The sequence below is a fragment of the Polyangium sp. y55x31 genome (genome assembly GCF_029946505.1).
GTDB lineage: Bacteria > Myxococcota_A > Polyangia > Polyangiales > Polyangiaceae > Polyangium.
Map to the genome: position 1 here is coordinate 1 of NZ_JARZHG010000020.1, position 189,062 is coordinate 189,062.

Genomic DNA, 189,062 nt, shown 5'->3' on the forward strand with positions numbered 1-189,062 from the left:
TGCGCATCGCGCAGTTCATCGACCCCGAGTCCAGCGCTTGCGCTGGTCCGGGTGCAGGGGCGGACAGCCCCTGCTGGGGCCTGGGGCAACGCCCCAGCGAATCGGCTTCCAGATGAGACCAATGCTCAGCGCCTGAGAAGGTCCGTTGTGAAACGCGCCCGCCGGCTTATACTCGGCCGAGGTCCGTGATGCAGAGGCTCCCCCTTCCCTTCCTCGCGCTCGCCCTCCTCGCGCCTGCCTCGTGTGGCTACGAGGAGCCGGACATGCCCTCCCAGGACACGCTCTACGACGAGCCGTGGAGGCCGAACGACTTCTTCCTGCAGGGATCGGGCGGGCACGTCGTCAACGCGACGATCGGCGACGGGACGGCGATCGGGCCGGTCGTCAACGTCGGGCTCTACACCGAAGACGACGGCAAGGCCCTGCGCGGCCTCGCGCTCGGCAAGACGCTGAGCGCCTCCGTCCGCGGCCCCGAGATCGAGGGGCTCTGGGGCGCCGAGCCGCTCCGGCTCCGCGTGACGCGCCTGGAAAAGCGGCAGCACGTCGAGGGCCTGCTCCGCGGCCGCATCACCGATCTCTGGCTCGGGCCTGAGGCGATCACGGGGACCGTCGGCCTCTGCGGATTCGATCTCGCGCGGCGCGGGCACATTTACGAAGGGTCGCTACGTTGTGGGGGTTCGATGGAGCTCGTGAGCGTCCGGATCCCCGAGACGTTCGCCGGCTGGGGTGAGACGGCCTCGGCCGCGATGGTGGCCATGCTCCTGACCGGCTGAGAGCCACGCAAATCATTCGCAATCGACGCCTGGGGTAGCTCCCTCGTCCGAATTCTTTTGTGCGCCCCCCTTCCGGACGCGCGAGGGATGCTTACGTTCCGCAATCCCGGCGAGCAGCACCCTCCGCCGCGTCTTTTCGCCGGGCGGGACGCGGGTCTGGAGACCACATTGAACAAACTCAGGATCGCGGGCCCCGCGAAGGAGCCCGCACGGAAGCGTCGTCCGCGCACGCCCAAGGGCCCCACGCCCCCGGTGCCTCGTGCGGCCCCGATCCAGGACGCGACCGATCTCTATCTGCGTGGACTCGAAGCAAGTCAACCGCTCACGCGCGAGGCCGAAGCCGAGCTCGGGCGTCGTATCACCCTCGCCGAGCGTGACGCCTTGTCCGCGCTCGTCCGCTCTCCGGCGAGCGTGCACGCGCTCGCGGCGATTGCGGAGGAAATCCGGTCTGGCAAGACGAACCCGCGGGACCTCCTCCTGAACGGAGAGGCCCCGGACGCGGCGGCCACGACGAGCCGCCTCGTCGACGCGCTCGAACGAGCGCGCGCGCTCGCCTCCGAACCGGGGAACGACGCCGCGCTGCCCGCGGATCTCGCGGACGCGTTCGATACGTTGCGGGTCGATCCCACGCTCGTCGAGCGGCTCGATCAGGCGCTCGCCGCGCGCGCGCAGGTTACCTCGGCCGAGGAGCAGGCGCGCATCGAGGAGGCGCGGGATCACTCGGCGAAGGCGCGGGCGCGGGCGGCGCACGAGAAGGGCGAGCTCGTCCGGGCGAACCTGCGCCTCGTGGTCGCGACGGCGCGCCATTATGGAAACCGAGGCGTTCCGCTGCTCGATCTCGTGCAGGAGGGCAACCTCGGCCTCATCCGGGCCGCCGACAAGTTCGATTATTCGCGCGGCTATCGGTTCGGCACGTATGCGGCGTGGTGGATCCGGCAATCGATCGAGCGAGCGCTCCTCTACCAGGGCAAGGACGTTCGCATGCCGGTGCACCTCACGGCGAGCCGGCGGCGGGTGCTTGGCGCGGAGCGGGCGCTCTCGCAGAAAAACGCGCGATTGCCCTCGCAGGAGGAGATCGCGGAGAGCTCGGGCGTGCCGCTCGACAAGGTCCAGGCGGTCCGCGCGCTCTCGCTCACGCCGGTCAGCCTCGACGCGCCCATGGGCGACGAGGGCGATTTCCGCTTCGGCGACACGCTCGCCAGCGAAACGGACGCGCCCGACGAGGCGCTCGTGCGGAGCCGCATGCGCGAGGCCGCGAGCGAGATGCTCGAGACGCTCACGCCCCGCGAGCGCGAGGTCTTGAAGCTGCGTTATGGCCTGACGGGCGAGGACGACCATACCTTGGAGCAGATCGGCCGCTCCTTCTCGCTGAGCCGCGAGCGGATCCGGCAGATCGAATCGAAGGCGCTGCAGAAGCTCCGCACCTGGAGCGAGGAGCGGGGGCTCGGTTCTTATCTGGAAGGCTTGCGCTGAGGGCCGAGCCCGTCCATCGATGGCGGGGCCATCGATGGACGCTCGGCCCCCCGCGTGGATGGCTTCTCGGTGGGCGTGATTCGTGGCAAGCTCCCCGTTCGCTTCCCCTCGAGCCCGATGCAAACGCCCGACGTTTCCTTTCTTTCGCGCACCTGGCAAATCGGCCCGCATCGAGCGAAGTTCGAGCCGCCTGCGCTGCTCGTCATCGACGTGAGCGGCCCCGTCTCGAAGACGGATGCAGCGGCCATCAAGGACCTGCTCCACCAGGTCGGCGACCAGATCGGCAGCCCCTACGACCTCCTCGCCGAGGTGAGCCGGATGGGTAGCTTCGATCCGCATGCACGCGCGGTCTTCCGGCAGGTCGAACGCGAGTATCCGCTCCGGCGCGTCGCCATCGCCGGCCCGAGCTTCACCACGCGCGCGCTCCTCGAGATGGTCGAGCGCGCCGGACGCGCGCTGTTTTCCCACTATTTCACGTATACGGTGGGATTCTTCGCGAATGAGAAGGAAGCGCGCCGCTGGCTCGCCGAGCCTCCCCCGCGCGCTTGAGCGTCAGTCCTTCGACCGGAAACGAACGCCGAGACCAACGAGCTTGCGGAACGCGTCTGGCAGAGCGCGCTTCACCCTCCAGAGCCAGCGCGCGTCGGCCATCGGCACCGCATACAATTCGTCGCGCTCCACGGCCGCGAGCGCCGCGAGGACGACCTCCTCGACCGGCCTGCCGCCCGCCATGAGTTTGTCCGCCATCTTGCGGGTCTCCGGATCCGCGAAGCGCCCCGAATTCACGATGTCCGTCTTGAAAAACGTCGGACACAAAACGGTCACGCCCACGCCCGTATCATCGAGCTCCACGGCCAGGGTCTCCGAGATCGCGATGACGCCCGCCTTCGCCGCATTGTAGGCGGCCATGCGCGGCGCGCACAAAAGGCCCGCGGCGGAGGCGACATTGAGGATGTGGCCGGCCCCCTGCTTTTTCAGGCGAGGAACGAAGACGTGGCAGCCGTGGATCACGCCGAAGAGGTCGACCTCGATCGTCCAGCGCCAATCCGTGAGCGAGAGATCCCCGACGAGCCCGCCGCTGCTGACGCCGGCGTTGTTGACGAGGAGGTCGATGGGGCCCTCGCAGGCATTCGCGAGCGCCTCCACCTCCTCGACTTTCGTCACGTCGCAGCCGAGCGCCTTGGCCGCCGCGGCGCCACGCGCGAGGGCGAGGCGGGCCGTCTCCTCCGCCGCGCCCGGGTTGATGTCGGAGAGCACGAGCCGCGCGCCTCGCGCCGCGAGCTCGAACGCGAGCGCGCGCCCGAAGCCGCCCCCTGCCCCGGTGATGACGCTGCATCCCGATGTTCGAAGTCCCATGAAGTTCTCCTCTTCCTCGTCTCGTGGCCCGCATCAGAGCCCGACCCGCGCCGCTCCGTCAATGGCGCTCACGCCAAGGGGACCACTTCGTACGGCGCGGGATCGAAGCGCCGCGTCTTCAAGCGAAACTCGAACGTGAAGCCGGGCCAGAGCGTGGTGTTCTTGCCGCTCCGGGTTTGATACCAGCTCACGCATCCGGTCGACCAGACCGTGCGGGGAAAACGCGCCTGGAGCTTCCGGTTCTCCTCGCTTTGCGCCTCGGGCCGCACGTCGACGAACTTCCAGCGCCGCGCCTGCATGGCCTCGATGCAGCTCATGACGTAAGCCGCCTGTGATTCGATCATGAACACCATCGAGCTGTGGCCGAGGCCGACGTTCGGCCCGACGATCAGGAAAAAATTGGGAAACCCCGCGATCGTCGTACCGAGATAGGCCTCGGGCCCATCACGCCACACGTCGTTCAAATCGCGCCCGTCCCGCCCGCGGATCACGAAGGGCGCCACGGCCTCCGCCGCCTGGAACCCGGTCGCGAGGATGAGCGTATCGACCTTTCGCAAAACGCCGTCGCTCGTCCGGACGCCGTCCGCCTCGATGGCCTCGATCGGCTCGGTGACGAGCGCGACGTTCGGCCGGAGCAACGCCGGGTAATAATCGTTCGAGAGCAGGACCCGCTTGCAGCCCATGGTGTACTGCGGCGTGAGTTTCTCCCGCAAAACCGGATCCGGCACGCTTTTCGCGAGGTACGCCCGCGCGAGCCGCTCCGCGAGCTTCATGATGCGCGGCTCGGCGACGAACCCGAGCGCGAAGAGCTCGTGCCACCAGTACTGACGGAGCCGGGCGAGCCGCTGGAAGAGCGGCACGCGGGCGAACCATTCGCGCTCGGCCTCCGAGATCGCGCGGTCGCGCTTGGGCAGGATCCACGGCGGCGTGCGCTGGAAGAGGTGGAGACGCCCGACCTTCGGCGCGATGGCCGGCACGATCTGGATCGCGCTCGCCCCGGTGCCGATGACCGCCACCGTCTTGCCTTCGAGATCCGCGTGTTCGTCCCAGCGCGCCGAATGAAAGGTTTTTCCGCCGAACGAGCCGAGGCCGGGGATGTCGGGGAGCGCGGGCCGGTTGAGCCCACCACAAGCCGAGACGAGCACGCGCGCGGTCGTCGTGCGGCCATCCCTCGTCTCGACCCGCCAGATCCCTTCCCGCTCGTCGAACGTGGCGCCTCGGACCTCGGTGTTCAGGCGGATGTGGGGGAGCAAGCCGTACTTCCGGGCGCAGGACTCGAGGTAATCCAGGATCTCGGCCTGCGGCGCGAACATGCGTGTCCAGCGCGGGTTCGGCTCGAACGAGAACGAGTAGAGGTGTGATTCGACGTCACACGCCGCGCCGGGGTAATGGTTGTCGCGCCAGGTGCCGCCGACACGCCCCGCCTGCTCGAAGATCGTGAAGTCGTGGATGCCGGCCTGCTTCAGCCGGATCGCCATGGCCAGGCCCGCAAAGCCGCTGCCGACGATGACGATGGGGGTGACCGAGCCCGAGACGTCTGCGCGCTGCATGGCTGTTGACTCCCGTTCAGTAACGAAGTCGAAGATACCGGCTGTTGAACTGAAGTCAACAACAAACCGGACGATTGAAGATCCCGGGCGCCGGGGGTATAGGCTCGCCTCATGAAGAGCCGAGCAAGGCCGAGGCCCGCCGCGCGCCCCCCGGCAGAGGCCGAACAAGGGCCCGCCACACGCGCGCGGCTCGAGGTCGACGAGCGCCGCGCCCAGCTCCTCACGCTCGGCCTGTCGATCTTCAGCGAGCGCGCCTACGACGAGGTGTCGATCGACGACATCGCGCGCGCCGCCGGGATCTCGAAGGGCCTGCTTTATTATTATTTTCCGACGAAGCGCGATTTTTACGTGGCGGCCCTGCGCGCAGCCTCGAAGGAGCTGCTCGACGAGACGCTCGATAAGGAAAAGGACGCGTCGCCCGAAGAGCGCGTCGAGCAGGGCGTGCGGACGTACCTCGCGTACGTGGAGCGCCGCGGCGCCGCGTATGTCGCCCTCATGCGCGGCGGGATCGGCTCGGATCCGGAGGTCGCGGCCGTGCTGGAAGAGACACGCACGATCTTCCTCGACCGTATCGTCGCGGCCCTGCCGCCCGAGGCCACGGGCCCGCTCGTCCACACGGCGATGCGCGGCTGGATCGGCTTCGTCGAGGTCGCGTCGATCGACTGGGTCGCGCGCAGATCCGTGCCGATCGGGCAGATCGTCACGCTCGCGAAGGTGCTGCTCTTCGACGCGCTCCGCGCCGCGACGGAGGTTTGCCTGACGAGCGAGCCCGCTCCGCCGAAGAAAAAACGGGCCCCGAAGGCGCGCTGATCAGAGCCACGCGGCCACGAGCGAGCGGGCGCGGACGTTCTCGGGCACGTCGTGGAGGTAATGCGATCGCAGCGCCTCGTCCGGGATTTCCGCCGCGCGTGCTTCGATCCGGCTCATCACGTCGCGCAGGGCCCGCGACGCCTCCTCCATCTCGCCCTGCTCGGCGATCGCCTCGGCCATCACGAGCCGCGCCTCGATCTCGACGTACCCGCCGCCGCCCCGACCGAGCGCCGCGCCGATCTCCCGCGCGAGCGCCCGCGCCTCGGACGCTTTGCGCAAAAGGACGAGGCAACGCACGAGCAGCGTCGTGATCCAGAGCTTGCGCAAAGGGACCCGCGCGCAAAGGGCGAGGGCCGCGCGCGCCTCGCGGGCCGCGTCCTCGTAGGCGCCGCGGTGGAGGAGGATCTGCGCCCGGAGGCCACGCGCCCAGCCGCGATAGCCGTCGCTCACGCCCGAGGCCGAGAGCACACGCTCGGCGATGGACTCCGCCTCGGCCCATTTCGTCTCCTCGCCAAAACCGACGAGCAGCGCCGCGAGGTGGAGCTCCGATTGCAGGAGGGCAAACGGTCCTCGAATGCGGCGCGCGAGATCGACCGCAGAGCGGAGCGCGCGCTCGCCGGCCTCGCGCTCGCCGATTTCGCCGAGGGCCTGGCCGAGCCGATTGAGCGCGGTGATGTGGTTGCGGGCGTCGCCGATGGTCGCGAACGCAGAGACGGCCCTTCGCGTGAGCTCGAGCTGGCGAAACGGGGCGCGCTCGAAGGCGCGGAGCTCGTCGCTTTGCCCGATCGCCAGGGAGCCGACGACGTCGAGGTCGAGCGTGGGCATGGATGCCGCGAGCCGCTCGGCGCGGTCGAGCAAGGCGCGGCATAACTCGCGCCGCCCGTACGACGTGAGCAGGGAGGCCGCGAGCGGCGCCCAGAGCAGGTAATCGCGGCGCGCGTCGGGCTCGGGGTCGAAGTCGATGAAGCGGCTGCCCATGCGGAGGAAATCGTCCTCCGCGCCCACGACGAGTGACGCCCACGTGCCGTGGAAGAGGAGCAAGCACTCCCAGCGGCCGCCGCGCGCGACGCGCGGGAGCGCCGCGACGCTCATCCGGTGCGCCGGTTCGAGCTCCGAGCGCCAGCAATGCGCCATCGCGCAGAGCGTCTGCAAGTGGGCGAGGACCTCGCCCGCGGCCCCGCACGCGATCCCACGCTGCGCACAGAGGAGCGCGCCCGAAAAATCGTCGCGCTCGAACGACTGGCTGCCCGCGCGAAGGTAATGGGCCGCGGCGTTCTCGGGGTCGTGGCCGCGCTGGAAATGCTCGGCGAGGACGAGCGCGTCGGGCTCACCCGCGCGCTTCAGCCACTCCCCGGCGAGCCGATGGCCGAGGTGCCGATCCTGATCGGTGAGCATGGCGTACGCGCCCTCGCGGATGATCGCGTGGCGGAACGCGTACTCCTCCTGCCCGGCGAATCGCGAATGGAGCCGCCGCGTGACGAGCTCGCGCGCGCAAAGCTCGGAGAGCGACGCGGTGAGCGGCAAGCCGTCACCGAGCAGCTCGCAGAGGCCGTTCTCCCAGAACACCTCGCCGAAAATGCTGGCGGCGCGGAGCAGCCGGCGCGACTCGGGCGCGAGCGCGGAGAGGCGCGCCTCCACCATGCCGAGCACCGTGTCCGGCAGCTCGCCGCCCCGGCCGTCGGCGACCGCGCGGATGAGCTCTTCCAGGAAAAACGCATTCCCCTCGGCGCGCTCCACGAGCGCCGCGCCACGCTCGGCCGCGATGTCCCCGCCGAGCACGGCCGACACGAGCTCCGTCGCGGCTCGCTTCGGCAAGGGGCCGAGCCGGATCTCCTGCACGGTCCGGCCCGCCCAGAGCCGCGGGAAGACCTCGTGCACCGCGGGCCGCGCGAACGCGAGCACGACGAACGGCACGTCCGAGACGTCCCGCAGCACGGCGTCGAGGACCTTGAGCGAAGGCGCGTCGCCCCAGTGAAGATCTTCGAGCACCACGAGGATCGGCCGCGTGGCCCCCACGGCCTCCGTGAGCGCGCGGTAGGCCGACTCGATCTGATCGGCCATGAAAAGCGGATTCTGCCGCGCCGCGCGCAGGCGCGGGCTGCCCTCGTCGGGGAACGGCGCGCCCGCGAGCTCGCCGAGGAACTCCATGATCGTGCGCTTTTCCGCCGCGTCCGAGAAGACCGACGTGAGCAGCTCGATCTTGCTGCGTTGCGCCTCGATCGGCTCGCCCGCCGAGATCTGCAGGATCTCGCGCAGCGCACCCCCGAGCAGCGAGAAGGCCGATCCGGCGCCGATCGCGTCGGGCCGCGCGATCGTGCAAGCCACGTTCGCGTGGCGCTCCTTGATGACCCGCAAAAGCTCCTGCCGCAGGCGCGATTTGCCCATGCCCGGCGGCGCCGTGACCAGCACGGCCGAAGGGCGCCGCTCCTCGAAGCTCTCGTCCACGAGGTCGAGGATGTTCCGGAGCTCGCGCTCGCGGCCGACGAACGGGCTCGGCCGGCCGAGGAGCGTGCGGCTCTCGTGTCCGGTCCGACGCTCGCCACGCAGGGCGATCCGTCCCTCTTGTTCGACGAGCTCGAAACGCGCGTCGAGCAGCGCGCGCGTGTTGTCGTCGATCCGAACGGGCGCGCCCTCTTGCTTCTCGGAGAGCGCCTCGTCGAGCAGGGCTGCCGCGCGTTCGAGCGCCTCGCCGACGGGCAGGCGGTTCGTGGACTCGCCGCGCCCCGTCACCAGGACGACGGCCGCCTCGGGCGCCGCGAGCTTCACCCACGTCGCACAACGCGCCGCGTTCGCCGCTTGATCCACCACGCTGCCCTCGCCGAGCAGCACGGCCACGACCGCGCCGGAGGAGAGCTCCAAGGCCCGCGCGCCGAGCGGCGTGGCCACGCGCCGCACCGCGGCGACGAGGTCCCGCGGCGCCTCGCGATCGAGCGGCGGCGCGACGGCCACGATCGAGACGAGCCGCCGCTCCGTGCCCGTGAGCGACGCCCGCGAGGGCTCGCCCGTGGAGGAGGGCTGCCTCGGGGTCGCGTCGATCCGATCGAGGATCACGCGCACGGCCGCGCCGTCCCCGGGGCGCCCCTCCGGGTCCTTGGAGAGCAAACGATGGACGAGCGCCACGAGTGGCTCCGGCGCGTCGGGGCGGAGATCCCGGAGGCGGGGCGGATCTTCGAGCAGGAGCTTCGCGAGCAGGGCCATCGGGTGCGCGCCCTGGAACGCGGGTTTTCCGGCCAAACACTCGTACAGGACACACCCGAGGGCGAACACGTCCGCCCGCGCGTCGGCCTCGCGGTCGCCGCGCGCCTGCTCCGGCGCCATGTACCCGGGCGTCCCCAGGATCGAGTTCGTCCGGGTGAGCGCGCCCGTCACGCCGCTCTGGGCGATGCCGAAATCGACGATCTTCACGCGATCGGCCGAGCCGCCCACGAGGAAGAGGTTGCTCGGCTTGACGTCCCGGTGGACGATCCGCCGCGCGTGCGCCGCGCCGAGCGCCTCGGCGACGCGACGGGCGAGGGACAAACTCTCCTCGATGGAGAGCGCGCCCCGCTCGAGGCGCGCGAGCAGGCTCTCGCCTTCGAGCCATTCCATCGCGAGGTAGGGTTCGCCGGACGAGGCAATGCCATGCGCCACGTAGCGCACGACGTGCGGGTGCTCGAACGTCGAGAGGATGCGCGCCTCCTTCAGGAAACGCGTCGAGGACTCGGACTCGGGGTCCCGCAGCACCTTGAGCGCCACGGGCTCGCCCGTGATCCGGTCGACGGCGCGCCACACCGTCCCCATCCCTCCGGATCCGGCCCGCTTCCCGAGCACGAACCGTTCGTCGAGCACCTCACCGGATCGCATTCGGATTCAAGGATACCCTGGAGAACCCGCGCCTACAAGCATCTCGCCGGGCGGACGAAACGGTCCTTTCGCGTCTTTCGATGAAAGCCCGCCGCGCGACCGGGACGTCTACGGCAGGCTCGCCATTTCAATCGGCTTGCGGCAGGTCGCAAATCCCCCCGCGCAATGCCCCGACTGGAACATGGGCCCGCGCGGCGCGCTCGTGCCCGGCCAAAACCCCGCCGCGCCCCATCGCCCGTCGAAGCGCAACGCCCGCCCCGCGAGCGCGCTCTCGGGCACGTCGTCGAGCCGCGAGAGCCCGCCGCCCTCCCACGTCCGCCAGGGCCGATCGGCGCACGTCGCGAGATCGTCGCACGAGGAGGCGGCCGATTCGAACCACGCGAGGTCCGAGCGGTCGGCGTACGTCGCGTGGGTCCCGCGCGCGGACAGGACGACCGGGTGCTCGCCCTCCTTGCGGAGCCTGGACCACGCGAAAAAGGGCCCAGGATTGTTGTCCTCGTGCCGGGCGAGGTAAGCCCCGAGCGGGCGACCCGCCTCGTCGAGGCGCACGGTCATGTGCTCCCAGTCACTCTCGTGCTGGAAAATCAGCGGCCCGTCGTTGTAGGGGTAATAAAACCAGTATTCGAGGTGAATCCCGCCGCTCGCCCGCGGGTAGACGTCGACGTAGGTCACCCAGTCTTCGGGCCGCTCGCTCCCTTTGCGCACCTCGTCGTCGAACGCCCTGCGCGCGCGGCGCACGCGCGCGGCGCCTTCCACGAAATCGGACCTTTCCATGACCCAGGGGACCGACGCCGGGAGCGCGCGATCCTCACGGTCGAGGAGGACAATCGGGGCGAACGTGCGGGCGAGCTCGGCCTCGCGCTCGTCGGAGAGCCCATCGCCGTCCCTGTCCCCCGACGCGAGCGGCGCGGGCGGCGTGCCCATCGCCGCAACCACCGGATCCATCCACGCCTCGCGCAGATCACGCGCGTGCCCGCTGCCAAGCTCGACGCCGGCGAGGGCGAAAAAAAGGACGGATACGGATGCGAGGCGAGGATGACGGCGCGCCCTCCGGGGCGAGAAAACGAGCGGGACGAACGGCATGCGGCGGGCAACCTTTGCACGCGTCCCACCCTCGCCGCAAGACCAGCCTGGACGTTATCGCGAATGGACTGCACATTTTGCAATCAATGCTCGGGCCGCTCGTCCGGCGGCCTCGGCGCTCTCCATACGAGTGGAACGAGCGCGCCCACTGCCGCGAAGACGGCCTCGAGCGCGTGCCCGAGGAGCGCGATGGCAATCGCCTGCGGCAGCGTCGCGCCGAGCACGTCGGCGCTCCACGCGAAGGCCCCCTCGCTCACGCCCACCTGCGCCGGGACGAACGCGCCCACGGCGAGCGCGACCATGCTCGCCCCCTCGGCCACGAGCGCGCGCGAAACGCCCGTCATCGCGCCCACCGCGCGGGCCAGGATTGCATACTGCGCGACCTGGAGGGCCCGACCGAGGAGCATCATGGCGATCGGCCCCGGCGGCAGGAGGCTCGTCTCGCGGGCCCGCGCCTGAAAGGCCTGGACGCGCGCGGCCGCTCGCCAAGACAAACGACCGGCGAGCACGCCGAGCCACGGCGCGCGCATCGCCACCCGAATCCCCGTCCCCGCCGCGACGAGCAGCGCAGAATGGAGGACGAGCGCCATCGTGATCGGCGAGGCTCCCGAGAGCGCATATGCCGCGGCCGCGCAGGGCACCGAGACGATCCCGCCGCTCACGAGCGTCACGGCTTGCCCCGTCGCGGCCGCCGCCGTCGCCGCCGTCGGGCCCGCCCAGGGCGCGAGGAGCGCAGCTTTCGTCGCCTCGGCCGCCGTGCGCCCCGCGGGCGCGATTGACGACACGGCCCGCGCCACGAGCGCCGCGCGCGCGAGGACCCGCGCGGGCAAGAGCCTCCCGGCTGCCGGGCCATAGGCCGCATACGTCGCGAGCGCGTCCGTCCCGACGCGCGCCGCTTCGAGCCCCACGACGAGCGGCAGCCAGGGCGCCGCGCCGCGCAGAATCAGGCAAAGCGGCCCCGCGCCCACCTGCCGCACGAGCGAGACGACGACCCCGATCCCGAGGGCCCCGAATGCGAGGCGCACGCCCCAGCGAAGCACGGAGACCCAGGGCCTCCGCTCCAGCATTTCGTGTCGCTCCACATTTCCCCCGCGAGACCAGGCGAGGCGCTCGCGCGGCCTCGTCCTTCGCTCTCGCCACGGACGTGCCAGCGCGGCGCACCCTCGTCACCGCGGCGAACTGGGAAAATGGCGTGACAAACGAAAACGGCGCGCAACGTGGGGTTCCGGGTGGCCCCACGCTGCGCGCCCCATGGGAGTTCGATCCGGCGGAAACTCAGCGACCCTGGCCGCCCGTCCGTCCGCCCTGCTGGCCTTGCTGCGTGCCCTGGTGCTGGCCTCCTTGCGTGCCCTGCTGCGTCCCCTGCTGCTGGCCGCCTTGCGTCCCCTGCTGCTGGCCGCCTTGCAAACCAGGCTTCTCGCCGATCAGGATCCGCGTCACGTGCAGATAGGCCTGCGCGCCGCTCAGCTCATTGGCCTCCTCGGAGGACAATCCCCATTGCTGCTGCGCGAGCTGCGCGCTCGGCGTCTGCCGGATCTGGCCCACCAGCGCGACCTGATCCCCCTTTTGCAGCTTGTGCTGGCCCTGCTGCAGCGAGCTCCGCGCCTGGTCGTCCAGGTAGACCGGCACGGTCCGATCTGCGCTCGGGCCGACCCAGAAGACCCGATCGTTCGAGACCTTCTGCACCTGCGCCCCGACGAGGTCGACCTGCCGATTGAAGAGCGCCGGGCGATCGGGCGTCACGAGCACGATCGTCAAATCCCGAATGGGCTCCGCCGTGGCGCCAGGCTGCTGCCCTTGCGGCTGCCCCGCGGGAGCAGGCGCCCCCGGCTGCTGGACGGCCGCGCCTTCGCCGCCTCGACGCACCTCGGCTCCGGCTTGACCGCCGCGCTCGCGCTCCTGGCACCCCGTCACGGCGAGCGCCGCGAAGAGGCCGGCCACGCTCACCAAACGAAAAGATCTGCGCATCGCGCTCCTCCCGTCGTTCATTGCAGAGCTCCTCTCGCCCTCGATTTCCGCCGAGGACGCCGCCCCCATTTCGCTGCAAATCCCGATCCGAGATCCCGCTCGGTTCGCCGAACACGCCCGGCCGGGGTGAGGTCTCTTCCTTGCATTCTACACCTCGGACCCGACGCCCAAGAGGAGAGTGCATGCATTCGAAGACACCCAGGCTCGACGACATCCACGGCATTCCCGCGCGCGCGCGCAAGATGAACCCGCTCAACGTGGGCCCGAACGAGCGCGTCGTATCCGCCGCGCTCGGCGGCGGCCTCGTCGCCTGGGGGATCTGGCGCAGGGGCGCGCTCGGCCTCCTCGCGGGCGCGGTCGGCGGCGCGCTCGTGCATCGCGGCGTCCGCGGCTATTGCCCGGCCTATGCGGCCTTCGGGATCAGCTCGCGCAAGGCCCCGAAGCCCACACCCATGCCCCTGCTCGAAACGGAAAAACTCACGCGTATCGAGCGCACCGTCACCGTCGCCCGCCCGGCGGCCGAGGTATACGCATTCTTGCGGGATCCGTCCCACGTCCCCCATTTCGCGCCGCACGTCGAGGGCGTGGAGGACCTCGGCGAGGGGCGCATCCGCGTATGGACCGTCCTGAATGGCGAGCGATCCTCGTGGGAGGCCCATATCGATCTCGACCACGAGGCCCGGGCCATCGTGCTCGGCCACGCGGAGGGTCCGCCGGAAAGGCTCGCGATTCTGCTCGGCGACGCCCCCGGCGGTCGCGGGACCGAAATACGGCTCGTACTCGAGCTCTCGAAGACGCGAGGCCTCCTCCTCCGCGCCCTCGCCGCAGTGGCGGGCGCGGATCCGGACGCGTGGGCCCACGCCGGCCTGCGCCGGCTGAAGATGCTGCTCGAAGCCGGCGAAATCGTGACGGCGGGGGTTTGGGGGCATCACCCGGCTCGTCCAGGCGGAGCCCCTGATCGTCAACCGACGGGAAGCCCTCCGGCCGGTTCATCCCCATGACACGCGCGGCGTAACGCCGAGACAAACGACGACGAAGGGAGAACGATCATGCAGGCGCTCTGTTATCAAGGCGTGAACCGCGTCGGGGTCGAGACCGTCCCCGATCCCGAGCTCCTCGGCCCCCACGACGCCATCTTGCGCGTCACCATGTCGAGCGTGTGCGGCTCGGATCTGCACCTGCTCGATGGATACGTGCCCACGATGCGGCACGGCGACATCATCGGCCACGAGTTCATCGGCGAGGTCATCGAGGTCGCGACCGAAGTGAAAAAGATCCGCCCCGGCATGCGCGTCGTCGTGGACTCGATCATCGGCTGCGGCCATTGCTTCTTCTGCCAGAGCGAGCAGTATTCGCTCTGCGACAACACGAACCCAGAGCCCGAGTTCACGGACAAACTCTACGGCTACCCGACCGCGGGCATCTATGGCTACTCGCACGCCTTCGGCGGCTTCGCGGGCAGCCACGCGACGTACGTGCGCGTGCCGTTCGCGGACACGAATGCATTCGAGGTGCCCGAGGGCCTGCCCGACGAGCGTGTCCTCTTCGCGTCGGACGCCTTGCCTACGGGATACATGGGCGCCGACCTCTGCAACATCCAGCCCGGCGACGTCGTGGCCGTCTGGGGCTGCGGCGGCGTGGGGCAGATGGCCATTCTCAGCGCGTATCTGCTCGGCGCCGAGCGGGTCATCGCGATCGACCGCTTCCCCGAACGGCTCGCCATGGCCCGGGACCGGGCGGGCGCGGAGATCCTCGATTACGAGCAGGTCGACGTGCGCGAGGCCCTCCGCGAGATGACCGGCGGCCGCGGCCCCGACGCGTGCATCGATTGCGTCGGCATGGAGGCGCACGGGACGGGGATCGATTACGCTTACGATCGGGTCAAGCAGGCCGTCCGCCTGGAGACCGACCGGCCGACCGTCCTCAGACAGGCGATCCTCGCTTGTCGCAAAGGCGGCACCGTCTCGATCATGGGCGTCTACGGCGGGTTCGTCGACAAATTCCCCATGGGCGCCGCGATGAACAAGGGACTCACGCTCAAGATGGGCCAGCAGCATGGCCAGCGGTACATCCCGCGCCTGCTCGAGCACATCCGGAAAGGCGAGCTCGACCCGAGTTATCTCATCACCCACCGCGCCCGCCTCGCGGACGGTCAACAGGCCTACGACACGTTCAAGGAAAAACGGGACGGTTGCATGCGCGTCGTCTTCACACCCGAGGCGTGAGCACACGCCGATGGAGCGAGATGTTGTTCTCGGACCTCCTGTTCGATTCGGCGCTCACGTGTACGAGCGCCGCATACAGGACGGCGCTCGTCTCCCTCGGCATCGCGGTCATGGCCACGTTTTTCCTTTGCGCCATGGTGTTCGCACACCTCCTCCGCTCGCGCCGGGCCCTCCAGCAGAGCGAGGCGCGCTTCCGCGCGACCTTCGATCAGGCCGCCGTGGGCATGGCACACGTGGGCCTCGACGGGCACTGGCTCCATTTGAACCAGCGCTACTGTGACCTCCTCGGATACTCCATCGACGAGCTCCGGAAGCTCACCTTTCAAGACGTCACCCACCCGGCCGACGTCGAGGCGGACGTCGCGCTCGCGGGCAGGCTCATCGCGGGCGAGCTCTCCACCTATTCGATGGAGAAGCAATACATCCGCAAGGACGGCAGCCTCGTCTGGGTCGCGCTTGCTTGCTCGCTGGTCCGCAAGACCAACGGCGAGCCCGACTATTTCATCGCCCTCGCGACCGACGTGAGCGAGCGGCGGGCCGCGCAGGACGCGCTGCGCCACGAGCGCGATTTCACCTCCGCCATCCTCGACACCGTCTGCGCGCTCGTCGTCGTCTTCGACAGGGAGGGCCACATCGCACGCTGGAACCGGGCCTGCGAGCGGCTCACGGGGTATACCTTCGACGAGGTGAAGGACGTGCCCGTCTGGGATCGGCTGTTGCTCCCGGAAGAGCGCGCGGCCGTGATGCACGTCTTCGCGCGTATCGTCGACGCGCAGGAGAACACGAGAGGGTACGAGAATCACTGGGTCGGAAAGGACGGGGCGCGGCACCTCATCGCCTGGTCGAGCACCACCCTCGTCGACGACGGCGGCCGCGTCGCGCACGTCATCGGCACCGGCATCGACGTCACCGATCAGCGCCGCGCCGAGGCCCACCGCGCGCGCCTCTACCAGGAGGCCGAGGACGCGATCCGATTGCGCGACGAGTTCCTCTCGATCGCCTCGCACGAGCTGAAGACGCCGCTCACGCCGATCGGCCTCCAGGTCAGCCACATCCTGCGCGCCCTGCGCAAGGATCCCGCCTCGCTCCCGCCCGACAAACTGCTCCCGCGCCTCGAGACCATTCGCCGGCAGGTCGAGCGCCTCGGCTCGCTCGTCACGGAGCTGCTCGACATCTCCAGCATCACGGCCGGCCGCCTCCGGCTCGAGTGGGAGGAGGTGGACCTCGCGGCCGTCGCGCGCGACGTCGCGCTCCGGCTCGGCTACGAAGCCGCGCGGGCCGGCTGCAAGCTCGACGTCCGCGCCCAGGCGCCCTTGCCGGGCCGCTGGGACCGGGCGCGGCTCGACCAGATCGTGACGAACCTCCTGTCGAATGCGATCAAATACGGCGCCGGCAAGCCGATCGACCTCGTCGTGGAGGGCGACGACAGCACGGCGCGGCTCCTCGTGCGGGATCGTGGCATCGGCATCGCGCCGGAGCACCAGGCGCGCATCTTCGATCGATTCGAGCGCGCGGTCCCGGATCAGCAGTATGGCGGGTTTGGCCTGGGTCTCTGGATCGTCAAGCAGATCCTCGACGCGCTCGGCGGCACGATCCGCGTGACGAGCGCGCCGGGCAGCGGCGCGACGTTCCTCGTCGAATTGCCGAGGCGCCCGGACCAACGCGGACAGGTGGCCGCGTGATCAGATGTCGTTCGCGCAGGCGGAGAGCTCGTTCCCGCAGCCGCTCACGTCGGTCGCGCAATCGAGGCACGATTGCCCGGGGTCGTCGCCGACGCAGAGGCTCGCGCTGCACGAGACCGCGCAGTTCCCGGAGCAGAGGCAACCGAACAGCGTCTTGTAAATGATCTGGGAGTTCGGGCAAAGGACGAGGGAGGGATCCGGGGTGACCGAAATGTACTCGGCGCAGCCCACGCAATTGCCGTTGCAGGACGCGGGGTCGTCCGCGACGCCGTTGCAATCCTCGTCGACGCCATTGCCGCAGACATCCTGCGAGGGCAACAAGTCTCCCTGGCATTCCCCGAACGTCCCATTCGCCTGGCAGGTGCGCGAGCCGGGCTTGCAGATCCCGACGCCCGCCGTCCCCGAAGGCCCGTCGTAACACGTCTCGATCTCGCCGGAGGTGCACGTCGAGGTCCCCGAGCTCGACGAACCCCCGCCGCCTCCGCCCTCGCCGGGCGTATCCACGACGACCTTCGCCCCACAGGCCGATCCGACGAGGCACGAGAAGACCAAGCTCCACCAAGAGATCGTTCGCATGGAACGCATCTCTAAAACGGCCTTTCGCGCCTGTCATCCGCTTTCCATCGTCCAGGACGACGCGCCGCATCATGCCGGGATTGCATCCGCGCAAGGGCTCGGGCTGCCCCTTTCCCCGGTGCAAGAGCGCCGACGCCGAGGCCGACGACACAACTCCATGAAAGGATTCGGTTCATGGCGGGCGGCGCGGGCTGGATCGGTCGTTGCAAAGAGGATCGCGGAATCGGTCGTACCGGGGAGCTGCGTCATGAGCACATCGTCGTCATTCGAAGAGCGGTTCGGGTCGCACCGCATGCGTTTCGAAGCCCCGGACCAGATCTGCACGGTGCTCGGGGGGCGGCTCAGCGTCGAAGAGGCCGAGGCGATCATCGGCCGGATCTACGAGATCGGCCGGAGGCACGGCCCCCTGCTCTCGATGCTCGACGTCACGCGCTACGAGACCTCGGGCGATCGCGTGCGGCAGGTCTTCTTGCGGGGCACGACCGAGCGGATCCCGGTCCGCGCCGGCGCCATTTATGGCGCCTCGTTCCCCATTCGCATCGCGATGTCGATGGTCCTCACCGCGGGCGCCCACATCCTGCCGAGCCGCTTTTCCTTCCCCGTGACGTTCACCCCGACCGAGGCGGAGGCGCGCGCCTGGCTCGACGCCCACCGCCCGGCCGACTCGGTTCGCCCCGCCGATCTTTTGCCCACGGGCACCTGAAACGGGGCGCGGCGCGCCACGCCCCGTCCGTCACAACGCAGGCGGCAGCGCATTGAATTCGCTTCCCGCGCTGCGCGAATTCCCGACCCCTCGAACATTCTCGACGCTGCCGTTCGTCACGACGACGGCGAGCTGGGCCGCGTTGGCGAGCTTGATCCCGCGCTCGTCGAAGACCTCCTTGATGAACTTGCGCAGGATCCGCGGGTGTGGATCCGGATCGCCCGGGGTGAGCTTGACGGCGACACGAACCACGATGCCGGTCTGCGCGATCTGCGTGACGCCTCGAACGACCAGCTTGTCGAGCACGCGGCTCCGATGCGCCTCCTGGAGCCGCCTCCCCGCCTCGTGCAACGCGTCGAACACCTCGTTCAGGTTCGCGTCGAGGCCGACGACGACGTCCACCACGGCGTGGACGTACTCACGCGAAAAATTGATGATCGTGCCGATGTCGCCATTCCGGAACGTGAACAATCGCCCGAAGCCGTCGCGGATCATGGTGACCCGGAGCTGGACCGAATCGACGACGCCTTCGCAATCGCCAATTCGCACGTAATCGTCCTTGAGCAACTGGCCCTCGAAGAGGATGAAGAATCCGCTCACCATGTCGTTGACGAGCTTCTGGGCCCCGAGCCCCACCGCCAGGCCCACGATGCCGGCGCCGGCCAGGAACGGCTTCGTGTCGATCCCGACCTGATCCATCATGATCAGGACCGCGCCGAAATAGATCACGTAGGCGACGACGCTCTGGAGGAGATACACCAGCGTCACGCGGTGCTTCGCGGTCTCGTCCACTGTGCTCTTTTTGCCCGCGAACGCCTCGACGAGGACCACGCGCATGAGCTCGACCAGCACACGGGCCGCGAAGAAGGTGCCGAGGAGCCGGATGATGCGAGGGCCATAAGGCGCAAACGCCTCGAGCGTCTGGAACTGCCGAACGACGAGGGTCGCCGCCGCGAGGTGGATGATCGCCTCCAGGATCCGCTTCGCCAGCGGCGACAGCTTGCGGACGCTCGTGTAATAGACGCTGAACGCCGACTTTTCGAGGCGCGCGGCGCCGAGGTGATCGAGCCCTTCGAGGCTCAGGACGCCGAGCACCGAGGCCGTCCGCGCGACGCCTACGACGAGCAGCACGTAGAGAATCGTGTCGAGGAGCCAGTGCACGCTCGACGGTAGGCCGAGCGAAGCGCTGCCGAGGCGGTGCAGACCATAAAGGAACGCGACATTCCCGAGTCCCCCGGCTCGCTCCCGGAAGAGCGTGATTTCGTCCTTCTGGCTCTCGAGGGCCGCGACAGCGCGAATTCGCGCTTCCACGCGGTCGAGCAGCGACTTGAAGAAGACACGGAGGGCGAGCCAGCCGACGGCGACCGCGACGACGATCCCGACGCCGCGAACGAGCTCCTGACCCGTGCGGACGCTGGCGTATTCGACGAGGCGGTTCGCCCACGGATGAAGATCGATATCCCGGATGATGGCAATGGCCAGGGTCGCGCAGCCCGCCACCACGACGAGCAGCGACAGGACCGTCGCCACGAGGCGGAGCGACTTCTGCACCTGCTCGGCCGCGCTCTCGACGGACTTCGATCGAACCGAGTGCGTCGCCTGTCGCACGACCCACCGGAAAAACACGGTCAAGGCGAGCGGCGCGAGGAGCAGGATCGCGGTGGCGACGACGGTCAGCGCGACGTTGTTCGAGACCGGGTCGGGAGAAAAACGGGGCAACGGCATGTCATGAACCTCGTGACGTGGTGCTGCTGCGCAGGACCACGATACCTACCGATCGGCGAGTGGTTGCCATCACGGCTCCCTGGAGGTGCATCCCCCCATGCCACTCTACACCAGGCGCCGGGAAAAAAGATGACCCGCGGGAGAACCCCCGCCGACCTCCTTGCGACCCCGCGCGGGCGTGGAAAGATGCCGTGCATGACCGCACGTCACCTCCTGCTCCTTCCGCTCTTCCTCCTCGCCTGCAACAAGGAAGCCCCTGCCCCGGCGCCGGAGGCGAAGGCCCCGGAAGGGAAAACCTCCGCGGCCGCGGCGGCCTCGGACAAACCGGCGGCAGGCGCCGAGGTCGGCAAGCCCGCCCCCGATTTCACGCTCACCGACTACGAGGGCAAGACGCACCACCTCGCTGACTACCGCGGCAAGATCGTGGTCCTCGAGTGGTTCAACCCCGACTGCCCGTTCGTCAAGGCCTCCCACACGAAGGGCTCGCTCAAGGGGTATTCCAAGCGCGCCGTCGAGAAGGGCGTCGTCTGGCTCGGGATCAACTCGGCCGCGCCCGGCAAGCAGGGCCACGGCCCGGAGCGTGTCGCCGAGGGTCGGAAAGCGTTTGGCATGGAAAACCCCGTGCTCGCGGACGAGACGGGCAAGGTCGGGCACCAGTACGGCGCGACGAACACGCCGCACATGTTCGTGATCGACGCGCAGGGCACGCTGGCCTACCGCGGGGCCATCGACAACTCGCCCGACGGCGAGGGCGAGTCGCCGAAGGACGGCAAGCTCGTGAACTACGTCGACGCGGCCCTCGAAGACCTCGCCGCCGGCAAGCCCGTGCGTACGCCCGACACCCGCGCCTACGGCTGCAGCGTCAAGTACGGCTCGTAAGCCCCCCGCCATTGTCCCGACCGCACGACCTCGGGTAGTCTCGGCGGCATGTCGAAGCCGACGCCGCCGGACGGGCCCTCCCCTTCCGCCATCGACGACGCCGTCACGGTGCCGCGCGCCGAGCAGGCAGCGGCCACGAGCGACGAGCCGAGCGCCATGCTGATCTCGAGCTCGGCGCTGGAGGAGCGCGGGCAAGGCTCGCTCCTCAAGGACGAGCTCGCATCACTCGTGGGAAAGGTGCTCTCGGATCGGTACGTCGTGCACGAGCTCATCGGGCACGGCGGCATGGGAGCGGTCTACCGCGGCGAGCAGGTGCACCTGCGCAAGCGCGTCGCCATCAAGGTCCTCCGGCCGGACATGGCCCGGATGATCGAGCTCTCGGTCCGGTTCGAGCGCGAGGCCATCGCGGGCGCGCACGTGAGCCACCCGAACGTCGTCGCGGCCATCGATTTTGGCAAGCTCGACGACGGCTCGCAGTTTTTGATCCTGGAGTACGTCGAGGGCACGCCGCTCTCGGACCTCATCGGACAGGGCCCGATGCCCCTCGATCGCACGCTCTCGATCAGCCGGCAGATCGCAATGGCGCTCGGGGCGGTGCACGAGAAGAGCATCGTGCATCGCGACGTCAAGCCCCAGAACATCCTCGTCGACGCAAAAGGCGCTGTAAAACTGCTCGATTTTGGCCTCGCCAAGGTGCGCGTCGAGCTGCTCTCGGACCAGGGTCGGAATGCGAAGCCGAGCCCGGCGCTGACGGGCGTGGGCATGGTCATGGGGACGTTCGCGTACATGGCGCCCGAGGCGGCGCGTGGCATGGAGGGCGTCGACGCGCGCTCGGACCTCTATGCGCTCGGCGTCGTGATGTACGAGATGCTCACGGGCAAACGCCCGTTCGAGGAGAAGGATCCGGGGCTCCACCTGAAGAAGATCCGCAGCGAGGATCCGCCGCCGATGCGGGAGCGCGCGCCGGAGATCCAGGTGCCGCCGCGGATCGAGGCCCTCGTGTTGCGGCTCCTCGCGCGAGAGCCGGATCGCCGGTTCGCCTCGGCGAACGAGGTGCTCGCGGCGCTCGACGAGGCGGCCGTGGCGCCCGAGAAGGAGCCGGACAAGGCGCTCGAAAAGGCGCCCGAGGCCGCGCCCACGAAAGCCGCCGTAACCGCGCCGAAGCGCCTCGACAAACGCTCGCTCATTCTGATCGCCTCGGGCCTCTCGGCGCTCGCGGTGCTGCTCCTCGTCGTGGTCCTCCTGCGCGGAGGATCCGAACCCCAGGAACCCCCGGCTCCCACGACGAGCGCGGCGCCTCTGCCGAGCCCCACGACGGCCCCCGCGAGCGCGCCGACGGACATCGAAGGCGCGGACGCGACGGAATGGGCCGAGCGGCTGCGGCGGGCGGCCTCCCGCAAAGAATGGCGGCCAGGGGCGAAGGCGTTCCTCGCGCTCGGCAAGCTCGATCCCGCGCGGGCGACGGGCTCCGAGCTTCGCGGCGACGTGGTCGCGGTCGTCGCGGGGATCGGGTTCGAGACGAGCTTCACCGAGTCGGATCAGGTCTTCGACGCGCTCGAAAACGAGCTCGGCAGCGGCGGGCTCGATGTCCTCTTCCACGTGGTACGAACCCGCGGCGGCACCAAGGCGAGCAGGAGGGCCCAGGACATCCTCGCCAAGCCGGGGATCCTCGACCGCGCCACGCCCGCGCTGCGCGTCGCGTACGAGCTCCGCAAGGCCGCTTGTCCCGACAAGCGAGCGCTCTTTTCGCGCGCCGCCGACGAGGGCGACGGGCGCGCCCTCGACGAGCTTTTGATCGTGAAAGACGCTCCCTGCTCGGCCAAGCGCGATCCGTGTTGTTATCGCGAGGACGCGGAGCTGAAGGAGGCGATCAGCAAGCTCCGGGCGAAGCTCGGGGGCTGATTTCCACGCCTCAGGCGGTCTCGATCCGCGAAACGAGCTCGAGCCCGAGCTCGCTCACGGAAAGCTCGCGCATCCGGTACTTCTGCACCTTCCCCGTCACGGTCATCGGGAACTCGTCCACGACCTTCCAGTAACGCGGGATCTTGAAGGTCGCGATCTTGCCCTTGCAAAACTCGACGAGCTCGGCCTCGGTCAGCGCATCGCCCGGCTTCGGCCGGACCCAGGCCATGATCTCCTCGCCGTATTTCGCGCTCGGAACGCCGATCACCTGCGCCTCGGCGACGCGCGGATGCAGGTGCAAATACTCCTCGATCTCGCGCGGATACACGTTCTCCCCGCCACGAATGATCATGTCCTTGATGCGACCGACGATGTTCACGTACCCGTCCGCGTCGATCGTCGCGAGGTCACCGGTATGCATCCACCGGCCCGCGTCGATCGACGTGCGTGTCGCCTCCTCGTCGGCCCAGTAGCCGAGCATCACGCTGTAGCCGCGCGTGCAGAGCTCGCCGGCGACGCCGCGCGGCAGGACCGTGCCCGTCTTCGGATCGACGATCTTGACCTCCACGTGCGGGTGCACGCGGCCCACGGTGCCGACGCGTTTGTCCTCGGGATCGTCCTTCGCGCTTTGCGTGGAGACGGGCGAGGTCTCGGTCATCCCGTAACAGATCGTGACCTCCCGCATGTGCATCTGCGAGACCACGCGCCGCATCACCTCCACCGGACACGGCGATCCCGCCATGATCCCCGTGCGCAGCGAGCGCAGGTCGAACTCCTTGAATCGCGGGTGATCGAGCTCCGCGATGAACATCGTCGGCACGCCATAGAGCGACGTGCACTTCTCGGCCTCGACCGCCTCCAGCACCGCGAGCGGGTCGAACGCTTCGCCCGGGATCACCATCGTGGACCCGTGCGACGTACACGCGAGGTTGCCCATGACCATGCCGAAGCAATGGTAAAACGGCACGGGAATGCAGACCCGATCGTCGGGGCCGTAGCCGAGGGCCTCGCCGACGAAAAACCCGTTGTTCAGCACGTTGTGGTGCGAGAGCGTCGCGCCCTTGGGAAAACCCGTCGTGCCCGAGGTGTACTGGATGTTGATCGGGTCGTCGAACGAGAGCTCCGCCTCGCGCTCGGCGAGCGCGTCGTCGCTCACGTGCCCGCCCGCCTCCACGATCATTTTCCAGTCCTCGTCGACGATCAGCACGAGCCGGAGCTCCGCGAGGCGCGGCCTCACCTCGGCGATCATCTCCACGTAGCTCGTGGCCCGGAACCGCCGCGCCGCGAACAGCACCGACACGCCCGATTTCCGCAATGCATATTCGAGCTCCGCGGTCTTGTACGCGGGATTGACGTTCACCAGAATGGCGCCGACGCGCGCCGCGGCGTACTGGAGGACGACCCATTCGAACCGGTTCGGCGACCAGAGCCCCACGCGATCGCCCCGCTTCACGCCGAACGCGATGAGCCCCCGCGCGACCCGCGTCGTCGCCTCCCAGAGCTCGCCGTACGTCATGCGCACGCCTTGCGAGCGGACGACGAGGGCCTCGCGGTCCGGGTATCGCGTCGCCGTGCGGCGCAGGTTTTCCCCGATGGTCTCGCCGAGCAGCGGCGTCGCGCTCGTGCCGTGGGTGTAGGAGAGAGCGGCGGTCATGGCGCGGCATGGTGGCACGACGCGGCCGCGCCCGGGAGATGAAACGAACGGATACGGACGTCCGGGGCATATGCCGTAGGTTCCAGCCATGCTCGATGGTTGACGGGGCACACGGGCCCGCGGATGATGGGTGGGGGCATCATGGCAGGACGCATCGCAGGCAAGGTGGCGCTCGTGACGGGCGCGGGGTCGGGCATCGGGCAGGCGACGGCGGAGCTCTTCGCGGAGGAGGGCGCGCGCGTCGTGGTCACCGATATCGACGTCGCCGCGGCCGAGGCAGCGGCCACGCGTATCGCGACGCGCGGCGGCCAGGCGCTCGCCCTGGAGCTCGACGCGACGGACGAGGCGGACTGGGAGTCGGTGCTCGACCGCGTGCTCGCGGGCTGGGGCCGGATCGATATCCTCGTGAACAACGCGGGCATCGCGTCGAGCGCCCCGCTCGCCGAGAGCACGCTCGCCGATTTCCGGCGCGTGGTTTCGGTGAACCTCGACAGCGTTTTCCTCGGCACGCAGCGGGGGATCCGGGTGATGCGCGGCGCGGGCGGGGGCAGCATCGTCAACGTGGCGAGCGCCTCGGGCAAAAAAGCGAGCGCGGGCGCAGGCGCGTATTGCGCGAGCAAGGCCGCCGTCGTGATGCTGACGAAGGTGGCTGCGCTCGAGGGCGCGCCGCACCGGGTCCGGGTGAACGCCGTCCTGCCCGCGGGTGTGGAGACGCCGATGTGGGAGAAACAGCCGTTTTTCCAGGCGCTCGTGAAAGAGCTCGGCGACGTGCGGGAGGCGTACGCGGCGCTCGCGAAGACCTCGCCGTTCGGGCGTTTCGCCACGCCGCGGGAGGTCGCGGCGGCCATTTTGATGTGCGCTTCGGACGAGAGCGCGTACGTGACGGGCGCGGAGATCGTGGTCGACGGCGGGTATACGGCCTGAGCCGTTTTCAGGGCGTGTTCTGGATGCGCAGCACGCGCACCTTGATCCCTTTCTCGTCTTCGAGCCGCACGCCCACGGCGACCTCGTTTTCGAATGCCCGGATGTCGAGCAGCCGCACGTCCGTCCACAGATCCGAGTAAAACTCGTACGTCGACGGCGCGTCGATCGGGAGCGTGAGCAAGGGCTCGACGAGGGGTTGTCCTGGATCGTACCGCGCGATCACGAGCTCGTTCTTCGTCTTCACCTCCTCGGCCAGGCCACCACAAATGCACATTTGTTCGCTGTCGAAGCATTGCTTCTGGTAGACGCGCATGTAATCGAGGTGGCTCACGATCCAGGCGAGCCAGACCTTGCCGTCCGCGGTCCGCGTGATCGCGAAGGCCCCGTTTTCGATGCCGGTCGCGGTCTCGTGGCAAGGGGCCGGGCAGGTCGCGTTTTGTAAATCGTATTCGGTGGTGAACGGACAAACGTAAGCCGGCACGTTCGTGTCCGCGACCTCGATCTCGTCGGACGCCTGGCCCGACGGCCATACCACGTGCAGGCCGACGTCGTGCTGGACGACGGCCACGAATGGCTCGACCCCCGCGCCGAGCACGCTCGCCGGGGCCTGGGTCACGCGGTATTTCGCGACCGGCGACGGCACGGAGAGGCCGGTCAAGACCTCCGGCGGATCACCGTACGCGAGGTCGTAAAAGGAGCCGTTGGGAATGAACCCGAGCGAGACGGGCGCGCCCGACGCATCGATCGTGAATCGGCTCCCCTCGCCGATGGTCGGCACAGGCGAAGACGAGAAGTTGCCGTCCACCGCACGCCTCGCGACCGAGATCCCGCTCGGCGGCTCGCTCGCGTACCACACGTATGCGATGCCCGTCGGATCGATCTCGAAATCGTAAACCGGCACGTAACGATCGTCCCTGTCGGCGACCGTCTCTTTCACGAACCAGCTTCCATCCGGGCGCACGAGCACGAGGCCGTTCGGGTATCCGACCGGCGAGGTGCTCCCGTCGATCGTCGTCTCGTCGCCGACGGCATACACCGCGCCGCTCGGATCCTGCGCGAGGATCATCGAGGTCGCGTCGAGCCGCATCGGGAATGCTTCGATCCGGCTGCCGCCCGAGGGCGTGATCTCGAAGAGATAGGTCGCCCCGTGGCTCGACGTGCCGAGGAACGTCCCCGTGGGCGCCGCCGCGACGCGCAAGCCCGCCGCGCCGAATTCGCGCTCGGTGCAGCGCACCTCGACGTCGGTCGTGATGGGGCAGCTCCCTTCCGGGCATCCCACGTCGTGCGAGGCGACCTCGAACGAGCACGTGATCGGCTCGCCGCCGGATCCGCCGCCTCCGCCGCCTCCACCGGCCCCTCCCCCGCCCGCGCCGGGCGGCTCGTCCGGCCCGCCGCAGCCCGCTGCGACGTGCATGATTCCGACCACGATGGCCCCGACGAACGATCCGCGCAATGCCCTCATGACGCACCCACCTCGCGTGAAAAGGAAGGCACGCACGGCATCAGAATGGCCGCCGGCTGTCAAGCCCCGTCGGGCCTAGCGCGCGCCGAGGACCTCGAAGAGCATTTCGAGCATGCGGTACGTCAATCCCCACACGATTCGCTCCTCGACGGCGAACGCCGGCATGTCGAGCACGTTTCCCTCGTAATTGTAAGCATATCGCGCCGCGCTCTCGCCACGCACCATCGGGCCGATCGGCGCCCATATCACCTCGGCGACCTCCGCGCTCAGCGTGAACGGCGGCGGTTCGGGCTCGTCGAGGGCGAAGACGAACGGCGTGATGGTCATGCCGACGCGCCGCGCCCGCGCCACCGCGGGCACGTCCGCGAGCCGCGCCAGAAAGCGGCCGTGCTGGGCGAGATCAAGCCCGATTTCCTCCTCGGTCTCGCGCAGGGCCGTGTAATAAAGGCTCGGATCCGCCGGCTCCCGGCGCCCGCCCGGGAACGCCATCTGCCCGGACCACGGATCCCCCTGCCGCTCGGAGCGACGGATCAAAAGGACCTCGGCCTCGTGGCCCTCCCGCGGCGCGCGCAGGATCGCCGCGACGGCCGCTTGTCGCTCCGTCGTCACGGCCTCGGACACGAGATCCAGCATAACGAGCCGGGCAGCGATGGCGGCGAGGTCATACGAGGTGGACACGGCGTTTCTGCCTACATGGCTAGCGGCACGCGCGGGAGGCGTCAAGGGAAGGGCTTGACGGGCCGCGTCCCCGTCGTGGTATCCGGTCATGATGGGACACAAAACGCTTTTTTCTCTCCTCGCCCTGGTGGCATTGCCCACGGTCCTCGCGGCTGCCTGCGGATCGAGCGGCGCGGGAAGCACGGGCGCGGCTTCGAGCACGGGCGCGGCTTCGAGCTCGGGCGCAGCCACGGGCGGCGCGGGTGGGCAAGCGGGCGCGGGCGTGGGCGGCGAATTCGTGGGCTCCGGCGGATCCGGCGCGGGCGGCGCCGGGGGCATGGGCGGCGCGCCTTCGTCGTCGTCCTCGGGCACCGGCGGAAACCCGCTCGACGCGGGGCTCGACGATTTCTGCATGGGCAAGGGCGCGATCCCGATCCCGGGCTCCGGCGAATGCACGGGCGACATCGGCAAGAAAACGTTCCTCTTCGCCGCCTGCTCCTGCACGGGGTTCGACGCGAACAACACCGTCGTGACCGACTCGTTCTCGTCGATCGACCCGAACAAACCTCTCGCGGGCGGCTCGATCGGCGTCAATGGCAATTACAGCGCCCAGGCCGCGACGAGCATCAAGGGCGCGCTGCTCGTGAAGGGCTCGATGAGCACGACGAACCAGCACGACGTCGTCCAGGCGCTGCAATGCGGCGGCAATGCGACGATCTCGCACGTGGCCCTCGCCCAGAACGACGCGACGATCGGCGGCACCGTGAACAGCAGCAACAAGGAGCTCACGATCCAGGGCAAGCTCTTCACGCCGATCGCCGAGAACACGGCCAAGGTGAACGCGCTCGGCGGCTCGGTCGTGGGCCCGGTCGACATCGAAACGCCCTGCAACTGCGACGATCCGGTCGACGTCGCCGGCATCGTCCAGGCGTTCGGCGGGACGAACGACAACGACGAGAATGGCGTCGCCGCGGACGTGCTCGTGGCGAATCCCAGCATGCCCACCGAGATCACCCTGCCTTGCGGCCGGTATTTCCTCTCGGGCATCAAGTCCGACAGCACCGTCACCGTGCACCTCACGGGCCGCACCGTGCTCGCGATCGACGGCGACATCGCGGTCGCCGGCAAGCTCACGATCGACCTTTCGGACGCGGCCGAGCTCGATCTCTTCGTGAAAGGCAACGTGGCCCTGACGAACCAGGCCGCGATCGGCGCGATCACGCGCCCCGCCGCCACACGCGTCTACATCGGCGGCGCGCAGGTGGCGCTCGCCGGCCAGTTCGTGCTCGGGGCGAACCTCTACATGCCGAACGCCGCGCTCCAGGCGAGCAACGAGCTCGAAGTGTACGGCTCGGTCTTCGCGAAGAGCATCTCCACGGCGCACCAGTTCAAGGTCCATTACGACGAGGCGATCATCACGATCAACGGCTGCCAGCCGCCGGACAGCGCGTGCACCGATTGCCACGATTGCGTGAACCCGACGCCCGCCTGCGGCCCCGGCGGAACGTGCGGCCCGTGCAGCACGGACAAGGATTGCTGCCCGCCGCTCGTCTGCACGCCGAACGGGACGTGCGTGCTGCCTCCGCCCAAGTAAACGTTTTTCCTAGCGTCGCGGAGCCTCCCCGAGAATCGCGAGGTTTCGCGGCGTCGCATCCGCGTCGAACACCTCCGCGACCCGCGCCGTATACCCTCGCTCTTCGAGCGCCGCCGCGCGATCGAGCACGACCGCGATCTCGAGCGGTCGCGCGAGCATCGCGCGCGGCAGCGTCCAGCGCCGGATCCGGCCGAACTCGATCGCGCCTTCCGCCTCGTGCTCGCGGATCTCCGCCTCCGTCGCCGGCGCGAGCCCCCGGAGCGCGAGCGCCCGCGCCGAAAGCTCGGCGAGCCCCTCGCGCGCCCTCCGCCGGTTGATGCCACGCATCTCCTCGCCCGGCGCGATCGAGACGCCCCGCGCCCGCAAGAGCCGCGCGAGCGCGTGCCGGTTTTCCCGCCCAGAAAGCATCTCCGCGAGGCTCGCCTCCACGCCGACGAGACGCGTCGTCAGGTTCGAAAGCCCGAGCGCCTCGCGCGGGAGCACGAGCCCGGCCGCCCGCGCCGCGGCGGAGAGCGGCTCGCGCGCGGGCCGATCGATCTTTTGCAGGCAACACGAAACGAGCGCCACGTCGCACGGCGCCCTCGATGCTTCGAGCACCAACCGATCGCCGAGCGAGCCGCACGCGTGTAGCCCGACCGCGAGATCGTCGGGCGAGAGCAGGATCGGATCGCGGAGTGCGTCGAGCACGACGAACCTCGCGCGCGTGCCCTGGCCGAGGATCGACGCCGCCTCCACGCGCCGCGGCTCACGCTCGATCCCCACCGCGTCGCGATCGAACATCTCCGCCGCGAGGCGCGTGAAGTGCCCTCGCCCCGCGCCCACGTCCACGATCCGCCGCGCCTTCCGCGCCATGGGCTCGACCGCGTCGAGCAGCGCTTCGAGCTGCCGCGTCTTGCGCTCCGAGATCGATCGAGGCCGATCGAGCCGCGTCCCCGGCGTCGCCGCGAGCCGCGCAGGCAGCGCGGAGACCTCGAGCGCCGAGCGCCCGAGCTCCACGAGCGACGGCGGCGCGCCCGCGAGCATGGGCAAGCGCGCCGCGAGCCCCTCGGCCTCGCAGCGGGCGAGCTCGTCGTCGGAGAGCGCGCGGAGGAACGCGGAAAACCCGCGCGCCTCGCAAAACGCGGGCGGATCCTTCGAATCCGGCCGCTCGCGCAGGATGTCGAGCGCCGGCACGACGAGCGCGAGCGCCCGCGCGAGGCTCTCCGAGACGAACCGGGACGCCGCTTCCATGGCCGGCAAAGCGAACGGCCCCACATGCCTTCTGTCAAGCTGTACGTTTCGTGCCTTCGGGCTTCTACTCGCGCCCCTGCGTGGTGTAGGCTCCCGCCGAGCGCCGCATGGCCACCTGTCCTACTTGCCTTGCCACCTACTCGGGTGACGTCGCCGCCTGCCCCGCCGACGGCACATCCCTCGTCCCGGACGACGCGGTGTCTGGCGCTGGGGGCTCCGCTTGGGCAAGCCAAGCTTCGCCCCCAGACCCCCTGGCCGCGGCGCTCGAGCTCGAGGCCGGCCGGATCGTCGGGGAATACCGCATCGAGCGCAAGATTGGCGAGGGCGGGTTCGGCGCGGTGTACGCCGCGGTCCACCCGGTCATCGGCAAATCGGCGGCGATCAAGGTCCTGAACCCGCAATACTCGCACAACCCGGTGATGGTCTCGCGGTTCGTCGCCGAGGCCCGCGCGGTCAACCAGATCCGCCACCGCGGCATCATCGATATCTTCTCGTTCGGCAAGCTCGAGGACGGGCGGCAGTATTACATCATGGAGCTGCTCGAGGGCATGACCCTCGAAGGGTACCTCCGCCAGCGCGGCCGCCTCCGCCCCTCCGAGGCATTGCCCATCCTGCGCCAGATCGCCCGGGCCCTCGACGCCGCGCACGCAGCCGGCATCGCCCACCGCGATCTCAAGCCGGAGAACGTCTACCTCGTCTTCGACGAGGACGGCTCGGTCTTCCCGAAGCTCCTCGATTTCGGCATCGCCAAGCTCCTCGGCGAATCGCAAGGGCACAAGACGCGCACGGGCACGCCCATGGGCACGCCGCTCTACATGTCGCCCGAGCAATGCCGCGGCAAGCAGGTCGACCACCGGACGGACATCTATTCGTTCGGCGTGATGACCCACGCCGTGCTCACGGGCCAGCCGCCGTTCATGGGCGACGACGTGATGGACGTGCTCATGCAGCAGGTCCAAACCCCCCCGCCGGCCATGTCGGCGGTTTGTCCGGACGTCCCGACCGCGCTCGACGCGCCCGTGCTCCGGATGCTCGCGAAGGATCCGGCCGAGCGCCCGGCGTCGGTGACGGCCGCGATCGACGCGGTCGTCGATGCTGCACGCGCGGCGGGGATCGAGGTCCCCTCCGTGGCCACGCGCTCCAGCGAAAAGCTCCCGCGCCTCGACGTTCCGGCCGGCTTGACGCCCGCGCAGCAAGCCGTCTTCGGGCAGGCGACGACGATGATGCAGCCGGACGTGGCGCCGGCGACCACGGGTTCGTCGGGGGATCAGCCGAAGGCGACGCTCCGGTCCACGCCGGACGCCCTGCCGAGCCGGCGCACGAAGGTCCTCGTCATGGCCCTCGGCGCGGGCCTCCTCGTCGCGGGGACCGTCGCGGCGACACTTCATTTCTCGCGGGGCGGGCAGGACGCCGTCGCTGCGCACCCGCCGCCTCCGCCTCCCCCGCCGCCCCCCGCGCTTGCCCCGGTGAAAACGGCCGCGCCGGAGCCCACGGTCGAGCCGGTCGTGCCGCTCGAAATCGAGCTCCGCGTGCAGGCGACCCCGGACAACGTCGAGGTCCACCTCGGCGAACGTAAGCTCGGCGTGGCGCCGGGCCCGTTCAAGATTCCGCACGGTGATGCGCCCGTCGAGCTCACCTTCTCGGCGAAGGGGCATCAATCGAAGACGGTCTCCGTCGAGCCCAACCACAACATCCTGATCCCGATCACGCTGGAGAAGGAGAAGGCGACCTCCCAGCCGCGACCGAGCGGGACGGCGAAGACGGTGAAGAATCGTGGGGAACTCGAGTATTAGCTTCCGGCGCGCGGCGCTGGTCGGCCTCGCCGCATTTCTCGGGGCCGTGGCGGCGGCGAGCTGCGAGAGCCTCGAAAACGTCGACAAAAACGTCTGCGGCAACCGCGTCCTCGAAACGGGCGAGGATTGCGACGGAAATCCGGTCATCGAGGAAGACGCGGGCGATGCGGGTGACGCGGGCGATGCGGGTGACGCGGGCGACGCCGCGCCCACGAACCACTGCAGCACCACCTGCCGCTACGTCTGCAACCTCGCCGATGATCCGAACGTGGTGTGCCCGGACGATTTCGGCTGCGGGATCGACGGCACGTGCCGCAGGCCCGGCGGGCTCTCTGCGGCTCCGCTCTCGATTGCGGGCGGCGGCGTGCGGCGCTTGCTCTCCGGCGATTTCGACGGCGACGGCCGGCAGGATGCCGTGGCCCTCGGCGACAGCTCGCTCGACATCCTGTTTTTCGAGACGACCGGCCTCATCGAGCGCTCGATCACGGTGCCGAACGAGCGACGTTTGCCCGGGATCGGCGACATCGACGGCGATGGCACCTCGGATCTCGTCCTGAACCTCGGGAGCGCGCTCGGCGTCTTGTCGGGGCAGGACAATCGCACGCTCCTGCCGAGGAGTTATCATTCGGGGGACGTGGACGGCGGCACGACGCGGCTCGTTCCCCTCGGGCGGCTCGGGAGCGTGAATACGCTGCTCGCGTTCGTCGCGAAGAACGGACAAACCACCCTCGAAACGGTGGTCGTCAACGACAAGAACACGGCCGACGAGGACAGCAAGGTCGTCAATTCGTTCCCGGGGACGCTCGCCGGCGCCGTGGCCCTCTCCAAGGCTAAAACGCCCGCAGCGTGCCCCTACGTCGCTTTCGCGCTCACGTCCCCGCCGGGGCTCTACGTCCTCACGTGCAAGGAGCCCGCGAAGCTCGCCGAGGAGCCGACGATTCTCCAACTCGCGCTCCCCGCGGGCGCCGTGCCCTGGGCCGACGTCTTTTTCGCGGACGCGGACAGCGACGGCGACGACGATCTGCTCGTGGGGATCGTCGAAAATTTGGGGACGAGCGTCCACCTCTACCGGAACGAGGGCAATGACACGTTCGTGGAGCCCATGCCCCCGCCGGTTGAGCTGGGGCCGCTCACCGTCGAGAAGGACACGTGCGACGGGCGCAGCCTCGGCGGCCCGCCCCTCGCCGTGGGCGATTTCGATGGCAATGGCGCGCTCGACGTGGTCGACGCTCGTGGCGTCCTCTACAACCCCTTTGTGGAGCCGCAAGGGCCGGAGCCGGTATTTCTGCGGGACTGCATCAAGCTGAACGGCGTGCGCTGGACGCAAGCCGCTATCGCCGATTTCAACGGCGACGAGCGCCCGGACCTCCTTGCCGCACGCTCGAACCAAACGATCCTCGACGTGTGGAGCCGCGCCGAGGGTGGCGAGCTCAATACGTTCACCATCCCGGTGGAGGAGCCCGTCAGCGAGTTCGCTATCGGCGATTTCGACGGAGACTCCGTGGACGACGCCGTCCTCCGGCTCTCTCCGCCCACCGTGCCCGGTGGCCCGGTCTTCACGGGCCCGAGCGAGCTCCTCGTGCTCTTCGGTCGCCCGCTTGCCGTGCCCGATGCGCCCCTCTCCCTCGGCGTCTTCGAGGGCCTCGACCACATCGCCGCGGGGCGCATGAAAGGGGAAAATGCCGTCGGAGCCCCCGATTTGCTCGACGATCTCGTGGTCCTCTCCGCGGGCGCGTCGGGCATGCAGGGCATGCCGGCGCCGATGTCCCCGGACAAGCATTTCACGATCATCGAGGGCAATGTCGGGCGACGGCTCCTCGCGCCGCTCTCCATCAAGGGCATGTCGGTGGGCGCCATGGCGGGCACGGACATCAAACCGGCCGCCGAGGACCCGACGCATATCGTCTTGTCGCGCTTCGGCGTCGAGGAATGCACGGCACCAGCGCCGCCGGACGAATCCGAGACGTCCGTGACCCCGTCGATGATCGTGGCGCGGACAGGCAGCGAGGTCTGGATCGCGGGCTGTCGTCAGGACGGGACGTCCCTGCGGATCCTCGATAACATTGTCACGGGCGACGACGGCATGCTCATCGCGCCCGTGAATTACAACGAGGCACATGACGCGGAGCACGAGGCGCTCGCGCTCTTCATGAAAGCCTCGAACGGCGGCCGTGGCCTCTGGGTCGATGATTACCGAGCCGGGGACTTCGATCTGCTCCCCGGCAACATCCCCGGCGTGAATGCCAATCTCGTCTTGCCGAATCCCGATCCGTTCGATGTTCCATCGGTCGTCGTCGACGTCGACGGCAATGGCCAGCGCGACGTCGTCGTCCTGGTGCAAAATGCGAACGAGGTCCGGAATGCCCTCGCGATCTTCTGGAACGACGGCGTGAGCACGGATCCCGTCAATGCGAAGAACATGACGCTCGTCAACTTGCCGGATGCCTACCTCGGCCCCGACATGTCGACGGGCAACGAGGACGCCGACGTGCCGCAGGGCATCATCGACATCGCGTTCCCGAACATCGACCTGAGCACGGAGAAGGAGCTCGCGGTGCTCACGAGGGGCGGGCTCTACCTGTTCTCGTTCGACAAGGCGACGCGCACGTTCGACACGACGATCCCGCCGGACCAATTCGCGCCGCTGCCATTCTCCCGGATCCGAAGCGGCCAGGCGCTGCTCGCGATCGACGTGAACAGCGACGGCGTCGACGATCTGCTCGTCGCCGAGGGCCAGAAGCTGCTCCTCTTCCTCGGCAAGGAGGCCGTCCGATGAGGCGTTTCTTGGCGGCGCTCGTGATGCTCGCGCTTTCGACGGGCGCGGGCCTCTCGCTCGCGGGCCCTTCGGACGTCGATTCCCCCGAGGCGCGCGCCTACTTCGAGACCGGCGCCCGCGAATACGAGAAGGGCAATTACGCGAACGCCGTCCGCGCCTTCGAGCAGGCCTACGCCCTCACGACGCGCCCCGGCCTGCTCTTCTCGATCGCGCAGGCCTACCGCAAGCAATACGGCAACGACGGCAAACCGCAAAACCTGCGCCAGGCCGTGGATTATTATCGCCGGTATCTGGCCACGGACACGACGGGCAAGCGGCGCGGCGAGGCGGACGCGGCCATCAAGGACATCGAAGACATCCTCGCGCGCTTGCCTCCCGAGGTGCAAAGCGCGCCCACGCCCGAGGAGGCGCCCTCGACGCAGATCTCGATCACCACGCAGGTCGAGGACGCGACGATTTCGATCGACGGCGGCCCGCCGCGCGCGCTCGAGGCGATCGACGTCACGCCGGGCAAACACAAGGTATTGGTGCAGGCGCCGGGGTATTTCCCCGAGGAGCGCGAGGTGCCGGCCAAGCAGGGCCAGATGACGGCGCTCGACGTACCCTTGCGTGAAATGCCGGCGTTCGTGTCGATCACGGGCCCGGCAGGCGCGTCGGTCACGGTGGACGGTTTGCCCAAGGGCGCCTTGCCGCTCCAGGCGCCGCTCCAGATCGAGGCGGGCGTCCGGACCCTCAGCGTGAGCCTGAACGGCTTCAACACGTTCACCACCGAGCTCGACCTCGGCCGAGGAAAGTCGGAGGACGTGAACGCCGCGCTCGATCGCACGCGGCAAAGAATCACCTCGTTCGTCCTCATCGGCGCGGCGGCGACGTGTGTCGCCGGCGGCGGCGTCATGGCGTTCTTCGCGGGGGCAGCCGGCGACAAGGCGAAAGAGATCAACGACCGGCGCCTCGCAGGCACGATCAGCGAGGCGGAGCTCGATGTGTATCTCCAGAAGCGCGACGAGCAGACGGTACTTCGCAACGGCGCGACCATATCGCTCAACGTGGCCGCGGGCATGGGGGCCCTCGCGTTTTTGCTGTATTACTTCGACGAACCCCGGCTCACCCCCCCGCGCAAGAAGGACGACAAGAAGCCCCAAGGCCCGGATCCCTCGCGCCTGCGCGAGATCGCGGTCGTGCCCGCGGTCGGCCCCGGCACGGTCGGCCTCTCGTTCGGCGCTCGGTTCTGATTCGCCCGCCTACCGCCGCTTGCGACGCATCGCCGCCGCAAAGGCGAGCGCCCCGATCACCGCGCCCATTCCCCCGAAGCCCCGCGCTGATCCCGGCGCCGCGCTGCACCCTCCGGCCTCTTCCGTGGTCCCGTCGCCGCCGCCGAGGTCGGGCAGCGAGCCGGGCGGCTGGCTGCATTGCGTATAGTCGAGCTTGCAATCCGCCGTGCAAGCGAGCGCGCCTTCACCCGCCCCTGCTTCCGCGCAATCACTCACCAGGAACAGGTCGCCGTCGCACGCCTCGCCGGCTTCGAGCTTGCCGCTGCCGCAGACGGGCGGCGGGTGGCTGTCGGGGTTTCCGGGGTTGTAGACGAACCCTTTCGGATCCGGGTCGCCCTTCGTCCAGGTGCAATCGGGGTCGCCGAGCTCCTGCCCGTTCGTCCAGCCATCCTGATCCGAGTCGAACACGCAAAGCGGCGCCCAGTTCACGTTTTGCTCCTGCACGGGCACGTCGCCCACGAGCTGGAGGCGCGCATCGCCGCCGAAATCCGTGTTGTAACTGGCCTTCGTGTCGCCGTGGCAGTTCAAGCAGCCGTATTTGGTGCCGTTCGGGATGTCGTTCACCCGGAATGGGCGCGCGGAGGCGGCCGTGGCGAAGGTGAACGAGGCGAGGCCGAGGAGGAGAACCGAAGATCGCAAGGAGGACGTCATTCGCAGAGCGTAAAGACGGCGGACCGGAGGCGTCAAGCGAACCTCGGTCACCGCGGGCCGGGGCGGGCAAGCGAGATACCCCTCTCGCGAGGGCCGCCCGGAACGTGGTATACGTACGCCCCATGGTTCCCTGCCCTCGCCGCGCGGGTCTCGCGCGCTCGTCGGTCACCGCCGCCGTCCTCGCCGCGGCCTGCGTCACGCTCGGCCTTCCCCTCGCCTGCACCCCGACCGAGCCGCGGACGGGGCAATGGCAGCCGACCGAAGGAACCTTCGACGACCCGCGGCCCGAGGGCACGACGAAGGCCACGTCGGAGCCCACGACGAAGCCGACGGTGAAGAATCCCCCGCCTCCGCCGCCGCCTCCGCCGCCTCCGCCGCCGCCGCCTCCGCCTCCGCCTCCGCCTCCGCCGCCCCCGCCTCCGCCGCCCCCGCCTCCGCCGCCCCCGCCTCCGCCTCCCCCGCCTCCGCCTACCGCGACGATTGGCGTCACCGGTCCGAACTGCGTGATCAAAGGGACGTCTCCTCTGACGAAGGGCACGTTGCTTTACGACGCGCCCGTGGGCGGCCGGGTCATTGCGAGCTTCCAGGGCGGCTATGTCCCGATGTCGATGAGCGAAATCCCGCCGGATCCGGCCATTCAGCGCTCGAAGATCGTCACACGCACGAACGAGCCTTCCTTCCGGCTCGAAGGGTACGTCGCGACGACCTCGATCCCGGTCTGGAGCGGCCGCGACATTCCCATCGTCTCGGGCAACGTGTGGATCGCGAGCGCGCAGAAGCTCAAGGTCACCGGGGCGAAGCTCGGGTTCGTCACGGTCGAGATGCCCATTTTTGGCACGAATGGTCAGAACGCCACCGTCAGCGCGCCTTGCGACGCCCTCGCCTTGCAGCGCGGCACGCCCGTGCCCGTGGAGGTGCCCGGCAATGGCCGCGGCTTCCTCGCGAAAGCCCAGGACGTCGACATCCTCGACGGCCCCGCGGGCAACGTCGTCTACACGCTGCGCATGAACGTCGCCGATGTGAAGCTCTTCTGGAGCACCGAGCAGACCGGATCGTTCGTCCACGGAAAGCTCCGCACCGACCTCGCCATCGACGGATGGATGCGCTGGTCGGATCTCACGGCCTTACCGAAGGGCGAGATGATGGATCAATACATTCCCCCCGAGACGAGCGTCGCGGGCGCGCAGCTCGTCATGGATCCGCCGCCCCGCGTCGCCCGGGCCCCGAAGGACATTCCGATCCGCTTCCGGCGCGACGAGAAAGAGCGGCCGATCGGCGTCATCGAGGCCGGGACCGAGTTCCTCGTGCTCGAGACCATCGCCGGCTGGACGAACGTGCTCCCGAAATCGGTATTCGCCCTGCCCGACGACGCCGGCGGCTTCTGGATCCCGGCCAGCGACACGCCTCGCTGATCATTCCGCCACGACGTCCGTCGTCGCGCCTGCTTCCTCCAGCAGGTTTCGATACCACGCCGCGGCCTCCCGCGCGCGGCCCGCGAGCGCGCGCGTGCCCCAGAGGACGCTCAACGTACGCCGCGTCCCGGCGTGCGTCTTCGTGCGTTGCGCGTCCTTCACCCCGTTCGCCGACGGGCCTTCCGCGTCGAAGAGGCAAAGCAGCCCGCCGAGATCGATCTCCTGCCCCGAGGCATTGAAGACGTATTTCTCGCCCGGCCTCGCGATACCGAGCCGGAGCGGCGGCGTCGCGCGGTCGAGGTCGATCACGCTGATGGGCAGGCCGCTGTGCAAGGAGACCGCGTTGCACGTGTCGACGGCCGCGTTGATCGAACCGAGCGCCCCCTCGGCCACCGCGCGGACGAGGTACTCGGACGAAGGTTTTCCCCGCCCCGTCGGCTTGTATCCGCCGTGCCGCAAGAGATCGCGCACGGCCGAACGAACCGCCTCGTCGGCCGAGAGCGGCGCCGCGGCGCCCGGCGTGAGCAGCGCGCGGACGCTCGCGGGGACCTGGATTTCGCCGAGCGGCGCGGGAAACGTGGTCGTGAAAGCGGCGGCCTCGAGCAGCGGGTGGGGATCGATCGTCAGCATGGGAGGCGCATCCTAGCCCTTCGCGGGCCGCTTGACACGAGGGGGCCGCCGCGTGCCTCATGGCCCGGGAAACGACCGAGGAGGCACGATGAAGATCCCCGCGAAGGGTCTCGGAAGGGACGAGCTGTTCGGAAAACTCGCCGCGTTCCGCGCGCATGACATGCCCTGGCGCGACGGACGCACCTTCGCGTACGTCTATGACGCCGGGCCCGACGCGGAAAGCGTGATTCACCGCGCGTACACCATGTACCTCGGGGAAAACGCGCTCGATCCCACGGTCTTTCCGAGCACGCTCGTGCTCGAAAATGACGTCGTTTCGATGGCCACGGCGCACCTCGGCGGCGACGACGAGGTCGCGGGCTCGTTCACGAGCGGCGGCACCGAGAGCATCCTGCTCGCCGTGAAGACGGCGCGCGACTACGCCCGCGAAGTGCGCGGCATCCGCGAGCCCGAGATCATCGTGCCCGAGACGGCGCACGCGGCGTTTCACAAGGCCGCCCATTACCTCGACGTGAAGCTCGCCTCCGTGCCCGTCGATCGCGCCACGTTCAAGGCCGACGTCGCGGCCATGCGCGCGGCCATCGGGCCGAACACGATCCTGCTCGTCGGATCGGCCGTCTCCTACGCGCACGGCGTCGTCGATCCGATCCGCGAGCTCGGCGCGCTCGCGCTCGAAAAGAACCTGCTCCTCCACGTCGACGCGTGCATCGGCGGGTTTCTCCTGCCGTACTTCCGGCGGCTCGGCGCGCCCGTCCCCGATTTCGATTTCCAGGTCCCGGGCGTCACGAGCATCTCGATGGACTTCCACAAGTACGCCTACGCCGCCAAGGGCGCATCGGTGATCTTGCACAAGACGAAGGACCTGCGGCGCCATCAATTTTATGCCTGCGCGGGCTGGACGGGCTACACGGTGATCAACTCGACCGTGCAGAGCACGAAATCGGCCGGGCCGCTCGCCGCCTGCTGGGCCGTGCTCCATCATTTCGGCGACGAGGGGTACCTCGAAATCGCGCGGAACATGCTGGCCGCGACGCGCAAGATCGTCGACGGGATCGAGGCGATCCCGGGCCTCCGGCTCCTCGCGCGGCCCGAGATGAACCTCGTCGCGTTCACGTCCGACGAGGTCAGCGTTTTTCACGTCATCGACGAGATGAAGGCCCGCGGCTGGTTCGTCCAGCCGCAGCTCGGCTTTGGTTCGTCGAAGGAGAACATTCACCTCTCGCTCAACCCGAAGGCGCTCGGGCTCGCCGACGAGCTCCTCCGGGATCTGCGCGAATGCGTGGCGATCGCCCGGACGTTGCCGCCGCCCGGCGGCGATCTTTCGGCGCTCCGCGGCGCGCTCGCCTCGCTCGACCTCACGAAGCTCGATCCGGCGGCGCTCGGCGGCATCCTGCGCGAGGCGATGGCGGCCACCGGCATCGCAGGCGCGAGCTTGCCCGATCGCATGGCCGCCGTGAGCGAGGTCCTGAACCACCTGCCGCCCCCGCTGCGCGAGCGGCTGCTCGTCGAATACATGAACGGCCTCTTCCAGACCCGCGTGGACGGAACCTGATTCCACCTCGCGGCGGAAAATCGCGAATACGATCCGCCGGTGAAACCCGTCGTTCCCCGATTGCGACGAGCGAGCGCCTCCCCCACGAAGCGAGCATGCAGAAGATGCTCCGCCGCCTCGGGCTCCTCGCATGGCTCTCCGTCGCCGCCACGGGGTGCGGCCGGGACGAACAGGCCCTCGCCGCGATTCGCCCCCTCGCCACGCAGAGGCGCCTCGCGCTCCCGGTCGAGGTCTACACGCTGAACATCCCCGACGATCTGCCCGGATTCGCCGTGCCCGGCCCGAACGGCGCGCATCCGAAGATGCTCTTCCTGCACGGGATGTGCTCGGCCGGCGTCGGGGACGTGCAGGCCTTCCAGTTCGCGGCGAGCGAGCACGGCGGCATCCTCGCGGTCCGCGGCGACATCCCCTGCGACGACGCGGGCATCCTGCGCAAACATTCGTTCGACCTCGACAAACTCGACGCGCGCATCCGAGCGGCGTTCGAGGTGAGCGGCGGCGTGGCGGACGATCTCGTGCTGGTCGGCCACTCGCAGGGCGCGTTCCTCGGCGAGCGGCTCGCCGAGCAATGGCCGCAAAGGTATTCGCGGCTCGTCTTGATCGGCGCGCCCACGGAGCCCTCGGCGGCGCGGCTCCGGCACGTGCGCGGCGCGGTCATGGTAAGCGGAGAGTTCGACGTGACGGCGCGCATGAAGCAAGCCGCCGCGGAACTCCAGGCAGCCGGCATTCCTTCCACGTACCTCGAAATGCCGGGCGCCAAGCACGGGCAGATGGGCGACGCCGAGCGGGTCTTCGGCGAGGCGTTCGCCTGGCTCGAAAAGAACGCGCTGCCCCGCAAGCCCTAGGCGTAGATGCAACGGCGGGATCCGGGGTATCCTCGGGCCATGGCCTCGAAGAACCTGCTTGCCGGCGTGCTCGCCGCGTCCGGCGCCCTCCTCGCCCCCGCGTGTTATCTGACTTCGTCGTTCGACGGCCTGACCGGCGCTCCGGACGACGGGGCCGTGGCGAACTCGGCGAGCTCGGCGAGCACCGGCGGAGGCATGGGCGGCACAGGCGGCGCAGGCGGCGCAGGCGGCGCAGGCGGCGCGGGCGGTGTCGTCAACAGCCCGGCGACGGGGATCCTCGACGACTTCGACCGCGCCGACGGCGATCCCGGGCCGCCGTGGAAGCTCATGTCCTCCGGCACGTACACGATTTACGGCGAGCGGCTCCTCACGCATGGCGACAATCCAGACGCGGCGATCTGGGATCAGGTGTTCGGCGCCCGCCAGGAGGCCTACGTGACGATCGAATCGATGGACGGGGACGAGGCGGAGATCGAGCTCATCCTGCGCAACCAGGGGCACCCGAGCGAATGCGAGTCGGTCGTGGTGAGCTGGAACCGCTTCAATGGGGCGCCCGTGGTTCACGTCGCTTATTGCAGCGAAGGTCAGTGGGCCATGGTGGGCGAGCCGGTCCCGTACACGCTCGTGGAAGGGGATACGATATGGGCGCGCGGCTACGACGACGGTCGCATCGAGGCGTACGTGAACGGCAAGCTCCTCGGGACGTGGGACGCCTCGGCCGCGCCGATGGGGACCTCCGGCGGCCGGATCGGCGTGTTCACCTATGGCATTCCGGACGAGGTCCGTTTCGACGATTTCGGCGGCGGCTCGTTCTGACGTCGATCAGAACGTACCAATGAGCATCGCCGCGCCCCCGCCCGGGAGCGGCGCGACGACGGGCCGGACGAACGGCGCGCGGGCGGCCGTCGCCGGCTTCTTTTCGCCGCCGCTCGTGAAAAACAGCGCCGTCGCGACGCCCAGCGAGACGACACCCACGCCGAGCGACACGTCCGCGAGGATCAGCTTCGTCTTCACGGCATCGACGTCCGTCTCGGCGCAGCTCTGCGTGCGGCCACAACCATCGCGGAGGGCCGCGAGATCGGCCTTCCCCGTGATGCCGAGGTAAGCGAAGGCCCCGAGGGATACGACCCCGAGCCCACCGAGCACGTACGAGGCCACGCGTTTTCCGGACGTGCTGGCCCCCGCATCCGCGGGTTTGTCCGTGCCTGCGTCCGGAGACGTCTTGGCGGGTCCCTCCAGATCCACCGTGATCACGCGATTCTTTTCGCCGACACGGATGACGACCTGCCGCTCGACCGGCGCCGCGTTCGGCGCGACGAACCTGAGCGTATGAGGCCCCGGGTTCACGGCAATCGGCTGGCCGTCGAGCGTCTTCGTGAGGACGGCGCCGTCGAGCGTCACCTCCGCCGCGACGACATCGTTGCCCTGCGCGTCACGCAGGCCGGGGACGATCGTCGGCAGGCTCGACTCGACGCGCGGGAGCATCGTCGCGCATTCGTCGCGCACGACGGCCGGGCAGGCCTCGTCACTGCACGAGACGAACTTTCCGCGCGCCTCGACGAGGCGGCCGGCCTTTTCGAGCTCCTGCCCCTCCTCGAACGCGGCCGCGCACTGGGCCTTGCGCGCCGGATCGGGCGGGGCAGCGTGCGATGGCGTGGCTCCGAGCGCCGCGACGGCGAACACGGCGGCGGAGAAGAGCCGCGGGGCAGAGAGGGGTCTCGACGTGAGCATGGACGACACGGGTGGGGAGAACGAAGGAACAACAGCTTGCGTGGGGCGTCAACCGCGGGCACCACGCGGGGTCTTTCGCCGTCGCAGAAAGGGAGCTGAAAGGACTCGGCCTGCCACCCGCTCGACCCGAGCTTCCAGCTCCCCCGCGGAGCCGCGGAGCGGCCCCGGACGCTCTCACTCCTTGGTGAGCTTCGTCAGATCGATCATCTCGTCGACGTCGGGCACGACGATGAGATCGCAGCGCCGATTCTTCTGCTGCCCGTCCTTGTTGCCGTTGTTGGCCACCGGATCGGTGTCCGCGAAACCTGCGGCGCTCCAGTGCGCGCGCGGCAGCGCCCCGCCCTTGCCCACGAGGAACAGGAGCACCGAGCGGGCGCGCATCAAGGACAGGCCCCAGTTGTCCTGGTACGGGCCGCCATTGAGGGGCTGGTTATCGGTGTGTCCGGCGACCTGGTAATCACGATCGACCAGGGATTTGTCGGCCTTGATGACCTGGGCGACCTTCTTGAGGATGTCCTCGCCTTCCTTCTTCAGCTCGACCTTCCCCGTATCGAAGAGCACGTCGCCCGGGAGCGAGATGACCATGCGGTTTCTGCGGATGCTGACCGCGAGGCCGAGCTTGGTCAGCTCGTCGAGCTTCTTGCGCAGGAGGTCGAAGCGTGCCTTGATGGCCTCGAGCTGCTTGGCGCGGGCTTTGTACTCGGCGAGGGCCTTCTCCTGGTCCTCGAGCGTCGAGCTCATCTTCTTCACGTCCGCACCGGCGTCCTGAAGCTGCTTCTCGAGGTCGGCGACGCGCTGCTTGGCTTCGGCGAGCTGCTTCTCCAGCTCGGCCTTCTTTGCTTCGCTGGAGTCCTGGAGCTCGTTGTACTTGGCGAGCTGCGCTCTCCACTCGTCCTCGGAGTGACCGCAGCCACCGACGAGCGAGGCAAGAAGGAACGGGACCACCAGTAGGCATCGGTTCATGAGCACGGTCTCCATGCCTCGTGAGAGGCGGAATGGCCGGAGCCACCAGGCCCGACCGTAGGTGTGTCTGGAGGACAGCCTCTCTCAGGTCGACGACGGAATCCAGTGCTTTGAAGCCCCAAAGCATGCTCCGGGCGGCGAAACAGGGGCCGGCGCGTCGCCTTCCTAACGGCAGGGCCGCACCCGCGTGAAAAATTTCGAGCCGGATCACATTGGGTTTTTCCAGGTCCTCGTTCCGGACGGAAGGGCGAGAGGATCTGGAATGGGCTGGCGTGCGCCGGTGCGCCCCGGCGCCTGCCCCGCCATGACCTCGACGTCACGCGCCGATCGTGGATGGCTCGTAGCGCGTCACCCAGACTCTGAACTGCAGCTCGCCGAAGATGAAACGAGGCGCGACGAAGCCTGCCTGGGCGAGGAGCGCGAAGACCTCGGCATCCGAGGCCGGGATCCGCATCGTTGCCATCGCCTTCCTTCGTTGCTCCGACATCTCGGCCGGCCAGCCATTCGCGATGAGCCGCCGCTCCTCGACGGTCCTGAGCAGCGGCTCGTTTCCAACCCGACAACCGATCACGAAGTGCGCCCCCGGCACGAGCCTCCCGGCGATCTCCCGCAAAAGCTCGATACGCGCGTCATCGTCCGGAAGATGGTGCAGGACGCCGATCATCTGCGCGCCGTCGAACGAAGGCCCGCGCGGCAGATCACGGAGCTCGCAGGCATGCAAGCTCGTCCGCTCGAGCAGGCCCGCCGCCGCGAGCTTCTCCCTGGCAATGGCGATCATCTCCGCCGAGGGATCGACGCCCGTGAAATGCCATCCGGCCCCTGCGAAACGCGCGAACGGCTTCACCTCGCTCCCGGTCCCGATGCCGACCATCAAATGCGACGCGGCCTCCTGGCCCGAGAGCGCCGCGACGAGCACCTCCGCGGCGACCTGGTGCATGGCATCGTAGCCCTCGATCGAGAGGCGAACCTGGCTGTCGTATTTCAATGCACGCTCGCGCCCGAAGGTCACCGCATGTTTTCCGTGCTCGTGCTCGTCCTTGTTCATCACGCGCTCTCCTTGAACCGACGGTCATCGGACCGCCTGCAAGCGAGACGTAGCGCTCTCCGCGGACGCACGACAGGGCGGGGTTTTTGATTCGATCGGCGGATCTTTCGAGGTCGAGCAGGTGCTTCGAACGCAACGACGAGGAGAAGGGCCCGGAGCGTTCACGCTCGGGTGCGGCTTTCGTCGAGGAATGCACGCGCCTCGGGCTCGTGGGCGAAGAACTGCAAGGGGGGCAGCCAAGGCCGGAGCAGGGAGCCGGCCCGCGTGAGCAAGTTCATGACCATGCGCTGCCGGAAGTTGCCGCCGTAGATGCCCGTCGCGGCGATGATCCCCGTGGGATCGAGCTCCGTGGAGAACCTGCGCGCCTCCCCGGAGAACTCGCCGAACCCCGAGATGTCCACGAGGAGGAAGATCGGGCGGCCGAGCGCGAGGGCGAGCTCTTTTTGCAGGGCGTGAATCGCCTCGATCGCGGCTCCATCCAGGTCGCCCCGGAACTTGAAATGGAAAACGTCGGTCGACTCGACGCGATACGCGTGCGTGCCAAGCGGCGTCCAGTCGATGCGATCAGCGTCATTCATGTTGCGGAGGTCCCGGGAGTGCTCGTGTGCATGGAAACCCGGGGAGTATCGCAACGGTGCAGACGGAATCAACGCCGACGTGCGTGGCTTCCCTGCCCGTGGTTGCCATCACCCGTCGAAGTCGTCGTCGAGGTCGAGGAGGTCACTGTCCTCGCTGTCGGGAGGCGGCGCATGTTCGCTGCCTTCCGGCGTGGATGTGGCCGCTGCTGGTTTGTTCGACCAAGGCCTTCCCCAACCGCCCGGCGCGCCGAAGGGGCGCGAGGGGGGCGCCGCGGCCGCGGTTTGACGCTTGAGGAACCCCTGGCTCGTCGCCACGAACCCCGCTTCTTTCAAGACGTCCGCGAGCGGCGAGCGGGCCGTGGGTTCGCCGTCGACGGTCGCAAGGAGGACGATCCGCGCGCGGCCTTCGTCGACGAGGTCCGCGAGCGCGCGGGCGAGCGCGCGGCTTTCCGTGGAGCGCTCGGGCTCGTCGCGCGGCAGGAATGTGAGGAGCCCACGTTCGCTTTTGCCCATCCAGGCGAGCAATTTGCCATCGTGGAGAATCACACGCGCGCCGGCCGCGCGTTTCGGCCGCGAGGCGCCACGATGGCCGCTCTCCGGCTCGGCATCGTCGCCCGGCCAGCGCACGGACGCACCGAAGGGATTGGCCGGATCCGCGGCCGAGAGGACGAGCGTGCGGCCCTCGGCCGAGGGTTCGCGGAAGGAGCGGAGCCGATCGTCGGCGCCCGGGAGCGCGAATTGCGCGGCGCCGAGGCCCGCGACGAAATAGCCCCGACGAACCCGGCCTGCTTCCTCCATCGCGCGGAGGACATCGTATACGGCGGAAAAACCGCCCACGAGGCCCTCGGCATGCGCGGCCTCGCGCGTGAGCACGCCGTGGCGATCGAGGAGAATCCGCGCGAGTGCGGCGCGGCGCTCGGTTTCGCTGGGTCCCTTTTCGGAGGCGGACGGCAAGAGCGACCAGCGGCCTTCGCTCCCGGGCGGGCCCGCGCGGCGTGCGCCGAAGAGACCGCCGCGGCTCGAATGCCGCCGTCCGCCGCGTTTTTCCTCGCGACCGAGCGAACGCAAAGGCGCGAGCGTGTCGTTCGTGACCTCGCCGGCCCAGACGAGCTCCCACAAGGCCGCGAGCACGTCGTGCCCGAAGCCGCCCGTTTCTCGCAGAAGATCACTGAAAAACACGGCGCCTCTCCGCGCCAGGGTCTCGCGGACGCGCGCGGCGATCGCGCCCTCGGCCTTGCCGGGCGGCGGCGCGAGATAGGGATAGGCCTGCGAGAGATACAGGGCAATGCGGCCCGAGGAGTCGCCGACGGGCTCGACGCCGCGCCAGATGACCTCACCGGCGGCGCAAAGCGCGTCGAGATCCCCGGGGCGATAACCTTGCACGCGCGCCGGGAGGATCTCGGCTTCGAGCGCGGAGGCGACGAGCGGCGCGCCTTGCAAGAGCTCGACGGCGTAAAGCAAAGCCTCCTGGCCGCGGCGCGGGCGCGTGAGGCCGTGCCATTCGACGAGGAAACGCGCGTACGCCTCGGGCGGGACGGGCTCGACCTCGGCGCGGAGGCGCGCGAGCGAGCGTTGCTTGAGCGATCGGAGGACCTCGGTGTCGCAATATTCGCGGCCCGAGCCGCCGGGCAAGAGCTCGCCCTCCGTGACGCGCCGGCGCTCGACGAGGGTCGCGAGCGCGGCCCGCACGGGGCCGACGCCGAGGTTGTAACGTCGCGCCACGTCCTCGGCGCGGAAGGGGCCGTGTGTCCGGGCAAAACGAGAGACGATGTCGACGAGCGGATCGGCCGCAGGTTCGAGGAAGGCCGCGGGCAAACCCGCCGGAGGCACGACGCCGAGCGCATCCCGGAAGCGCCCCGCGTCCTCGGAAGCGACGAAGCGCCGCTCGCCCGCGATGGTGACCTCGAAGATCCGCCGCGTGCGCGTGAGCTCGTCCAGAAAACCGGATACACGGGTCGGGCCGCCGCCGTCCTCCTCGGTTCCCGCGCGCGCAAAGATCTCGTCCCGCGAGAGATCCCCGAGCGAGAGCAGGAGATCGTGGACCTGATCGGCGTGCTTGAGCGGGCGTTTTCCGTCGAGGCGCTGGAGCGAGCGCGCGAGGAGCTCGATCGAGGCCGGATCGAGCAGCTCGCGCATCTCGGCCTCGCCGAGCAGCTCCCGCAGGCGCGCGTGGTCGATCGCGAGCATCTGCGCCTTGCGCTCGGCGAGCGGCAAATCGCCTTCGTACATGAAGTTGCCGACGTACCCGAAGAGCAGCGACGCGGCGAAGGGCGAGGCCGCGCGGGTGTCGACCTCGTGCACGCGGACCTTGCGAGATTCGACCTTTTTCAGCAGGTCGACGAGCGCGGGCAGGTCGAAGACGTCCCGCAAAACCTCGCGGTACGTTTCGAGGAGAATGGGAAACGAGCCGTACCGCGCGGCCACGGCGAGCAGGTCCGAGGCGCGTTTTCGCTGGGCCCAGAGCGGCGAGCGTTTGCCCGGGCGCTTGCGCGGCAAGAGCAGGGCGCGGCCGGCGCATTCGCGGAAGCGGGCGGCGAAGAGGGCGGAGGCGCCGAGGCTCTGGACGACGAGATCCTCGACCTCGTCGGCGTCGGGGAGCAAGAGGCGCGCGTCGGGCGGGCCCTCGGATTCGGGGAAACGCAGGACCACGCCGTCGTCGGCCCAGACGGCCTCGATTTCGAGGGCGAGCTCGGCGCGACATCGCTCCTCGATGGCGCTCGCGAGCGGAGCGTGCACGCGCCCGCCGAACGGCGAGAGAATGCAGACGCGGGTGTCGCCGACCTCGTCGACGAAGCGTTCGAGCACGATCGTGGTGTCGCTCGGGACCACGCCCGTCGCCGCGGCCTGCTCGCGAACGTAGCGGATGAGGTTTTTCGCGGCTCGCGTGTCGAGGTGGTGTTTTTCGCGGAGGAGGCGCTCGGCCGCGACATCGTCGGCCTTTTCGATCTCGCGGGCGACGCGGCCGATCTCGGTGCCGAGCTCGACGTTGCGGCCCACGCGATCGCCGCGCCAGAAGGGCATTTTGCCGGGCTCGCCGGGCGCGGGGACGACGAGGACGCGGTCGTGCGTGATCTCGGTGATGCGCCAGGAAGACGCGCCGAGGACGAAGACCTCGCCTTCGCGCGCCTCGAAGACCATCTCCTCGTCGAGCTCGCCGACACGACGCCCGGGTTTGCCCGCGGATTCTTCCGTGGCGAGGAAGACGCCGTAAAGGCCACGATCGGGAATGGTGCCGGCATTGACGACCGCGAGCCGTTTGGCGCCTTCGCGGGCGCGGATCGCGCCGGTCGTGCGGTCCCAGACGATACGAGGGCGCAATTCGGCGAACTCGTCCGAGGGGTAGCGGCCGGAGAGCATGTCGAGCAGGCCCTCGAAGCTCGCGCGCGGGAGATCCGCGAAGGGCGCGGCGCGACGAACGAGCGAGAAGAGGGCGTCTTCGTGGATGGAATCCATCGCGGTGATCGCGATGATCTGCTGGGCGAGGACGTCGAGGGGGTTTCGCGGGTAAAACGTGGCCTCGACCTTGGCGTCGATCATGCGGCTCGTGGCGGCCGCGCACGCGAGCAGATCGCCGCGGTGTTTCGGGAAAACGACGCCGCGCGAGGTGGCCCCGACGGCGTGGCCGGCGCGGCCGATGCGCTGGAGGCCGGCCGAGACGCTCGGCGGGGATTCGATCTGGACGACGAGGTCGACAGCGCCGAGGTCGAGGCCGAGCTCGAGCGAAGAGGTCGCGACGATGCACGGGAGCCGTCCCTCTTTGAGGGCCTCCTCGATGCGCGTGCGTTCGTCCCGCGCGACCGATCCATGGTGCGCGGCGGCGATCTCGGCGCCCGCGGCCTCGTTGATCGCCGCCGCGAGCCGCTCGGAGAGCCTGCGGCTGTTGGCGAAGATCATGGTGGATCGATGCGCCCGGACGAGCTCGACGAGGCGCGGGTGAATGCTCGGCCAGATCGATCGCGCCGCCGGATCTGCATTCGGCCCCTTGCCCGCGTCCTCGCCGGGTTCGCCCATGCGGGTCATGTCGTCGACGGGGACTTCGATGGAGAGCTCCAGCGATTTCGGCGCGCTCGCGTCGACGATGGTGACCGGGCGCGGGACGAACTTTCCCTGATCGTCGATCTCGCCGCCGCCGAGCAGGCGCGCGATTTCATCGAGCGGGCGTTGCGTGGCGCTGAGGCCGATGCGCGTGGTCCGCGGCCCCTCGCCGCGCAGGGCTTCGAGCCGCTCCAGGGACGAAAAGAGGTGCACGCCGCGCTTCGTCGCGGCGAGGGAATGGATCTCGTCGATGATGACGGTGTCGACCGACCGCAAGATCTCCCGCGCGTTCGAGGTGAGCAGGAGGAAGAGCGATTCGGGGGTGGTGATGAGGATGTCGGGCGGCCGTTTTCCGAGGCGCGCGCGCTCCTCGGGCGAGGTGTCGCCGGAGCGGATCGCGACGGTGGGGACGCGGAACGGGATTTCGAGGCGCTCGGCGGTCTTCGTGAGGCCGGCGAGCGGGGCGCGGAGGTTTCGCTCGACGTCGGCGGCGAGGGCCTTCAGCGGCGAGACGTAAAGGACGCGGCAGCGGGCCTCTTTCGGAGGTTCGTCCGAAAAAACCAATCGATCGAGGGCGACGAGGAACGCGGCGAGCGTCTTGCCCGAGCCCGTGGGCGCGAGGAGGAGGGTCGACTTGCCGGCCTGGATCGGCGGCCAGCCTTTTTCCTGGGCCTCGGTGGGCCCGGGGAACGCGCCCTGGAACCAGGCGCGCGTCGCCTCGTGGAAATGGGCGAGCGCGCCGCCTTTCGAGGTTTTCCCGCGGGGCCGCGTCACGCGCGTGCCTCCCGGGGCGCGGAGAGTCGAGGAGCCTGACATCGTGGACAATAATAGGTCGAGCGCCGCGCCTCGCCCTGGCGGCGCATTTCGAGGACGGCGCCGCAATCGTAGCAGGGCTCGCCCGCGCGGCGATAGACGGCGAGAGGCCCCTCGCCGGGGCGCGCGCCCTCGCGGGTCGTTCGCGCGTGGCCGTAATGCGCGCCGGGCCCACTGGCGTAGGGTTTGGCGGTCGCATTGGCGACCATGATGCGTCGGGCGAACGCGAGCAGGCGCGCGAGCTCGTCGTCGGAATGCGTTTCCACGAGGGCGAACGGGTCGAGCCGCTCGTGAAAGAGGATTTCGCTTTTGTAGACGTTCCCGATCCCGGCGACGATCTGCTGATCCATGAGCGCGTCGCCGATCTCCTTCTTGGCCATGCGCCGGAGCCGGTCGAGCGCGGCGGCCTCGTCGAACGCGGGGGCGATGAGGTCCGGGCCGAGCTTGCCGATCGCGGGATCACCAGCGAGCAAGCTGGCGCGGACGAGGCGCGCGACGGGCGCGCGGAAGCAGACGGCCACGAGGCCGGGAACGGCGAGCACGACGGTGGCGACCGCCGAAGACCGGCGCCAGCGCTCGTCCTCGCCATAAAGGTGCCAGGCGCCGCCCATGCGGAGGTGGGTGTGGAGGACGGTGCCCTCGTCGAAAAAAACGAGCAGGTTCTTGCCCCGCGCCTCGACCTTGGTGACGAGGTGGCCCGTCAAGCGGTCGATGGACTGGTGCCGAAGCAGGAGCGAGCGCACGGGCTGTCCCACGAGCCGCGGGCCGAGCGCGCTGGCAATGCGGTGGAGGGTGTCGCCTTCGGGCACGGCTCCCTCGTAACAGCGGCGAGCCCGTCCGACAAGGGACCGGCCGCGGGCAAAGGCAAACCTTTCCTTTTCCGCGGTAAAACGCGACAATAGCGCGGTGGGTCGAAGCATCGGGTTGCTCGTCGGGTGGATCGTGGCCATGGCCGGCTGCGGCGCGCCTCCCCCAGCGCCGCCCCCGCCACGCGCATCCGCGGCCGCATCCGCATCCGCATCCGCTTCCGCTCCCGCAGCCGCATCCGCTTCCGCCTCCGCCTCCGATCCGGAATCTATTTGCTACCTACTACCTAGGCAGCAAACCTAATAATTACGAACATTTGCGACACACTGAGAGCGACTCGCTGCCCGGCCAAATTGGCTGATCATGCGTTCAGTAATAGCGCAGTCCGATCGAGAGGTCTCGACCATGGAAGCCAGGACCGGCATCATCCCGAGCATGGGCGGCAAGAGCAGCAAGGGCGGCAAGGGTAGCAAGGCGCGCGGAACGGCGCAGGATCGCGCGCACGTCAGCCCCCCGCGCGAGGTCTCCATCCTCGAAGCGGCGCTCGATGCGCCCGCGGTCGTGAACGCTGGGCCCACGATCGCGGATCCTTCCTCGGTTCGGCGTGTCCTCACGGTCAACGGTCCTCACGCGGGAACGTCGCGAGTCCTCGCCTATCGGCGCGTCTCGACCATGGAGCAAATGCGATCGGGCACGTCGCTCGACGCGCAGGACGAGGAGATCCGGCGTTACTGTCAGTACGCCCGCCTCCCGGATCCGATTGACTTTGAAGAAACGGAATCGGGCGGCGTCGAGTCACAAGAGAAACGGGAGAAGATCGCAGCGCTGCTAAAGGCCGTCCGCCCGGGGGATCTCGTGGTCGTGGCGAAGCTCGATCGGTTCTCTCGCGATATCGTTTTCACGATCTCCGCCGTGCGAGACATCATCAAGCGGGGCGCGCGCTTCCTGTCTCTCGCTGAACGGTTCGACGCCTCTACCCCCGAGGGGGAGACGCAAATGGCCCTGTGGGCGTCGATCGCACAGATGGAGCGGGCCCGCATTCGGGAGCGCACGGAAGGCAATCGAAAGCGGCTCCGGGCCCTCGGGAAATTCGTAGAGGGACAGCCCCCGTTCGGCTACGTGCGGGCCAAGGGCGCGGACGCACACGACAAGCCGCGTCGATTGGAGATCGATCCGGTCAAGGCGCCGATCGTTCGCGAGATGTTCGACATGTGCCTTGCAGGCAAGAGCGCGCGAGACATCGCGCTCCATTGCCAGACGACCTATACAGGACTCGCGACGTTCCGGGCCGTCTGGATCCTGCAATTGCTCAAAAACCGAATGTACGCCGGCCAGATCGCGACCACGCCCGTCCGGCCCGACAAAAACCGGCAGTTGACGCAAAAACCCGCGGAATGGGTCGACGCGCACGAACCGATCGTTTCCCTGCAAATGTGGCACGCGGCCCAGCATGCGCTTGCGGGGCGCCGCTCCTACGGGCGCAAGCCTCGCACGGACACGATCACCTCGGAATGGTTGATCCGAGGGCTCGCCCGTTGCTCGATTTGCGGCTCGATGATCACGGCCAAGCCCGCAAGCGAGAAGAATAAGCACGCGGGATATTACGTGTGCCGGAAGCGTTACGCACCGGAGTTGAAGAATGCCACGCGCGAGCGGTGCATGGGGGCGCCCTGGAAGCGGCAGGACGAAATCGATCCGAAGATCGAAAGGCTCGCGGCGCGTCACTTCAAGGCGCTTGACGGCCAACTGTCGAAGGCCCCTCCGCCGTCCCCCCACGCACCGAATTTCAGGGCGCAGCGGGCCAAGCTCGTAACGGCGCGGAGCAATCTCGTTTCCATGGTCTCCTCGGGTCAGTGGGGTATGGACGTGATCCGGGCGGAAGCGGCGCGGATCGAGCGTGAGCTTGCCGCGATCGATGCGGAGGAGCGGGCGCTCTCCGCGGAAGCTTCGGCCGATACGGTTGACAACCGGAAGGGGGCAGCTTCGTGGTTGCGCTCGATCGTGGCGCAATGGGGGACGATGGCCGTCCCTGCTCGGCGCGCGGCGCTCGGCGCGATGCTCGACGGGATCAAGATCGGTCCGGAGGGGATCGCAATCGAATGGAGCGACGCCGCGACGCTGGCCGTCCGGTTCGCGGATGGACGCCTACCCGATCTCGCGACGCTCGACCATGCGTGCGACGATCCGCGGCGCCCCGCTCGCCCGATGCTCCCGGGGGGTGTGGAGCACGTGGGCGCGCTTCCGCCCGGAGACGTCTAGCAGGCGTCCTAGCAGACGCTCGGCGCGCGGGAGGGGTCGGAGGGCCATCCCGCGCGTCGGAACGCATGGCGCCCGCTTCCCGCGCTGTCTCGCCCTGCTCGCGTGGTTGCTCAACGGCGGAGTCGCTAACAGCCTCACACGTGCGCAGTCTCACGCGTGAGAGCGCGTCTTCAGTGAGCGTTGTGAGGGGGCCTCGCAAGAAGCCGCGACCGCGTAACGTCGTCGAGATCGTCCATCGTCACCCACCCGCCTCACGTCGTACAACGTCCGCCCGCCCAACGCTTTGGCGGTGGGCCGCGCGATCTGATGGATCATCGGTGGGGAGATGACTGCTGCACACCGAACCAGACTCGCGACTTGTACGGGTCAAACACCATTCGCCGCGCATCAACGTAGAACGACGCGCCGACTTGCGCTGCAGGGATGGTCCACGTACTGACTCCCCCACAAGACTTGGCGGCTTCGGGAGTCTCCTTGAGGTGGAGTACAGCATCGGACGCTGCAAGCGCGGCACGTCCATCAATTCCGACGATCTCGAAAACCGTGCCCGGCGGGAGTTTATACGCACTAGTCTTCTCACTTACGCCCTTGACGCACGTGCTAAGCACGGCCGCACTCCCCTGAATCGCACTCAGCACCACCCCGGAGGTTACCAATGCATCGTAGTACGCCTTATTGATATTGACCGAATGGCGATATTGCGAATCGTCGAAGCCCGTGTCCAACTGCGCTACTGCCGCTGCCTTACCGATGCGAATGGGAACCGTCGGAATTCGAGGGAATCCTTCACGCACCTTGCTCAGTTCGGAGGAGTAGAATCCATCCGTCGATACCGGCACAAAACCTTCCGAGGCGAGAACATCGTCGGCGCAGAAGGAGGACGCGTCCGAGCGGTAGACCGCCTGGCCGACATAGTCCAGGGTAAATGCGTGGAGGGCAAGAAAATCGGTGCCGATGATGCCCGCCTGTCGAACAGTACCCTTGATGTTGCGGTGATCTTGCACCTTGAGCGCTACTGTGCCCCAACCGCCGTAGAAGTCAAAGTCCGAAAACTGGTCGGAGGTGTTGGAGACAGGCTGGGGAGTGTTCCCCGTGAACGCGCTCGGGTCGATGGTGCTTGTATTCGTGCCAAAGTCCAATACGAAGTGCCCTTCCGCACTTCCAACTCGGGCGAGCGAGTAGGGCATCTGGCTGGAGATGGACAACGGTCGTCGCTGCCCGTGGCAGTCGGCAATGGGCTGCGGATCGGGTTGTGGCACACCTGCCGGGGGCTGGTCAGGGATAGACTTGACCGGGAGGGAGCCGGAAGTTCCGCAGCCCATCAGCAGAGCGATGACGACGACTGACGCACGCATCTTCAACATTAGATTTTACTCCTTCGCGCAATTAATTGCTTGATGTCCTGTGTGTCGTTCTCGGTGGCTTATCGCCTACGTGTGGTCCATCTGGTCGCTTGCCAGTGGCGCGGCCCAACGCTCACGCTAACCCGCCGGCACCGCACTCGCGCGGTGCGAACCAACAGGCGTCAGCCTGTTGGCGGTCGGTGTTGAGCGTGTTGTTAGGCGGCACTTCCTAGTTCCCGTACCGTGAAGATTCGAGCGCGCGCAACATGACCAAGATTGCGCTTACGCTGCTGAATATGAACCTCGCCTCCGTGGGCGACAACAGCTCATTGTCGTGCGCGAGCGAATGGTTATTTCTCAAATCGTTGAAGCTCTCGAGCAAGCTGATGAATGACTTCAGTGCGCGCGACGTGAACTCATGCAGGGATTGCTCCGCCTCCAAGCACTTGCGGTATCGACCGAACCTGGAGTGCAGCGGCTCGTCTTTGTCGCACGTCTGGCCACGCACTTCGAGCAGATGTGCGAACTTCTTCATGCAGTAAGTATGGAGGTGATCTATTGCAACCTCTGGTTTGTTGGCTGCGAGAGTTCGCTCGATGTCTGCCACCAGTTCTTCCAACGTCCTATCGCGAGTGAAGGCCTCGACGCCTTGCGTCGTGAGAGGAGCAGGCTCGTTTTCTTGGAGCGCCTCAATTACCTGCTGAAAGGCTTTGGACTTCGTTCTCGCAGCCTGGGCCTCTTCCGAGTTCGGTAGCGATTCCAGCAGGCCCTCTCGTCGATCCCAGAGCGCGCGTAGCACCCGTAGCGCAGTTTGCTGATCGGTTCGCAGCAGGAACGTGCTCAAGCAGTTTCTCTTCGAGCTTCCGTTGGCCCTGTTCTCTTCCGAGTAGATGTCGACTCCAAATTCATCCTCGAAAAACTCGCGCATAGTTCGATCGGAAAAGTCGAGGACATATCCGTGCCCACGTGGATACGCCATCGCTTCCTCAATGGCTCGAACTTGCAAACGCTTGAGGTCCGCCATGATCCTTCTTGCCGCCTAACGACTCGGCGATGAGCTGCCGGGGCGCAGCTCCGGTCAGCTCCATTGCCTGGTTAGCCTGGCACACGCCTCCATGCAGCCTTTGAGCCCTTCAATTCAGGGACGAGCTCGATCAGGCCCGCGTCACGCAATTTGTTGAGCTCCGACCTGATGGCATTCTCGCTCTTGATGCCGGTAAGATCGCGCGCTTGTCGATTCGTTATCGTCCCATTTGTCGTCAGAAACTCCAGCATTGCCTCCGCCGGTGTCGCGAGGGGGGCGTGCGGAATAGTGACCTTCACGTAGTTGCCCTCCGCACGGACGACCGGACTTTGGAGCCTCCATTCTTTCATCTTCTGAAACGCCGTGTTGAGACCCTCCCCGATATCTTTGTTCGGCGGATCCTTGTAGCGGCTCAGCACCCAAAGAATTCTAGGATTTCGTGCGTATCTAACATCAAGAATGTTGTCCACTGTCACATAGCCAGGAAGGCGCCCGGGGCTCGTGACCTCGATGCGATTGTCGTAAATGTGAATGTGAACATCGTCCGAGATGGAGTAGTCGCGATGCACAATCGCGTTTGTCACAATCTCCCACAGAGTTTCCGGAGGATAGGTCACCGACTCGAGCGCACCGCTTGCCGTCCAAATCTTGGTTTGTGACATGATACTTGAAATGCCAGCCACCGTGCGGTGAATAAGATCGTACAGAGGTCCTTCGACCGAGACGACATCTTTGAGGTGTTCACGCTCGGGGTCATCCTCATTTGTTTGGTAGCGACAAATTTTGACTCCGCACTTCCTCGGCATCACGCTGGAAGGATCATCGGAGAAAAGAAGGACCCCGCAGACCTTGGGTCTGTAGGACTTTCGATCCACGAGAGACCTATTGACGGCGAAGCTAAGCGGATCTGTGGTTGATGAGAAGTCTCGCAAGAAACGCGATATCGCAGCCGAGTCGACCACGTCTTCGGTCAGTGCAGTCTCGACGCTGTAATCTTCGAATGAATGAGCGCCCTTGGCGAACCCGATTTCGGCGATTCTCTGAGGGTCCTTGACGGGAAGGGATTGTGCGCCCTTTCTCTCATAGACGATCTGATCCGATGTGTGATGGACGGACTGACTCTTTTCGATATCAATTTTCAGGACACAGCCGCGCCGCGTCTGGCACCGAAGGATGGTTGCCTCATACGGCAGCGCTGGCTGTATCGCCGTGAGCGCCTGAATGTGCTCGTTAAAATACTCGACTACGTCAGGCCCTTCCCAACGCAAAGCGACATCAGGCTGGTCTCCGTCATCAGCGATGCCGATCGCGAGTTCTCCACCGTCCGCATTCGCAAACGCCACAGCCGCCTTTTGAATCTTGGCGGGCTTTACGGCGGAAGCCTTTCTGTCGAAGAAGTGGTCCTCCGCGCGTGAACAAAGATCGTTTGCTTCACGTTCGTTAACAAATCTCGTTTTCATTTGGGCCAATGGTCATCGGGAGTGGGGCACGCGGGGACGAGCGCGGTGCTGAGGCTACCGCGGCACGATACCTCCGCGCAAGACTCTCGTTTCGGGCGTTTGGAGCGGCGAGCGGCCAGAAGGCTCAGGCTAACTGTGCAATTAGCCTGCTGCCGCATAACCTGCGGCCTAACCACACAACTCCGTGGTATATACAGCCGCCGTCTAACCCGCGGAGTTCTGGAATTCGGCAGCAGCGGCCGGTCGCTGCCGACATTGAGTGCGGGGCTTTGGGCGTCGTTATTCTGCCTATCCGTGAACCGTGAGACGCGGATGCCGACACGGGGGTTCGCTGACCGGAGCCACACCACAGTGCCGCATCTCACAAACGGAACACGTCTCACAACTTTCGCCCGGCTACAAGTAGAATATACAACTGTACGTGAACACACGCTGCGCCGGACTTCCCGCGGTCCCCCGTCATTGACTGAAAGGTTGGACCTTTTCACACGGGCGGCGCTACACGCTCGACGGCGTAGACCTTGGCGCGCTCGGCGCGGTCCCTGACGGTGTAAATGTCGCGGCGCTCGGCGCGGCTCGCATGCGAGCCGTCCCCTTGGCGGCGCCACCGCTCGCAGTCTCACGCGGGCACAGTCTCACGCGTGAGAGCGCGCCTTGCGTGAGCGTGTGAGGGGGACCGCGGGAGGCGGCGCGCGGTCCCCTCGCGTGGACCACTTACGCAAAGCGTCCCGCTCGCCGTGCAGTGTGTCCCGTTCCGCGAGTGTGCCGTGGCACAGTGGACCGAGGAGCACACCGCAGCACACCGCGGGCGCGCCGCGACTTATCGTAAGTCCCGCTCGGCGCGGTCGTGCTCGACGGCGCCGCCCTCGCGCACCGCTCGGCGCACGCAAGCCCCCCGCGGGCGCTTCTGGCTTGTAGCTGTGAGGCTTGGGCCACAAGCCTCTTGTGGCCACAAGCCCACAAGCCCCTCGTGATCCACGCGGAACGCTTCCCCTTGACGGGCGCCCCCTCGCGCCGCTCGGCGCAGCCCTCGGGGCGCTCGGCGCAGTCGTCGTGCTCGACGGCGCAGCCACCCGTCGACCGCCACGCAAACGCCGTGTTTTGTAGGATAACAATTCGTTCGGTGCTCGGCGGAGCTTGTTTTCACGGGGGTTGCGGACGTTCGTTTGTCCGCGCTTAGATTTGGTCTGAACCGAACGAATCCCCCGAGATCGTTTCAACAAGTCTCATTTCGGGCACTTAGGCCACCAATTAGGCACATGAAACCCCGAACTAATCACAAGCCCCTTGACGGCGCAGCCCTCGGGGCGATCGGCGTGGTCGTGCTCGACGGCGCAGGCCTCGCGGCGCTTGTCAAGGGGGACGTGCGAGCGGGCGCATGTTCCTTGTCACGTTGTCTCGGGGGGCTTGTCTCGCGAGACACACGGCCCCGAGACATGCGTGACAACACAACGGCGCAGCCCGCGGGGCGCTCGGCGCGGCGCTGGGAAGCTCGGCGTGGTCGTGCTCGACGGCGCAGCCCTCGCGGCGATCGGCGCGTCGTGCTCGATCGGCGCGGCGCTGGGAAGCTCGGCGCGTCGTGCTCGACGGCGCAGCCCTCGCCGCGATCTCGACGCTCGGCGCAGCCCTCGCGGCGATCGGCGCGTCGTGCTCGACGGCGCAGCCCTGGGAAGCTCGGCGCGTCGTGCTCGACGGCGCAGCCCTCGCCGCGATCTCGACGCTCGGCGCAGCCCTCGCGGCGATTGGCGCGTCGTGCTCGACGGCGCAGCCCTGGGAAGCTCGGCGCGTCGTGCTCGACGGCGCAGCCCTCGCGGCGATCGGCGCGGCGCTGGGAAGCTCGGCGTGGTCGTGCTCGACGGCGCAGCCCTCGCGGCGATCGGCGCGGCGCTGGGAAGCTCGGCGTGGTCGTGCTCGACGGCGCAGCCCTCGCGGCGCTCTCGACGCTCGGCGCGGTCGTGCTCGATTGGCGCGGCCCTCGCGGCGCTCGGCGCGGCCCTCCCCGTCTCCGTTTCTTCGCCGAAGATACGCGGCCCTCAATCCACGCGTAACCGCGCGAGATGTCGCCAGAAGGCCCGGAACGGCGCGCTGTTCTCCGGTGCGGAGAACGGGGGGGAACGGCGCGGCCCTCGGGGCGTCCTCGATGGTCGGCGCGCGCTCGACGTGGCGCAGCCCTCGCGACGCTCGGCGTGGTCCATTTTTCCTATCTTACGTAGCGCGGTAATCCACGTGGATTACCTGCACGCTCTGCCCCACAATTGGCAAACGATTCCGCTACTTTGATCGCGTGCGGTGCGCACTCACAACGGCAGACGCTAGGATTTCGTTCCCGCACGTCGATCCTTCGGTTAAACCGAGCGTTCCGACGTGCTCGACGGCGCAGCCCTGGCGACGCTCGGCGCAGTCGTGCGCGCGGACAGATCGCAGGGCGCTTGTCAATGGGATGGCCGCAGTCAAGGCGCCGAAAGTGAGCGCTTCCGTGTGTTGTGTGATCCGTGGTCCGTGTGATCCGATCACACGATTACACGATCACACAACACACGCGGCGCGACGCTCGGCGCGTCGGATCGCCCCTTGCGCGCTCGGCGCGGTCGTGCTCGACGGCGCAGCCCTCGCGGCGCTCGGCGCGTCGTGCTCGACGGCGCGGCCCTCGCGGCGATCGGTGCGGCTCTGGGAAGCGCGGTGGCTCGACGGCGGGGAAAACGGGGGACGGCGCAACGCTCGGCGCGAGTTATTACAGCCCCACCGGAGCGAGTTATTACAAGTAAGAACCCGTGCGCATCACGCGGCCCGGCGCAGTCCTCGGGACGCTCGGCGCGACGCTTCGGCGCGCGGCGCAGCCCTCGCGGCGCTCGGCGTGGCGCGTGCCCGACGGCGCAGCCCCCGGGGCGCGTGGCGTTCGGCCCAACCCTGGCGACAGTTCGTGTCATGGCACGAAATCGAACCTGGCACGAACTCCCGCCGCTCGACGCTCGGCGCAGCCCTCGCGCCGCTTGGCGCGCGCTCGGCGTGGCGCGCGCTCGGCGTGGCGCGCGCTCGACGGCGCGGCCCTCGGGGCGCTCTCGACGCGCGGCGCGGCCCTCGGGGTGTTCGGCGCGGTCGTGCTCGACGGGCGCAGCCCTCGCGGCGCTTGGGTTCGTCCGATGCGAAGATCCACCCTTCCCGCCGTTTGTCCGTTCGTGTACCGTCGCCCGCCGTGGCTCGCCCGTCCGCATTCGCACTCATCGCTCTCTTGTCGATCGCCGCGCCCGTCGCAGCGGCGGACCCGCCTGCACCTACGCCCGCGGAGCCGCAAGCGCCCACCAAGCCGGGCGCACCGGGCGCGACGCCCATTGAAATGAATGACACTGCCGATATTCACGACATGACCCTGCAAAAGAAACCGAGCCCCCAGGATGAGGCTCGTTTCAAGGCACTTGTGGCAGAAGGCGACCGGGCGAGGCTGTCCCTTCGAGTAGCGGACGCGGTAATCGCCTATGCTGATGCACTCAGAATTCGCGAGGATCCTCTTGTGTCGGGCCGCCTGGGCATGTGCATCGCAATGGCGAATGCGCCGGAACTCGATTTTCGCGCTGCCCATGAACTCTACAGAGCTGTTAGCAATGCCGCGGGCGTCAATGACGCCGAGCGCACTCTATTCTGGGAAACCTACAAGCGGCTAAGGCGCCGAGTGTGCAGGGTAGACGTGACAGCGAACAATATCGATGCCCTGATCTACAAGGGCGACAACCGACGCGCGACGCGGGGCAGCTTCTTCTGGACATTCGTAAACCAAGGCATTCACAAATGGCGCGCCACATTGGACGGCCACGCTGACATAGAAAAGACTGTCGAATGTCTGGGTTCGGAAGACGTGTTTGTGCGATTCGACTTCGTCCCATTGTCCCCGCCCCCGCCCCCGCCTCCAACTTCTAAAGAAACGACAAAAACGGTCATCGTTCGGGAGTCGGCTCCTCCTGCTCCTGCGAGGGCTGCGCCGAGCGTGCAGGAGCCGGCCCAACCTTCTGGCGGTCGCCTTGCATTCGGCATCGGTCCTGTAATGGTTTTTGGTGCCGCGCCATCTCCATCGCTAGGAGTCTCCGCTATGGCCCAATATCGGCGGAGCGGATACTCTGTATTAGGAATGGCGAAGGGTGCGTGGTCCCTTGGTGGCGTAGAGAATCTTCCGGTCGATGTATTCTCCGCATCGGCGTTCGCCGGACCGTGTGTGCAATGGCGATGGCTGGACGGCTGCGCTCTCGCTGGAGCAACCCTTTTTGAGCGTCGAGTCGATCCCAATCTGGATTATCGTGCCGATACGGTTCGCCAAGCGATCCCGGCGTTCGGTCTGGGCATGGGAGCGACGTACGCCATCAACACCGCTCTTTCTGCACGTATTTTCGCTGACGCAACTGCATTGACACGCGACATGGTGATCGACGTTGCATCCGACACTGGGGCCATGGTTACCGTGTGGCAGACGCAACGGTTTCTTTTCTCGCTCTCCGCATCGCTCGTATTCGGACGCTAGAAGTCATCTCATCAAAGGCGACAGTCATGATTGCATGGAAACTCAGAGCCGACATTTTGATGGCAATCGTCGCAACTGGATTAGGCATCGGCGCAACGCTCGGCGCGAACGGCTGCACGACTGAACCATGGCATGCGACCGTATATTGCTTGCCCGACGCAAGCCCTGATGCGGCCTATTGCTTCCCCGACGGCGGCAGTGGCATCGAGCCGCTTTCGTGTGAATCGCGCGGGGGCCAATGCATACCCATGGGAACCTCAGACTTTCGCGAAAAGGCGGTCCTGGTATGGATGGGGGCCGAGGATGAGGCGCCCGATTGCCCCGAGCGAGCCGACGGTGATTTCTACACTGGCTATGGCGATCTATCCGTAGACTTTCAATGTCAGCCCTGCGCGTGTGGGCCTGCGGCATGCAGTCTGCCAACTGCAATCAACGTGGATTCCGCTAGCTTCTGCCAAGGTGGCAACGTGACGAGCTACCAGGCTCCCATGCAGTGGGATGGCACTTGCGCTTCCCCGGCTGTGCTTCCTGCCGGCGCCTTCGCGTCAATCATGCTGACAGAGCCTTTTGTCTCGCCGTGCGAGCCCATTGGGGACCCGATGCCAGGGGCGCCGTCCTTCGCGCCGCAACCTGTTTCATTCGCAAACGGAATTTATTGGGGCACGTTCGCAAAGGCGTGTCAGGGCACGGTCGATGGCGAATGCGAGAACTCTAGCGAAACTTGCTTGCCTAGCGACGAGCCCCCGCCTCCGGGGTTTCGTCATTGTGTGCAGTACACACTACCCGTGGACGAGAACAATCTGCCGCAATGCCCCAGCGTGTTCCCCGATCGATTCGTGTTCTACCGTGGAACCGAAGGTCAGGTCGAGTGTTCGCCTTGCACGTGCGGCGAACCTGTTGGTGCGAAGTGCAACGCGAAGCTTTCCGCGTTTCAGGATCCAGCCTGCGGAAGCGTGCCGCCGTCGTTGTTTGAAAACGTGCCAGCGGCCGCTATCTGCATCGATTTCTCTGCATCACCCCTCACGCTCGGCGCGATGGAAGCGGATTGGATTAGCAATGAACCTGGGACGTGCGAGCCAAGCGGCGGCGAATTGATCGGCGAAGTGAAAGGCACGGACCCGCGCGTGTTCTGCTGCCAGACACCTCCCCCACCTCAGAACGAGTAATAAGGAGTTGCGACGATGAGAAGCTTATACGCCGTGATGACCACCGGCGCGCTTACCATGTCCGTTGCCCTTGGGGGCTGCACGGGCGCCGACCCTAACCAGGGTGACTCTGCCGACGATTTATGTAACCTCAAGCGCGAGGCTTGCGTGAATAAGTGCTATGAGGCGGATATGGGCTTGGGCTGCACGACTTGTTGCAGGACCAGTTACTTGTCGTGCAAGGTCGGTGGAAATTACAATTTCCAAGGTTGCCCCGACAAGTCGGGCGAATAGCGAGAGGCCATTGGAGCGGATGAACCTCACAATGCACACGGCTCGCCTGGTAATCATAACGGTTCTCGCGTTGACCTCCGCAAGCTGTCGTCGCCGCGAGAGGAACCTTGGTCCTTGGGATGGCGGTGTACCCACGCTCCGAGAGGAGTGCATCGTGCCAGGGGACAAGTGTGACCGCGATTGCTATGATCGGAAGGCAAGCCCCGCATGCAGCGCGTGCTGTGGCGATCAGGACGTTCTCTGCAATACGCAACAGCCGTATTCGTTCGAGTCCTGCAAGGGCACCGAATAGGCTTCCCATGAGCGGGAGCGCGCCGAGCGTCGAGAGCGCCCCGAGGGTTGCGCCGTGCGCCCCGAGGGCTGCGCCGTGCGCCTCGCAATCGCCCCGCGCGTCGAGAGTACCCCGAGGGCTGCGCCCGTCGAGCACGACCGCGCCGAGCGCCCCGAGGGCTGCGTCCGTCGAGCACGACCGCGCCGAGCGCCCCGAGGGCTGCGCCCGTCGAGCACGACCGCGCCGAGCGCCCCGAGGGGGGGCGCCGTCGAGCACGACCGCGCCGGTCGCCCCGAGGGCTGCGCCGCGTGCCTCGCAATCGCCCCGAGCGTCGAGAGCACCCCGAGGGCTGCGCCGAGCGCTCCGCAAGGCTTCCGCCCGTGACCGGAGGGACCATGCAAATCCTGTTGAAGATCGCGCCGTTAGTCCTCGCCCTAGCCTCAGAAACGGTACACAAACAGATTTCGCTTGCCGCCTCCGCTCCCGCCCCACCGCCCAAATCCGCACGCGCCGAAGCTGCCGAACGCGTACTCTTCCTCGCGACGCACCTGCGCACGACGGAGCTTCGCGAAGCTTGCCCCGAGACACTCGCCGAGGCGCCGCGCGTGCGTTGCTTGCTGTCGCTGCGGTACGCAGACGAGGTGGCCTCGAAAAAGCTCGCGCTCGATCTCTACGAGGAGACGGGCTCGCTCGCGGGGCTCTTGCCCGAGGAGGAGACCGAGGACGGGCGCGGGCAGAAGGTGCGGCTCCGGCCCGCGCGGCCCATCGGGCAGAACCGTGATCACCTCGTCTGGATCCTCGCGGCGATGCGCGGGTATGCGCGCTACTTCGCCACGCTCGAGGCACGCACGGGCAAACGCGTGACGATGCGGGATCGGCCACTCGATTTTCGATTTTTTTACACCGAGAAAGGCGGCGCCCCGAGCGCGTTCGCGGTGAACCAGAACGTCGGCTACAACCTGTTCGGCGCGATGAACGTCTCCGAAGAGGCCGTGCGGGACACGTTGTTCCACGAGATCTTCCACCTGAACGACGCGTGGCACGAGCAGTGGTCGACCCGCACGCTCGGCGCGCTGCACGAGGGGATCGTCGCGCGTTGCAAGGACGATCGGCGTTGCCTCTTGCCCTACGCGCCGACGGACACGACGCTGAACGGCAGGCTCTACGCGTTCCTGCCTCGCGGCGGGGTGCGCGAGTACGCGGCCGAGCTCGCGCTCCGGTTTTTCCGGGAGCAACGCCTCACGCTGGAGGACAAACCCCTGCCCTCCCGGCCCTTCAAGTGCGGGCCGCCCGAGAACGCCGAGGCGATGCGGCTGCTCGCAGACGAGTTCTTCGGCGGCGCGGACTTCACGCCGGCATGTGACGCCGCGCCCTAGATCAGTCGTCCTTCTCGGCGAAGATCACCATGCGGTTGTGCGCGAGGCCGATGGGATCGCCGTCCCAGGTGCCGAAGGCCTCGGTCACGTGGAGGCCGACCGAGGCGAGCAGGGCGCGTAGCTCGGTGAAATGGTAGAGGCGCACGGAGAAGCGGGCCTCGCGCGTGCGGCCGTCCCGCACGAGGATGCGGTAATCGACGAGGCGGCCCGAGACCGGGTCGAAGAGGTGCCGGTCGATCATGAGATCCGCGCCCTTCTGAAGGATGGTGACGGGCAGAAGGGCGCGCACCATCCAGTCGCGGTTGCGCACGTCGAGGCAGAGCTTGCCCCCGGGCCGGAGCGCGCGTGAGATGCGGCGGAGGACGTCGTGGTTCTCTTCGTCGCGGTGCAGGCCGAAGACGTCGAAGAGGCAAAGGACTCGGTCGAACGAGGCGTCTTCGTCGAGCGTGCGGAGATCGGCGACGCGGTAGTCGATCGGCAGGCGCGCCATCTCGGCTTCCCTGCGGGCGAGCTCGACGAAGCCCTCGGTGCGGTCGATGCCGACGACGTCGAAGCCGCGCCGCGCGAGCTCGAAGGCGTGACGGCCGTGGCCACAGCCGAGGTCGAGCACGCGCATGCCGGGCGTCATGCCGAGGTGCGAGACGAGGACGTCGACCTGGTGCTCCGTGCGTTCGGCGCGCAGGGTGTCCTCGTAGAAGTGGAGGTAATCGTCGACGTCGAAGACGGCGTCCCAGTCGAAGACGTAAAACCTCTCGTCATCCAGGTTCTGGCTCATGGTCGGTCCGGGCCGCATGCTAGCCGAGCCGGGCGGGCCAGGGAATGCGCGAAGGGCTCGCCTCTTCCGGTCGGTCGTGGTTAGGTGGGCGCGATGAGCGACGAACTCAACCCCTACGCGCCGCCGGAAGCCGGGCCGGGGGACCGCGCGACGACCACGAAAAAGAAGAAGAAAAAGCGCGACACGTCAGGCGCGATCGCCGAGGCCCTCGAGCGGCTGAACCGGCACATCGACGACGCGTCGGCCGTCGCCGTGGACCGCAAGGAGGCAGGCGGCAGGCTGCGCGTCGTGACGATCGTGTTCGTCGCGATCGCCGCGGTCGCGATCGTGAGCATGGTCTTGGCGGTGCAGACGATCCCGTCGCGGGATCCCGCCTTCGCCTTCCTGATCATCTTCCCGATCATCTTCGGCATCCTCGCGGTGGCGCTGGTCGCCGTGGACCTCACGATCACGCCGCGGGGGACGCCCGCGCGCCCCGAGGCGACGCTGCGGAGTTTCCTCAAAGCGATGACGATGGGCCGGCAAGGGTACGCCTGGGCGTGCCTCAGCCCCACGGCGCGCGCGCAGACCGTGGCTCCGCCGAGCCTCGGCGAAATCCCGATCGGCTCGGGCGCCTTCTCACTCGCCACGCCGACCGGCCTCAAGGACTGGTCGTCCACGTTCATCCGCATCGGGCACGGGCAGATCCGCAGCGTGCAGTTGAAACGCGTCTCGATCGTGCGCGAGGACGGCGACGTGGCCGTGGTCGAGGTCCACGCGCTCTTCCAGGCGTGGCCTCAATGGGCGAACATCGTGGCCGCGGTCGCGTTCGTCGTGATCCGCCTCCTCGGCGCGCTCCTGTATCTCGTGCTCTTCCTCGCGCTGCGAAAGCGGCACGAGGTCACGTTCCAGAAGACGCTTTTGCGCGGCAAGAATGGGCTCTGGTACGTGTACGCGGGGGATCTCTTCGACGACGGCGCCCCGAACTGAACGCGAAACGAGGACGCGCCGCTCCCGCCCCGGCGCGCTGAGCGGGAGCGGCGCCCCGATCGTCTTACTTGTTGAGCTTCTGGCGAATCTCGCCCTTCAGCTCCTCGAACTTGCCCTCGGCCTGCTTTCGCTCGTCCCCCGAGAGCGCGCCCGCGGCGCCCTTCACGCGGCCGCCGGCCTTCTCGAACGTCCCCTCGACCTGCTGGCCCGCCTTCTCGGCGTCCTGCCGGCCCTGGCCGCGGCCCTGATCCGAGATGCCTTCGCGGCGAAGACGCTCGTCCTCGCTCAGGTTGCCGAGGGCCTCCTTGGCCTTGCCGCCGAGCTCTTCCACGGCGCCCTTGATCCGATTGCCGATTCCCATGGTTTCCCCTTTCGGGTCCGCCTGGACCCTTCTGTTTTGATGGGGCTTCCCCTGGGCAATCGACGTGCCGGAGCGCTTGGCGCCGAACCGTTACATACGGGCGAGCCGAGCCGCGATGATTTCCCCTGAGCGGCCGAATGGAGTCATCATGAACCGAATGCACTCCGATCCGCCGGCCGAATCTCCGTACGCCGCGCTGCCCGAGGATCTCCGCGAGACGATCGTCCGGTCGTTCGTCGACCGGCAAGCAGGAGCGGCCGGCGCGCAGGACAACCTGATGTTCGGGTTCCGCGATCCCGCGCCGAAGACGGCATGGGACGCGCTCGACCACCTCGGGCCGATGGCCGTGAACCTGCTCGTGCGGCTGTTCCATCGCATCGAGGGCATCGATCGCACGCTCGCGACCTGGCGCGAGATCCGGTGGATCCGCAACCAATGGTGGGGCGGGAGCGCCGGGATCAAGGTCGTCTACCGGGATCCGGCCGCGATGCGGAGGCGGCTCGACGATCTGCTCATGGGGCAGCACGGCAAGCGCGTCGCGCGGGATGCGTACGTGGGCGGGCTCGAGCACCAGCTCCGCCCCGCGATGAAGCTCCTGCCGCGCGCATTGTTCATGGGCCCGCGCGCCGAGCTGCCCGACGCGGATACGTGGCGCGAGGTCGACGTGCCCTTGCAAGAGGCAACGCATTTCTGCGTCGGGAAGAGCGAGCATCCCGGGGAGCGCCATCCGTCGCTCGACGACATCCACCTCGATTGGACCTCGCCGGTGGAGAAAATCGACGAGCGCACGGGGCGCTGCAATTACCTCGAACCGTGGGAGGGGAGCGTGGTGCACTGGCTCGAAGCGAAGCTCGGCCACGGCGCGCCGGTGTTCACGTTCGACGTGGCCCGCGAGGTGATCGCCTGGGGGAACGAGCTCTCCCGGTCGTCGTCCGCGCACGCGGAGGTCGCGCGTTTTCGAGCGCTCGCCGCGCGCTGGAGGCGCGAGGAGATGGCGTTCGCCGTGCGCGGGCGGGTCGGGTACGAGGCTTCGAAGGCGCGTCTCTCGGAGATTGAGCGCGCCGTTGAGGCGCTCTCTCCGCGCTGACGCCTCAATCCGAGGCGCGTCCCCGCAGCGCGCCCACGCCGAGAAGGATCGGGACCAGCGTGAGAAAGATCCCGCCGAGCGCGCCCGGGCGGCTCGCTTCCTTGAGGCCGATGATGAAGATCCGGGTGATCTCCGCGTCGGGGGCGCGCTGTGGATCTTCGATGAACGAGCACACGGCGGCGATGTTCGTCCAGGTCGCGTGCGCCGTGACGGTCACGAGGGTGAGCCACATCGCGCCCGTGAAGGCCAGGCGTCGGGGCTCGGGGCGGCGCGCGAACCAGGCGGCGGCGCCGACGGCGATGAGGCCGAAGAGGAGCGTGGACCACATCCCCCAGCCACCCTCGACGAAAAACTGCCACAAACTGAAGCCTTTCATGACGCTCGTTCTCCTTGGCTCGACGCCTGCCCGTGAGGCGCCGTCCTCATGACGCGAAGAACTCCGGACGGCGGCGGACGTGACAATGTTTTTTTTCTGTCACGCCTGGGCTAGTTCCGTGTTCGAGGGGACGACATGGATCGGGCCGAGGAAGCAGAGCTCGTCGCACGCCTCCGCAAGGGAGACAAGGCCGCGTTGCGGGTGGTGTACGCGTCGTTTTCGGACCGGCTCTTCGGCTTCCTCCTGCGGCTCGCGCGGAGGCGCGACGTGGCCGAGGACCTGCACCAGGAGACGTGGGTGTCCGTGGCCCGCCACGCCGAACGGCTCGCGGACGGGACGGATCTCGCGGCGTGGCTGTTCACGATCGCCCGGAACAAGTTCCGGTCGTGGCGGCGCTGGGCCGCGCTGGATTTCACGCGTCTCGCGTTCGACGCGGAAGGCCCGGAGCCGGAGGGGCCGTCTTTGCGGCCGGACGCGGGGGACGAGCTCGTCGCGCTGGAAAAGGCGCTCGAAGCGCTCCCCATGGCCCATCGCGAGGTGCTCTTGCTCGTGGGGGTCGAGGGGCTCGAATCGAAGCAGGCCGCGGAGGTGCTCGGGATCCAGCCCGAGGCGTTCCGGCAAAGGCTGTCGCGGGCGCGCGCGGCGCTGTCGGAGAAGCTCGAAGGATCGGCGCGGAAAGACGCCGCCGTGGTAGGATGAGGTGAAACGATGAACGGCCGTGACGACGATCCGCTCCTCGAAAAACTCCGCGGTTTGCCCGCGCCCAAGCTCGCGCCCGCGCGTCGGGCGAAGACGCTCGACGCGGCCGAATCCGCGCTCGGAGGAAAACGTCGCGCAGGGTTCCGATGGCCCGAGCTCGCGCTCGCGTCGGTGCTGGCGCTGGCAGGCGCGCTTTATACCGTCGAATCGTTTGCCCGGATCGGGCACATTTATGGGCACACGGCGGTCGCGTCGGCAGACGGAACCCAGTAATCAGCCTTCCGAGAGGAGCTTCTGCACGAGCGCGCGGCCCTCGGGGGTGCGGTCGCGCTCGGCATTCGTCCCATTCATCGGGGTCCAGCTCATGTCGACTTCGAGGCGGTAAGATCCCTCGAACGCGTGCGGCGGGGAGCCGCCCCATTCCGCGGGGGAGAGCATCGAGAAATAAAGGTCGTCCTCGCTGCGTCGATACAGGTGATAGACGCGGCCGGGGATCTTGCGGAAGCTGCAATGCGCGCGGTGCAAGCGCGCCGAGACGCGCGCCTCGTCGAGCAGGCGCCGCGCCTCTTCCTGAAGCGCGCGCATCTGATCGCGGATGACCTCGAGCTTGCCCCCGACGACCATGCCGAGCGCCTGATCGGCTTTTTCGATCTCCTGGGCCATGTCGACCAGGTCGATGCGCGCGGCGAGCCGGCTCGTGGGGTAAGGGACGGCGCGGGTTGTGGCGAGCTCGGCCGAGGGGGTGGCTTTCGGGTCTTCTTCGAGGGCCATGGTGCGAGGTCGGAGGCTCGTTTGCCTTGTTCGAGGTGGTAGCGTCGGCGTGGGCGCGATGCAACCGGCGCCGTTTGCCGGTTTGCTTTCCGACTTGGTGGAACTCGACAGGCTTCTTGTCCTTAAGCCCGTTATCGGCAAGCACGGCGAGCATGTCGACGGAGCCCCTCCCCGTTGCCGACGAGCCCGGCGAGCATGTCGACGAAGCCCCCGACCGTTGCCGACAAGCCCGGCGAGCATGTCGACCATCACCCCAGCCATTGCCGACAACCGCAGCGAGCATGTCGACCATCACCCCAGCCGTTGCCAACAAGCCCGGCGAGCATGTCGACACTCACCCCGACCGTTGCCGACGAGCCCGGCGAGCATGTCGACCATCACCCCAGCCATTGCCGACAAGCCCAGCGAGCACGTCGACAATCACCCCAGCCCTTGCCGACAAGCTCGGCGAGCCCGTCGCGATTCCCCCTCGCGCCCTTCAGCGTCCCCGCGCGCCGTCCTTCACCACCGCCGCGAGGTGCTCCTTGGCCTCGACGAGCGCCGCGATCGCAAGCTCACGCTGCCCCCGCGCCGCGAGCGCCCAGCCCTGCTCCCGCAAGATCGATCCGAGGAGCGCCCGGGCGCCCGGCTCCTTGCCCGCCACCGCGTCCCGCGCCGCCCGCACCGCGAGGTCCGTTCGGCCCGCCCGCGCGAGGGACATCGCAAACGCCGAATGCCCGCCCGGCGGCGCCGCCGAAGGCCCCGATAGGAGGACCTCGCAAAGGCGAACGCCCGCCGCGCGCACGAGCGCATCCGTGCTCTCGAGCGCGACGCGCGCGGCGGTCCACACGGGCGGCGCGATACCCACGCCCCCGCTCGTGACGAGATCGGCCGCCTCGCCGAGCGCCTCCGCGGCTTCCCGCGGCCGGCCCTTGCCGAGCGCCACGTAAGCCGAGAGCCCGAGCGACGCGAGCCGGAGCGACGGCGAGGAGGGCTCCGTCGAGGCCGAAGGGGGCGGGCCGTAGTCGCCCTGGCCGCCGCCCGTGAGCGCGGCGCGGGCCCGACAAATCAGCGGGAAGATCTCGGGCGCGAGCTCGCCCGCCCGCGTGATCGCCGGTGCCTGCGCCTCCCCACGCGACGCGGCGATCGCCTGCGCCGCTTCGAGCCGCGCCAGGGCGTTTTCCCGCGCCGCATCGTCGGGCACGTGGCGGAGCGTGGCCGCCACGCGATCGGCCTCCAGCGGCGTGAGCGCGTCCCCGAGCGTGTCGGCGTGCTCGGCGGCGAGGCGGATCGCGAGCCGGCCGAGCGACGTGGTCGGATCGCGGCCGAGCTCCTCCAGGAGCGAGAGGCCCGAGGCCCGCACGAAGCGGCTCGGGGAGCGCAGCCGGCCGAGCGCGATCACGATCTTGTGATCGGGTGGCGCGCCCGTGGGATCGGCCGACGCGGCGTCCGCGACCGCGAGCTGCGCCGTGCTCCGATCGCCGAGCAGCCGCTCGACACGGCGCGCGCGGGCCGCCACCGCCACGTCCGCCGCGCCCTTCTCCTCGTCGGCCCGCGCCGCGGCCTTGCCGAACGCCACGAAGGCCCCTTCCGTGTCGCCCGTGAGCTCCAGCAAGCGGCCGAACAGGTAGAGCGCGCGCGCCGTCTCCTCGCGTTCGACCTCGGCCCCCGCGAGCGCGAGCGCCGCGTTTTTCCGGCCCACCCGCGCGAGCTGCCGGCAGAGTTCGAGGATGGCCGGGAGCTGCGGGCCGCTGCCGGCGAGCGTGCTCCAGTACGCCGCGATGTCCCCGATCTCCCGCTCTTCGCCGAGGCGCATCGCGCACCGGAGGGCGCCGAGCGCGGCGCGCGCGGCGAACGAGGGTTCGGCCGTCCGCACGAGCAGGCGCTTGTACGCCGGCAGCGCGAGGAAAGGCCCGACGCTCCCTTCGAGCTTCTGCGCCGCCGCGAGGCCGATGTCGTCGACGAACTTCACGCGCCTTTGGCCCTTTGGATCACGCGCCTCCCCGCTCGGTGACGAGCCCGAGCGAAGGCAGCCGCTCGAGCGCGTTGTCGATGCGCGAGGTCTCCGCGTCGATCGCCTCGAGCTTGCGCCGGAGGGCCCCCGCGTCGGTCGTGTCCGACGTGAGGTTCTTGAGCGGCTCGAGGACTTTTTCGTGGAGCTGCGCGACGAGTTTGTCCCGCTCGGCGATCTGGAGTGATCCCACGTCGGAGGAGGACGGGACGAAGTCGACGAGCTTCCGCTCCACGCTCTGCGCGTAGTAGCGCTCGTTGCGTAGCCTGCGCTCGAGGTAGGCCGGATCGTCGAGCCGCATCTGCGCGAACTCCTCCTGCATCGCGGTCTCGTCGAGGGCCTGCACCTCGTTGAAGACGCGACGCCAGGCCACGGCGTCCGAGGCCTCGTAGGCCGCCATCGCGCGGGCCTCGATGTCGGCGAGCCGCTTCTCCCAGGCCGTGCGATCCATGCCGTAGAGGTTGCCCGTCGAGCGGTAGACGCGGAGCTTGAGCGCGTTGAGCTCGGCCTCGAAGCGGGCCATGGGCGGCGAGAGCGTCTCGTTCGGGTCGCCGCGGTACCAGTCGACGAGCTGGCGGAGCTGCTCGCAGAGCGCCTGCAGTTTGTCCGGATCCGTGGCGACGACCTCGCGGATGCCGGCGACGAGCATGTCCGCCTCGGCCCGGTAGCTCTGCGCGCTCGAACCCCAGAGCGACTTGCTCGTCGACTCGGCCTCTTCGAGCAGCGACTCCACGGCGCCCGCGGGATCGAAGCGCGGCGCGGCGGGCGGCTCGACCTGCGCCCAGAGCTCCTGCCCGGCCACGACCGCGCGCGCCTCCATGCGCATCGCGTCGTCGCAGCGGAGCGTGAGATCCACGGGCGTGCTGACGGGGAGCTCGCGCGGGACCTGGAGCAGGAGTGTCTTGATCGGCATGCGGTTCTGCAGGAGCCGGAGCACCACGGCGCCGCTCTGATCCGCCGTGAAGAAGCGGCTCTTCACCTCCGCGGGCAGGCCCGCGCCGCGCGCGATGAGCACGCGCCGCTCGCGCCGTCCCGCGCGCACGACCTCGATGGCGAGGTCCTTGGCCACGACCGAGGGCCGCGAGAGCGCGCTCGCGCGGGGCCGGACGTCGCCGCGGTAGAGCGCGAACGGGAGCTCCGCGAGCACCTCGCGCTCGACCGAACGCAGGGCGATCCGCGAGGCGTGCTCGGGCTCCTCGCCGAGCGGGACGTCGATGCGCACCACGGCGCCCGCCGCGTCGGGCAAGGACGCCTTCGCGATCTCCTCGGCGCCGCTCGCGCGGTCAACGCTTGGGGCTTCGGGTCGCCTACCGGCGCCCTGCGCCCCAAACCCCCGCAGGATCGCGATCTCCGCCGCGCCCTCCGGCGCCTGCTCGACGCGCACGCCGAGCCGGATCTTCGAGCCCTGGCTGACGAGCGGCGTCGTGAACGAGACCGTGATCTTCCGGTCCGGCTCGCCGATCCGGAGGCCCCCGAGCTGCGCCGCGTGGATGGCCGCGCCGAGCGCGACGCACGTATCCACTTCGTCCTGCAACGGTTTTTCCGAGCGGCTCTTCTTGCAGATCGCCTCCGTCACGCGGCGGACGACCATCGGCACGCGGGTCGAGCCGCCGACGAGCACGACGTGATCGATCTGCCCGAGGTCCACCGACGAGGTCTCGGCGCTCCGCGCGATCGCGCGCTCGCAGCAGGCGATCGTGGTCTCGACGAGATCACCGACCGCCTTCTCGTACTCGGCGCGCCCGATGTCGCCCTCGAACGAGACGCTCTCGCCGTTCTTGTCCTGCATGAAGTCCTGCTTGGAGACGCTCACGACCTCGGAGGTCGAGAGCGACTCCTTGATCTCCTGCGCGAGATGGACGAGGCGGCCGAAGCGCTGACGATCCGCCTCGTCGCCGCGGACGTCGAGGTCGAGGGCGTAGCCGCGCGTGACCAGGATGCCGCGGAGCTTCTCGGCGAAGCGCCGATCGAAGTCGTCGCCGCCGAGGTAGTTGTCGCCGTCGATCGCGAGCACCTGGTACTCGCCGCCGAGGCAACGCAGGATCGAGACGTCGAACGTGCCGCCGCCGAGGTCGTAGACGAGGAAGTTTCCGTCGCCGAGGCGGCTCTTCCAGGTGTGGTAGATGGCCGCGGCCGTGGGCTCCTGCAGGATGCCGATGACGTCGAGCCCCGCCATCTCGCCGGCCTTGCGCGTGGCCTCGACCTGCGGCGCGTCGAAGTACGCGGGCACCGTGATCACGGCCCGATCGACGCGCACTTCGATGCCCTCGGCCGCCTGCTTGCCGAGGTGCTCGCTCATGCGCGCGCGGAGCTCGGCGAGGATCTTGGCGCTGATCTCCTCGGGCGCGAGCGCGTGCGGGCCGACCTCGACCTTCGCGTTTTGCCCCATCTTGCGCTTGATCGACTCGATGGGCGGAGGGGTCTTGCCGCGGCGCTGGCGCGCGGCGTGGCCGACGAGGAACGCCTCGCCCTTGGGATCCCAGGCGACCGCCGAGGGGACGGTGCGCCGCCCGAAGCGGTCGGCGAAGATGTGCAGATCGCGCTCGGACGGGTCGAGCATGGCGATCTCCGAGTTGGTCGTGCCGAGATCGATTCCAACGGGACGGTCGACGAACATGGTCTATCGCTTCCTCTCGGGAGACGTGGGGGCGAAGGCAGGATCGGCGCTCGGGGCGCCCGCGGCGAGCACGGGATCCTCGTCGAGCGAGAGCACGGTCCGCGGGCCCCGCTCGGCGCCGCGGGAAAGGAACGACGCGAGCGCGAGGGCCACCGAGGGACGCGGCGCGAGGTCGCCGAGCCCGACGGGTTCGGCCGCGGAGGCCTTTCGAGCCTTCGGCGGCGCATGTTCCGGGCCCGTACGATCGAGCGCGGGGTGGCGCGGGCGGGCGCCGATGGCGGCGCGCAGGCGGCGCAGCGGGTGCAGGGTGAGCTCTTCCCAGGCGGCGCGGATCGACGCGCGCTCGGCCTCGCCCGCGTCCTCGGCGAGCTCGCGGAGGCGCTCCGTGATGGCGCGTGGGCCCTCTCTCGGATCGAGGTCGAACCGGTCGAAGGGGTTTGGGGCGCAGCTCGGCTCGTCCGAGCGTAGCCCCAAGCGTTGAACGGGGTTTTCGGGTTTGTCACTCATGACGATATCCCGAGGAGCTTTTTGGCCTCGCCGAGTCGCTTTCGAGCCTCCGGGAGCCGCGTGGCCGCGGGGTAGAGCTGCTCGGCGCGGTCGATGAGGCCCGCGGCCCGGTCGTGATCCTGGCGGCTCGGCGCGCGCGCGCCGGGCAGGAGCCGGAGCGCCTGATCGCAGAGGGTGTTCGCCTTCATGAGCCGCGCGTTCCTGTGCGTCGGGCAGATCGTGATGGCCCGATCGAGCAGCGCGATCGTCTCGGGCTCGGTGCGCACGACGTCGGAGCGGAACACGAGCATCTGGGCGGCGCGGGCGGCGTACGCGAGCTTCGACGGGTCGTTCTCGATGCGACGCGCGAGCGAATCGACGAGGGGTTCGACCGGGGCGATGAGGCGGCGGAGATCGTCCCAGCGGCTCGCGCGGTAATGGGCCCAGGCGAGCGGCGTGGCCTGCTCGATCGCGGCGTGCTCGACGCTCTCGTCCGAGCCGGTCCAGCGCCAGACGGCGACGAACCTCCGGAGCAGCGCCGCGCCCTCCGTGGCGCTCGGCTCGCCCTGCGCGGTCGCCTCGACGCACGCCGCGAGCACCGGCGCGAGCGCCTCCTCGACGGCGATCGCCACGAGCGACGTGGCCCGCCGCGCCGCCCGCTCCGCGAGGGCCTCCGGAGCACGCGCGATCCGCGCAGCTTCGGGGACACGGCCGAGCGCGGCGAGCGCCCGCTCTGCGTCGGCCGTGAGATCGCGGGCGCCGGTGCGCGCGCGCTCGCCGAGGTCCTCGATGCACCAGAGCGGCGCGTCGGCGAGGGCGCGATCGAGGTCCTGCCGCGGAAGCGCGCTGCCGGTCACGGCCTCGCCGAGGTCGCGGAGGTACTTCTCCTCGCGGCCGAGGGCGAGCCAGGCGGTGATCGATCGGACGAACGCGTCGGTGGAGCTGGTCGCGAGGTCGGCGAGGGACGCGTGGTGAAGGGCGAGGTGGTGGAGCAGCTCCGGGGGCGGGTCGATCTGCCGCGCGGGTTCGAGCAGCTCGCGGAGGGCATCGAGCTTGCCGACACGCGCGGCGTCGACCACGCCGTTTCCGCCGGGGAGACGCCGGAGGGCGGCGCAGAGGCCTGCGCCTCGGGCGGGGGGGCGGGCTTCTTTTCCAGCCTGCTCACGGAAGAGGCGCTCGAAGACGATCTCGTCCGTGAGCCGCGCGAGCAGCGCCTCGTCCTCGTCTCGCCACACGGAAGGCATCATCCGCGGGAGGGGCTCGTGCGGTCAAGACGGGCGGGGCGCGGGCAAGCCTCCTCGAAGCGGCGTATTCGCTCCGTGTCCCGAGGTGTCGTTCACCTTTTGCCCTCGCGCGTGATGGCCGCCGCGACCTCCGTGACGGGGCTCGCCTCCGCTCCCGTAGGCATAGGCAGTGCGCATGGGCAGTGCGCCAAATCCGTGCGCAACAGATGTGCGGCCCCTTATTTCCAACATGGGCGAACGTCCTCGTGATAGAGGGCAAGCCATCCGTGCAACCCGACTCACAAACCACCGGATGTCAACGGTTTGTCGTGTTCGCGTGGTGCTTTCGCTTCCAACACAAGGACGAAGACGAATGAGGATTGCTCACGCAACAAGGACCCCTCGGAGGGACGCGGAGCGCTGGCGGAGACATCTGCTCTGCGCGCTCCTCACCCTCCTCCTCGGCAGCATCTTGCCCTCCGGCTTCGGCTGCGCCGTGCAAGCCGAACCGGAAGGCGCCGACACGCTCCGGCTCAAGTTCCCGGAGCAGGCGGCGCGTGTGCTCGAAGGCAACGACACGTTCGTCGCGCGAGGGCAAGGCTTCGCGCTGGACATGGGAGACGACGTGGAGGCCGCGCTCGGCCGCCGCGGCGGGCTGTCGATCGCGCTGCCCGAGAGCGCCGACGGTGAAATCCGTTTCCACCTGACCGGCGGCTTCGAGGTGCGCGTGCACGAGCTCGGCGCCTCCGGGCCCGGGGCGATCACCGAGCGCGCGGTCGCCTACACGCGCGAGGGCGTCACCTCGTACTGGAGCGCGACCGAGGAGGGCTACGAAGAGTGGCTGCTGCTCGACACGAGCCGCAGCGGCGCGCCCGTCGCGGCGTGGGAGGTCGACGGCGGGACGCTCGAGCAGCAGGGCGACGCCGTCGCGGTCAACGACGAGCAGGGCGTGGAGCGGATCCGCGTCACGGCGCCCGCGGCCTACCGGGCCGGCGGGGAGCCGGTCGCGGTGCACCTCACGGCGAACGGGACGAAGATCGAGCTGTCGGTGGACGCGGACGGCGAGCCCGTGCTGGTCGATCCGCTGTGGTCGTCGGCGGGCTCGCTGGGCACCGCGCGCTACCTGCATACCGCGACGCTGCTCGGCAATGGCAAGATCCTCGTGGCGGGCGGGAACAATGGCTCGTCGACGACCTATTCGAGCGCCGAGCTGTACGACCCGACGGCCAACTCCTGGTCGGCGGCTGCGTCGATGGGCACCGCGCGTTACGGCCATACCGCGACGTTGCTCGGCGACGGCCGGGTCCTCGTGGCGGGCGGTTACAACGGTTCCGCGTACGTCAACACGACCGAGTTCTACACCCCGTCGACGAACACCTGGGCGGCGGGGCCCACGATGGTCGGCGCTCACTACGCGCATACCGCGACGCGGCTCCTCAACGGCAAGGTGCTGGTGGTGGCCGGCTTCGACGGCTCCGCGTTCACCAACGCCGCCGAGACGTACGACCCGACGGCCAACTCCTGGTCGTCGACCGGAACGATCACCGGCGGGCGGTACTGGCACACCGCCACGCTCCTCAACAGCGGCAAGGTGCTGGTGGTGGGCGGTTCCAACGGCTCGTCGGCCCTCGCAACCGGCAATGTGTACGACCCGGCGACCAACTCCTGGTCGGCGTCCGGGTCGATGAGCAACGCTCGGAACAGGCATACCGCCACGTTGCTCGGCAGCGGCAAGGTGCTGGTGGCGGGCGGTTACAGCGGCTCCACGTACTATACGAGCTCCGAGCTCTACAACCCGACGACCAATAGCTGGTCGTCGACCTCCTACCCCATGAGCACCGGCCGCGAGGCCCATACCGCGACGCGGCTCAGCAACGGCAAGGTGGTGGTGGTCGGCGGCGCGAGCAGCGGCACCACGCGCGTCGCGACCGTCGAGATCTTCAACCCGACGACCGAGACCTGGTACACGATGCCGGCCATCAGCGCCGCGCGTTACCTGCATACCGCGACGCTGCTCAGCAACGGCAAGCTGGTCATCGCGGGGGGTTACGGCGCCTCCGCGGTCATTGCGAGCGCCGAGCGATATGATCCGTCGGTCGACAAGTGGTTGGGCGCGGCGTCGATGAGCGCGGATCGCTATCGGCACACCGGGTCGCTGCTCAACGACGGCAGGGTGCTCGTGGCGGGCGGCACCGATGACGCCGGGGCGACGGCCCTCACGGGCGCAGAGCTGTACGATCCGGCGACCAACGCCTGGTCGGCGGCGGCGTCGCTGAGCACCGGGCGTTTCGACCATACCGCGACGCTGCTCAACGACGGCAAGGTGCTCGTGGTGGGCGGTGACACCGGCTCTGCGGCCTTGGCGACCGCGCAGACCTACGACCCGGTGGCCAACACCTGGACGACGGTCGCGTCGATGGGCACCGCTCGCACGCTCCACACCGCGACGCTGCTCCTCAGCGGCAAGGTGCTGGTGGTGGGCGGTTACAGCGGCTCTGCGGCCCTCGCGACCGCGCAGGTCTACGACCCGGCGGCCAACACCTGGTCGTCAGCCGGGTCGATCACCGGCGCGCGCTACAACCATTCGGCGACGCTGCTCGGCAACGGTAAGGTGCTGGTGGCGGGCGGGAACTCCGGCTCGGGGTCCCTCTCGACCGCGCAGATCTACGACCCGGTGGCCAACACCTGGTCGTCGGCAGCATCGCTGGGCACCGCCTGCTCGGATCATTTCGCGACCCTGCTCGACAACGGCACCGTGCTGGTCGCGGGCGGTTACACCAGCGTTTCTCAGCTCTACAACCCGTCGACCAACACCTGGTCGACGACCGGATCGCTGAACCTCGGGCGCATCGCTCCCATCGGGGCCCTGCTCACCGACGGCAGGGTGCTGGTGGTGGGCGGCGACTACTACCTCACGGCCTCGAGCGCCGAGGTCTATGACCCGACGACCGGCACCTGGTCCCTGGTTCACCCGATGAGCGGTCGCCGTGTGTACAATTCGGCGACGCGGCTCGGCGACGGCAGCGTGCTTGTCGCAGGCGGCGCGGACGACTCTGTTTCGCTGACCGTCGCGACCGCCGAGCTATTCGAGCCGTAGCCCCGCGCGTCGGCTCCCCTCCCCGCCTCCTCCCCCACCCCGCATCTCCCGGCCTGCCCACCAGGCTCGACGCTAGCCACACGGCAACTCCACCGTGAACCTCGCTCCACGGCCGGGCTCGCTCTGCACGCGGATCGTCCCGCCGTGGGCCTCCACGATCTGCCGGGTGATGAACAGCCCGAGCCCGAGGCCGCCGAAGCTCTGGCTCGATACGGCGCGCTCGAAGCGCTCGAAGATCCGGGCTTGATCCTCCTTGGGGATGCCGATGCCGCGGTCCTCGACCCAGAGCTCGGCCCGCGGCCCCACGCGGTGCACGCCGACGGTGATCGGTTTGCCCATGCCGTACTTGAGCGCGTTCGTCAGCAGGTTGACGAGGACCTGTTCGATGCGGAATCGATCCCACCGGCCGATGACGGGCGCGGAGGCGACGAGGCCGATCGTGCAGCCCGCGGCGCTGACCTCGTGCTCCAGGCCTTCGACGGCTTCACGCGCCAGCGTCGTGAGATCCACGTCCTCGAGCGTCAGCGAGAGCTTGCCGGCGCCGATGCGGACGACGTCGAGCAGCTCGCCGACGAGCTTCTCGAGCCGCTCGACGCTGTGGTTCGCGATCTCCAGCAGGCGGGGCAGGCCCTGGAGCCTCGGGTGCGCGGCGAGCTCGGGATCTTCGAGGCGCCGGCGCAGGAGCTGCACCTGCAGGCGCAGCGGGGTGAGCGGCGTGTTCAGCTCGTGCGAGGCGATGTCGAGGAACTCGTCGCGGATGCGCAGCGCCTCCTGGGCCTCCTGGAGCAGACGCTCGCGCTCCTTCTCCGCCTCGACGCGCTGGGTGATGTCCGTGGAGACACCACATACGCCGTACGCAGCGCCCGTGGCGTCGCGGAGAGGCACCTTCATGGAGAGATGGGTGTGCAGGCCGTCCGCGAGGGGCACGCTCTCCTCCACCTCCAGCGGCGCCATCGTCGCGAGGACCTTCCGGTCGCTCTTGCTCAGGCTCTCGGCGATGTCCGGGGGGAAGAGCTCCTCGTTGGTCCGGCCGACGGCGTCGTCGCGGCCGAGCACCTCCGCGAGTCGCCGGTTGACGAGCAGGTGCCGGCCCTCGAGGTCCTTCACGTAGATGAGCGCCGTGGTGTTGTCGACGACGGCGCGGAGCTGCGCCTCGCTGCGGTGGAGCGCGTCGTAGAGGATGGCGTTCTGCAGGGAGATCGCGGCCTGCGAGGCCAATAACTCGACGACCATCAGGCGTTCCCGGGTGAAGGCGCCGGGGACGAGATCGTTCTCGAGGTAGAGCACGCCGATGACGTGGGCCTGCTGCACGATGGGCAGGCACATCACCGCCCTCGGGCCGTGAGCTTCGAGGTAGGGATCCGGCGAGAAGAGGTTCGGCTGCGCGGCGTCGTCGAGGATCACCGTCTCTCGGCTCCGGCGCGCGTAGTTGACGATCGACGCGGGGACGGCCGACGCCGTCGGGCTCCGGGCAGCGACACGCACGACGACCCCCGTCGGGTCGGAGGAGGCCTCGGCCTCGATGCGCAGCTCGTCGTCGCGGACGAGGAGGAGCAGCCCGCGCTGCGCGCCCGCCCGCTGCACCAGCGCGCGCATCAAGGTCTCGAGGAGGCGCGCGAGATCGATCTCCGTGGAGATGGCCTGCGAGGTCCGGAGCACGGCCATCAGATCGAGCTGCTCGGGCCGGGCCACGATGGCGGCGGCGAGCGGCAGAGGGCCGCCGTCGAACACGCCCGGGTGACGGCGATCGAGCTCGGCGACCTTGGCGTGGGCGCCCCACTCGGCATACCCGTTCCTGGCCTCGCGCAGGTACGCGCCCCCGCTCGTCTCCGAGCCGCGGCCGAGGTAGAAGCGACCCGCGAGCTCGTTGGCGAGCGCCTCGTTCTGGATGTAGCCGTGGCGCCGGGCGGCGCGCACGGCGTCGTCGTAGGCGCGCATGGCGTCGAGCGGGCGATCCTCGATACGCGCGATCTCGGCGACGCAGAGCGCGTGCTTGTGACCGAAGTTCTCGGGGCAGGCCTCTGCCCACTCGCCGAGCTTGCGCTCGTGCGCGCGCAGGGCAGCGCGGATGGCCGGACGATCGGCGTCCGGGTCGTCGTGGTGGCCGGCGAGCGCGAGCGCGCCGTAGAACCAGAACTCGGGCTCCTGCACGTGGGCCACCGTCGACCAGAGCAGCGCCCGGGCGCGCTCGGCGGCGGCGACGGCGCCGCGGAAGTCTCCCTCGAAGACGCGCGTGACGAGCTGCATGACGTAGTGCCAGCACGTCACGACCGCCCAGGGATACCGGTCCATGACGGCGTCGCGGGCGGCCTCTTCGCGGACACGTTCGTCCGGCGTCGCGCGCCCGCGCAGGGTGTCGACGAGGTGCTGGATGTCCAGGATGACCTGCGTCGAGGCGTCGAACCGTGCCCGCCGGGTGAACGACAGCCGGCGCTCCGCCTCCTCGAACACCTGATCGAGCGGGTGACCGAGGAGCAGCCGGTCGACGACGATGTGGTTGCAGCAATAACAGGCGAAGGTCACGTCGCCGGTCTCGAGCGCGGTGCGAAAGGCGGTGTCGAGGTAGGGCAGGCTGTCCTGGAGGTGGTGCGTCCAGAAGAGCGTGTTGCTGCCGAAGATGAAGCTGATCTTGGCCTTGTACGCCGTGCTCCGCCGCCTCTCCATGAGGTCGTAGCCGAGCTTGCCGAACCGATGGCCCTCCCGGTACCGCCCGAACTCCGGGCCGAGGTTCATCCCGAAGTAGGCGTACGCCAGCGCGGAGGCGTCGGAGTTGCCGTGGAGCAAGCTCTGGTTGACCATCGAGCAGTAGACCAGGAGCGACAGATTGGGGTCGGTGTTCAGGGCCGGCGCGAAGAGGACGGCGAGGATGTCCTGGGCCGCGGCGATCTCGGGATCGGTCATCTCCGGGAGATCGATGAGGTCCTCGATGGGTCGGTCGCCGAGCAGGGAGAAGACGCGCTCGCGCTCGTGCTCCACCTCCGCGCGCGTGGGGTGCGACGGGATCACGATCCCGAAGAGCGAAAGCCCACGCAGCCCGCGGGCGATGGCCTCGTCGAGGGCACCCATGCTCGTGTAGAGGTCGACCTCCAGGCGCCGGATCGCCGCCTCTTCCATCCTGCTCCTGGCGCGGGGCGCGAGCGCCGAGAGCTGCTCGGCCGCGCCGACGAGGTCGCCGCGGAGGTAGGCGCAGGTGGCGAGCTCGAAATGGAGATCGTAGGCGAGCGCGTGTTGCGCTCCGAAGGGCTCGGGGCCGAGCATCCGCACCCCGGCTTCGAGGTAGCCTTCGGCGCACGCGTGCGCGGCCGAGGTCCGGGCCCGCCGGCCCGCGAGGAGGTCGAGGCGGGCGAGGCGCTCGCGCTCCTTCGGATCGTCGATGAGGGCGCCGCCGAGGTTGTATTGATGAACGATCTCGAACACCCGCGCCTCGACGTCCTCGGGCCGCGTCGCGTCGAGCAGGGTGCGACCGATCGCGAGGTGCGTTGCGGCCCGCTGGTCCTCCGGGATCAGGAGATAAGCAGCCTCCCGCACGCGATCGTGGAGGAAACGATACGTGTCGCCCACGCGGCTCATGAGCCCCCCGTGCAGCGCGCCCCAGAGGACGCCGTCGAGGTCGCGCGCGGACCTTCGGGTCGCGGCGGCGAGCGTGTCCACGTCCACCTCGCAGCCCAGGCAGGCGGCCTGGACCACGGTGGCGCGGGTCTCGGGGCTCAGCCGAGCGACCTTGGCGGCCATGAGGTCGACCACGTTGTCGGTGAAGGGCGCGGCGCGAATGGCGTCGAGGTCCCAGGTCCACGCGCGCGCCTGACGATCGAAGGACAGGAGCGCGCGCTCGTGCAGCGCGGCGAGGAACTGCAGGACGAAAAAGGGGTTGTTGCCGGTCTTCTCTTCCACGAGGGCCCCGAGCGGGCGCGCCCGCGCGACGTCGCACTGGAGCGCGTCGGCGATGATCCGGTGCACGTCCTCGGAGGTGAGCGGGGCGAGGACGATGTCGGAGACGCGCGCGCCGGCCGCGCGGATCGCCGCGATCACGAGGGACAGCGGGTGCGCCGGCGTGACCTCGTTGTCGCGATAAGCGCCGACGAGGAGCAGGTGCTTCGTGTCGGGGTGGGTGAGGATCTCCTGGATCAACGCGAGGCTGCCGGCGTCGGCCCATTGCAGGTCGTCGAGGAAAAGGAGGAGGGGCCGCCCCTCGGCCGTGAAGGTCGAGAGGAAGCGGCGAAAGACCATGTGGAATCGGCTCTTCTCCTCGGTGAGCGGCAGCGCCGCGACGGCGGGCTGCTCGCCGATGACGAGCGCGAGCTCCGGGATCAGGTCGACGAGGATCTGGCCATTGCGCCCGAGGGCCTCGCAGAGCCGCTCGCGAAAAGAGGCGATCTTCTCCTCGCTCTCCGTGAGGATCCGTCGAATGAGCTCTGCGAAGGCCCGGACGACGGTGGCATAAGGGACGTCTCGTTGCGTCTCCTCGAATTTGCTGGCGAGGAAATTCCCGCGCGCCGCGGCGACGGGCATGTCGAGCTCGCGGACCAGCGAGCTTTTGCCGATGCCCGAATATCCGGAGACGAGCACGAGCTCGGGCGCGCCCGTCGAAACGACCCGCTCGAAACGCGCGAGGAGCGTCCGGATCTCGCGGTCACGGCCATAAAGCTTCTGCGGGAGGTGAAATTGCTCCGAGACGTCCTCGCGGCCCAGCGGGAAGAGGGGGATGGTGCCGGTCTCGTCCCATCGCGCGAGGCAAATCGCGAGGTCGTGGGCGAGCCCGCGGGCAGTCTGATAACGATCCTCCGCGACCTTGGAGAGGAGCTTTTGCACGATGGCCGAGACCGGCCTGGGTATCCAGGGCACGATTTCGTGCGGCGGCCTCGGCGATCCGGCGATGTGGCAGTGGACCCACTCGAGCAGATCGACGGCGCGAAAAGGCAGGTGGCCCGTCAGCATTTCGTAGAAGGTGATCCCGAGCGAGTAGAGATCGGTCCGGTGGTCGATGGCCCGGTTCATCCGCCCGGTCTGCTCCGGCGACATGTACGGGAGCGACCCCTCGATGGAGCTCGCCTGATCGGCCTGCTGGTACTCGCGCGGCAGGAGCGAGGCGAGCCCGAGATCGGTGAGCCTGACCTCGCCCGTCTCGACGTCGACGAGGATGTTGTCCGGCCGGATGTCCTTGTGGATGACGTGGCGATCGTGCAGCCCGGCGAGCGCCTCCGCGGTCTTCTTGGCGATCCGGAGGAAGCGGCCGACCTCCATGGGCGCGCCGACGAGGTGGCTCAGGGGGACGCCGCGGAAGTCCTCGAAGACCAGGACCGTGCGATCGGCCCACCGGGCGAGCGTGATCGGGTGGAGGACGAGGTGCGCGTCGAGGTCGCGTGCAACGGAGCGCTCGTGCTCGAGCTGGCGGATGGTCTCGGGAGAAGGGTGCTTGGAGGCGGGGTACTTGAAGAGAACCGTCCGATTCTCGACCCCCCTTCCATCCCCCCGCGCGGCGCGCTGGAGGATGAACCGATCGCTCACGCGAACGGTGTCGACAATCGTATGTTCGCCGAGGGCCTCCACGTCGATCTTCTACTACCGCGCTTGGGAGCTCACGCACAGGTTGTGTCGAGCGAGCCGGACGCCCGCGCGGGCAGGACCGGCGTGGGTCGGGCGAGCGCGGGGGGCGATCCGCGTCGTGCTCGCCTGGAGGCGGGACCGTGCGCCACGCGCTCGGGACGCCGTCATGCGATGCTGCAGGACATGCCGCGCGCGCCTCAGCACCCGCCTCCCCACGTTCTCACGCTGGACGGGTTCGGCGCCGGGGGTTTGCCCTTGCGTGTCGTTCGCATGTCAGGCCCAAAGCCCACGCCGTTGCCCGGGCCGCTCGTCTCGACCTTCTTCATGGTCTTCGTGCTGACGGCGGGGAAAGGGCGAGGCCGTCATCTGGAGCAGGTCGATCTGCATGCCGGAGATATCCATATCGTCCCCGCGGGCGTGGAGCACCAGCCCCTCGATGTCGGCGACCTGGAGGGATGGATCGTGGGCTTTGATCCGACGCTGCTGGGCTCTTCGGAGCGGCTGCCCGGGCGCCCCCCGATCCGGGGAGATGCGAAGGACGCGCCGGTGCGCAGCATCTTTCTCCGGGGACTGCTCCGGCTGCGGCCCGGAGAGCCCCGGCGGCAGCGAATCGAGCGTCTGGTGGCCGAGATCGATGCCGAGCTGCGAGAGGCCCCGTGGGGCGCGGAGAACGCCGCGCTCGCATGGTTTACCCTGCTGATCACGGAGCTCCTGCGCGAGATGCGGGAGCACGTGCCCCTGGCGCCGCCCATGCTCAGCGGGCTCGTGCACGATGCGCTGCGCTTCATCGAGGCGCACTGTCTGGAGTCCCTGTCGCTTCAGGGCGGAGCGGAGCGGGGCGTTGCCCCGCACCCCAGCGGGGGCTGTCCGCCCCCTGCACCCCGGACCAGGCACGGCCTGGACCGAAGGCCGAGAAACCGCGCGATGCGCGGTTTCTCGGACGGGCCCGGGGCAAGACCCTCGACGACCTTGCCAGCCAAGACAGCAGCGCTGCCCTACGTGCTGGCGACGTCTTCCCTGTCGACAGCGCGCATCGCGCGCTGTCGCCCCGAGTCCAGCGCTTGCGCTGGTCCGGGTCCAGGGGTGGACAACCCCTGGTCGGGGTCCGGGGTGAAACCCCGGCGCTACGCCGCCTTCTTCGTTCGTCGCGTCGCGCGTGTGGCGGCGACGGCTTTTGCGTGTGCCATGGCGTCTGTCAGCGGTGCGAGCAAGGCTCGGTTCTCCATCTGGCGATCGACGTCGCCGGGGATATCGCGGCTCTCCACGTATTTTTTCAGTCGACCGACGAGGTGCACCCATTCGGCTTCGGCGCTCCGGCCTTTGTGGACGTGTTCGCCTTGGGTCCCGTGGGCTGCGACGCGATCGGCGTAGGCTTGGTCGCTTGCGTCGAGGGCGGCTTCCAGGGAATCGAGCCATTCGGGGGGCAGCTTGATGCTGGCCAGGGTGGGTGCGTGCTCGGGGGCGCGCAGCACGGTCAGGGTTCCGCGCATCCTTGCGTTTTCGTCGGGGATGCGGTCGTCGAGGAAGCCGAGTCCCTCGGGGAAGGCGGCGGCGCGTAGTGCGCGGGCGGCGGAGGCGAAGGCGCTGTGGCGGCGACGGCCTTCGACGTCGAGGAACGATTCGATGTGCCGTGCTGATGTATCGACGTCTTCGTCGATGATTTCGGCCTTGTCGGCGTGGGCGGCGATGGCGGCGTGGGCCGCCTTTTTACCGATCACGTGGGAATCGAGCCGGACGGCGATTGCGTCGAGCTGGGGAATGAAGGCATCGAGGGCTGGCTCGACGGGGCCGAGTTGCGCGCGCTCGATGAGTTTTTCGTGGAGCTTGCGGCTGATGGTCGCCTTTTCGACGCGGGAGAGCTTGGCGGCTGACGGATGATTGGCCATGGGAGACACCTCGCTGGTTCATGGCGCGACGGGATGTCGCGCCGCGGGTTCGGGTGGCGACATGGCAAAAGCCGTACCCACCTGAAATCCAGGAAGAAATGCTGGTGGGGTGCTCCAAAGTGGAGCAGAAGGTGCTCCAAAACGGATCGCCATGCTCCAAAACGAAGCGGCGCCGACCCGAAACGAGCTCTGGGCGGTCGGGATCGGTCATGGGGAGGCCCCGAAGCGAGGTCTGGGCGGCCGGCACCGTCTTTGGGGAGGCCCCAAAGCGAGATCCCGCCGGCCCGCAACGGGTTTGGGGAGGCCCCAAAGCGAGGTCCCGCCCGTCGGCAACGGGTTTGGGGAGGCCCCGAAGCGAGGTCCCGCCGGCCCGCATCCGCTTTGGGGAGGCCCCAACGTGAGGTCCCGCCGGCCCGCACGGGCTTTGGGGAAGCCCCAAAGCGGGGTCCCGGCGGTCGGCACCGGCTTTGGGGAGGCCCCAAAGGGAAGGCTGGGCGGCCCGCAACGTGTTTGGGGAGGCCCCAAAGCGGGGTGTCCCCAAGCGGACCCCGTGGAGTGCTAGTAGCAGGAGGGAGGGCCGCGGGCGTGCGCACGTGTGCCGCGCCGCGCTTCAAGGAGGGCTTCATGTCGGGTCGAGGAACATTCTGGGCAGCGGCGGTCGCCAGCGTGATCGCGGGATGCATGGCCGCCGGGTGCGAGGCCGAAAAACGCACGTATGACGACACGGGCGGGGCGGGCGGCGGCGGAACCGGAGGTATGCCGGCGGGCAGCGGCGGCGCGCCGGCAGGGCCCGGCGGCATGGGTGGAACGGGCGGCGTCGGAGGCGCGGGCGGCGGCGGAGGCAATTGCGCGGAGCCGCTCGAAGCGACGATCTATACCATCGCCAACCCGGAGTGCGGCGCGATGCCCATCGGAACCGAGGTCGACGCGATTCCCTTCGTCCTGTTCGGCGGCAATGCCACCTATACGGGCGGCGTGATCCTGCCGGGCCAGTACGAGCTCGTGAAAGTGGAGGTCTCTTATGCCGAGGCCCCGTCGAAGACGTTGCGTGTTCTCGTGTTCGACGACACGGGGCACACGACGTCGAACCTGAAGGACTTCGACATCCCCGCCCTCGACGGCGCGGACCTGCAAATCTACGGGCAGGGGACCTACGAGACGAACGGCTCCACGCTCACCAGCACGTATGCCGCCTGCAAGAGCACGCATCAGCCGGCGACGTCGACGACGTCGTACACCGCATTCACCGAAGGTTGTGACGACTTCCTCGTCCTCGGCAACGCGGACAGCCGCCAGACGTTGAAACGACGTCGCACCCCCTGACCGAGGGGCGCGCGCGCCTCATTCCTGCCCCACGCCGACCGCATACCCGACGTTCACCGTCCAGAATCCCTCGTGCGGCTGCGACGTGGCGCGCAGGTCGTATTCGATCCGGGTCCCGATGGTGAGCATTTCCGGCGGCTCCCGGGGGATGCCATCCGGCGATCTTCGTTTCGCGAGGTCGATGACCATCCCGACCTCCGCGACGGGCGAGAACATGCCGAACGAGACATCCCCATCCGCGCTGCCGAGCTGCAAGAGATTGACGCCGGGGAGGACATAAACGCCGACAGGGCCGGGGCGGCGGAGCAAGAGGCCGCCGACGAAGAGCGCCAGGTCCCCTGCCCCCTCCGTCACCTTGCCGCGGAGCGCGACGTCGAGGACCACCGGGGCGCGACGCTCGCCGAGGGCGGCTTCGACGCCGATGGACGCGCCTTGCCGGCCTCGCGCGAGCGTCGTCGCGGTGGTGAAACCGCCTTCGGCGCGCAGCCATCCGCTGCAGGCAGGCGTGAACAGGAGGAGGGCCATGAGGGCCGCCAAACGAGAGACACGCTGCATCATTGCGGCAACGTACATCCATCTCGGTAGCGCGGGCACGCCGAGCTCACGCGCGACGGCGCGGGCGTGCGGCTCGACATCGACGGGACCTTTCGCGCTACTCTATGGAGCGAACCCCGAGCGGCGCCGACCACCATGATCATCGATTGCTCGCAAGACCCGAAAGGCCCCTTCGCCCTCGTCATCATTTACGCGCGCGATCGGAAGCTCCTCGGCCATCAATACGAGCTCGGCCCCGGCGCCACGGTGGTCACGGTCGGACGCCGCGCTGGAAACACCATCACGATCGACAGCGACTCGGCCTCGCGGTGCCATGCGCGCTTCGAGAAACGCGCCGAGGGCTGGTGGGTGGTCGACAACGACAGCACCAACGGCACCTTCGTCAACGACGAGCAGGTGCCGGAGGCGCTGCTGCGCTGTGGTGATCGGGTACGCCTCGGGAACACGATCTTCAGGGTCTGCTGCGCCGAGTGCGGGCGGCCCATCGAAGAAACACGATACACGACGTCGCCGATCGACGGCCTGACGAAGGCGTACAACCGTCGTCATCTCATCGAGCAGCTCGATGCCGCGCTACGACGCGCGGAGCGCCCCGAGCCTCCGCTGTCGCTGGTGATGTTCGACCTCGACCATTTCAAGAGGATCAACGACTCGTTCGGGCACCTGGCGGGTGATCAGGTGTTACGCGAGGTCGTATCGCTCATGCAGCAGCACGTGCGGCCGGGTGATGTCTTTGCACGATATGGCGGCGAAGAGTTCGCATGGATGCTCCCCGGGACAGACCTCCAGGGAGCCGCGGCGCTGGCCGAGACGATTCGCGCAGCGGTCGCGGCCCACGTGGTGACCTTCGAGGGGCAAACGATCTCGCTGACCATCTCGGCGGGCGTCGCGCAAGCGGACGAGACCACCTGCGTCGCCATCGATCTCATCAAACCCGCAGATGAGCAGCTCTACCAGGCCAAGCGCGACGGCCGCAATCGCGTGCGCTCGTAGCGGCGTCGTCATGGTGCTCGGCCACGGAACCCGAACGTGGCCGGCTCGGACTTTCGAGCACGTGGACATGCACGAGGTCAGGGCGCACGAAATCGACGCGTAACACAAGCCACACGTTCACAGACAGTCGAGTCTGTTGGGAACGGATACATAAGAAAACTTTTCTCGGAACCACGGGGCTCGTTGTCCCGACTCATCTGCGATGAACCGACCCCCCACACGCTTCATCTTGCTGGCCGTCTTTTCCGTGATGGGGTGCCACCACGAACATCAAGAATATCGGGAGCAAGGCAAGTTCCTCGTGACGAGTCCTCTTCGAAAGGACGCCGAGCTCACCCGAGACTACGTGGCACAAATCCGCGCGATCCAGCACATCGAGCTGCGTGCCCTCGAAAAGGGCTACCTGCAAGGGACCTTCATTGACGAAGGCCAGCAGGTCGAGAAGGGCGCGCGGATGTTTCAAATCATGCCCATGATTTACCAGGCCGAGACGCAGAAGGCCAACGCGGAGGCCGAGCTCTCGGCGATCGAGCTCAAAAATACGAAACTCCTCGCCGACAAAAACGTCGTCTCGCCCAACGAGCTCGCCCTGGCCAGGGCGAAATTCAGCAAGGCGAGGGCCGAAGTGGCGCTCGCGGCGACGCACCAATCGATGACCGAGATACGGGCGCCGTTCGACGGCCTCGTGGGGCGCTTCCAGGTGCGGATGGGCAGCCTGGTCGACGAGGGGGACCTGCTCACGACGCTCTCCGACAACAGCAAGGTCTGGGTGTACTTCAACGTCAGCGAGGTCGAGTATCTCCAGTACGAATCCCGGTCGGAGACCGAAAAGACCACCACGGTGAAGCTGCAGATGGCGGATGGCCAGATCTTCGAGCAAACCGGCACGGTGGAGACGATCGAGGCCGATTTCAACAACGCGACCGGCAATCTCGCGTTCAGGGCCACGTTCCCCAATCCCAAGGGGCTGCTCCGACACGGCGAGACGGGGAAGATCTTGATGGAGGTGCCGCTCAGGAACGCCTTGCTCATTCCGCAGAAGGCGACCTTCGACGTGCTGGACAAGAAGTTCGTCTTCGTCATCGACGAGAAAAACGTCGTCCATTCGCGCCCCATCACCATCGCGGCGGAAATGCCGCAGGTCTTCGCGGTCGCGGATGGCCTCGAGGAGCACGACAAGATCCTCGTCGAGGGCCTGCGAAAGGTCAGGGACGGCGTCAAGATCGAGGTCGATTACAAGGATCCGGCCGACGTGCTCACGCACCTCGAGGTGCCAGCAGAATGAGCCTGACATCCAAGTTCATCCATCGCCCGGTCCTGGCGATGGTCCTCTCGATCGTGCTGGTGTTCCTCGGCGTCCTCGCCATGCGATCACGCCCGGTCTCGCAATTTCCCGAGATCTCTCCGCCTCGCGTGATGGTCTCGCTCACGTTCCCGGGAGCGAGCGCGGACGTCCTGGTCCAGTCCTCGATCATCACCCTGGAGCGCGCCATCAATGGCGTTCCGGGGATGATCTACATGATCTCCGACGCAACGAGCGCCGGCGAGGCGACGATCCAGGTCGTCTTCAAGCTCGACGCCGACCCGAACGAGGCCGTCGTCAACGTCAAGAACCGGATCGATCAGGTCATCAACCGCCTCCCGACGCTCGTCCAGCTCGAAGGCGTCGTCATGAATCGCGTACAGCCCAGCATGCTGATGTACGTGAACCTCTACAGCGAGGAGAAGACGGCGGATCAAAAATTTCTCTACAACTTCGCGAATGCCAATCTCCTCCCCGAGCTGAGTCGCGTCGACGGGATTGCGCAGACCCGGATCCTCGGCTCCCGGCAATACGCCATGCGCATCTGGCTCAACCCGGACAAGATGCGGGCGTACAACGTCTCGACCGAGGACGTGATGAAGGCGATCAGCGAGCAAAGCGTGATCGGCTCTCCTGGACGTCTCGGGCAGGCGACCGGCATGCAGGCGCAGTCGCTCGAATACGTTCTCGTCTACGAGGGCAGGTTCAACAAGCCCGAGCAATACGAGAAGATCATCATCCGGGCAAACGAGAACGGCGAGCTGCTCCGCCTCAAGGACATCGCGAGGGTCGAGCTCGGGAGCGAGTTCTTCGACATCTATTCGAATCTCGACGGCCACCCTTCCGCAGCGATCATGCTGAAGCAGACCTACGGAAGCAACGCGAGCGAGGTCATCGAAAACGTCAAGGCCAAGCTGGAGGAGCTCAAGAAGACCTCGTTCCCCGCCGGGATGGACTACGAGATCAATTACGACGTCTCGAGCTTCCTCGACGCCTCGATCGAAAAGGTCCTCCACACGCTCGGCGAGGCGTTCGTCCTCGTGTCGCTCGTCGTGTTCATCTTCCTCGGTGACTGGCGCTCGACGCTGATCCCGGTCCTGGCGGTTCCCGTCTCGCTCGTCGGGAGCTTCGTCTTCATGCAGATGTTCGGGATCACGATCAACCTGATCACGCTCTTCGCGCTCGTCCTCGCGATCGGCATCGTCGTCGACGACGCGATCGTCGTCGTCGAGGCGGTCCACGTGAAGATGGCCGAGGAACACCTATCGCCCTACAACGCCGTCAAGAAGGTCCTCGGCGAGATCAGCGGCGCCGTCATTGCAATCACCTTGATGATGACCGCGGTCTTCGTGCCCGTGGCCTTCATGACCGGGCCGGTGGGCATCTTCTATCGTCAGTTCTCGATCACGATGGCCTCGTCCATCGTGCTCTCCGGCATCGTCGCGCTGACCCTGACGCCCGTCCTCTGCGCGATGATCCTGAAGAATACGCACGGGCAGCCGAAGAAGCGGACGCCGATCGGCATCTTCCTCGACGCGTTCAATCGCTATTTCGAGGTCGGTACGAACGTCTACGTCCGCGCGCTCCGGAAGGTGGTCCATCGACGGCTCGTCACCTTCGCCATCCTGGCCGCATTCGGCTTTGGTGTCCTCCATCTGAGCAAGCTCGTCCCTGCCGGCTTCGTGCCCAACGAGGACCAGGGGCAGATTTACGCGATCATCCAGACGCCCCCGGGCTCGACCCTGGAGCGAACGAATGACATCTCGCGAGAGCTGCAAGGCATTGCGAAGAGCGTGGACGGCGTCGCCTCGGTTTCCTCCCTCGCCGGCTACGAGATCCTGACCGAAGGGCGCGGCTCGAACGCGGGGACCTGCCTCATCAACCTCAAGCCGTGGTCCGAGCGCACGCGTGGTGTCACCCAGATCATCGAGGAGCTGGAGCAGAAGGCGAAGGACATCGGCGCGATCGTCGAATTCTTCGAGCCGCCGGCCGTCCCGGGCTACGGCGCCGCGAGCGGCTTCTCGCTCCGCCTGTTGGATAAAAACAACGAGACGGATTACCAGGACTTCGATCGCGTCCAGCGAGAGTTCATGGATCACCTGCACAAGCGAAAGGAGCTGACCGGGCTCTTCAGCTTCTTCGCCGCAGATTATCCGCAGTTCGAGCTGGAGATCGACAACGAGCTGGCGATGCAAAAGGGCGTTTCGATCAAGAACGCCATGGATAACCTCAACATCCTGATCGGCAGCACGTACGAGCAGGGCTTCATTCGCTTCGGCAACTTCTTCAAGGTCTACACGCAGGCGGCGCCGGAATATCGCCGGTTCCCCTCGGACCTCATGAGCCTGTACGTCAAGAACGACAAGGGCGAGATGGTCCCGTACTCGGCGTTCATGAAGCTGAAGAAGACGCAAGGGCCGAACGAGATCACGCGCTTCAACATGTACAACTCCGCAGCGATCCGCGGCGGTCCGGCCAAGGGATACACGAGCGGAGATGCGATCGCGGCCGTCCGCGAGGTCGCCGCGACGACATTGCCACGCGGATACGACATTGCGTGGGAAGGCCTCTCCTACGACGAGGCGAAGCGCGGGAACGAGGCCGTCTACATCTTCCTGGTCGTCCTCGCATTCCTCTACCTGGTGCTCGCCGCCCAATACGAGAGCTTCCTCCTCCCGCTGGCGGTCATCTGCTCGTTGCCCATCGGCGTATTCGGCTCCTTCTTGCTCCTCAAGCTCCTCGGCCTGGCGAACGACATCTATGCCCAGGTCGGGCTCGTCATGCTGGTGGGCCTCCTCGGCAAAAACGCAGTCCTCATCGTCGAGTTCGCCGTACAGGCCCACCACGACGGAGCGTCGGTGATGGAGGCGGCCATCCAGGGAGCAAAGGCGCGCTTCCGCCCCATCTTGATGACGTCCTTCGCCTTCATCGCGGGCCTGATTCCCCTGGTCATCGCGACGGGGCCGGGCGCCGTCGGCAACCGCACCATCGGCGCGTCGGCGCTCGGTGGAATGCTCTTCGGCACCGTATTCGGCGTGGTCATCGTGCCGGGCCTGTACTTCATCTTCGGGACGCTCGCGGAGGGTCGGAGTCTGATCCAGGCCGAAGAAGACGAACCCTTGACCGAGAATGTGAGCCACTATGTCTAGGACAGGGTTTTCACGATCGGTCACCACGCTGGCGTGTTTCTGCTTTTTCGTGGCGGGCTGCGCCCCTTCGCTGGAAGGAAACGAGCCCAGGGAGCCGCACAAGGAGATACCGCAGAGCTTCGGGGTTTCGAGCAGCACCTCGAACGCAACGCCAGAGCCCGCGAGCACGACGCAGACGGTGTGGCGTGACTTCTTCGACGACGCCGAGCTCGAGGCGCTCATCGAACTGGCGCTCGATAAAAACCAGGAGCTGAACATCCAGCTTCAGGAGATCATCATCGCCCGCAATGAAGTGTCGGCGAGGCAAGGCGATTACCTCCCGAAGGTCGGCGTCGGGGCTGGTGCCGGCGTCGAGAGGGCGGGGAAAAACACGAGTCGGGGCATCAGCGACGAAAGCCACGGGTTGCCGGAGAATCTGGGGGACTTCACGTTCGGACTCTGGGGCTCGTGGGAGGTCGACGTCTGGGGGAAACTGCGGAACGCCACGAAGTCGGCCGACTTCCGTTACCTCGCGACCATCGAGGGCCGGAACTTCATGGTGACGCAGATCGTCGCTGAAATCGCCAGGTCTTATTTCGAGCTGGTGGCGATCGACAACCAGCTCGACGTCCTGAAGCGGAACATCGAAATCCTCGGGGACGCGCTGGTGATCATCAGGCTCGAGAAGGAGGCGGCCCGGGTCACAGAGCTCGCGGTTCAGAGGTTCGAAGCAGAGGTATTGAAGAACAAGAGCCGCCTCTACGACCTCGAGCAGCAGAAAATTCAGACCGAGAACAGGATCAACTTCCTGGTCGGTCGTTACCCGCAGACCGTGAGCCGAAACGCGCAGAAGCTCACGGATCCTCTGCCGAAGGTGGCGTCGGGACCTCCTTCCGATCTGCTGAAAAACCGCCCGGACATCAGGCAAGCCGAGCTCGAGCTTTCGGCCGCGAAGCTCGACGTGAAGGTGGCGAAGGCGGAGTTCTACCCTTCGCTCAGCATCGACGCGGCGGTCGGCTACAGGTCCTTCAACATCAAGCACCTCCTCGTGACGCCGGATTCGCTCATCTACAACCTGGCGGGGAATCTCACGGCGCCGCTCCTGAACCGGAAAGCGATCGAGGCCCAGTATCGCTCGGCGAACGCCCGGCAGCTCCAGGCGGTGTTCAACTACGAGAGGACGCTCCTGCAAGCGTTCACCGACGTCGCGAATCAACTGGCGTCGATCGACAATCTTCAAAAAGCATACGAGCTCCAATTGCAGCAAGTGGAGGCGCTCACCCGGTCGAGTGAGGTTTCCACGGTTCTCTTTCAATCCGCTCGAGCCGACTACATGGAAGTTCTGCTGACCCGGCGGGATTCTCTGGATGCGAAAATGGAGCTGATCGAGACGAGAAAGCGGCAATGGCTGGCCGTGATCAATCTCTACCAAGCGCTCGGGGGCGGGTGGCGATCCGGCGCTTCGAAGGCGGCGCGTTGACGCTTTGACCGCCGGCCGCCGCGGCGTCGTCGAGACGACGATTGCCGTGAAGCGCGTCTTTTCCGGCTCGGGCTCCCCACCGCCTTGCTTGTGCCTAGAGCCTCGACGCCGCCCCGCGCAAGCCCGTGACATGGCCCCGCCCGGGCGCCAGCCATGCCGCTGGGAGGGCGCTCATGGCACGGACACCACTCTTGCGATCGCTGAGAAAGCTGGCCTCGGAGCACCACGCGGCGCGCGCGCGAGGGCTCACGCCCGCCGCGCTGCGCGAGGAGCGCATGGCCGCTCGCGAACGGGATGCCCACCGTGGGATTTCCCTCGATCGCCGCCATTTCCTCGGCGCCTCGGCCGCGGGAGCCTTGACCCTCGCGCTTCCGCGCGCCCTCCGCGCCGCGGACCGTCCCACCATCGTCATCGTCGGCGGCGGCATTGCCGGCCTGACCTGCGCCCTCGCGCTGCGCGATCGTGGCCTCTCGGCCACGGTGTATGAGGCCTCCGGCCGCATCGGCGGGCGCATGTTTTCCAACACCACCTCCTGGGACGCGGGTCAAGTCAGCGAGTGGTGCGGTGAGCTCATCGATAGCAATCACCGCACCCTGTTCGCCCTCGCTCGCCGATTCGGCCTGACCGTGGACAGCCTGGAGGGCCCAAAGCCGTCTGGCCTGGAGGACACGTATTTCTTCGAGGGCCGCTACTACCCCGTCGCCGAGGCCGAGCGCGATTTCGCGCGTCTTTACCCCGCGCTCCTTTCGGATCTGCGCGCCGCGGGCGAGACCACCACCTACGACGGCGCGACGGCCGCGGGGCGCGCGCTCGATCAAATGAGCGTGTTCGACTGGATCGCCTCGCGGGTCCCGGGCGGGCACGCCTCGCCGCTCGGGCAGCTCCTCGACGTGGCCTACGTCATCGAATGGGGCGCCGATTCGCGGGATCAGTCCGCCCTGAACCTCGTCTACCTGCTCGGCCACCAGCCCGATCCCGACCATTTCTCCATGTTCGGCGAATCCGACGAGGCCTATCACATCAAGGGCGGCAACCAGCAGATCCCCATCGCCATCGCCGATGTGCTCGGTCCGGACGCCATCCGGCGTGGGCACCGGCTGCTCCGGCTGCGCGAGAGCCCGGCGGGGAGGCAGATCCTCACCTTTCAGCGAGGGCCGAACGTCATCGACGTCGTGGCCGACTGGGTCGTCCTCGCTCTCCCGTTCGCCGTATTGCGCACCATCGACCTCTTGGGCGCCGGTTTCGACGCGCGCAAGCGCCTCGCGATCGAGGAGCTCGGCCGGGGGCACAATGGCAAGCTCCACCTCCAGTTTTCGCGCCGCTACTGGCGCGACGAGGGCCCCTGGCCTGGCAGGAGCAATGGATCCACCTATGCCGATACCGGCTACCAGAACACCTGGGAGGTCAGCCGCGCCCAGCCGGGCGAGCCCGGGATCCTCGTCGTGTACACCGGCGGGGCCGTGACGGACGCGATGGCGACACGGAGGCCTTTCGCCACCATCGACGATGCGGGCGTCCGCGCGGACGCGCGCGCGGGGCTCGGCTGGCTGGAGAGGGTCCTGAAAGGGAGCTTCACGCACTGGAACGGGAGAGCGACGCAATCGATGCCGCATACGAACCCGCTCTACGAGGCGTCGTATTCTTATTATCGCGTGGGTCAGCGGGTCCTGTTCGGCGGCCACGAGGCGGCTCGCCAGGGCGGGGTGCTCTTCTGCGGCGAGCACACGTCGCTCGATTTCCAGGGGCACATGGAGGGCGCCGCCTCCCAGGGCGCGCGCGCGGCGGGGGAGCTCGCGCGGCTCATGGGGTGAATGGGGCGGGTTCTTCGCCCTCGGCGCCGGCGCTCTGATAGAATCCTCGCCCATGTGGGCGAACGCCTGCACGAGGTGCCCCGTGAATACACGTGTTATCGCTAGTCTAAGCATACTCTCGCTCTCCTGCGCGGCGCTCGCCGCCGCCTGCTCCGCCGCCAGCGAGCGCCCCGGGCCGGACGGCTCCGAGGGCGGCGCCTCGGCGAGCAACAGCAGCTCCTCGGGCCAAGGGGGAGCCGGGACCGGCGGCGTCGAATTCACGGTCGGGAGCGGCGGCGGCGGCTCGTGCGGGAGCCAATGCTCGGCCGATCTCCATTCGGTCGTCGATTGCAACGGCGTCGTCCAGAAGACGTGCCCGGACGATCAAGCCTGCGCCCCCGATCTCTCGTGCGTCCCTGCGTGCGAGGCCGCGACGCTCGCGAAGAGCACCGTGGGCTGCGAGTATTATTCGCAGACGACCGTGAACTGGTGCTTCGCCCTCTACGTCGTGAACACGTGGACCTCGCCCGTGACCATGGCTGTCGAGGCCAACGGCGCCTCGGTCGATCTCTCGACCTACGCGCGCATTCCGACGGGCAACGGCCAGGCGATCACCTATGCGCCGCTGCCGAACGGCGAGCTTCCGCCGAACGAGGTGGCGATCATCTTCCTCGGCGGTTTTGGCTGTCCGGCCGGCATCGCGGCGCCCAGCTCGGCCCCTGCCGGCGCGGTCCACATCAAGACCTCCGCGCCCGTCGTGGCGTACGACATCGATCCGTACGGCGGCGGTTCGAGCGCGATCACGAGCGCGACGCTGCTCGTCCCGACGTCGGCGTGGGACACGAACTACGTGGCCGTGGCGCCCTGGCCGTTCGGCAACAATTCGCAGCCCCCGAGGCTCACGATCATCGCGGCCGAGGACGCGACGGACGTGACGATAAGCCCCACGGTGGCCATCAACGGCGGCATGCTCGACGGTCAAGCGGTGCCGGGGACGCCGATGGGCGTTCCGGCGACGTATACGATGATGAAGGGGCAGGCGCTGACGTTCGAGCAGGAGGCGGAGCTCACGGGGAGCGCGATTCTATCGACGAAGCCAGTGGGGGTCATCGGCAGCTCGGGATGCATCAACATCGACGCGTGCTGCTGCGACGGCGCGCACCAGCAGATCCCGCCCGTCCGCGCGCTCGGGAGCGAATACGTCGCCGTGCGTTATCGGAACCGCGTCGAGGGGAACGAGGAGAACGCGCCCTGGAGGATGGTCGGCGCCGTCGACGGGACGACGCTCACGTACGAGCCGGCCCCGCCGGACGGCGCTCCTCTCACGCTGAGCTCGGGGCAGATCGCCTCGTTCCGCTCGCCGGGGCCGTTCGTCGTGCGGAGCCAGGGCAGCGATCACCCGTTTTACCTCGCCGGGTACATGACGGGCGGGGGCGATTTCAATAGCATCGGCGATCCGGAGTTCGTGAACGTGATCCCTGCGCAGCAATATCTCTCGAGGTATGTGTTCTTCGCGGATCCGACGTATCCCGAGACGAACCTCGTCCTCGTGCGCTCGAAGGCGAAGGACGGGACCTTCAAAGACGTGGTCCTCGACTGCGCGGGAGCGATCGGGGGCTTCCAGCCGCTCGGGCTCTCGGGCAATTACGAATTCGCGCGCTTCGACCTGGTGAGGGGCAACTTCGAGAAGCAAGGGAATTGCGACAATGGGCGGCGCGAGATCCACAGCGAAGCGCCGTTCGGGCTCACGGTCTGGGGCTGGGGGACGTCGGCGTCGGAGCCGGGGTTTTTGTCCACCTACGTGAGCTACGCGTATCCGGCCGGCGCGAGCGTGCAGCAGATCAATGAAGTCGTGGTGCCGCCGGTTCCGAAGTGAAAACGCCCGAGAACCTTCGACGCGCCGCGTCCTGACTCGCGTATTGACCGACGAAACGGCTTGACCGCTGGAGCGCCGAACGTAGCCTCTCCCTACGAAGGAGATCGCATGAGCGCACGACGGCCGAGCCGGTTGCACCACACGGCATACGTCTCGAAGGATCTCGAGAAGACGCGAGCGTTCTACGAGGAGATCATCGGGCTACCTCTGATCGCCACGTGGTGCGAAGCCGACGAGCTTTTCGGCGAGGTGCGGACCTATTGCCACTGTTTCTTCGGCCTCGAGGACGGGAGCGCGCTCGCGTTCTTCCAGTTCGCCAGCAACCGCGATCAGAGCCTCTTCGGTCCGACGATGCCCGCGTCGCCGTTCCACCACATCGCGCTTTCGGTCGACGCCGAGACGCAGCGCGTGATCGAGGCGCGCATCGAGAAGGCGGGTTATCGCGAGCCGGACACGTACGTCCTTGAGCACGGGTACTGCCGGTCGGTCTACGTGAAAGACCCGAACGACATGATCGTCGAGCTCACGTGTGACGCCCCGGACGCGGTCACGCCGGAGGTCGAGGAAGCGCGGCGCAAGGACGCGCGTCGCGAGCTCGCCCGCTGGCTCTCCGGCGACCACACCTCGAACAACACGTACCGGTGACGTCGGGGTGAAGCGCGCGACGCTCACGTTCGACAACGGGCCCGACCGCGCGATCACACCGGCGGTGCTCGCCATCTTGCGGCGAAGGAACGTCCGGGCGCACTTCTTCTTCCTCGGCAAGCATCTCGCGGAGCCCGAAGGCCGCGCGCTCGTCGCACGCGTGGTCGCCGAGGGGCACTTCGTCGGCAATCACTCGTTCAGCCACGAGGTTCCGCTCGGCGACGATCCGCGGCCCGACGCCGTCGCCGCGGAGATCGCCGCGACCGAGGCGCTGCTCGAGCCGCTCGTCCCGGGCCCCAAGCGCTTTCGGCCGTTCGGCGGCGGGGGCATCCTCGGGCCGCATCTGCTCAGCCGCGCGGCCGTCACCCACCTCGTCGAGCACGGCTCTTCCTGCGTCCTCTGGACCTCCGTCCCGCGCGACTGGGTCGACCCGAGCGGCTGGGCGGCGCGCGCGCTCGCGGATTGCCTTGCACAGCCGCACGCGGTCGTCGTCCTGCACGACATCCCCGATGCATGTCTCGCGGGGCTCGAAGGCTTCCTCGACGCTGCGGAGCGTGAGGGGATCGAGCTCGTCACCGACCTTCCGGTCTCCGTCACGCCGATCCTCGACGGCAAGATCGTCGGCGATCTCGACGCCATCGTCGCCCCATGAACAGCGAACCGTTCGATGCCAAAGGAGATGGACCTTGAAGTTATCGTCGCTCTACGCGAACGAAAAACCCTTCATCGGCGTACGCCGCGCGGACGGGATCGTCGACGTGAGTGCTGCCGTCCCGGGATTGCCGAGGGACGTGGGCGCGCTCCTCCAATCGCCCGCCTACGACGCGGGGCAACTCGCGGACGTCGTCGCGCGAACGGCGGCGAGCTCGCTCCTCCGTGACGACGAGGTCCGGTTTCGTCCGGTCATCCCGGCCCCGGGCAAGTTGCTTTGCCTCGGGCTCAACTATGTCGATCATGCGGCGGAGAGCGCGCACCGGGCGCCGGAGTATCCCGTGGTCTTCGGGCGGTATCCGACGAGCCTCGTCGGTCATGGGGAGCCGCTCGTGCTGCCGTCGGTGTCGACGCACTTCGATTACGAGGCCGAGCTCGTCGTCGTGATCGGAAAGACCTGCCGCAAGGTCTCCCGCGAAGAGGCGCTCGGGCACGTCGCTGGGTATACCTTGCTGAACGACGGATCGATTCGCGACTATCAATTGCGCACGCACCAGTGGACGGTTGGAAAAAACGTCGACGCCACCGGCGCGCTCGGCCCCGAGCTCGTCACCGCCGACGAGTTGCCTCCGGGCGCAAAGGGCCTCGTGCTTCGCGGCATTCTCAATGGAACGGTCATGCAGGAGGCGAATACGTCGGACATGATCTTCGGGGTCGCCGATGCCATCGCGATCCTGTCCGAGGTGATGACGCTGGAGGTCGGCGACATGATCGCGATGGGCACGCCCGGCGGCGTCGGCTTCGTGCGGAATCCTCCGGTGTTCATGAAGCCGGGCGACGTCTTCGAGGTCCAGGTCGAGCGCGTCGGGACGCTCCGCAATCACGTCATCGCCGAAGCAAAGCCCTGAGCGGCTCGCTCATCGCAGGGTCGCCGGGGCGCGGGACGGCTCGGGTTTGCATGCGTCGAGCGAGGAGGCAGGGACCCGGAAGGTCGCGCCCTCGGCGGCGGTGGTCTCCGGCGGAGGGGCGCCGAAGCCGTGGTTGGGGCCGCGCGGCGCGGCAACGCGTGCATAGGGGGCGGCGCGCTCCATCACGCCGAGGACCGTGCCGGCGCGCACGTGGCCGACGGTGATGCGCTCGCCTGCGACGTCGGCGACGAGGGGCACATCCTGGCTGCAGACGAGCGATTCCACGGTTTTTTCTTCCGGAGGAGTCGCGCGCATGCGGCCCTCGGCGCCCGGCCGGCGCCCCTCGGGCGGCTTTTCGAGGGATGAGGAAGCGACCCAGCCGAAGACGGTCCCTCCGTCGAGCGACCATGCAATGCGGGTCGATTTGCCTTTCGTTTCGAGCACGCGGACGGAGGAGGACGAACTCGACGGGCGGAGGCGCGCGACGGCCGTCCCTGCGGGCTCCACGGCGAGGTCGATGGGATCCCCTTCGCGGAGCAGCATGTATGTGTCCTTCTTCGTGGCGGCGGGCAATGCGGCGTCGACGTCGGCTGCGGCGGGGTCGAGGGAGAGATCCGCGCAGGTCACGCGTTGCGCGGGGAGATTGCCGACAATCTCGACCTCCTTGTCGAGCTGCGCTGCGACCTCGACGCCGGACGACGAGGCGCTCACGAGGCGCAATCGCACGGGGACGAGGAAACCGCCGACGATGCTCGCGCGGGCCGGGCGAAGATCGAGATCGGCGACGTCGGTAAAGCCGCGCAGCACGAGGAGCGGGTTCTCGACGCGGATGCCGAAGCTCTTTGCAGGCCCGTCGAGCAGCACGACCTCCGCCGCGCGACCCTCGCCTGCCGTGCCGAAGATGCCGACCATGCCGCCGGCACGTTTCTCCCCGACGATCGCGAAGGCGCGGCCGCCCGGCGTGAGCCGCAGGGTGAGGCCCTCGCCGCGGAATCCCTTGGCGGCGATGCGACAAACGCCCTCCGGGAGCTCCACGGCGCGGAGGGCTTCCGGCTGCGCGGAGGCTTGTGGCGCGGCCGCCGAGGGGCTCGCGGAGGAAGACGTCGGCGCGGAGGGCGCGCGTGTGCCGTCGCAGCCGAGCGCGGAAAGAAGGAATGCCGCGAGGGAAGCGGCGAACGTGCGTCGACGGGAAGAGGCTGCGGAGGACGTCATCGGGCCAATCTACACACGATCCCTGCCGAGGGACCAGCCTCGACGGGATGCCGGCTTGCAATATCTCCCGCCGCTACGGGACGGAGCCCTCCGACAGGAAGACGAATCGCTGATTGTCTTCCCCGTGGCAGGGGAACTGGCTGATCGGGGCGCCGGGATCCGTGCGCCTGCCGGCGATGTTGAAGCAGAGCCCGGAGTGCTGCGACGTGATGGTGTACATGTTGCGCTGCTGCTCCGTGAGCCGGAACGTTTGCATGGCCCCCGACTGGCAGCGCTGCTGCACGATGGGCGCGAGGGGTTCCATGCTGCCGCCCTGGGGCTGGAGGCACTTGGCGCTGAAATGCGCGATCAGGTAGTAACCGCCCGAGGGGGCCGTCGCGAGCCTGAAGAGCTGATGCTCGGAGCCATCACAATTCGCCTGGACCAGCGCGGCGCCGGGTCTGTCCGTCCTTCCCTCGATTTGCAGGCAGAGGTTGCTCCGATCGTTCACGATCCTGTAATTGCCAGGTGCAAGCTGCGCGCTCGCAGCCCCGGACACCAACGTCGCGGCCGCGCAAACGAGCACGGTCGTCCCGATTTGCAGACGTCGTTTCATGGCCTTCCCCTTTCCGACAGCAGGTCGCAACCGACTGCGTCGCTGTCGTTTCAGCAGGAACTTAATTCCATGCGAGGAAATCGACATCCAGCCCATCCCTGAGCGCCGGGCGGCCTCGACCGGGTACCTCGATTGCAAGCTCCGGCGCAGTGCATTCCACGCGCACACGCCAGTTCCGCCGGCTCTTCGTCCTTTCGGCGCTCGTCTCGCTCACGGGCTGCGGCAGCCGCGAGCAAGGCCGCGCGGGGGCCGAACCCGCGGATCGCCGGGAATCCCTGACAACGCCCGCCGCGACGCCGATCCACCTCGATCGCACGGCGTATGCCGAGCGGCTGCGGGCGATGTGGCTCGGCGAATGCCTCGCGAACTGGACCGGGCTCCGGACCGAAGGCGTCCGCATCACGCGCCCCTTTTTCACCGACGACGATTGGGGAAAACCTCTCGGCCGGGACGGGGCGCGGATCGATTTCGTCTTCCTCGATCCCTGGCAGGCCGACGACGACACCGACATCGAATACGTCTACCTGCACCTCATGACCGAGGCGCGCAGCGTCCACCTCTCGCCCGGGCAGATCCGCGACGGCTGGCGCGCGCACGTGAACGATTTCATCTGGGTGTCGAACCGGAGAGCGCGGGATCTCATGGAACGTGGCGTCCTCCCGCCGGAGACGAGCGATCCGTCGAAAAATCCCGACGCCTTGCAGATCGACGCGCAGCTCACGACCGAGATCTTCGGCGCCCTCGCGCCCGGCATGCCCGATCTCGCCTTGCGGATCGCGGATCTGCCCATCCGCACCACCGCCCGTGATCACGCGGCGCACGCGGCGCAATTTTACGTTCTCCTGTTTTCCCTCGCGGCCACCGTCGATCCGGAAAAGCCGAGGTGCGAGGAGATCGTGCGGATCGTCCGCGAAGCCAGGCCGTACATTCCGGACACCTCGAAGGCCGCCGACGTCATCGATTTCGTGCTCGCCGCGTACCTCGCGTCGAGCGACAAGGGCGACTGGGAGAGCACGCGCGACGCCATCGCGCAGCGTTACCAGGACGAGGCCTTGCTGCACGGCTTGCTGTATCGGGGCTTCACGGAGTCCGCGATCAACCTGGCCACGGGCCTCCTCGCCCTCCTGTTCGGCGAGGGAAACTTCGCGCGCACCGTGCAAATCGGCACGCTCTCCGGGTGGGACTCCGACAACGGCACGGCGACCATGGGCGCCCTCGTCGCGCTCCTCGGAGGCCTGCCCGAGCTTCGCGCCGCGTTCCCGGACGAACGTCTGTCCGACCGTTACCGCATCCACCGCACCCGCCCCACCCTGCCCGATCGACTGCCGGACGATCCCGACGCCGAGGATACCTTCACGGACATCACGCGGCGGATGGTCGATCTGGTGGATCTGGCCGTGAAAGAAGGGGGCGGCGAGGTGATGCCGAACGGATGGAAGATTCGCTGACGCTCAGGGCGACGCGTGCGCCGCCTGGAACGCCTCGACGCGCCGGACGGCGTTCTTCCGCAGGTTCACGTAGTAGAGCTGGTACTCGATGGGGTGATAATTGTCGGGGCCCATCGTCCAGAGCAGGAGCCCGCTCGCGGCATCACGCGCCGGCATGCGGTTCATCTGCGAAATCCACAGATTCCCGTCCTTCTGGCACGCGGCGTCGGCGAACGCCGGAAGCACCGCGGGCGCCTCCGTGTCGAAGAACAACGCGCCTTGGTTCTGCGAGGCCGGCGCGGCGGCCCCGTCGGTTTTCCAGGTGAGAGGATTGACGCAGATGCGCGAGGTCGCGGGCGTATCCTTGAACTCGAATCCGTTGCGCTCGTAACGAGGGCCGCGTGCATTCCAGGCGACGACGCACCCCCATTGCTCCTCGGACGCGCAGATCGGGATGTCCTCGCCGATCGTCTGCCGGCTGATCGGGCCCCCGATCAAGTACGCCGCGACGAGGTGCTTTGCGATGGGTTTGCCCCAGATCTTTTCCCGCAGCAGGCGCGCGGCGAGCACGGTGCCCTGGCTATGGGACGCGAGGACGAACGGGCGCCCCTCGCCGCGTCGGTCGAGGAACGAGGCGAACGCAGCCGCGACGTCGCCATACGCGAGGTCGATGGCGCGCTCGCCGTCCGGGCTCGGCACCACGAAGGCCTTGCCGCTCGCCTGCCGATACCGCGGCGCGTAGACCGCGCAGCAAGCATTGAACGCGCTCGCCTCGATGAGCGTCGCGCCGCGGGCCGTGGCCTTGATCACTTCCGGGTCGTCGATCGGCGTGTTCCACCGCTTGGCCAGGGACGTCGTCGGGTGGACGAAAAAGACGTCGGCCTTGGCGACGCCGGGGCCGAGGGCCGGCAGTTCCGGCAAGGAGACGTCGGCGTCGTCGTCGACGGTGGGAAGCGCAGCCCAGGCGGAGGGCTCGGCGTAGTTCGGCGCGGCCGGCGCGGCGTTCGGATCGAACGGGCCGGGGTCGAGGGCGGCGTAGAGCCACCGATCGAGGGTGAGAAGGGAGATGCCGATGGCCGCGACGACCGCGACGACGACGAGCGCCACGATCCCGAGAACCTTTCGTCGCCGCATGAGTATCCTCCGGCGCGGAGGAACCGGAGAGAACTCCACGTATTCCCCCGATTCACGGCTCGCGCGAGGTCGGCTTCAGCAGCGTGTAGAAGCCGTAGCCCAGCGTGTCGCGGCCCCAGGTCACGTACGCGTCGTGCCAGGCGCGGATGCGGGCGGCCATCGCGGGCACGTCCGGGTCGGCCGGGTTCGCGTCGACGTACCGCTCGATCGCGGCGCAGTAGCGGCCTTCGTACGCGTCCCACTCGTCGTCGCTCGCGCACGCGGTCGAGAGCACGCAAAAGCCCGCCTCCCGGGCGACGCGGGTGTTTCCGGCGTGCGTGTTCATCTCGTCCTCTGTCGCCCCCCCGAGCGCTTCGAGGTAGCCGGGATCCGGCCGGCGTCGCCAGAACCCGTCGGCGAACAGGGCCACGCCGCCCGGGACGAGATGCGCATGGGCCCAGCGCAAGGCCTCGGCGAACGTGCCGATCGCCTGGCTCGACCCCATGCAGACGATCGCGTCGAAGCGCGCCGCCTCCCCCACCACCTCCACGAGCGGCCGATCCACGAGACGCACGCGCGCCTCGACGCCGCGTCGCGTGGCCTCCGCCCGCGCCGACGCGATGAACGCCGCGTTGAGATCGACGCCGAGCCCGGACACCGGCGAACGCTCGACGAGATCGAGCAGAAACCCCGCGCGACCGCAGCCGATGTCGAGCACCTCCGCGCTCTCGCGCAGCGCGAGCCCGTCGAGCAGCCGCGTGGCCTTCTCGGGCGACAGCGGGGAGAGGTACCGGTGCGTCGCGTGGGCGATCGTCGTGAACTTGAGTCGATCGGGTGCGGGGGCGGTCATGAGCACGGTCCTTTTACCTTCGAACGCCCTCGGGTCGCCTTTCGTAACGTGACACGACGTGGTCAAACCCTTCGTCGAATCTCTTCCGCACGCCTCTGCCGCGCCCACCCGTGTCAAGCGCGCAGCACGTCGCCGCCTCTGCCCGATGCAGCTTGCGCTCCTCGTTTCCTCCGCCGACAATCGGCGCGCTCAGGCCTTTCGCCTCGGAGGCACCATGACGACGAAGCCCGAAAGCAAGGACAAGGTCTATCAATCCGCCGACTTCGACAAGACGCCGCCGCGGCCGCGTGTCGTCATGCCGGACAAGCTGATCCACCGCCAGGTCGAGGGCGACGGGCAACGCGACGCGTACTCCAAGGAGCGCAAGCACCCGGTCTTCTTCGTCGATCTGCCCTCGAAGTGCATCAGCATGACGATCGGTCACCTCGATCCGGGGCAGTCGTCGAACCGGCACCGCCACACCTACGAGACCATCCTCTATGTCCTCGAAGGCGAGGGCTACTCGGTCGTGCACGATCAGAAGATCGAGTGGAAGACGGGCGACGCCGTCTACATCCCGGTCTGGACCTGGCACAACCACGTCAACACGAGCACGACGGGCATCGCCCGCTACCTCGCCTGCGAGAACGCGCCGATCCTCCAGAACCTCGGCGGCGTCGCGCTGCGCGAGGAGCTGCCCGAAAAGGGCATGAAAGATCCCGAGTAAAGCTCCTGTCCACGCCGAGGCCCGCGCGTAGTACGCTGGCCGGATGCCACGCGCACGCCTCCTCCTCCACCGCAGTCTTTTCCTCCTCGGGTTCGTCGCGCTCGCCGCGACCGGCTGTTCGAAGGACGAGCCGAACCCGAACGCGGCCCCCGTCTCCTCGTCGCTCGCCCCCGCGAAGCCGAAGACCGACGCGGGCAAGCCGTACGCGGTCGAAGGACAAGGTACGAAGGTGAGCTTCACGATGGATGCGCCCATCGAGAAGATCTTCGGCGAGGCGGACGGCTCGCTCGAAGGAGAGCTCTTCGTCGATCCGGAGGACGTGACGCGATCCACGGGGCTCGTGAAGATCGACCTCGACAAACTGGTCATCTACCAGCAGAAGCGCGCCGACGAGAAGGCGGAGTTCGGCGAGCGCACGAAGAGCGATCTGCAGAACGAGCACGCGCGCAACTGGCTCGGCATCGGCAAGGACGTGCCCGAGGCCGATCGGACGAAGCACCGCTACATCGAGTTCAAGATCTCGAAGATCGAGACGGCGGGCGCGAAGAGCGTGGCGGGCCTCTCGGGCGCCGAGCGCACGATGAAGCTCGACGTGACGGGCGATTTCCGGCTGCACGAGCGCACGGTGCCGAAGAAGGCGGAGCTCGAGGTCACGTTCGTGATGGAGGGGGACAAGGTGGCGAAGGTCCGCGTGAAGTCGACGAAGCCCGTCTCCGTGAACCTCGAGGAGCACGACGTGCGCCCGCGCGACACGCTCGGCGCGATCCTGCAGAAGACCGCCGACGAACTGGCGACGCTCGGCAAGAAGGTCTCGAAGGACGCGATGGTGTCGTTCGAGCTCCAGGCCAAGCCGAAGTGACCTGATGGGAGCGCCGGGCGCGAAGCGGGGGGATCGCATCGTGGGTGTGGACACGCACGTCCTGCTCGTGCCGTCCCCCGGCGGGCCCGTGCCCACGCCGACGCCGATGCCGTTCGGGGGAAGGCTCGAAAAAGACCTCGCGTCGAGCGTCTTCCTCGAGGATCAGCCGGCCGCGATGGTGGGCTCGGGGGCCTCGAACGCCCCTCCGCACGTGCCCGCCGCCGGCCCTTTCCAGAAGACGCCTTCGAACGAGGGGGCCGTGGAGCGGGGCAGCGGCTCGGTCTTCATCGAGGACCGCCCCGCCGCCCGCGCGGGAGACCCGGCCACGACGTGTAACGATCCTGCCGATGCGCCGAATGGCGTGGTGGTCGGCGGCGGCACCGTGCTGATCGGAGACTAGCTCGATCTCGCGCGGGGACGTTTCTTCGCGCGCGGGGCTGTGATATTCGTCTTTGTGCGTCCGGGCGAAGGCTTTCCTCTCGTGCGAGAGCGCGCTCCCTCGGCGGACGAACAGGGTCGCGATGAGCTACGTCGTCAAATCGGGGGATACGCTCGGTGCGATCGCCAGCCGTAACAATACGACGGTGCAGGCGATCATGGCGGAGAACCCGCAGATCACGAATCCGAACGCGATCTCCGTCGGCCAGAAGATCACGCTCCCTGGCAGCGGAGGCGGCGGAGGAATCCCCTCCCCCGCGGCGCCGAGTTCCTACACCGTGCGCTCGGGCGATACGCTCGGCGCGATCGCGAACCGGAACGGCACGACGGTCGACGAGATCATGCGGGCGAACCCGCAGATCAAGAATCCGAACCAGATCTCGCCGGGCCAGCAGATCAACCTGCCGGGCAAATCGAACGGCGGCGGCACGCCGCAGCCGCAGCCGAAGCCGCCGCAGCAACAGCCGCAGCAGCAACAGCCGCAGCCGCAAACGCCGGCGGAAGGCGGGAGCTCGTCGCTCGGCACGCCGCCCGCGACGGGTCCGTGGGAGCTGCCTGCACGAGGCCCCTCGCGCAGGCTCGCCGCGGGCGACTTCGACGCCGCGGCGCGCGAGCTTCAGTGCGAGGCGGCCGCGGTGCGCGCCGTGGCCGAGGTCGAGTCGGGCGGACGAACCGGCTTCGACGATGCGAAGCGCCCGAAGATCCTCTTCGAGATCCACCACTTCAAGCGGCTCACGGGAGGCCGCTACGATCGCAGCCACCCGCATCTTTCGGCGCCGTACAAGAGCCCGCTCCGACGCGCGAGCTACAAGAAGGATCAGTGGGTCGTGATCCGCGAGGCGTTCGCGCTCGATCCGGACGCGGCGGTGAAGAGCGCCTCCTGGGGCATGTTCCAGGTGATGGGCTTCAACCACGAGCTCGTCGGCTGGAAGAGCGTCCGGCAGTTCGTCTACGACATGTACGAGTCCGAGGCGCAGCACATGCGCGCCTTCCTCGGCTTCTGCCGCGGCAACAACCTCGTTCGGTACATCCGCAGCAAGAACTGGGCTTCGTTCGCGCGCGGCTACAACGGCGAGGACTACGCGTCGAACAACTACCACACGAAGATGGCGAACGCCTACGCGCGCTACAGCCGCGGCTAGAGCGCCACTTCCCCCCATGGACATCGTCTCGTATTGCCCGCTCCGGGTCGCCGCGCGGCCGTTCGTCACGGCCGACCGCAGGCACGCGTTGCTCGTCGTCTGCAAAGCGACGTACCTCCTCACGCCGGGCACCTCGGTGCTCCACGAGTCCCAGGAGGACGTCAACGAAGAGGACAACTTCTGGGACGACGATCCACGCCTCAGCGTCTACTCGCCCTGCGATCTCGTGCCCCACAAGCGCGGCGCCGACGTGGTGCTCGTGGGCCACGCGTTCGCGCCGAACGACGTGCCCGTGCGATCGATCCTCACGCGCCTCTGCGTGGGCGAGCTCGACAAGGCGATCGAGGTCTTCGGCGACCGGCACGTGACGCCGTCGGGCGAGCTGCGCGAAGGCCCGCGCGTGACGCGTGTTCGCCTGCGCTACGAGCGCGCCGCGGGCGGGCCCGGGACGACGAACCCCGTGGGCATGCGGCTCGATCAGAAGGACACGTTCGGCGCGATCAAGCTGCCGAACCTGCAGCCGCCGGGGCGTCACGTGACGGGGCCGTCGGATCTCGTGGAGCCCATCGGATACGGCCCGATCGCGGCGACGTGGCCTTCACGCGAGGCGCGCCTCGGTCACCTCGCCGGGCGGTTTTCCCTCGCGGGCTGGTACGAGGCGCCGTTGCCCGAGGGGCTCGATCCGCTGTTCTTCAACGTCGCCCCGCACGATCAAGAGATCCCGGAGATCCGCCCGGACGAACGCATCGTGCTCGAAGGTTTGCACCACGAACATGCGCGGCTCGTGACGAACCTGCCAGGGCTGCGGCCCGAGGTCGTGATGGAGCGGGCGTCGGGTCGCGGCGAGGAAATCACGATGACGGCCGACACGTTGTGGTTCGACACGACGCGCGGCATCTGCACGCTGGTCTGGCGCGGGCGCGCAGCGCTCGTGCATCCGGCCGAAGCCGGGCGCGTGGTGGTCACGATGGTAGGCCCGGGCTGGGCGAGCTCCCACGTGGCGCTCGCGTCCCAGGGGCTGCACGACATCACGATCGCGCCCGACGATCCCGATGGATCGGTCACGAGCGCGGCGTACGCGCCCTCGCGGCCGCACCCGATCATGCCCTTCACGATGAACGCGGTGCAGGCGCCGCCGCCGCGCGAGTCGGGCGTGTTCCCGATGGCTCCGGACATCGACGACGAGGTGACGTTCGTCGGACTGGATACGCCGGCCGCCGATCCGCTGCCGTTCGCGCGTCCGCGCACGCAAGCGCCGCCCGCGCCCGTGGCGCCGCCGTCGCCGCTCCCGTTCGCGCCGCCGCCGATCCCGCCCGTGCCGTTCCAGGCGCGGGATCTGCCGTTCCTGTCGCCGCTCGCGCCTCCGCCGGTACCTCCGCCCGCGCCTCCGGTTGAGCCCGCACGCGTGCGTCCTCCCTCGCGGCACGACCTACCGTTCGTCGCGCCGCCGCCAATCCCGCCGGCCCCACCCGTCGCACCGCACGCATCCCCCACACCCCCCGCGCCGCCGCCCATCGTGCCGCGCCTCGGGCTCGCGCCGCTGGGAACACCTCCGCTCGTCGCGCCTGCGCCGGTGCCGCCCGCGCCCGTCGCGCCGCCCGCGCCCGTTCCTCCGCCGGTCGGCCTGGACGAACCGGAGACCGTCGACGCGCCCGCGATGATCGGCCCGCTCGCGACGGCCGAGATGGCCGCGCGCATGGCCCCGCCGCCGCTCCCGCCGCCGCCCGAGCCGCTGCCCCCGGATCCGCCTGCGCCCGAGGCCCCGAAAGCGCCGCCCGCGCCCGCGCTCCCGCTCGACGACTACCCCATCGAGCGATGCGCGAAGATCACCGCGTCGATCGCGCGCCGTCGCGACGAACGCGCCGAGATCCTGGAAGCCGAAGAGCTCGATCTCGCCCGCTACACGGATCTCGAACGGCACTGGGCCGAGGCCATCCGCGCCGAGTCCGAGCGCGGCAAGACGCGCCTGCTTCGAGCCTTCGACGCCGCCTACGTCGCGCGCCTCGAAGAAGAGCGCGGCCCCATCACCCCGGCCGAGTACGCACGCCTGGTCGTCGCCTCCGAGCGCGGCCACGCCGAGCGCACCCTGGCCGAGCTCGGCCTGCCGCGTGCGTCCATGCTCCGCATCGAGCGCGAGATGCTCGCGCGCACGTCCGCAGATCCTGCCCTCGGCGAGCGAATCCGCCACGCGATCGAAGCCGAGCGGGCCGACTGAGGTCCCGCCCTCGGGGACCACGTCGTCCTTCCGTTCGTCGAGGTCTCGCCCACGCGCAGCGATCCGGTGTACGCTTGCTCCGCGAGCCCGTTCGTCGGCTCGTGGATCGGCCGCATGCCCGCACCTCCCAGGCCCAGCTCCCCGGCGGTAGTCCCCGCCGCTCCGGCGCCTCTGCGCGCTCCGAGCAGCGGGGCGCCCGCGCCCGCCGAGCCTGCGCCTGCACCGGCGGCACCGGAGCCCGAGTGGGAGGTCGAGCTCGGCGCGACACTCGCAGGCGGATTCTCCGCGCCTCCGATTCCGGAGCCACCACCCGCCGCCGCGCCCGCGCCCCCGCGTGCTTCCGCGCCCGCGCCCCCGCGCGCATCCGCTCCTGCTTTCGGTCCCGCTCCCGCGCCCCCGCGCGCTTCCGCTCCTGCTTTCGGTCCCGCTCCCGACCCCGCAAACGCCGCGCCTCTGCCAAGCCCGAACCGCACATCGGCCCCGGCGCTCCCCTTCATCGCGCCCCCGCCTCCACCTCCGCCCGCGGCCGTCGCGAGCGGGCGAAGCTCGTCGCCGGGCATGGGCGCGCCGAGCATGAACGGCGAGCTGCGCCGCTCATCCTCGCCGAGCTTTCCCGGAGCGCCGCCCCCCTCGGGCGCCGACGGCCTGCGCCGCTCCGGTTCGGGTTTGCCCGCGGTCGTCCCCCCACACGACCCGCTCCGTCGCTCCTCCTCGGGCCTCGCCGCCGTCACGCCACCCATGCTCGAAGCGCAACGTCGCTCCTCGCCGGGCCTCGGCCCGCAAAGCGACGGCGCGTTCGTCGATCCCGAGCGCTCCGGCGCGACGCCCGTCGCATACGCCCCCGGCGACCTCATCGGCGGCAAGTACCAGCTTCAGCGCGTGCTCGGCCAAGGCGGCATGGGCGCCGTGTGGGTCGCGCGGAACTTGAGCCTCGACGCCGACATCGCGCTCAAGCTCATCCGCCGCGATCGCGCCACCGAAGAAGCCTCCGCGCGTCTGCTCACGGAAGCACGCGCCGCCGCGAAGCTCGGTCATCCCGGCATCGTGCGCGTCTTCGACTTCGGACAAACCGAGGTCGGCGATCCGTACCTCGTGATGGAGCTGCTCACGGGCGAGTCGCTCTCCGCCATCCTCGCGCGCAAGAAGCGGCTCGACGCAAGCGTCGCACTCCAGACGCTCCTGCCCGTCGCCGCCGCACTCGCCGCCGCGCACCTGAAGGGCATCGTCCATCGTGATCTCAAGCCCGACAACGTCATGCTCACGACGGACGAGTCGGGGAAGATCGTGCCCAAGCTGCTCGACTTCGGCATCGCGCGCGTGCTGCGCGACGACGTCGAGCGGCACGTGACGATCGCCGGCGAGGTCCTCGGAAGCCCCGACTACATGTCCCCCGAGCAAGCCCGCGGCGAGGCGAACATCGATCACCGCACCGACGTCTGGACCTACTCGGTCCTGCTCTACGAGACGATCACGGGCCGCCGCCCGTTCGACGCGCCGAACTACAACGCGCTCATCGCAGCGATCGTGGCAAACACGCCGATGCCCACGCACGCCTACGGCACCGGCGACGCCGCACTCTGGGCGATCATCGAGCGAGGCCTGGCCAAGGAGCGAGGAGCACGCTGGCAGTCGCTGCGCGACATGGGCGTCGCACTCGCAGGCTGGGCCCTCGAGCGCGGAATCCAGCAAGACATCTCGGGTTTGTCTCTCCAGACCGAGTGGCTCGCCCCGAAGATGCGCCGCCTGCTCACGGTGCAACCAGCAGACGTCGCAGGCTTCGCCGCCGCACGCGCCGCCGCCGTCGCCGCCGCACCGCCCGTCGCGCCGCCGCCCGTCACCCCCTCCGCGCCAGGCCTCGCGCTGCCAGGCGTGGCACGTGACGCCAACGACGCAGCAGAGTGGAAGAACCCGCGCGGCCACTCGAACCGGAAGGTGCTGTTCGCCATCGGCGCAGTCGTCGCGCTCGTCGCAGCGTTTTTCCTGGTGCGCGCGCTCCTCCCAGATCCCGCCGGCCCCGAGGGCGTGCCCGCCGCGCAAACCGAAGCGCATCCCACGCCGCCCCCCGCGCCGACGCCAACGCCGGCGCCGGTGCCCACCGCTGCCGAGACGGTGGTGCCTTCGGCGCGGCCGACGACGACCGCAACCGCGACGACGAAGACGGCACCCGCGCCCGTGCGGACGACGCAGACGCAAAAGAAGGCGCCTCCGGTTCCGAAGAACATCCAGTTCTAGGGCGGTAGCGCCGGGGTTTCACCCCGGACCCGACCAGGGGTTGTCCACCCCTGGACCCGGACCAGCGCAAGCGCTGGACTCGGGGTCGATGAACTGCGCGATGCGCAGTTCATCGAACAGCCGGGGGCAAGACCAGCGACGACCCTGCCAGCCAGGACGGCAGCGCGGCTCGACACCCCGTCGCCGCGTGAGACGAACCCTCGTGGTCTTGCCACGGGCCCGTCGGAGAAACTGCGCATCGCGCAGTTTCTCCGCCCTCGGTCCAGGCCGTGCCTGGTCCGGGGTGCAGGGGGCGGACAGCCCCCTGCTGGGGTCCGGGGCAAAGCCCCGCGCCGCGCACCCATGGAACGACGAAGCGGCCGCGGACGGGGTTCGTCCGGGCCGCTTCTCGTTGGAACCCGCGTCCTTCAGGTGTTGATCTTGACCATCGGGCCGCCCTTGATGATCACGTCGCCGCCGGACGACGTCACGCTCACGACGCCGGAGCCTGCGACTTCGATCGTCGTCGCTGTGATCGTCACCTTGTTGCCTTCGAGGGTGATGCTTGCGCCGCCGGGCGTGCCCAGCGTGATCTTGTCGTGCTCCATCACGTGTGCGGTCGTCGGCCCGCCGCCGCCTTCGCCGGGGGGCGCGATTTGCACCGAGTGTGTCCCGCCGACCATCGTCGAGTCGATCCCGCCGACTTGCGTCGAGCGGTTCACGCCGACCACGACGCTCCGGTTCATGCCTGTCACCTCGCGCTCGCTTGCTTGAACCGTCTTCATCAGGTTCTTGCCGATGGTGATGGTCTCGTTTGCCTTCACCGTCTTCGTCCGATCGTTGCCGATCGTGACCTTCTCGTCGCGCTGGATGACCTTCGTTCGATCGTTGCCGACGGTCGTGTTCTCGTCGTTCTTGACCAGCTTGTTGTAGTCGCGTTCGGCCTGGAAACGGACGAGCTCCTTGCCGAGTGCGTCTTCGAACATCATCTCGTTGTAGCCGCCGCTTCCGCCTGTCGAGTTCGAGCGCAGACCGCTCTGCGTCTTGTTGTCCGGCAACTTCCACGGCACCTTTTGCAGGTTCGTGAATACGCGGCCCACGATCACCGGGCGATCTGGATCGCCGCCCATGAAGTCGACGAGCACCTCTTGCCCGATGCGCGGCAGGTTCATGCCGCCGTAGCCTGCGCCGCCCCAGGGTTGGCTCACGGGGATCCAGCACGAGCTGTTGTCGTCCATCTTCGACTCGCGGTCCCAGTGGAAGTGCACGCGTACCCGGCCGAACTCGTCGCAGTGGATCTCCTCGCCGGCGGGACCGACGACGGTCGCGCTCTCCACGCCGTTCACCTTCGGCCGCGGCATCACGGCCTTCGGGCGGTGCGGGATCTTCGTGCTCTTCGCCTCGCAATGGTGCGTCCATTCGCCTGTCGACGTGCCTGCCATGTGCGACTCGACGATGAGCAGCTTCTTGTCCGAGGCGAGATCTGCGCGTGGATGGTCGAGGAAGCTCGTCACCACGCCTGGCCCGAGGTCGAGCACGTTCGTCTGAAACGAGATCGCCGTGCCGCTGCCGCGCTTTGCTTCGAGCCGCTTCTGGGCGAGCTTCGCGCCCTCGGCCTCGTCCGTGCGTGCCTTGCCTTTGTCGTCGGCGACGGGCGTGTCGTCGCCCTTCTCTGCGCCGAACAGGAACGCGCCTGGCGTGTAGTGGAACCGCTCGAGCTTGTCTTCGAGCGGGATCTCCGCGCCGGAGGCTGTGGCTGCGAGGTTGTACGAGGGCGGCCTGCGGTAATCGACGTCGCGCATCGTGTACTTGCCGGGGCGCACCTTGCGGGCCATGCGCACCACGGTCACGTGCTCGCGATCGGCTGTCGTGGGGTTGTCCCGGAACGCGATCGGCTTGCGGGCTGCGTTCGACTGCGGCGCGTCCGAGAGCACGAGCTTCGACCCTTCCTCGGACGGCTCGAAGTAGAAGCTGATCCCTGCGTCCTCCAGCATCCGGCAGATGAACTGGTAGTCCGTCTCCCCGTACTGCACGCGGTACTTGCGCTTCTTGTAGGCGCCTTTGTCGATCTTGAGCACGGGCTCGATGCCCCACTCGGAGAGCATCTTCTGCACGATGTCGGGCTCGGAGAGCTGCTGGAACATGCGGTGGTTCCGGCGCTGCGTCGCGAGCCAGAGCGTGGGCACGATCGAGACGTTGTACGACGACAGGCCTGTCTCTTCTGCGCCGAGCTGCTCGAGCTCGTTGCAGATGCCGGTCCAGATCCGCGGCTGTGCGCCTTCGCCGTGCCCGCCGTGCATCACGAAGCGTGCTGGCTGGCCGACGATGGCCTCGAAATCGACGTTGGGGTTGTCACTGAGGGCGACGAGGCGCACCTCGAAGAGCTGCGAGATCTTCTCGCTCACCGAGAACTCGCGGACATCGAAGCCGTCGCCCGAGGCGAGCTCGACCGAGAGGTTGCTGGTTCTTGAGGCGCTCATGACGTCGTCCCGCGCGAAAGGCCCCGGGATCGGGGCGGCACGAGAGGCTAACACGACTGCCGCGCCGTCGGGGAGAGGCATTCGGAAAGCCCCACCGTCTTGTCTTGACGGTCACGCCGCCATTTGTTGTCCTCTCCTCATGCCCGACGCTCTCGTGCACCTCCGGATCGAGTCCGACGATTTCTCCTGCGACGATTTGCAGGTTTTCGAGCTCTCGGGACGCGAATCGCTCGGAAAGCCGTTCGCGCTCTCGATCGGCGTCGCCAGCACCAGGCCCCCGGGCCTCGACCTCGCGCTCGTCGAGGGTGCGACGGCGACGCTCGTATTCGAAGTCCAGGGCCAGGACGTACGGCGCATCCACGGCATGATCGCCGAGATCCGCGACCGCATCGACACCGAGCCCGACACCCGTTCGTACTACCTGCTCCTCGTCCCGCGCGCGCATCGCCTCTCGCTCGTGCGCACGCAGGAGATCTTCATGGAGCTCTCGGTCCCCGAGATCATCCAGAAGAAACTCGAGCTCGTGGGGCTCGGCGCGGACGACGTGGAGATGCGGCTCACTGCGACGTACCCCAAGCGCGAGTTCGTCGTGCAGTACAAGGAGACCGACCTTGCGTTCGTCTCGCGCCTCGCCGAGCACGAGGGCATCACGTTTTCCTTCGAGCACGAGGGCGACCGCGACAAGATCGTCTTCACGGACGACAACCAGGGTTTTCCCGTCGCGCCGGGGCACGAGCTCGCGCCGTTCCGGGCGCGCGGCGAGCGCCGCGACGTCTTCCACATCGAGGCGACGACCCGCCTCGTGCCGCGGGCCCACGTGGTGCACGATTACAACTATCGTTTACCGCTCGTCGATCCCACGGGCAGCGCCGACGCGCCGTCCGGGCTCGGCGGCGGCCTCGTCGAGTATGGCGCCCATTGCAAGACGCCCGTCGAAGCCGCGCGGCTCGCGAAGATCCGCGCCGAGGAGACCGAGGCGACGCACCGCGTCTTCAGCATGGAGAGTGATCTCGGCTGGATCCGCGCGGGCGGCACGTTCACGCTCGAAGGACACCCCAAGCTCGGCGACGTCACCTTCCTCGTCACCGAAATCGAGCACACGGCGCAGCAGCCGGTGGCGCTCTTCGGCGGCAAGAGAGAAGTCCCGTACACGAACACCTTCCGCGCCATCGAGGCCTCCATTCCGTTCCGGCCCTCGCGCGTCACGCCGGCGCCTCGGATCCACGGCGTCGTCAACGGCTTCATCGCGCATGAGATGGAGGGCACCGAGAGCCTCTTCGCGCGCATCGACGAGGAGGGCCGTTACCTCGTCCGCATGATGTTCGACACGTCGCAAACGGGTGACCGGCAATTCGTCTCACGCCGCATTCGTATGGCCCAGCCGCATTCCGGTCAGAATTATGGGCACCATCACCCCTTGAAGCCTGGGACCGAGGTCCTCATCGGCTTCATCGACGGTGATCCGGATCGGCCCATCATCTTGCATACCGTTCCGAACGCGATCACGCCCTCGCCTGTTGCGTCGAACAGCGCGCCGGCACACCGCATCAAGACGGCGACGGGGATTCTGATCGAGATGAAGGACGCGTTGATCAAGAGCAACAGCGGCGCATGACCCTCCCCTTGTTTTGCCTCGGCGGCAAAGCCGCGCCCGAGGCGATCGAGGCCGATCTCAAGACCCTCGCGCGGCTGCCCGAACGGGCTCGCGCGCGATTCTGGGATGCGCTCGGCCCGGCGCTGCCTGATCCTCTGCCGGCATCGGCCGAGTCTGCGCTCGATACCTTCGCGCGCGCGTTCGACGTCCCGCGCGACGATCTTGCCCGCGCGCTCAAGGCCTCGCGTTTCCTCGTGCGCGAGGCGTGCGCGCGGGGCCTCGATCGCGGGCGATTCGAGGAAGACGTCGTGCGCCTCGCGGGCGGCCCGCTCTCGCCGGAGGCCGCGGTGATCGCGCCGATTTTGCTTTCTCGGTACGATGCGGCACGCGCAGCCCTCGGGGTGAGCGCCTTCCGGGATACGCTCACCGATCACGGCGCCGTCGTCGAATCGATCGAATGGCGGGTCGACGCGGTCCTCGCTTCGAGCCGCGGCGACACGGGGGCCGCGAAGATCGCGGTCCTCACGCTCGGCTACCGCGACGGGGATCGTAAAGATCGCATCACGCTGCATCTGTCACCCGAGAAACTCGAAGAGCTCCGGAGTGCGTGCGAGCGCATGTCGAGCTAGTCATTCGACTTCATAGCTTTACAGCCGGATGAGCGCTCTGTTAGCGTCTCTTCCGTAGGAGGCGCGAGCACATGGCGGATGATGTCTCGGCGGAGGGCAAGTACCTTCTGATTTCGGTGCCCGATTTCGCGATCGATCAAGTCGGGCAGCCGGCCAAGATGGTGCACGAGGATCCGGACGACGAATCCTCGCCGCTGATTCCCAAGGGCGATCGCCAGGGCCAGACGATGAGCTCGTTCTTGCGGCTCGGCGCCTTCCACGAGCACCCGGAGAACGATCCGGCCGCGAAACGAGCGAACGAGCTTGCCCGGGTGGCGCTCGTGGTCTCGTCGGGCCAGGGCGGCCCCGCCACGTTGCCTTACGGGGCCGAGGTCCGAACGAAATACCCCAACCTCGAGGACAACACCGGCGTCGGCGTCCTGCCGCTCAGGGACGAGAACGGCGACATCATCAAGGACGAGAAGACGGGCGAGGAAAAGAAGGACGACCGAGGCGTTTTCCTCGACGACCAGCGCATCGGTGATCCGCCGTGGGGCGACGACGACCGCGAGAACCAATCACGCCTCAAGGAAGAGCGCCTGGCCCATAGCGCGGCGCTCCTCACGCGCGGCGGCTGGTGGGATCATACGGACGGCAATCGCATCTCGACCACCTATGGCGACAAGGTCGAGGTCATCCGCGGCAACTACAAGATGGTCGTGATGAGCCGCCAGGACGATCCCGGGGGCGCGGGCGGCTGGGACCTCTCCGGCGGCCATCTCCAGGACCTCGGCCCGGCCTCCATGCCCGGCGCCAGCGTGCGCGTGGAGTTCCGGCCTGGCCTGTTCGGGCAACGCGGCACCTGGCACCTCGAGAACACCACGAACAACTTCTGCCAGACCAGCGATTACGCCGGCGACTTCTACGAGCACTGGTACGGCAACTACAAGCATTCCATCGTGGGCTCCGAGAACCCGCAAGAATGGAACGCCGATCTGGAAAAACCCTTCGGCAACCCCGAGATCCTGGAGAAGACCTGGGCCTCGAAGATCGAGAGTTACACGGGCAGCCCGAACAAGCGGGTCCCCTCGATCACCGAGGAGACGTACGCGTCGACGACGAGCTCGACGACCGACGTCACGGGCGACATCAACGAGTACACGTATTGCGACGCCAGCATCATCTCGAAGACGGGCAAGATCGACAGGCCCGTTCCTGCGATGCATGAAGAGACGTACGCGGTCGCGTCGAACTCCGTGTCGAACATCGTCACGGCGAACGATTTCACGACCGTCGGCGCGCAGATGGAGACCACGATCGCGGGCACGCTCGGCAGCCTCACGATCGCCGCGGCGCAGCTCGATACGGAGATCATCGGCGCGAAGGGCAACATCAGCATCGTCGGGATCACGGGCGAATTCACGCTCGGCGCGCGCGTCGGCCTCACGATCGGGTGGAGCCACGAGTGGACGATCGGCAAGCACCACGAGGAGATCCGGATTCCGGACAAGAAAGAGATCGCGCTGAAGGAGCTCAATGCCTCGCTCGAGACCATGCACGCGACCCTCAATGACAAATCGGTCTCGCTCGAGAGCAAGCTCACCGCATTGCAGGTAGGCATTGCCGGTGTCCAGGTGCAGCTCGGGCTCTGAGCTTCCGGCGACGTCATGCTCACGAAAAACCTCACTCCCTTCCTCGTCGGGACGAAGCTCACCTCGCGGCGCCCGCCGCAGCCCGAGATGACCGTCGTCGTCCGCGCGACGTACGCGCTCGGGCCCGGCGGCGCGCTGAAGGTCGTCGAGCAGCCGATCGATCAGCGCTTTCTCTCCGGCGAGACATTTGGAGACGGCGACGAGGAGCGCGCGGGCGAGTGCCTCTTTCCGAGCGACTTCGCCGATTTCAAGCTGAACGCCGAGGTTTTCGTCAAGGGCCATTGCCACGCCGCCGGCGGCATTCCGCTCACGGAGTGCCTCGTCCGGTTCGCGGTCGGCGCCTGGTCGAAGACCTTGCGCGTCGTCGGACGACGGGCCTGGTCCGACAAACTGCCCGGCGCCGTCCCCTCGGCTCCGATCGGCTTCACCAAAATGCCCCTCACCTGGGCGAACGCGTTCGGCGGCCCCGGTTTTCTGGACAACCCCGCCGGCAAGGGCCTCGGCGACGAGCTGCCCAACGTGGAATACCCGGATGCGCCCGTGCGAAACCGCGGGGATCGCCCGATTCCGGCGGGGTTTGGCCCCGTGAGCCCGTTCTGGCCGGCCCGCACGAACAAGCTCGGCAAGGAATACGGAAAAGCCTGGCAGGACAAACGCGCGCCGTTTTACGCCGAGGACTTCGACTGGACGCACTTCCACGCCGCGCCCCCGGATCAGCAGCTCCCCGGGTATCTGCGCGGCGACGAGGAGCTCCTCTTCCAGAACCTCTCGCCGACCGAGCCCACGCTGCGCACGCGCCTGCCCGGCACGCGCGTCCGCGCCTTCGTGCACGACGACGCCGGCCGGTTCCGCGAGGTGCCGATCTCGCTCGACACCTTGCTCGCCGACCTCGATCGCAACGTCCTCGAATTGACGTTCCGCGGCGTCATCGAGGTGCGCGAGCACGATCTCGAAGACGTCCGCACGATGCTCATTGCCCAGGAGCAGCTCGGCACGAGGCCCCTGCCCGAGGCGCATTACCGGGACATCCTCCTCGCCTTCGAGAAGGATCCCGTGAACCTCGCCGCGGCCATGCCGCCCGAATTCGCCGACGTCGTCGCCCGCGCGCAGGCCGAAAAGCGTGGCGAGGCGCCTCCCCTGCGCTCGGATCTCGATCCCATTTCGGCGAAGATCGATCAGAAGCTCGGCGCCTTCGGCGCGCCCATGGTCGAGCAGGTTGGAAAGAACATCGCCGAGGCGCGGGAAAAGGCAAAGGGGCACAAAGACATCGACGCCGATCTCGCGAAGTCCGCGCAAGCGGTCGACGACGCGCCGCCCTCGATGGTGATCAAGAAGCCGGGCGTGCTCCCGCCGCTCGGCTTGCGCAGGACCATGCGCAGCGTGCTCGAAGAGGCCGAGCGCGTCAAAAAGGCCCTCGCGGACAAGGACGTTCCAGCGGACAAACGGGAGGAGGTCTCCGCCAAGCTCGCCGAGCTCGAAGCCGTCCCCCACGATCCCCGCTGGCCAAAGCTCGATCCGGCCTACCGCCCGCCCACGGGCCCCATTTCGACGGACGAACCCGGCCCCGGGCGGGATCTCTCCGAGCAGGACCTCACCGGGCGCGATTTGCGAGGCCTCGACCTGCGCGGCGCGAACCTCGAAGGCGCGATCCTCACGCGCGCCGATCTCTCCGGCGCCGATCTCTCCGGCGCGAACCTGCGCGACGCCGTGCTCTTCAAGACGAACCTCGAAGGCGCGCGCCTCGTCTCCGCGGATCTCCGGCGCGCGAACCTCGCCCGCGTCCGCGCCAAGAATGCCGATTTCAGCCGCGCGTCCCTGGAAACGGCCTTCTTCGAGGACGGCGACCTCGAAGGCGCCACGCTCGCGCAGGCGAGCGGCCCGTATGCGGTGTTCACCCGGACGAACCTCACGGGCGCCCGCGCCGAGCGCGCCGATTTCGAGCGCGCCGATTTCACCGAGGCCACGATGGACGGCGCCTCGTTCGAGCGCGCCTCGCTCGTCTCCGCGCTCCTCGCGCGTGTCCGCGGGCGCAAAGCGCGATTCGTGGGCGCGCGTATCGCGGGCGCGAGCTTCCACGACGCGCACCTCGTGCTCGCCTCGCTCGCGGATGCCTCCGGCGAAAAGGTCCTCCTCGAAGGCGCGAACCTCGAGGACGCCGACCTCTCCCACGCCGACCTCCCGAGCTCGCACTTCACCCGCGTCTCCGCGACCGCGGCCTCGTTCGTCCGGGCAAACCTCCCGGGGGCCCGGTTCTACAAGGCGAAGCTCGATGGCGTGGACGCGACGCAAGCCAACTTCTTCGAGGCCGATTTTTCGAGGGCGCTCGTGAGCCGGACGAAGTTCGTGAAGGCAAACCTCTACGAGGCGAATTTCACCGCCGCGCAAGGCAAGGACGCCGATTTCAACGGCGCGAACCTGAAGCGCTCCACCCTGGAGCGTGGCGCGTGAGCCCGGCCGAGCTCGCCGCGCGCCTCCGATCGGGAGAGAGCTTCGAGGGCGTGACCCTCGACGGCGTGGATCTCCGTGGCCAGGACCTCGGCGCCGCCAAACTCGCGAAAGCCAAGCTCCGCGGCGTGCGGCTCGACGGCGCTTCCCTGCGCGCCGCGAACCTCGCGGAGGCCGAGCTCTTCGACACCTCGCTCGAAGGCGCGAACCTCGAAGGGGCGATCCTCGAAGGCACGAAATGCCTGCGCGTGAGCTTCGCGGGCGCGAGCCTCGCGACGGCCAACCTGCGTCGCGCCGTCCTGCCGCGGACAAACCTCGCGCGGGCGCGGCTCTGGAGCGCGAATTTCTCCGAAGCCATGCTCGAAGGCGCGGACCTCTCGGGCGTGGATGCAGAAAACGCCGTCTTCCATCAGACGGTGCTGCTCGGGGCGAACCTCACGGGCGCGAACCTCCGCGGCATCCGCATGGAGCAGACCGTCCTCTCGCGCGCGCGGCTCGTCCGGGCAAACCTCGACGGCGCGACGCTCGACGTGGTCCTCTTCCACGAGGCCGATCTGCGCGGCGCGACGCTGCCCAAGGCCCTCGGCAAATGCCAGCTCGACCGGGCGATCCTGAGCAAGCTCGATCGAAATCGCGACGACGGCTCCGTGCTCCCGGCCGAGGAGGGCGAGGCCGATCGCGCCGATCTCGCGGGGAAAAACCTCTTCTTCGCGTCGCTGCGCGGCGTCTGCCTGCGCGACGCGCGCCTCGCGGGGGCGAACCTCGAAATGGCGGATCTCTCGGGCTGCGACCTCACGGGCGCAGACCTCGCCAACGCGAATTTGAAGCGCACGATCTTCCAGCGCGCCAAGCTCGTGGTCGTGAATCTCGCGGGGCAGGATCTCGAAATGACCACGCTCACCGAGGCCGACCTCTCCGGGGCGAGCCTCGAAGGCGCGCGGCTCCTCATGACCCAGCTCGATCGGGCGGTCCTCGCGGGGACGGTGCTCTCGCACGCATTCTTGTGGGGCGCGAGCGTCCGCGAGGCGAGCCTCGAAGGCGCGAAGCTCGAGCGGACCACGTTCAAGACCGTCGATTTCGGCGGCATGGATCTCCGGAACCTGCGCCTCGCGGGCCTCTCCATGCACCGCTGCTCGTTTTTCAAGGCGAACCTCCGCGGCATGAACCTCGCCGGCTGCGATTTCACGCACGCCGATTTCACGGACGCCGACCTCTCGGGCGCGAAGCTCACGAATGCCACGGCCACGCAGGCCTGCTTCGCGCGCACGCGGCTCGAAGCGACCGATCTCACGGGGCTCCAGGCGAAAGGCGCGTTTTTCGGGGACGCGGCGGCGTCGGGCGCGCGCTTCACCGGCGGGCGGCTCCGGCACGCGACGTTCACCGGGGCGGAGGCGGGCTTCGCCCATTTCGGCGGCGCCGACCTGCGCGAGACGCTCTGGGTGCGATCGAAGGCGAAAGGCGCGATCTTCGGCGGAGCGAAGCTCTCCCACGCGGACTTTTCCCACGCCGACGTGCGCGAGGCCGATTTCTCCTCGACGAACCTCTCCCACGCCAACCTGCACAACGTCCGGGATTCGGGCGCGCTCTTCGTGGGCGCGAACGTGCTCGGCGTCCGCCGCACCGATGTCGACCGGCTCGAAGCGGAGGCCTACAGGCCCCCGCCGCGCGAAGGAACCTGAAGGAGACCCCATGTCGAATGTGGCGCGATTGCGTTTCGAGGAAACCGCAGACAAGGGCCTCTACCTCGGCCCGGCGACGGTCGCGTCCGTCCGCCCCGCCGAAATCGAGGTCGACCTGCCGAAAGGCGGCAAGGTCCACGCGCGCCTCGCCCTCGCGTATGCGTACGAGCCCGTTCCCGGCGACGAGGTGCTCGTCATCGGCAATGCCGAAGGCCACTGGATCATCGGCGTCGTGCACGCGCAAGGCCCCGCGGTCCTGCATTTCCCTGCCGACGCCGAGCTCCGCGCCGCGGGGACCCTCCGGATCGCCGCGGATCGCGGGGTCGAGATCGCCTCGCCCGAGCTCTCCGTGACCACGAAGAAGATCCGCACGATCGCCTCCGAGGTCGTCCAGGCGTTCTCGACGCTGCGCCAGCGCGTCACCGAGCTCCTCAGTGTGCAAGCGGGACAAACGTACACGGTCGTCGAGGGCTCGATGCATTCGCAGGCGAAGAGCGCGACGATCCTCACGGAGGAAAAAGTCTCGATCAACGGCAAGGAAGTCCACCTGGGCTAGGAGGCGCGCTGACATGCTCCCCGCATCGAACCGCGGCGTCGGGATGAATTTCGGGTTTCCGGACGTGTGCCTCACGCCCACCCCGGTCGGTCCCGTCCCCATTCCTTATCCGAACATCGCGATGAACGCGCAGGCCTCGGTGTTCTCGCCGATCGTCAAGGTCTCGGGCGTCCACGCGCTGAACCTCGGGTCGATGATCGCGATGACCTCCGGCGACGAAGCCGGCACGGCGCACTGGACCGTGAAGGGCCCGGGCAAGTACATCATGGGCAATCCGATCGTGTTCGTCGACAAGATGCCCGCGATCAGCCTGACCTGCCCGACGATGGGCAACACCGGGAACAACGCCCTCGGCGCCGTCGTCGTCCCGAGCGCCGTGAACGTGTTTTACACATACGCACAATCCCCGGCCGCGGCCTCGCCGGACAACGTCTCGGCCACGCGCGCGGCCGCGCTCGGTGACGCCATTCTCGGCCGCGCGGGCGCGGCGCCGCTCACGGCCGCGATGCTCGACGACGGCATCGGATACGTGCGGGTCGCGGTCGTCACGACCGACATCACGAGCCGTTTTCACGTGGCGGCGCGAAAGCTCGAAGCCGAAGGCGCGCGCGCGCTCGTCCTCGATCTCGCGGGCTGCCCAGGCGGGGATCTCGACGCCGTCGTCGCCTGGGCAGCAATGTTCCTCGACGCGGGCGCGGAGATCGTCCGGATCGAGGACGCCGAGGGGGACGAGCTCGTTCGTCGCGCCGAATTGCCGGCGGCGTACACGATGCCGCTCGTCGTGCTCGTCGACGGCGGGACGGGCTCGGCCGCGGAAATCGTCGCCGCGGCGCTGAAATCGAACGGCCGCGCGCTCGTCCTCGGCCAGCGGACGCACGGAAAAGGCAGCGCGCAACGCCTCGTCCCCGGCGAGGAGAATTCGTTCGCGTATCGCACGGCCGCATTTTGCACGGGGCCCGATGGGGCCCCGATCGACGGCGTCGGCGTCGAGCCCGATCTCGCCCTCGAAGGCGACTTCGGCCCCGCGTGGCTCGCGGCCGCATGCGACGCGGCCCGCGCCCGTCTGTCCTGACTAACTCTTTTTCTTGGGCGGCCCGAATCCGCCGTACAGCGATTTGTTGACCGCCGGCTTCGGCGGGATGCGCGGCGGCGGAGGTTTCGGGATCTCGACCTTCGGCTCCTTCGGGGACTCCGCCCACGGATCGGTCCGCGCGGGGCGCGGCGGAGCCGGGGGAGCGGCCGCTGCCGGAAGCGCAGCTTTCGGCGCGGCCGGCGCGGGCGCGCTCGGGGGCGGGGGCGGCGGCTCGGCGTCTTCCTCGACGAAATCGAGCATCTTGAGATCCGACGCGAACGAGAGCGCGCGCGTCGCTTCCTCGACGATCGGGACCGGCGCGGCCTCGACGGGGACATGGGACCACGGCGCGCCCGGAATGGGAGCGCCCGAGGCCGAGGGCACGGCTGTCTTCGGCCCGCCTGCGAACGGAATGGCAGGCTTGTGCTGCGCGGCGACCGCCGCGTCCCCGTCGAGGGCGTACGTCCCTTCGAACGCGTTTTTCTCGCGCCGCTGCGCGAATGGCATGGGCTCCGAGCTCGGCACGATGTCTTCGAGCACCATCGTCGATTCGTTCCCGCCGCGCGACCACGTATCGCTGCGGGCCGTATCGCTGCGGCCCATATCGCCCCGGGCCATGGTCGTGGCGAGGTCGTCGACCGTGGCGACCAGGGATTGCCCTTTCTTTTCCGGCATCGGCGGCGGGGTCAAGAGGTGCGCGAGCGGGCGACCCTCGGTCTCGATGCCGCCCGCGACCCGCAACGTGCCGAGGGCCCGCTCGTCGTCGAGGGGCACGACGACACGACAAACGAGCGAACAGCGCAGCGTATCGGCGTCGATGCGCAGGATGTCGGGCCGCATCGCAATGGTGCGCGCCGCCTCGGGCGCGCCCGGCGACAGGCCGAAGAGCGTCACGAGGCCCCGCGCCGTGGGCAGGCGCGACGAGATCCGCGGATGCTCCGGGTGCAATCCTTCGAGCACGATCCATTCGTTGCCCACGAGGGATTCGATCTGCTGATCGTGCGGCGCGGCCTGGAAATAGGTCCAATCGAAATCGGCCGGGATCTCCGGCACGGGCTGCTCGAGCGCCATGGGCGAGAGCGAGCCGAGGAGCAATTTGCGTTGCGCGAGCGCGCGCGAGATCGGCCCGAAGCCCGCGACGAGGCTCCCGTCCGTCGGGTACACGATGTTCGGCGGCGCGGATCCGGGCGATTTCCCCGTGCCGTGCGGGTTCGGCCGGAAGCCGATGCCGCCGAGCGCGCGCTCGTACACGAGGGGAATCTTGTCGAACGGCGTGATCTCGGCGCCCTTGCGATCGCCGTAAACGTGCAACGTCTTGTCGAGCAGGGCGTGGCCATGGAAGACGGCGAGGCGCACGACCTGCCGGGTCACGGTCGTCCCCGCGGGCGCGCAGGCGTGCCCGGAAAGCACGATATCGACGCGCGGCAGGTGCGGCACGACGTCGCTCGTGGCGCGAATGCTGCGGGTCGGGTTGTCGCGGTGGTGCATCTCGGCCCGGAAGAGCTCTTCCGGGGCCAAAGGCTGCATCGGCTCGTTGGGGACGAGCTTGAACGTGGCCTTGAGCACGCACGTTACGTGGAGCTTTCCAGCGTGACGGAAGACGGTCGTTCCCCCCTTCGACGGTCCGACGGACGTGATGGGGACGGGCCAGTGGGCGACGAGGGCCATCGGCGCGGAGCGTATCACGAGCCCGGCCGATGGGGCCGGGGATTCGCCCGTTCAGTCGAGCGCGAGCACGGTCAAGAGGTAGGGCCCGGGCAAAGGCCCGGACGCGCTCACGTAAGTATCCGCGGAGATCCAGTACGTCCCCGGGCCTCTGCTCACGTCGAGCACCTTGTCGGCGCGGGAGACGCAAAGCTCGGCGCCGCCCGGATCCTCCATGAAGTGCACGTCGATATCGACGCCCGCGGCGTCGAACACGCGAATGCGCAGGCTCGTCGGCTCCTTCAGCTCGATCCGATAGACGACCTCGGCTCCGCCCTCGTCGACGGGGCTGCACGAATACTGGTTCGCGATCGAGGTCTTGCTCGCGGTCGTGTCGCGATCGTCGACGAAAGGAAGCGCGTCGATCTCGAAGGGGCTCTCCCAGGTCCCCTCCCCCGCGAGGTCCTTGGGCCGCGGCTCGGGCGCCTCGCCTTCGAGAAGGAAACGCCGGGCGCGGTCGAGCGCCTCGATCGTGAGCAGGTTTCTGCGGTTCATCCCCTCGCCGAGGCCCGCGGCGTCGAACCAGCAGGCGTGCACGCCGCCCTGCGCGAACGATTGCAGGTGAATGCCGTCGCCGACGAGGCCGAAATCGGAGAGCTCGGCGAGCGCGCCGAAGAGATCCATGAGCGGCGCTTGCCGGGCCTGGGCGACGGCGCGGACGACCGCATTCATCTCGGGGACGAGCGCGCGGGCCTCGTCGGTATCGTCGCGCTGGGGCAAGGTCGTGAGAAGCGGGACGACGCCGGCCGCGGCGAGCTCGTCGACGACGCGGAGGAGGTTTTGCGCGAACGGCTCGACGCCTTGCGGATAGGTATCGTTCGTGCCGAGGAGGACGACGGCGAAGGCCGGCGTGATCGCGGCGATCTCCTGGTCGATCGGCGAAGGATCGCCGGCGAGCACGGCGCCCGAGGACCAGCCGACCTTCGCGGCCAGGGTCGTCCGTTCGAACGAGGTCTTCGCCCCGTCGGCGAGGTCTTTCCCGAAAAACGCGCGTGTCGGCTCGAGGGCGGCGCTCGTGCCCCACTGGATGTCATTGCCGCCGAAGCACGTCAAAAACCCGGTATTGACGGTATTCGAATCACCGACCTTGGCGAAGACGGTCGGGCGCCCGGGGCTCGTGGCGAGAATGACTTTCCATCGCTCGACGACGGTCTTCGAGAGGGGCGAATGTCGCAGGCCGTGCGGATATCGGATCGGGCCGGAAGGTTCGGGCACGCTGCCGCCCCCGCCGCCGCTTCCGCCCCCGCCTCCGCCGCCGCCTCCGCCGCCGCCCCCGCCTCCGACGCCGCTTCCGCTGCTGCTCGTCGTGGCCGGCGACGATCCCGGTCCGTCCATGGAACAGGCAGCGATGAGCAGGACGAACGGCAGGGCGAGGGCCGGACCTTTCGCGATCATGACCGACGAGACTACTTCTTCGCGCGATGCCGCGCGAGCCAAAGCCGCGCGATCTCCGAGAGCGCCTCCTCGTCCGCGAGCGCCGCGTCCTCTTCGAGCAGCGCGAGGATCTGCGTCGCCGTGAGCCGACTGTACTCGTCGAACGTGCCGTCCTTCGCCCACGCCGAAAGCCGCGCCGCGATCGGCGCCTTGTGCCCCGACTCCTTGATCGATCGCACGAGCCGGTATCCGCCGAGCTCTCCCTCGCGCGAGACGCCGCCGAAGCGCAGTACGAGCCCGAGCAGGAACGTGTCCACATCGAGCCCGGTCTCCGTGAGCCGCTCGGCCTCGGTCGCGTGCGAGGCCTCGCCGTAACTCGAATATGCGACCCGGTCGAACTGGTCGCCCATGATGCGGAGCTGGAGCTGGAGGAAACAGCCGAGCTTGCCCATCTCGTAGCACAGCTCCGCGTACTCGCGCGCGACCTGCGCCGGCCGAGAATCCATCGAGCATCGGCCCATCGGGCGCCAGACTCGATAATACGAGAGCGCCTTCTCCTTGTCGCCCGCGGCCCGCGCGGCCGCGATCTTTTCCCCCGCGTCCTCCTCGAACGTGGCGCGCGCATTGTCGTAGACGGGCGGGTCCGACGACAGCAGCGCGGCCACGTACGACCACGCGTCGAGCGCCTCCATCGGAATGCGGCCCTCGGACGAGACGTACGTCGGCTCGATTCGAATCCGCGACGTACCCCTCTCGAACACGAGCGGCACACCCGCCGCGGCCCGCTCCATCGAGCCCGTCACGAGCTTCCATCCGGATCGATTCCAGAAACGAGCCTGATCGTAAGCCTCGTCGGTCGCCGCGAATTCGACCTGAAGCTCGTGGACATCACTCTCGGCCTCACGCTCGATGGAGAGCACCACGTCCTCCACCTCCGCGTGCTCACCGTCCACGTCCTTGACGAGCAGGCCGTGGGCGAGGCGAATGGGTTTGGCCCGGCGATCCGCCTCCTCGTACGTCGACTGGAAATGCGCCATCCCCGGCCAGGACCAGCGCGGGTTCGCGTGGGGGCTCCGCGGGAAGCGCGGGCGCTCTTCGGCCACGATGAGCGGCGCATCCGGCTTCACGCTCGCGTGTCGCGAAGGCGCGCACTCGAGCCCCGCCACGACCGAAAGCGCCGTCCCGAGGACAAGCGCGATCCGCGCGACCCCGCCGGATCGCCCGGACCCGCCCGCCGTCTCCTCGCCCTGCCCCCTGCCCACGCGCTCCGAAGCGTCCATGCTCGAACCTCCGTCCGATCCACCCGGCGGCCGCCGGGCCAGAGATCTCAGACGTTCGAGGAGGGGCGAGGTTTTGGGAAAATGATCCGTCCCCGCCCTCCGGCAGCCGGAAAAACCGTTCCCGCCGCGCTTGTGCCCCGCCAAGCCCTTCCGCTAAGCTCCGCGCCCGCCGGCAGGACGCCGGTAAAACCAACTGGAAGAAGCCATGATCCACCTCCGCAAAGCTCTACCGCTCCTCGCCCTCGGCCTCGGGCTCGGGTGTGGTGGCGCATCGCAGACCGGCCAGGGCGCCGGCCAGACGGGCCCCGTCTCCACGCAGCAGCGCATCGTGAACATCAACCCCGTCGATCTCGGCGTTTGTTTCCAGCAAGCGCCCGCCCTGCCCGAGAAGATCAACGGCGAGGTGCTCACCGGGCTGCTCGTCGCGGCCCGGCCGTTCGTCATGGAATGCCTCGTCGACCCGAAGAACCGCGGCCCCGCCGACGAGACGAGCCTCGCCCTCAAGACCACCCTCTCGGGCGGCAAGCTCGCGCACGCCATCACGGGCCAGAACATCACGCCCGCCGGCGAGCAATGCATCAAGACCGCCGTCGACAAGTTCGCCGCCACGGCCCCCGACTGGGAAAAGAAAGCCGCCGCCGCGAACAACGTGACGGCCGAGGTGCAATACAAGCACATCGCCAGCGTGATGCCCACGGTCAAGATGGGCGTCAGCGAGGCCTCCGACGTGGCCGGCACGATCCGGCTCGCGCAGGGCAGCTTCTGCGATTGTTATGCGCCGTGGAAGAGCGCCGATCCGGTGCTCCTCAAGGCCCAGGTCAAGCTCACGCAGACGGGCGCGCCGGCCGTGACGATCGAGCCGCCGGCGGACCCGAACGGGGCGCAGGTCGCCGCGTGCCTCCAGCCGAAGGTCGCCGCGTTGCCGATGAAGACGACGTCGACCGAGCTCACGGCGCCCTACACGTTCATGTTCCTGAGCTCCGCGCGTGACGGCCTGTTCCAGGGCGCGCCGCCCCCGATCGCGTTCGCCCAGTACGAGCTCGTGCGCAACCAGCGCCTCGCCGCGGGCGTCATCGCCATGGGCACGCGCACGCAGGCCGCCGAGGCGTACGACGCGCTCGTGAACAAGTACAAGAAGGACCCGGCCAGCGTGACGCTGGAGCAGCTCAAGAACGGCTGCGCAGCCCTCACGCAGGCGGACGATGGTTACATCGCCGCGCTCCAGAAGCAGCTCGAGCTCGAGGAGAGCGCCGTCGCGATGCTCAACGATTTCGCCGCGAAGGACGCCGCCTGGGCGCCCGCCAAGGACGCCACGCAGGGCAACGTGGGCGAGACGAAGAAGGACCTCGAGAACGGCAAGAAGTTCAAGGAAGCCGATCTCGCGGCCTGCCCGAAGGTCAAGTAGCCCCGTCTCCCCCCGACAAGCGGAATTTCAGCCGGAACGCCGTGGCGTACGTCTCCACCGGAGGCGGCGTCACGCTCGCGTTCGTCGCGATGATCTGCGAGGCCCACATCCGCTCGGCCACGCCGCACGCATCCTCGAGCTCACGCCCCGACCTCCCCTCGGCCTTCTCCGCGAGCGAACGGAGCTCCTCGGGGCCGAGGTGCCTCGCATAATAAGCGAGGATTCTCGCCCGCTCCTCCGCGTCGGGGAGCGGGAAATGGACGAAGAGGTTGAACCGGCTGAGGAGCGCCGGATCCAGGTCGTCCTTGCGGTTCGTCGCGCCAATCACCACCACGTTGCTCGTATCGACGAGCCCCTGCATCTGGCGGAGCAGCACCGAGAGGATACGACGCGTCCCCTCGTGCATCGCCCGGTCGCGCGAGCCGGCGAAGGCGTCGATCTCGTCGAGGAACACGATGCTCCGCGCGAGCGCGCCGGCCCGGTCGAAGATCGCGTCGAGCCGTTTTTCCGACTCGCCGAACCATTTGCTCATGATCGACTCGACGGGCACGTAGACGAGCGGGATCCCGCTCTGGCTCGCGATGACGCGCGCCATCGTGGTCTTGCCCGTGCCCGGCGGCCCCTCGAAAAGAACGGCGCGCGGCACGCTCGCGCCCGGCCGCGTGCGGGCCATTTCGCCGACGGCCATGAAGATCTCGGGGTGGAGGAGCGGCAGCACGATGGTCTCGCGCACCTCGCGCTTCGTGCGCTCGTAGCCGGCGATGCGATCCTCCGCGAACGCGGGGCTCGCCTCGAAGACCACGGCGCCGAGCTCGGCGAGCTTCTGCTTGGGCGAGCCCGCGCTCGCCGCGTCGCCCGCGTGGAAGGCGTACTTGCGCAGGACGTCGAGGATACAATTGACCTCCTCTTGCAGGAGGAGCGCCTCTTTCTCGAAATGAATCGCGCCCTGCCCCTTCGGATCGAACCGGAACGTCACCTTCATCGGCGGCGGGAGATCGGGCCCCTCGCCCGGCTTTCGCCGCTCGGCCATGCGGCGATCGAAGGGGCTGTGATGATCGGCGACGACCATGACGCCGAAATAGCTGCGGCGAAACTCCGAGAAGTACCGGAAATACTGCGCGAGCACGTCGACGATGGGGAAAAACGCCTCCTTCGGCAGGCTCTGGAACGAGAGCTCGACGGTGATCGTGGACTTCTTGTAGGAGATCACCGGCAGATGCGCGTTCACGAGCTCGGGGCTCGCGGACGCGAGGCACGCGACGGCGCCGGTGTCGAGCTGCTGCTTGATCTGGTCGTACGGGAGAAGCTGCGAGGCGGGATCGGGCATCGTCGTGTTCCAGCGGCGGGATGAAAGCGCCGGGGCGCCGGCCTGTCAAACGGAAGGAGCGCGTGGAGTCTTTCGGACGGAACCGGCATGGAAATTGGTATGCCGAGGGGACATGTACGGACACGGAACGCGATTCGCCGCCGTCTTTGCCCTGCTCGTTTCGTTCGCCTCCCAGGCCGATCCGGCGCGCGGCGCCGAGGAGCCGGGCGCCTTCTGTTTCACGAGCCTCGGCGTCCGCTTCGACGCCCCCGGCTCGATTCCCGGCGGCGAGAGCCCCGAGCGTATCGAACTTTTCCTCGACGGAAAACCCTGCATGGAGATCACCCCCGCGGGTCGGGCATGCGAGATGCGAGCACCGCCGGACGCGGTGTGTAACGTCATTGCCCCGCTTTCGATCGCCGAAGGCTGGTGCCACCTCACCGAGGATGGCTCGTGGAGCGCCAATTTCCAGGTCCTCTCGGGCCGCCTGCTCGCCGACGACGTGACCCACGCGCTCACGGCGTACGTCACGACGCCCGCGGGGGCCACGGTGCGCGAAGCCCCCGTCGACGTGTCGCGTTACCATCCGTGGAGCCCGAACGGGCCTTCGGTCACGTGCTTCCAGGGCAACGCCGCGTTCCGGAGCACGGCGCCCCAGAAAGGCTCGCATCAGGGCTGAATCGAGCGTGTCGTCACCTCGTCGTCGGCGCCGACCCTGTGCTCGGGCCTGCACAGAAGGACCGCGCAGAGCGTCTCGCAATTGAACGGCCACCATCGATAGTCGCCGCGCAGGCACCCGCGCATGCACCGCGCGCACATCGTCGGCTCGGCGACGAGGGTGCCTCGGGCCTCCGAGGTCCCCTCGCGCGCCTCGCTCCTCGGCGCGCCTCGCTCCTCGGCGCGCGCCGAGGCCCCGGCGAAACAGCACATCGCTCCGATCATGCAGGCCAGCATCGTCCCACCCATGCGCTTTCCCATGGTCCACCTCGATCGTTTCCTTGGGTGACGAAATGCCGTGTCAATGGAAGCGCCCTCGAATCGGCTCTCCCATCTCGTCCGATTTCCCAAACGCGCCACATCTGCGCTGTGCCATTCCTGATCACCCGGGCGCCGAATGCACGCAGGGGCAGCGGTACGCGCCGTGCTCGACAAAGGAAATGGGGGGATTCGCTCGTCTCCACGAGCTCCCCCCGAGCGTGAAAGGGAGTGATCGTATGTGGACCAAAGGATTCGCGCTGCTCGGGCTCGCCTTCGGCGCCGCGATCGTGGGGAGCGCCTGCGTCGCCGGCGAACCGACGGACGACGAGCTCGATGCGGGCCTGCCCCTCACGGCTGCGGAAAAAGAGGACCTCGGCGCTGCGGAGGACGAGCTTTCCCTCCAGGACTTCGCGCGGCTCCCGCGTTGCGGCGGATTCGCGGGACTCCGGTGTCCCGAGGGCCTGCGGTGCGTCGATCTGCCGGGGGACGATTGTGATCCGCGCCGAGGCGGCGCGGATTGTATCGGCGTGTGTGTCGGAGGGGGACGACCGCCGCCGGCGTTCGGCTGCAATGATCCGCGACGACGTTACGTCTCGCGCGACAGGGCCCGGTGCGCGGCGATTCTGTTCCGCTGCGAGGCGGGGTCGCGGCCCTTCTCCGACGCATGCGGCTGCGGCTGCCTGAGGGGCGCATCGGGCGGGCCGGGGCGGGTTCGCTGCAGGGAAAACATCTGCGGCCCCGGCGAATACTGCTGCAACGAGAGCTGCGGGACCTGCGCGCCGATCGGCAGCATGTGCACGCAGGAGTTCTGCCAGTAGCGGACGCGATTCCCTTCTTTCGTCCCCTCAGGGCCAGTCGACGTCCTTCTTCACCTGCGGCTCGTGGCAGAACACGCGGGGCGTCGTCTTCGGGTTTGCCTCGGCGAACGCCTTCACGATCGCCTCGGCTTGCTCGACGTTCGCCGCCTTCGCGCCCACGAACAGGCTCCGGCCGTCGTCCTCCACGACGAGCTTCGCCCCGTCGAACTTCTTGCCCTCGAACGATTTTTTCACCGCGGGGAGCTCCTTCGGGATTGGCGTTGCGCTCGGGCCGATGGAGAAAAGGTGGGCGTACGGCTTCGCGCAGAGCGGCGTCGCGGGGTAGCGGAAGTTCGAGGTGAGCGTGGCCTGGACCTCCTTTTCGGAGGGCATGACCACGGGTTTGTCCACCTTCGCCGAGCGGAGCAGGTACCTTTTGCCGCCCGCCTTGCCGGCGACCCACACGTCGGTCGCGGTGCGCGCGTACGCGGTCTCGGGCTCGAAGCCCTCCGGCTTCTTCGGCAGCGCCACGGCCTCCCACGCGCCCCCGGACTTCTTGGTGTACAAACCATCTTCGAAGCTCCCGAGGAGCGCGCCGCCCTCGATCGTGGTGAGGTGGTTGATTTTCTTGCCGGAGGGTGCCTTTTCGAGTGCCCACGCCTTGCCGTCCCAGTGCGCGAGGTAGGGCGCCCCGTCCGCGTTCCCGTAGACCCATGCGTCCGTCGCCGACACGGCCACGACGCCGATCAGCACGAGCGAGCCCGTGGCCGGCGCGGGAAGCGGCTCCACCGTGCCGCGCACCTTCTTCGCTTCCCAGCGCTCGACCATCGGCGCGCCTTTGCCGCCGCCGTCCTGGCACTCGTAGCCCGCCGCGAAGGCCTCGCCCGTGGGCGTGCCGGCGAGGAGATAAGGCCCATCGGGGCTCATCTTCACCTTGCAGCTCTTGTCGTTCTCGGGCGGCGTATCGCTCGGCGCCTCCTCGGCGCCATCGCCGGCCGGCGCAGCTTTTTTCGCGGCCGCGGGCGCCGGGAGGACGCCGCCCTTGCCGCCGAGGAGGGCCATCCGGATATCGTTCGAGGGCATTTGGATGGCGGCGACGACGTTTTCGCCGATCACATTTTGGCTTTGCACGATCTCGCCCTCTCGGAGGATCGGCTGCGGCTCCCAGCGGCCGCCGAGCGAGTCGAACCATTTGTAGAGCTTGCCCTTGCCTTCCTCGTCGACAGCGAGGATCCAGGCGGACTTCGGCCATTCGCCGCCGTCGAGGCCGAACGACGGCTCGCCCTTTTTGAGGCCCTTCATGAACGCGGGATCCTGCACGAGCGGCCCCTCGCCGAGGGGGAGGTAGAGACTCGATACGGCGAGGAACGCGCCGCCCTTCATCGCCGTGATCATGATCTCGCCCGGAGCTTCGAGCACGATCGAATACGCGCTCGTCTCGGCGGGCGCAGCCGCGGCGGCGCTCGCCGTGGGCGCGGGCGCGGCCGCCGAGGCCGCCGCGGGCGCGGCCGATCCTGACGGCGCGGGCGCCGGATCCGAGGATTTCCCGCACGCAGGGAGCAGGAGCGCGGCAACCGAGACGAGCAAGCCGATCTTGTGCATGGGTTTTCTGGGTTATGGGCCGTATGGCGGGGGCCATCGCGCGTCAAGCGAGGGGGCGCGCGTCCGCTTCGCACCACTTCGTGCCGAGAGCGCCCCCGGATCGCGGCGAGCGTGGTAGAGTCCGCGCCCCATGGCGCGTATCTACGAAGACAACTCACGCAGCATCGGGCGCACGCCCCTCGTCAAGATCAACCGCCTCACGGCGGGCGCGCGCGCGACCGTCCTGGCCAAGGTCGAAGGCCGCAACCCCGCCTACTCGGTCAAATGCCGCATCGGCGCGGCGATGGTGTGGGACGCCGAGGAGCGCGGCGCCCTCCGTCCGGGCATGTCGATCGTCGAGGCCACGAGCGGCAACACCGGCATCGCGCTCGCGTTCGCCGCGGCGTCGCGGGGTTACCCCTGCGTGCTGACGATGCCCGAGACGATGAGCATGGAGCGGCGCAAGGTGCTGGTCGCGCTCGGCGCGCAGATCATCCTGACGCCCGGCCCGCTCGGCATGAAGGGCGCGATCGCCCGCGCCGAGGAGCTCGCCGCGACGCAGCCCGACAAGTACGTGCTGATGAAGCAGTTCGAGAACCCGGCGAACCCCGCCATCCACGAGAAGACCACGGGCCCCGAGATCTGGGAGGACACCGACGGCGAGGTCGACGTCCTCGTCAGCGGCGTCGGCACGGGCGGCACGATCACCGGCGTCTCGCGCTACATCAAGCAAACGAAGGGCAAGAAGATCGTCACGGTCGCGGTCGAGCCGACGCACTCGCCCGTCATCACGCAGACGCTCGCAGGGCAGGAGGTAAAACCCTCGCCGCACAAGATCCAGGGGATCGGCGCGGGGTTCGTCCCGCGAAACCTCGATCTGTCGCTCGTGGATCGCGTGGAGACCGTGTCGAACGACGAGTCGATCACGATGGCGCGGAGGCTCGCGCGCGAGGAGGGCATCCTCGCGGGTATCTCGTGCGGGGCGGCGATGGTCGCGGCGCTCCGGCTCGCGAACGATCCCGCGTTCGAGGGCAAGACGATCGTGACCGTGCTGCCGGACGCGGGCGAGCGGTACCTCTCGACCGCGCTCTTCGAGGGCATGTTCGAGGCCGTGGAGAAGGCGACGGCCACCTGAAGTTCGTCATGGGCGATCCGGAAAACGGCCTCGGCAAAGTCGTGGACGGGATGATCGCGAGCTACGAGCGCGATCGCCGCGGCCACTACATCGGCAAGAAGTTTTTGCCCTCCCGCGAGGAGATCTTCGAGATCATCGAGCTCCTCTTCCAGGTCTTCTACCCCGGTTATTACGGGCGTCAGGACCTGACGGACGGCAACCTTCGGTACCACGTCGTCACGCTCGTCTCGACGCTGCGCGAGAAGCTCGCGACACAAATCGAGAAATGCCTCTGCTGGGCCGGCGAGTCGGAGCGCGACGGCACGGAGGACAAACAGGTCGGGGGCTGCGCCGAGTACGGCCGGCACATCGCGTGCCGGCTGCTCAGCCGCCTGCCGGAGATCCGCGACACGCTGCTGCTCGACGTGCAAGCGGCGTACGACGGTGATCCGGCGGCGGGCAGCCTCGACGAGGTGATCCTCTCCTACCCGGGCTTGCTCGCGATCACGGTGCACCGCGTGGCGCACGAGCTCTACGTGCTCGGCGTGCCGCTCATGCCGCGCATCATGAGCGAGTGGGCCCATTCGCGCAGCGGCGCGGACATCCACCCGGGCGCGACCGTCGGCGAGAGCTTCTTCATCGATCACGCGACGGGCGTGGTCATCGGCGAGACGAGCCACATCGGCGGTCACGTAAAAGTTTACCAGGGCGTGACGCTCGGCGCGATGTCGCATCCCAAGGACGAGCGAGGCCGCGTCATTCGCAACACGAAGCGCCACCCGACGGTCGAGGACTCCGTCACGCTCTACGCGAACGCGACGGTGCTCGGCGGCCAGACCGTGGTGGGGCAAGGCAGCGTCGTCGGCGGCTCGGTCTTCCTCACGCGGGGAATCCCCAAGCGATCACGCGTCGCCGTGAAACCCCCGGAGACCCGCGTCATCGCCGCGGGCAGCCAGCCCGGGGACGACGAGTATCCCGCCGATTTCGAGATCTGACCACTGGTCACTTGCCAGCGTCATCGCTATATGAGGCCGCCCGGCTCGCCCGGGCGTCCTCCTATGGCCGATACACACCATACCTTTTGCCGCATCTGCGAGGCCCTCTGCGGCCTCGAGGCCGACGTCGAGGCCGGGCGCGTCGTCGCGCTCCGGCCCGATGCGCGGCACGTCGCCACCGAGGGCTTTGCTTGCCCCAAAGGCCTCAAGCAGCACCGCATGTACGCCTCGCCCGACCGCGTGCGGAGCCCGCTCGCACGCCGCGGCGATCGATTCGAGCCTGCGTCCTGGGACGCGGCGCTCGCGGACATCGGCGCGCGCGTTCGCAGGATCCACGATGAACACGGCCCCGACGCGATCGCGATGTACGTCGGCACGGCCGCGGGTTTCTCGGTGCTGCACCCCGTCTTCGCGCAAGGCTTCATGCAAGGGCTCGGCTCGCGCAGCATGTACGCCTCGGCGACGCAAGATTGCAGCAACAAGTTCGCGGTATCCCGCGAGATGTACGGCTTCCCGTTCACGCTCTCGTTTCCCGATCTCGACAGGACACGATGCCTCATCGTCGTGGGGGCGAACCCGGTCGTATCGAAATGGAGCTTCCTCCAGGTCCCGAACCCGGCGCGGGCGCTGAAGGACATCGAAGCGCGCGGCGGAAAGCTCTTCGTCGTCGATCCGCGGCGCACGGAGAGCGCCAAGGTCGCGGGCGAGCACGTCTTCATCCGGCCCGACACGGACGTCTGGTTTTTCCTCTCGTTTTTGCGCGAGCTCGCGGCCGTGGGCGGGCTCGATCGCGCGCGCGCGGCGCGCTTCATGAAAGGGCTCGACGAGGTCCTCGCCATTGCGGAGCCTTGGACCCCCGAGCGCACGGCGCGCGTCACGGGGATCGCGCCGGACGTGCTCCGCGCGATGGTGCGCGCGTATCGGGACGCGGGGCGCGCGGCGATCTACGTATCGACGGGCGTGAACATGGGCCGGAATGGCTCGCTCGCGTTCTGGATCGCCGAGTGCATCAACGCCGCCTCGGGCAACCTCGATCGCGAGGGCGGGACGCTCGTCGGCCGCGGGATCTTCGATTTCGCTGCATTCGGCCGGCGCACGGGCACGTTGCTCCGCGAGGATCGATCCCGCATCGGCGATTTCCGCTCCGTGAACGACGCATTCCCAGGCGGCCTGCTCGCCGACGAGATCCTCACGGACGGGCCGGGCAAGATCCGCGCGCTCTTCGTGACCGGGGGAAACCCGCTCATCACGATGCCGGGCGCGGGGAGGCTGCGGCGCGCATTCGAGAAGCTCGATCTGCTGGTCACGCTCGATCTCTTCGTGAACGAGACCGGCTCGCTCGCGCACTGGGTCCTGCCGGCGACGTCGCCGCTCGAACGGGCCGATTTGCCCTTCATTTTCCCGCTTCTTTTGGGCCTTCAGCGAAGGCCTTACCTCCAGGCGACCCGGCCCGTCGTGAAGCAGGACGGCGATCAGCGCGACGAGGCCACGATTTACCTCGACCTCTGCCGCGCCGCGGGCAAACCGATCTTCGGCTCGGCCATCGCCCAGCGCGCCCTCGAGCTCGTCACGGCGGCGCAGGGGTGGTTCCATCCGGACGAACCCCGCTCGATCCCGCAGGAGCTCTTGCTGTCGGCGATGCTGCTCGCGACCGGGAACGGGACGTTCGGCCGGCTCGCGGAGAAGACGCACGGGATCCTGCGCCCGCCGCACCGCGCCGATGATTTCCTCGGCAAACGCGTGATAACGAAGGACGGCAAGGTGAACCTCGCGCCGGAGGTTTTGCTCTGCGCCGCGAAGAAGCTCGAATCCGATTACGAGGCGGAGCTCGCGCGCGCGGGCAAGCTGAAGCTCGTCACGCGCCGGCGGGTCACGACGCACAACTCGTGGACCCACAACCTCGAAGATTTCGCCGAGCCGGACGGCGGGACGAACCACCTTTACGTGCACCCCGAGGACGCCAAACGAATCGGTCTTTCGGACGGCGATCTCGCGGATGTCTCGACGGACGTGGCCACGGTGCGTGTGCCGGTGCGCCTGCTCGCCGACCTCATGCCGGGGACCGTGGCATTGCCGCACGGCTGGGGTCATCAGCATGCAAAGGGCCTCTCCGTCGCGCAAAAGACGCGGGGCGTGAACGTCAATTTGCTCGCGGCCGATGGGCCGGAGCGGCTCGAACGGGTCTCCGGCATGGCGCACCTCACGGGGTTCGTCGTGGACGTGGTCCCGGCGCGCGGGCCGAAAGACGACCGGAGCTGGTCGGGTTTGCCGGAGGAAGGGAGATGAGCAAAACCGAAAATCGTACCCGGGATTTCGGGATCGTGACGCTCGCGTACGTCGCGGGCACCGTCGTCGCGTGGCTCGTGTTTCGCGCGCTCGCGTCGGACCATTCGTCGATCTTCGCATTCGCCGCGGCAGACGCGGCAGCGACGGTCGTGGTCTTCGTGGGGAGCGTGCTTTGCAACAATTCGAGCGTGTACGATCCGTACTGGAGCGTCGCGCCGATGGTGATCGCGCCGGCGATCGCGATGTCGCCGGAGGCTTCCAGCGCGCCCGTGGCGCGGCGGATCCTGGTCACGGCGCTCGTGCTCGCGTGGGGCGCGCGGCTCACGTGGAACTGGGCGCGTGGCTGGCACGGTCTCGGCCACGAGGATTTTCGATACGTCGATCTGCGCCGATCGATGGGACGCGCCTACTGGCTGATAAGCTTCCTCGGCCTGCACTTCATGCCGACGGTATGCGTGTTCCTCGGCTGTTTGTCGCTTTTCCCGGCCCTCGCCACGGGCACGCAGCCGCTCTCGTGGCTCGACGCGGCGGCGTTCGTGGTCACGGCGGGCGCGATCGCCCTGGAGACGCGCGCCGACGCGGAGCTCCGCGCATTCCGACGAACGAACACCGTGCCGGGGAAAATCCTCGATACCGGCGTGTGGGCGTATTGCCGCCACCCGAATTACCTCGGCGAGATCACGTTCTGGTGGGGGCTTTTCCTGTTCGCCCTCGCCTCGGATCCGGGCATCCGGTATCCGCTCATCGGGCCCGCGTGGATCACCTGCCTCTTCGTGTTCATCAGCATTCCGCTGATGGACAAACGATCGGTCGCGCGCAGGCCCGGCTATGCCGATCACATGAACCGCGTGCCGGCGCTCTTTCCGCGCCCGCCGAGGAAGGCCAAGGGGTAGACGAATCATGATCCTCGATGTTTTCCGGATGAACGACAAGGTCGCGATCGTCACGGGCGCGAGCCGCGGGATCGGTCGCGGCTCGGCGATTGCGCTGGCCGAGGCAGGGGCGGACGTGGTGCTCGCCGCGCGCCGGGCGGACGTGCTGGAGGAGTCCGCGAAGGAGGTCCGCGCGCGCGGGCGGCGCGCGCTCGTGGTGCCGACGGACGTGACCGTGGGCGCGGATCTCGACCGGCTGCTCGCGCGCACGCTCGAGGAGTTCGGCCGGCTCGACGTGCTCGTCAACAACGCGGGCGGGTATCCGCCGAAGATCGCGGTCGCGCTGTCGGACGAGGAAATGCTGGAGTCGTACCAATTCAACGTCGTCTCCGCGCTGCACCTCTCCCGGATCGCCGCGCCGCACCTCGCGCGGACGCGCGGGGCCATCGTGAATATCTCGTCCACGATGAGCCACTGCGTGGATACGGGCTTCGTCGCCTACGGGGCCGCAAAGGCCGCGCTGAATCACATGACGCGCCTGCTCGCCCATGAATGGGCGCCACGGGTGCGCGTCAACGCGCTGGCTGTGGGCGCGACGATGACGGACGCGCTCGAAATGTTCATCGGGACCGGCGACGTGCTGGACAAGATGACGGCGAAGACGCCCCTCGGTCGCCTGGCCACGCCGGAGGACATCGCGGCCTCCGTACTTTTCCTGGCCTCTCCGGCGTCATCGTGGATCACGGGGAAGATCCTGGAGGTCGACGGCGGCGCGACCGCGAGCACGTGGCCCTACCCGATGCCGGGGGGGCTCGAAGACATTCCGTAGCCGAAAGCGAGCGAGCGAGCGGCCGGGGCTCACCAAAAACAAGCCCCGGCGGCTCCCCATGAGCCAACCGGGGCTTCGTCGCCGAGCGGGAAACGAAATCTGAGCGACGATCGGAATCGAAACGCAAACGCGCCCGATGCGTCAATAAAATTACGCGTGTTCCGCAATACGAATGGTGTCCGTGGAGCCTTGCGGTGCCGGAGGCCCTCGGGTAACGTACCGTGGCCGCTTGTACCCGCGAAACGCAAGCGGCGCGCGAACCATCATGTCGGACGCCGTGGAACCCCTGCTTGCGCACGAGATCCTGGACACCTCGCCGACGTTCGTTGTCGGAATCGATGCCAGCGGCCGCACGGTGTACATGAATGGGACGATGCTCGGCGCGCTCGGGTATACGCGCGAAGAGGTCATCGGTCAGGATTACGCGACGATGTTCGTCCCGGTACGGGATCACGACATGCTCCGGCGCGTGTTCGGGGAGCTCGTGTCTTCACGCGGCACGACGTACAATGAAAACCGGGTGATCACCCGGAGCGGCCGGGAGCTGCTCGTCGAGTGGCACGGAAGGCCCGTCTACGACGACGACGGCGCGTTCAAGTATTTCTACGGCGTCGGCATCGACGTCACAGGGCAAAGGCGCATCCGCGACGCACTCTACCGCTCACAGCAGCGGCTCGCGCTGCACTTCCAGCAGGCGCCGATCGGCATGGTCGAGTGGGACACCGATTTCCGCGTCGTCGACTGGAATCCGGCGGCGGAGGCCATCTTCGGCTGGTCCCGCGAGGAGGTCCTCGGCCATTACGGCCAGGATCTCATGGTGCCGCCGGACGCACGAATGTACGTGGCCGACGTCTGGGAGCAAATCAAGCAGGCCAAGGGGCCAGTGCGCGGGTTCAATCAGAACCTGACCAAGGACGGCCGGCTGATCACGTGCGAATGGACGAATACGGCGCTCGTCGACGAGGACGGCCAGGTCGTGGGTGTCGCCTCGCTCGTGGCCGACGTGACGGACCGCGTGAAAGAGGAGGAGGCGGCGCGCGAGCGCGAACGCGCGCAGGCCGCCACCATCGAGCAGCTCTCGGCGCCGGTCCTCGATCTGTGGGCAGGCGTGCTGGCGATGCCCGTCGTCGGCGGAATCGACGCCGCACGCGCGACGCGGATGACGGAGAGCCTGCTCGAAGCCATCGTGCGAAGCAGCGCGCGCTTCGCAATCCTCGATTTGACGGGGGCGTCGACGATGGACGCCTCGATTGCCTCGCACCTCGGCGACATGATCCGCGCGACCGGCCTCATCGGCAGCGAATGCCTGGTCTCGGGCCTCGGGCCAGCAATGGCCCGCACGCTGGTCGAGCTCGGCGTGCCACTCTCCGTCAAGACGTTCGGCTCGCTGCAGGCAGCGCTCCGCCACGCCATCCGCGCGTCGCGGGTGTAGTGGGAAAACCCCGGCGCTACGTCATGCGTGTATCCCTGCGCGACGCGGGGTGGGAGGCACAAGGAAGCTCGAGGATGAATGAGGAGCCGACCCCCGGCTCGCTCTGGACACGAAGCGTGCCGCCGTGCGCTTCGGCGATTCGGCGGCTGATGTACAGGCCGAGCCCGAGCCCGCCATAATTTTCGGAGACGGCGCGCTCGAAGCGATCGAAGATACGCTCCTGCCGCGCCGGCTCAATGCCGATCCCGTGATCCTCGACCACGAGCCGCGTGATCCCGCCCTCGTCGCCGTAGCATATCTCGATGGGCTTGCCGGCTCCGAATTTGATTGCATTCGAGAGGAGGTTCGTCAGGATTTGCTCGATGCGGTCGGGATCCCAATGACCGACGACGGAGGGGGCGTCGTGGACGTGGACCGGGCACCGTGATTGCGCGAGCTCCGGCTCGAGCTGGGCGAGCGCATTGCGGATGAGGGTCGCGAGGTCCGTATCCTCGCGCTCGAGCGGGAGCCGGCCCGCGTGGAGCTGCGAAACGTCCACGAGGGCCTTGTTCAGCCGGCCGAGGCGCGTCCCCTGACGCAGGGCCCGCTCGATCAGCTTGCTCATCACCTGCGTATCGCCCGACCGACCGGACTGGATGGATCTGTCCATCGATTGCAGCGTGAGCCGGAGCGACGTCACCGGCGTATTCAGCTCGTGCGAGGCCAGGGTGAGGAATTCGTCCCGCACGCGGACGGCCTCCTGGGCCTTCCGGTAGAGCCGCGCGTTGTCGATCGCGATCGCGGCGCGGCGCGCGACTTCCTCGACCAGCAAGAGGTCGGCGCGCCCGTAGCGTCGCTCCGGCGCGGAGGAGATGACGCTCAGCACCCCGAGGGTTTGTCCGTGCGCCACGAGCGGCACGACGATCGAGCTCTGCACGCCGAGCTCGTGGCTGAGCTTTTTGTGCTCGTCGTCGACGACGAGCTTTCCAATGATCTCCTCGGAGACCTCGGAAATCAGGATCGGCTGACCCGATTGCAGGACTCTGGAGGCCGCGTGGGGTGAATTCCAGCGAGGAGGATACCGCCGCTGGAACTCCTCGACCAGCGGCCCCTTCGTGGGGTCCTTGTGGGCGCCGGCGATGCGTCGGATTTCTCCGCCTTCCACGATGTCGATCACGCACCAATCGGAGATCGATCGCACGCAGAGTTGCGCGAGACATGCGAGCGTCTCCTGGTAATCGAGCGATTCCGACAGGACCGCCCCGGCCTCGGCGATGAACGTGGCTCGGCGCTCCGCCGCCTCGGCCGCCGCCCGCGCCGCCTGCTCTTTGCCGAGGAGCTTCGCCTTCTCGAGGGAAATCGCTGCCTGCGTGGCGAGGAGCGAAAGGGCCACGAGCCGATCGGGCGTGAATGCACCGGCGAGGAGGTTGTTCTCCAGATAGAGCAGGCCGACCACCTCGGTCTGCTGCAGGATGGGCAAGCACAGGAGCGACCTCGGCTTCACGCGGGCGATGTAGGGCTCCGACGCATATTTCGGCGCCTCGACCGCGTCCTCCAGGATCACGCGCTCCTTCGTCCGCAGGGCATAGTTGACGATCGAGACGGGCACGAGCGACGACGAGAGCGGCTGCGATTGCAGGAGCTTCGTCGCCACGCCTTTTCCTTCGAGTGACGCCTCCGCCTCGATCGAAGAGCCGTCATCCCGGCAGACGATCAGACAGCCTCGTTGCGCTCCGCCCTGCTCGAGCACCACCGTGAGCAGGGTGCGCAAGAGCTTGTCGAGGACGATCTCGCCCGAGATGGTCTGCGAGGCCTTGGTCACCGAGAGCAGGTCGAGCTGCTCGGGCCGAAGCGCGAAGGTGGCAGCGGGCGGAAGGGGCCTCGACGGGAGCAGGCGAGGATGCTGCTGATCGATCTGCTCGACCTTGCCGTGGACGCCCCAGCAGTCATAACAAGCGCGGGCGTCGCGGAGGTACATGTCGGCGATCTTGGCGAAGCCTCGTGCCCTGTAAAACCGCGACGAAAGCTCGTGGGCGAGCCCTTCATTGTGGACGAAGCCGCTCTCGTGGGCCGAGCGGATGGCCTCTTCGTAGAGGCGCTCGGCGTCGAGGTCGCGGCCTTCGATGCGCGCGATCTCGGCCGCCACCAGCGTCGCCCGGTTTTCGAAGTTCTCGGGGCAGTTCTCCGCCCAGCGCTCGAGTTTTTCGTGGTGGGCGACGAGGGCCCTCATGTGCTCGGGCCGCTCGTCGGCAGACGCCGTGCCATGACGTGCCGCCCGCGCGAGCGCGCCGTAGAAATGGTACTCGGCCACCTCGAAGTGTGACGGCGACGTCCAGAGAAGCGACTCCGCCTTCGACGCGGCCTCGACGGCGGTGACGAAATCGTTTGCGTAATAGCGCGCTTGGAGCTTGCGGATCCAATACCAGCACGTGGCGGTCGAAAGGCGTGGATCGGCCTCCAGGTGCTGCTCGAACCGGACCTCGTCGAACGTGTCGTCGTTGAAAGATGCGAAATGGGGGGTCAGGCCCCTGAGCGTGCGGATGAGCCTGAGCTGTCCCGTGAGGATGTCGGCGATGAGGCCGAACCGCATCTTCCGCGCGAATTCGAGCCCGTTCTCGGCTTCTCGCTGCACGTCGCCGAGCGGATCTCCGGAAGCGAGGAGGTGCGTGATCAAATCGAAGAAGCTATACGCCGCATAGGTGAGGTCACCGGTCTCGAGCGCCGCGTGGAAGACGCGCCGCAGGAGCGCGCGGCCGTCGCGCAGGTGCCTCGTCCAGGGTATGACCACGGACCCGACGCACACGTAGACGCGGGCCTTGAAGCGGTTCCGCTCCTGCTTCTCCACGAGGTCCGAGCCGAGCTTTCCGAAGCGGAAGCCCGCCTGGTAATCGCCGAAGTGCGGCCCGAGGACCATGCCGAGGTGGGCATAGGCAAGGCTCGATACGTCGCTGTTGCCATGCTCCAGGCTGAGATTCACCATCCGACAGACGACGAGGCAGAGCAGATTCTCGTCGGTGAACAAGGCCGGCGGAATGGCCCTCGTGAGGACGTCGAGGGTCGCGTGATGGGCCGGATCACTCATCGAAGGCAGGTCGACGAGGTCCTCGATCGAGCGGCTCCCGAGCTGCTGCCAAAGCCGTTCGTATTCCCGCCGTACGTCGTCCTTCGTCGGGTGCGGCGACCACGCGACGCCGACACGCCGGAGGTATTCGAGGCCCACTTCGATGCTGCGGTCGCTTCGATCCTGGGTCGTGTAAAGATCCATGCGCAAGCACGCGACCGCGGCCGCATCGACGAGGTTTTTTGCGCGGCACGAGAGCAAGGAGAGCCGCTCTTCCGCGGCCGGAAGCTCGCCGATCAGGAACTCGCATTCGGCCCGGTCGAGCTCGAGCGCGAAGGAGAGCTCGTAGCGCCGCGCCCAACTGTCCCCCGGGAGGAGCGACGATCCGACGGCGAAATAATGCCTCGCCGATGCGTAGGCCGTGGACGCCTTGGCGCGCTTGCCGGCGAGGAGGTTGAGCTCGGCCACCCGCTCGCATTCCTCGGGCGACATGATCAGCGCGGCCCCGCGATCGAGCTGGTTCACGATGTCGAAGATCCTCCCCTCGAGCCCCTCGGGCGGCGTGCACGACGCGAGCAGCCTGCCAATCTCGAGGTGCGTCACCGCCCGCTCGGCCTCCGGAACGAGCGAATAGGCCGCCTCCTGGACGCGGTCGTGGAGAAAACGGTATGCCCCGTCCATCCAGAGGACGAGCCCCACCCGGACGGCCTCCCAGAGATCCGCGTGCGACGCCTGCTCCGAGCGGCCGCTCACCGTTGCGAGGACGGCGACCTCGGCGCTGCTACCGAGACACGCGAGGTTTTTCAGCGCTTCCTGGGTGCGCACAGGAAGCCGCGCGAGCTTGCCGACCATCAGGTCGACCACGTTGTCGGTGAAGCCCTTGGCGCGGATCTTCGCGACGTCCCACCGCCACGCCGTCGCGCGCTCGTCGAAATCGATCAGGCGCTCTTCCGGCAGCGCGGTGAGGAACTGGATCGCGAAAAAGGGGTTGCCCGCCGTCTTCTCGTGGACGAGGTCCGAAAGCGGCGCGGCGTCCTCGGGGCGGCAATGAAGCATATCGCCGACGAGCGCGGCGAGCTGCTCCCGGGAGAGCGGGCCGAGCACGATGTCCGAGACGCGAGCTCCCGCGCTCCGTACGTTGCCGAGCGTCAGCGCGAGCGGGTGCACGGGGGTCACCTCGTTTTCGCGGTATGCGCCGATCACCAGGAGATGGCCCGTTTCGGCGTGGGTCATCAAATCTTCGAGGAGCACGAGGCTCGCCGGATCGGCCCACTGGAGATCGTCGAGGAAAAACGCGAGGGGGTGCTCCTTCCGGGCAAACACCCCGATGAAATGCCGGAACACGATACGAAACCGGTTCTGCGCTTCGATCGGCGGCAGCTCGGCGACCGGCGGTTGCCTGCCGATGACGAGCTCGACCTGCGGGATCACGTCCACGATGAGCTGTGCATTGATCCCGAGGGCGCCCATGAGCCGCTCCCGGAAAGGAGCGATCCGCTCCTCGCTCTCGGCGAGGATCTCGAGCACGAGCTCCCGGAAGGCATGCACGAAGGTGGAATAGGGGATGTCGCGCTTGTATGGGTCGAACTTTCCCGAAATGAAGAAGCCCCGCGCGCGTACGATCGGCTTGTAGAGCTCCTGGACCAGCGCCGACTTTCCGATGCCCGAGTAACCCGAGACCAGGACGAGCTCGGGGGATCCCGTGCCGACCACGCGCTCGAACCCCCGCAGCAGCGCGGCGATCTGCTCCTCGCGTCCGTAGAGCTTCTGGGGGATCTCGAAGCGGCCCGAGACGTCGTGCTCGGCCAGGACAAACGGTTCGAGCCTGCCTTTGGCACGCCATTCGGAAAGGCAACGCTCGAGGTCGTGCTCGAGGCCCCGGGCGGTCTGGTAGCGATCGTCCGCCATCTTGGCCAGGAGCTTCATGACGAGCGCGGAGACGACCTCGGGCAGCGCCGGGACCCACGCGCCGGGCGGCAGCGGGATGCGGGCGACATGGCAATGCACCCATTCGAGCGGGTCCTCGGCGTCGAAGGGCAGGCGCCCGGTGAGCATTTCGTAGAAGGTCACGCCGAGGGCATAAAGGTCCGCGCGGCTGTCGATGGCCCGGTTCATCCGGCCCGTTTGCTCCGGCGCGAGGTACGGCAGGGAGCCCTCGATGACGCTCGGGCCCCGGGCCGCCTGGTGCTTGCAGGGTAGGCAGACCGCGAGCCCGAAGTCGGCGAGCTTGACCTCACCGGTGGACGTGTTGACGAGGATGTTCTGGGGTTTCAGATCTTTATGGATGACGCCACGCCGGTGGAGCTCCCGGACGGCCGACGCGATTCGAACCGCGAGATCGAGGAACCGCTCGATGGGCAAGGGCGCGCCGAGGAAGTGGTCGAGCGACTGACCACCAAAATCCTCCAGCACGAGCGCCGGCATTCCCTCGTGCGTCTCGAGGGCCAGCGGCCTGACGATGGACGCGAGGTCGAGTTGCCTGCCCATCTCGTATTCATGCTTCAAGCGCTCGAGCTCACGCGAGCAACTACGCCTCGGGTCGAGCACCTTCAAGATCACGGGGAGGTGATCGGCCGTCCGGACCCCGCGGAGCAAAAGGGTGCCTCTGCCCTCGTGAAGTGTATGGGTAATCGCAAACGGGGACGCATCCTTCATGGGAAAGCTCGCCGCCCGGAGCGGACGCCAGGCAAGGGGCGCGCGAGGACGATGCCCAGCCATGACCGGATATCGACAGCCCCCTGAATCCCCATAGCATGCAACGTGCTCTCCTGGAGCGCCTCTTTGCGAGGGACAGACCCTTGCGCGGCCGGTGGTGTCGCACCCAACGAGAGGGCGGGCCACGGCGTATGACCTCGCTCATCAGCTCGAGCGCCCTTGCCGTCAGCGAGGCCGGGCGGCTTTAGCAGGGTGTCACGAGGTCGCCGGCACAAGGAAGCTCGAGGGTGAACGACGAGCCGACCCCAGGCTCGCTCTGGACACGGAGCGCGCCTCCGTGCGCTTCCGCGATCCGGCGGCTGATGTACAGGCCGAGCCCCAGCCCACCGTAATTCTCGGAGGCGGCGCGCTCGAATCGCTCGAAAATACGCTCCTGCCGCGCCGGGTCGATGCCGATTCCATGGTCTTTGACCACGATGCGCGCGATCCCTCGCTCCTCGCCGTAGAAGATCTCGATGGGCTTACCGGCCCCGAATTTGATCGCATTCGAGAGGAGGTTCGTCAGGATCTGCTCGACGCGGTCGGGATCCCAATGACCGACGACGTGGTGGTCGTATTGGATGTGGACCGAGCACCGCGCTTGCGCGAGCTCCGGCTTGAGCTGCTCGATCGCATTGCGGAGGAGCGTCGCGACCTCGACGTCCTCGCGCTCGAGCGGGAGCCGCCCGCCGTGGAGCTGCGAGACGTCCACGAGGGCCTTGTTCAGGCGAGCCAGCCGCGTCCCCTGACGCAACGCCCGCTCGATCAGCTTGCTCATCACCTGCGTATCGCCCGATCGACCGGACCGGATGGCCCGGTCGATCGATTGCAGCGTGAGGCGGAGCGACGTCACCGGTGTATTGAGCTCGTGTGAGGCCACCGTGAGGAACTCGTCCCGCACGCGGATGGCCTCCTGGGTCTTTCGGTAGAGCCGCGCATTGTCGATGGCCATCGCGGCGCGGCGCGCGACCTCCTCGACCAGCTCCAGATCGGCGCGGCCGTAGCGGCGGCCCGGCGTGGACGAGACGACGCTCAGCACCCCGAGCGTTTGCCCATGCGCCACGAGCGGCACGATGATGGAACTCCGTGCCCCGAGCACGCGGCTGAGCCTCAGGTGCTCGTCATCGATGACGAGTTTTTCGATAATTTCGTTGGAGAGCTCGGGAAACAGGAGAGGCTCACCCGTCTGCAGGACCTGGGTTGCCGGGTGGCGCGAATCCCAGCGTGGAGGATACCGCCGCTGGAACTCCTCGAGCAACGGCTCCTTCGCGGGGTCCTTGTGGGCGCCGCAGATGCGCCGGATCTCGCCACCTTCCACGACGTCGACCACGCACCAGTCGGAAATGGATCGCACGGAGAGCCGCGCGAGGCGCGCCAGCGTCTCCTTGTAATCGAGCGACTCCGAAAGGACCGCCCCCGCCTCGGCGATGAACGTGGCCCGTCGCTCCGCCGCCTCGGCCGCCGCGCGCGCCGCCTCGGCCGCTGCCCGCGCCGCCTCGGCCGCCGCGCGTGCAGCCTGCTCCTTGCCGAGGAGCTGCGCCTTCTCCAGGGATATGGCCGCCTGCGTCGCGAGGAGCGAAAGGGCGACGAGCCGATCGGGCGTGAACATGCCGGCGAGGAGGTTGTTCTCCAGATAGAGCAGACCGACCACCTCGGTCTGCCGGAGAATGGGCAAGCAAAGGAGTGACCTCGGCTTCACGAGGGCGATGTAGGGATCCGAGGCGTATTTCGCCGCCTCGGCCGCGTCATCGAGGATCACGCGCTCCTTCGTCCGCATGGCGTAGTTGACGATCGAGACGGGCACGAGCGACGACGAGAGCGGCTGCGATTCCAGGAGCTTCGTGGCCACGCCTTTTCCCTCGAGGGACGCCTCCGCCTCGATCGAAGAGCAACCATCCCGGCAGAGGATCAGGCAGCCTCGTTGCGCTCCGCCCTGCTCGAGCACGACCGTGAGCAGCGTGCGCAAAAGCGTGTCGAAGATGATCTCGCCCGAGATGGTCTGCGAGGCCTTGGTCACCGAGAGCAGGTCGAATTGCTCGGACCGGACCGCGAAGGTCGCGGTGGGCGCGAGCGACCTCGACTCGAGGAGGCGGGGATGCTGCTGGTCAATCTGTCTCACCTTGCCATCAGCGCCCCAGCGGGCGTAGCAGGCGCGCGCCTCGCGGAGGCACGTATCGGCGAACAGGGCGAACCCACGCGCCCGGTAGAATTGAGACGATAACTCGTAGGCGAGCGCTTCGATGTGAACGAAGCCATTCTCGCGCGCCGAGCGGGTGGCCTCTTCATAAAGGCGCTCGGCGTCGAGGTGTCGGCCCTCGATGCGAGCCACCTCGGCCGATACGAGAGCGTAGCGGTTCCGATAGTTCTCGGGGCAGTTGTCCGCCCATAACTTGAGCTTCTGCAGCCCCCGTTCGAGGGTGCGCGCGAACTCCCGCTGCTGCGCGGCAGGCGCCTGCGGGTAGAGTGCGGTCAAGGTGAGCGCATGGTAGAAGTGATGCGTGGCCTCGATGGGCTGCGCCATGACCGCCCCCAGCATCGTCGCCGCTCGGGCCGCAGAATCGAGCGCCTCGCGATTCCGTCCGTCGATGAAAGCGGCGACGTGCTTCATGACATGGTGGAAGGCAATGCCGCAGCCGAACGTCGCCCCCGTGATCACGGCCAGACTCTCAGCTTCGTCGCAAGCTCGATCGGCGAGGTTTGCCGGCTCCAGCGTCGGTCCTTGCAGGCTCGCCACGAACTGCCGTTCGAGCTGGATCGTATGGAATACCGCGTCGTTGTGGCTCTCTCTGGCGAATGCGAGGTATTTCTGCGCCACTCGGAGGACTTCATCGAGCGGGCTGCCGGTCTCCAGGACCAGCCATACCGTCAAAACGGTCGCGAGGCCGGCAAACACGAGATCGCCGACCTCCAAGCAGGCGAGGAATGCCTGCTCCATGATCGGAACGCTGGTCGCGATGGGCCTCCGCCACGAGTGGATGTGGCCGCCATGCATGAAGAGCAGCCTGCCCTTGAGCTTGGCGTCGTTGAACTTCTCGTTCAGCCGCAGCGACATCTCCGAGAACTCGTAGGCGGAGGGAATGTCGCCAAAGACCGACGCCAACATGATGCCGTAGGCGCAGTAGGCGAAGCAGGTCTCCTCGGCGTTCCCGTACCGCAGGGAGAAGCTCAGCGCTTTGACGACGTCGAGAGCGAACATCTCCGGCCGCGCGTTGTACGCGCAGGGGATCGAGTCGACGAGCAGGCCGATGATCGCCCTCCCATCGGGGTCGCTCACCACCGGCGCGTCGAGGAGGTCGGCGATTCGACGACCGCGCAGGCTGGCCGAAATGCCCCGGTTCTCGGCTTCGACTGCGGCCCGGATCTCCTCGTCCGACTCGGGCAATGTCACGCAGAAAAGCCGCAGGGCTTCCCGTGCGACCTTCACCCCGTCGGCATATCGCCCCGAGACCTGGTACAGCCTGATGCGCAGCCGGTAGACCCTGGCTCGGTCGGGATTGGAGCGGGCGTTCTGGAAGATGAGGTCGAAGAGCTCATCGGCCCGCTGGAAGTTGCCGACGAGGTACTCGCATTCGGACCGCTCCATGTAGAGGGCGAACGTTTCTTCGTACTGCGTGCGCCAGGCGTCCGCGGCCAAGAGCGCCGTCGCTTGGGCCAGATAGCTCTGCGCCGACGCGTACGCAATCGATGCCTTCGCCTTTCTTCCCGCCTGGGAGTCGAGCCTGCAGAGCGTCTCCTTTTCGCGTGGATCGGTGATGAGCGCGACGCCGTGGTTGAGCTGGTTCGCGACGTCGAAGACCCGCTCCGCGATCACCTCTTCGGGCAACTTCGCCAAAAGGAGCCGGCCGATCCGCAGGTGTACCTCGGCGCGCTGCTCCTCGGGGATGAGCGAATAGGCCGCCTCTTGGACGCGGTCGTGGAGAAACTTGTATACGTCGTCCAGGCGGAGGACGAGCCCAGCGCGAACGGCCTCCCAGAGGCTTGCGTGCGTGTCCTCCAGCGATCCGCCGCGAGCCATCGTCAGGACGGCGGCCTCCGCATTGTTTCCCAGACAAGCGAGGTATTTCAGCGCTTCCTGGGTGCTCGCAGGGAGCCGCACGAGCTTGCCGATCATCAGGTCGATCACGTTGTCGGTGAAGCCCTTTTCGCGGATCTTGGCCACGTCCCACTGCCAGATCCCCGCGCGCCCATCGAATTCGATCAGGCGCTCTTCGTGAAGCGCAGTGAGGAACTGGATCGCGAAGAAGGGATTGCCAGCCGTCTTCTGGTGAACGAGGTCCGCGAGCGGCCTTGCGCCCTCACGAGAGCAATGAAGCGCATCGCTGACGAGCATGGCGAGGTGCTCGCGGGAAAGCGGGCCGAGCACGATATCCGAGACGCGCACGCCCTCCTTCCGCACCTTGTCGAGCATCAGCATGAGCGGGTGCGAGGGGCTCACCTCGTTGTCTCGACATGCACCGATCACGAGGAGATGGAGCGTCTTCGTGTGCGTCAGCAGATCCTGAAGGAGTCCGAGGCTCGCCGAATCGGCCCACTGTAGATCGTCGAGGAAAAGCGCGAGGGGGTGCTCCTTCCGGGCAAACACCCCGATGAAGTGCCGGAACACGATGCGAAACCGATTCCGCGCCTCGGCCGGGGGCAGCTCGGCGACCGGCGGTTGCGGGCCGATGGCGAGCTCGACCTGCGGGATCACGTCCACGATGAGCTGTCCATTGATCCCGAGCGCGTCGAGCAGCCGCTGCCTCCAGGCGGCGATCCGCTCCTCGCTCTCCGAGAGGATTTCGAGCACGAGGTCCCGGAAGGCCTGGACGATCGTGGAGTAGGGGATATCGCGCTTGTATCGATCGAACTTCCCTGCGATGAAAAAGCCTCGCTCGCGCACGATCGGCTTCTGCAGCTCGTTCACGAGCGCCGACTTGCCAATGCCGGAATAACCCGAAACCAGGACGAACTCGGGGGATCCCGTATCGAGCACGCGTCCGGGCACGGAGAGCAGCGCCGCGATCTCGCCCTCGCGACCATAGAGCTTCTGGGGGATCTGGAAGCGATCCGGGATGTCGTGCTCGGCCAGGGGGAACGGTCCGAGCCGGCCCTCGGCTCGCCACTGGCCCCGGCACTGCACGAGGTCGTGGAGCAGGCCACGGGCGGTCTGGTAACGATCCTCGGGCATCTTGGCCAGGAGCTTCAGGACGATCGCAGAGAGGATCTCGGGGAGCTCCGAGACCCACGCTCCGGGCGGCGGCGGGGCACGGGCGACGTGGCAATGCACCCATTCGAGCGGGTCTCGCGCCTCGTAGGGCAGGCGCCCGGTGAGCATTTCATAAAAGGTCACGCCAAGGGCATAGAGGTCGGCGCGGCTGTCGATCGCCCGGTTCATCCGTCCCGTCTGCTCCGGAGCGAGGTAGGGCAGCGAGCCTTCGACGAGGCGCGGGCTCTCGCAGGCCTTGTGCTCGCGGGGGAGGCTGGACGCGCACCCGAAGTCGGCGAGCTTCACCTGGCCGGTGGCCACGTTGAGGAGGATGTTCTGGGGTTTGAGATCTTTATGGATGATGTCGCGCTGGTGGAGCTCCGCCACGGCCGCCGTGATACGAACCGCGAGGTCGAGGAACCGCTCGGTGGGCAAGGGCGCGCCGAGGAAGTGGTCGAGCGATTGACCGCCGAAATCCTCCATCACGAGCACCGGCATTCCCTCGTGCGTGTCGAGGGCGATCGGCTTGACGATGGCCTGCGCGTCGAGTTGCCCGAGGATCTCGTATTCGCGCTTCAAACGCTCGAGACCGCGCGGATGGCTGCGCCGCGGGTCCAGCACCTTCAGGATCACCGGGAGGCGATCGGCCGTCCGGACCCCGCGGAGCAAAAGGGTTCCGCTCCCCTCGTGAAGCGTTTCGAGGATGGAGAACGGGGGTACGTCCTTCGTGGGCATGGGAAGAGCTCGCCGTCCGGAGCGGGCGCCCGGGAAGGGGCACGCAGGAAGAGGCCCAGCCGCGACGTTCCGTCGACAGCCCCTCGAACGCCCATCCATCTAGCATGGGACGTGCCCTCTTCGCCGCACCGTCGTCTCGACGAACCGACGCCTGCGTGCCGTCGTCGTTCGTCCCGCCGTAGCCCCCGCGTCGAGCGCGCTCGGCGTACGCGAGGGCGCGGGCGAGGGGCTTCCAGCGATGGATCAACGGGCCATGGTGCTCACCAGGGCGTCGGCTTGTAGTCCTTGAAAAACTGCCCGTAGGCGTGGATGCCGGTGGCGAACCCCTCGAAGATCGGGTCCACGATGCGGGCCGCGCCGTCGACGATGTCGAGCGGCGGGTGGAAGCCGTGAATGGATTGCTTGCGGGCCGCGATCTCCGCCGGATCCTCGTCCGTCACCCAGCCCGTGTCCACGCTGTTGATGTGGATCCCGTCCTTCACGTAGTCCTGCGCCGAGGTGCGCGTCAGCATGTTGAGCGCCGCCTTGGCCATGTTCGTGTGGGGGTGTTTGTCGGTCTTGTGCTCGCGGTAGAATTGCCCCTCCATCGCCGAGACGTTGACGATGTGCTTGTCGCGCGAGGGGTGCCGCGTCATGAGGCCCTTCAGCTTGCTGCTCAGCACGAACGGGGCGATCGCGTTGACGAGGTGCACCTCGAGGAGCTCGATCGTGGGCACCTCCGCGAGCGCGAGGCGCCAGCTATTCTTGTCGCGGAGATCGATCTGCTGGAGGTCCGCGTCGAGCGCGCCGCGGGGGAAGAGATCCACGCGGCCGCGCAAGGCGTGATCCTCGGCCGTGAGCGGGACCTGGGAGAGCGCGGCGGGATCCTCGAACAACGCGAGCGAGCCCGCGCGCGGGGCGAGGGCGGCATCGTTTGCCCGGGCGAACGCTCGTTGCGCGGCGCGCTCGGCCTCGTGGCTCGCGACGAGGCGGGCCGCCTCGGGGGGCAATCGATCGGGCGATTGCAGCTCGACGTCGAGGAGGTGCTCGTAGAAGCCCGGCGGCCGGCGCACGGTCTGGCAGGCGTTGTGGATGATGAAATCGAGGCGCGGGAGGTGGCCTTCGAGGAACCGCGCGAATCGCTCGACGCTCGGGGTGAGGCGCAGGTCGAGGCCGTGAATTTCGAGCCGATCGGCCCAGGCCTCGTAATCGCTCTCGCGGGCATAACGGAGCGCGGCGTCGTGGGGGAAACGCGTGGTCACGACGACACGCGCGCCGGCGCGGAGCAGGAGGATCGCGGCCTGATACCCGATCTTCACGCGCGCGCCGGTCACGAGCGCGACGCGGCCCCGGAGGTCGGCCGTCTGCGTGCGCTTCTCGTAATTGAGCTCGGCGCAGGGCGGGCAGAGCTGATCGTAGAAGAAATGGACCTTGCGGAACTCGGCTTTGCAGACGTAACACTTGCGCGCGTCGCTGAGCTCGACGGGCGGTGGCGTCTCCGCGGGGCCGGGCAAGACGCCGAAGCTCGGCGGCGGCGTCTGGAAGACGGGGGCGCGGCGGGCGGCACGAATGCCGGTCGCGTCGAGCAGCGCCGCGTCCTCGGCCTTCACGGCGAGGCGATCCTTTCGGCGGAGCGCCTTCGCGAGGCGGCGTTGCTCGGCGCGATCGGGCCGCGAGACCCTCCCTGCCGCTTCGAGCAGCCGCACGCGCGCCTCGCGCGGCACGTGCGCGAGGACGGCCCGGTCCCGGACCACGGCTTCGAGCACGTCGAGGGCGACGCGGAGAGCGTCCTCCGAAAAAGGAGCCTGCTCGGGGGCTTTGGGCTCGTGGTCTTCCTGTTCGTCCTGTTCGTCCGCGATATCGTCGATCATCAATGAAATGCGAGGCCGAAGAGCTGGCCGTCGAGGGGGATGGGCGCCTTGATGGCGCAGATGAGCCCGAGATCCAGGCCGTATGGCGTCCCCTCGGAGAAGGCGCTGACGGGGACGCCGATCCGGAGGGCCGCGGAGAAGAAGCCAATGGAGACGAAAGGCGAGGCGTGGAGGCCGATGGTGGTGGCGCGATTGCCGTAGCCTTCCTCGAGGTACGCGCCGAGCTCGGCGCCGAACATCATGAAGTTGATCTGCGGGCCAAACGCCCAGCGGCCATGCGTGAACCCGACGGACTGGGCCTGCGCGAAGGCGCCGAGGCCAAAGCCGAACGCCTCGACGGGATATCGCACGTACGAGAGCTCGAAGCCGAGGGCGCCGGAAATGGTGGTGTCGTCGGTGTGGCCCGTGATGCCGAAAAGCGGGCCGAGGCCGACGAAATTCTTGGCCTGACGCAGGTTGCCGCGGCTCGGGGACGAGGGCTCGGGCGCGGGCGCGGGTGGCTCGGCCGAGGCCGCCGCCGTCGCCGTGAGGCCCACAGCGAGGGCCGCGAACGAGCAAACGAGCCGGGCGAGGCCCGGTGGCCCGAGTCGCCGGCCCGAGAATGGACGAGGAGCGTCCCCAGCGCGGTAGCGCATCGCGGCGGAGCATACATGGATCGGAGGCGCTGACCAGCCGGTTTGGAGGAGCCCGCTTGGGTTCGTCCGGCGCTCGCGTCCGGAACGGCCGCGGGAACGTGCGCGCGCCGAAGGTGCCGTAACGTCGTGCCTTGACCCGGCCGCGGGCGCCCCCCACGACGTGGGCGAGCAAGGAGACGAGGCGTGCGTTCCAGAGATTTCCATGTGCTCGTGGAGGCGCGGATCCGGGAGGCGGAGGCGCGGGGGGCGTTCGAGGATCTGCCGGGCAAGGGCAAGCCGATGCCCGCGGACGACCTCGCAGGTCTGCCCGAAGAAGACCGCATGGCCGCGCGGATCCAGCGCATCGCGGGCAGCGCGCCCGAGGAAGTGGAGCTCTTGCGGGACATCGGGGCGCTACGCGAGCGGCTCGCGGCCTGCAAGGACGAGAAGGAGCGGGCGAAGCTCTCGGAGGCGCTCGGCGCGAAGACGACGCGGCTCGCGATCCTGTTCGAGGCGTCGGGGCGGAACGTGCTCGTGCACAGCAAGTTGACGGAGCCGCGGTGAACAGAAGCGACGCCGCATCCGGCTTCCGGTTCGGAAAGGACAACTGCGGCGACCTCGGCTAGCCTCCGCCCCATGGTCCGACGCTCGATGAAATGCTGGCTCGCGCGACTCGCGGCGGGCACGCCCACGGTCCCGCTCCGGGACGAAGAGACGGGGTGTACCCTCTGGATCAAGCTCGAGTACATGCTCCCGAGCGGATCCACGAAGGACCGCATCGCGAGCTTCATCCTCGGTCATGCCGTCGAGCGCGGCGCGCTCAAGAACGACAGCGTCGTCGTCGAGGCGTCGAGCGGCTCGACGTCGATCGCCTTCGCCATGGCCTGCGCCATGATCGGCGTGCGGTTCCGCGCCGTCATGCCCGAGGGCGTGAGCGGCGAGCGTTTGCTCATCATCCGTCGTTATGGCGGTGAGGTCGTGCTCACGCCGAAGCACCTCGGCGTGCTCGGCTCGATCGACGAGACGCGGCGCATGGCCGAAGCGGACCCGCGGGTCTTCTGGCCGCGGCAATTCGAAAATCCTCAGAATGCCCTCGCCCACCAGCGGACCACCGGGCCCGAGCTCATCGCCCAGGTGGGCACCACGATCCACGGGTTCGTCGCAGGGGTCGGGACGGGCGGGACGCTCATGGGGATCGCGCGGGCGCTCCTCGAGGCAGGGCAAAAGGCGGTGATCGGCAGGCCCCGGCCCGAACGGGGCGTGTGTTTCGAGGGGCAGCCGGAGATCTGCGGCGGAATTCCGGGCGTCGTGGATGGGCTCTCGCACATCCTCGACGAGGAGGCCGTGGGAGGCGTGGTCCCGCTGCCGGTGCCGGACGCGGAGGCCATTCGCGCGGCGCGGGACCTCGTGGCGCAAGGGTTCCCGGTGGGCCCGTCGAGCGGGCTCAATCTGGCCGGCGCGCGGATGCTGGCGCGCAAGCTCGGGCCGGGGCACGACATCGCGACGGTGCTCTGCGACCGGATGGAGCGGTATTTCTCGACCGATTTGTTCCGGGACCTGTCGGAGGACGAGGCTGCCGGGGGTTTGGGGGCGTAGCTCGGCTCGCCCGAGCGTAGCCCCCAAGCGTTGAAAGGTTTGGGGGCGTAGCTCGGTTCGTCCGAGCGTAGCCCCGAGCGTTGAAAGCGTACGATGAAGACGAATGCGGTGAGGCTGCTCGATACGCTCGGCATTTCCTACGAGCTCCGGGCGTACGAGGTCGATCCCGAGGATCTGCGGGCCGGGACGGTGGCCGAGAAGATCGGTTTGCCCGTGGAGCAGGTCTGGAAAACGCTGGTCTGTCGGGGGGATCGGACGGGCGTGCTCATGGCCGTGCTCGCGGGCAACGAGGAGCTCGATCTGAAGGCGCTCGCGCGGGCCACGGGCGATCGCAAGGTGGATACGGTGCCGCTGAAGGAGGTGCAGCCGCTCACGGGGTACGTGCGCGGCGGCGTGACCGCGATCGGCGGCAAAAAAGAGTTTTTCGTGGTCGTCGACGAGACGATCGAGCTGCACGACGTGGTGTCCGTCTCGGCAGGCGTGCGGGGGCTGCAGATCCTGCTCGCGCCGGCCGATTACGTGCGGGTGGTGAAGGGGAAGCTCGCGCCGATCGCCCGGAGCGCGGCCTGATGGGCGTCGCGCAGCACCACGCGTGGGGGATATCAAGGCTCTTGACATCCACGGACGCGTGCGCGGCAGACGGGGTCTGCAAGTCACCGCTCTCGTTCTCGTGGAACACGCGCGCGCCGGCGACCCCCGCCACCCCGTAGCACCTCGGACCAGCTCCCCTCCCCCGCCGCCTCGCCCGGCAAGATTCTCCGATACCCCTGAACCCCCCCCCGCCACGCCCTGCGACGTGGGTCGATGACCTCGCCCGTACCTCGCGGCGCCTGCGCCGACCGTCCCCGACCTGCCGACGCACCGGAGACGAGCCTGGGGCGTGTTTCTCGAGCTTGCTCGTGGACCCTCCCCGTGGCCCTTCCGACCTTCGCCGACCTCTGCGGTCCTCGTGCCGGGTGCCGGAGCGAGCTTCTGCGACCTGCTCGCGGGGCCTGGGCGCGGGGGGTCCGAGCAGGTCGGACCTGCTCGGAGGGGGTGCTCGTGGGGGGTCCGAGCAGGTCGGAGGACCACGGCAGGAGCGGCGCATGGGAGGGCCAGGCAGCTCGGAGAAACCACCGAGAGGCGCCGCGAGGGTCCACCTCGCCCATCCGCTCAGCTCAACGCGTGAGGTGTCGCAAGAGGCGCGCGAGAGCGAGGACCGCGCCGGCGCCGATGAGGATGGCGGCGACGTAGGACAAACGGAGCGGCCCGATCCCCACACGCTCGCCCCCGAGCCAGAGCCATCCGGCGATCTGGTCGAGCACGCGGATGAGCACGCCCGCGCCGGCCAGCGCGACCGGGCCGCCGAGCATGCTGCGGACGTCTGGCGCGGGCTCGTTCGAGACGCTCGGGAGCGGCTCGCGCGGGGCCGACGAGACACGCGGCTTCGGGACCGAGGAGACCCGCGGGCTCGGCTGCGACGCCGGCGGATCGACTCGCACGGCCGGCATCGACCCGCTCGATCGACGCTGCGGCGCGTTCGGGCCGCTCGCGCCCCAGTCGACGTCGATCGCGGCGGCGTTGCGGGCGCCGCTGGACAGCGCCGCGGGGGGCTCGGGCGAGCGCGAGATGCGGCCCGCGCCCTCGTCGGCGAGGACCGTGGAGGCGACGTCGATGCTCGCGGGCGGCACGGAGACGGCGCGCATCGAGCCCGAGCCGCGGCGCGACTCCTGCCCTTCGATGAGTGGCGCGCGCATGCTCCCGGATCGATGCCCCGTCGGCGACGAGAGGCGCGGCGCGACGCCGAGCGCTTGCTCCACCTCGTCCCAGAACGCACCGGCGCTCGCGGGGCGCTCGCGTGGATCGACGGCGAGCGCCCGGCGAAAGACCGCTTCGAGCGCGTCGGGCACCACGATGCCCTCGTTCCGCGGCGTGGGCCTGCGCTTCTCGTCGAGCACGGTCCCCATGATCGCCACGGCGTCGCCGTCGATCACCACGCGGCCGGCGATGGTCTCGAGGAACGCGAGCGCGAGGCCCCAGACGTCGGTCCACGGGCCGGTCGTGCCGAACCGCTTCGGCGCCCACTGCTCCGGCGCGCCGTAACGCGGCGTGAAGGCGAGCGGCGTGCCCGCGTCGACCTCCGTCATCTCCCCGGCCATCACGGAGGCCGCGTCGCGGGCGCGGGCGATGCCGAAGTCGAGGATCTTCACGTACTCGGTGCCGTGGACCTCGGCGAGGAAGATGTTCGCGGGCTTGATGTCGCGGTGGACGACGCAGATCGGCCCCTGCGGCCCGGGAAAGTTGTGGGCGATGTCGAGGGCGCGGGCGACGGGCGTGAGCAGCCGCGCGGCTTCGAGGCAGCCGAGCGGCGGCAGGCCGTCCGCGGCGCGCTGCTCGATGAGCGACCAGAGCGTGCGCCCCTCCAGCCACTCGAGCGCGATGAACGGGACGATGAGGCCGCTGTCGAGCGTGATGACGTCGTAATGCAGCGGCCGCACGACCTCCGGGATCGTGGCCGAGAGCCGGAAGAGCATCTCGGCTTCCTCGCGGAATCGTTCGAGGAAGCCGGCGCGCAGGTCCTCCGGGATCGTCGGGATCTTCAGGCACTTCAGCGCGACGGGGGCGCGGAACGCTCCGTGGAGCGCGCGGTAGACGACGCCGAACCCCCCTTCGGCCACCGCCTCTTCGATGGTGAAGGGGCCCTGCGTCGTGCCGGCGATCCCGAAGACGTCCTGGGCCATCGGCCCCGAGCATACGACGTCCGGGGCAGCGCGGTGAAGTGGGAGGCGCACACCGAAATTCTGGCGGTGGATCGCAGCTGACGTGCAGGCGACCTCCTCTGCTAGCTTCGCCGCATGAGTGAGTTCGTCTCTCTTGAGATTTCCGAGGCCATCGCGACCGTCACGCTCCTCCGGCCCACGATGCCGCCCGCGCTCTTCGTCGAGCTCGAGGCGCTGTTCGAGCGACTCGCGGCCGAGAAGGGCCTGCGCGCCGTCGTCGTGCAGTCGACGGCGAAGGCGTTCTCGTTCGGGCTCGACCTGCGCGCGGCGATGGCCGATCTCGGCCCGCACCTCGGGGGCGGAGGCGCCGCCGAGCGGATGGAGCTGCTCGGGCTCATCCGGCGCTACCAGCGCGGCTTCGACGCCGTCGCGGCCTGCCCCGTGCCCGTGATCGCGGCCATCCAGGGGCCTTGCATCGGCGGCGGGCTCGACCTCGCCGCGGCGTGTGACATCCGCCTCTCGACGCGCGACGCGTACTTCTCCGTGCGCGAGACGAAGATCGCGATCGTGGCGGATCTCGGGAGCCTGCAGCGGCTGCCGCGGCTGCTCGGCCAGGGGCTCGTGCGGGAGCTCGCGTTCACGGGCAAGGATCTCTCGGCCGACCGCGCGCTCTCGATCGGCCTCGTGAACGAGCTCTTCGGCGACGCGGCGGCGCTGCACGCGGGGGCGCGCAAGCTCGCGCTGGAGATCGCGGCGAACCCGCCGCTCACGGTGCGCGGCGTCAAAGCCGTGCTCGATCACGGCGAGGGCAAGTCGGTCGCCGACGGGCTCGCCTACGTCGCGGCGTGGAACGCGGCGTTCCTCGCGTCCGAGGATCTCGGCGAGGCGATGGCCGCGTTCATGGAGAAGCGACCGCCGCGCTTCGCGGGGAAGTAAGTAGGCGGGAAAACCCACATTTTCATTGCGAGCGGACAAGCTCGGGGGGCACCATGGCAGGTGGCGGGGGGCCATGAATACCGCACCGATCCCAGGTGCGGCGTCGTGCTTCCCGGGAGGTGGACGCTCGATGCGCATGGACTTGCCCGCTGCGGAAACGCTGCTTCGTGGCTGCCCGACGCCCCTCGCGCGGGTGTCGCTCTCCGGCGAGACGCTCGCGACGAACGCTGCCTGGGACGCGCGCGTGGGCAGCGGCGCGATCGAAGCGCGCGTGCACGAACAGGATCGCGCCGCGCTCGCGGAGGCGCGACGCGTGGCCTTCGGCGCGGAGGCGACACGCTCGCTCGACGTGCGCCTCGCGCGGGAGGGCGAGCGCGCGCGGATCTCGTTCTGGCGAGCCGACGAGCAGTCGCTCTGGGCCTCGGCCGAGGTGACGCGCGACGAGCACGAGGAGCGCAAGGCGCGCATCCTCCTCGACTGCTTCCGCGTGATGGATGCGATCGTCTGGTCGTGCGACGTGGAGGGCAACATCCTCTTGTCGGACGGCAACGGGCTCGCGCACCTCGGCCTCGTCTCCGGGCAATCCGTGGGGATGAACGTGTTCCAGCTCTACCCGCCGGACACGGCGGTGCACACGATCGTCGAGCGCACGCTCGCCGGCGAGACCTTCTGCCAAGAGGACGTCACCGAGACGGCGCACTGGCTCAACGTGTACACGCCGATCGTCGATGCGAGCGGCGCCGTGAAAGGGCTCCAGTCGCTCTCGGTGAGCTTCGGCGAGGCTCTCCAGCTCGCCAAGAAATCGAAGGCCCTCGCGGAGTGTGTCGACAGGTTGCCGCTCACGCTCTTCGCGCTCGACAAGGACGGGACGTGCACGCTCTTCGCGGGGGCGCTCGGCAGGCGGATGGGGCGCGCGGCGTCGGATCTCGTGGGGAAAAACCTGCTCGAGTTCTACCGCGACCGCGAGGACATCGTCTCCGACATGCGACGGGCGCTCGCGGGCGAGGAGCACGTCGTCGTGCGCCCCATCCGCGACATCCAGCTCCGCATGCGGTACGTGCCCGTGCGGGATCCGTTCGGCAACGTGATCGGCGTGTGCGCGGCGACCGAAGACGCGACCGAGCAGATGCGGTTCGAGGCGAAGATCCAGGAGCAGCTCGACCTCATCGCCTCGCAGAAGCAGGCGATCGCGGAGCTCGGCACGCCGATCATCGAGGTCTGGCAGGACATCCTCGCGGTGCCCGTCGTGGGCACGCTCGACGCGGCGCGGGCCGAGCAGATGCTCGGGGCGCTGCTCGAGGCCGTCGTCGAGAAGCAGGCGAGCTTCGCGCTGATCGATCTCACGGGCGTGGAGAAGGTGGATACGGATACGGCCGAGCACCTCGTCCGCGTGGCCTCGGCCGTGCGCCTGCTCGGCTGTGAGGGGGTCATCACCGGGATCCGGCCCTCGGTCGCCAAGACGCTCGTCGGGCTCGACGTGAACCTCACGCAGACGCGCACGCTCCGCAGCCTCAAGGACGCGCTCCGCTCGTGCGCCGGGCTCGGCGCGCCCCCGAAGCGCTGACCCTCTCGCGCGGACGGCGCATCCATGCGAGGATTCGCCCCCCGCGCCGCGGCAAACCCCTTCAACGCTTGGGGATCCGCGGCGGCAAGGACCAGCCATGACGATTCGACCCGCCGATCTCCACGCGATTCCCCTCTTCGAGGGCATCACCGAGGCCCACCTCGCCGAGCTCATCGAGGGCCTCGAGCGCGTCACGCTCGCGCCTGGCGACGTGCTCTTCGAGGCCGGCACCGAGCCGAAACACCTGTGGCTGCTCGCCTCGGGCGAGATCGCCCTCGAGCAGGCCGGCGAGGTCCGCTTCCGCCTCGCGCCCATCGCGCCCATCGGCGAGCTCGGGGCGCTGACCGGGCTCTACCGCAACACCCGCGCGGTCGCGACCGAGGCGTCCGAGCTCTACCGCATCGGCGTCGTCGCGCTCATGCGGTTTTTCGAGAGCCACGGCGACGTCGCGTTCCCGTTCTATCACAACCTCCTCAAGATCGTGGCGCAGAAGGTCCACCGCGATGCGATGCGGCAGGGCGAGATGCGGGCGAACATCATCCGCACGCAGAAGGCCATGAAGGAGCTGCGCGACCGCGTGCTCGAGGCCGAGGAGACGCCGATCAGCCGCGCGGTCTGCGAGACGCTCGACGGGCTCATCGAGCACAACCGCCGCGCCCACTACATGGTGACGCCGGCCTACGCGCTCTCGACCTCGGTCCGCCTCGACACGGGCGTGCTCGTCCCCGTGAGCGCCATGTCGGACCGGTACCTCGAGCTCGTCTCGCTCCCCGACGCGAAGCCGGGCGACGAGGTGAGCTTCGTGCTGGTGATCCCGAACGACGAGATCCCGGTGAGCGGCAAGGTGCGGCAGGCGGGCGAGGGCGCGGTGCTCGTCGAGCTCGACCTGCTCATCGAGGAGTACGCGAAGAAGCTCAGCGAGCATTTGACGCGTGTGCAGATGCTCGATTTCGTGGTGTAATCGGGCAGGAACGAGAACCCAATTCCCCGGGGGAGCACATGAACTCGACGAGGCGCAAGCTCGCCATTGCCACATGGTCCTCGCCGCGCGAGGGCAACATCTACGGCAAGCTGGTCATGGACGCGGGCGAAGCGCTCGCCTACATCGACCACCTGCGCAAGACCACCGGGGAAAAGGTCACGGTCGGCCACATCGTCGGCAAGGCCGCGGCGATGGCCCTGAAGGCCGCGCCTGGGCTCAACGGCCGCATCGTCCTCGGCAAATACGTCCCCCACGAGACGGTGGACGTCACGTTCCTCGTCGCGCTCGAGGACGGGCGGGATCTCGCGAAGACGAAGATCCCGCGCGCCGACGAGAAATCGATCGCCGACATCGCGAAGGCGCTCGCCGAGGGCGCGGGCAAGCTCCGCGGCGGAAAGGACGCCGATTTCGAGAAGAGCAAGGGCCTCGTACGGGCCCTGCCCTCGTGGTTGCTCAAGCCCGTCCTCTGGACGACCGGGTTTTTGACGGGATCACTCGGGGTCGCGGCGTTTGGCCTCGAACCCTTCCCGTTCGGCTCGTGCGTCATCACGAACGTCGGCGCGTTCGGCGTCGACGAGGGGTATGCACCGCCGACGCCGTTCGCGCGTGTGCCGGTGCTCATCCTCGTCGGCGCGGTGCGCGAGCAGCCTGCGGTCGTCGCGGGCAAGGTCGTCCCGCGGCCGCAGGTGACCATCACCGCGACCGTGGATCACCGCTTCATCGACGGCGCGCAGCTCGGCCAGCTCGCGAAGGTGCTCCGCAAGGGTTTCGAGGAGCCCTGGTCGCTCGACGGCCTCGCGAAGGCGCCGTGGACCACGAACGACGCGCCCGAGGCGCACGCGACGAACGGCGGATGACGCCAGGGCGGCCGGGCTCTACTCTGGGCCCATGTCGCGCAGCACTCCCCTCCTTCTCGCTCTCCTGACCCTTCCTTTCTCGTTCGTCGCGTGCGGCGACGGTAACGAGCTCGGCTCGGGCGGCTCCTCGGGCACGATCGGCATCGGCAGCACGGGCCCGGGTAGCACCGGCCCGGGCGGCGCGGGGCCTGGCCCTGGCAGCGGCGGCGCGGGCGCGGGCGGAAGCGGCGGCGCGGGCGCGGGCGGCAGCGGGGGCGTGGGCGGCAGCGGCGGCAGCGAGGCGCTTTGCGCGACGACGTTCACGTTCGTCCCGCCCTCCGGGGCGAGCGCGCCGCGCGTACCCGGCGAATGGCAGGGCTTCGACCTCGCGACCGCGCCCGTGATGAGCGGCCCCGACGCGAGCGGCGCCTACAAGGCCACGGTCATGCTCCCGCCGGGGCTCCACGCGTACAAGATCGCCTATCAGGACGCGGGCGGCGGCACGCAATGGATCCTCGACCCGGCGCAAGGCCGCCGCAAATACCTCGGCGGCATCGAGAACAGCGCCGTCAAGGTGCGCGATTGCAACCTCCCCACGCTCTCGGTGAAGACCACGAAAGCCACGCGCATGGCCCCGGGCCAGGGCGTCTTCACGGCCGCGCTCGATTATGTCGACGGCGCGGACGCGAGTGGCGCCGACGCGCCGGGCTTCGAGGCCACGCTGCTCGAAGACGGCACGAAAAAGCCCCTCCCCGCGCCGATGGTCACGGTCTCGGCCGAAGGAAACGTGCAGGTTTCGCTCGCGGGCCTCGCCGACGGCAAATACCGCGTCACGCTCCGGCCGCGCAGCAAGAGCGGGCGCGTCGGCGAGCCCGTGCACCTGCCCTTCTGGATCGAGGCCGAGCCGTTCTCCTGGAACGACGCGGTCGTCTACATGGTCCTCACCGATCGTTATCGCGACGGCGACAGCTCGAACAATGCCCCGCCCACGCCCGGCGCGGACGCGCGCGGCGACTGGAAGGGCGGCGATCTCGTGGGCCTCACGCAATCGATCGAGGAGGGCGAGCTCGACAAACTCGGCATTCGCGCCATCTGGCTCACGCCGTTCCAGACGAACCCCGAGGCCTCGTACCTCGCGGCCGACGGCGTGCACAAGGTCACGGGCTACCACGGCTACTGGCCGATCAAGGCGCGCGAGGTCGACCCGCGCCTCGGCGGCCCGGAGGCGCTGCGGGCGCTCGTGAAGGCCGCGCACGCCCACGGGATCCGCATCCTGCAGGATTACGTGGTCAACCACGTGCACATCGAGCACGAATACTTCAAATCGCACCCCGAGTGGTTCCGCACGGGCTGCGTCTGCGGCACGGCGAACTGCGACTGGACGGCGAAGGCGCTCGAATGCCTCTTCGCCGATTACATGCCCGACATCAACCACTCGGTCCCCGAGGCGAACGCGCAGTTCGTCGACGACGCCGTGTGGTGGCTCGACGAGTTCGATCTCGACGGCCTGCGGGTCGACGCGGTCAAGCACGTCGAGGAGCTCGCGACGCGGAACCTCTCCGTCGAGGTGCGCGAGACCTTCGAGAAGGCCGGGACCCATTACTTCCTGATGGGCGAGACCGCGATGGGGTGGAACGACTGCGGCGACCCGTGCAACGACGAGAATTACGGCACGATCGCCCAGTACATCGGCCCCTTCGGCCTCGACGGCCAGTTCGATTTCGTGCTCTATCACGGTGTCTCCTACCGGACGTTCGCGTACGGCGACAAGGGCATGCTGCACGCCGATTACTGGACGCGGCACGGGCTCGAAAAATGGCCGAAGAGCGCGGTCATGACGCCCTACATCGGCAGCCACGACACCCCGCGCTTCGTCTCGCTCGCCGATTACGCGGACGGCGACCGCGGGATCCCCGGCAACCAGTGGGACAACACGGCCCTCGCGCCCTCCGACGCCGTGCCTTACGAGCGGATGCGCGTGGCGATGGCGTGGCTGCTCGCGCTGCCGGGCGCGCCGCTCATGTATTACGGCGACGAGTATGGCCAGTGGGGCGGGGCGGATCCGAACAACCGGCTCATGTGGCGGCCCGAGAACGGGCTCTCGGCCGAGGAAAAGGCGACGCTCTCGTTCGTGCGCAAGCTCGGCGCGGCGCGGCAGGCCATTCCGGCGCTCCGGCGGGGCGACTACGTCTCGCTCGGCGCCACGGAGGACACGCTCGTCATCGGGCGCAAGCTCTTGGGCGCGACCGGGGCGATCGTCGCGCTCACGCGGTCGGGCGCGCCGGCGCAGATGACGGTGGACGCCAGCACGCTCGGATTCGCATCGGGCACCGTCTTGAAGGACGCGATGGGCGGCCCCAGCGTGACCGTCCCGCAGGGCGGCATGTTGACGCTCACCGTGCCCGCGAAATCGGCGATCGTGCTCGCTCCCTGACGATCACGCGGCGAGGGGCGCCCGCGGCTCGGCGATGCGGGCGCCCGCCCTCCGCAGCATCTCCGTCAGATCCACCGCGCTCCGCACCGACCAGTCTCGATAACAGTTGTTCATGATGACGTGGACCTCCCGCGTTTGTCGGGACATCCCCACGATCTTCGGCACCCAGCTCGCGAGCTCGGCCTTCTCGTATTCGTAGGCGAAGCGCTCGGCGGCGCTTTCCGACTTCTTCTCCCACGTCTCGACGTTGCGGCCGTGGAAACGCACGAGCGCGACGTCGGCCGTCGCCTCCGCGACGGGCGGGACCGACGAGGCGAAGCCTTGGGGTTCGTCCACGCACGTATACACGAGCCCTTGCTCCCGGAGAAACGCGAGCGTCTCGTCCCTGTGCCGCTCGCCGAGCCAGCCGGCGTTGCGGAACTCGATCGCGAGGCGATGCCCGCGGAAAAGCGCGCGCGTACGCTCGAGGCGCCGGAGCGAGGCGGACGAGAACGTGAACCACACCGGATACTGGAACAGCACGAGCCCGAGCTTGCCGCTCGCCTGGAGAGGCCGGAGGGCCGAGACGAACCGCTCGGCGAGCTCGTCCAGGAATGCGTCGCCGAGGTCCTGCGGATAGATCCGTGTTTTCTCGCGGACCTCCCGCGGCAGCGCGTCGCGCATGTCCTTCGGCAGCCCGCGCGGCGCGATGTAATGCTCGCTGAGCGGCGCCACGACCTTCACGTCCATCGTGAACCCCTCGGGCGTGCGCTCGCTCCAGAGCTCGGCGTTTCTCTCGGCGAGCAAGGCGTAATGCGTGCTGTCGACCTCGACGATCGGGAACGACGACGCGTAATACCGCAGCCTGGCCTCGGCCGTCCGGACGCCGGGAGGATAAAAGCCCGACGACAGCAGCGTCGGCTCGGTCCACGCGGAAATGCCGATCTTCACGAGCGCAGGCATGCGAGGGAGCCTGCACGACCCGAGCCAGCACCGCGACGCTTGTGGTCGTACGCACGGTCCTGTAGATTCGGCCTCGTGACGACCCAGGACGTCGCCTTCGCCTGCGAGCCGCTCGGCGAGAACGTGGTCCTCTCGCTCCACGGGCGCGAAATCATGGACGACCTCTCGTCGTTCGAGATGGACGTGGCTGTAGCGGGCGAGGTCGATCCGGAGTCGCTCGTCCGCGCCCCGTGCGTCCTCGTGCTCTCCGATCCCGAGGAGGGCACGGCGCGCGCGATCCAGCTCGTGGTGACGGAGGTGGCCGAGGAGGTGCGCCGGGGCCGCGATCGTGTGCTCTCGCTCCGCCTCGCGGATCCCCTCGCGCCGCTCGCGCTCCGGGCGGGGTATCGGGTTTTTCAGGACAAGACCTCCGAAGAGATCGTCACGGAGGTCCTCGCGGGCGCGGGCGTCCCGCGGGATGCGATCGTGGCGAGGCTCTCGGGCGAATACCCGCTGTATCCGCTTTGCACGCAGCATGGCGAGACCGAGTGGGATTTCGTGTGCCGCTTGCTCGCGCGCGAGGGCATCTCGTTCTGGACCGAGACGGCCGAGGACGGCGCGTGGCGCGTGCTCTTCGGCGACGGAACGGCCTCGCACGACGGAATCGACGGCGATCCGCGCCTCCCCTTCGCCGGGCCGGGTTCCACACGCGCGAGGGGCGTGCGCGCGCTCCTCTCGCTTTCGTGGGAGGCGGGCTTGTCCCACGATCGGGTGTTCGTCCGCGATTTCGACGTGGATCACCCGGACATCTACCTCGACGGCGAGGCGGGCGACGGCGCGCTCGAATGGCTGGAGTATCCGGCTTGTGTACCCGACGCGCGCGCAGCCGCGGCGCGGGCGAAGCGCAGGCTCGAACAGCTCCGCCGCGACGAGGTGAAGGTCGAGGCGACGAGCGATTGCATGCGCCTTCGCCCCGGCCGGCTGGTCGAGGTCGCGGGCGGCGGCGTGGACGTCTTTGATCAACGATTCCTCGTCTCGGAGGTGCGCCACGAGTTCGACCGGCCGCTCCCGGGCGGTGGAAAAGGGTCGCCTTATCACAACCAGGTCGTCCTCCGGCCCACGCTGGGCGATCGTGGTGAGGAGCGCCCGCCGCATAGGCCTGCGATCCGGAAAGAGCCACGCATTCACCACGTCGAGAGCGCGGTCGTCACGGGCCCGCCCGGCGAGGAGGTGCACACGGATCCGCTCGGGCGGGTCAAAATCAGGTTTCTCTGGGATCGCTCGGGCATCACGGACGATCGGTCGTCCTCCTGGATCCGCACGATGCAATGGCCGCTCGGGGGCGCGATGATGATCCCGCGCGTGGGCTTCGAGGTGGCGGTCTCGTTCCTCGATGGCCTCGCCGATCGGCCCTTCGTGCTCGGCCGCCTCTACAATGCAACCGCGGTGCATCCGTACGTCCTGCCCTCGGCGCGCGCCGTCACGGCCTTGCAATCGTGGACGAGCCCCGGGGACGGCACGACGCAGGAGATCCGATTCGGCGACGACGCGGGCGCGGAGGCGTTTTTCGTGCACGCGAGCCGCGACCTCGGCGTGCGCGTGGGCGGCGATTTCACGCAGACGACGGACGGCGACGAGGCGCACGTGGTCGGCCTCGGCCTCGCGGCGCACGTGGGCGGCGCGGAGGACGTGACGATCGGCGGGAATCAGCGCGTGGACGTTGGGAAGCCCATTCACATCGCCGTGGATGGCGCGAATGCCGAATCGATGGCGACCGAGATCGTCGCGGTGACGGGGAACCGCGTGGTCCTCTGCGGCGGGGGATACGAGGAGTCCGTCGGCGGCGCGTACGTGCTGCAATGCAACCAGTCGAACACGAAAACGACAGGAACGTTCACGCGTATCGTGGGCGGCTCGAAGCTCGTCTCGGCGGGGCTCTCGGTGACGGAGAGCGTGGCGGGCGCGCGGACATACGTTTGTCGCGGCGCGCGTGTGGTCACCTGCGCCGGGGCGTATTCGGAGTCGGTGCAGGGCGGCAAGCGCAGCGCGGCGGGCGCGGTGACGGAGAGCGCCGCGGCGGATCATGGGATCGCGGCGCCCACCGGCAAACTCGCGTCGGGGCAGGTCGAGCTGCGGGCGGGCGGAACGTTCAGCATTGCGGCGCCGCAGATCACGATCGACGTCTCGGGCTCGCTCACGGCCGGGGCCCTGGAAATCGCGGGCGGCGCGCTCCGCGCGAAGAGCGGCACGACGACGATCGAGGGAATGGTCAAGCGGGACCAGGGCGGGGAGGTGGGCGGATGAACCAGCGCTCGTGGATCGAGCTCGGCGTGAAGGGGGTCTCCTTCGAGTTCGTCGCCCATTCGTGCAACATCGACGAGCGGATGGGAATGCCGTTCGTCGCGCACGTCCATTGCGACATCTTCGAGCGTGGCAAGCCCGTCTCCGCGGTCGACCTCGATCTCCTCGGAGAGCGCGCGTGGCTCGTCCTCGGCGTCGGCGAGCATGCGCGGCGCTTCGAGGGGATCGTCGATCGGGTCGAGGACCACGAGGGGCATGACGTGCTCGTCCTCGTTCATCGCGTGGCGGAGGCGGCCGATGGCCGCGGGTACTGGGGCGCCCCCGGGCCCATGAACGCCGTAGGGATCGCACGCTTCTTTTTCGAGATGCACGGATTTCGTGTCGAGAACCGCGCACGGCGCACGCCGCCCCCGCGGGCGCACCGGCTCCAATCGTTCGAGAGTGCTCTCTCGTTCGTCACGCGGGTCCTCGCGGAAGAGGGTTTGTCTTGGTATCCCGCGACGGGCGAACGTGATGCCGTGCGTATCGCGGACGAGCCGGGCACGTTCGACGACGACGGGCTCGTCCTGCGATATCACGAGGACGCGGGGCTCGAAGGAGGCCCTTCCCTCCGCGCCGCGCGGCTCGTGCGGCGCGCGACGAGCGACGTGGCGCTCGTGCGGGGCTACGATTTCGAGCGGCCGGAGCTCGATATCGCGGGGGAAAGCGGCGAAGGCTCGCTCGAATGGTACGAGCTTTCCCGCGACGCGCGTTCGCCCGCGGAAGCAAGCGAGCTCGCGGCGATCCGGCTCGGCGAGCGTCGTCGAGAGGCGACCGTGCTGCACGGTGAAGCCACGACGCCCCTCGTCGCGGCCGGCTCGATCGTGACCGTGGAGGGATCACCCATCGCCGCGCAAAATGGGCGATTCCTCGTGCTCTCGGTGACTCACATGGCGAGCCTGACTCCCGAGGGGGAGGGCCTCGTGCATCGTGCGCTTTTCCATGCGGTCCCGGCCTCCTCGACCTATCGGCCCGCCCGCGCGCGTACATCTCCGCGCGGGGGCGTGAGCACGGCGCGCGTGACGGGCCCGCCTGGCCAGGAGATCGCGGTGGATGCGCACGGACGCACCTCGCTCGTTCTGCGCTGGGATGCTTTCTCCGGGCCGGCGCGCGTCGTCGAGCCGGCCCTCGCGGGCGCGGCCTTCCACCCGCGTGTCGGTTGGGAGCAGGTCGTCGCATTCGCGGACGATGCGTGCGAGGTGCCCCTCGTGCTCGGTCGCCTCTACAATGGCGCCGATCCGCCGCCCCTCGTTTTACCCGCGCAGAAAGTGGAGACGCACCTCGGGACGAAGACCACGCCGGCCGGCGAGCGGGGCCATTTCATTCGCATCAGCGACGCCGCGGGAACGGAACAACTTTCGATTCAGTCGTCCGGCGATTACCAGGAACTCACGGAAAACGACAAGGTCTCGGTGGTGCAGGGTGATCTCGAGCGCGTGGTGGGCGGGTCGCGGGAGCTGTTCGTCAAAGAAAACCTGAGCACGGCCGTGGACGGGGCGCATTCGCTCTCGGTGGGCGCCGAGCGCGCCGTCACGACGGACGCGGATCACGCCGTGTGGGCGAGCGCGGAGAGCATCTCGGTGGGCGGGGCGCGCCTCTTTTCGATCGGCGGCGATTCCGTGACGAAAACGCCTCGGCTCGTGCGTATCGTGGGCGGGGCGAAGACCGAGGCGCCGCTCGAACACCAGAGCGTGCACACGGAAGGCGCCGGGACGCTCGTCGTCGGCGGGTCGATGAACACGACCGCCGGGATTTCCGAGGCGATCGCGGTGGGCGGGGCGGCCGTCGTGAAGGTCAGCGGCCCGATGACGGTGACGGCGAACGGGTATGGGCTCGACGTGCTCGGCGTGTATGCGGAGAGCTACGCGTCGCGCACCGTGAAGGCGGGCGGCAACGTGGCCGAGTCGTTCGGGACGCTCATGCACGCGGTGAAAGGCAATGCGACGATCGCGGGAGCCGAAGTCGCGATCGAGGCCAAGGCGCGGCTCGTCCTCAAAGCGGGCGGAATGACGATCCAGATGACCCCGGGCACGATCGAGATCCAGGGCGATTTCCAGGGCTCGGTCGCGAGCGTCGAGGGAGGCGTGTCTCGTTATGGCTGAAGGAAAAAGCGCGCGGCGCGGGCGTAGCAGGACGAGCCTCCTGCTCGGCCCGGGGCTGCATCCCGGCCGCATCGAAATGGCCATGGCAGCCTCCGCGGACGGTGACGAGCGCGTGTATCGCGTCCGCCTCGCCTCGGGCCGCCATCTCACGGCGCGCCTCGACGGGGCCGTCGCGCCCGATTTTGCCGAGGAATGCTTGCGGGGCGGGCGCACGGTCGTGCTCGTGGACGGGCCGGACGGGCCCCGGATCGCGGGCGCGCTCCAGGTCGCGAGCGCGATCGAAAAAGACGAACGGGGCACGCTCGCGCTCGAAGCAAAGCACCTCCGCGTCCGCGCCGATCAATCGATCGTGCTCGAAGTCCCGGGCGGTTCCCTCGCATTCGAGCCGGGCGGCGCGCTGCGCCTCGAAGGGGACAAACTCGTCATCGACATGGCCGCGCTCGTCCGCATTTTCGCGGCGCGGGTGGAGCTTCCGTGACCCGCGTCTCCGTCGCGCTCCCCGGGGATCCGCCGCTCCGCCTCGTGCGTATAAAGGGCAACGAGCGCCTCGGCGAAATCGGGCGGTACGATCTCGATTTCTCGGGTCCCCCCTCCCGCGTCGTGCTCCCCTCGCACGTGCTGCGCGGGGCATGCGTGCTGCGATTCGAGACCGCGGCAGGGGAGCGGCGATTCGCGGGGATCGTGACGCAGTTCGTCCTCGTCGCGACGGATCACGGGCATGAGCGCATCTATCGCGCCACCGTGCGCCCGCGCCTCGCCTTGCTGGAGCTGCGACGTTTTCCGCGGGTGATCCGGGACCGCAGCGCGCCCGAGATCATCGCCGATCTCGCGCGCGCCGTGGGATACGAGCGGATCGAGGTGCGGCTCGCGGAGACGTATCCACCGCTTCCTTGGTCGATTCCGTACGACGAGACGGACGCGACGTTCGTCCGGCGCCTCTGCGAAGAGCACGGGCTTTCCTTTCGGTTCGAGGAGAACGACGGCGCCGAGGTGCTCGTGATCGAGGACGACTCCACGCGCGCCGGCGACGCGTATCCCGAGCCCATCGCGATCGTCACGCGGACGACGGCGAGCGAGCCACGGCCATTCGTCACACCCGTCATGGCCGCGCGGCAGCGTCGCCCGGGGAGGGTGACCTTGCGTGATTACGATCCGGAACGGCCGGAGCTGCAACTCGAAGGCGTGACCACGGCCGGTTCGAGCTTCGAGCAGGAGGTCGAAATCTACGAGGCGCCGGGCGGGTTCCGCTCGAACGAGGCCGGGGAGCGGGCCGCGCGACGCAGGCTCGAATCCCTGCGCGCGGATACCTCGACGCTCGCGCTGCGGACGAACGCGCTCGCGCTCACGCCCGGCCGCGCGGCCACGCTCGTCGAATCGGATCGCTCGTTCGGCCGCGCGCGTATCGCGGGCGCGTGGTTCGTCGTCGCGACCACGATCACGTGGAGCGCCGCCGAACCCGTGCTCGAAGCCACGGTGGAGGCCATTCCGAAGGACATCCCATTCCGATTGCCACGTGTCACGCCGAAACCACGCATCGACGGCGTGCAATCCGCGATCGTCACGGGCGAGCCTGGCCAGGAAATCGATACGGACGCGCTCGGCCGCGTGCACCTCGCATTCCACTGGGACGTGCGAGGCCCGAAAGATCATCGGAACCGCGTTCCCGTACGCGTGACGCAGCCCGAGGCGCCCGCGGGGTTCGTCCTGCCACGCGTGGGCTGGGAGGTCTTCGTCGCTTTCGAGGACGGCGATCCCGAGCGCCCGATCGTGCTCGGGCGCTCGTACAATGGAAAGCAGCTCCCGCCGCTGCCGCTGCCCGCGAACAAGACGGCAAGCGTGATCGCGACCGATAGCTCTCCGGGCGCTGCCGCGCGCACCACGATCCAGCTCGACGACGCCGCGGGCCGACAGCACATGCTTTTCTCCGCGCCGTTTGGCCGGGACGACCATGTGTATGGCGATTCCCGAACGGAGACGCGCAAAAACGAGAATGCCGAAGTCCTTGGCAGCGTGACGTCTTCGATCGGCGCGGACGAGACCGTGAGCGTGCATCTCGGGTGGGCTGCGTCGTACGGGTCACGCACGGTGACGGTCGGCGCGACGCAAAAACAAACCGCGGGCGGGAGCTTCGTCACGCAGGTCAAAGGGACGGAGGCCGTCTCCGTGGGCGGAATGCTCGCCGAGCAGGTGGGCAGTCCCGTGAAGGGCGCCGCGAATCTGCTCTTTTCCACGGCGCTCGCAGGCGTGGGCTCGCGCGGGACGGCCGGCGCGATCGTGGCGGCGGGGCTCGGCGTGGGTCGTGGCGCGATCGAGGGGTTTTCCGCGGGCGGCGAGAAAGGCGCGGCGGCGGCGGCCGGAATGGGTTTGGCGGGGCTCGCCGCCTCGATGGTGCCGGGCGGCGAGGCGATCCTCGCGAGCGTGACCGGCTCGTCGAAGCCGATGCCCTGGGATCACGGCCGTCCGCCCGAAGGCGAGGTCGCGGCGGGCGGAGGCGCGGCGGGCGTGAGCGGGCCGAGCGGCAAAGAAGGCCCGGGGCCGGGGCACCGGGCGACGCTCGTCGAGGGGCCCTATTCGGAGATGGTCGGCGGCGTGTATGCCGTGCTGACACCAGGCGCCGTCTCGTGGGTGACGCTCGGCCCCTCGACGATGCTCGTGAATGGCAGCCACACGACGGAGACGACCAAGGCCGGCATGCAGGTGGCAGGAGCCATGAACGAGACGCTCGGGTCGCTTTTGATCACGAGCTCGAAAAACATCGCCCGCAAGGTGAAGGGCCTCGTGCAGAGCGACGTGAGCGGCGCGCGCGAGGTGAGCGCCGGCGGTGAATATCGCATGACGGGGCAAGCGTCGCTCTCGCTCTCGGTCGGGGGCGGCTTGACGCTCTCGGGCGGGACCGTGACCTTCAAATGCGGCGGGGCCGAGATCTCGGCATCCGGCGGTGGGGTCACGATCAAGGCGCCGACCATTCGAATCACGGGACAATCGCGCGAAGCGGGGAAATTGACGCACAAGTGACGCTCTCGGTCGTTGGCCTCGGTCTTTGCTCTCCGGCGGGCGCGCTCGCCCAGGACCACGTGTTTTTCCCGCGGGCAAACGCGCCGCCGCCCGTGCCCGCGCCGTTCGTGCTCGCGAATGGACGGCCTTTCCAGGTCGACTACGCGCGGTTCGTCCCGCCAGACCTCGGCCTCCCCGACCGGCTCGTCGCGCTCGCGCGCGTTGCGCTCGAAGAGGCCCGGCCCGCACCGGGGCTCCCCCTCTTCCTCTGCCTGCCGGCTCCGTGCGAGGGCCTTTCGAAGGCTGCGCTCGACGACGTGGCCGCGCGAATCGCCGCGCTCACGAATGCCTCGCGCGTGGAGAGGTTCACGGGCGCAGCCGGCGCGTTCGGCGCGCTCACGCGGATCGAGGCGCACGCAATGCAGGCTGCGGTGCTCGTCGGCGTGGACTCATTTTTCCACGTGGATCGGGTGACGTCTCTCATCGAGCGGCCCCCTGGGCCCTTCGAGCCTGCGCGGCTTCGTCCCGCGGAGGGCGCGGGGGCGCTCGTCGTGATCCAGGACGGGAAAACGGGCCCCTTTGGCACGATCCTCGAGAGCCGGACGGCCATGGGCCGGGGCACGGACGACGACGACGAACCCGTGGATGCCGCAGCGTTGACGGAGCTTCTCGGAAGCCTCCCGGGGAGCGCTCCCATTCGAGCCGTGTTCGGGCAGGGACGCGTGGACGTGCTGCGTTCGCGGGAATGGGAATGGAGCGCGGCCCGGCAAGCTTCGATGTTCCACCCGGAGGCCTTCGGCGCCTGCCTCGAAGCCGAAATCGGGCAGGTCGGCGCGGCGGCCGGGGTGATGGCCCTCGCGCATGCGTTCGCCATGGTGCACCACGGGGTTTGTCCGCCCGGCGCCCCCGTCCTCGCCTGGGCCATTTCACGCGACGGCACGCGAGGGCTCGCGCTCGGCGTCGGAGCCGAATCGGCGCCAGCGAATACGCTTCGGCCGCTCGAGGAGCGCGTTCGCCCGCGGCCCCAGGCGCTCCAAGGAGTTTATCTAGACAAACTTCAATCGCTAGGCGTCCACGATCCGGAGCCCGACGAGGTGCCGTTCGATCCCGACGCGGTGCTCGCCCCGGCAAACGACATCGTTCCCCTCGAACGACCATTGCCGAACCCGATCACGGAGGAACCGATCGTGCGGCTCGATCGCGAGCGGCTTCGCCCCGTGTCGCTGCCAGGGTTTTACGCCGAGGTCGTGTCTCACTGCGCGGAGGCGCTCGCGATGCTGGCCAAAGCGCGTGAGCGCTCCCCGCGGCGGGCCGCGCCCGAGATCGAGCGCCGCTTGCTTTGCCATATCGACGCGATCCATGCCTCCGGCAGAATGGCGCTCGGCCATCTCGTCACCTCCTTCCGCGAGCACCAAGACGACCCGTGGCATACGTTCGGCGCAACCCTCGTGGCCATGGGCGCAGACGCGTTCCACCTCGTTTCGTGGATGATCGATGCGCTTCCCGAAAACGCCGCGGAGCACGCGCGGCTCGTCGCCGAGGCGCTTGCCCTGTCCGAGGATCCGGCGCGCTCCGCGCTCGGGCGAGCCCTCCCTTCCTCGCGACCCATTGCCCGCGCCATCGAGCTTTCGCTCCTCGCAGCCCGCGGGGAGCTCACCGACGACGAGGTCCAGCGCTCCTTGTCGGACGCGTCTCCACTCGTGCGCGCGGCGGCCCTCGACGCCTGCGCCGTGCGGCCCGCGGCCTCGCAACGAACGTTCGTCCCGGCGCTGCGGAGCGCGCTCGTCGTCGAGGATCGAGTGAATACATTTCGTGCGGCCCGACAGCTCGCGATCCTCGGCGACGTCGAGGCGAGGCGCGCGTTCGAGGATCCCGCGGTCGCCGCACGCCTCGGCCCACTCGTGGGCGAGCTTTACGTGCTCGCAGGTCGTCCCGAGGATGCCAAGGCGGCGGAGACCTTTTTCACGAGACAAACCGCGACCCCCGCTTTGCTCTCCGCGGCGGGGCGATGGGGCTCGCCTGCGGTCTTGCCGCGCTTGCTCCAATGCCTCGCAGACGAGGATCTCTCGTTCGCCGCGGCGGATGCGCTCGTCGTCATGCTCGGGCCGTCGCTGCCGCCCGAGGAGATGCGCGACGCGGGGACGTGGCGGCGCGTGATTGCATCGATGCGGCTCGATCCTTCCGCACGTCTTCGCCGAGGTCTCCCCTGTTCGCCGACCGTCGTGGCCGATGAATGCGCGTCGGGGGATCTCACGCGTGCGGACCTCGCCCGGCGCGTGGACGAGTTGCGGGCCCGCCTCGGGCGCCCCGATCCCGTGCCTGTCTGGGGTTATGCGGCCGACGTGGAGGCGAGCCTCGCCCCGCTCCTCCGGGCTGCGCGCGATACGAAAGGAAAGGCGTAGGCCATGGCGTCGATCGGTGGAAAAAAGATCGCGACGACGGGCAGCGGGCATTTTTGCCCCGGGCCAACGCCGGCCATGAGCCTCGTCCCGCCGACCCCGCCGGCGGGCCCCGTCACGGCGCCCTTCGCGTACATGTCGCATTCGTCGACGGCGCAGAAGGTCTCGAATCACTTGCTCGTCGCGTATCGGCCCGTCCTCACGCAGGGCAGCGTGATGTCGATTCACGCGCCGGGCAATCTGCCGGGCCAGCCCACCGGCGGCGACGTCGTCACGCACATGACGTCAGCGTACAGCGAGCTCTTTTTCGCCGAGCAGCACACGGTGCTCGCGGGCGGAAAACCGGTCTCCTGCACGGGCGACATGGCGCGCATGAACGTGCCCTATCAGGGGTCGTTCATCGCGCAGGCCATAGGACGGCTCATCACGATGGACAACGTGCACTGGGCCCGAAACGTGGCCGCGTTCGCCGCTGGCGCGCAGGTCATCCTCGACCCGGTCTCCGTCGTGTCCGGCGCCGTCGTGGATTCGGATGTCGACGTCTCGCTCCCGGGGCCCATTGCGATCACATGGACGAGGGCTTACGACAGCACACGCGCATCCGAGCACGGGCCGCTCGGCCACGGCGGGTGGACGCACGCGTACGACCAGTGGATCGAGGTCGAGGGCGAGGAGCTACGGTTCCGGGACGAGGACGGTTCCACGCTGGTCCTGCAAAACGTATCGGCTGGAAAAACGATCGTGCATCGGCGCAAGCGGATCGAGATCCGGCTCGATACGCGCGGCGGCGGAGCCTCGGTGGTCTCCCTCGCGACGGGCATTCGTCGGCTGTTCCGACCGCAGGGAGGCGCGCGGGCACGGCTCGTGGAGATCACGAATCCCGCAGGCCAGCGAATCCGGCTCGACTACGATGGCGAGAGGCTCGTGCGGCTCGTGGACACGGCCGGCAGGCTCGTCCGGCTCACGCACGACGCAAGCGGCCACATCATGCGTATCGCCGTCTTCGCGTCCGCCGACGAGCGTGCTCCGCTCCAGACCATCTCGTTCGGCTACGATGCGGGCGGCGAGCTCGTCCGCGTGACGGATCCACTCGGGAACGACGTCACGTACGGCTACGACGAACGCCGGCGGCTCGTGAAAAAGACGCTGCCGACGGGTCTGTCGTTCCATTACGTTTACGATCCGGAGACCAGCCGATGCGTCCGGGCCTTCGGCGACGGGGGCATTCACGCGGGCGACATCACGTACGACGAGCAGCAGGGGACGACGAGGCTTTCGGGCACGCTCTCGCCGCGGGTGTTCACGTGGCGGCCGAAGGACGGTGCGCTGCTCGGGATCACGACGAACGACGGTTCGGCCGCGCGGACGTGGGAGATCGACGACGACGGGCTCGTCGTCGCGGAGAAGGATGCCGCCGGGAACACGAGCCGCTTCGAATACGATCCGCGGGGCAATCTGGTGAAAATCACGGATGCGCTCGGTCGCGTGACGGAGCTCGTGCACGTGGACGATCGCGTGGTGCGGCGCGTGGCGGGCGAGCGCGTGACGGAGTATGGGTACGATACGCGCGGGCAGCTCACCGCGGTGAAATACCCAGGCGGCGTGTGGCTCGCGCTCGATTATGACGAGCACGGACGGCTCGTGAGGATCGCGGATGCGGCGGGGATCCGAGCGCGGTTCGTCTGGGATGATCGGCACCAATGCATCGAGGAGCACCTCGCGGGTGGGCTCGTGCGAAGGTGGCAATACGACGGGCTCGGACGACCCATCGCTTGCGTGGACTCCTATGGCAATACGACGCGGCGCGAACTCGACGCGCTCGGGCGCGTGCTCGTGCACGAGAACCCGGACGGGACGCGCGTGCACTTCGAGTACGACGCGCTCGGGCGCAGGACGCGCCGTATCGACGAGCTCGGCCGCGTGGCGACGTTCCGATACGCGGGCATGGGCTCGGTGATCGAGATCCGGAACGAGGACAGAAACACCTGGGCCGTGAGCCACGACTTGCTCGAACGGCCCCAGCGAATCCAGAACCCGAAGGCCGAGTTTTACGATTTCCGTTACGATCGTCTGGGCCGGGTCACGGAGATGCGTACGTTCGACGGGCGGATCCTCCGCGCTGCGTATGGTCGAAATGGCCTCGTCTCGCGCCTGTCGATGCCGGACGGCACGTGGCGCGTATACCGATACGACGAGCTCGACGAGCTCGTCGAGGAGGACACGCCGCACGGCGCTGGCAGGGTCGTGCGGGACGAGGGCGCGCGCAAGGTGACGTACGAGCTCGAGGATCCGGCCGGAAGAGTTTCGGTCGAGTTGTGCGGGGACGAGGCCTTGCGGATCGTGTCGGCGACGCAGAGCGCCGGGACGATCCGGTACGAATACGACGCCTGCAATCGCCGAACGGCCGTGCATCTGCCGAGCGGCAAGGTCACGCGTTACGTGTACGACGAGGCGGGGCACGTGGCGGCGATCGAGCACGGCGGCGAGCGCGTGGAGTTCGCGCGGGACGGGGCGGGAGCCATGATCGGCTTTCGATTCGCGCGGTCCGGCGTCGAGGCGAGGTTCGCCTTCGACACGCGCGGGCGCATCACGCAAGAATGGGCAGGCAAGGACGGCCGCGCGCTCGTGTCGCGCGTGTATACGTGGGATGCCGCGTCGACGCTCGTGGGCAAGCGGGATGCGCGCTGGGGCGAGGTGCGCTATCGGCACGACGAGGTCGGGCAGCTCGTCGAGGCGGGGGAAGAGCGATTCGAATACGACGCCGCCGGCTCGGTCGAGCCCGCGGGCGCCGGCTGGGACGTGGGTCGGGGCAACGTGCTGCGGAGGACCTCGAACGCCGCATACACGTATGACGAGGCGAACCGGCGCATCCGCAAGAAGCGGCTCGACACGGGCGAGACGACCGAATACTTCTGGGATTGTCGGGGCAACCTGCGTGAGGTCGCGCGTGGCGACGGGACGCGGATCCTGATGACGTACGATCTTTTCGGCCGGCGCGTGAAAAAAGAGGTCGTCGAGCCCATGCGCCCGGTTTCGCGCGAGGAGCTCCCTCCCCTGCCCTCGCGCCGCACCGTGGAATATCTCTGGGACGGGGACCTCCTGCTCGCCGAAATCGACTCCGAGCGGGGCGAACGTACGCTCGTGTATCATCCGGACACGATGGTGCCGCTACTCCAGGGCGAAGGCGACGTCGTGTACGGGGTACTCGCCGACCACGTCGGGGCGGTAACGGAACTCGTCGACGGCGCGGGCGGGCTCGTTTTCTCGGCATCCTATTCGGCGTGGGGGGCGTTCGCGCGAAGTGAAGCCAAGACAGGGCCCTCGGGGCGGCCGGTGGCTCCGCTTTTGCGTAGGCTCGGGCATCACCACGACGAGGACGTGGGCCTCTCCTACGTACGGTATCGCTGGTTCGATCCGGACGTGATGCGCTTTTTGAGCCCCGATCCGCTGGGGCTCGAGGGCGGGGCGAACCTCTTCGCGTGGAATGGGAGCCCGGTGATGCACGTGGATCCGCTCGGGCTCGCGTGTGTTCTGCTCGGAAACCCCGCGGTCGACAAATTCATCGCGGAATGCATGACGGGCGGGCGGCGCGACAACGGCTCGTATCAGGTTTACGTGCACGGGACCGTGGACGCGGTCCACGTGCAACACGCGGATGGTACGTGGAGCCAGGTTTCACCGCTCGATCTCGGGCAACGCCTGGTCATCGCGGGCAACTGGGACAGGAACGTGCCCCTCGCGCTCTTCTCCTGCAACACCGGACGCAGGCCCGACGCCGTCGCGGCGCAGCTCGCCTCGCAATACAAGGTGAACGTCTTCGCGCCGAGTGAGCTCGTCTGGGGGCCCGGGAAGCACATCGCCCCGCCCATCGGGGTTCAGGATTCGAGCCGGATGGTCCCACAGCCGGGCATCGCCTATTACCCGGATACGTCGCGCCCCGGGAAATGGAATTGCTGGGCCGCCGGAGGATACCCAAAGCTCGACAACCATTACCCCGATGTTCCGCCCCGCTCGCCGCCTCCCTGAACGCGCTTCCTACCGGCCCGCGCGAATGCGCGCCCCCGCCTCGATCGAGAGGCGCTCCCACGTCACGCGCTCCGCCGGCGCTGCTGCGAAACGCGCCTGCCACGCGGCGTCCTCGGTCCGCTTCGCCTCCGGCGAGAACCCATACCGCGCGATGATCCGGAGCGCGCCCGGCGGATCGAGCCAGATCTCGGCGCACATGTGAGCGTAGGCCTCGATCGAGAGGCGCGTCGCGGGCGCGCTCGGGGTTGGCTTGACGAACGGGAGCACGGCGGAGAGGTTGATCGGGAGCGCGAGCGAGGTCTCGGCGAGCGCGCTCGGCGCCGGCCGTGGCGCCGGAGTGGCGACGGGCGGTTTGTCCGCCGGGAAAGGCAATACGGGTTTGGCCGAGGGGAACGCCGGCGCCGTGTCGCCGAGCGGGCGCGGGGGCGCAGGCAGCTCGGGCCCGAACGGCAACACCCGAGGGTTCACCTTGAACGTCAGCGCCGTCTGCGCGAGCGCCTTGGCCGCGAAGGGTAATGCCGGCTTGTAGAGGTGCACGGCCGGCCTGGTCTCGCCGAGCGAGGGAGGCGCGGGGCCTTTCAGCGGTCTCGGCGGGACAGCTTCCGGCGCGGCAACCGTCGGCTTTTTCGCAAACGGCAAAACTGGTTTGTCGATGTGGAACGCCATGCTCGTCTCGCCGAGGCCCTTCGGCGCCGGACGAAGCGAGCGCGGAGGGAATGCCGGCGGCGGCGCGTCCGCCGGGGGCGTGGCGAAAGGCAAGGCCGGGCGATCGACGACGAAGCCGAGCGAAGTCGCCGCGAGGGGTGCCTTCTTCGGCGCCGACGCATCGGGGGGCGCCTGGACGGGGAGAGCCGGGCCGATCTGCACATCGGGGATGTCGCCGATCGGCCGGGCGAGCACTGCGAGCGCGTCCTTTTGCAGCGCGCGATCCGCCGCCATGCGCGTCTGCCACAAGCCGAGCAAATGGAAGATGTCGCCTTCGGCGAGGCCTCGATCGGCGAGGAACGCGAGAGGATCGGGCGCCTCGGAAAACGCGCCGAAGAAGGCGAAGAAGGCGCGCATGTCGGTGTCGAGCGGGGGGAGCGCTCGCACGACGTCCTGCGCGTGGTTCGGGGCCTCGTCACGCATCGGCCCGCACCTCGATCGCGCGAAGCACGCGCCTCGCTCGGCCGGCCGCGAAGGCGACACGGCCCGCGACCTCCAGGCGGCGCTCGGCCGGCAAGACGATCACCGTGTCGATCGGGACGGGTCGCTCCTCGCGCTCGCCGCCGTCGAAGCGCGCATGCACGCGCGTAGCGAGCCGGGGAAGCTCGAGCGCGAGCGGCGCGAGCGACATGCCGAGGACGCGGATCGGATCCCCGGGCGCGAGCCTCTCGTCGAATCGGAGCGATGGATGCGCGACGCAGGCGAAGCGCGGGTCGTGATCCGCGGGCAGCATCGGCATGCGTGTCTTCTGCCAGAACGATCCGCACGTGCCGACGAGCTCGCGGCGCGGCGACCAGTGCGGCGGGATCGCGCCGTATCCCATGGGCGGATGCCGATCCGAAGTGGACGCATGAGGCCGCTCGGGATGCTCGATCTGCGGCGCGCGCTTGCCGACGAGATCGGAGGCGCGACGCGCGACGCCGACGCCCGCTGGGTTCGCGAGCTCGACGACCGCGAGATCCTCGGAGGCGCCGCCATACGCGTTCTCGTAGACGATGGGCACGCGCTCGAACGGCGCCGCAGGGCCGATGGCGACGCCGAGCACGCCGTCGTAGTACACGCGCGGCCCGTGCACGCGCAGCGGCGCGAGGTGCTTGTTCACCTGCACCACGACATCCATCACCTTCACGGGCCGCGGCGCGACCGCGTCGCCCACGACGACGACGTCCGTGCCCGGCTTTTCGAGGCTGATGTCACTCGGGAAAAGCAGGCTCGATCGCGGATCGTCGGGATCACGCGCAACGTCGCTCGTGCGCACCGGGCTCGGATCGTCGGCAGGTCGGAGCTCGCCGCGATCGGTGACGACGAAGGTGGCCTTCACGATCGTGACGACCACGTCGCGCCCCTCGCGATCGAGGAGAGGCACGGGCAACGCGGGATATCGGGTCTCGTTGACGAAGCTCATCGCGAGGGCCCAAAGGCCATCGTACATGAGCACGTCGCTCTCCCGGCGCCGACTTTACGGTCGAGAGAAGGCCGCCGTGTCAGGGGACGATCTTCGCTTCTTTGATCACGTCGAGCTTGGGGAAGTTCGCGTCGAGGTAGCCATAACCTTCACGCTGGATCTTGCTCGCGTTCGGCCCCTTGCCCTTCGGCGCGAGCTCGCCGTAGCCCTTGTAGAACGAGTCGACGACCTTCATCCCCTCGACGACCTGGCCAAACGGCGCAAAGCCCTGCGTATCGAGCCGCGCTTGCTTGTCGACGTAGCTGATGAAGATCTGCGTCGTGCGCGTGTCCTTGCCCGCGTGCGCGAACGTGACGAAGCCGCGGCGGTTGCTCTTCACCACGGGATCGTCGGGGAAATACGCGCGGTACCAGGCGCCGTTCACCGCAGGCTCGGGGTGGATGCCGAACTGGACCATGAAGTCGTCGATCGCGCGGTGGAAGCGGACGCCGTCGTAAAAGCCGAGTTTTACGAGGTTGTAGAAACGGTCGGCTCCGTTCGGCGCCCAGGCACGCGTCACCTGCACGACGAAGTCGCCCTTCGTCGTGGAGAACTTCACCTTGAAGACGTCAGGCGCCTTCTCGATCGCCTTTTCCGGATGAAAGAGGGGATCGTTGCCGTCGCGGCCGCCCGCCGTGGGCGCGGAGGCCGCGGGCGCTGCCGAGGGAGCAGCGGACGCCGTGCTCGCGGCGGTGGCGGAAGGAGAGGCGTGCGGCGCAGGGGCCTCGTCCCGGGAGCAAGCGGCGAGGACGACGATGCTCGCGGCGAGGGAAAGGCGGCCGAGGAGGGACCGGCTCATGAGGGCTAGCTTAACGAAAGCCCCGCGGCGCCGTCACGCACGCCGAAACGAGGCTCAGGAGAGAAGGAGCTCGCGCAGCGCACCGAGGCCGACGGAGCCCACTCCGAGAAGGTCGACATGGAACGCTTTGAGGTCGAACGAGCTGCCGCGGCGCGCGCGGAGATCGTCGCGCAGGCCGAGGATCTCGCGCTCTCCGACCTTGTAGGCGATCGCCTGTCCAGGCCAGCCGAGGTAACGCGTCATCTCGGATGCGGCGTGGTCCGGCGGGGTCCGTCCGACGCGCGTGAGCATCTCGACGCCATAGGCGTAATCGATCGGCGCGCCGGGCCGGAACGGCGCGTCCGAAGGCGCGTGCAGGCCGAGATGCGCGCCGATGTCGAGCACGACGCGGCAAGCGCGCATCATCTGGCAGACGAGCAGACCAAGGACGTACTCCGGCTTGCTCAGAAAGCCGAGCTCGTCCATGAGCCGCTCGGCGTAGAGCGCCCAGCCTTCGGCATACCCGGTCTGGTAATCGCTCATGACCACGCGATGCAGTCGCGAGAGCCGGTGTTGAAACGAGACCTGCATGCTGAGCTGGAGGTGATGCCCGGGGAATCCCTCGTGATAAGCCCTGCTGAGCTCCATGTAGAGCGGGATCTGCTCGCGCTCGCCCGGGGAGTACCAGATGGTGCCGGGCCTGGAGAAATCATCGGAAGGCGGCATGTAATAGGCGCCGATCGTGCTGCCGGGCGGCGCGAGCTTCACGTCGACCCGGCGCGCGGGGGTCGGGATGTCGAAGTGCACGCCGGCAAGCGCCTCGACGGCGCGCGTCTGCCACTCGGCGACGATACGAACGAGGTCTTCAGGGCTCCGAGCACACCGAGCCGGATCCGTCTCGAGCAAGCGGATGACCTCGTCAACCGAGGCGCCGGGCTGGATCTGCGCGGCGACCTCGCGCATGCGCGCGTCGATCTCTCGGATCTGGGCGAAGCCCCAGGCAAACGTCTCGCGGAGATCGATCGAGATTCCGAGGAAGTTGCGCGCTCTGCGCGCGTACACCTCCTCGCCGACGCCGTCCTCGGCGCGGGCGGCCGGACGGTAGATCTTTTCGATCCACTCGGTCAGCTCGCCATAAGCACGGCGCGCATGCTCGATCCCGCGCTCGAGCGGTCCGGCGAGGGCAGGATCGAATGCGCTGCTCTTCGCGAACGCCGGTGCAAGCGTACGGAAAAAGGAGCCCTCGCCCGCGTGCACGCGTCCCTGCGCGAGAGCGGCGTCGACCTGGCGCACGGCCGCGGTCTTGCCCCGGCGAAGACCCTCCTCGAGGGCTCCGCGATACGACGACGTCGCGCGCTCGAGCGTCGACAGACGCGTGATCATGTTCTCCCAGCCGGCGCGCGAGCTCGTGTCCATGACATCGAGCACCATGCGGATGTGCTGAAAAGGAGAGGCGATGTTGTTCAGGTCGACCAGGTGATCGCCCTGAACGATGCGGTCGAGCTCGACGTCCAGGAAGTCGCGCATGACCCGCGCGGCGATCCGGTCCTCGATCCGCTCGGGCGCGGGCAGCCCGTCGAGCTTCCTGCGATAACTCGACAGGAGCTCCGCCGTGGACTCCGCGCCCTCGGGCCCGAAATCGTCCCAGTCGTGGTCATGTCCACGAACGCCCCAGAACGTGGCCGAGGTAGGACGACGCGCGGCGACGTCTTCGAGCAGCGCGTCGCTGAGAGCGAACAGGGGACCAGAGCCGTTGTTCATGGCGAATGAAGATTGAAATGATGGAAAAGAAAAAGCCTGCAAGCGAAAGCTTGCAGGCTTTAGAAAAAGACCCGGCGGCGTCCTACTCTCCCACTGAGTCGCCCCAGCAGTACCATCGGCTCCAAGGAGCTTAACTTCCGAGTTCGGGATGGGATCGGGTGTGGCCTCCTCGATATCACCACCGGAAAATTTGGGTGTCCACGAAGGCCCCGTGGCGTTGGGGTTGTCTTCATGGTCGCGTCCTATCGCAGCTCCGAGCTGCGCGGATTCGTCACCCGAACTCCGCGCGCGAGCTTCAATGTTGCCTTAGAGGTATGGTCAAGCCGCACGACCGATTAGTACCGGTTAGCTCCGCGGATTGCTCCGCTTCCACACCCGGCCTATCAACCTCGTAGTCTACGAGGGGTCTTTAGGAGCCTTGCGGCTCGGGACACCTA

At 68.3% G+C, this 189,062-nt stretch carries 131 protein-coding genes and 2 rRNA genes; 75 read left to right on the forward strand and 58 right to left on the reverse strand.

The window, feature by feature from the left end; genetic code table 11:
- The first annotated feature begins 188 nt into the window (after positions 1-188).
- The 3 genes from QHF84_RS29430 to QHF84_RS29440 all read left to right on the forward strand — a co-directional run bounded on the left by QHF84_RS29430 (position 189) and on the right by QHF84_RS29440 (position 2,795).
- Positions 189-773, forward strand: coding sequence for a hypothetical protein (locus QHF84_RS29430; RefSeq protein WP_281316772.1), 585 nt, complete (start codon positions 189-191; stop codon positions 771-773).
- A 252-nt stretch (positions 774-1,025) separates the two neighbouring features.
- Positions 1,026-2,246 carry a sigma-70 family RNA polymerase sigma factor gene (locus QHF84_RS29435; RefSeq protein ID WP_281316773.1) on the forward strand — a complete coding sequence of 407 codons (1,221 nt, stop codon included), beginning with the start codon at positions 1,026-1,028 and terminating at the stop codon, positions 2,244-2,246.
- Between the two features lie 117 nt (positions 2,247-2,363).
- Complete coding sequence (locus tag QHF84_RS29440) at positions 2,364-2,795, forward strand: STAS/SEC14 domain-containing protein (protein WP_281316774.1); 432 nt, start codon at positions 2,364-2,366, stop codon at positions 2,793-2,795.
- A 3-nt stretch (positions 2,796-2,798) separates the two neighbouring features.
- On the opposite strand, the gene QHF84_RS29445 is transcribed toward QHF84_RS29440, so the two are convergent.
- Positions 2,799-3,602 (reverse strand): SDR family NAD(P)-dependent oxidoreductase, encoded by an 804-nt coding sequence (locus QHF84_RS29445; protein WP_281316775.1) that lies wholly within the window; start codon positions 3,600-3,602, stop codon positions 2,799-2,801.
- A 68-nt stretch (positions 3,603-3,670) separates the two neighbouring features.
- Positions 3,671-5,152, reverse strand: a complete 1,482-nt coding sequence (locus QHF84_RS29450; RefSeq protein WP_281316776.1) for an NAD(P)/FAD-dependent oxidoreductase — start codon at positions 5,150-5,152, stop codon at positions 3,671-3,673.
- Between the two features lie 111 nt (positions 5,153-5,263).
- Here QHF84_RS29450 and QHF84_RS29455 point away from each other — a divergent pair, with 111 nt between their 5' ends.
- Positions 5,264-5,962 (forward strand): TetR/AcrR family transcriptional regulator, encoded by a 699-nt coding sequence (locus tag QHF84_RS29455; protein ID WP_281316777.1) that lies wholly within the window; start codon positions 5,264-5,266, stop codon positions 5,960-5,962.
- Here the strand turns inward: QHF84_RS29455 and QHF84_RS29460 are convergent, their stop codons facing one another.
- The 4 genes from QHF84_RS29460 to QHF84_RS29475 all read right to left on the reverse strand — a co-directional run bounded on the left by QHF84_RS29460 (position 5,963) and on the right by QHF84_RS29475 (position 12,856).
- On the reverse strand, positions 5,963-9,805 hold the full coding sequence (locus QHF84_RS29460; protein WP_281316778.1) for a serine/threonine-protein kinase: 3,843 nt from the start codon (positions 9,803-9,805) through the stop codon (positions 5,963-5,965).
- A gap of 108 nt (positions 9,806-9,913) precedes the next feature.
- Entirely contained in the window at positions 9,914-10,888 is a 975-nt protein-coding gene (locus tag QHF84_RS29465; protein WP_281316779.1) for a hypothetical protein, read from the reverse strand.
- Between the two features lie 83 nt (positions 10,889-10,971).
- Positions 10,972-11,955 carry a hypothetical protein gene (locus QHF84_RS29470; RefSeq protein ID WP_281316780.1) on the reverse strand — a complete coding sequence of 328 codons (984 nt, stop codon included), beginning with the start codon at positions 11,953-11,955 and terminating at the stop codon, positions 10,972-10,974.
- Between the two features lie 208 nt (positions 11,956-12,163).
- Positions 12,164-12,856 carry a hypothetical protein gene (locus QHF84_RS29475; protein WP_281316781.1) on the reverse strand — a complete coding sequence of 231 codons (693 nt, stop codon included), beginning with the start codon at positions 12,854-12,856 and terminating at the stop codon, positions 12,164-12,166.
- A gap of 182 nt (positions 12,857-13,038) precedes the next feature.
- On the opposite strand from QHF84_RS29475, the gene QHF84_RS29480 reads away from it, so the two are divergent.
- Genes QHF84_RS29480 through QHF84_RS29490 form a run of 3 tightly spaced genes read left to right on the forward strand, consistent with a single transcriptional unit; the run spans position 13,039 to position 16,763 of the window.
- On the forward strand, positions 13,039-13,857 hold the full coding sequence (locus tag QHF84_RS29480) for a YgaP-like transmembrane domain (RefSeq protein ID WP_281316782.1): 819 nt from the start codon (positions 13,039-13,041) through the stop codon (positions 13,855-13,857).
- A 48-nt stretch (positions 13,858-13,905) separates the two neighbouring features.
- Positions 13,906-15,081 carry a zinc-dependent alcohol dehydrogenase gene (locus QHF84_RS29485; protein ID WP_281316783.1) on the forward strand — a complete coding sequence of 392 codons (1,176 nt, stop codon included), beginning with the start codon at positions 13,906-13,908 and terminating at the stop codon, positions 15,079-15,081.
- Positions 15,078-16,763: a sensor histidine kinase gene (locus QHF84_RS29490; RefSeq protein WP_281316784.1), complete on the forward strand. Its 1,686-nt coding sequence runs from the start codon at positions 15,078-15,080 to the stop codon at positions 16,761-16,763. Before QHF84_RS29485 ends, QHF84_RS29490 begins: the two co-directional genes overlap by 4 nt.
- Here QHF84_RS29490 and QHF84_RS29495 read toward each other — a convergent pair whose 3' ends face one another.
- On the reverse strand, positions 16,764-17,339 hold the full coding sequence (locus QHF84_RS29495) for a hypothetical protein (RefSeq protein WP_281316785.1): 576 nt from the start codon (positions 17,337-17,339) through the stop codon (positions 16,764-16,766).
- A 247-nt stretch (positions 17,340-17,586) separates the two neighbouring features.
- On the opposite strand from QHF84_RS29495, the gene QHF84_RS29500 reads away from it, so the two are divergent.
- Positions 17,587-18,042, forward strand: a complete 456-nt coding sequence (locus tag QHF84_RS29500) for an STAS/SEC14 domain-containing protein (protein ID WP_281316786.1) — start codon at positions 17,587-17,589, stop codon at positions 18,040-18,042.
- A 30-nt stretch (positions 18,043-18,072) separates the two neighbouring features.
- Here the strand turns inward: QHF84_RS29500 and QHF84_RS29505 are convergent, their stop codons facing one another.
- On the reverse strand, positions 18,073-19,767 hold the full coding sequence (locus QHF84_RS29505; protein ID WP_281316787.1) for a mechanosensitive ion channel family protein: 1,695 nt from the start codon (positions 19,765-19,767) through the stop codon (positions 18,073-18,075).
- Positions 19,768-19,962: 195 nt separating this feature from the next.
- Between QHF84_RS29505 and QHF84_RS29510 the strand changes: the two genes are divergently transcribed.
- Both QHF84_RS29510 and QHF84_RS29515 read left to right on the forward strand, forming a co-directional pair.
- Positions 19,963-20,646, forward strand: a complete 684-nt coding sequence (locus tag QHF84_RS29510) for a thioredoxin family protein (protein ID WP_281316788.1) — start codon at positions 19,963-19,965, stop codon at positions 20,644-20,646.
- Between the two features lie 48 nt (positions 20,647-20,694).
- A complete protein-coding gene (locus tag QHF84_RS29515) occupies positions 20,695-22,548 on the forward strand; it encodes a serine/threonine-protein kinase (RefSeq protein ID WP_281316789.1) in 1,854 nt (617 codons plus the stop codon).
- A 10-nt stretch (positions 22,549-22,558) separates the two neighbouring features.
- Here the strand turns inward: QHF84_RS29515 and QHF84_RS29520 are convergent, their stop codons facing one another.
- Positions 22,559-24,202, reverse strand: coding sequence for an AMP-binding protein (locus tag QHF84_RS29520; protein WP_281316790.1), 1,644 nt, complete (start codon positions 24,200-24,202; stop codon positions 22,559-22,561).
- A gap of 141 nt (positions 24,203-24,343) precedes the next feature.
- On the opposite strand from QHF84_RS29520, the gene QHF84_RS29525 reads away from it, so the two are divergent.
- A complete protein-coding gene (locus tag QHF84_RS29525; protein ID WP_281316791.1) occupies positions 24,344-25,126 on the forward strand; it encodes an SDR family NAD(P)-dependent oxidoreductase in 783 nt (260 codons plus the stop codon).
- A gap of 7 nt (positions 25,127-25,133) precedes the next feature.
- Here QHF84_RS29525 and QHF84_RS29530 read toward each other — a convergent pair whose 3' ends face one another.
- Positions 25,134-26,588 (reverse strand): hypothetical protein, encoded by a 1,455-nt coding sequence (locus QHF84_RS29530; RefSeq protein ID WP_281316792.1) that lies wholly within the window; start codon positions 26,586-26,588, stop codon positions 25,134-25,136.
- 75 nt (positions 26,589-26,663) lie between these two features.
- Positions 26,664-27,266, reverse strand: coding sequence for a CoA pyrophosphatase (locus QHF84_RS29535; protein ID WP_281316793.1), 603 nt, complete (start codon positions 27,264-27,266; stop codon positions 26,664-26,666).
- Between the two features lie 88 nt (positions 27,267-27,354).
- Between QHF84_RS29535 and QHF84_RS29540 the strand changes: the two genes are divergently transcribed.
- Positions 27,355-28,839 (forward strand): hypothetical protein, encoded by a 1,485-nt coding sequence (locus QHF84_RS29540; RefSeq protein WP_281316794.1) that lies wholly within the window; start codon positions 27,355-27,357, stop codon positions 28,837-28,839.
- 9 nt (positions 28,840-28,848) lie between these two features.
- On the opposite strand, the gene QHF84_RS29545 is transcribed toward QHF84_RS29540, so the two are convergent.
- Positions 28,849-30,069 (reverse strand): methyltransferase, encoded by a 1,221-nt coding sequence (locus QHF84_RS29545; protein WP_281316795.1) that lies wholly within the window; start codon positions 30,067-30,069, stop codon positions 28,849-28,851.
- Positions 30,070-30,176: 107 nt separating this feature from the next.
- Here QHF84_RS29545 and QHF84_RS29550 point away from each other — a divergent pair, with 107 nt between their 5' ends.
- From QHF84_RS29550 to QHF84_RS29560, 3 genes are read left to right on the forward strand one after another with little or no spacing between them, the layout of a single operon-like run.
- Entirely contained in the window at positions 30,177-31,862 is a 1,686-nt protein-coding gene (locus QHF84_RS29550; protein ID WP_281316796.1) for a serine/threonine-protein kinase, read from the forward strand.
- A complete protein-coding gene (locus QHF84_RS29555) occupies positions 31,843-34,638 on the forward strand; it encodes a VCBS repeat-containing protein (protein WP_281316797.1) in 2,796 nt (931 codons plus the stop codon). The genes QHF84_RS29550 and QHF84_RS29555 overlap by 20 nt, the downstream gene beginning before the upstream one ends.
- Positions 34,635-35,870 carry a PEGA domain-containing protein gene (locus QHF84_RS29560; RefSeq protein WP_281316798.1) on the forward strand — a complete coding sequence of 412 codons (1,236 nt, stop codon included), beginning with the start codon at positions 34,635-34,637 and terminating at the stop codon, positions 35,868-35,870. The genes QHF84_RS29555 and QHF84_RS29560 overlap by 4 nt, the downstream gene beginning before the upstream one ends.
- A 9-nt stretch (positions 35,871-35,879) precedes the next feature.
- Here QHF84_RS29560 and QHF84_RS29565 read toward each other — a convergent pair whose 3' ends face one another.
- Positions 35,880-36,560 (reverse strand): hypothetical protein, encoded by a 681-nt coding sequence (locus QHF84_RS29565; protein WP_281316799.1) that lies wholly within the window; start codon positions 36,558-36,560, stop codon positions 35,880-35,882.
- 122 nt (positions 36,561-36,682) lie between these two features.
- On the opposite strand from QHF84_RS29565, the gene QHF84_RS29570 reads away from it, so the two are divergent.
- On the forward strand, positions 36,683-37,972 hold the full coding sequence (locus tag QHF84_RS29570) for a hypothetical protein (RefSeq protein ID WP_281316800.1): 1,290 nt from the start codon (positions 36,683-36,685) through the stop codon (positions 37,970-37,972).
- Here QHF84_RS29570 and QHF84_RS29575 read toward each other — a convergent pair whose 3' ends face one another.
- A complete protein-coding gene (locus QHF84_RS29575; RefSeq protein WP_281316801.1) occupies positions 37,973-38,602 on the reverse strand; it encodes a phenylalanine--tRNA ligase beta subunit-related protein in 630 nt (209 codons plus the stop codon).
- An 88-nt stretch (positions 38,603-38,690) separates the two neighbouring features.
- On the opposite strand from QHF84_RS29575, the gene QHF84_RS29580 reads away from it, so the two are divergent.
- From QHF84_RS29580 to QHF84_RS29590, 3 genes are all read left to right on the forward strand, one after another.
- Entirely contained in the window at positions 38,691-40,154 is a 1,464-nt protein-coding gene (locus QHF84_RS29580; protein WP_281316802.1) for an aspartate aminotransferase family protein, read from the forward strand.
- A gap of 95 nt (positions 40,155-40,249) precedes the next feature.
- Positions 40,250-40,999 (forward strand): hypothetical protein, encoded by a 750-nt coding sequence (locus QHF84_RS29585; RefSeq protein ID WP_281316803.1) that lies wholly within the window; start codon positions 40,250-40,252, stop codon positions 40,997-40,999.
- A 39-nt stretch (positions 41,000-41,038) separates the two neighbouring features.
- On the forward strand, positions 41,039-41,815 hold the full coding sequence (locus QHF84_RS29590) for a hypothetical protein (protein ID WP_281316804.1): 777 nt from the start codon (positions 41,039-41,041) through the stop codon (positions 41,813-41,815).
- A gap of 6 nt (positions 41,816-41,821) precedes the next feature.
- On the opposite strand, the gene QHF84_RS29595 is transcribed toward QHF84_RS29590, so the two are convergent.
- The 6 genes from QHF84_RS29595 to QHF84_RS29620 form a co-directional block, all read right to left on the reverse strand.
- Positions 41,822-42,730, reverse strand: coding sequence for a hypothetical protein (locus tag QHF84_RS29595; RefSeq protein WP_281316805.1), 909 nt, complete (start codon positions 42,728-42,730; stop codon positions 41,822-41,824).
- Between the two features lie 174 nt (positions 42,731-42,904).
- The gene (locus tag QHF84_RS29600) at positions 42,905-43,693 is read right to left on the reverse strand and encodes an OmpA family protein (RefSeq protein WP_281316806.1); all 789 of its coding nucleotides are present in this window, start codon (positions 43,691-43,693) and stop codon (positions 42,905-42,907) included.
- 316 nt (positions 43,694-44,009) lie between these two features.
- Positions 44,010-44,738, reverse strand: a complete 729-nt coding sequence (locus QHF84_RS29605; protein ID WP_281316807.1) for a class I SAM-dependent methyltransferase — start codon at positions 44,736-44,738, stop codon at positions 44,010-44,012.
- 161 nt (positions 44,739-44,899) lie between these two features.
- The gene (locus QHF84_RS29610) at positions 44,900-45,316 is read right to left on the reverse strand and encodes a hypothetical protein (protein ID WP_281316808.1); all 417 of its coding nucleotides are present in this window, start codon (positions 45,314-45,316) and stop codon (positions 44,900-44,902) included.
- Positions 45,317-45,424: 108 nt separating this feature from the next.
- Complete coding sequence (locus tag QHF84_RS29615) at positions 45,425-50,125, reverse strand: DEAD/DEAH box helicase (protein WP_281316809.1); 4,701 nt, start codon at positions 50,123-50,125, stop codon at positions 45,425-45,427.
- A complete protein-coding gene (locus QHF84_RS29620; RefSeq protein WP_281316810.1) occupies positions 50,122-50,973 on the reverse strand; it encodes a DNA-formamidopyrimidine glycosylase family protein in 852 nt (283 codons plus the stop codon). Before QHF84_RS29620 ends, QHF84_RS29615 begins: the two co-directional genes overlap by 4 nt.
- Positions 50,974-51,376: 403 nt before the next feature.
- On the opposite strand from QHF84_RS29620, the gene QHF84_RS29625 reads away from it, so the two are divergent.
- Complete coding sequence (locus QHF84_RS29625; protein WP_281316811.1) at positions 51,377-53,230, forward strand: recombinase family protein; 1,854 nt, start codon at positions 51,377-51,379, stop codon at positions 53,228-53,230.
- A gap of 311 nt (positions 53,231-53,541) precedes the next feature.
- On the opposite strand, the gene QHF84_RS29630 is transcribed toward QHF84_RS29625, so the two are convergent.
- From QHF84_RS29630 to QHF84_RS29640, 3 genes are all read right to left on the reverse strand, one after another.
- Positions 53,542-54,594: a hypothetical protein gene (locus tag QHF84_RS29630; protein WP_281316812.1), complete on the reverse strand. Its 1,053-nt coding sequence runs from the start codon at positions 54,592-54,594 to the stop codon at positions 53,542-53,544.
- A gap of 208 nt (positions 54,595-54,802) precedes the next feature.
- Positions 54,803-55,597: an abortive infection family protein gene (locus tag QHF84_RS29635; RefSeq protein ID WP_281316813.1), complete on the reverse strand. Its 795-nt coding sequence runs from the start codon at positions 55,595-55,597 to the stop codon at positions 54,803-54,805.
- A 71-nt stretch (positions 55,598-55,668) separates the two neighbouring features.
- A complete protein-coding gene (locus QHF84_RS29640; protein ID WP_281316814.1) occupies positions 55,669-57,057 on the reverse strand; it encodes an ATP-binding protein in 1,389 nt (462 codons plus the stop codon).
- Positions 57,058-60,391: 3,334 nt separating this feature from the next.
- On the opposite strand from QHF84_RS29640, the gene QHF84_RS29645 reads away from it, so the two are divergent.
- The 3 genes from QHF84_RS29645 to QHF84_RS29655 all read left to right on the forward strand — a co-directional run bounded on the left by QHF84_RS29645 (position 60,392) and on the right by QHF84_RS29655 (position 64,650).
- On the forward strand, positions 60,392-61,564 hold the full coding sequence (locus QHF84_RS29645) for a hypothetical protein (protein WP_281316815.1): 1,173 nt from the start codon (positions 60,392-60,394) through the stop codon (positions 61,562-61,564).
- Between the two features lie 785 nt (positions 61,565-62,349).
- Positions 62,350-62,730 carry a hypothetical protein gene (locus QHF84_RS29650; RefSeq protein ID WP_281316816.1) on the forward strand — a complete coding sequence of 127 codons (381 nt, stop codon included), beginning with the start codon at positions 62,350-62,352 and terminating at the stop codon, positions 62,728-62,730.
- Positions 62,731-63,879: 1,149 nt separating this feature from the next.
- The gene (locus QHF84_RS29655) at positions 63,880-64,650 is read left to right on the forward strand and encodes a hypothetical protein (protein WP_281316817.1); all 771 of its coding nucleotides are present in this window, start codon (positions 63,880-63,882) and stop codon (positions 64,648-64,650) included.
- Between the two features lies 1 nt (position 64,651).
- On the opposite strand, the gene QHF84_RS29660 is transcribed toward QHF84_RS29655, so the two are convergent.
- A complete protein-coding gene (locus QHF84_RS29660; protein WP_281316818.1) occupies positions 64,652-65,425 on the reverse strand; it encodes a class I SAM-dependent methyltransferase in 774 nt (257 codons plus the stop codon).
- Between the two features lie 93 nt (positions 65,426-65,518).
- On the opposite strand from QHF84_RS29660, the gene QHF84_RS29665 reads away from it, so the two are divergent.
- Positions 65,519-66,394 carry a hypothetical protein gene (locus QHF84_RS29665; protein ID WP_281316819.1) on the forward strand — a complete coding sequence of 292 codons (876 nt, stop codon included), beginning with the start codon at positions 65,519-65,521 and terminating at the stop codon, positions 66,392-66,394.
- Between the two features lie 64 nt (positions 66,395-66,458).
- Here the strand turns inward: QHF84_RS29665 and QHF84_RS29670 are convergent, their stop codons facing one another.
- A complete protein-coding gene (locus QHF84_RS29670; RefSeq protein WP_281316820.1) occupies positions 66,459-66,755 on the reverse strand; it encodes a CsbD family protein in 297 nt (98 codons plus the stop codon).
- Positions 66,756-66,903: 148 nt separating this feature from the next.
- Here QHF84_RS29670 and QHF84_RS29675 point away from each other — a divergent pair, with 148 nt between their 5' ends.
- Positions 66,904-67,842: a hypothetical protein gene (locus QHF84_RS29675; RefSeq protein WP_281316821.1), complete on the forward strand. Its 939-nt coding sequence runs from the start codon at positions 66,904-66,906 to the stop codon at positions 67,840-67,842.
- 4 nt (positions 67,843-67,846) lie between these two features.
- Here the strand turns inward: QHF84_RS29675 and QHF84_RS29680 are convergent, their stop codons facing one another.
- The gene (locus QHF84_RS29680; RefSeq protein WP_281316822.1) at positions 67,847-68,218 is read right to left on the reverse strand and encodes a hypothetical protein; all 372 of its coding nucleotides are present in this window, start codon (positions 68,216-68,218) and stop codon (positions 67,847-67,849) included.
- 135 nt (positions 68,219-68,353) lie between these two features.
- Here QHF84_RS29680 and QHF84_RS29685 point away from each other — a divergent pair, with 135 nt between their 5' ends.
- Positions 68,354-68,917, forward strand: coding sequence for an RNA polymerase sigma factor (locus QHF84_RS29685; RefSeq protein ID WP_281316823.1), 564 nt, complete (start codon positions 68,354-68,356; stop codon positions 68,915-68,917).
- A gap of 9 nt (positions 68,918-68,926) precedes the next feature.
- Positions 68,927-69,190 carry a hypothetical protein gene (locus tag QHF84_RS29690; protein WP_281316824.1) on the forward strand — a complete coding sequence of 88 codons (264 nt, stop codon included), beginning with the start codon at positions 68,927-68,929 and terminating at the stop codon, positions 69,188-69,190.
- Here the strand turns inward: QHF84_RS29690 and QHF84_RS29695 are convergent, their stop codons facing one another.
- The 5 genes from QHF84_RS29695 to QHF84_RS29715 form a co-directional block, all read right to left on the reverse strand.
- Complete coding sequence (locus tag QHF84_RS29695; protein WP_281316825.1) at positions 69,191-69,688, reverse strand: DUF2452 domain-containing protein; 498 nt, start codon at positions 69,686-69,688, stop codon at positions 69,191-69,193.
- Between the two features lie 478 nt (positions 69,689-70,166).
- Positions 70,167-71,639, reverse strand: coding sequence for a hypothetical protein (locus QHF84_RS29700; RefSeq protein WP_281316826.1), 1,473 nt, complete (start codon positions 71,637-71,639; stop codon positions 70,167-70,169).
- A 19-nt stretch (positions 71,640-71,658) separates the two neighbouring features.
- Positions 71,659-74,295, reverse strand: a complete 2,637-nt coding sequence (locus QHF84_RS29705) for an Hsp70 family protein (protein ID WP_281316827.1) — start codon at positions 74,293-74,295, stop codon at positions 71,659-71,661.
- A 3-nt stretch (positions 74,296-74,298) separates the two neighbouring features.
- The gene (locus tag QHF84_RS29710) at positions 74,299-74,802 is read right to left on the reverse strand and encodes a hypothetical protein (protein WP_281316828.1); all 504 of its coding nucleotides are present in this window, start codon (positions 74,800-74,802) and stop codon (positions 74,299-74,301) included.
- Complete coding sequence (locus QHF84_RS29715) at positions 74,799-76,016, reverse strand: hypothetical protein (protein WP_281316829.1); 1,218 nt, start codon at positions 76,014-76,016, stop codon at positions 74,799-74,801. The genes QHF84_RS29710 and QHF84_RS29715 overlap by 4 nt, the downstream gene beginning before the upstream one ends.
- Positions 76,017-76,500: 484 nt before the next feature.
- Between QHF84_RS29715 and QHF84_RS29720 the strand changes: the two genes are divergently transcribed.
- Positions 76,501-79,101: a kelch repeat-containing protein gene (locus QHF84_RS29720; RefSeq protein WP_281316830.1), complete on the forward strand. Its 2,601-nt coding sequence runs from the start codon at positions 76,501-76,503 to the stop codon at positions 79,099-79,101.
- Between the two features lie 72 nt (positions 79,102-79,173).
- Here the strand turns inward: QHF84_RS29720 and QHF84_RS29725 are convergent, their stop codons facing one another.
- The 3 genes from QHF84_RS29725 to QHF84_RS29735 form a co-directional block, all read right to left on the reverse strand.
- Positions 79,174-84,606, reverse strand: coding sequence for an AAA family ATPase (locus tag QHF84_RS29725; protein WP_281316831.1), 5,433 nt, complete (start codon positions 84,604-84,606; stop codon positions 79,174-79,176).
- A gap of 312 nt (positions 84,607-84,918) precedes the next feature.
- On the reverse strand, positions 84,919-85,443 hold the full coding sequence (locus tag QHF84_RS29730) for a hypothetical protein (RefSeq protein WP_281316832.1): 525 nt from the start codon (positions 85,441-85,443) through the stop codon (positions 84,919-84,921).
- A gap of 326 nt (positions 85,444-85,769) precedes the next feature.
- Positions 85,770-86,531 carry a hypothetical protein gene (locus tag QHF84_RS29735; protein ID WP_281316833.1) on the reverse strand — a complete coding sequence of 254 codons (762 nt, stop codon included), beginning with the start codon at positions 86,529-86,531 and terminating at the stop codon, positions 85,770-85,772.
- A 624-nt stretch (positions 86,532-87,155) separates the two neighbouring features.
- Between QHF84_RS29735 and QHF84_RS29740 the strand changes: the two genes are divergently transcribed.
- Positions 87,156-87,854 (forward strand): hypothetical protein, encoded by a 699-nt coding sequence (locus tag QHF84_RS29740; protein ID WP_281316834.1) that lies wholly within the window; start codon positions 87,156-87,158, stop codon positions 87,852-87,854.
- An 18-nt stretch (positions 87,855-87,872) separates the two neighbouring features.
- Here QHF84_RS29740 and QHF84_RS29745 read toward each other — a convergent pair whose 3' ends face one another.
- Positions 87,873-88,412, reverse strand: coding sequence for a hypothetical protein (locus QHF84_RS29745; RefSeq protein WP_281316835.1), 540 nt, complete (start codon positions 88,410-88,412; stop codon positions 87,873-87,875).
- Positions 88,413-88,544: 132 nt separating this feature from the next.
- Here QHF84_RS29745 and QHF84_RS29750 point away from each other — a divergent pair, with 132 nt between their 5' ends.
- The 9 genes from QHF84_RS29750 to QHF84_RS29790 all read left to right on the forward strand — a co-directional run bounded on the left by QHF84_RS29750 (position 88,545) and on the right by QHF84_RS29790 (position 101,183).
- The gene (locus QHF84_RS29750; protein WP_281316836.1) at positions 88,545-89,402 is read left to right on the forward strand and encodes a GGDEF domain-containing protein; all 858 of its coding nucleotides are present in this window, start codon (positions 88,545-88,547) and stop codon (positions 89,400-89,402) included.
- Between the two features lie 202 nt (positions 89,403-89,604).
- Positions 89,605-90,687 (forward strand): efflux RND transporter periplasmic adaptor subunit, encoded by a 1,083-nt coding sequence (locus tag QHF84_RS29755; protein WP_281316837.1) that lies wholly within the window; start codon positions 89,605-89,607, stop codon positions 90,685-90,687.
- A gap of 2 nt (positions 90,688-90,689) precedes the next feature.
- Entirely contained in the window at positions 90,690-93,854 is a 3,165-nt protein-coding gene (locus tag QHF84_RS29760; protein ID WP_348652893.1) for an efflux RND transporter permease subunit, read from the forward strand.
- Entirely contained in the window at positions 93,847-95,313 is a 1,467-nt protein-coding gene (locus QHF84_RS29765) for a TolC family protein (protein ID WP_281316839.1), read from the forward strand. The genes QHF84_RS29760 and QHF84_RS29765 overlap by 8 nt, the downstream gene beginning before the upstream one ends.
- Positions 95,314-95,486: 173 nt before the next feature.
- The gene (locus QHF84_RS29770; protein ID WP_281316840.1) at positions 95,487-97,124 is read left to right on the forward strand and encodes an NAD(P)/FAD-dependent oxidoreductase; all 1,638 of its coding nucleotides are present in this window, start codon (positions 95,487-95,489) and stop codon (positions 97,122-97,124) included.
- Between the two features lie 82 nt (positions 97,125-97,206).
- Positions 97,207-98,979, forward strand: coding sequence for an IgGFc-binding protein (locus QHF84_RS29775; RefSeq protein WP_281316841.1), 1,773 nt, complete (start codon positions 97,207-97,209; stop codon positions 98,977-98,979).
- Between the two features lie 108 nt (positions 98,980-99,087).
- Entirely contained in the window at positions 99,088-99,624 is a 537-nt protein-coding gene (locus QHF84_RS29780) for a VOC family protein (protein ID WP_281316842.1), read from the forward strand.
- 7 nt (positions 99,625-99,631) lie between these two features.
- A complete protein-coding gene (locus tag QHF84_RS29785) occupies positions 99,632-100,276 on the forward strand; it encodes a polysaccharide deacetylase family protein (RefSeq protein ID WP_281316843.1) in 645 nt (214 codons plus the stop codon).
- A 34-nt stretch (positions 100,277-100,310) separates the two neighbouring features.
- Complete coding sequence (locus tag QHF84_RS29790; protein ID WP_281316844.1) at positions 100,311-101,183, forward strand: fumarylacetoacetate hydrolase family protein; 873 nt, start codon at positions 100,311-100,313, stop codon at positions 101,181-101,183.
- Between the two features lie 9 nt (positions 101,184-101,192).
- Here QHF84_RS29790 and QHF84_RS29795 read toward each other — a convergent pair whose 3' ends face one another.
- Positions 101,193-102,395 carry a hypothetical protein gene (locus QHF84_RS29795; RefSeq protein WP_281316845.1) on the reverse strand — a complete coding sequence of 401 codons (1,203 nt, stop codon included), beginning with the start codon at positions 102,393-102,395 and terminating at the stop codon, positions 101,193-101,195.
- Positions 102,396-102,468: 73 nt separating this feature from the next.
- Entirely contained in the window at positions 102,469-102,990 is a 522-nt protein-coding gene (locus tag QHF84_RS29800) for an RICIN domain-containing protein (protein WP_281316846.1), read from the reverse strand.
- Between the two features lie 149 nt (positions 102,991-103,139).
- Between QHF84_RS29800 and QHF84_RS29805 the strand changes: the two genes are divergently transcribed.
- A complete protein-coding gene (locus QHF84_RS29805) occupies positions 103,140-104,438 on the forward strand; it encodes an ADP-ribosylglycohydrolase family protein (RefSeq protein WP_281316847.1) in 1,299 nt (432 codons plus the stop codon).
- 3 nt (positions 104,439-104,441) lie between these two features.
- Here the strand turns inward: QHF84_RS29805 and QHF84_RS29810 are convergent, their stop codons facing one another.
- Together QHF84_RS29810 and QHF84_RS29815 are read right to left on the reverse strand one after the other, a co-directional pair.
- Positions 104,442-105,551: a DUF3089 domain-containing protein gene (locus QHF84_RS29810; RefSeq protein ID WP_281316848.1), complete on the reverse strand. Its 1,110-nt coding sequence runs from the start codon at positions 105,549-105,551 to the stop codon at positions 104,442-104,444.
- A 52-nt stretch (positions 105,552-105,603) separates the two neighbouring features.
- Positions 105,604-106,380 carry a methyltransferase domain-containing protein gene (locus tag QHF84_RS29815; protein WP_281316849.1) on the reverse strand — a complete coding sequence of 259 codons (777 nt, stop codon included), beginning with the start codon at positions 106,378-106,380 and terminating at the stop codon, positions 105,604-105,606.
- Between the two features lie 214 nt (positions 106,381-106,594).
- Between QHF84_RS29815 and QHF84_RS29820 the strand changes: the two genes are divergently transcribed.
- The 6 genes from QHF84_RS29820 to QHF84_RS29845 all read left to right on the forward strand — a co-directional run bounded on the left by QHF84_RS29820 (position 106,595) and on the right by QHF84_RS29845 (position 113,972).
- Positions 106,595-107,086: a cupin domain-containing protein gene (locus tag QHF84_RS29820; RefSeq protein WP_281316850.1), complete on the forward strand. Its 492-nt coding sequence runs from the start codon at positions 106,595-106,597 to the stop codon at positions 107,084-107,086.
- Between the two features lie 43 nt (positions 107,087-107,129).
- A complete protein-coding gene (locus QHF84_RS29825; RefSeq protein ID WP_281316851.1) occupies positions 107,130-107,945 on the forward strand; it encodes a YceI family protein in 816 nt (271 codons plus the stop codon).
- 4 nt (positions 107,946-107,949) lie between these two features.
- On the forward strand, positions 107,950-108,345 hold the full coding sequence (locus QHF84_RS29830; RefSeq protein WP_348652892.1) for a PAAR domain-containing protein: 396 nt from the start codon (positions 107,950-107,952) through the stop codon (positions 108,343-108,345).
- 121 nt (positions 108,346-108,466) lie between these two features.
- Entirely contained in the window at positions 108,467-109,525 is a 1,059-nt protein-coding gene (locus tag QHF84_RS29835) for an N-acetylmuramidase domain-containing protein (protein WP_281316853.1), read from the forward strand.
- A 16-nt stretch (positions 109,526-109,541) separates the two neighbouring features.
- Positions 109,542-111,740, forward strand: coding sequence for a DUF2169 domain-containing protein (locus QHF84_RS29840; protein ID WP_281316854.1), 2,199 nt, complete (start codon positions 109,542-109,544; stop codon positions 111,738-111,740).
- 558 nt (positions 111,741-112,298) lie between these two features.
- Positions 112,299-113,972 (forward strand): serine/threonine-protein kinase, encoded by a 1,674-nt coding sequence (locus QHF84_RS29845; RefSeq protein WP_281316855.1) that lies wholly within the window; start codon positions 112,299-112,301, stop codon positions 113,970-113,972.
- Between the two features lie 407 nt (positions 113,973-114,379).
- Here QHF84_RS29845 and tssI (QHF84_RS29850) read toward each other — a convergent pair whose 3' ends face one another.
- Positions 114,380-116,431, reverse strand: a complete 2,052-nt coding sequence (tssI, locus tag QHF84_RS29850) for a type VI secretion system tip protein TssI/VgrG (protein WP_281316856.1) — start codon at positions 116,429-116,431, stop codon at positions 114,380-114,382.
- 139 nt (positions 116,432-116,570) lie between these two features.
- On the opposite strand from tssI (QHF84_RS29850), the gene tssI (QHF84_RS29855) reads away from it, so the two are divergent.
- The 7 genes from tssI (QHF84_RS29855) to QHF84_RS29885 all read left to right on the forward strand — a co-directional run bounded on the left by tssI (QHF84_RS29855) (position 116,571) and on the right by QHF84_RS29885 (position 126,037).
- A complete protein-coding gene (gene tssI / locus QHF84_RS29855; RefSeq protein WP_281316857.1) occupies positions 116,571-118,046 on the forward strand; it encodes a type VI secretion system tip protein TssI/VgrG in 1,476 nt (491 codons plus the stop codon).
- Positions 118,043-118,654, forward strand: a complete 612-nt coding sequence (locus QHF84_RS29860) for a COMM domain-containing protein (RefSeq protein WP_281316858.1) — start codon at positions 118,043-118,045, stop codon at positions 118,652-118,654. Before tssI (QHF84_RS29855) ends, QHF84_RS29860 begins: the two co-directional genes overlap by 4 nt.
- Before the next feature lie 71 nt (positions 118,655-118,725).
- Entirely contained in the window at positions 118,726-120,285 is a 1,560-nt protein-coding gene (locus QHF84_RS29865; RefSeq protein WP_281316859.1) for a hypothetical protein, read from the forward strand.
- 15 nt (positions 120,286-120,300) lie between these two features.
- A complete protein-coding gene (locus QHF84_RS29870) occupies positions 120,301-122,733 on the forward strand; it encodes a DUF2169 domain-containing protein (protein WP_281316860.1) in 2,433 nt (810 codons plus the stop codon).
- The gene (locus QHF84_RS29875) at positions 122,730-124,409 is read left to right on the forward strand and encodes a pentapeptide repeat-containing protein (RefSeq protein WP_281316861.1); all 1,680 of its coding nucleotides are present in this window, start codon (positions 122,730-122,732) and stop codon (positions 124,407-124,409) included. The genes QHF84_RS29870 and QHF84_RS29875 overlap by 4 nt, the downstream gene beginning before the upstream one ends.
- 10 nt (positions 124,410-124,419) lie before the next feature.
- Positions 124,420-124,965, forward strand: a complete 546-nt coding sequence (locus QHF84_RS29880) for a DUF3540 domain-containing protein (protein ID WP_281316862.1) — start codon at positions 124,420-124,422, stop codon at positions 124,963-124,965.
- Positions 124,966-124,978: 13 nt separating this feature from the next.
- Complete coding sequence (locus tag QHF84_RS29885) at positions 124,979-126,037, forward strand: S41 family peptidase (protein WP_281316863.1); 1,059 nt, start codon at positions 124,979-124,981, stop codon at positions 126,035-126,037.
- Here the strand turns inward: QHF84_RS29885 and QHF84_RS29890 are convergent, their stop codons facing one another.
- From QHF84_RS29890 to QHF84_RS29900, 3 genes are read right to left on the reverse strand one after another with little or no spacing between them, the layout of a single operon-like run.
- Entirely contained in the window at positions 126,038-127,705 is a 1,668-nt protein-coding gene (locus tag QHF84_RS29890) for a DUF2169 domain-containing protein (RefSeq protein WP_281316864.1), read from the reverse strand.
- A gap of 51 nt (positions 127,706-127,756) precedes the next feature.
- The gene (locus QHF84_RS29895) at positions 127,757-129,136 is read right to left on the reverse strand and encodes an SGNH/GDSL hydrolase family protein (RefSeq protein ID WP_281316865.1); all 1,380 of its coding nucleotides are present in this window, start codon (positions 129,134-129,136) and stop codon (positions 127,757-127,759) included.
- Between the two features lie 11 nt (positions 129,137-129,147).
- On the reverse strand, positions 129,148-130,395 hold the full coding sequence (locus QHF84_RS29900; RefSeq protein ID WP_281316866.1) for a hypothetical protein: 1,248 nt from the start codon (positions 130,393-130,395) through the stop codon (positions 129,148-129,150).
- 205 nt (positions 130,396-130,600) lie between these two features.
- Between QHF84_RS29900 and QHF84_RS29905 the strand changes: the two genes are divergently transcribed.
- Positions 130,601-131,800: a hypothetical protein gene (locus tag QHF84_RS29905; protein ID WP_281316867.1), complete on the forward strand. Its 1,200-nt coding sequence runs from the start codon at positions 130,601-130,603 to the stop codon at positions 131,798-131,800.
- Here QHF84_RS29905 and QHF84_RS29910 read toward each other — a convergent pair.
- Positions 131,793-133,127 (reverse strand): ATP-binding protein, encoded by a 1,335-nt coding sequence (locus QHF84_RS29910; protein ID WP_281316868.1) that lies wholly within the window; start codon positions 133,125-133,127, stop codon positions 131,793-131,795. The two genes, QHF84_RS29905 and QHF84_RS29910, sit on opposite strands and share 8 nt — an antisense overlap.
- A gap of 112 nt (positions 133,128-133,239) precedes the next feature.
- Between QHF84_RS29910 and QHF84_RS29915 the strand changes: the two genes are divergently transcribed.
- On the forward strand, positions 133,240-133,785 hold the full coding sequence (locus QHF84_RS29915) for a hypothetical protein (RefSeq protein ID WP_281316869.1): 546 nt from the start codon (positions 133,240-133,242) through the stop codon (positions 133,783-133,785).
- Here QHF84_RS29915 and QHF84_RS29920 read toward each other — a convergent pair.
- The gene (locus tag QHF84_RS29920) at positions 133,776-134,084 is read right to left on the reverse strand and encodes a hypothetical protein (RefSeq protein ID WP_281316870.1); all 309 of its coding nucleotides are present in this window, start codon (positions 134,082-134,084) and stop codon (positions 133,776-133,778) included. The two genes, QHF84_RS29915 and QHF84_RS29920, sit on opposite strands and share 10 nt — an antisense overlap.
- 236 nt (positions 134,085-134,320) lie before the next feature.
- Between QHF84_RS29920 and QHF84_RS29925 the strand changes: the two genes are divergently transcribed.
- Positions 134,321-134,902 (forward strand): hypothetical protein, encoded by a 582-nt coding sequence (locus tag QHF84_RS29925; protein WP_281316871.1) that lies wholly within the window; start codon positions 134,321-134,323, stop codon positions 134,900-134,902.
- A gap of 27 nt (positions 134,903-134,929) precedes the next feature.
- Here QHF84_RS29925 and QHF84_RS29930 read toward each other — a convergent pair whose 3' ends face one another.
- Positions 134,930-136,483, reverse strand: coding sequence for a hypothetical protein (locus QHF84_RS29930; RefSeq protein ID WP_281316872.1), 1,554 nt, complete (start codon positions 136,481-136,483; stop codon positions 134,930-134,932).
- A gap of 130 nt (positions 136,484-136,613) precedes the next feature.
- On the opposite strand from QHF84_RS29930, the gene cysK reads away from it, so the two are divergent.
- The 6 genes from cysK (at position 136,614) to QHF84_RS29960 (ending at position 143,990) form a co-directional block, all read left to right on the forward strand.
- Positions 136,614-137,597, forward strand: coding sequence for a cysteine synthase A (cysK, locus tag QHF84_RS29935; RefSeq protein ID WP_281316873.1), 984 nt, complete (start codon positions 136,614-136,616; stop codon positions 137,595-137,597).
- A gap of 8 nt (positions 137,598-137,605) precedes the next feature.
- The gene (locus tag QHF84_RS29940) at positions 137,606-138,571 is read left to right on the forward strand and encodes a serine acetyltransferase (protein ID WP_281316874.1); all 966 of its coding nucleotides are present in this window, start codon (positions 137,606-137,608) and stop codon (positions 138,569-138,571) included.
- A gap of 63 nt (positions 138,572-138,634) precedes the next feature.
- Positions 138,635-140,857 (forward strand): molybdopterin-dependent oxidoreductase, encoded by a 2,223-nt coding sequence (locus QHF84_RS29945; RefSeq protein ID WP_281316875.1) that lies wholly within the window; start codon positions 138,635-138,637, stop codon positions 140,855-140,857.
- Positions 140,854-141,750 carry a DUF1295 domain-containing protein gene (locus QHF84_RS29950; protein ID WP_281316876.1) on the forward strand — a complete coding sequence of 299 codons (897 nt, stop codon included), beginning with the start codon at positions 140,854-140,856 and terminating at the stop codon, positions 141,748-141,750. Before QHF84_RS29945 ends, QHF84_RS29950 begins: the two co-directional genes overlap by 4 nt.
- A 7-nt stretch (positions 141,751-141,757) precedes the next feature.
- Positions 141,758-142,558 carry a glucose 1-dehydrogenase gene (locus QHF84_RS29955; protein WP_281316877.1) on the forward strand — a complete coding sequence of 267 codons (801 nt, stop codon included), beginning with the start codon at positions 141,758-141,760 and terminating at the stop codon, positions 142,556-142,558.
- A gap of 277 nt (positions 142,559-142,835) precedes the next feature.
- Positions 142,836-143,990, forward strand: a complete 1,155-nt coding sequence (locus tag QHF84_RS29960) for a PAS domain S-box protein (protein ID WP_281316878.1) — start codon at positions 142,836-142,838, stop codon at positions 143,988-143,990.
- A 16-nt stretch (positions 143,991-144,006) separates the two neighbouring features.
- On the opposite strand, the gene QHF84_RS29965 is transcribed toward QHF84_RS29960, so the two are convergent.
- The 4 genes from QHF84_RS29965 to QHF84_RS29980 form a co-directional block, all read right to left on the reverse strand.
- The gene (locus tag QHF84_RS29965; protein WP_281316879.1) at positions 144,007-149,685 is read right to left on the reverse strand and encodes an ATP-binding sensor histidine kinase; all 5,679 of its coding nucleotides are present in this window, start codon (positions 149,683-149,685) and stop codon (positions 144,007-144,009) included.
- Between the two features lie 244 nt (positions 149,686-149,929).
- Positions 149,930-155,644, reverse strand: a complete 5,715-nt coding sequence (locus tag QHF84_RS29970) for an AAA family ATPase (protein WP_281316880.1) — start codon at positions 155,642-155,644, stop codon at positions 149,930-149,932.
- 260 nt (positions 155,645-155,904) lie between these two features.
- Positions 155,905-157,494 (reverse strand): SDR family oxidoreductase, encoded by a 1,590-nt coding sequence (locus QHF84_RS29975; protein WP_281316881.1) that lies wholly within the window; start codon positions 157,492-157,494, stop codon positions 155,905-155,907.
- Positions 157,494-158,129 (reverse strand): hypothetical protein, encoded by a 636-nt coding sequence (locus QHF84_RS29980; protein WP_281316882.1) that lies wholly within the window; start codon positions 158,127-158,129, stop codon positions 157,494-157,496. Before QHF84_RS29980 ends, QHF84_RS29975 begins: the two co-directional genes overlap by 1 nt.
- Positions 158,130-158,312: 183 nt before the next feature.
- On the opposite strand from QHF84_RS29980, the gene QHF84_RS29985 reads away from it, so the two are divergent.
- The 3 genes from QHF84_RS29985 (at position 158,313) to ybaK (ending at position 160,274) form a co-directional block, all read left to right on the forward strand.
- Positions 158,313-158,672 carry a DUF1992 domain-containing protein gene (locus QHF84_RS29985; RefSeq protein WP_281316883.1) on the forward strand — a complete coding sequence of 120 codons (360 nt, stop codon included), beginning with the start codon at positions 158,313-158,315 and terminating at the stop codon, positions 158,670-158,672.
- Positions 158,673-158,744: 72 nt separating this feature from the next.
- Entirely contained in the window at positions 158,745-159,704 is a 960-nt protein-coding gene (locus QHF84_RS29990) for a cysteine synthase family protein (protein ID WP_281316884.1), read from the forward strand.
- 93 nt (positions 159,705-159,797) lie between these two features.
- Positions 159,798-160,274, forward strand: coding sequence for a Cys-tRNA(Pro) deacylase (gene ybaK, locus QHF84_RS29995; RefSeq protein WP_281316885.1), 477 nt, complete (start codon positions 159,798-159,800; stop codon positions 160,272-160,274).
- 587 nt (positions 160,275-160,861) lie between these two features.
- Here the strand turns inward: ybaK and QHF84_RS30000 are convergent.
- The gene (locus tag QHF84_RS30000) at positions 160,862-162,424 is read right to left on the reverse strand and encodes a serine/threonine protein kinase (RefSeq protein ID WP_281316886.1); all 1,563 of its coding nucleotides are present in this window, start codon (positions 162,422-162,424) and stop codon (positions 160,862-160,864) included.
- Positions 162,425-162,538: 114 nt separating this feature from the next.
- On the opposite strand from QHF84_RS30000, the gene QHF84_RS30005 reads away from it, so the two are divergent.
- From QHF84_RS30005 to QHF84_RS30025, 5 genes are all read left to right on the forward strand, one after another.
- Positions 162,539-163,339, forward strand: coding sequence for a crotonase/enoyl-CoA hydratase family protein (locus QHF84_RS30005; protein ID WP_281316887.1), 801 nt, complete (start codon positions 162,539-162,541; stop codon positions 163,337-163,339).
- A 136-nt stretch (positions 163,340-163,475) separates the two neighbouring features.
- On the forward strand, positions 163,476-164,903 hold the full coding sequence (locus tag QHF84_RS30010; protein ID WP_281316888.1) for a PAS domain-containing protein: 1,428 nt from the start codon (positions 163,476-163,478) through the stop codon (positions 164,901-164,903).
- 97 nt (positions 164,904-165,000) lie between these two features.
- Positions 165,001-165,864: a cyclic nucleotide-binding domain-containing protein gene (locus QHF84_RS30015; RefSeq protein ID WP_281316889.1), complete on the forward strand. Its 864-nt coding sequence runs from the start codon at positions 165,001-165,003 to the stop codon at positions 165,862-165,864.
- A gap of 38 nt (positions 165,865-165,902) precedes the next feature.
- Positions 165,903-166,742: a 2-oxo acid dehydrogenase subunit E2 gene (locus tag QHF84_RS30020; protein ID WP_281316890.1), complete on the forward strand. Its 840-nt coding sequence runs from the start codon at positions 165,903-165,905 to the stop codon at positions 166,740-166,742.
- Positions 166,743-166,773: 31 nt separating this feature from the next.
- On the forward strand, positions 166,774-169,155 hold the full coding sequence (locus tag QHF84_RS30025; RefSeq protein WP_281316891.1) for an alpha-amylase family glycosyl hydrolase: 2,382 nt from the start codon (positions 166,774-166,776) through the stop codon (positions 169,153-169,155).
- Positions 169,156-169,158: 3 nt separating this feature from the next.
- On the opposite strand, the gene QHF84_RS30030 is transcribed toward QHF84_RS30025, so the two are convergent.
- Complete coding sequence (locus tag QHF84_RS30030; RefSeq protein WP_281316892.1) at positions 169,159-170,097, reverse strand: DUF72 domain-containing protein; 939 nt, start codon at positions 170,095-170,097, stop codon at positions 169,159-169,161.
- A gap of 75 nt (positions 170,098-170,172) precedes the next feature.
- Between QHF84_RS30030 and tssI (QHF84_RS30035) the strand changes: the two genes are divergently transcribed.
- From tssI (QHF84_RS30035) to QHF84_RS30060, 6 genes are read left to right on the forward strand one after another with little or no spacing between them, the layout of a single operon-like run.
- Complete coding sequence (tssI, locus tag QHF84_RS30035) at positions 170,173-172,380, forward strand: type VI secretion system tip protein TssI/VgrG (protein ID WP_281316893.1); 2,208 nt, start codon at positions 170,173-170,175, stop codon at positions 172,378-172,380.
- Positions 172,377-174,518 carry a type VI secretion system tip protein TssI/VgrG gene (gene tssI, locus QHF84_RS30040; protein WP_281316894.1) on the forward strand — a complete coding sequence of 714 codons (2,142 nt, stop codon included), beginning with the start codon at positions 172,377-172,379 and terminating at the stop codon, positions 174,516-174,518. The genes tssI (QHF84_RS30035) and tssI (QHF84_RS30040) overlap by 4 nt, the downstream gene beginning before the upstream one ends.
- A complete protein-coding gene (locus QHF84_RS30045) occupies positions 174,511-174,996 on the forward strand; it encodes a hypothetical protein (RefSeq protein WP_281316895.1) in 486 nt (161 codons plus the stop codon). The genes tssI (QHF84_RS30040) and QHF84_RS30045 overlap by 8 nt, the downstream gene beginning before the upstream one ends.
- On the forward strand, positions 174,993-177,533 hold the full coding sequence (tssI, locus tag QHF84_RS30050; RefSeq protein ID WP_281316896.1) for a type VI secretion system tip protein TssI/VgrG: 2,541 nt from the start codon (positions 174,993-174,995) through the stop codon (positions 177,531-177,533). The genes QHF84_RS30045 and tssI (QHF84_RS30050) overlap by 4 nt, the downstream gene beginning before the upstream one ends.
- On the forward strand, positions 177,530-179,914 hold the full coding sequence (locus QHF84_RS30055) for a hypothetical protein (RefSeq protein ID WP_281316897.1): 2,385 nt from the start codon (positions 177,530-177,532) through the stop codon (positions 179,912-179,914). The genes tssI (QHF84_RS30050) and QHF84_RS30055 overlap by 4 nt, the downstream gene beginning before the upstream one ends.
- A 3-nt stretch (positions 179,915-179,917) precedes the next feature.
- Positions 179,918-183,937 (forward strand): DUF6531 domain-containing protein, encoded by a 4,020-nt coding sequence (locus QHF84_RS30060; protein ID WP_281316898.1) that lies wholly within the window; start codon positions 179,918-179,920, stop codon positions 183,935-183,937.
- 9 nt (positions 183,938-183,946) lie between these two features.
- Here the strand turns inward: QHF84_RS30060 and QHF84_RS30065 are convergent, their stop codons facing one another.
- From QHF84_RS30065 to QHF84_RS30090, 6 genes are all read right to left on the reverse strand, one after another.
- Entirely contained in the window at positions 183,947-185,065 is a 1,119-nt protein-coding gene (locus QHF84_RS30065) for a hypothetical protein (protein ID WP_281316899.1), read from the reverse strand.
- On the reverse strand, positions 185,058-186,074 hold the full coding sequence (locus QHF84_RS30070) for a DUF2169 domain-containing protein (RefSeq protein WP_281316900.1): 1,017 nt from the start codon (positions 186,072-186,074) through the stop codon (positions 185,058-185,060). Before QHF84_RS30070 ends, QHF84_RS30065 begins: the two co-directional genes overlap by 8 nt.
- A 52-nt stretch (positions 186,075-186,126) precedes the next feature.
- Positions 186,127-186,885 carry a peptidylprolyl isomerase gene (locus QHF84_RS30075; RefSeq protein WP_281316901.1) on the reverse strand — a complete coding sequence of 253 codons (759 nt, stop codon included), beginning with the start codon at positions 186,883-186,885 and terminating at the stop codon, positions 186,127-186,129.
- 54 nt (positions 186,886-186,939) lie between these two features.
- The gene (locus QHF84_RS30080) at positions 186,940-188,625 is read right to left on the reverse strand and encodes a DUF885 domain-containing protein (protein WP_281316902.1); all 1,686 of its coding nucleotides are present in this window, start codon (positions 188,623-188,625) and stop codon (positions 186,940-186,942) included.
- 69 nt (positions 188,626-188,694) lie between these two features.
- Positions 188,695-188,811: ribosomal RNA gene (gene rrf, locus QHF84_RS30085) — 5S ribosomal RNA — on the reverse strand.
- A 128-nt stretch (positions 188,812-188,939) separates the two neighbouring features.
- Positions 188,940-189,062 (reverse strand): 23S ribosomal RNA (locus QHF84_RS30090); the annotation flags it as partial.

Coding starts and splice junctions, on each gene's coding strand:
- QHF84_RS29430 (WP_281316772.1), top strand. CDS start 189: ATGCAGAGGCTCCCCCTTCCCTTCCTCGCGCTCGCCCTCCTCGCGCCT.
- QHF84_RS29440 (WP_281316774.1), top strand. CDS start 2,364: ATGCAAACGCCCGACGTTTCCTTTCTTTCGCGCACCTGGCAAATCGGC.
- QHF84_RS29445 (WP_281316775.1), bottom strand. CDS start 3,602: ATGGGACTTCGAACATCGGGATGCAGCGTCATCACCGGGGCAGGGGGC.
- QHF84_RS29450 (WP_281316776.1), bottom strand. CDS start 5,152: ATGCAGCGCGCAGACGTCTCGGGCTCGGTCACCCCCATCGTCATCGTC.
- QHF84_RS29455 (WP_281316777.1), top strand. CDS start 5,264: ATGAAGAGCCGAGCAAGGCCGAGGCCCGCCGCGCGCCCCCCGGCAGAG.
- QHF84_RS29460 (WP_281316778.1), bottom strand. CDS start 9,805: ATGCGATCCGGTGAGGTGCTCGACGAACGGTTCGTGCTCGGGAAGCGG.
- QHF84_RS29465 (WP_281316779.1), bottom strand. CDS start 10,888: ATGCCGTTCGTCCCGCTCGTTTTCTCGCCCCGGAGGGCGCGCCGTCAT.
- QHF84_RS29470 (WP_281316780.1), bottom strand. CDS start 11,955: ATGCTGGAGCGGAGGCCCTGGGTCTCCGTGCTTCGCTGGGGCGTGCGC.
- QHF84_RS29475 (WP_281316781.1), bottom strand. CDS start 12,856: ATGCGCAGATCTTTTCGTTTGGTGAGCGTGGCCGGCCTCTTCGCGGCG.
- QHF84_RS29480 (WP_281316782.1), top strand. CDS start 13,039: ATGCATTCGAAGACACCCAGGCTCGACGACATCCACGGCATTCCCGCG.
- QHF84_RS29485 (WP_281316783.1), top strand. CDS start 13,906: ATGCAGGCGCTCTGTTATCAAGGCGTGAACCGCGTCGGGGTCGAGACC.
- QHF84_RS29495 (WP_281316785.1), bottom strand. CDS start 17,339: ATGCGAACGATCTCTTGGTGGAGCTTGGTCTTCTCGTGCCTCGTCGGA.
- QHF84_RS29500 (WP_281316786.1), top strand. CDS start 17,587: ATGAGCACATCGTCGTCATTCGAAGAGCGGTTCGGGTCGCACCGCATG.
- QHF84_RS29505 (WP_281316787.1), bottom strand. CDS start 19,767: ATGCCGTTGCCCCGTTTTTCTCCCGACCCGGTCTCGAACAACGTCGCG.
- QHF84_RS29510 (WP_281316788.1), top strand. CDS start 19,963: ATGACCGCACGTCACCTCCTGCTCCTTCCGCTCTTCCTCCTCGCCTGC.
- QHF84_RS29515 (WP_281316789.1), top strand. CDS start 20,695: ATGTCGAAGCCGACGCCGCCGGACGGGCCCTCCCCTTCCGCCATCGAC.
- QHF84_RS29520 (WP_281316790.1), bottom strand. CDS start 24,202: ATGACCGCCGCTCTCTCCTACACCCACGGCACGAGCGCGACGCCGCTG.
- QHF84_RS29525 (WP_281316791.1), top strand. CDS start 24,344: ATGGCAGGACGCATCGCAGGCAAGGTGGCGCTCGTGACGGGCGCGGGG.
- QHF84_RS29530 (WP_281316792.1), bottom strand. CDS start 26,588: ATGAGGGCATTGCGCGGATCGTTCGTCGGGGCCATCGTGGTCGGAATC.
- QHF84_RS29540 (WP_281316794.1), top strand. CDS start 27,355: ATGATGGGACACAAAACGCTTTTTTCTCTCCTCGCCCTGGTGGCATTG.
- QHF84_RS29545 (WP_281316795.1), bottom strand. CDS start 30,069: ATGGAAGCGGCGTCCCGGTTCGTCTCGGAGAGCCTCGCGCGGGCGCTC.
- QHF84_RS29550 (WP_281316796.1), top strand. CDS start 30,177: ATGGCCACCTGTCCTACTTGCCTTGCCACCTACTCGGGTGACGTCGCC.
- QHF84_RS29560 (WP_281316798.1), top strand. CDS start 34,635: ATGAGGCGTTTCTTGGCGGCGCTCGTGATGCTCGCGCTTTCGACGGGC.
- QHF84_RS29565 (WP_281316799.1), bottom strand. CDS start 36,560: ATGACGTCCTCCTTGCGATCTTCGGTTCTCCTCCTCGGCCTCGCCTCG.
- QHF84_RS29570 (WP_281316800.1), top strand. CDS start 36,683: ATGGTTCCCTGCCCTCGCCGCGCGGGTCTCGCGCGCTCGTCGGTCACC.
- QHF84_RS29575 (WP_281316801.1), bottom strand. CDS start 38,602: ATGCTGACGATCGATCCCCACCCGCTGCTCGAGGCCGCCGCTTTCACG.
- QHF84_RS29580 (WP_281316802.1), top strand. CDS start 38,691: ATGAAGATCCCCGCGAAGGGTCTCGGAAGGGACGAGCTGTTCGGAAAA.
- QHF84_RS29585 (WP_281316803.1), top strand. CDS start 40,250: ATGCAGAAGATGCTCCGCCGCCTCGGGCTCCTCGCATGGCTCTCCGTC.
- QHF84_RS29590 (WP_281316804.1), top strand. CDS start 41,039: ATGGCCTCGAAGAACCTGCTTGCCGGCGTGCTCGCCGCGTCCGGCGCC.
- QHF84_RS29595 (WP_281316805.1), bottom strand. CDS start 42,730: ATGCTCACGTCGAGACCCCTCTCTGCCCCGCGGCTCTTCTCCGCCGCC.
- QHF84_RS29600 (WP_281316806.1), bottom strand. CDS start 43,693: ATGAACCGATGCCTACTGGTGGTCCCGTTCCTTCTTGCCTCGCTCGTC.
- QHF84_RS29605 (WP_281316807.1), bottom strand. CDS start 44,738: ATGAACAAGGACGAGCACGAGCACGGAAAACATGCGGTGACCTTCGGG.
- QHF84_RS29610 (WP_281316808.1), bottom strand. CDS start 45,316: ATGAATGACGCTGATCGCATCGACTGGACGCCGCTTGGCACGCACGCG.
- QHF84_RS29625 (WP_281316811.1), top strand. CDS start 51,377: ATGGAAGCCAGGACCGGCATCATCCCGAGCATGGGCGGCAAGAGCAGC.
- QHF84_RS29630 (WP_281316812.1), bottom strand. CDS start 54,594: ATGTTGAAGATGCGTGCGTCAGTCGTCGTCATCGCTCTGCTGATGGGC.
- QHF84_RS29635 (WP_281316813.1), bottom strand. CDS start 55,597: ATGGCGGACCTCAAGCGTTTGCAAGTTCGAGCCATTGAGGAAGCGATG.
- QHF84_RS29640 (WP_281316814.1), bottom strand. CDS start 57,057: ATGAAAACGAGATTTGTTAACGAACGTGAAGCAAACGATCTTTGTTCA.
- QHF84_RS29645 (WP_281316815.1), top strand. CDS start 60,392: ATGAATGACACTGCCGATATTCACGACATGACCCTGCAAAAGAAACCG.
- QHF84_RS29660 (WP_281316818.1), bottom strand. CDS start 65,425: ATGAGCCAGAACCTGGATGACGAGAGGTTTTACGTCTTCGACTGGGAC.
- QHF84_RS29665 (WP_281316819.1), top strand. CDS start 65,519: ATGAGCGACGAACTCAACCCCTACGCGCCGCCGGAAGCCGGGCCGGGG.
- QHF84_RS29670 (WP_281316820.1), bottom strand. CDS start 66,755: ATGGGAATCGGCAATCGGATCAAGGGCGCCGTGGAAGAGCTCGGCGGC.
- QHF84_RS29675 (WP_281316821.1), top strand. CDS start 66,904: ATGAACCGAATGCACTCCGATCCGCCGGCCGAATCTCCGTACGCCGCG.
- QHF84_RS29680 (WP_281316822.1), bottom strand. CDS start 68,218: ATGAAAGGCTTCAGTTTGTGGCAGTTTTTCGTCGAGGGTGGCTGGGGG.
- QHF84_RS29685 (WP_281316823.1), top strand. CDS start 68,354: ATGGATCGGGCCGAGGAAGCAGAGCTCGTCGCACGCCTCCGCAAGGGA.
- QHF84_RS29690 (WP_281316824.1), top strand. CDS start 68,927: ATGAACGGCCGTGACGACGATCCGCTCCTCGAAAAACTCCGCGGTTTG.
- QHF84_RS29695 (WP_281316825.1), bottom strand. CDS start 69,688: ATGGCCCTCGAAGAAGACCCGAAAGCCACCCCCTCGGCCGAGCTCGCC.
- QHF84_RS29705 (WP_281316827.1), bottom strand. CDS start 74,295: ATGTTCGTCGACCGTCCCGTTGGAATCGATCTCGGCACGACCAACTCG.
- QHF84_RS29710 (WP_281316828.1), bottom strand. CDS start 74,802: ATGAGTGACAAACCCGAAAACCCCGTTCAACGCTTGGGGCTACGCTCG.
- QHF84_RS29735 (WP_281316833.1), bottom strand. CDS start 86,531: ATGGCCAATCATCCGTCAGCCGCCAAGCTCTCCCGCGTCGAAAAGGCG.
- QHF84_RS29740 (WP_281316834.1), top strand. CDS start 87,156: ATGTCGGGTCGAGGAACATTCTGGGCAGCGGCGGTCGCCAGCGTGATC.
- QHF84_RS29745 (WP_281316835.1), bottom strand. CDS start 88,412: ATGATGCAGCGTGTCTCTCGTTTGGCGGCCCTCATGGCCCTCCTCCTG.
- QHF84_RS29750 (WP_281316836.1), top strand. CDS start 88,545: ATGATCATCGATTGCTCGCAAGACCCGAAAGGCCCCTTCGCCCTCGTC.
- QHF84_RS29755 (WP_281316837.1), top strand. CDS start 89,605: ATGAACCGACCCCCCACACGCTTCATCTTGCTGGCCGTCTTTTCCGTG.
- QHF84_RS29765 (WP_281316839.1), top strand. CDS start 93,847: ATGTCTAGGACAGGGTTTTCACGATCGGTCACCACGCTGGCGTGTTTC.
- QHF84_RS29770 (WP_281316840.1), top strand. CDS start 95,487: ATGGCACGGACACCACTCTTGCGATCGCTGAGAAAGCTGGCCTCGGAG.
- QHF84_RS29780 (WP_281316842.1), top strand. CDS start 99,088: ATGAGCGCACGACGGCCGAGCCGGTTGCACCACACGGCATACGTCTCG.
- QHF84_RS29795 (WP_281316845.1), bottom strand. CDS start 102,395: ATGACGTCCTCCGCAGCCTCTTCCCGTCGACGCACGTTCGCCGCTTCC.
- QHF84_RS29800 (WP_281316846.1), bottom strand. CDS start 102,990: ATGAAACGACGTCTGCAAATCGGGACGACCGTGCTCGTTTGCGCGGCC.
- QHF84_RS29810 (WP_281316848.1), bottom strand. CDS start 105,551: ATGCGGCGACGAAAGGTTCTCGGGATCGTGGCGCTCGTCGTCGTCGCG.
- QHF84_RS29815 (WP_281316849.1), bottom strand. CDS start 106,380: ATGACCGCCCCCGCACCCGATCGACTCAAGTTCACGACGATCGCCCAC.
- QHF84_RS29820 (WP_281316850.1), top strand. CDS start 106,595: ATGACGACGAAGCCCGAAAGCAAGGACAAGGTCTATCAATCCGCCGAC.
- QHF84_RS29825 (WP_281316851.1), top strand. CDS start 107,130: ATGCCACGCGCACGCCTCCTCCTCCACCGCAGTCTTTTCCTCCTCGGG.
- QHF84_RS29830 (WP_348652892.1), top strand. CDS start 107,950: ATGGGAGCGCCGGGCGCGAAGCGGGGGGATCGCATCGTGGGTGTGGAC.
- QHF84_RS29835 (WP_281316853.1), top strand. CDS start 108,467: ATGAGCTACGTCGTCAAATCGGGGGATACGCTCGGTGCGATCGCCAGC.
- QHF84_RS29840 (WP_281316854.1), top strand. CDS start 109,542: ATGGACATCGTCTCGTATTGCCCGCTCCGGGTCGCCGCGCGGCCGTTC.
- QHF84_RS29845 (WP_281316855.1), top strand. CDS start 112,299: ATGGGCGCGCCGAGCATGAACGGCGAGCTGCGCCGCTCATCCTCGCCG.
- tssI (WP_281316856.1), bottom strand. CDS start 116,431: ATGAGCGCCTCAAGAACCAGCAACCTCTCGGTCGAGCTCGCCTCGGGC.
- tssI (WP_281316857.1), top strand. CDS start 116,571: ATGCCCGACGCTCTCGTGCACCTCCGGATCGAGTCCGACGATTTCTCC.
- QHF84_RS29860 (WP_281316858.1), top strand. CDS start 118,043: ATGACCCTCCCCTTGTTTTGCCTCGGCGGCAAAGCCGCGCCCGAGGCG.
- QHF84_RS29865 (WP_281316859.1), top strand. CDS start 118,726: ATGGCGGATGATGTCTCGGCGGAGGGCAAGTACCTTCTGATTTCGGTG.
- QHF84_RS29870 (WP_281316860.1), top strand. CDS start 120,301: ATGCTCACGAAAAACCTCACTCCCTTCCTCGTCGGGACGAAGCTCACC.
- QHF84_RS29880 (WP_281316862.1), top strand. CDS start 124,420: ATGTCGAATGTGGCGCGATTGCGTTTCGAGGAAACCGCAGACAAGGGC.
- QHF84_RS29885 (WP_281316863.1), top strand. CDS start 124,979: ATGCTCCCCGCATCGAACCGCGGCGTCGGGATGAATTTCGGGTTTCCG.
- QHF84_RS29890 (WP_281316864.1), bottom strand. CDS start 127,705: ATGGCCCTCGTCGCCCACTGGCCCGTCCCCATCACGTCCGTCGGACCG.
- QHF84_RS29895 (WP_281316865.1), bottom strand. CDS start 129,136: ATGATCGCGAAAGGTCCGGCCCTCGCCCTGCCGTTCGTCCTGCTCATC.
- QHF84_RS29900 (WP_281316866.1), bottom strand. CDS start 130,395: ATGGACGCTTCGGAGCGCGTGGGCAGGGGGCAGGGCGAGGAGACGGCG.
- QHF84_RS29905 (WP_281316867.1), top strand. CDS start 130,601: ATGATCCACCTCCGCAAAGCTCTACCGCTCCTCGCCCTCGGCCTCGGG.
- QHF84_RS29910 (WP_281316868.1), bottom strand. CDS start 133,127: ATGCCCGATCCCGCCTCGCAGCTTCTCCCGTACGACCAGATCAAGCAG.
- QHF84_RS29915 (WP_281316869.1), top strand. CDS start 133,240: ATGTACGGACACGGAACGCGATTCGCCGCCGTCTTTGCCCTGCTCGTT.
- QHF84_RS29920 (WP_281316870.1), bottom strand. CDS start 134,084: ATGGGAAAGCGCATGGGTGGGACGATGCTGGCCTGCATGATCGGAGCG.
- QHF84_RS29925 (WP_281316871.1), top strand. CDS start 134,321: ATGTGGACCAAAGGATTCGCGCTGCTCGGGCTCGCCTTCGGCGCCGCG.
- QHF84_RS29930 (WP_281316872.1), bottom strand. CDS start 136,483: ATGCACAAGATCGGCTTGCTCGTCTCGGTTGCCGCGCTCCTGCTCCCT.
- cysK (WP_281316873.1), top strand. CDS start 136,614: ATGGCGCGTATCTACGAAGACAACTCACGCAGCATCGGGCGCACGCCC.
- QHF84_RS29940 (WP_281316874.1), top strand. CDS start 137,606: ATGGGCGATCCGGAAAACGGCCTCGGCAAAGTCGTGGACGGGATGATC.
- QHF84_RS29945 (WP_281316875.1), top strand. CDS start 138,635: ATGGCCGATACACACCATACCTTTTGCCGCATCTGCGAGGCCCTCTGC.
- QHF84_RS29950 (WP_281316876.1), top strand. CDS start 140,854: ATGAGCAAAACCGAAAATCGTACCCGGGATTTCGGGATCGTGACGCTC.
- QHF84_RS29955 (WP_281316877.1), top strand. CDS start 141,758: ATGATCCTCGATGTTTTCCGGATGAACGACAAGGTCGCGATCGTCACG.
- QHF84_RS29965 (WP_281316879.1), bottom strand. CDS start 149,685: ATGAAGGATGCGTCCCCGTTTGCGATTACCCATACACTTCACGAGGGC.
- QHF84_RS29970 (WP_281316880.1), bottom strand. CDS start 155,644: ATGCCCACGAAGGACGTACCCCCGTTCTCCATCCTCGAAACGCTTCAC.
- QHF84_RS29975 (WP_281316881.1), bottom strand. CDS start 157,494: ATGATCGACGATATCGCGGACGAACAGGACGAACAGGAAGACCACGAG.
- QHF84_RS29980 (WP_281316882.1), bottom strand. CDS start 158,129: ATGCGCTACCGCGCTGGGGACGCTCCTCGTCCATTCTCGGGCCGGCGA.
- QHF84_RS29990 (WP_281316884.1), top strand. CDS start 158,745: ATGGTCCGACGCTCGATGAAATGCTGGCTCGCGCGACTCGCGGCGGGC.
- ybaK (WP_281316885.1), top strand. CDS start 159,798: ATGAAGACGAATGCGGTGAGGCTGCTCGATACGCTCGGCATTTCCTAC.
- QHF84_RS30000 (WP_281316886.1), bottom strand. CDS start 162,424: ATGGCCCAGGACGTCTTCGGGATCGCCGGCACGACGCAGGGCCCCTTC.
- QHF84_RS30005 (WP_281316887.1), top strand. CDS start 162,539: ATGAGTGAGTTCGTCTCTCTTGAGATTTCCGAGGCCATCGCGACCGTC.
- QHF84_RS30010 (WP_281316888.1), top strand. CDS start 163,476: ATGGACTTGCCCGCTGCGGAAACGCTGCTTCGTGGCTGCCCGACGCCC.
- QHF84_RS30015 (WP_281316889.1), top strand. CDS start 165,001: ATGACGATTCGACCCGCCGATCTCCACGCGATTCCCCTCTTCGAGGGC.
- QHF84_RS30020 (WP_281316890.1), top strand. CDS start 165,903: ATGAACTCGACGAGGCGCAAGCTCGCCATTGCCACATGGTCCTCGCCG.
- QHF84_RS30025 (WP_281316891.1), top strand. CDS start 166,774: ATGTCGCGCAGCACTCCCCTCCTTCTCGCTCTCCTGACCCTTCCTTTC.
- QHF84_RS30030 (WP_281316892.1), bottom strand. CDS start 170,097: ATGCCTGCGCTCGTGAAGATCGGCATTTCCGCGTGGACCGAGCCGACG.
- tssI (WP_281316894.1), top strand. CDS start 172,377: ATGAACCAGCGCTCGTGGATCGAGCTCGGCGTGAAGGGGGTCTCCTTC.
- QHF84_RS30045 (WP_281316895.1), top strand. CDS start 174,511: ATGGCTGAAGGAAAAAGCGCGCGGCGCGGGCGTAGCAGGACGAGCCTC.
- QHF84_RS30060 (WP_281316898.1), top strand. CDS start 179,918: ATGGCGTCGATCGGTGGAAAAAAGATCGCGACGACGGGCAGCGGGCAT.
- QHF84_RS30065 (WP_281316899.1), bottom strand. CDS start 185,065: ATGCGTGACGAGGCCCCGAACCACGCGCAGGACGTCGTGCGAGCGCTC.
- QHF84_RS30070 (WP_281316900.1), bottom strand. CDS start 186,074: ATGTACGATGGCCTTTGGGCCCTCGCGATGAGCTTCGTCAACGAGACC.
- QHF84_RS30075 (WP_281316901.1), bottom strand. CDS start 186,885: ATGAGCCGGTCCCTCCTCGGCCGCCTTTCCCTCGCCGCGAGCATCGTC.
- QHF84_RS30080 (WP_281316902.1), bottom strand. CDS start 188,625: ATGAACAACGGCTCTGGTCCCCTGTTCGCTCTCAGCGACGCGCTGCTC.